This is a genomic window from Acidovorax sp. Leaf78, assembly GCF_001422735.1.
In the GTDB taxonomy this organism is placed as follows: Bacteria; Pseudomonadota; Gammaproteobacteria; order Burkholderiales; family Burkholderiaceae_C; genus Acidovorax.
Map to the genome: position 1 here is coordinate 1 of NZ_LMLZ01000024.1, position 222198 is coordinate 222198.

214 protein-coding genes, 1 tRNA gene and 1 riboswitch (1 of these 216 only partly in view) are annotated in these 222198 nt (G+C 67.4%); of the genes, 108 read left to right on the top strand and 107 right to left on the bottom strand.

Going from position 1 to position 222198, the window contains the following annotated elements; translation table 11 throughout:
- Nucleotides 1–334: 334 nt before the first annotated feature.
- The 5 genes from ASF16_RS22125 to ASF16_RS22140 all read right to left on the bottom strand — a co-directional run bounded on the left by ASF16_RS22125 (nucleotide 335) and on the right by ASF16_RS22140 (nucleotide 6291).
- A complete protein-coding gene (locus tag ASF16_RS22125) occupies nucleotides 335–1102 on the bottom strand; it encodes a class II glutamine amidotransferase (RefSeq protein WP_056172299.1) in 768 nt (255 codons plus the stop codon).
- 305 nt (nucleotides 1103–1407) lie between these two features.
- Nucleotides 1408–2892, bottom strand: coding sequence for an MFS transporter (locus ASF16_RS22130; RefSeq protein ID WP_056172300.1), 1485 nt, complete (start codon nucleotides 2890–2892; stop codon nucleotides 1408–1410).
- A gap of 300 nt (nucleotides 2893–3192) precedes the next feature.
- A complete protein-coding gene (locus ASF16_RS22135; RefSeq protein WP_007850839.1) occupies nucleotides 3193–3381 on the bottom strand; it encodes a 4-oxalocrotonate tautomerase in 189 nt (62 codons plus the stop codon).
- 67 nt (nucleotides 3382–3448) lie between these two features.
- Nucleotides 3449–3694, bottom strand: coding sequence for a cysteine-rich CWC family protein (locus ASF16_RS25730; RefSeq protein WP_082517103.1), 246 nt, complete (start codon nucleotides 3692–3694; stop codon nucleotides 3449–3451).
- Between the two features lie 389 nt (nucleotides 3695–4083).
- Entirely contained in the window at nucleotides 4084–6291 is a 2208-nt protein-coding gene (locus tag ASF16_RS22140; RefSeq protein WP_056172302.1) for a malate synthase G, read from the bottom strand.
- Nucleotides 6292–6602: 311 nt separating this feature from the next.
- Between ASF16_RS22140 and ASF16_RS22145 the strand changes: the two genes are divergently transcribed.
- Together ASF16_RS22145 and ASF16_RS22150 are read left to right on the top strand one after the other, a co-directional pair.
- Nucleotides 6603–7529, top strand: a complete 927-nt coding sequence (locus tag ASF16_RS22145) for a LysR family transcriptional regulator (protein WP_056172305.1) — start codon at nucleotides 6603–6605, stop codon at nucleotides 7527–7529.
- A 162-nt stretch (nucleotides 7530–7691) separates the two neighbouring features.
- A complete protein-coding gene (locus ASF16_RS22150) occupies nucleotides 7692–8336 on the top strand; it encodes a response regulator transcription factor (protein WP_056172308.1) in 645 nt (214 codons plus the stop codon).
- Between the two features lie 157 nt (nucleotides 8337–8493).
- Here ASF16_RS22150 and ASF16_RS22155 read toward each other — a convergent pair whose 3' ends face one another.
- Nucleotides 8494–11181: a PAS-domain containing protein gene (locus tag ASF16_RS22155; RefSeq protein WP_056172312.1), complete on the bottom strand. Its 2688-nt coding sequence runs from the start codon at nucleotides 11179–11181 to the stop codon at nucleotides 8494–8496.
- A gap of 235 nt (nucleotides 11182–11416) precedes the next feature.
- On the opposite strand from ASF16_RS22155, the gene ASF16_RS22160 reads away from it, so the two are divergent.
- Nucleotides 11417–12766: a dicarboxylate/amino acid:cation symporter gene (locus tag ASF16_RS22160; protein WP_056172315.1), complete on the top strand. Its 1350-nt coding sequence runs from the start codon at nucleotides 11417–11419 to the stop codon at nucleotides 12764–12766.
- Between the two features lie 268 nt (nucleotides 12767–13034).
- On the top strand, nucleotides 13035–13481 hold the full coding sequence (locus ASF16_RS22165; protein WP_056172990.1) for a DUF2214 family protein: 447 nt from the start codon (nucleotides 13035–13037) through the stop codon (nucleotides 13479–13481).
- Nucleotides 13482–13590: 109 nt separating this feature from the next.
- On the opposite strand, the gene ASF16_RS22170 is transcribed toward ASF16_RS22165, so the two are convergent.
- Nucleotides 13591–13899: a PsiF family protein gene (locus ASF16_RS22170; protein WP_056172317.1), complete on the bottom strand. Its 309-nt coding sequence runs from the start codon at nucleotides 13897–13899 to the stop codon at nucleotides 13591–13593.
- 406 nt (nucleotides 13900–14305) lie between these two features.
- On the opposite strand from ASF16_RS22170, the gene argS reads away from it, so the two are divergent.
- The 6 genes from argS to ASF16_RS22200 all read left to right on the top strand — a co-directional run bounded on the left by argS (nucleotide 14306) and on the right by ASF16_RS22200 (nucleotide 20749).
- Complete coding sequence (gene argS, locus ASF16_RS22175) at nucleotides 14306–16015, top strand: arginine--tRNA ligase (protein ID WP_056172320.1); 1710 nt, start codon at nucleotides 14306–14308, stop codon at nucleotides 16013–16015.
- 9 nt (nucleotides 16016–16024) lie between these two features.
- A complete protein-coding gene (locus ASF16_RS22180; protein WP_056172323.1) occupies nucleotides 16025–16678 on the top strand; it encodes an SPOR domain-containing protein in 654 nt (217 codons plus the stop codon).
- Between the two features lie 86 nt (nucleotides 16679–16764).
- Entirely contained in the window at nucleotides 16765–17412 is a 648-nt protein-coding gene (locus ASF16_RS22185) for a thiol:disulfide interchange protein DsbA/DsbL (protein ID WP_056172326.1), read from the top strand.
- Between the two features lie 185 nt (nucleotides 17413–17597).
- Nucleotides 17598–18248 carry a lipopolysaccharide transport periplasmic protein LptA gene (gene lptA / locus ASF16_RS22190; protein ID WP_056172330.1) on the top strand — a complete coding sequence of 217 codons (651 nt, stop codon included), beginning with the start codon at nucleotides 17598–17600 and terminating at the stop codon, nucleotides 18246–18248.
- Nucleotides 18245–19039, top strand: a complete 795-nt coding sequence (gene lptB / locus ASF16_RS22195; RefSeq protein ID WP_056172335.1) for an LPS export ABC transporter ATP-binding protein — start codon at nucleotides 18245–18247, stop codon at nucleotides 19037–19039. The genes lptA and lptB overlap by 4 nt, the downstream gene beginning before the upstream one ends.
- A 99-nt stretch (nucleotides 19040–19138) precedes the next feature.
- Nucleotides 19139–20749: an RNA polymerase factor sigma-54 gene (locus ASF16_RS22200; RefSeq protein WP_056172338.1), complete on the top strand. Its 1611-nt coding sequence runs from the start codon at nucleotides 19139–19141 to the stop codon at nucleotides 20747–20749.
- Between the two features lie 58 nt (nucleotides 20750–20807).
- On the opposite strand, the gene ASF16_RS22205 is transcribed toward ASF16_RS22200, so the two are convergent.
- Nucleotides 20808–21023, bottom strand: coding sequence for a hypothetical protein (locus ASF16_RS22205; protein ID WP_056172340.1), 216 nt, complete (start codon nucleotides 21021–21023; stop codon nucleotides 20808–20810).
- Nucleotides 21024–21200: 177 nt separating this feature from the next.
- On the opposite strand from ASF16_RS22205, the gene ASF16_RS22210 reads away from it, so the two are divergent.
- The 3 genes from ASF16_RS22210 to ASF16_RS22220 are packed head-to-tail and all read left to right on the top strand — an operon-like array spanning nucleotide 21201 to nucleotide 23460.
- Complete coding sequence (locus ASF16_RS22210) at nucleotides 21201–21677, top strand: thioesterase family protein (protein WP_056172344.1); 477 nt, start codon at nucleotides 21201–21203, stop codon at nucleotides 21675–21677.
- Nucleotides 21678–21698: 21 nt separating this feature from the next.
- Nucleotides 21699–22988: a class I SAM-dependent RNA methyltransferase gene (locus ASF16_RS22215; RefSeq protein ID WP_056172347.1), complete on the top strand. Its 1290-nt coding sequence runs from the start codon at nucleotides 21699–21701 to the stop codon at nucleotides 22986–22988.
- Nucleotides 22978–23460, top strand: a complete 483-nt coding sequence (locus tag ASF16_RS22220) for a putative toxin-antitoxin system toxin component, PIN family (protein WP_056172350.1) — start codon at nucleotides 22978–22980, stop codon at nucleotides 23458–23460. Before ASF16_RS22215 ends, ASF16_RS22220 begins: the two co-directional genes overlap by 11 nt.
- A 172-nt stretch (nucleotides 23461–23632) precedes the next feature.
- Here the strand turns inward: ASF16_RS22220 and ASF16_RS22225 are convergent, their stop codons facing one another.
- The 3 genes from ASF16_RS22225 to ASF16_RS22235 all read right to left on the bottom strand — a co-directional run bounded on the left by ASF16_RS22225 (nucleotide 23633) and on the right by ASF16_RS22235 (nucleotide 28302).
- Complete coding sequence (locus ASF16_RS22225) at nucleotides 23633–25369, bottom strand: ABC transporter ATP-binding protein/permease (protein ID WP_056172352.1); 1737 nt, start codon at nucleotides 25367–25369, stop codon at nucleotides 23633–23635.
- Nucleotides 25370–25708: 339 nt separating this feature from the next.
- Nucleotides 25709–26563 (bottom strand): hypothetical protein, encoded by an 855-nt coding sequence (locus tag ASF16_RS22230; protein ID WP_056172357.1) that lies wholly within the window; start codon nucleotides 26561–26563, stop codon nucleotides 25709–25711.
- A complete protein-coding gene (locus ASF16_RS22235) occupies nucleotides 26560–28302 on the bottom strand; it encodes an FMN-binding glutamate synthase family protein (RefSeq protein ID WP_056172360.1) in 1743 nt (580 codons plus the stop codon). Before ASF16_RS22235 ends, ASF16_RS22230 begins: the two co-directional genes overlap by 4 nt.
- Nucleotides 28303–28538: 236 nt before the next feature.
- Here ASF16_RS22235 and ASF16_RS22240 point away from each other — a divergent pair, with 236 nt between their 5' ends.
- The 6 genes from ASF16_RS22240 to ASF16_RS22265 all read left to right on the top strand — a co-directional run bounded on the left by ASF16_RS22240 (nucleotide 28539) and on the right by ASF16_RS22265 (nucleotide 35307).
- Nucleotides 28539–29405 (top strand): UPF0149 family protein, encoded by an 867-nt coding sequence (locus ASF16_RS22240; protein WP_056172363.1) that lies wholly within the window; start codon nucleotides 28539–28541, stop codon nucleotides 29403–29405.
- A 25-nt stretch (nucleotides 29406–29430) separates the two neighbouring features.
- Nucleotides 29431–30258, top strand: coding sequence for a sterol desaturase family protein (locus ASF16_RS22245; protein WP_056172366.1), 828 nt, complete (start codon nucleotides 29431–29433; stop codon nucleotides 30256–30258).
- Nucleotides 30259–30280: 22 nt separating this feature from the next.
- Nucleotides 30281–32212 carry a sensor histidine kinase gene (locus tag ASF16_RS22250; protein ID WP_056172369.1) on the top strand — a complete coding sequence of 644 codons (1932 nt, stop codon included), beginning with the start codon at nucleotides 30281–30283 and terminating at the stop codon, nucleotides 32210–32212.
- On the top strand, nucleotides 32209–32907 hold the full coding sequence (locus ASF16_RS22255; protein ID WP_200926957.1) for a response regulator transcription factor: 699 nt from the start codon (nucleotides 32209–32211) through the stop codon (nucleotides 32905–32907). Before ASF16_RS22250 ends, ASF16_RS22255 begins: the two co-directional genes overlap by 4 nt.
- Nucleotides 32908–33129: 222 nt before the next feature.
- Nucleotides 33130–33735 (top strand): IPTL-CTERM sorting domain-containing protein, encoded by a 606-nt coding sequence (locus tag ASF16_RS22260; RefSeq protein WP_056172375.1) that lies wholly within the window; start codon nucleotides 33130–33132, stop codon nucleotides 33733–33735.
- A 75-nt stretch (nucleotides 33736–33810) separates the two neighbouring features.
- A complete protein-coding gene (locus tag ASF16_RS22265) occupies nucleotides 33811–35307 on the top strand; it encodes a SulP family inorganic anion transporter (protein ID WP_056172993.1) in 1497 nt (498 codons plus the stop codon).
- 110 nt (nucleotides 35308–35417) lie between these two features.
- Here ASF16_RS22265 and ASF16_RS22270 read toward each other — a convergent pair whose 3' ends face one another.
- From ASF16_RS22270 to ASF16_RS22280, 3 genes are all read right to left on the bottom strand, one after another.
- Complete coding sequence (locus tag ASF16_RS22270; protein WP_369817189.1) at nucleotides 35418–35939, bottom strand: CinA family protein; 522 nt, start codon at nucleotides 35937–35939, stop codon at nucleotides 35418–35420.
- A gap of 99 nt (nucleotides 35940–36038) precedes the next feature.
- Nucleotides 36039–36551, bottom strand: a complete 513-nt coding sequence (locus ASF16_RS22275; protein ID WP_056172380.1) for a phosphatidylglycerophosphatase A — start codon at nucleotides 36549–36551, stop codon at nucleotides 36039–36041.
- 129 nt (nucleotides 36552–36680) lie between these two features.
- On the bottom strand, nucleotides 36681–38312 hold the full coding sequence (locus ASF16_RS22280) for a DUF4139 domain-containing protein (RefSeq protein WP_235507494.1): 1632 nt from the start codon (nucleotides 38310–38312) through the stop codon (nucleotides 36681–36683).
- A gap of 363 nt (nucleotides 38313–38675) precedes the next feature.
- Between ASF16_RS22280 and ASF16_RS22285 the strand changes: the two genes are divergently transcribed.
- Complete coding sequence (locus ASF16_RS22285) at nucleotides 38676–39371, top strand: hypothetical protein (RefSeq protein ID WP_200926958.1); 696 nt, start codon at nucleotides 38676–38678, stop codon at nucleotides 39369–39371.
- 13 nt (nucleotides 39372–39384) lie between these two features.
- Nucleotides 39385–39855 carry a hypothetical protein gene (locus ASF16_RS22290; RefSeq protein ID WP_056172391.1) on the top strand — a complete coding sequence of 157 codons (471 nt, stop codon included), beginning with the start codon at nucleotides 39385–39387 and terminating at the stop codon, nucleotides 39853–39855.
- A gap of 159 nt (nucleotides 39856–40014) precedes the next feature.
- On the opposite strand, the gene ASF16_RS22295 is transcribed toward ASF16_RS22290, so the two are convergent.
- The 3 genes from ASF16_RS22295 to ASF16_RS22300 form a co-directional block, all read right to left on the bottom strand.
- A complete protein-coding gene (locus tag ASF16_RS22295; protein WP_056172393.1) occupies nucleotides 40015–40362 on the bottom strand; it encodes a hypothetical protein in 348 nt (115 codons plus the stop codon).
- Between the two features lie 292 nt (nucleotides 40363–40654).
- Nucleotides 40655–41005, bottom strand: a complete 351-nt coding sequence (locus ASF16_RS26385) for a hypothetical protein (protein WP_156370847.1) — start codon at nucleotides 41003–41005, stop codon at nucleotides 40655–40657.
- A 134-nt stretch (nucleotides 41006–41139) separates the two neighbouring features.
- The gene (locus ASF16_RS22300) at nucleotides 41140–42027 is read right to left on the bottom strand and encodes a LysR family transcriptional regulator (RefSeq protein ID WP_056172396.1); all 888 of its coding nucleotides are present in this window, start codon (nucleotides 42025–42027) and stop codon (nucleotides 41140–41142) included.
- 133 nt (nucleotides 42028–42160) lie between these two features.
- Here ASF16_RS22300 and ASF16_RS22305 point away from each other — a divergent pair, with 133 nt between their 5' ends.
- Entirely contained in the window at nucleotides 42161–43222 is a 1062-nt protein-coding gene (locus ASF16_RS22305) for an NAD-dependent epimerase/dehydratase family protein (RefSeq protein WP_235507485.1), read from the top strand.
- A gap of 155 nt (nucleotides 43223–43377) precedes the next feature.
- Entirely contained in the window at nucleotides 43378–44559 is a 1182-nt protein-coding gene (locus ASF16_RS22310) for a hypothetical protein (protein WP_056172402.1), read from the top strand.
- Between the two features lie 167 nt (nucleotides 44560–44726).
- Here the strand turns inward: ASF16_RS22310 and ASF16_RS22315 are convergent, their stop codons facing one another.
- Nucleotides 44727–46520 carry a pectate lyase gene (locus ASF16_RS22315; protein ID WP_235507486.1) on the bottom strand — a complete coding sequence of 598 codons (1794 nt, stop codon included), beginning with the start codon at nucleotides 46518–46520 and terminating at the stop codon, nucleotides 44727–44729.
- Between the two features lie 417 nt (nucleotides 46521–46937).
- On the opposite strand from ASF16_RS22315, the gene ASF16_RS22320 reads away from it, so the two are divergent.
- Nucleotides 46938–47912, top strand: coding sequence for a TRAP transporter substrate-binding protein (locus ASF16_RS22320; protein ID WP_056172404.1), 975 nt, complete (start codon nucleotides 46938–46940; stop codon nucleotides 47910–47912).
- A gap of 36 nt (nucleotides 47913–47948) precedes the next feature.
- Here ASF16_RS22320 and ASF16_RS22325 read toward each other — a convergent pair whose 3' ends face one another.
- The 4 genes from ASF16_RS22325 to ASF16_RS22340 all read right to left on the bottom strand — a co-directional run bounded on the left by ASF16_RS22325 (nucleotide 47949) and on the right by ASF16_RS22340 (nucleotide 50841).
- Nucleotides 47949–48506: an RNA polymerase sigma factor gene (locus ASF16_RS22325; RefSeq protein ID WP_056172408.1), complete on the bottom strand. Its 558-nt coding sequence runs from the start codon at nucleotides 48504–48506 to the stop codon at nucleotides 47949–47951.
- A gap of 42 nt (nucleotides 48507–48548) precedes the next feature.
- Nucleotides 48549–48752 (bottom strand): DUF2892 domain-containing protein, encoded by a 204-nt coding sequence (locus ASF16_RS22330; protein WP_056172413.1) that lies wholly within the window; start codon nucleotides 48750–48752, stop codon nucleotides 48549–48551.
- 157 nt (nucleotides 48753–48909) lie between these two features.
- On the bottom strand, nucleotides 48910–49893 hold the full coding sequence (thiL, locus tag ASF16_RS22335) for a thiamine-phosphate kinase (protein ID WP_056172416.1): 984 nt from the start codon (nucleotides 49891–49893) through the stop codon (nucleotides 48910–48912).
- Between the two features lie 39 nt (nucleotides 49894–49932).
- A complete protein-coding gene (locus ASF16_RS22340) occupies nucleotides 49933–50841 on the bottom strand; it encodes a LysR family transcriptional regulator (RefSeq protein ID WP_056172418.1) in 909 nt (302 codons plus the stop codon).
- 175 nt (nucleotides 50842–51016) lie between these two features.
- Here ASF16_RS22340 and ASF16_RS26390 point away from each other — a divergent pair, with 175 nt between their 5' ends.
- Together ASF16_RS26390 and ASF16_RS22345 are read left to right on the top strand one after the other, a co-directional pair.
- Entirely contained in the window at nucleotides 51017–51250 is a 234-nt protein-coding gene (locus ASF16_RS26390) for a hypothetical protein (protein WP_156372197.1), read from the top strand.
- Between the two features lie 37 nt (nucleotides 51251–51287).
- Nucleotides 51288–51686, top strand: a complete 399-nt coding sequence (locus ASF16_RS22345) for a tautomerase family protein (RefSeq protein ID WP_056172422.1) — start codon at nucleotides 51288–51290, stop codon at nucleotides 51684–51686.
- Nucleotides 51687–51723: 37 nt separating this feature from the next.
- Here ASF16_RS22345 and ASF16_RS22350 read toward each other — a convergent pair whose 3' ends face one another.
- The 4 genes from ASF16_RS22350 to apaG all read right to left on the bottom strand — a co-directional run bounded on the left by ASF16_RS22350 (nucleotide 51724) and on the right by apaG (nucleotide 56822).
- Nucleotides 51724–52848: a YbdK family carboxylate-amine ligase gene (locus ASF16_RS22350; RefSeq protein ID WP_056172425.1), complete on the bottom strand. Its 1125-nt coding sequence runs from the start codon at nucleotides 52846–52848 to the stop codon at nucleotides 51724–51726.
- Between the two features lie 67 nt (nucleotides 52849–52915).
- Nucleotides 52916–54172, bottom strand: a complete 1257-nt coding sequence (locus tag ASF16_RS22355) for a cation:proton antiporter (protein ID WP_056172428.1) — start codon at nucleotides 54170–54172, stop codon at nucleotides 52916–52918.
- Nucleotides 54173–54355: 183 nt separating this feature from the next.
- Nucleotides 54356–56353, bottom strand: coding sequence for a site-specific recombinase (locus ASF16_RS22360; protein ID WP_056172432.1), 1998 nt, complete (start codon nucleotides 56351–56353; stop codon nucleotides 54356–54358).
- A gap of 61 nt (nucleotides 56354–56414) precedes the next feature.
- Nucleotides 56415–56822, bottom strand: a complete 408-nt coding sequence (gene apaG, locus ASF16_RS22365; protein WP_056172435.1) for a Co2+/Mg2+ efflux protein ApaG — start codon at nucleotides 56820–56822, stop codon at nucleotides 56415–56417.
- An 87-nt stretch (nucleotides 56823–56909) separates the two neighbouring features.
- On the opposite strand from apaG, the gene rpe reads away from it, so the two are divergent.
- The gene (gene rpe / locus ASF16_RS22370) at nucleotides 56910–57590 is read left to right on the top strand and encodes a ribulose-phosphate 3-epimerase (protein ID WP_056172438.1); all 681 of its coding nucleotides are present in this window, start codon (nucleotides 56910–56912) and stop codon (nucleotides 57588–57590) included.
- 189 nt (nucleotides 57591–57779) lie between these two features.
- Here rpe and ASF16_RS22375 read toward each other — a convergent pair whose 3' ends face one another.
- The 3 genes from ASF16_RS22375 to ASF16_RS22385 form a co-directional block, all read right to left on the bottom strand.
- Nucleotides 57780–58172, bottom strand: a complete 393-nt coding sequence (locus ASF16_RS22375) for a hypothetical protein (RefSeq protein ID WP_056172441.1) — start codon at nucleotides 58170–58172, stop codon at nucleotides 57780–57782.
- 158 nt (nucleotides 58173–58330) lie between these two features.
- The gene (locus tag ASF16_RS22380; RefSeq protein ID WP_056172444.1) at nucleotides 58331–60499 is read right to left on the bottom strand and encodes a HAMP domain-containing sensor histidine kinase; all 2169 of its coding nucleotides are present in this window, start codon (nucleotides 60497–60499) and stop codon (nucleotides 58331–58333) included.
- Between the two features lie 199 nt (nucleotides 60500–60698).
- Nucleotides 60699–61397: a response regulator transcription factor gene (locus ASF16_RS22385; protein WP_056172998.1), complete on the bottom strand. Its 699-nt coding sequence runs from the start codon at nucleotides 61395–61397 to the stop codon at nucleotides 60699–60701.
- A 246-nt stretch (nucleotides 61398–61643) separates the two neighbouring features.
- Between ASF16_RS22385 and ASF16_RS22390 the strand changes: the two genes are divergently transcribed.
- The gene (locus tag ASF16_RS22390) at nucleotides 61644–63014 is read left to right on the top strand and encodes an SPFH domain-containing protein (RefSeq protein ID WP_056172447.1); all 1371 of its coding nucleotides are present in this window, start codon (nucleotides 61644–61646) and stop codon (nucleotides 63012–63014) included.
- Nucleotides 63015–63016: 2 nt separating this feature from the next.
- Nucleotides 63017–64591: a hypothetical protein gene (locus ASF16_RS22395; RefSeq protein ID WP_235507487.1), complete on the top strand. Its 1575-nt coding sequence runs from the start codon at nucleotides 63017–63019 to the stop codon at nucleotides 64589–64591.
- 44 nt (nucleotides 64592–64635) lie between these two features.
- Here the strand turns inward: ASF16_RS22395 and ASF16_RS22400 are convergent, their stop codons facing one another.
- Together ASF16_RS22400 and ASF16_RS22405 are read right to left on the bottom strand one after the other, a co-directional pair.
- Nucleotides 64636–65412: a hypothetical protein gene (locus ASF16_RS22400; protein WP_156372198.1), complete on the bottom strand. Its 777-nt coding sequence runs from the start codon at nucleotides 65410–65412 to the stop codon at nucleotides 64636–64638.
- A 119-nt stretch (nucleotides 65413–65531) separates the two neighbouring features.
- Nucleotides 65532–66263, bottom strand: a complete 732-nt coding sequence (locus ASF16_RS22405; protein WP_056172452.1) for a LuxR family transcriptional regulator — start codon at nucleotides 66261–66263, stop codon at nucleotides 65532–65534.
- Between the two features lie 645 nt (nucleotides 66264–66908).
- Here ASF16_RS22405 and gph point away from each other — a divergent pair.
- The gene (gene gph / locus ASF16_RS22410) at nucleotides 66909–67604 is read left to right on the top strand and encodes a phosphoglycolate phosphatase (protein ID WP_056172454.1); all 696 of its coding nucleotides are present in this window, start codon (nucleotides 66909–66911) and stop codon (nucleotides 67602–67604) included.
- A 61-nt stretch (nucleotides 67605–67665) separates the two neighbouring features.
- Here the strand turns inward: gph and ASF16_RS22415 are convergent, their stop codons facing one another.
- Together ASF16_RS22415 and ASF16_RS22420 are read right to left on the bottom strand one after the other, a co-directional pair.
- Nucleotides 67666–69336 carry a methyl-accepting chemotaxis protein gene (locus ASF16_RS22415; protein WP_056172457.1) on the bottom strand — a complete coding sequence of 557 codons (1671 nt, stop codon included), beginning with the start codon at nucleotides 69334–69336 and terminating at the stop codon, nucleotides 67666–67668.
- Nucleotides 69337–69630: 294 nt separating this feature from the next.
- Nucleotides 69631–70221 carry a chalcone isomerase family protein gene (locus tag ASF16_RS22420; RefSeq protein ID WP_056172460.1) on the bottom strand — a complete coding sequence of 197 codons (591 nt, stop codon included), beginning with the start codon at nucleotides 70219–70221 and terminating at the stop codon, nucleotides 69631–69633.
- A gap of 382 nt (nucleotides 70222–70603) precedes the next feature.
- Here ASF16_RS22420 and trpE point away from each other — a divergent pair, with 382 nt between their 5' ends.
- From trpE to ASF16_RS22465, 10 genes are all read left to right on the top strand, one after another.
- Nucleotides 70604–72103, top strand: a complete 1500-nt coding sequence (trpE, locus tag ASF16_RS22425) for an anthranilate synthase component I (RefSeq protein WP_056173003.1) — start codon at nucleotides 70604–70606, stop codon at nucleotides 72101–72103.
- On the top strand, nucleotides 72100–72474 hold the full coding sequence (locus tag ASF16_RS22430) for a chorismate mutase (RefSeq protein ID WP_056172464.1): 375 nt from the start codon (nucleotides 72100–72102) through the stop codon (nucleotides 72472–72474). Before trpE ends, ASF16_RS22430 begins: the two co-directional genes overlap by 4 nt.
- Nucleotides 72471–73043, top strand: a complete 573-nt coding sequence (locus ASF16_RS22435) for an aminodeoxychorismate/anthranilate synthase component II (RefSeq protein WP_056172467.1) — start codon at nucleotides 72471–72473, stop codon at nucleotides 73041–73043. Before ASF16_RS22430 ends, ASF16_RS22435 begins: the two co-directional genes overlap by 4 nt.
- The gene (locus ASF16_RS22440) at nucleotides 73040–73570 is read left to right on the top strand and encodes a DinB family protein (RefSeq protein WP_056172469.1); all 531 of its coding nucleotides are present in this window, start codon (nucleotides 73040–73042) and stop codon (nucleotides 73568–73570) included. The genes ASF16_RS22435 and ASF16_RS22440 overlap by 4 nt, the downstream gene beginning before the upstream one ends.
- Nucleotides 73571–73574: 4 nt before the next feature.
- On the top strand, nucleotides 73575–74249 hold the full coding sequence (locus tag ASF16_RS22445; RefSeq protein WP_056172472.1) for a LysE family translocator: 675 nt from the start codon (nucleotides 73575–73577) through the stop codon (nucleotides 74247–74249).
- A gap of 112 nt (nucleotides 74250–74361) precedes the next feature.
- Nucleotides 74362–75399 (top strand): anthranilate phosphoribosyltransferase, encoded by a 1038-nt coding sequence (gene trpD / locus ASF16_RS22450; RefSeq protein ID WP_056172475.1) that lies wholly within the window; start codon nucleotides 74362–74364, stop codon nucleotides 75397–75399.
- A gap of 147 nt (nucleotides 75400–75546) precedes the next feature.
- On the top strand, nucleotides 75547–76152 hold the full coding sequence (locus ASF16_RS26395; protein WP_156372199.1) for a hypothetical protein: 606 nt from the start codon (nucleotides 75547–75549) through the stop codon (nucleotides 76150–76152).
- 74 nt (nucleotides 76153–76226) lie between these two features.
- Entirely contained in the window at nucleotides 76227–77027 is an 801-nt protein-coding gene (gene trpC / locus ASF16_RS22455) for an indole-3-glycerol phosphate synthase TrpC (RefSeq protein ID WP_056172478.1), read from the top strand.
- A 68-nt stretch (nucleotides 77028–77095) separates the two neighbouring features.
- A complete protein-coding gene (locus ASF16_RS22460; protein ID WP_056172481.1) occupies nucleotides 77096–77812 on the top strand; it encodes a uracil-DNA glycosylase in 717 nt (238 codons plus the stop codon).
- A 96-nt stretch (nucleotides 77813–77908) separates the two neighbouring features.
- Complete coding sequence (locus tag ASF16_RS22465; RefSeq protein ID WP_056172484.1) at nucleotides 77909–78205, top strand: DUF3253 domain-containing protein; 297 nt, start codon at nucleotides 77909–77911, stop codon at nucleotides 78203–78205.
- On the opposite strand, the gene ASF16_RS22470 is transcribed toward ASF16_RS22465, so the two are convergent.
- Nucleotides 78177–79088 (bottom strand): LysR family transcriptional regulator, encoded by a 912-nt coding sequence (locus ASF16_RS22470; RefSeq protein WP_056172487.1) that lies wholly within the window; start codon nucleotides 79086–79088, stop codon nucleotides 78177–78179. The genes ASF16_RS22465 and ASF16_RS22470 overlap by 29 nt on opposite strands.
- A 260-nt stretch (nucleotides 79089–79348) precedes the next feature.
- Here ASF16_RS22470 and ASF16_RS22475 point away from each other — a divergent pair, with 260 nt between their 5' ends.
- Together ASF16_RS22475 and ASF16_RS22480 are read left to right on the top strand one after the other, a co-directional pair.
- Entirely contained in the window at nucleotides 79349–80332 is a 984-nt protein-coding gene (locus ASF16_RS22475) for a tripartite tricarboxylate transporter substrate binding protein (RefSeq protein ID WP_056172489.1), read from the top strand.
- Nucleotides 80333–80595: 263 nt separating this feature from the next.
- Nucleotides 80596–82197 (top strand): gamma-glutamyltransferase family protein, encoded by a 1602-nt coding sequence (locus ASF16_RS22480; RefSeq protein WP_056172492.1) that lies wholly within the window; start codon nucleotides 80596–80598, stop codon nucleotides 82195–82197.
- Nucleotides 82198–82257: 60 nt separating this feature from the next.
- Here the strand turns inward: ASF16_RS22480 and ASF16_RS22485 are convergent, their stop codons facing one another.
- Complete coding sequence (locus ASF16_RS22485; protein WP_156372200.1) at nucleotides 82258–82962, bottom strand: hypothetical protein; 705 nt, start codon at nucleotides 82960–82962, stop codon at nucleotides 82258–82260.
- A 63-nt stretch (nucleotides 82963–83025) separates the two neighbouring features.
- Here ASF16_RS22485 and ASF16_RS22490 point away from each other — a divergent pair, with 63 nt between their 5' ends.
- From ASF16_RS22490 to ASF16_RS22500, 3 genes are read left to right on the top strand one after another with little or no spacing between them, the layout of a single operon-like run.
- Nucleotides 83026–83625: a DUF2975 domain-containing protein gene (locus tag ASF16_RS22490; protein WP_235507488.1), complete on the top strand. Its 600-nt coding sequence runs from the start codon at nucleotides 83026–83028 to the stop codon at nucleotides 83623–83625.
- 29 nt (nucleotides 83626–83654) lie between these two features.
- Nucleotides 83655–83903: a helix-turn-helix transcriptional regulator gene (locus ASF16_RS22495; RefSeq protein ID WP_056172504.1), complete on the top strand. Its 249-nt coding sequence runs from the start codon at nucleotides 83655–83657 to the stop codon at nucleotides 83901–83903.
- Nucleotides 83904–84653, top strand: coding sequence for a hypothetical protein (locus ASF16_RS22500; protein ID WP_156372201.1), 750 nt, complete (start codon nucleotides 83904–83906; stop codon nucleotides 84651–84653). It begins immediately after the preceding gene.
- Between the two features lie 40 nt (nucleotides 84654–84693).
- Here ASF16_RS22500 and queA read toward each other — a convergent pair whose 3' ends face one another.
- The gene (gene queA, locus ASF16_RS22505; RefSeq protein WP_056172509.1) at nucleotides 84694–85818 is read right to left on the bottom strand and encodes a tRNA preQ1(34) S-adenosylmethionine ribosyltransferase-isomerase QueA; all 1125 of its coding nucleotides are present in this window, start codon (nucleotides 85816–85818) and stop codon (nucleotides 84694–84696) included.
- Between the two features lie 322 nt (nucleotides 85819–86140).
- Here queA and recG point away from each other — a divergent pair, with 322 nt between their 5' ends.
- The 5 genes from recG to ASF16_RS22530 all read left to right on the top strand — a co-directional run bounded on the left by recG (nucleotide 86141) and on the right by ASF16_RS22530 (nucleotide 92344).
- Nucleotides 86141–88204, top strand: coding sequence for an ATP-dependent DNA helicase RecG (recG, locus tag ASF16_RS22510; protein ID WP_369817190.1), 2064 nt, complete (start codon nucleotides 86141–86143; stop codon nucleotides 88202–88204).
- A 67-nt stretch (nucleotides 88205–88271) separates the two neighbouring features.
- The gene (locus ASF16_RS22515) at nucleotides 88272–89237 is read left to right on the top strand and encodes a LysR substrate-binding domain-containing protein (protein WP_056172514.1); all 966 of its coding nucleotides are present in this window, start codon (nucleotides 88272–88274) and stop codon (nucleotides 89235–89237) included.
- Nucleotides 89238–89425: 188 nt separating this feature from the next.
- Nucleotides 89426–91165, top strand: a complete 1740-nt coding sequence (locus tag ASF16_RS22520) for a dipeptidase (protein WP_200926959.1) — start codon at nucleotides 89426–89428, stop codon at nucleotides 91163–91165.
- 121 nt (nucleotides 91166–91286) lie between these two features.
- Nucleotides 91287–91811 carry a Dps family protein gene (locus ASF16_RS22525; RefSeq protein ID WP_056172517.1) on the top strand — a complete coding sequence of 175 codons (525 nt, stop codon included), beginning with the start codon at nucleotides 91287–91289 and terminating at the stop codon, nucleotides 91809–91811.
- 164 nt (nucleotides 91812–91975) lie between these two features.
- Nucleotides 91976–92344 (top strand): response regulator, encoded by a 369-nt coding sequence (locus ASF16_RS22530; protein ID WP_056172520.1) that lies wholly within the window; start codon nucleotides 91976–91978, stop codon nucleotides 92342–92344.
- Between the two features lie 149 nt (nucleotides 92345–92493).
- Here ASF16_RS22530 and ASF16_RS22535 read toward each other — a convergent pair whose 3' ends face one another.
- From ASF16_RS22535 to ASF16_RS22550, 4 genes are read right to left on the bottom strand one after another with little or no spacing between them, the layout of a single operon-like run.
- The gene (locus ASF16_RS22535) at nucleotides 92494–93654 is read right to left on the bottom strand and encodes a hybrid sensor histidine kinase/response regulator (protein WP_056173008.1); all 1161 of its coding nucleotides are present in this window, start codon (nucleotides 93652–93654) and stop codon (nucleotides 92494–92496) included.
- A 23-nt stretch (nucleotides 93655–93677) separates the two neighbouring features.
- Entirely contained in the window at nucleotides 93678–94307 is a 630-nt protein-coding gene (locus ASF16_RS22540; RefSeq protein WP_056172523.1) for a chemotaxis protein CheB, read from the bottom strand.
- A gap of 11 nt (nucleotides 94308–94318) precedes the next feature.
- Nucleotides 94319–95158: a protein-glutamate O-methyltransferase CheR gene (locus tag ASF16_RS22545; protein WP_056172525.1), complete on the bottom strand. Its 840-nt coding sequence runs from the start codon at nucleotides 95156–95158 to the stop codon at nucleotides 94319–94321.
- A 29-nt stretch (nucleotides 95159–95187) separates the two neighbouring features.
- Nucleotides 95188–98697, bottom strand: a complete 3510-nt coding sequence (locus tag ASF16_RS22550; protein WP_056172528.1) for a response regulator — start codon at nucleotides 98695–98697, stop codon at nucleotides 95188–95190.
- Nucleotides 98698–99027: 330 nt separating this feature from the next.
- Here ASF16_RS22550 and ubiA point away from each other — a divergent pair, with 330 nt between their 5' ends.
- On the top strand, nucleotides 99028–99915 hold the full coding sequence (gene ubiA, locus ASF16_RS22555) for a 4-hydroxybenzoate octaprenyltransferase (RefSeq protein WP_056172530.1): 888 nt from the start codon (nucleotides 99028–99030) through the stop codon (nucleotides 99913–99915).
- A 37-nt stretch (nucleotides 99916–99952) separates the two neighbouring features.
- On the opposite strand, the gene proC is transcribed toward ubiA, so the two are convergent.
- The 3 genes from proC to ASF16_RS22570 all read right to left on the bottom strand — a co-directional run bounded on the left by proC (nucleotide 99953) and on the right by ASF16_RS22570 (nucleotide 103398).
- On the bottom strand, nucleotides 99953–100810 hold the full coding sequence (gene proC, locus ASF16_RS22560; RefSeq protein WP_056172533.1) for a pyrroline-5-carboxylate reductase: 858 nt from the start codon (nucleotides 100808–100810) through the stop codon (nucleotides 99953–99955).
- A 164-nt stretch (nucleotides 100811–100974) separates the two neighbouring features.
- Nucleotides 100975–102468, bottom strand: coding sequence for a glycerol kinase GlpK (glpK, locus tag ASF16_RS22565; RefSeq protein WP_056172536.1), 1494 nt, complete (start codon nucleotides 102466–102468; stop codon nucleotides 100975–100977).
- A gap of 165 nt (nucleotides 102469–102633) precedes the next feature.
- A complete protein-coding gene (locus tag ASF16_RS22570; protein ID WP_056172538.1) occupies nucleotides 102634–103398 on the bottom strand; it encodes a DeoR/GlpR family DNA-binding transcription regulator in 765 nt (254 codons plus the stop codon).
- A 212-nt stretch (nucleotides 103399–103610) separates the two neighbouring features.
- Between ASF16_RS22570 and ASF16_RS22575 the strand changes: the two genes are divergently transcribed.
- The 25 genes from ASF16_RS22575 (at nucleotide 103611) to ASF16_RS22690 (ending at nucleotide 120855) form a co-directional block, all read left to right on the top strand.
- Nucleotides 103611–104699 carry an ABC transporter ATP-binding protein gene (locus ASF16_RS22575; RefSeq protein ID WP_056172541.1) on the top strand — a complete coding sequence of 363 codons (1089 nt, stop codon included), beginning with the start codon at nucleotides 103611–103613 and terminating at the stop codon, nucleotides 104697–104699.
- 1 nt (nucleotide 104700) lies between these two features.
- Nucleotides 104701–105792: an ABC transporter ATP-binding protein gene (locus ASF16_RS22580; protein WP_056173011.1), complete on the top strand. Its 1092-nt coding sequence runs from the start codon at nucleotides 104701–104703 to the stop codon at nucleotides 105790–105792.
- A gap of 58 nt (nucleotides 105793–105850) precedes the next feature.
- Complete coding sequence (locus ASF16_RS22585) at nucleotides 105851–106747, top strand: carbohydrate ABC transporter permease (protein ID WP_056172543.1); 897 nt, start codon at nucleotides 105851–105853, stop codon at nucleotides 106745–106747.
- A complete protein-coding gene (locus tag ASF16_RS22590) occupies nucleotides 106740–107552 on the top strand; it encodes a carbohydrate ABC transporter permease (protein WP_056172547.1) in 813 nt (270 codons plus the stop codon). The genes ASF16_RS22585 and ASF16_RS22590 overlap by 8 nt, the downstream gene beginning before the upstream one ends.
- A gap of 149 nt (nucleotides 107553–107701) precedes the next feature.
- On the top strand, nucleotides 107702–108010 hold the full coding sequence (locus ASF16_RS22595) for a DUF2160 domain-containing protein (protein WP_056172550.1): 309 nt from the start codon (nucleotides 107702–107704) through the stop codon (nucleotides 108008–108010).
- Nucleotides 108011–108121: 111 nt separating this feature from the next.
- The gene (locus tag ASF16_RS22600; protein WP_056172554.1) at nucleotides 108122–109852 is read left to right on the top strand and encodes an ABC transporter substrate-binding protein; all 1731 of its coding nucleotides are present in this window, start codon (nucleotides 108122–108124) and stop codon (nucleotides 109850–109852) included.
- A gap of 201 nt (nucleotides 109853–110053) precedes the next feature.
- The gene (locus tag ASF16_RS22605) at nucleotides 110054–111670 is read left to right on the top strand and encodes a glycerol-3-phosphate dehydrogenase/oxidase (RefSeq protein WP_056172558.1); all 1617 of its coding nucleotides are present in this window, start codon (nucleotides 110054–110056) and stop codon (nucleotides 111668–111670) included.
- A 205-nt stretch (nucleotides 111671–111875) separates the two neighbouring features.
- On the top strand, nucleotides 111876–112244 hold the full coding sequence (rplN, locus tag ASF16_RS22610) for a 50S ribosomal protein L14 (RefSeq protein WP_007861702.1): 369 nt from the start codon (nucleotides 111876–111878) through the stop codon (nucleotides 112242–112244).
- Nucleotides 112245–112253: 9 nt separating this feature from the next.
- Complete coding sequence (rplX, locus tag ASF16_RS22615; protein ID WP_056172560.1) at nucleotides 112254–112574, top strand: 50S ribosomal protein L24; 321 nt, start codon at nucleotides 112254–112256, stop codon at nucleotides 112572–112574.
- Nucleotides 112575–112583: 9 nt separating this feature from the next.
- Nucleotides 112584–113123 carry a 50S ribosomal protein L5 gene (rplE, locus tag ASF16_RS22620; RefSeq protein WP_056172563.1) on the top strand — a complete coding sequence of 180 codons (540 nt, stop codon included), beginning with the start codon at nucleotides 112584–112586 and terminating at the stop codon, nucleotides 113121–113123.
- A gap of 8 nt (nucleotides 113124–113131) precedes the next feature.
- Nucleotides 113132–113437, top strand: a complete 306-nt coding sequence (rpsN, locus tag ASF16_RS22625) for a 30S ribosomal protein S14 (protein ID WP_007861712.1) — start codon at nucleotides 113132–113134, stop codon at nucleotides 113435–113437.
- Between the two features lie 20 nt (nucleotides 113438–113457).
- A complete protein-coding gene (gene rpsH, locus ASF16_RS22630; protein ID WP_056172567.1) occupies nucleotides 113458–113853 on the top strand; it encodes a 30S ribosomal protein S8 in 396 nt (131 codons plus the stop codon).
- Between the two features lie 25 nt (nucleotides 113854–113878).
- Nucleotides 113879–114412, top strand: a complete 534-nt coding sequence (gene rplF, locus ASF16_RS22635) for a 50S ribosomal protein L6 (protein WP_056172570.1) — start codon at nucleotides 113879–113881, stop codon at nucleotides 114410–114412.
- Nucleotides 114413–114423: 11 nt separating this feature from the next.
- A complete protein-coding gene (gene rplR / locus ASF16_RS22640; protein ID WP_007861721.1) occupies nucleotides 114424–114789 on the top strand; it encodes a 50S ribosomal protein L18 in 366 nt (121 codons plus the stop codon).
- A gap of 17 nt (nucleotides 114790–114806) precedes the next feature.
- Nucleotides 114807–115325, top strand: coding sequence for a 30S ribosomal protein S5 (gene rpsE, locus ASF16_RS22645; protein WP_056172572.1), 519 nt, complete (start codon nucleotides 114807–114809; stop codon nucleotides 115323–115325).
- A 13-nt stretch (nucleotides 115326–115338) separates the two neighbouring features.
- A complete protein-coding gene (rpmD, locus tag ASF16_RS22650; protein ID WP_007861725.1) occupies nucleotides 115339–115521 on the top strand; it encodes a 50S ribosomal protein L30 in 183 nt (60 codons plus the stop codon).
- A gap of 10 nt (nucleotides 115522–115531) precedes the next feature.
- On the top strand, nucleotides 115532–115963 hold the full coding sequence (gene rplO, locus ASF16_RS22655) for a 50S ribosomal protein L15 (protein WP_056172575.1): 432 nt from the start codon (nucleotides 115532–115534) through the stop codon (nucleotides 115961–115963).
- Between the two features lie 24 nt (nucleotides 115964–115987).
- The gene (secY, locus tag ASF16_RS22660; protein WP_056172577.1) at nucleotides 115988–117307 is read left to right on the top strand and encodes a preprotein translocase subunit SecY; all 1320 of its coding nucleotides are present in this window, start codon (nucleotides 115988–115990) and stop codon (nucleotides 117305–117307) included.
- A gap of 141 nt (nucleotides 117308–117448) precedes the next feature.
- On the top strand, nucleotides 117449–117562 hold the full coding sequence (rpmJ, locus tag ASF16_RS25735) for a 50S ribosomal protein L36 (protein WP_005793651.1): 114 nt from the start codon (nucleotides 117449–117451) through the stop codon (nucleotides 117560–117562).
- A gap of 23 nt (nucleotides 117563–117585) precedes the next feature.
- The gene (rpsM, locus tag ASF16_RS22665; RefSeq protein ID WP_035206424.1) at nucleotides 117586–117951 is read left to right on the top strand and encodes a 30S ribosomal protein S13; all 366 of its coding nucleotides are present in this window, start codon (nucleotides 117586–117588) and stop codon (nucleotides 117949–117951) included.
- Between the two features lie 18 nt (nucleotides 117952–117969).
- Complete coding sequence (rpsK, locus tag ASF16_RS22670; protein ID WP_005793662.1) at nucleotides 117970–118374, top strand: 30S ribosomal protein S11; 405 nt, start codon at nucleotides 117970–117972, stop codon at nucleotides 118372–118374.
- Between the two features lie 90 nt (nucleotides 118375–118464).
- On the top strand, nucleotides 118465–119088 hold the full coding sequence (rpsD, locus tag ASF16_RS22675; protein WP_056172580.1) for a 30S ribosomal protein S4: 624 nt from the start codon (nucleotides 118465–118467) through the stop codon (nucleotides 119086–119088).
- 112 nt (nucleotides 119089–119200) lie between these two features.
- The gene (gene rpoA / locus ASF16_RS22680; protein WP_008906514.1) at nucleotides 119201–120193 is read left to right on the top strand and encodes a DNA-directed RNA polymerase subunit alpha; all 993 of its coding nucleotides are present in this window, start codon (nucleotides 119201–119203) and stop codon (nucleotides 120191–120193) included.
- A gap of 170 nt (nucleotides 120194–120363) precedes the next feature.
- A complete protein-coding gene (gene rplQ / locus ASF16_RS22685) occupies nucleotides 120364–120756 on the top strand; it encodes a 50S ribosomal protein L17 (RefSeq protein WP_056172584.1) in 393 nt (130 codons plus the stop codon).
- A gap of 22 nt (nucleotides 120757–120778) precedes the next feature.
- Nucleotides 120779–120855: transfer RNA gene (locus ASF16_RS22690), tRNA-Met, on the top strand.
- A gap of 383 nt (nucleotides 120856–121238) precedes the next feature.
- On the opposite strand, the gene nhaR is transcribed toward ASF16_RS22690, so the two are convergent.
- Nucleotides 121239–122135: a transcriptional activator NhaR gene (gene nhaR, locus ASF16_RS22695; RefSeq protein WP_056172586.1), complete on the bottom strand. Its 897-nt coding sequence runs from the start codon at nucleotides 122133–122135 to the stop codon at nucleotides 121239–121241.
- A gap of 150 nt (nucleotides 122136–122285) precedes the next feature.
- Here nhaR and ASF16_RS22700 point away from each other — a divergent pair, with 150 nt between their 5' ends.
- Complete coding sequence (locus tag ASF16_RS22700; RefSeq protein ID WP_056172588.1) at nucleotides 122286–122834, top strand: Rrf2 family transcriptional regulator; 549 nt, start codon at nucleotides 122286–122288, stop codon at nucleotides 122832–122834.
- A 337-nt stretch (nucleotides 122835–123171) separates the two neighbouring features.
- Here ASF16_RS22700 and ASF16_RS22705 read toward each other — a convergent pair whose 3' ends face one another.
- Both ASF16_RS22705 and ASF16_RS22710 read right to left on the bottom strand, forming a co-directional pair.
- On the bottom strand, nucleotides 123172–123585 hold the full coding sequence (locus ASF16_RS22705; protein WP_056173014.1) for a VOC family protein: 414 nt from the start codon (nucleotides 123583–123585) through the stop codon (nucleotides 123172–123174).
- A gap of 529 nt (nucleotides 123586–124114) precedes the next feature.
- Nucleotides 124115–124753, bottom strand: a complete 639-nt coding sequence (locus tag ASF16_RS22710; RefSeq protein WP_056172591.1) for a glutathione S-transferase — start codon at nucleotides 124751–124753, stop codon at nucleotides 124115–124117.
- Nucleotides 124754–124899: 146 nt separating this feature from the next.
- Here ASF16_RS22710 and ASF16_RS22715 point away from each other — a divergent pair, with 146 nt between their 5' ends.
- The 6 genes from ASF16_RS22715 to ASF16_RS22740 all read left to right on the top strand — a co-directional run bounded on the left by ASF16_RS22715 (nucleotide 124900) and on the right by ASF16_RS22740 (nucleotide 131305).
- Entirely contained in the window at nucleotides 124900–125268 is a 369-nt protein-coding gene (locus tag ASF16_RS22715) for a DUF2946 family protein (RefSeq protein WP_200926960.1), read from the top strand.
- A gap of 79 nt (nucleotides 125269–125347) precedes the next feature.
- On the top strand, nucleotides 125348–127678 hold the full coding sequence (locus ASF16_RS22720) for a TonB-dependent receptor (protein ID WP_056172596.1): 2331 nt from the start codon (nucleotides 125348–125350) through the stop codon (nucleotides 127676–127678).
- A 33-nt stretch (nucleotides 127679–127711) separates the two neighbouring features.
- Nucleotides 127712–128257, top strand: coding sequence for a YcnI family protein (locus tag ASF16_RS22725; protein ID WP_235507489.1), 546 nt, complete (start codon nucleotides 127712–127714; stop codon nucleotides 128255–128257).
- 103 nt (nucleotides 128258–128360) lie between these two features.
- Nucleotides 128361–128855, top strand: coding sequence for a copper chaperone PCu(A)C (locus ASF16_RS22730; protein WP_056172601.1), 495 nt, complete (start codon nucleotides 128361–128363; stop codon nucleotides 128853–128855).
- Between the two features lie 165 nt (nucleotides 128856–129020).
- Complete coding sequence (locus ASF16_RS22735; protein WP_056172604.1) at nucleotides 129021–129908, top strand: PhaM family polyhydroxyalkanoate granule multifunctional regulatory protein; 888 nt, start codon at nucleotides 129021–129023, stop codon at nucleotides 129906–129908.
- Between the two features lie 65 nt (nucleotides 129909–129973).
- Complete coding sequence (locus ASF16_RS22740) at nucleotides 129974–131305, top strand: FIST N-terminal domain-containing protein (RefSeq protein ID WP_056173018.1); 1332 nt, start codon at nucleotides 129974–129976, stop codon at nucleotides 131303–131305.
- Between the two features lie 86 nt (nucleotides 131306–131391).
- On the opposite strand, the gene ASF16_RS22745 is transcribed toward ASF16_RS22740, so the two are convergent.
- Nucleotides 131392–132714, bottom strand: coding sequence for a hemolysin family protein (locus ASF16_RS22745; protein ID WP_056172606.1), 1323 nt, complete (start codon nucleotides 132712–132714; stop codon nucleotides 131392–131394).
- Between the two features lie 183 nt (nucleotides 132715–132897).
- On the bottom strand, nucleotides 132898–134076 hold the full coding sequence (locus tag ASF16_RS22750) for a rhodanese-like domain-containing protein (protein ID WP_082517107.1): 1179 nt from the start codon (nucleotides 134074–134076) through the stop codon (nucleotides 132898–132900).
- 239 nt (nucleotides 134077–134315) lie between these two features.
- Between ASF16_RS22750 and ASF16_RS22755 the strand changes: the two genes are divergently transcribed.
- Both ASF16_RS22755 and ASF16_RS22760 read left to right on the top strand, forming a co-directional pair.
- Nucleotides 134316–135521: a sulfite oxidase gene (locus tag ASF16_RS22755; RefSeq protein ID WP_056172613.1), complete on the top strand. Its 1206-nt coding sequence runs from the start codon at nucleotides 134316–134318 to the stop codon at nucleotides 135519–135521.
- The gene (locus ASF16_RS22760) at nucleotides 135518–135934 is read left to right on the top strand and encodes a cytochrome c (RefSeq protein WP_082517108.1); all 417 of its coding nucleotides are present in this window, start codon (nucleotides 135518–135520) and stop codon (nucleotides 135932–135934) included. The genes ASF16_RS22755 and ASF16_RS22760 overlap by 4 nt, the downstream gene beginning before the upstream one ends.
- Before the next feature lie 102 nt (nucleotides 135935–136036).
- Here the strand turns inward: ASF16_RS22760 and ASF16_RS22765 are convergent, their stop codons facing one another.
- The 12 genes from ASF16_RS22765 to ASF16_RS22820 form a co-directional block, all read right to left on the bottom strand.
- On the bottom strand, nucleotides 136037–137353 hold the full coding sequence (locus tag ASF16_RS22765) for a D-amino acid dehydrogenase (RefSeq protein WP_056172616.1): 1317 nt from the start codon (nucleotides 137351–137353) through the stop codon (nucleotides 136037–136039).
- Between the two features lie 93 nt (nucleotides 137354–137446).
- Nucleotides 137447–137567, bottom strand: a riboswitch (glycine riboswitch).
- Nucleotides 137568–137756: 189 nt separating this feature from the next.
- The gene (locus ASF16_RS25740; RefSeq protein WP_082517109.1) at nucleotides 137757–138962 is read right to left on the bottom strand and encodes a peroxidase-related enzyme; all 1206 of its coding nucleotides are present in this window, start codon (nucleotides 138960–138962) and stop codon (nucleotides 137757–137759) included.
- Between the two features lie 48 nt (nucleotides 138963–139010).
- Nucleotides 139011–140546, bottom strand: coding sequence for an NAD(P)/FAD-dependent oxidoreductase (locus ASF16_RS22775; protein WP_056172620.1), 1536 nt, complete (start codon nucleotides 140544–140546; stop codon nucleotides 139011–139013).
- A gap of 51 nt (nucleotides 140547–140597) precedes the next feature.
- The gene (locus tag ASF16_RS22780) at nucleotides 140598–141605 is read right to left on the bottom strand and encodes a tripartite tricarboxylate transporter substrate binding protein (protein WP_056173027.1); all 1008 of its coding nucleotides are present in this window, start codon (nucleotides 141603–141605) and stop codon (nucleotides 140598–140600) included.
- 206 nt (nucleotides 141606–141811) lie between these two features.
- A complete protein-coding gene (locus tag ASF16_RS22785; protein ID WP_056172623.1) occupies nucleotides 141812–142267 on the bottom strand; it encodes a YXWGXW repeat-containing protein in 456 nt (151 codons plus the stop codon).
- Nucleotides 142268–142441: 174 nt separating this feature from the next.
- The gene (locus ASF16_RS22790; RefSeq protein WP_056172626.1) at nucleotides 142442–142915 is read right to left on the bottom strand and encodes a YXWGXW repeat-containing protein; all 474 of its coding nucleotides are present in this window, start codon (nucleotides 142913–142915) and stop codon (nucleotides 142442–142444) included.
- A 180-nt stretch (nucleotides 142916–143095) separates the two neighbouring features.
- Entirely contained in the window at nucleotides 143096–143479 is a 384-nt protein-coding gene (locus ASF16_RS22795; protein WP_056172629.1) for a hypothetical protein, read from the bottom strand.
- The gene (locus ASF16_RS22800; RefSeq protein ID WP_200926961.1) at nucleotides 143476–143934 is read right to left on the bottom strand and encodes a DUF6463 family protein; all 459 of its coding nucleotides are present in this window, start codon (nucleotides 143932–143934) and stop codon (nucleotides 143476–143478) included. Before ASF16_RS22800 ends, ASF16_RS22795 begins: the two co-directional genes overlap by 4 nt.
- Entirely contained in the window at nucleotides 143912–145279 is a 1368-nt protein-coding gene (locus ASF16_RS22805) for an AarF/ABC1/UbiB kinase family protein (protein WP_056172630.1), read from the bottom strand. Before ASF16_RS22805 ends, ASF16_RS22800 begins: the two co-directional genes overlap by 23 nt.
- Before the next feature lies 1 nt (nucleotide 145280).
- Nucleotides 145281–145856: a DUF2867 domain-containing protein gene (locus tag ASF16_RS22810; RefSeq protein WP_056172633.1), complete on the bottom strand. Its 576-nt coding sequence runs from the start codon at nucleotides 145854–145856 to the stop codon at nucleotides 145281–145283.
- Nucleotides 145853–146773, bottom strand: coding sequence for a TetR/AcrR family transcriptional regulator (locus ASF16_RS22815; protein WP_056172635.1), 921 nt, complete (start codon nucleotides 146771–146773; stop codon nucleotides 145853–145855). Before ASF16_RS22815 ends, ASF16_RS22810 begins: the two co-directional genes overlap by 4 nt.
- A gap of 412 nt (nucleotides 146774–147185) precedes the next feature.
- The gene (locus ASF16_RS22820; protein ID WP_056172638.1) at nucleotides 147186–147926 is read right to left on the bottom strand and encodes a helix-turn-helix transcriptional regulator; all 741 of its coding nucleotides are present in this window, start codon (nucleotides 147924–147926) and stop codon (nucleotides 147186–147188) included.
- Nucleotides 147927–148069: 143 nt separating this feature from the next.
- On the opposite strand from ASF16_RS22820, the gene ASF16_RS22825 reads away from it, so the two are divergent.
- Nucleotides 148070–149020, top strand: a complete 951-nt coding sequence (locus tag ASF16_RS22825) for a hypothetical protein (RefSeq protein ID WP_235507490.1) — start codon at nucleotides 148070–148072, stop codon at nucleotides 149018–149020.
- Nucleotides 149017–151002, top strand: coding sequence for an MFS transporter (locus tag ASF16_RS22830; protein WP_056172639.1), 1986 nt, complete (start codon nucleotides 149017–149019; stop codon nucleotides 151000–151002). The genes ASF16_RS22825 and ASF16_RS22830 overlap by 4 nt, the downstream gene beginning before the upstream one ends.
- A 63-nt stretch (nucleotides 151003–151065) precedes the next feature.
- Here ASF16_RS22830 and ASF16_RS22835 read toward each other — a convergent pair whose 3' ends face one another.
- Complete coding sequence (locus ASF16_RS22835; protein WP_056172643.1) at nucleotides 151066–152067, bottom strand: tripartite tricarboxylate transporter substrate binding protein; 1002 nt, start codon at nucleotides 152065–152067, stop codon at nucleotides 151066–151068.
- 289 nt (nucleotides 152068–152356) lie between these two features.
- Nucleotides 152357–153373, bottom strand: coding sequence for a 1-aminocyclopropane-1-carboxylate deaminase (locus tag ASF16_RS22840; RefSeq protein WP_056172646.1), 1017 nt, complete (start codon nucleotides 153371–153373; stop codon nucleotides 152357–152359).
- Nucleotides 153374–153533: 160 nt separating this feature from the next.
- Between ASF16_RS22840 and ASF16_RS22845 the strand changes: the two genes are divergently transcribed.
- Nucleotides 153534–154052 (top strand): Lrp/AsnC family transcriptional regulator, encoded by a 519-nt coding sequence (locus tag ASF16_RS22845; RefSeq protein ID WP_056172649.1) that lies wholly within the window; start codon nucleotides 153534–153536, stop codon nucleotides 154050–154052.
- 143 nt (nucleotides 154053–154195) lie between these two features.
- Here the strand turns inward: ASF16_RS22845 and ASF16_RS22850 are convergent, their stop codons facing one another.
- Nucleotides 154196–155101 carry an EamA family transporter gene (locus ASF16_RS22850; RefSeq protein WP_200926966.1) on the bottom strand — a complete coding sequence of 302 codons (906 nt, stop codon included), beginning with the start codon at nucleotides 155099–155101 and terminating at the stop codon, nucleotides 154196–154198.
- Nucleotides 155102–155252: 151 nt separating this feature from the next.
- Nucleotides 155253–156452, bottom strand: coding sequence for a trans-acting enoyl reductase family protein (locus ASF16_RS22855; RefSeq protein ID WP_056172656.1), 1200 nt, complete (start codon nucleotides 156450–156452; stop codon nucleotides 155253–155255).
- A gap of 229 nt (nucleotides 156453–156681) precedes the next feature.
- On the opposite strand from ASF16_RS22855, the gene ASF16_RS22860 reads away from it, so the two are divergent.
- From ASF16_RS22860 to ASF16_RS22875, 4 genes are all read left to right on the top strand, one after another.
- A complete protein-coding gene (locus ASF16_RS22860) occupies nucleotides 156682–157176 on the top strand; it encodes a YiaA/YiaB family inner membrane protein (RefSeq protein ID WP_056172658.1) in 495 nt (164 codons plus the stop codon).
- Between the two features lie 104 nt (nucleotides 157177–157280).
- On the top strand, nucleotides 157281–157736 hold the full coding sequence (locus ASF16_RS22865) for a hypothetical protein (protein WP_056172661.1): 456 nt from the start codon (nucleotides 157281–157283) through the stop codon (nucleotides 157734–157736).
- Nucleotides 157737–157746: 10 nt separating this feature from the next.
- Nucleotides 157747–158613, top strand: a complete 867-nt coding sequence (locus ASF16_RS22870) for a DUF2145 domain-containing protein (protein ID WP_056172662.1) — start codon at nucleotides 157747–157749, stop codon at nucleotides 158611–158613.
- Nucleotides 158614–158705: 92 nt separating this feature from the next.
- Nucleotides 158706–159758: a zinc ribbon domain-containing protein gene (locus tag ASF16_RS22875; RefSeq protein ID WP_056172665.1), complete on the top strand. Its 1053-nt coding sequence runs from the start codon at nucleotides 158706–158708 to the stop codon at nucleotides 159756–159758.
- Between the two features lie 223 nt (nucleotides 159759–159981).
- On the opposite strand, the gene ASF16_RS22880 is transcribed toward ASF16_RS22875, so the two are convergent.
- Both ASF16_RS22880 and ASF16_RS26910 read right to left on the bottom strand, forming a co-directional pair.
- The gene (locus tag ASF16_RS22880) at nucleotides 159982–161406 is read right to left on the bottom strand and encodes a diguanylate cyclase (protein ID WP_056172668.1); all 1425 of its coding nucleotides are present in this window, start codon (nucleotides 161404–161406) and stop codon (nucleotides 159982–159984) included.
- Nucleotides 161407–161649: 243 nt separating this feature from the next.
- Nucleotides 161650–162264 carry a hypothetical protein gene (locus tag ASF16_RS26910; protein ID WP_235507491.1) on the bottom strand — a complete coding sequence of 205 codons (615 nt, stop codon included), beginning with the start codon at nucleotides 162262–162264 and terminating at the stop codon, nucleotides 161650–161652.
- Between the two features lie 216 nt (nucleotides 162265–162480).
- Here ASF16_RS26910 and ASF16_RS22890 point away from each other — a divergent pair, with 216 nt between their 5' ends.
- Nucleotides 162481–162939, top strand: a complete 459-nt coding sequence (locus tag ASF16_RS22890) for a hypothetical protein (RefSeq protein WP_056172671.1) — start codon at nucleotides 162481–162483, stop codon at nucleotides 162937–162939.
- A 12-nt stretch (nucleotides 162940–162951) separates the two neighbouring features.
- On the opposite strand, the gene ASF16_RS22895 is transcribed toward ASF16_RS22890, so the two are convergent.
- The gene (locus tag ASF16_RS22895; protein ID WP_056172674.1) at nucleotides 162952–163791 is read right to left on the bottom strand and encodes a YiiX/YebB-like N1pC/P60 family cysteine hydrolase; all 840 of its coding nucleotides are present in this window, start codon (nucleotides 163789–163791) and stop codon (nucleotides 162952–162954) included.
- Nucleotides 163792–163824: 33 nt separating this feature from the next.
- Nucleotides 163825–164997, bottom strand: coding sequence for a tRNA guanosine(34) transglycosylase Tgt (gene tgt / locus ASF16_RS22900; protein ID WP_056172676.1), 1173 nt, complete (start codon nucleotides 164995–164997; stop codon nucleotides 163825–163827).
- Nucleotides 164998–165192: 195 nt separating this feature from the next.
- Here tgt and ASF16_RS22905 point away from each other — a divergent pair, with 195 nt between their 5' ends.
- Entirely contained in the window at nucleotides 165193–165672 is a 480-nt protein-coding gene (locus tag ASF16_RS22905; protein WP_056172679.1) for a universal stress protein, read from the top strand.
- A 114-nt stretch (nucleotides 165673–165786) separates the two neighbouring features.
- Here the strand turns inward: ASF16_RS22905 and ASF16_RS22910 are convergent, their stop codons facing one another.
- The 3 genes from ASF16_RS22910 to ASF16_RS22920 form a co-directional block, all read right to left on the bottom strand.
- Nucleotides 165787–166173: a hypothetical protein gene (locus ASF16_RS22910; RefSeq protein WP_056172682.1), complete on the bottom strand. Its 387-nt coding sequence runs from the start codon at nucleotides 166171–166173 to the stop codon at nucleotides 165787–165789.
- A 362-nt stretch (nucleotides 166174–166535) separates the two neighbouring features.
- The gene (locus ASF16_RS22915; RefSeq protein WP_200926962.1) at nucleotides 166536–167825 is read right to left on the bottom strand and encodes a phospholipase A; all 1290 of its coding nucleotides are present in this window, start codon (nucleotides 167823–167825) and stop codon (nucleotides 166536–166538) included.
- Nucleotides 167826–168419: 594 nt separating this feature from the next.
- Nucleotides 168420–170495: an ATP-dependent helicase gene (locus ASF16_RS22920; RefSeq protein WP_056172685.1), complete on the bottom strand. Its 2076-nt coding sequence runs from the start codon at nucleotides 170493–170495 to the stop codon at nucleotides 168420–168422.
- Between the two features lie 348 nt (nucleotides 170496–170843).
- On the opposite strand from ASF16_RS22920, the gene ASF16_RS22925 reads away from it, so the two are divergent.
- Both ASF16_RS22925 and ASF16_RS22930 read left to right on the top strand, forming a co-directional pair.
- On the top strand, nucleotides 170844–172031 hold the full coding sequence (locus ASF16_RS22925) for an ABC transporter substrate-binding protein (protein ID WP_156372209.1): 1188 nt from the start codon (nucleotides 170844–170846) through the stop codon (nucleotides 172029–172031).
- Between the two features lie 221 nt (nucleotides 172032–172252).
- Nucleotides 172253–173206 carry an AEC family transporter gene (locus ASF16_RS22930; protein WP_056172695.1) on the top strand — a complete coding sequence of 318 codons (954 nt, stop codon included), beginning with the start codon at nucleotides 172253–172255 and terminating at the stop codon, nucleotides 173204–173206.
- Nucleotides 173207–173266: 60 nt separating this feature from the next.
- Here ASF16_RS22930 and ASF16_RS22935 read toward each other — a convergent pair whose 3' ends face one another.
- The 9 genes from ASF16_RS22935 to ASF16_RS22975 form a co-directional block, all read right to left on the bottom strand.
- The gene (locus tag ASF16_RS22935; protein WP_056172696.1) at nucleotides 173267–174085 is read right to left on the bottom strand and encodes a hypothetical protein; all 819 of its coding nucleotides are present in this window, start codon (nucleotides 174083–174085) and stop codon (nucleotides 173267–173269) included.
- A complete protein-coding gene (locus ASF16_RS22940) occupies nucleotides 174086–174466 on the bottom strand; it encodes a hypothetical protein (protein WP_056172699.1) in 381 nt (126 codons plus the stop codon). It abuts the gene before it with no gap.
- Between the two features lie 228 nt (nucleotides 174467–174694).
- Entirely contained in the window at nucleotides 174695–174976 is a 282-nt protein-coding gene (locus tag ASF16_RS22945; protein WP_056172701.1) for a cupin domain-containing protein, read from the bottom strand.
- 92 nt (nucleotides 174977–175068) lie between these two features.
- On the bottom strand, nucleotides 175069–175959 hold the full coding sequence (locus tag ASF16_RS22950; RefSeq protein ID WP_056172703.1) for a nucleotidyl transferase AbiEii/AbiGii toxin family protein: 891 nt from the start codon (nucleotides 175957–175959) through the stop codon (nucleotides 175069–175071).
- Nucleotides 175940–176980 carry a type IV toxin-antitoxin system AbiEi family antitoxin gene (locus tag ASF16_RS22955; RefSeq protein WP_056172705.1) on the bottom strand — a complete coding sequence of 347 codons (1041 nt, stop codon included), beginning with the start codon at nucleotides 176978–176980 and terminating at the stop codon, nucleotides 175940–175942. Before ASF16_RS22955 ends, ASF16_RS22950 begins: the two co-directional genes overlap by 20 nt.
- A gap of 108 nt (nucleotides 176981–177088) precedes the next feature.
- Entirely contained in the window at nucleotides 177089–179242 is a 2154-nt protein-coding gene (gene priA, locus ASF16_RS22960) for a primosomal protein N' (protein ID WP_156372202.1), read from the bottom strand.
- A gap of 718 nt (nucleotides 179243–179960) precedes the next feature.
- The gene (gene hemE, locus ASF16_RS22965; protein WP_056172708.1) at nucleotides 179961–181073 is read right to left on the bottom strand and encodes a uroporphyrinogen decarboxylase; all 1113 of its coding nucleotides are present in this window, start codon (nucleotides 181071–181073) and stop codon (nucleotides 179961–179963) included.
- Nucleotides 181074–181230: 157 nt separating this feature from the next.
- Nucleotides 181231–182811 carry an MFS transporter gene (locus ASF16_RS22970; protein ID WP_056172711.1) on the bottom strand — a complete coding sequence of 527 codons (1581 nt, stop codon included), beginning with the start codon at nucleotides 182809–182811 and terminating at the stop codon, nucleotides 181231–181233.
- A 163-nt stretch (nucleotides 182812–182974) separates the two neighbouring features.
- A complete protein-coding gene (locus ASF16_RS22975; RefSeq protein WP_056172716.1) occupies nucleotides 182975–183514 on the bottom strand; it encodes a MarR family winged helix-turn-helix transcriptional regulator in 540 nt (179 codons plus the stop codon).
- Between the two features lie 133 nt (nucleotides 183515–183647).
- Between ASF16_RS22975 and ASF16_RS22980 the strand changes: the two genes are divergently transcribed.
- Both ASF16_RS22980 and ASF16_RS22985 read left to right on the top strand, forming a co-directional pair.
- Nucleotides 183648–184601: a tripartite tricarboxylate transporter substrate-binding protein gene (locus ASF16_RS22980; protein ID WP_056172719.1), complete on the top strand. Its 954-nt coding sequence runs from the start codon at nucleotides 183648–183650 to the stop codon at nucleotides 184599–184601.
- Nucleotides 184602–184941: 340 nt separating this feature from the next.
- A complete protein-coding gene (locus ASF16_RS22985) occupies nucleotides 184942–186270 on the top strand; it encodes a sulfatase (protein ID WP_056172721.1) in 1329 nt (442 codons plus the stop codon).
- Between the two features lie 411 nt (nucleotides 186271–186681).
- On the opposite strand, the gene ASF16_RS22990 is transcribed toward ASF16_RS22985, so the two are convergent.
- Nucleotides 186682–187587: a LysR family transcriptional regulator gene (locus tag ASF16_RS22990; protein ID WP_056172723.1), complete on the bottom strand. Its 906-nt coding sequence runs from the start codon at nucleotides 187585–187587 to the stop codon at nucleotides 186682–186684.
- A 154-nt stretch (nucleotides 187588–187741) separates the two neighbouring features.
- Here ASF16_RS22990 and ASF16_RS22995 point away from each other — a divergent pair, with 154 nt between their 5' ends.
- From ASF16_RS22995 to ASF16_RS23000, 3 genes are read left to right on the top strand one after another with little or no spacing between them, the layout of a single operon-like run.
- The gene (locus tag ASF16_RS22995) at nucleotides 187742–188725 is read left to right on the top strand and encodes a TerC family protein (RefSeq protein WP_056172726.1); all 984 of its coding nucleotides are present in this window, start codon (nucleotides 187742–187744) and stop codon (nucleotides 188723–188725) included.
- Nucleotides 188726–188744: 19 nt separating this feature from the next.
- A complete protein-coding gene (locus ASF16_RS26600; protein ID WP_200912460.1) occupies nucleotides 188745–188906 on the top strand; it encodes a hypothetical protein in 162 nt (53 codons plus the stop codon).
- A 7-nt stretch (nucleotides 188907–188913) separates the two neighbouring features.
- Nucleotides 188914–189477, top strand: a complete 564-nt coding sequence (locus tag ASF16_RS23000; RefSeq protein ID WP_056172729.1) for a DUF2062 domain-containing protein — start codon at nucleotides 188914–188916, stop codon at nucleotides 189475–189477.
- 169 nt (nucleotides 189478–189646) lie between these two features.
- On the opposite strand, the gene ASF16_RS23005 is transcribed toward ASF16_RS23000, so the two are convergent.
- The 4 genes from ASF16_RS23005 to ASF16_RS23020 all read right to left on the bottom strand — a co-directional run bounded on the left by ASF16_RS23005 (nucleotide 189647) and on the right by ASF16_RS23020 (nucleotide 193848).
- Complete coding sequence (locus tag ASF16_RS23005) at nucleotides 189647–190615, bottom strand: tripartite tricarboxylate transporter substrate binding protein (RefSeq protein ID WP_056172732.1); 969 nt, start codon at nucleotides 190613–190615, stop codon at nucleotides 189647–189649.
- A gap of 121 nt (nucleotides 190616–190736) precedes the next feature.
- Nucleotides 190737–191024 carry a DUF2783 domain-containing protein gene (locus ASF16_RS23010; RefSeq protein WP_056172737.1) on the bottom strand — a complete coding sequence of 96 codons (288 nt, stop codon included), beginning with the start codon at nucleotides 191022–191024 and terminating at the stop codon, nucleotides 190737–190739.
- A gap of 19 nt (nucleotides 191025–191043) precedes the next feature.
- Nucleotides 191044–192696, bottom strand: a complete 1653-nt coding sequence (locus tag ASF16_RS23015; RefSeq protein ID WP_056172740.1) for an FAD-dependent oxidoreductase — start codon at nucleotides 192694–192696, stop codon at nucleotides 191044–191046.
- A gap of 195 nt (nucleotides 192697–192891) precedes the next feature.
- On the bottom strand, nucleotides 192892–193848 hold the full coding sequence (locus ASF16_RS23020) for an MBL fold metallo-hydrolase (RefSeq protein WP_056172744.1): 957 nt from the start codon (nucleotides 193846–193848) through the stop codon (nucleotides 192892–192894).
- Between the two features lie 144 nt (nucleotides 193849–193992).
- Here ASF16_RS23020 and ASF16_RS23025 point away from each other — a divergent pair, with 144 nt between their 5' ends.
- The 4 genes from ASF16_RS23025 (at nucleotide 193993) to ASF16_RS23030 (ending at nucleotide 196504) form a co-directional block, all read left to right on the top strand.
- Nucleotides 193993–194805, top strand: a complete 813-nt coding sequence (locus ASF16_RS23025; RefSeq protein ID WP_056172748.1) for an IclR family transcriptional regulator — start codon at nucleotides 193993–193995, stop codon at nucleotides 194803–194805.
- Nucleotides 194806–194976: 171 nt separating this feature from the next.
- Nucleotides 194977–195381, top strand: a complete 405-nt coding sequence (locus ASF16_RS25745) for a L,D-transpeptidase (RefSeq protein WP_235507492.1) — start codon at nucleotides 194977–194979, stop codon at nucleotides 195379–195381.
- Nucleotides 195381–195917, top strand: coding sequence for a hypothetical protein (locus tag ASF16_RS26400; protein WP_156372203.1), 537 nt, complete (start codon nucleotides 195381–195383; stop codon nucleotides 195915–195917). Before ASF16_RS25745 ends, ASF16_RS26400 begins: the two co-directional genes overlap by 1 nt.
- A complete protein-coding gene (locus ASF16_RS23030) occupies nucleotides 195893–196504 on the top strand; it encodes a hypothetical protein (protein WP_056172750.1) in 612 nt (203 codons plus the stop codon). Before ASF16_RS26400 ends, ASF16_RS23030 begins: the two co-directional genes overlap by 25 nt.
- A gap of 43 nt (nucleotides 196505–196547) precedes the next feature.
- Here the strand turns inward: ASF16_RS23030 and ASF16_RS23035 are convergent, their stop codons facing one another.
- The 4 genes from ASF16_RS23035 to ASF16_RS23050 all read right to left on the bottom strand — a co-directional run bounded on the left by ASF16_RS23035 (nucleotide 196548) and on the right by ASF16_RS23050 (nucleotide 204730).
- Nucleotides 196548–197162, bottom strand: coding sequence for a thioredoxin family protein (locus ASF16_RS23035; protein ID WP_056172753.1), 615 nt, complete (start codon nucleotides 197160–197162; stop codon nucleotides 196548–196550).
- 105 nt (nucleotides 197163–197267) lie between these two features.
- Nucleotides 197268–199541, bottom strand: a complete 2274-nt coding sequence (locus tag ASF16_RS23040) for a protein-disulfide reductase DsbD (RefSeq protein WP_056172756.1) — start codon at nucleotides 199539–199541, stop codon at nucleotides 197268–197270.
- A 256-nt stretch (nucleotides 199542–199797) separates the two neighbouring features.
- Nucleotides 199798–203706, bottom strand: coding sequence for a DUF748 domain-containing protein (locus tag ASF16_RS23045; RefSeq protein WP_056172759.1), 3909 nt, complete (start codon nucleotides 203704–203706; stop codon nucleotides 199798–199800).
- Nucleotides 203707–203968: 262 nt separating this feature from the next.
- Nucleotides 203969–204730, bottom strand: a complete 762-nt coding sequence (locus ASF16_RS23050) for an alanyl-tRNA editing protein (protein ID WP_056173039.1) — start codon at nucleotides 204728–204730, stop codon at nucleotides 203969–203971.
- A gap of 57 nt (nucleotides 204731–204787) precedes the next feature.
- On the opposite strand from ASF16_RS23050, the gene ASF16_RS23055 reads away from it, so the two are divergent.
- Complete coding sequence (locus ASF16_RS23055) at nucleotides 204788–205651, top strand: creatininase family protein (RefSeq protein WP_056173043.1); 864 nt, start codon at nucleotides 204788–204790, stop codon at nucleotides 205649–205651.
- A gap of 90 nt (nucleotides 205652–205741) precedes the next feature.
- Here ASF16_RS23055 and ASF16_RS23060 read toward each other — a convergent pair whose 3' ends face one another.
- The 5 genes from ASF16_RS23060 to ASF16_RS23080 form a co-directional block, all read right to left on the bottom strand.
- Nucleotides 205742–206119: a VOC family protein gene (locus ASF16_RS23060; RefSeq protein WP_056172762.1), complete on the bottom strand. Its 378-nt coding sequence runs from the start codon at nucleotides 206117–206119 to the stop codon at nucleotides 205742–205744.
- 195 nt (nucleotides 206120–206314) lie between these two features.
- Nucleotides 206315–207097, bottom strand: a complete 783-nt coding sequence (locus tag ASF16_RS23065) for a tripartite tricarboxylate transporter permease (protein ID WP_156372204.1) — start codon at nucleotides 207095–207097, stop codon at nucleotides 206315–206317.
- A gap of 119 nt (nucleotides 207098–207216) precedes the next feature.
- A complete protein-coding gene (locus tag ASF16_RS23070; protein WP_056172767.1) occupies nucleotides 207217–207903 on the bottom strand; it encodes an aspartyl protease family protein in 687 nt (228 codons plus the stop codon).
- Between the two features lie 57 nt (nucleotides 207904–207960).
- Nucleotides 207961–208431 (bottom strand): retropepsin-like aspartic protease, encoded by a 471-nt coding sequence (locus ASF16_RS23075; protein WP_056172770.1) that lies wholly within the window; start codon nucleotides 208429–208431, stop codon nucleotides 207961–207963.
- A gap of 83 nt (nucleotides 208432–208514) precedes the next feature.
- Nucleotides 208515–209186, bottom strand: coding sequence for a histidine phosphatase family protein (locus ASF16_RS23080; protein WP_056172772.1), 672 nt, complete (start codon nucleotides 209184–209186; stop codon nucleotides 208515–208517).
- 221 nt (nucleotides 209187–209407) lie between these two features.
- Here ASF16_RS23080 and ASF16_RS23085 point away from each other — a divergent pair, with 221 nt between their 5' ends.
- Complete coding sequence (locus ASF16_RS23085; protein WP_056172775.1) at nucleotides 209408–209875, top strand: DUF2846 domain-containing protein; 468 nt, start codon at nucleotides 209408–209410, stop codon at nucleotides 209873–209875.
- Nucleotides 209876–209959: 84 nt separating this feature from the next.
- On the opposite strand, the gene ASF16_RS23090 is transcribed toward ASF16_RS23085, so the two are convergent.
- The 11 genes from ASF16_RS23090 to ASF16_RS23140 all read right to left on the bottom strand — a co-directional run bounded on the left by ASF16_RS23090 (nucleotide 209960) and on the right by ASF16_RS23140 (nucleotide 218355).
- Nucleotides 209960–210946 carry a threonine dehydratase gene (locus ASF16_RS23090; RefSeq protein WP_056172778.1) on the bottom strand — a complete coding sequence of 329 codons (987 nt, stop codon included), beginning with the start codon at nucleotides 210944–210946 and terminating at the stop codon, nucleotides 209960–209962.
- Nucleotides 210943–211584, bottom strand: coding sequence for a LysE family translocator (locus ASF16_RS23095; protein WP_056172781.1), 642 nt, complete (start codon nucleotides 211582–211584; stop codon nucleotides 210943–210945). Before ASF16_RS23095 ends, ASF16_RS23090 begins: the two co-directional genes overlap by 4 nt.
- A gap of 5 nt (nucleotides 211585–211589) precedes the next feature.
- Nucleotides 211590–212273 (bottom strand): VOC family protein, encoded by a 684-nt coding sequence (locus tag ASF16_RS23100; protein ID WP_056172783.1) that lies wholly within the window; start codon nucleotides 212271–212273, stop codon nucleotides 211590–211592.
- Between the two features lie 44 nt (nucleotides 212274–212317).
- Nucleotides 212318–213193 carry a PhzF family phenazine biosynthesis protein gene (locus ASF16_RS23105; RefSeq protein ID WP_056173047.1) on the bottom strand — a complete coding sequence of 292 codons (876 nt, stop codon included), beginning with the start codon at nucleotides 213191–213193 and terminating at the stop codon, nucleotides 212318–212320.
- A gap of 171 nt (nucleotides 213194–213364) precedes the next feature.
- On the bottom strand, nucleotides 213365–214228 hold the full coding sequence (locus ASF16_RS23110) for a PhzF family phenazine biosynthesis protein (RefSeq protein WP_056172785.1): 864 nt from the start codon (nucleotides 214226–214228) through the stop codon (nucleotides 213365–213367).
- A gap of 12 nt (nucleotides 214229–214240) precedes the next feature.
- The gene (locus ASF16_RS23115) at nucleotides 214241–214870 is read right to left on the bottom strand and encodes a glutathione S-transferase (protein WP_056172788.1); all 630 of its coding nucleotides are present in this window, start codon (nucleotides 214868–214870) and stop codon (nucleotides 214241–214243) included.
- A gap of 3 nt (nucleotides 214871–214873) precedes the next feature.
- Nucleotides 214874–216094: a PLP-dependent aminotransferase family protein gene (locus ASF16_RS23120; RefSeq protein WP_056172790.1), complete on the bottom strand. Its 1221-nt coding sequence runs from the start codon at nucleotides 216092–216094 to the stop codon at nucleotides 214874–214876.
- Nucleotides 216091–216414, bottom strand: a complete 324-nt coding sequence (locus tag ASF16_RS25750) for a cupin domain-containing protein (RefSeq protein WP_082517113.1) — start codon at nucleotides 216412–216414, stop codon at nucleotides 216091–216093. Before ASF16_RS25750 ends, ASF16_RS23120 begins: the two co-directional genes overlap by 4 nt.
- A 25-nt stretch (nucleotides 216415–216439) precedes the next feature.
- Nucleotides 216440–216769 (bottom strand): DHCW motif cupin fold protein, encoded by a 330-nt coding sequence (locus ASF16_RS23130; protein ID WP_056172810.1) that lies wholly within the window; start codon nucleotides 216767–216769, stop codon nucleotides 216440–216442.
- A gap of 60 nt (nucleotides 216770–216829) precedes the next feature.
- A complete protein-coding gene (locus ASF16_RS23135; protein ID WP_056172813.1) occupies nucleotides 216830–217744 on the bottom strand; it encodes a DMT family transporter in 915 nt (304 codons plus the stop codon).
- Entirely contained in the window at nucleotides 217741–218355 is a 615-nt protein-coding gene (locus ASF16_RS23140) for a LysE family translocator (protein ID WP_056172816.1), read from the bottom strand. Before ASF16_RS23140 ends, ASF16_RS23135 begins: the two co-directional genes overlap by 4 nt.
- A gap of 180 nt (nucleotides 218356–218535) precedes the next feature.
- Here ASF16_RS23140 and ASF16_RS23145 point away from each other — a divergent pair, with 180 nt between their 5' ends.
- Complete coding sequence (locus tag ASF16_RS23145) at nucleotides 218536–220023, top strand: PLP-dependent aminotransferase family protein (protein ID WP_056172819.1); 1488 nt, start codon at nucleotides 218536–218538, stop codon at nucleotides 220021–220023.
- Nucleotides 220024–220211: 188 nt separating this feature from the next.
- On the opposite strand, the gene ASF16_RS23150 is transcribed toward ASF16_RS23145, so the two are convergent.
- Both ASF16_RS23150 and flgL read right to left on the bottom strand, forming a co-directional pair.
- Entirely contained in the window at nucleotides 220212–221438 is a 1227-nt protein-coding gene (locus ASF16_RS23150) for an HDOD domain-containing protein (RefSeq protein ID WP_056172822.1), read from the bottom strand.
- 91 nt (nucleotides 221439–221529) lie between these two features.
- Nucleotides 221530–222198 carry the 3' portion of a flagellar hook-associated protein FlgL gene (gene flgL, locus ASF16_RS23155; protein WP_056172828.1) on the bottom strand. 585 nt of this gene lie beyond the right edge of the window, so 669 of the gene's 1254 nt are visible here — the last part of the coding sequence; its start codon lies off the right edge, out of view — the gene reads right to left on this strand; its stop codon occupies nucleotides 221530–221532.

Below are 222198 nucleotides of genomic sequence, written 5' to 3' on the forward strand. Positions count from 1 at the left end.
ACTCCTTCCCATCCCGAACAGGACAGTGAAACGACTTTGCGCCGATGATAGTACTCCTTCCCATCCCGAACAGGACAGTGAAACGACTTTGCGCCGATGATAGTGCGGGTTCCCGTGTGAAAGTAGGTCATCGTCAGGCTCTTACAGCCCAGAAAACCCCAGTCAGCAATGACTGGGGTTTTTTGCTTTGGGCGTTGCGAAGGTGGGAATTGCTTGGAACCGGTCAATGTCCCCGTCAGTTGTTGGTCGGTTTCGCCACCAAGCTACTGTGAGCCGCCAAGCCACTTTGCTCTCCTAACCTGTGGCTACTGCCCGGTACACCTCTGGCCCAAGACTAGATCGACAGCCTTCTACCTTGCTCGAAGACCAGCAGCTCACCCTTGCTGAAGGCTGTCCATTCTTCGTTCGTCGTCAGCGGACTCGTCACGATCACCGCCACTTCATCCTTCGCGTCCGTCTCCCGCGAGAAATCCAGCCGGACATCCTCGTCACTGAGCTGGGCCTCCCCGAACGGGTGCCGGCGCTCAATGTAGTACAGGCTGGTCGACGCGTGGCTCCACAGCGCCTGGCCGTTGGACAGCAGAAAGTTGAACGTGCCGTGCGGGCTGACATGCGCCGCCAGCTCTTTCAACGTGAGCGTCAGTTCCCGCACAGACGGAACACTGGCGTGTGACTTGGCCAGTTCCTGCATGATCCAGCAGAACGCGTGTTCGCTGTCGGTATCTCCCACGGGGCGAAAGTGCGAGTGCAGGCGTGGTCGAAAATCCTTGAGATCACCGTTGTGGGCAAACACCCAGTAGCGGCCCCACAACTCGCGCACAAAAGGGTGGCAGTTCTGCAGGCTGACCACGCCCTGCGTAGCCTTGCGGATGTGGGCGATGACGTTGCGGCTTTTGATGGGGTAGCGCCGGATCAGCTCTGCCACCGGAGAGTCCACGGCGGGCAGGTGATCGACAAAGTGCCGAAGGCCCTTGTCTTCGAAAAACGCGATACCCCAGCCGTCGCTGTGGTGGTCGGTTTTGCCGCCGCGCTGTGCGAATCCGGTGAAGCTGAAGGTCACGTCCGTCGGGACGTTGCAGTTCATGCCGAGCAATTGGCACATGACATGGTTTCCATTTCGGCAATGTTCTAAAAAGTGTGGGCGAGCGGCAGAGGTAGCCTGCGACTCCCAGCCGCAGCGATGCCGGCCGGGCGCGCTACCCCATTTATAGCGCCGAGATGTCCACGCTGGGCGGTACTTACACCGTTCAGAAGCACAAACTACCCGCGGTGTTGCTCAGGGGAGGATCGATGCACTGCCAGCGCCTCGCGACAACATGGAATTGTTGCGAAGTGCCCGTTCCTCTTTCCCCGCCCCCCTTTGCCGGTAGCAGAGCAGCCGGCAGCCACCTGCGACAGCGAACCCGCTCAGACTGGACCTGCCGAGTCCGACCTCGCCGGTACTTCCTTCAATTGCCAGGCCGCCACCAACGCCAGACCGCACAACACCGTCAGCATCAAAAATGTCTCACCGAACGCTGAGATGCGTGCCGGGTTGCTGGCGCCTGCAGCCAGTGCCGCGCCATGGGCACCCAGGCGCCATTCCAGCACGATGCCGCACAGGCTCACGCCTGCAGCGCCGCCCAGCATGCGCAGGAATCCGATGGTGCTGGAGCCTTGCGAAATCAGTGACTTGTCCAGGGGTCGCATAGAGCCCAGATTCAGCGACGGCAGGATGAACCCCAGGCCGATCCGCCCCAGAATGGCCAGCGCCACTAGGATCCACAGCGACACCCCCAGGCCCACGAACACCATCAGCCCGAACGACAGGGCCAACAGCGCCAGGCCGATGCTCACCAGCAGGTTGGTGGGCTGCCGGTCGGCAAGGCGGCCCACCACGGCAATGGTGGCGGCCAGTACAAAGCCTGCGGGCAGCATCAGGGTGCCGACATGCGAGGCCGACAGCTCAAGGCCCAGTTGCATGAACACAGGCAACAGATAGGTCGAGCCGAAAAGCGCGGTCCCGTAGATGAACGCCACCACGCTGCCCATGGCGAACTGGCGGTATTGAAACAAGCGCAGGTCCATCAACGGCTTGCGACCCTGCTGCAGTTGGCGGCGTTGCCAGGCGATAAACAGCCCGACCGACACCGCGGCGGCCGCCAGCAGCGCGCCAGCCTCGGCGGCAGAGCCACCGTGCAGCGACACCAGCCCGTTGAGCAGGCACAGCGTACCCATGGTGCCCAGCAGCAGGCCGCGCCAGTCCAGCGCCTGGCCCTGCCGGTTCGCCTCGACCCCGCCCGGTGCGGTGACAGGCACGAACTTGTACGCCAGCGCTATGGAGGCCAAGCACAGCGGCACCACCATGAAGAAGATGGAGCGCCAGCCGAACCAGTCCACCAGCAGCCCGCCGATGCTGGGCCCGATGGCGGGGGCCAGCACCACGCCCATGCCGAAGATGCCGCTCGCGCGGCCCTGCTCGTGCGGCTTGAAGGCGTACAGGATGATGACGGCCGGGATGGGCTGCACCACGCCTGCCGCCAGCCCCTCGGCCACACGGGCGACCAGCACCAGCCCGAAGTCGCGCGCCAGGCCCCCGCCGATGCCGCCGGCCAGCAGCAGCAGCATCGCGCCCACATACGTGGCGCGGTAGCCATAGCGCGACAGCAGCCACGGCGTGGTGAGCATGGAGACGGTGGTGGCGACCATGAACCCCGAGGTCACCCACTGCGCCCGCTCCTGGCCCAGCGTGAAGTAGTGGCTCATGTCCGGGATGGCCACGTTCACGATGGTGGACGACATGATCGATGCCATCGTGCCCACCATGACGGACAGCAGCACCAGCCAGCGGTAGCGCTCTCCGTAGCGTTCACGCAGTACGGCCAGGGAACCGGAGGTCTGGGAGTTGTTCATGGGCTGTTCGGTGCAATGAGGCCGGCGGCGCGACGGCGGATGGGCGGACGGCGTGGTGAACGCTAGGAGCGGGCCGGTGATGTGGTCACCGCGCCTGTGGTGTCGCGCGGGCGGCCATCACCGCAGGCACTGGTGGCCGGTGCCCGGCCCGGGTGACGGTGCGTGCAGGCCGGCCAGGGCACGCGGATGCGCTGGCGGGGCACCGCACCGTCAGGCTGCACCCGCCCCGGGTGGTGCGGCGATGCCGCCCGTCCCGTCACGGGTGCGACCCAGCTGCCAACGCAGCCGGATGGCGCCATGTCAGGTCCGCTCGGACCAGAGCTTGCCGCCCGTGGCCCAGTTCTCGCGCTTGATGTCGGTGATCAGGATGTCCACCGATTCGGGCGAGCCGCCCAGCACCTCGACGGAGACGCGGGTGATCTCCTCCACCAGCTTGCGCTTTTGTTCGACCGTGCGGCCTTCCATCATTTCAACGTGGTACGTCGGCATATCTGATTCCTTGTAGGCATTAAAAAGAAGAACTGCTGTTCAACGCTGAGCAGCGGCAAGCGCCAAATCATATCGGCGGGCTGGGCGGTACACCCGGCGCTGCCACGCTATCGGCCGCTGCGGGTGCGCCGCAGGCAGGGCAGATGCAGGCCCGCTCGCGTTGATCGGCCGGCAAACGGGCCAACGCTGCACGGTCGATGGTCTGGGCCATGCACCAGCAACTCTCGGGCGCGCGCCCCGCCGCGATGGCGCAGCCGTTGGGCTGGCCGCACAAGGGGCATTGAGAGGTGTCGGGGTCCGAGGGGTGGGGCATGGCAGCGCAGGTGGGCCGCCTGTGGGGCGGCGCCCGCGGGCCAGTGTACGGCCGGTGCCCGCTGTGTGCCCGCCGCGGGTTATCCCGCTGACCGGATCTGGCGCGGGCGCAGCGGGCGGCGCGCATGACCCGTTCTCGCTGCCTGCCAACCCCGCCGCGTGCCCTGTGCGCGCTCGCACTGCGATGGGTATAAGAAAAAATAGCTGCTACCGCTTGATGGACAAGCGCTAGAAGCTATGTTTTTGATAGCATCTGGGCTGCGGTGTGTCAGCAGCCGATTGCACGCATCGGATCAGCACAGATCAGTACCGATCAGTACAGCCTTCCCAGGTCAGCCAGCCTGCAGAGGGGGCAGCTGCCTCGGGGAGGCCGTCACGCCCGCCCATTCATCAGGCCTGCGCGGCCTTGAGCCTCAGGCGCCAGGCGTGCAGCAGGGGCTCGGTGTAGCCGCTGGGCTGCGCTTGGCCCTGGAAGACCAGGTCGCAAGCCGCCTTGTACGCCATGCTGGTGTCGAAGTGGCCCGCCATCGGCTGGTACAGCGCGTCGCCAGCGTTCTGGCCGTCCACCACCGCCGCCATGCGCTCGAAGGTCTCGCGCACCTGCGCTTCGGTCACCACGCCGTGCAGCAGCCAGTTGGCCATGTGCTGGCTGCTGATGCGCAGCGTGGCGCGGTCTTCCATCAGGCCCACGTTGTGGATGTCGGGCACCTTGGAGCAGCCCACGCCCTGGTCCACCCAGCGCACCACGTAGCCCAGGATGCCCTGGGCGTTGTTGTCCAGCTCCTGCTGCTTCTCGGCGTCGCTCCAGTTCGGGGCGGCGGCCACGGGCACGGTCAGCAGGCCGGTCAGCAGGTTGTCGCGCTCGGCGTTGGCGTCGGTCTTTTCCAGCTCGATCTGGATGTCGCTCACCTTGACCTGGTGGTAGTGCAGCGCGTGCAGCGTGGCACCCGTCGGGCTGGGCACCCAGGCGGTGTTGGCACCGGCCTTGGGGTGGGCGATCTTTTGCTTGAGCATTTCGGCCATCAGGTCGGGCATGGCCCACATGCCCTTGCCGATCTGCGCCTTGCCGCGCAGTCCGCACGACAGGCCCACGAGCACGTTGTTCTTCTCGTACGACTGGATCCAGGCGCTGGTCTTCATGTCGCCCTTGCGCACCATGGGGCCGGCGTGCATGGCGGTGTGCATCTCGTCGCCGGTGCGGTCCAGGAAGCCGGTATTGATGAAGGCCACGCGGGCCGACGCGGCGGCGATGCAGGCCTTCAGGTTGACGGACGTGCGGCGCTCCTCGTCCATGATGCCCAGCTTCACGGTGTTGGCAGGCAGGCCCAGCAGTTGCTCCACGCGGCCGAACAGGTCGCTCGCAAAGCCCACTTCGGCGGGGCCGTGCATCTTGGGCTTGACGATGTAAACGCTGCCCTTGCGGGAGTTGCGGATGCCGTTAGCGCCATGGCCTTGCAGGTCGTGCAGCGCGATGGCAGTGGTCACGACCGCGTCCATGATGCCTTCAGGGATCTCGCGCACCTGGCCTTGCGCGTCGGTCCACAGGATGGCCGGGTTGGTCATCAGGTGGCCCACGTTGCGCAGGAACATGAGCGAGCGGCCATGCAGGCGCACTTCGCCACCGGCCGGGCCGGTATAGACGCGGTCGGGGTTCAGTCCGCGCGTGATGGTCTTGCCGCCCTTGGCGACCTGCTCGGTCAGCGTGGCCTGGATGATGCCCAGCCAGTTGCTGTAGCCCAGCACCTTGTCCTCGGCGTCCACGGCGGCCACGGAGTCTTCCAGGTCCAGGATGGTGGACAGGGCCGCTTCCAGCACCAGGTCGCTCACGCCCGCGGCATCGGTCTGGCCGATGGGCGTTGCGCGGTCGATCTGGATATCGAGGTGCAGGCCGTTGTGCTGCAGCAGCACCGACTTGGGCGCGGCGGCATCGCCCTGGTAGCCCTTGAACTGCGATGCGTCCTTCAGGCCCGTCGTGGAGCCGTTGGCAAGAGACACCACCAGCTGGCCGCCTTCGACCTTGTAGCCGGTCGAATCCTTGTGCGAGCCGCTGGCCAGGGGCGCCGTGTCGTCCAGCACCTGGCGCGCGAACGCGATCACCTTGGCGCCGCGCACCGGGTTGTAGCCCTTGCCCTTTTCGGCACCGCCTTCTTCACTGATGGCGTCCGTGCCGTACAGCGCGTCGTACAGGCTGCCCCAGCGGGCGTTGGCAGCATTCAGCGCGTAGCGGGCGTTCAGGATGGGCACCACCAGTTGGGGGCCGGCCTGGGTGGCCAGCTCGTCGTCCACGTTGGCCGTGGTGGCCTTGACGTCGGCGGGCTGGGGCACCAGGTAGCCGATCTTTTCCAGGAAGCCGCGGTAGGCCACCATGTCCTTGATGGGGCCGGGGTTGGCCTTGTGCCAGGTGTCGAGCTCGGTCTGCAGGCGGTCGCGCTCGGCCAGCAGGGCGATGTTGCGCGGGGCCAGGTCGGCCACGATGGCGTCAAAACCCTTCCAGAACGCGCCGGCATCGACACCCGTGCCGGGCAGCACCTTGTCGTCGACAAAGCGGTACAGGGAGGTGGCCACTTGCAGGCCGTGGACGGTGGTGCGGTCGGTCATGGGAGAGCCTTGAAGGATGGATGAAATGGGAGGAACAAAAAAAACGGAGCCGCCCGCAGCGCGGGCCATGGGCACACTGTATTGCAAATGTTTGCCCACATAAATATGCAGAAAAGCTGGAAACCAGTGACTTTTACGCAAAGGTGGAGAGCTTGTTCACCCGGGTGCAGAGCGCGCAATTACTATAAAAATAATAGCTGCCAGCGCTGGATAGGTAAGCGACAGGGGCCTCTTTCGGTCATATTTCCGGCCCAGATCCTCCTGCCGACACCCGGGAGGGCGCGCGCCCGTTGTCCCCATAATCACCGCCCATGGACAAACTCAAGGCCTTCGAATCCTTTGTCTCGGTGGCCACGCGCGGCAGCCTCACGGCAGCGGCCAAGGCCGAGGGCGTGGCGCCCGCCATCATGGGGCGGCGGCTCGACGCGCTCGAAGAGCACCTGGGCGTCAAGCTCCTGGTGCGCACCACCCGCCGCATCAGCCTCACGCACGAAGGCAGCGCGTTTCTGGAGGACTGCCAGCGCCTGCTGTCCGACGTGGCCAATGCCGAGGCCAGCGTGTCCGAAGGCGGGGTCAAGGCCACGGGCCACCTGCGCATCACCGCGCCCGCGGGCTTTGGCCGCCGCCACGTCGCGCCGCTGGTGCCGCGGTTTCGCTCGGCGCACCCGGACGTGACCATCTCGCTGAACCTCAGCGACCGGGTGGTGGACCTGGCTGGCGAGGGTTTCGACTGCGCCGTGCGCGTGGGCGACCTGCCCGACTCGTCGCTGGTGAGCGTGCGCATCGCCGACAACCGCCGCCTGTGCGTGGCCACGCCCGAATACCTGGCGCGGCGCGGCACCCCGCGCGCGCCGGCCGAACTGGTGCAGCACGACTGCCTCACGCTGTCGAGCGACGCCTCGCAGACGCGCGGCTGGGCGTTTCGCGTGCCTCTGGGTGACGATGGTGGCACCGAGGTCATGCACCTCAAGCCCGGCGGGCCGCTCGACTGCTCCGACGGCCAGGTGCTGCACGACTGGTGCCTGGGCGGCTGGGGCATCGCCTGGCGCAGCACCTGGGAGGTCGAGGCCGAGATCGCCGCGGGCCGCCTGGTCGCGGTGCTGGAGGACTTCGCCGCGCCGCCCAACGGCATCTACGTGGTGTTCCCCCAGCGCAAGCACCTGCCGCTGCGCGTGCGGCTGTGGATCGACTTCCTGAAACACCAGTACGCACAACCTGCGTTCTGGAAAGGCGCATGAATCCCCCGGAACCGCTGCACGCCGTCCTCCGACGCGAAGCGGCGTGCCTACGGGCGCCAAGCCGGCTCCACGGTGGCGCCGGCCTGGGCGCGCCTCGTTCGTCGGCCCGCTCCGGGCGGCATGTCGCACTGATGGGCCGCCCCGTGGCAGACTGCGCACTCCATGTCCGACCCCACCCTCCTGGTCGCTGACGACCACCCCCTGTTCCGCGCGGCCGTGCTGCACGTGCTGCGCGAGCGCCTGCCGCAGTTCCGCACGCTGGAGGCGGCCAGCGCGGCCACGCTGGGCACCGCGCTGCAGGAGCACCCCGAGGTGGAGCTGGTGCTGCTGGACCTGAGCATGCCCGGCGCCCGCGGCTTCTCGTCGCTGCTGCATGTGCGCGGCGAGTACCCCGAGCTGCCGGTGGTGATCATCTCGTCCAACGACCACCCGCGCGTCATCCGCCGCGCGCAGCAGTTCGGCGCGGCGGGCTTCATCCCCAAGTCCGCACCGGCCGAGGCGATGGGCGAGGCCATCGAGGCCGTGCTAGACGGCGGCAGCTGGTTCCCCCCCATGGCGGCCGAGCGGTCGGAGGCCGACGCCGAGCTGGCCGCACGGCTGGCGCAGCTCACGCCGCAGCAGTTCCGGGTGCTGCTGTGCCTGGCGGACGGGCTGCTCAACAAGCAGATCGCCGCTGCACTGGGGCTGGCGGAGAACACGGTGAAGGTGCACGTCACGGCCATCCTGAAGAAGCTCGCGTGCTACAGCCGCACGCAGGCGGCGGTGCTGGTCAAAAGCCTGGAGGCGGACGAGGGCGGGGCGGGGTAAAACGGATTGGGGAATGTGCGCTGCGTGGGGGGTCGAATGGTCTCTGGCGCTTGCCTGGAAAGCGCTGGCAGCTATCAAATTTGAATGTGTGAATGGGTACCGGGGCCATGCATCCGTGCAGACCGGGCCCGCCGAAGCCCGCTGCCTTGTGACCCCGCTATTTCTCCCGCAGCCTGAGCAAGGTCTGGCTCACCAACGCCCGCAGCGCCGGTGCCCGCACCGGCTTGGCCAGAAAGCCCCAGCCTCGCTCGGCCGCCTGCCGCCGCAGCGTGGCGTCGCGCTCGGCGGTGACCAGGATCACGGCGGGGGCCTGGCCCCAGCGGTCGCACAGCTGGGTGTACACATCCGGGCCGTGGTGGCCTGCGCCCAGGTGCACGTCCAGCAGCACCAGCTGCGGCGCCTGCCCGCGTTCTGCGTAGGCCAAAGCTTCGGGTGCGCCGCCAGCCAGGGGCACCTGGCAGCCCCAGCGCTCCAGCAGGGCGCGGGTGGCGGCGCAGGTGGGGCCGTCGTCCTCGATCACCCAGGCGGTGCTGCCTTGCAGCGGGGCGTCTTCCTGCGGCTGCTGCTGCACGGTGGCCAGTGCGGCGGGGGGCAACTGGGCGGCGGCGGGGTCGCCCAGCGGCACGCAGACCCAGAACACGCTGCCGCGGCCCAGTTGCGAGCGCAGCCCGATCTCGTGGCCCAGCAGGCGGCCCAGGCGCTCGACGATGGCCAGGCCCAGGCCTGCGCCGCGGTCGTCGGCGCGGCCTTCGTCCAGGCGGCGAAATTCTTCGAAGATCTCGCGCTGCAGCGCCTCGGGGATGCCCGGGCCCTGGTCGTGCACCTCGATGCGCAGGTGGGTGCCGCCGGGGTGGCCCACGCGCCGGCAGCCCACCACGATGCGCCCGTGCCGGCTGTAGCGGATGGCGTTGGAGACGAAGTTCTGCAGGATGCGGCGCAGCAGGTTCTCGTCGGTGCGCACCACGGCGCGCGTGGGCACGCAGCTGAGCTGCAGGCCCTGGCTCTCGGCCAGCACGCCGAAGTTGTGGGCCAGCACCTGCAGCAGCGGGCCCAGGGCCACGTCGTGGATGTGCACGTCCAGCTGCCCCGACTCCATGCGCGAGATGTCGAGCAGGCTGCTCAGGATCGCGTCCTGCGATGCGAGCGCACCGTCGATGCTGTCCACCGTGCGGCGCTCGGCGTCGTCGTGCAGGTGGCTGCGCAGCAGCGAGGTGAACATGCGCGCGGCGTTCAGCGGCTGCAGCAGGTCGTGCACCGCCGCCGCGACGAAGCGGGTCTTGTAGCGGTTGGCGCGCTCGGCCTCGCGCCGGGCGGCGTCCAGGTCGCGGGTGCGGTCGGCCACGCGCTGCTCCAGCGCATCGGCGAGGGACCGCAGCTCGCGCGCGGCGTTCTTGTAGCTGGTGATGTCGGCGTAGCTCGTCACGAAGCCGCCCTCGGGCAGCGGGTTGCCGCGGATCTCGAGCACCGTGCCATCGCCCTTGGCGCTCTCGTGCAGATGGGGCAGGCCGCTGCGCAGGTGCGACAGGCGCCGCTCGATGGCCTCGTCGGCCGGGCCGGGGCCCAGCAGGCCGCGGCGGGCGTTGTGGCGCAGCAGGTCTTCGATGGGCTGGCCCACGCGCATCAGGTCGGCGGGGTAGCGAAACAGCTGCACGTAGCGCGAGTTCCAGGCCACCAGGTTCAGGTCGGCATCGATGATGACCACGCCCTGGGGCAGGTGCTCCAGGCTGCGCGACAGACCCGTGTCCGTCTGCTGCGCGGCCTGCTGCGCCGCCTGCACGATGCCGTCCTGGGCGGTGCGCAGCTCCTGGGCGTGCTGCTGCAGCACGGTCTCCAGCTCCTGTCGGCTGCGCTGGCGCAGGTGGGCCAGGCGCTGCCGCTGGCGCACGAAGAGCACCAGCAGCGCCAGCGCCAGCCAGCCGCCGCCGCCGGCCGCGGCGGCCCAGCGGCTGTCGGCGATGCTGCTGTGCGTCTCGTGCACCAGGTGCAGCTGCCAGGGCGTGCCGGGCAGCGGCTGGGTCTGCCACAGCACGCGGCCGGGCAGGGGCGGCAGGTCGGACGACAGCATGCGCACCAGGCGGCCGCCGTTGTCCATGTGGTCGTCCACGCGGTAATCCAGCGGGCGCAGCGGCTGGTTCGAGTACTGGCGCGTGGCGTTGAGTTCGCGGCGCTCCTCGTCGCCCAGGGGTTCGAGCAGGCGGTAGCGCCACGCGTCCTGGCTGGCCAGGAACACCACGCCGTGCGCGTCGGAGGCCAGCACGATGTCCGGCGTCTGCAGCCACTCGCGCTCGAGCTCCTGCAGCGCGATCTTGATCGCCACCAGCCCCAGCAACTGGCCGCTGGCGTCGCGGATGGCCTGCGACAAAAAGTACCCGGGCTCGCCCGTCGTCACCCCGATGCCGTAGAAGCTGCCGCGCCCCTGCGCCAGCGCCTCCTGCACATATGGCCTGAAGCTGTAGTCCACGCCCACGTTGCTGGTGGCGGTGCGCCAGTTGCTGGCTGCCACGGCCAGGCCGTCGCGGTTGATCAGGGTGAGCGTGGACGACTGGCTCGCGCCGTTGGCCTGCTCAAGCTTGAGGTTGAGCTGCTCCACCTCGGCAGGGCTCAGGGTGCGGGTGAGTGCGTCCTGCAGCTGCGCGTCCAGCGCCAGCACCTCGGGCAGGGTGCGGTAGCGGTCGATGCGCTGGGCCAGCGTCTGGCCGTACAGCGCCAGTTGCCGCTGCACGTTGTCGCTCTCCTCGTACAGCGAGTGCTGCCACGCCCACTGCCCGGCCACGAACATGCTGCCCGCCATGCCGGCGAGCAGGATCAGCAGGGTCCAGAATTTGCGAAGGCGCGGCGTCGTCATGGGGCAGAAACAGGGTGCCGGGAGGAAGGCCCGGGGCTTCGATGGTGGGGTCCGCGAGTGTGCCTGAGCCCGCTTGAGGACTAGGTGTTTTCCCTATGTTGGGGCACGGAGCGCCCTCTGGCGGTGCGACCGACTAATACCAATAGGTTATCGGCTGAATGGAGGGGCAGCGGTACAAACGGCACCCTCGACGCACCCCGCTGGTGCAGTCACCGTGATTTCAGGAGACATCCCCATGCAAGCCATCACCGCTCCCACAGCCCACCCCGTGCGGCTGCCCTTTTACCGGCAACTGTACTTCCAGGTGGTGGTCGCCATCATCCTGGGCGTGCTGCTGGGCCACTTCGAGCCGGCCTACGGCGCGGCGCTCAAGCCGCTGGGCGACGCGTTCATCAAACTGATCAAGATGATCATCGCGCCGGTGATCTTTCTGACCATCGTGACCGGCATCGCCGGCATGTCGCAGCTGTCCACCGTGGGCCGCGTGTTCGGCAAGGCCATGGCGTACTTCCTGACCTTCTCCACCCTGGCGCTGGTGGTGGGCCTGGTGGTGGCCAACGTGATGCAGCCGGGCGCCGGCATGCACATCAACCCGGCCGACCTGGACCAGAAGGAAGTCAGCACCTACGTGGCCAAGTCCCACGACATGACGCTGACCGGCTTCGCCATGGACATCATCCCCAAGACGCTGGTGAGCCCCTTCGTGGGCGACAACATCCTGCAGGTGCTGCTGGTGGCCGTGCTCTTCGGCGTGGCGCTGGCGCTGTCTGGCAATGCGGGCAAGCCGGTGCAGGCGTTTCTTGAATCGCTGACGGTGCCCGTGTTCAAGGTGGTCAACATCGTCATGCGGGCCGCCCCCATCGGCGCGTTCGGGGCCATGGCCTTCACCATCGGCAAGTTCGGCCTGGGCTCGCTGCTCAACCTGGCCGAGCTGGTGGCCACGTTCTACATCACCTCGCTATTGTTCGTGATCGTCATCCTGGGTGCCGTGGCCCGCGCCTGCGGCTTCTCGGTGTTCAAGCTGATCAAGTACCTCAAGGCCGAGCTGCTGCTGGTGCTGGGCACGTCGTCGTCCGAGTCGGCCCTGCCGTCGCTGATGGAAAAGATGGAGCGCGCCGGCTGCAAGAAGTCCGTCGTCGGCCTGGTGGTGCCCACCGGTTACTCGTTCAACCTGGACGGCACCAACATCTACATGACGCTGGCCGCGCTGTTCATCGCGCAGGCCACCGACACCCACCTCACGCTGGGCCACCAGGTGGCGCTCCTGCTCGTGGCCATGCTGTCGTCCAAGGGCGCGGCGGGCGTCACGGGCGCCGGCTTCATCACCCTGGCCGCCACGCTGGCCGTGGTGCCCGAAGTGCCGGTGGCCGGCATGGCGCTGATCCTGGGTGTGGACCGTTTCATGAGCGAATGCCGCTCGCTGACCAATTTCATCGGCAATGCCGTGGCTACGGTGGTGGTCTCGCGCTGGGAAAACGCGCTGGACTATGACCGCCTGAACGCTGCGCTGGACGGCGAGCCCCAGCCTGTGCCCCTGGTGGAAGAAGTGGCCCCGGTGGTGTCGTCTGCCGTGAGGCCCGCCTGATCTGCACGGCGAACTGCCGTTCAATCCCCCTAAAAAAGCGGTGCGGGCCTTCGGGTCTGCACCGCTTTTTGCGTGGGGGCTACTGCGTAGCAAAGCTGGTTCAGCGCGTTGTTCATGGGGTGCCGACGCAGGAGTCGAAGGCCTTCGGCGGTTGTGTCCCGCAGTGAACGGGTGGCTTCCTCAAGCACAATGGCCGCCAACCGGTTCCCCAGTGGAGCAGCGCGCCCACAGCGCCGCACACGGAGGCCGCGATGACAAGGAAACCCCCATGACCCTCGAAGCCACCCTGGCCGCCCTGCATCTGGTGGCCATCCTGACCTTTGTGGTCTTTTTGTCGAGCCAGGCGGCCTTGTGCCGCATCGAATGGATGAACGCCGCCGTCGTCGAGCGCCTTGCGCGGCTGGATGCGATCTACGGCGCGGCCGCCATGCTGATGATCGGCAGTGGCCTGGCACGCCTTCTGTGGGGCGTCAAAGGCGCGTCCTGGTACGTGTCGCAGCCGCTGTTCCACATCAAGATCACGCTCGTGGTGGTCCTGGCCCTCCTGTCGATCTGGCCGTCGACCATGTTCCGGCGCTGGCGCCGCAACCTGCGGGCCACCGGCGCCCTGCCGGATGCGCTGGAAGTGAAGAAGGTGCGCCGCCTGGTGATGATGCAGGCGCACGGGCTGCCCGTGGTGGCGGTCATTGCGGTGTTCTGGGCGAGGGGCTGGTAGGGGCGGTTGCCCGACCGCTCGCGTTCAGACGACAAAGCCCGCCCGTGGCTGTCACGGGCGGGCTTTTTTGTGGGCGGCTGGCGCGGCAGCGCCGGGCCGGTGGGGCGTGTCAGCCCTTCAGGCACTCGCTCATGAAGGCCTTGCGTTCGTCGCCCTTGAGCGTCTTGGCTTTTTCGTCGGCGTTGCAGGTCTTCATCTTGGTCTGCTGCTTCTCTTGCTTGTTGGCAGACAGGCATTCCTTCATGAACGCCTTGCGCTCGTCGCCCTTGAGCGTCTTGGCCTTTTCGTCTGCGTTGCAGGTGGCCATCTTGGATTGCTGCTTGGTCGGCGCCTTGGCGTCTTCGGCGGCGTGGACGCTGGCGCCCAGGGTCAGGGTCAGGGCCAGGCCGAGTGCAGTCAGGGAAATCAGCTGTTTCATGGAAGCTCCTGGAGTGAATGCGTTGTAGGTGGGTCCCGGCGGAATTGCACCATAGAACGTGCGGGCCTACAACGCGAAACAGTGCGGCACAGACCCCTTCGGCAGCTTATGCGCCGTGCCCCTGCGTCATTGGTTGTTTTTGCGGCGCGACCGCTTGGTGAACGGCTGCGCAGCGTGTGTTGGAGCTGGCTGGTGCCGTCTGGTGCCTTCTGGCGCCGTATGCCAGCCGCCTGGGGAACAACGATGTCGCCCCGCCGCTGCCAGCGCCACGGCGTCTTGACGATCACTCCCTGCGCAGGCTCCCTCCGTTCCGCACGCCCTCTGGCGAGGGGCAAAAAAAGCACACATGGTGACCGTTGCCGCAAGGTGCCGGGAGCCGGCATGGGACGCCCCGTAAAATCCACCGATGCTCACTGCAAAAAATGAATTGCTCGCGGCCCTGGCCGGCGAGCTGGAAAAACTGTCGCCCGGCTCTGCGGGGCGTGCTGCCTTCGAATCCCCCAAAGTGGCCGCGCATGGCGATTTCGCCTGCACCGCCGCCATGCAGCTGGCCAAGCCGCTCAAGCTCAACCCGCGCGCGCTGGGTGAGCAGCTCAAGGCGGCGCTGGAGGGCACGCCGGCCTTCACCCGCTGGGTCGATGCCATCGAGATCGCCGGCCCGGGCTTTCTGAACATCCGCTTGAAGCCCGCCGCCAAGCAGGAAGTGGTGCGCGAGGTGCTGGCCGCCGGCGAGCGCTTTGGCTACCAAAAGGACAACGGCCAGCGCGTGCTGGTCGAGTTCGTCTCGGCCAATCCCACCGGGCCCCTGCACGTGGGCCACGGCCGCCAGGCGGCCCTGGGCGACGCGATCTGCAACCTGTTCGGCACCCAGGGCTGGAAGGTGCACCGCGAGTTCTACTACAACGACGCGGGCGTGCAGATCCACACGCTGACCACCAGCACCCAGCTGCGCGCCAAGGGCTTCAAGCCCGGCGACGAATGCTGGCCCACCGACCCGGAGAACCCGGCGTCCAAGGGGTTCTACAACGGCGAGTACATCCAGGAGATCGCCAATGACTTCCTCGCCAGGAAGACCGTCAAGGCCGACGACCGCGAGTTCACCGCCAGCGGCGACGTGGAAGATGTGGAATCCATCCGCCAGTTCGCCGTGGCCTACCTGCGCAACGAGCAGGACAAGGACCTGCAGGCCTTCAACCTGAAGTTCGACGAGTACTACCTCGAGTCGAGCCTGTACACCAGCGGCCGCGTGGACGCCACGGTGAACAAGCTCGTCGCCAACGGCAAGACCTACGAGCAGGACGGTGCGCTGTGGCTCAAAAGCACGGACTACGGCGATGACAAGGACCGGGTCATGCGCAAGAAGGACGGCACGTACACCTACTTCGTGCCCGACGTGGCCTACCACATCGCCAAGTGGGAGCGCGGCTTCACCAAGGTCGTCAACATCCAGGGCACCGACCACCACGGCACCATCGCCCGCGTGCGCGCCGGGCTGCAGGCGGCCGACGTGGGCATTCCGCAGGGCTACCCCGACTACGTGCTGCACACCATGGTGCGCGTGGTCAAGGGCGGCGAAGAGGTCAAGATCAGCAAGCGCGCGGGCAGCTACGTCACGCTGCGCGACCTGATCGAGTGGACCAGCAAGGACGCGGTGCGCTTCTTCCTGCTGTCCCGCAAACCCGACACCGAGTACACATTCGACGTGGACCTGGCCGTTGCGCAGAACAACGACAACCCGGTGTACTACGTGCAGTACGCCCACGCACGCATCCAGTCGGTGCTGAGGGCCTGGCAAGAGTCCGGGGGCGGTGACGTGGCGTCGCTGCACGGCGTCGACCTGTCGGCGCTGCAGGGCCCGCAGGCCCAGGCGCTGATGCTGCAGCTGGCCAAGTACCCCGAGATGCTCACGGCCGCCGCCGACGGCGAGGCGCCGCACGATGTCACCTTCTACCTGCGCGACCTGGCCGCCAGCTACCACAGCTACTACGATGCCGAGCGCATCCTGGTCGACGACGAGGCCGTGAAGAAGGCCCGCCTGGCGCTGGTCGCGGCCACCGCACAGGTATTGCACAATGGCCTGGCCGTGCTGGGCGTATCGGCTCCAGCCAGAATGTAAGCAGTCACTATGAAGAAACAACAGACGGGCGGGACGATCATCGGCTTCATCGTGGGGGTCATCGTGGGCCTGGGCGCCGCATTGGCGGTGGCCGTGTTCGTGACCAAGGTGCCGGTACCCTTCCTGAACAAAAGCAATGGCCGCGGTGTCGACCTGGACGCGGCCGAGTCGCAAAAGAACAAGAACTGGGACCCGAACTCGCCGCTGTACGGCAAGAACCCGGCCCGCCCCCCGGTGGCTGCGGCGTCTGCCCCCGCGTCGGCACCCGCCGTGGCGGCAGCGCCGGCGCCCGATGTGCGCGCTGCGGCCTCCGCACCCAAGCCGGCCGCCAGCAAGCCCGAGGCCGCCAAGGCTGAGAGCAAGCCCGGCGCCGACCCCCTGGGTGACCTGGCCGTGGCCAAGGCCGCTGCGAAGGGCAATGTGGACCCGTTCGACTACTTCGTGCAGGCCGGTGCCTTCCGCACCCAGGCCGACGCCGACGCCCAGCGCGCCAAGCTGGCCATGCTGGGCTGGGAAGCCCGCGTGAGCGAACGCGAGCAGAACGGCCGGCCGGTCTTCCGGGTGCGCGTGGGTCCGTTTGCCAAGCGCGACGATGCCGAGCAGCTCAAGGAAAAGTTGGACGGCACGGGCGTGGAGTCGGCCCTGGTGCGCGTGCAGCGCTGAACGGCGGGCCCGCAGACTGCGCGGGCTGAACTTTTTCCGGGGGCGCGGCTCCCATCCCCCAGACCTGAACTAGGAGAGTCTTTGTCATGAAACGCCGTGAGTTTTCTTTGTCCGCTGCCTCGGCAGTCGCCGCCACCGCCCTGACGCTGCCCGTCGCCACGCCCGCGCTGGCCCAGGCCCGCCAGTTCAAGGAGGGCAAGGACTACAAGCGGCTGGACAAGCCCGTGACGCCCGATGCGCCCGCCGGCAAGGTCGACGTGATCGAGTTCTTCTGGTACAGCTGCCCGCACTGCAACGCGTTCGAACCCACGCTCGACGCCTGGGTCAAAGCCGCTCCCAAGGACTTGTCCATCCGCCGCGTGCCCGTGGCGTTCAACGCCAGCTTCGTGTCGCAGCAAAAGCTGTTCTACGCGCTGGAGGGCATGGGCAAGCTCGAAGCCCTGCACGCCAAGGTGTTCCGTGCCATCCATGTGGAGAAAGCCAAGCTCGCCAAGGATGACGAAATCCTGGCCTGGGTGACCCAGCAGGGCGTGGACGCCGCCAAGTTCAAGGAGGTCTACAGCTCCTTCACCGTGTCGAACCAGGTGCGCCGCGCCTCGCAGCTGCAGGACGCTTACGGCGTCGAAGGCGTGCCCTCGATGGGCGTGGCCGGCAAGTACTACACCGACGGCACCATGGCCGGCAACATGCAGAACGTGCTGCAAGTGGTGGAGTTCCTGACCAAGCAGAAGTGAGCCCGAGCCGCCTGGCCCGGTATGCCCCACGAAAAAGCCCGCGGATGCGGGCTTTTTTCATTGCCGTCCCGCGCCGAGGAAGTGACTCCTTGGGGCCAGAGACCCCACGCGCGTGGAAGCGTGCGGGTCTTTTTCCATGGCGGATGCCTTGGGGTGGCTACAATGAACTGCAAGATTCGTGCCCTATGAAACACAGCATCCTCCCAACCCTCCTGCTCACGGCCCTGGCCTGCATTCATGGCGTTGCCCATGCTGAAAAGGCTGACCGCGCCAAACCCATGAACATCGAGGCCGACGCCCTGCGGCACGATGAGCTCAAGCAAACCAGCGTGTTCACCGGCCGCGTGGTCATGACCAAGGGATCGATCATCCTGCGCGGTGCGCGGCTGGATGTTCGACAGGACGCCGAGGGCTACCAGTACGGGGTGGTGACGGCCGAGGCGGGCAAGCGCGCGTTCTTTCGCCAAAAGCGCGACACCGTGCCCGGTGCGCCCGACGAGTTCATCGAGGGCGAGAGCGAAGTCATCGAGTACGACGGCAAGGCCGACAACGTGCGCTTCATCACCCGCGCCGAGCTGCGCCGCTACCGCGGTGCGGTGCTGAGCGACGAGATCACCGGCGCCGTCATCGTCTACAACAACCTGACCGACGTGTTCACCGTGGACGGCCAGCGCAAGCCGTCCACCAGCACCGCAGGCGACACCCCGGCCCCTGGCAGCCGCGTGCGCGCAGTGCTGGCGCCCAAGGACCCGCCACCGGGCGCCGCTGCACCTGCCGCGCCGTCGTCGGCCCCGGCGCTGCGCCCCAGCAACACCCTCGGCGGCGGCGCCAAGTGAGCGCGCAGCCTGTCCACTCCAGCGGACCCGCGGCTGCAGACCCACAGGTCGGCAGTCGGCTGGAGGTGCAGCACCTGGCCAAGTCGTACGGCAGCCGCAAGGTCGTCAAGGATGTGTCGCTCACCGTGCAAAAGGGCGAAGTCGTCGGGCTGCTCGGGCCCAACGGCGCGGGCAAGACGACCTCGTTCTACATGATCGTGGGCCTGGTGCGCAGCGATGCGGGCGACATCCGCATCGACGGCCAGTCGGTCGCCCACATGCCCATCCACCGCCGGTCGCGCCTGGGTTTGTCGTACCTGCCGCAGGAGGCCTCCATCTTCCGGAAGCTGTCGGTCGAGGAAAACGTGCGCGCCGTGCTGGAGCTGCAGCGCGGCGACAACGGCCAGCCGCTGCCGCGCGAGGCCATCGAAGAGCGCCTCACCGCCCTGCTGCAGGAGCTGCGGGTGGACCACCTGCGGGCCTCGCCCGCCATGGCCCTGTCCGGGGGCGAGCGCCGCCGCGTGGAGATCGCCCGCGCCCTGGCCACGCAGCCACGCTTCATCCTGCTGGACGAACCCTTCGCCGGCATCGACCCCATCGCGGTGATCGAGATCCAGCGCATCATCGGCTTCCTCAAGGCGCGCGGCATTGGCGTGCTCATCACCGACCACAACGTGCGCGAGACGCTGGGCATCTGCGACCACGCGTTCATCATCAGCGACGGCCAGGTGCTGGCGCAGGGAACCCCTTCCGAGATCGTCGACAACGCCGAAGTGCGCCGGGTGTACCTGGGCGAACACTTCCGCATGTAGCAGACCGATGGACTGTACGTTCGACCCCCGCCTCTCTTTTTTGCCGCCCCGCGGGGCGGCGTGCGCCGCGCGCCCTGCAGGCCGCAAGGTGGCTGCCCGATGAAGCCCGGCCTGTCACTGCGCGTTTCGCAGCACCTGGCACTCACGCCGCAGCTGCAGCAGTCCATCCGGCTGCTGCAGTTGTCCACGCTGGAGCTGGGCCAGGAGGTCGAGCAGATGCTCGACGAAAACCCGTTTCTCGAGCGCAACGCCGAAGAAGCTCCGCGCGAAGAATTCGGCCTGGAGGCGGCCGACGTTCCTGCCCAGCCCGACGAATACAGCGCGGACGACACGCTGTATTCCAACGCCCCTGGCACCAGCACCACCAGCACGTCCAGCGACACCGCTGCCGACAGCCCGCTGGGTGACTCCGAGCCGGGCAGCAGCGCCAGCGACGAGCCCGACTGGAGCGGCGACGGCACCGTCGAGGTCGCGCCCAACGACACCGAATGGGGCGGCGATGCGCCCGCCCGCAACCGCAACGACGCCGAAGGCGACGAGGCCGACGCCACCGAGCTGGCCCGCACGCACGAATCGCTCACTGCATTTTTGCACCGCCAGGCGCTGTCGCTGCGCCTGTCCGAGGTGGACCGCGCGGCGCTGCGGTTCCTGATCGAGTCGCTCAACGACGACGGCTACCTCGAAGACCCGCTCGAAGAGCTGGCCATCAGCCTGGCCGGCCCCGACGACTTGGAGCAGATCGAAGAGCTGGTGCACCGCTTCACGGTGGCGCAGCGCCTGTTGCAAAGCCTGGAGCCCGTGGGCGTGGGCGCGGGGGGCCTGGGCGAGTGCCTGACCCTGCAGCTCAAGGCCCTGGCCGCGGACGAAGACAGCGAGATCGACCCCGACACCGTGCAGACCGCGCTGCGCGTGTGCCAACAGCCGCTGGAGATGCTGGCGCGCCGCGACATCCGCCGCCTGACGCAGCTGTGCGGCGACGGCGAGGAGCGCACCCGCGCCGCCATGGCCCTGATCGCCCGGCTGGAGCCGCGCCCGGGCCGCAAGTTCGTGGACGTGGAGCGCAACATCATCGTGCCCGACGTCATCGTGCGCAAAGCGGGCCGCGCCAACGGGCGCGACGGGCAGCACAATTTCATCGTCGCGCTCAACCCCGACGTGATGCCGCGCCTGCGCGTGCACGACATCTACGCCGGGGCACTGCGCGGCCACAAGGGCGGCGAAGGCCACCAGGGCATGCAGCAGCGCCTGCAGGAGGCGCGCTGGTTCATCAAGAACATCCAGCAGCGCTTCGACACCATCCTGCGCGTCTCGCGCGCCATCGTGGAGCGGCAAAAGAACTTCTTCACGCATGGCGAGCTGGCCATGCGCCCGCTGGTGCTGCGCGACATTGCCGACGAGCTGGGCCTGCACGAGTCCACCATCAGCCGCGTGACCACCGCCAAGTACATGGCCACGCCCATCGGCACCTACGAGCTCAAGTACTTCTTCGGCTCGGGCCTGGGCACCGAGACGGGCGGCAATGCGTCGAGCACCGCCGTGCGCGCGCTGATCAAGCAGTTCGTCGCGGCCGAGAGCCCCACCAAGCCGCTGTCGGACAGCCAGATCGCCGAGATGCTCAAGGAGCAGGGCATCGAATGCGCACGCCGCACCGTGGCCAAGTACCGCGAGGCGCTCAAGATCGCGCCGGCGAATTTGCGCAAGGCACTTTGAGTGGCTCCCCCGCGCCGTTATTTGGACTGGCTTGCTTTCTGGCGCGTTGGTGCAGAGGTCAGCGGGTGAACAACGCGGAGTAGAGAATGAGACCGCCGGCCACTAGCGGAGCCAGGGTGTACGCGGCAAAGTGAATAAGAGTCCCTTTGGTTTCACCCCAGTGTTTTTTCATGGCATCCAATTTGCTGAAGTGATGTGGCGCTATGAATCTGGCGATCAAGGTGTACAGACCAAATGCCACCATGAATCCGCCGATGAGTACGTTGTTGTTCATGACTCCCTCTTCGTCTTGACAAGATTTCCCTGTTGCCACTGGCGGAACACCGACTGCGGCAGATGTCCGCGAAGATGGTAGCTGCGGACCTGCTCAGTTGTGCGTAACAATCTGTGATGGGTTGAACGCAGTTCTTGCAGCAATCGTTTTCTGTCAAATCGCAATATTGCAATCCCCATGGCCCGCATCGTCTTCGACCTCCCCGCGCAGTTCGGTTTTTCCACCGAGATGCAGATCTACATCAGCCATGTGAACCAGGGCGGGCACCTGGACAACGCGCAGCTGCTGAGCCTGGTGTCCGAGGCGCGCGTGCGTTTCTTCCAGTCGCTGGGCTACCCCGAGGCCGACGTGGGCGGGCTGTCCATCGTGGTGGGCGACATCGTGGCGCAGTACAAGTCCGAGGGCTTTCATGGCGAGACCATGTGCGTGGAGATGGCGCCGGTGGATTTCAACCGCTATGGCTTCGACCTGGTGTTCCGCATGACCGAGAAGACCTCGGGGCGCGAGGTGGCCCGCGGCAAGATCGGCATCGTCTTCATCGGCCGCAGCGACCGCAAGGTCGCCACCATTCCTGAATCGATCCGCCAACTGCTGCTGCAGCGCGCGCCCGCCGCACCCGACGCATCAGGCGTACTGGGCGCTCCCATGGCCTGAAGGCTTATCCTCTGCGCTGCTATGAACCAACTCCAACTCTTTCTTCCTTGCGCCGCGGGCGTCGAGGGCTACCTGGCCGACGAGGTGCACGCCATCACCGGCCTCACGGGGCAGGACCTGCTGGTCGGCCGGGGCGGCGTGCTGCTGCGCGCCTCGTGGCGCGAGGCGCTGCTGCTGAACCTGCACAGCCGGCTGGCCCAGCGCGTGCTGGTGCAGCTGGCCCACCGCCCCTACCGGTCCGAGAACGACCTGTATGCCGCCGCGAGCGACGTGGCCTGGGAGATCTGGTTCACCACGCGCCAGACCTTCAAGGTCGAGGTCACGGCCCAGCACAGCCCGCTGCAGAGCCTGAACTTCGCGGGCCTGAAGGTCAAGGACGCGGTGGCCGATCGCTTTCGCGCCAAGAGCGGCGTGCGGCCCGATGTGAACACCCAGTGGCCCGACGTGCGCATCCACCTGCACCTGACCACCGACGAGGCTACGATCTACATCGACACCTCCGGCGAGCCGCTGTTCAAGCGCGGCTGGCGCGAGGACAAGGGCGATGCCCCGCTCAAGGAGACGCTGGCCGCCGCCATGATCGCCGCCAGCGGCTGGGACCCCCTGGGCGACAACCCCGTGCCGCTGTACGACCCCTGCTGCGGCAGCGGCACCATCGCCATCGAGGCCGCGCAGATCGCCTGCCGCATCCCGGCCGGCATGGTGCGGCGCTTTGCGTTCGAAAAACTGCTGCCGTTCCAGGGCCATGTGTGGTCTGCTATCAAATCAGAAGCTGAAAGCGCAATCCAGGCGAGCGCTGTGCCGATTTTTGGCAGTGATGTCGCCTTCCGGATGGTCGACTTCGCGGTGCGCAACGCCGAGCGCGCCGGGGTGGCCGACGCGGTGCAGCTGCGCGGCGGCGACGCCCTGCAGCGCATGCCGCCCAGCGAACAGCCGGGCGTGATGCTGCTGAACCCGCCCTACGGCGAGCGGATTGCCGCCGCCGGTGCCGCGGGCCGCAACGCGGGCGAGCGCGCAGCCGACCGGGCCCAGGGCATGGCCGTGGGCCGGGAAGAGGCGCACACCGAAGACGGCGGCGAGTTCTTCAGCCAACTGGCCACGCACTGGAAGAAGAACTACAGCGGCTGGACGGCCTGGATGCTCACGCCCGACCTCAAGCTGCCCGGCAAGATGCGCCTGAAAGAGTCGCGCCGCGTGCCCATGTGGAACGGCCCCATCGAGTGCCGCATGTTCCGCTTCGACATGATCAAGGGCGCGGTGCGCGAGCGCCCCGCCAAGGCTGCCGACGCCGGGCCCCGCGATGCGGGTTGAGCTGCACCTGCCCGCCGAGGCAGCGCCGCAAGAGCCCGCACGCCCCGTGGTGGTGGACACCAACGTCGCGCTCGACCTGCTGATCTTCTCGGACCCCGCCACCGTGCCGCTGCGGGCGCTGCTGGCAGAGCGGCGCCTGGACTGGATCGCCACGCAGGTCATGCGCGATGAGCTCGAGCGTGTGCTGGCCTATCCGCACATCGTCTCGCGCATGGACTACTACCAGGTGGATGCCGCGCAGGTGCTGGCCGACTTCGACGCCCAGGCGCGGCTGGTGGACATCGCCGCGCCCGTGCAGTACGTGTGCAAGGACACGGACGACCAGAAGTTCATCGACCTGGCCGCCGCGCACCGCGCCATCCTGCTGAGCAAGGACAAGGCCGTGATCTGCATGCGAAAGCGCCTGCTGACCCTGGGTGCGCATGTGGCGACTGCCCTGGTGCTGACGCAGCCCGAGGTCGCTACCGCCTGATACCCCTGTGTCTTCAAAAATCTAAAGAACCGTTCCCGCCGAGCCACTGGACGGGCTCAGGATGGCTCCGCCACATGGCCGCGCAGGGCTTCGACGGGCTCAGCCCAAACGGTATGAATGATTGAACGCACACCCGCTTGAAGGCTGAAGGCGGCGCTGCGGCTTCCCTGGCTTATGCCGCGAACCGGAAGTCGCCAGCCGCGTGCAGCTGCCAGGCCCCATCGCCCTTGAGCTCCAGCACATGCGTGTGGTGCTTGAGCACCGCAGGCCGGTGGGCGATGCTGACCAGCGTGGTGCCGCTCTCGCGCAGGCGTTCGTACAGCGCCGCTTCGTTGGCGCTGTCCAGCGCGCTCGTGGCCTCGTCCAGGATCACGATGCGCGGCTGCTTGGCCAGCACGCGGGCAAACGCCAGGCGCTGCTGCTCGCCGGTGGACAGCAGCTTTTCCCAGTCGTGCGAGGCGTCCAGCCCACCCACGCGCTCTGCCAGCGATTCGAGGTGCACCGCCTGCAGCAGCTCCAGCAGCTGCGCGTCGCTCAGCGCGGTCTTGCGCGCGGGGTAGATGATCTGGCTGCGCAGCGTGTCGAGCTGCATGTAGGGGCGCTGCGGCAGGAAGAACATGTCGTCCAGCGACGGGCTTTGCACCGTGCCGCTGCCAGAGCGCCACAGCCCGGCCACGGCGCGCAGCAGCGAGCTCTTGCCGCAGCCGCTCGGGCCGGTGATCAGCAGGGCGTCGCCCGGGTTCAGCGCCACGCACAGGTCCTGCACCAGCAGTCTGCCGAACTGGGGCGTGTGCAGCGTGAGGCCTTGGATGGCCAGCGCATCGCCGCTGCGCAGCTCGATCTGCGACGTGACATCTTCCGAGGGCACCTGCTGCGCTTCCGCGGGCGGGACGGCGGGTGGCGCAACGGGCTTTTCTGCCCACGGCGTGGGCGCGGCGGGCGTTTTCAGCGCCACTTGCGACAGCACGTGCAGGCGGTCGATGCCGGCCACGAACCGGCTCAGGCTCTCGAAGTTGTCCACGATCAGCGACACCGCCGCCAGCACCGCCGCAAAGGCGCCGGCCGCCTGGATCGCGCGGCCCACCTCCATCTCGCCCGACAGCACGCCGTTGGCCAGGATGATGGCCGGCAGCACCAGGGTTAGCTGGCTGAATGCGCGCTGGTATAGGTTGAGTGAGCGCTGCTTTTTGATGAGACGGCTGAAGTTGTTGAACGCGGCCTCGAACCGGCGGTTGAGCTGGGCGCGCTCTTGCGGCTCGCCGCGGTAGAACGCGATGGACTCGGCGTTCTCGCGCAGGCGCATGAGGCCGAAGCGGAAGTCCGCCTCGCGCCGGATCTGCCAGAAGTTGAGCCGGATGAGCGGCGCACCGAAAAAGTACAGCGCGCCGAACGTGCCCAGCAGCGCATACGCCGCCAAAAACGCCACCAGCGTGTGCGAGATGGACCACAGCACCGCGCTGAACGCCACCAGCTGCATCAGCGACCCGAGAAAGATCAGCAGAAAGTGGGTGGAGCGGCCAGTGAAGGTGTTGATGTCTTCGCTGATGCGCTGGTCGGGGTTGTCGATCTCGTTGCCGGTGCCGATCTCGTAGTACTTGCGGTCGCCCAGATAACCGTCGAGAAAGCGGTGCGTGAGCCAGCGGCGCCAGTGGTTGGAGAACGCATCGCGCATGAAGTAGTAGAACGCGTACACCGGCACGGCGAATGCCAGCACCAGCAGGCTGCCGCGCACCGCAGCCCAGAACCGGTCGGCCTGCTTGGCGGCCAGGGCCGATGTCAGCTCGCCGCTCTTGTCGATCAGCATCACTGCCAACTGGGTCTCCAGCACCATCAGGCCGATGAGCAGCGCGAGCAAGCCCCAGGCGGTGCGTTTCTTGTCGCCCGTCCAGTAGGGACGGGCCACGCTCATGAACTGCTTCCAGGCCGACCAGGACAGCGTGGGCGGACGACGGCGGCGGGGCTTTTTCTTGGCAGGCGGGGGCTTGGCTGAAGAGACGGCGGTCGGGTCAGGCAGGGCAGCGGCGGAAGCAGGATGTGGCATGAGGCAGGAGAGCTGAGGGTCGTGGTGCAAAACACCTGCCTGCACGATAGGGCCCACGCCCGCGTGATCCTGTCAGCCAATGCCTACCCGACATTACGGCGGGTTGCGCGACCTGCCAAGGGCCGCGCAACCCGCGTGGCTGCGGCCTTTGGTCTGCCCGTCGGCCAACCGCCGCGCCATGCCCCAGGGTGGGCGTGGCCACCCTGCCTAAGTGGTGGGTGAAGGCACCAGCAGGTCGTACGCCGCCCGCACGCGCTGCAGGTCGCGGCCGAGGCGGCGGCTGGTGGGCAGGTGGCGCATCCAGCGCATGCGGCCGATGCTGGTGGCCAGCACGGCTTGCATGTCGGGGCTGCCCTGCGCCACCCAGGCGGCCCAGCGTGTGCGGGCCTCGTGCAGCGTGCCGCTGGCAGGCAGGTAGATGGCCGTGGAGTGGGCGTAGCACAGCGCGTCGCGGGCATGGCACAAGGCCAGCGGCAGCACGGCCGCGGGGTCGTCTTCGAAGTCGATGCAGGCCACTTCGCCGTCCGGGCAGCGCACCAGGTTGCGCGCAAACGCCTGGCTCAGGCAGGTGCCCTGGCGGTGCACGTGGGCCAGGGTGTCGAGGCCCTGCTGCCACAGCGCCAGCACCGCGGTGGCGTCGCCTGCGCGCACCGCGCCGTCGATCTCGTTGCCCAGCGAATGCGTCTCTTCCCCCACGCGGCCCAGGTGGCGCATGGCAAAGCCGCCCGGCTGCGCGGCCAGCACCGCGGGCACGCGGATGCCGCGCGCGGCCAGGTCCTTGAGCCGCCGCACCTCGGTGGCGATGGCAGCGGGCCCGCCCGGGTTGGGCACCGGGCGCAGCACTGGCAGGCGCAGCAGCCCCGCCAGCACGGCCATGGCGCGGTAGCGGCCCTGGCCGTGCGGTGTGTCCGCGCGCTTGATCCAGATCTGCTCGCCACCCTGCGCATCGCCCCGCACGTGGCTCATCACGTTGTGGGGCTGCGCTGCCAGCTGCTCCCGCAGGAAGGCGTCGTAGTCGGTGGGGGCGGGTGGGGTCGTGCAGGCCGCGGGCTCCATCGTCATACCGCCACGCCTCCCGCGGCCACGGCCTGCGTCACGGCCACGGCGGCCTGCGCGATCTCCACATGGTGCGGCACCGACGGCTCCAGCTCGGGCTCGCCGGCGGCAAAGCTGTGGGCGTTGGCCAGCGGCCAGTACAGGCGGAACACGTTGTGCTGCGCCTCCAGCGGGCCCAGCAGCGCGCCGGGCTGCATGCGCGTGATCAGGTTGGACAGCAGGCGCACCTCGGTGTCGCTGATGCGCCGCACGATGTGGTGTGCGGTGATGTCCTTGGGGTGGCGCAAACCGGCGGCCTGTACCAGTTCTTGCAGCGCATGCAGCGTGCTGTGGTGGAACTGCGCCACGCGCGTGGCCTTGTCGGGCACCACCAGCGCCTGCTGGCGCAGCGGGTCCTGCGTGGTCACGCCGGTGGGGCAGTGGCCGGTGTGGCAGGTCTGCGCCTGGATGCAGCCCAGCGCCATCATGAAGCCGCGCCCCGCATTGCACCAGTCGGCGCCCAGCGCCATCATGCGCGCGATGTCGAAGGCGCTGATCACTTTGCCCGCGCAGCCGATCTGCACGCGGTCGCGCAGGTTCACGCCCACCAAGGTGTTGTGCACCAGCAGCAGGCCTTCCTGCAGCGGCGCGCCCACGTGGTCGCTGAACTCCACCGGCGCCGCGCCCGTGCCGCCCTCGGCCCCATCGACCACGATGAAGTCGGGCGTGATGCCGGTCACCAGCATGGCCTTGACGATGGCGAACCACTCCCATGGATGGCCCAGGCAGAACTTGAAGCCGGTGGGCTTGCCGCCCGACAGCGTGCGCAGCCTGGCGATGAACTGCATCATCTCCACCGGGTTGCTGAACGCACTGTGGCTGGCCGGCGAGATGCAGGCCTCGCCCACCATCACGCCGCGCGCCGCGGCGATCTCGGCCGTGACCTTGGCGCCGGGCAGCACGCCGCCGTGGCCCGGCTTGGCACCCTGGCTCAGCTTGAGCTCGATCATCTTGACCTGCGGGTCGGTGGCATTGGCCGTGAAGCGCTCTTCGCTGAAGGTACCGTCGCCATTGCGGCAGCCGAAGTAGCCCGAGCCGATCTCCCAGATCAAATCGCCGCCATGCACCCGGTGGTGCTGGCTGATGCTGCCCTCGCCCGTGTCGTGCGCAAAGCCGCCTTTGCGTGCGCCCTGGTTCAGCGCCAGGACGGCGTTGGCCGACAGCGCGCCAAAGCTCATGGCCGAGATGTTGAAGATGCTCGCGTGGTAGGGCTGGGTGCAGGGCGAGACGGACTGCGAGGGCTTGTCCGGGCTGCCGCCGATCCACACGCGAAAGTCGTGCGACGGCAGCTCGGTGGGCGCGAGCGAGTGGTTCACCCATTCGTAGCCCTGCGCGCCCACATCCAGGTGCGTGCCGAAGGGCCGGTTGTCCGGGTCGCCCTTGGCACGCTGGTACACCAGCGAGCGCTGCGCGCGCGAAAACGGCGCGGCTTCGCTGTCGCTCTCGATGAAATACTGGCGCACCTCCGGCCGGATGTACTCCAGCATGAAGCGCAGGTGACCGATGACCGGGTAGTTGCGCAGGATGGCGTGGCGCGTCTGCTGCAGGTCGTACACGCCCAGCGCGACCAGCGCTGCGCACACCAGTACCACCGGCAGCCCCACGTTGAACGCCACCAGCGTGAACAGCGACAGCAGCAGTGCAAAAACGCTGAGCGCAAAGGCGGTGTAGCGGACCGGGTACAGGGAGTTGAGCTGGTGGATCATGGGGGTCCTGGTTCTGCAAAAAGCGGCAGCGGGCTACACTGGCCGCCTTTTTGCACCGTGGTGCACGGCGCCGCCAGCCTGCGGGCGTCGGCCTTGAAGCACCCGACGCGCTTGCCGCACGCGCATCATAGAAGTAAAAAATTGCGTCCAGGAGCTTTCGGCGCCGCCTTGGCTGCCCACTGGCCTACCGCACCCTGCCCCCTGAATACCGACCCGCACCGACGAACGGAGCCCCCATGACCCAGCCTGCCACCCCCTTCACCCCAGCCACAACCGACGCCGACCTGGGCGCGCTGCCTGCCGGCTTCCCCGAAGGCCTCGGCCCGGATGAGCTTGAAGAGATCGACAACATCCTCGACGACCTGCGCTCGCGCGGCGAGGAAATCCCCCAGTGGGAGTTCTGCGACGGCTTCCTGACCGCCGTGATCTGCAGCCGCCGCCCCATCGCCCCGGCCGAGTACCTGCCCATGCTGCTGGGCGACGGTGCCGAGCTCGATGTTGCAGACGGTGAGCCCCTGCCGCTGCTGTCCGCCTTTGCCGACGCCGCACAGCAGGCGCGTTTTCTGGAGCTGTGGAACCGCCGCTGGACCGAGGTGGAGGCTCAGCTCGACGCCAAGGTGGAGTCGCTGGACGACGAGCGCACCTTCCAGCCCGAAGCCATGGACATGCGCGGCGCCGTCGCCAGCCTGACCGACGAGCAGCGCGCCGAGATGGACGACGACCAGGAAGTGCCGTCCTTCGGCCAGGTCTGGGCGCTGGGTTTCATGTTCGCCGTGGAGAACTGGCCCGAGGACTGGGCCGCCCCGCGCGACAAGGAAGCCGCCCGCTGGCTGGACGATGCGCTCGGCAGCATCGTGACCCTGACCGAAGACGACACCGGCAAGCCCGAAGTCTGCATGTACAGCGAAGACGGCCCGCCCAGCACCAGCCAGGCGCGTGTGGAAGCCTTCGGCGAAGCCATCTGGGCGGTGTACGACCTGCGCCAGATCTGGAAGAGCATGGGCCCGCGCGTGGAGACCCTGCGCAAGGCCCCTGAGCCCGGCCGCAACGACCCCTGCTTTTGCGGCAGCGGCAAGAAGTACAAGAAGTGCCACGGCGCGTGATGCGCACAGGCCCGGGCCGCCGCACATGATGGATGCGCTGGCGCAGTCCTTCCCCTGGCTGCAATATGTCGTGCTGCTGGTGGTGGGCGCTGCGTTGGTGGGTGTGGAGCGTGCGTGGCCCCGGCGCCCCGGGCAACCAGAGACGCGGGCACGCTGGGTCGTCAACGTGGGGCTGTACGCCCTGGGGCTGTTGTTGCTGGCGCTGGTGGTAGAGCCCCTGCAAACCGCCGCGATCCGCATCGGGTCCTTGCCCGGCTGGGGTGGGCTGGGCGCCGCGCCGCTGCCCGATGCGCTCAAGGTCGCGCTGGGCGTGTTGCTGGTGGATGGCCTCCAGTACGGCCTGCACAGACTGTGCCACGCGGTTCCGCTGCTGTGGCAGCTGCACCAGGTGCACCACTCGGACGAAGCGTTCGACGTGTCGACGAGCGTCCGCCACCACCCCTTGGAAGTGCTGGCCCTGACGGGGCTGAACCTGATGCTGTGCGCCGCACTCGGCGTGCCGTTGCTGTCGCTGCTGATCTACGCGCTGTTGCTCGCGCCGCATTCGTTGTTCTGCCATTCCAATGTGGCGATCCCTGCGGGGGTGGACCGGGCTCTGCGCTGGTTCAGCGTCACGCCGGACATGCACCGGGTGCACCACTCCGTCCGCATGGACGAGGGCCACCGCAACTTCGGCATGGTGTTTCCGTGGTGGGACCAACTGTTTCGCTCCTACTGCGCGCAGCCGCAAGACGGCAGCGAACGCATGCGGCTGGGGCTGGCGCAGGAGCAGACACTTGCCGCCGGAGATGTGCCGCGCAGATCGGGACTGTGGACCTCGTTGTGGCAGCCGTTCACCAGGCCGCCGCGGTGAGCCGTACCGTGGGCGCGGCACCATGGCGCTGATGGCGCGGTGGGCCCAGCTGGTGGCGGCGCTCGCCGGCCCGCTGTGGCTGTTGTGGCTTTTGGTGGTGGCGTGCCTTTTTTTGCAGGCCACACCGGCGGGTGCCGCCAGTGAACCATGGCGCATCGACGACCTCGCAGTCGTGGCCGATCCTGCGGGCGGCGAGACCATTGCCAGCATCAGCCAGCCCGGCCGCGCCGCCGACTTCGAGCCCGTGCCCGACGGGTTCTCCGGGGGCTACACGCGGGCCGTGCACTGGCTGCGCTTCACGTTGCATGCGCCGCCTGCTAATGCCGATGGCAAGCGGGAGATGCTGCTGGAGATTCACCCGCCCTACATCGACGACTTGCAGATCTACGTGTCCCAGAGCGCAGGCGAGCCCTTCGACGTGCGGCGGGGCGGAGACCTGCAGCCGCAGTCTGCCAAGGAAATTGCGTACCGCGGCTACGTGTACCGCTTTGTCTTCGAGGACGACCGGCCACGCACCGCCTATGTGCGCCTGCAGACCCACAGCAGCTCGGTGCTCATCGTCAAGGCGTGGGAGCCCGGCCAGTTTCTTGCAAAGATGTCGCGCGAGTACGCCCTGTTCGGCGTGCTGTTGGGCCTGATGCTCGCCGGGCTGCTGGCCAACATCTGGCATGGGCTGTGGCGCAGCGAGAGCATCTACCGGCGCTACATTGCCTACCTGCTCGCCACACTGCTCAACCTGCTGGGCATCAACGGCCTGGCGGGCGAGTTTCTGTTGCCCGAGGCGCCGTACTGGGCCAACCAGTGGGTCCCGCTGGGGATCGTTCTGGTGGCATTTTTTGGCACGCGGTTCTACATGCTCGCGCTCGACATCGCGCATGCCGCGCCGTGGATGCGCTGGGTCTATCGCATTCAGCTGTGGCTGGCCGTCTGCTGCCTGCCTGCGTCCTTTCTGGGCATTTACCCGGAAATGATCCAGGCTCTGCTGTCCGTCTCACTGGTCATGCTGTCGACCGGTGCGGTGCGCAGCATCCAGTTGTGGCGGCAAGGCAATGGCAACGGCAAGATCCTGCTGCTGGCCCACCTGTTTGCGTTGGGCGGCAGTTTCTCCGCTTTTCCGGCATTGCTGGGTTTGCTACCAGGCCAGTTCTGGCTGATCTACGGCTTTCAGTTGAGGTCGGTGGCTGCGCTGCTGGTGCTGCAGCTGATGCTGGCCAACCATGTCCGGGCCATCCAGGCCCAGCTGACCCAGGCCAGCGTGAACATCGAGGTGTCCAAAACCATCGCCCATCAAGAGCGCGCCGCGTACGAGCACCAGCGGCATTTCCTGTCCATGCTCACGCACGAGCTGAAGACGCCGCTGTCCGTGATCCGGATGCGCCTGGGGGCGGCTGCACCGACCCAGCGCATGCAGGACCATGCCACGCGTGCCGTGGCAGACATCGATGCCATCGTCGAGCGCTGCGCGCTGGTCAGCCAGATCGATGGCGGGCCCGGTACGGTGCAGCGGGCACCGTGCCATATCAACGACCTGCTGGACGAAGTGCGGACCCTGCAGCGGGCCGAGCAACGCGTTGTCATGCAGGTGGCGGAGGACGCGCTCGATCTCTCGGTCCACAGCGATCCGCTGCTGCTGCGCACCATCCTCAGCAACCTTGTCGACAACGCGATCAAGTACTCGCCTGCGGACTCGCCGGTGCAGATCAGCGTCGCGCGCAGCATGCAGTCAGGCACCGACGGCGTGTGCGTGCGCGTGGACAACCGCGCCGCCGCCGCCGGCCTGCCGGACCCGGAGCGCGTGTTCGAAAAGTACTACCGGGCGCCCGGCGCCCACCACCAAAGTGGTTCGGGCCTGGGGCTGTACATCGCCAAGGCGCTGACCGTGCAGCTGGGCGGCACGCTGGCCTACCGCACCGACCACCCTCTCGTCATTTTTGAGCTATGGCTGCCACTGTGACTTTTCATCCACCGCTCAGGCTGCTGGTGGTCGAAGACCACCAGGCCTTGCTCGACGTCACCGTAGAGACCTTGACGGCCGCCGGGCACGACGTGATCGGCATCGACAGCGCCGAGGCCATCGACGAGCTGCCGCGCGACTTTGTCGCCGACATCGCGGTGCTGGACCTGAACCTTCCCGGTGAAAACGGCCTGAGCCTGGCCCAGCGGCTTCGCCGGGTGCAGCCCGGCATCGGCATCATCATGGTCACGGCGCTGCGTGCCGTGGAGCAAAAAGTGGCGGGCTACGAGCACGGCGCCGACCTGTACCTGATCAAGCCCACCGCGCCCGAGGAGTTGCGGGCCGCCGTGCTGGCGCTGGCGCACCGCGTGCGGCACAGCGCTGCGGCCCATCCTGCCGACTTCACGCTCGACACCGCGGCGCAGCGCCTGCACACGCCATTGGGCCCGCTGGCCTTGCGCAGCGCCGAAGCCACGTTGCTGCGCGCCTTGGCCCTGGCCCCCGACCACACCCTGGAAATTTTCCAGGCGCTCGAGCAGCTCGACAAATCGGTGGACGAGCAGGGCAAGGCGCAGCTCGAAGTCCTGGTCTCCCGCCTGCGCAGCAAGCTCGTGGCCCACGGTGCGCCAGCCGCTCCCATCCGTGCCCTGCGCGGCAAGGGCTACCGGCTGTGCATGGGCATGCACATCCGGTAAGCAGGGATTGCCCGGTCCTGTGCGGCGTTTGCCACGCTTGCCCGGCGAAGGCAAGCTTTGGCAAGGTTTGCGCGGACGGTCTCACTAGAGTCGCGGACACGGTGATACGCACCGAGAAACACAGGCTCGGGGCCGCCAAGGCCCTGTAGAGCACGGCCGCCGCCGGCAGACGGTGTGCAGTGCCAGCCATGCCTTGCAATGTCCGTGGATTGACCTGTTCAAATGATCAAAAAATGTGGGTGGAAGATCGCTGCCGTGCTGGCAGGGTGGGTGGTCGCATCCGCGGCCCATGCGGGCGCCGCAGGCACCTTCGGCACGGTGTTCAACCCGACGACCGTGCCGATCAATGGCACGTCCACACTGACGTACACGCTGACCGCCTACGATAACTTTCGCAACCTCGGTTTCACGACCACATTGCCTGCCGGCTTGGTCGTGGCCACGCCCAATGGCGCCGCCACCGATTGCGGTGCGGTGCCGGGGCCGCTGCTCCCCACCATCACGGCAGTGCCAGGCTCCACCACGGTACAGCTGGCCAACGCCAACACCACCACGGTGTACGACGGGCCGTTTATGGGGCCCCGTTCATTCGGGTGCGTCGTTTCCGTCCGCATACAAGGCGCGGTGCTGGGCAGCCACGCGCTGCCACCTGTGACCTTGTTCGACAGCGGCTTTCCCACCCTTTTGACGGCATCTGCGGTGCTCAACGTGCTGGGCGCACCGGTGGCGGCTGCCAGTATTCCCACCCTCAGCGAATGGGGCCTGATCCTGCTGGTGCTGGCCATGGCTGCCTCGGCCCTCAACGGCATGCGCCGCAAGCGCGGATAATCGGCACCTCTTCGGTATTGCCGTTCCTCCTTGTCGAGGCCTCGGTGCGCAGCGCGCTCCGGGGCTTTTTTGTTCATGGCCCACCACCTCTCTGTTTCCTTGCAACGCCTGCGCGCCGAATGGGCGCCCAGCATTCCGCGCGAACTGCTGGCGGGCGCCGTCGCCACGTTTGCACTCATCCCCGAGGTCATCGCGTTCTCGTTCGTGGCGGGGGTCGATCCGTCGGTGGGGCTGTTCGCCTCGTTCGTCATCAGCCTGGTCATCGCCTTCGTGGGCGGACGGCCGGCCATGGTGTCCGCCGCTGCGGGCTCGGTGGCGCTGGTGGCAGCGCCGCTGGTGCAGTCGCACGGACTGGGCTATTTGCTGGCGGCGGGCTTGCTGGCGGGGCTGGTGCAGTTGGTGTTCGGCCTGCTCAAGCTTGGCGTGTTGATGCGGTTCGTCTCCAGCTCGGTGCGCACCGGCTTCGTCAACGCGCTGGCGGTGCTGATCTTTGCCGCGCAGCTGCCGCACCTGCAGGGCCAGGGCGCGGCCACCTGGGCCATGCTGGCACTGGGGCTGGCCATCATCTACGGCCTGCCGTGGCTGGGCGGCGTGCTGCGGCTGCCCGCGCTCAGCGCCGTGCCGTCGCCACTGATCTGCGTGGTGGCGCTGACCTTGCTGGCGCAGGGCCTGGGCGTGCAACTGCCCACGGTGGCCGACCTGGGCAAGCTGCCGGACTCGCTGCCCGTATTCGGCTGGCCCGGCGTGCCGCTGTCGCTCGATACGCTGCGCATCATCCTGCTCCCGGCCCTGGCGATTGCCATGGTGGGCCTGCTCGAATCGGTGCTGACGGCCGCCGTGGTCGACGAGATGACCGATACTCCGAGCGACAAGAACCGCGAGTGCGCGGGCCTGGGTGTGGCCAATATTGCGGCCAGCCTGTTCGGCGGCATCGCGGGCTGCGGAATGATCGGCCAGGCCGTGGGCAACGTGAAGTACGGCGGGCGCGGCCGGCTGTCCACGTTGTTCGCGGGCGTGTTCCTGCTCATCCTCATGGTGGCGCTGAAAGACTGGGTCTCCCGGGTGCCGGTGATCGCGCTCGTGGCCATCATGGTGATGGTGTCGGCCTCCACGTTCGACTGGAAGTCGCTGTCCGCACTGGTGCGGCACCCGCGCCTGTCCAGCGCGGTGATGCTGGCCACGGTGGTGGTCACCATCGCCACGCACAACCTGGCGGCGGGTGTGGCCGTGGGCGTGCTGCTCAGCGGCGTGTTCTTTGCGTTCAAGGTATCGCGCATGCTGGCGGTGCAGGTGCACGACGACGACGCCACCGGCATGCGCACCTGGCGCGTGACGGGCCAGGTGTTCTTCGCCTCGGCCGACGCGTTCATCGAGGCGTTCGACGTGCTGGGCGCCGAGGGCCGCGCCGTGGTCATCGACGTCACGCACGCCCACTTCTGGGACATCACCGCCGTGGCCGCGCTCGACAAGGTGGCGGAGCGCCTGCGCCACCACGGCTGCACGGTGCAGGTGCTGGGCCTCAATGAAGCCAGCGGCGTGCTGATCGACCGCATGGCAGCCGACAAGGGCTGATGGGGTTGCGCAGGCGCTGATCGGGCTGCACCCCGGGGCTGCACCGCGGGCCGGCGAGCCCGGCAGGCGCCGAGGTGGTCAGTGCATCGTGATCACTGCCCCTGGCGCGGTCACGCTGGCAACCACCCCAGCAGCCGCTGCAGCGCATAGCGCAGCGTGGCCGCCCGCACGGTGCCGCGGTCGCCTGCAAAGTGCTGCATTTCGCTGTGCGTCTCGCCGCCCACGCACCAGGCGAACCACACGGTGCCTACGGGCTTCTCGTCGCTGCCGCCCGTGGGGCCGGCCACGCCGGTCACCGCCAGGCTGACCTGGGCCTGCGAGTGGGTGAGCGCGCCGTCGGCCATGGCGCGGGCCACGGCTTCGCTCACCGCGCCGTGCTGCTCGATGAGCGCGGCGGGCACGCCCAGCATGTCGGTTTTGGCGTCGTTGGAGTAGGTGACGAAGCCGCGCTCGAACCATTGGCTGGAGCCCGCCAGGTCCGTGCAGGCCGCGGCGATCATGCCGCCGGTGCAGCTCTCGGCCGTGGCCAGCATGTGGCGGTGCTGCAGCAGGCGCAGCGAAATCTGCGTCAAATTGGCATCCAGCGCTGTACTGTCAAGCGCTATCAGCTCACTTTTTGATAGTGACGTCATGGTCATCGGAGTCTCCGCAGCGCCTGTCGGCAAGTTCACAAGGCTGCCACAAACCGGCGGCGCGGTACAGATGCAACCCCGCGGGGCCACCGCGGCGGTTCACCAGAAGCGCCACAGCGCAATGACCAGCAGCGTGCAAAACGCCGCCACGAAGTCGTCAAACAAAATGCCCCAGCCGCCGCGCCAGCCAAAACCCTTGAACAGGCCGTCGGCCCAACCCACGGGCCCGGGCTTGGCCGCGTCGAAAAAGCGGAACAGCGCAAACGCCGTGAGCTGACCCCAGAAGCCCATGGGCATGGCCAGCCACAGCACCAGCCAGAAGGCAACGATCTCGTCCCACACGATGCTGCCGGGGTCGGCCACGCGCAGGTTGCGCGCCGCGGTGGTGCAGGCCCACCAGCCCACCAGCGTGCCGCCGGCGATGAGCAGGCCCATGCGCCACGGCGTCATCCACTGCTGCAGCACCAGGTAGGCCAGCCACGCCCACAGCGTGCCCACGGTGCCCGGCGCCTTGCGCGAAAGGCCCGCGCCAAAGCCGAGTGCGATGAAGTGGGCCGGGTGGGCAAGCAAAAAGCGCACGGTGGGGCGCAGGGCGTCTGGGGCGGAGGGCATGTCGGCAGCAAAAAAAGAAAGGGCAGGCCCGTCGTGGTGCCTGCCCTTGGATTGTCACCCAGCGGCGCCGGTGCGCCCCGGTGGGTGGTGTCACGCTGCGGCAGCCTCGGGGTTGCTGCATCCGCCGCGTTACTGCCGTTCCTGGAGCTGGACGTCCTTGGGGTAGCGGATGGTGTGCTCGGCGCTGAACTGCGCCGTGGCGCCTGCCGCCAGGCTCTGCTGCCAGGCCACGGTGCCGGGCGTGCGGTCCCACGCCAGGTCGGCGGGCTGGGGCTGGTAGCGCGACTCGACCTCGATCTTCTCGTTGCGCGAGACCGGCGCCGCATGCAGCACCTGCAGCGTGATGGCGGCCTTGTGGCGGTTGTCCACGCTGTAGGCGCGGCGCGTCTTGCGCTCGGTGCGCGAGCCGGTGAAACCCGTGCTGCCGGTCAGGTCCTGCACCGCCTCGGCGCGCACGGTGACCAGTTCATCGCGGCCGAACGACAGGCTGGTGCTGCCCGCAGGCGCGCCCGCGCTGGCCGCCGCGAAGTCGATGCGCCCGGTGCCCACGAAGGCACCGTCGCGGTACAGCCCCACTGTGCCCGCCGGCCACACGCCCGCAGGCTGCGCCATCTGTGCGACGAGGTAGGCGGCTTCTTCCACCGCGGGTGCCGTGCGCGTGATCAGCGTGGCGGGGGCCGTCTGGCTGCCCAGTGCCAGCGTCACGCGCTGGCCGCTGGACGGCACGGTGATGCGCTGCGGCACGGCGAACTCGGTGGCAAAGCCCTTGTCGATGGAGCTCACGTCGAAGCTGGGCATGGCGTCTTCGGCCATGCGCGCGCGAGCCAGGGGGGCAGGAGCCGCTGGTGGCGCGGGCGCAGCCATCGCCATGACGGGCGCCACAGCACCCACGGGCTGCGGCGGTGGTGCCACATCCAGCGTCCAGGCGCGCGGCAGGCGGCCCTGCGTGGCGCGGCCGGGCTGGCCGGTGGACAGCGTGAGCTGCACGCCCGTCCAGTCCTCGCCGCTGTTTTGCGCCACCAGCGCCTGGCGCTCCAGCAGCACGGTGGACTTGGCGCCATCCAGCGTGGCGCGGTACGTGGGCTGCCAGCCCGGGCCGCGCACCTGGTAGGACAGGCGCAGCTCGGCGTCGCGCTCTGCCGCCAGGTTGATGCTCACGGAGACCACGCGTGCGCGCTGGCTGGCCACGCGGTCGCGCTCGGCCACCAGGGGCTTCAAGGCGAGTTCGAGCGCCTCTTGCTTGCGCTTGAGCTGGTGCGTGCGTGCAAACGCGTCCTGCCCGGACTTGCGCAGCACCTCGGCCGTGGCCGTGATCTGGGCGGGCGTGGGGCTGGCGATGCGGGTGTTGGTGGCGGTCGCCGTGGTGGCCGCTGCCGTGGCGTCGTCGCCCGTGACCGCACCACCCACGCCGGCCACGCCGCGCAGGTAGCCGTCCACCAACTGCAGCGCCGAGGCCTCGGCCTTCACCCCGGCGATCTGGTCCTCCAGCTCGCGGATGCGGCCGTCCAGCGGGCTCGCGCAGGCGGCGGCCACATCGCGGTCTTCGGTCAGCACGTTGAACTCGCCCACGCGCACGGCGGCGTCGGCGCTGATCTGCAGGCTCTGCGCGTCGATGGATGCGGGCAGGCAGCCAATGGTCAGGCTGCGCGCACCGGCTGGCACGCGGGCCACGCGCTCCACGGTGGCGCTGCCGGGGTACACGGTGACGCGGGCGATGCGTGATGTGTCGCCGGCCGCGGGGCGTGGCGCGTCCTGCGCCATGGCGACGAAGGGCAGCGCGCCCACCCCGCTGACGATGCAGGCCATCCACAAGGCGCGGTGGACGACAAAAGCGCGTGGGCGCAACGCGGTGGGGCTGGGCATCGCAGGCTCCTCGAAGGGGTGTGGATCGGGTGCCGGATGCTAGCAGGCCCGGTGCGGCAGGCAGCGGTGGATTCAGGGGGTTGGCGCCGTCGCTGCAGCCACTTCTTGTAACGATTTTCGGGGAGTGCCCTAGGGGCATGTTCGCCCGCTCCGTTTAAAACGCCAGGGGGCCGCCTGCCGGCGCACGCCGCGCAGGGCTCGGCCTGGCCGCCATCGCCGCACGGTCCATCCATCCATCCATCCAACCACGAGGAGCACCGAGTGCAGGACAACGACAAGACCGCCTTTGACTCCGCGATCCGGGCGCTGGAGTTCGAGATCGCCAACGCCGGCACGCACCTGACCATCGACGCCACCGCGCGCCAGGCGTATTCGATGCAGATCCAGGCGATGGCCAACGAGCTGCGCGGGCAGGTGAGCAGCGGGCGGATGACCTGGGCGCAGGCCGCCCAGCAGGCGCAGGAGGCCCGCAACGCCATCATGGAAGTCATCCGCGGCCGCAGCACCCCGGTGGGCCGCGCGATGGCCGAGCGGCTCAAGCGCGAAGGCAAGACGCTCAACGAACTCATCGCACGCAAGACGCAGCAACTGCACGGCGCCGGTGCGGACTTCAGCCGGCTCTCCACCACCCAGCAGAACGCGGTGTATGCCGAGATCGTCAAATCCGCCGGCACGTCGAACCCGCGCGTGACCGCCACCATGCGCAACCTCTCGCGCGCAGGGCGGGGCCTGCTGGTGCTGTCGATCGCCCTGTCCGTGTATTCCATCGCCAAGGCCGAAGACAAGGCCGGCGCCGCCCGCCGCGAAGTGGCTGTCACCGGCGCCGGCATTGGCGGCGGCATCGCCGGCGGCGCCCTGGCCGGCCTGGCCTGCGGCCCCGGGGCGCCCGTGTGCGTCACCGTCGGGGCTTTTGTCGGCGGCGCGCTGGCGGCCTTCGGCGTGGACTACTTCTGGTAAGGACGCAGCGCCCATGCACCTGCTCACCCCCCAAGAGCTGTCGGTCGAGCGCCTGGCAGGCCGCCCCGACGACGCACCCGCCCACTGCCACATCCTGCGCAACGGCCAGGCCACAGGTCGCCATGTGCCCGGTGCGGTGCTGGAGGCGGCTGCGCAATGGCAAGGCTTCACGCTGCTGCTGACGACCGACGACGTCCCGGCGGAGGAGTTTTTGCATATCCACCTGCTCGATGCGGACCTGCAGTGCATCGACACTGCAACGCTGGGGGCGATGTATTCCACGGGCTCGTTCTCGCTGCTTCCGTCGCCCGAGCCGGACACGCTGCGGTTTCGTTTCATCGGTGATACGGACTGGAGCGTGCAGGTGCTGGCAGAGCCTGGCTTTCGGGTTCCGCTGTGGTCGGAGCCGATGGGTGTGAGTCGGCCCGTGGGGTTCTCGCGGCACTTCGTGGTGCGGGGGAATCCGAAGCGGGAGGGGGAGTAGGGTGCTTGCCATGTGGCAGGCGCAAGCTAGAGGCTGTCACACCTTCATAGGCCAGATTCGAGATGACAGGAGCTGGGGCGTTGGAGCGGTTGGTACTCGGACGGCTATCGGCCAGGAGCGGTCTGTGGCGGCGTACGAAAGCGGACACTCCATGTGAAATCATGCACCATTTGGCTCCCTGTAGCCAAATGAGACGAAAATCGGGGACTCCCGATCGTGCTGGCCGCAGGCGAGGACCAAGTACCCGTGGTCCTTTGGCCAAGCCGCCAATTCAAAGGCCTCGAAGTAGAGCTCCTCAGCCAGATCGGGCGCACGCTCACGGGTAACGCTGGGCGGGCCAAGGCTCTCCGCCAGTCTCGCCCGCCATGTACGAAAACGGCTTGCGAAGTCGGTGTATGTCCGTTCGAGTTCCTCAGGAGAGCAGTCGTCCAGCCAACCTGTCTCTTCGAGGAACACCTCTTCAGCGGAAGTGAGTAGCGCTTTGATGTCCAAGGGGGCCTCGTTCATGGGGCATAACGTGGAGTTGAGGTGCCTGCGCGGCTTTTCGCAGAGGTCGCCTCGAACGCGGGGTTAGGCGTTTTCACCACGGAGTCGGTGACTCGTGCGGCGCCTACGACTCTTTGCAGATTGGGCAATAGCAGCGCCTGACTATAGCTTGCCAGTAGGCAGGCACCGGACAGTGAGGCAGCGCGGTTTGGAGGGCAAGCAAACAGTCAACGGCAGCTCTGGGGTCGTTTCGTCCACCGGCTGCTTAGGGCTCAAAGCAGCCGCTCAGACCGGGCGCTTGGCTGGCGCGAAATTAATGCCCTGCATCTGTCGGCAGAGCGCTCAATGAACCAGCCCCGGCGAGCAGTGCAATGCATTCATTGGCGCGTCGTATGCCTCCTTCGGCGATTTCCCCCCTGCAAATCTCCTCCAGCATTCGAGCCAGATAAGCCGCATCATTCCAATTCAACGAGTCAGACTTACCTGTAGCCTGCTCGGAAAACGAGGGAGTTCCGTATGCGGTCCGTACCCCCAACTCGCTTAGCTTTACTGGCAACCTGAGAGTGAAGGTTTGGCCTCCTTTTCCTTCGAGCAGCAGGAAGTAAGAGCCTCCGTCACGCAGGACGTCAGCCATTGCAATACGAGCAATCGATGGAAGTTTCATAGAGTTGGAGTCTTCTAGTGGGGCTGTCGTCGTGATGTTTATTTCGGTGCCCGCTTTTGGCCGTATTCTGTCATCAGCTACCCTTCCACCGTTTCCCCCGTTTCTACACACCCAACGCCCTCCACCCACCACCATCACCCCAACGCCTGCGGCACCTCCCGCGCCAAAAAGTCGTACACCGCACGAATCCTGCGGCTCGTGCGGATCTCGCGGTGCACCGTGAGCCAGATCGGAAGTTCGGGCAGAGGCAGCATGGGCAGCACGGGCACGACGTCGGGGTCGGTGCGGGCCATGTAGTCGCCGACAAAGCCCACGCCCAGGCCGGCGCGCACGGCCTCCCAGCAGGCGATCAAGTCATCCGTGCGGAAGGCAAAACGCTCGCGGTCCACCGGGTAGCCCATGGCGGCAAAACCTTGCTGGATGTCCTCGTGGCGGTCGTTGCCGATCAGCTCGTGCTGCAGCAGGTCTGACGGCTGGCGCGGTGTGCCCTTGCGGCGCAGGTAGTCGCGGTGGGCATATGCGCCCAGCTTTACGGCGCCGATGCGCTTGGCCACCAGGCTGGCCTGGTCGGGGCGGACCATGCGCAGGGCGATGTCGGCTTCGCGGCGCAGCAGGTTGGTGACTTCGTTGCTGGACACCAGTTCCACCTGCACCTCAGGCAGCGCCTGCCGCATGCGCGCGAGCACCGGCGGCAGCAGCACGCAGGCCACGGGCTGGCTGGCGGTGATGCGCACGGTGCCGCTCACGCCGGCCTCGGCGCCCGACACGCTGCGCGCCAGTTGATGGGCGCCTGCCTCCATGGCGCGGGCCGATTCGGCCAGCTGCAGTGCCGTGGCGGTGGGCAGCAGGCCGCGGCCGGTGCGCTCGAACAGCACCACGCCCAGCTGTGATTCCAGCTCGGCGATGTGGCGGCCGATGGTGGGCTGGCTGGCGTTCAGCACACGGGCCGCGCCCAGCAGGCTGCCCTGGTCCAGCGCGGCCAGGAAGGACTGCACCAGGCTCCAGTCGAAGGTCTGATTCATGGCGGTAGCGTGCTCCGGTTCGGCGGTGTTTAGCTATTCAAAAATGAATTACTGGTATGGATAGTTAGGCAATTGTGTGGTTGTCGGTGCGTTTTCACAATCGGTCCATTCCTTTCCCGCCGTGGAGATTCCGATGACCGCACCGCTTAACACTCCCTTCGCTCCTGCCGCACCACAGGCAGCACCAGCCGCTCAGCCCACCGTGCTGATCCTGGGCGCGCGCGGCCGCCTGGGGCTGGCTGCCGCACGGGCCTTTGCCCAGGCCGGCTGGCAGGTGCTGGCGCAGGTGCGGCCCGCTGCGGGCGGCCACGCGCTGCCCGCCATGGGCGGTGTGTGGTGGATGCCGGTGGCGGTGCATGACACGGCGGAGCTGTTGCGCCAGGCGCGCGGCGCACAGGTGGTGGTGCATGCGATCAGCCCTGCGTACACGGACAAGGCATGGCGCCTGGAGGCGCTCGGCTTGCTGGACGCTGCCATCGACGTTACGCAGCAGCTCGGCGCCACGCTGATGCTGCCGGGCAACGTCTACAACTTCGGCGAGGGCATGCCCGCCGTGCTGCGCGAAGACACGCCCCAGGCGGCCGCTGGCGGCAAGGGGCTGGTGCGCGTGGCGATGGAGCAGCGCCTGACCGCCGCTACGCTGGGCGGGCGCATGCGGGCGGTGGTGGTGCGCGCGGGCGACTTCTTCGGCAGCGGCGCCAGTGGCTGGCTCGACCAGTCCATCGCCAAGGACCTGCACCGGGGCCGCGTCACCTGGCCCGGCCCGCTGAACGTGGCCACGCCCTGGGCGTACCTGCCCGACCTGGCGGCCACCTTGGTGCGCGTCGCCGACGAACGCCACCGGCTGGCCGCGTTCGACTGCCTGCATTTCCAGGGCCACACCGTGAGCGCGCAGCCCTGGCTGCACAGCCTCTCCACCTTGGCCGCAGAGCGCGGCTGGCTGCCCGATGCCGGCACGCTGCGCGTGAAGCGGCTGAACTGGACGCTGCTGCGCGTGGCGGGTGTGTTCATGCCCATGCTCGCGTCGCTGGCCGCCATGCGATATCTGCGCCACGAGCCCCACCGGCTGGACAACACCCGCCTGCGCGCGCTGATCGGCGAGGAGCCCCACACGCCGTTCGACCAGGCAGCGCGCCAGGCGCTGAACGACCTGGCGCTGGGTGCTGCGCCCGCCCTGCGCGCCGCGCTGGCCTGAAGGCGCGGCGCCCACGGGCCTGTCGCCGCTGCACCGCCCCACCCAACCCAACGGCGGTCGTGGCGAGCTGGCGCGCGCGTCTGGCCTCACCACCTTGTCTTCACCGCTTTTTTTTGACACCCACCCACCGGCCCACAGTGCCAGAAGGACCCGCCATGAACCGTCGCAATTTCATCCGCCTGGCAGGCGGTGGCACCGTCGTCGCCGCCACGGCCGGCACCCTGGCCGCCTGTGGCGTGGCCGGCCCGAACTACCCCGCCGAAGCGGTGGAGGCGTGGCAAGGCCCGGTGGGCGAGACCGAGGTGCGCCGCCGCGCCGTGGCCTACGCCATCACCGCCCCCAACCCGCACAACCTGCAGCCCTGGGTGGTGGACCTGCGCGAAGACGGCGTGATCACCCTGCGCACGGACCGCGAACGCGTGCTGCCGCACACCGACCCGCTGGGCCGCCAGATACTGATCGGCCACGGCGCATTTCTGGAGCTGCTGGTGCTGGCCCTGGCGCAGCAGGGCGTGGGCAGCGACGTGCTGGTGTGGCCGCAGGGCCCGCTGCCTGCGGCGTTGGCGGACTGGGATGACCGGCCGGTGGCGCGTGTCACCTTGAAGCCCGCGGGCCGGCCCGATGCGCTGTTTGCCCAGGTCCTGCAGCGCCACACGCCCAAGAGCGACTTCGACATGGCCCGCCCCGTGGCGCCCGATGTGCTGGCCGCGCTGCTGTCCAGCCAGCGGCCCGCAGCAGGGCTGCAGGTGGGTGGCACGGTCGACGCTGCGCGCCTGGAGCCGCTGCGCACGCTGTGCTGGCAGTCCGCGCAGGTGGAGCTGCTGACCCCGCGCACGATGATGGAGAGCATCCACCTCACGCGCGTGGGCCCGGCCGAGATCCTGCGCCACCGCGACGGTATCTCGCTCAACGCACCGTTCGTGCGGGCGATGTCGGCGCTGGGCCTGTTCGACCGGTCCGCGCCACCCGCCGAGGGCAGCGCCGCGTACAACAGCGCCATGGGCCGCTTCGAGGGCCACAGCCGCACGGCGATGGGCTTTGTGTGGGTTACCGGCGGCAACACACGCGCTGGCCAGATCGACGCCGGGCGCGCCTATGTGCGCTTGCAGCTGCAGGCCACGGCGCTGGGCGTGGGCATGCACCCCATGAGCCAGGCGCTGCAAGAGTTTGCCGAGATGGCGCCGCATTACGAGCAGGTGCACCAGCTGGTGCTGGGCCGGCCCGCGCCGCGCGCGGCGGAGGATGCCACCGTGCAGATGTTCTGCCGCATCGGCTATCCGCAGGACGAGGTGCCTGCCACGCCGCGCCGGCCCCTGCGGCAGTTCGTGCAGGCGTGAAGCGGGCCGGTTGGGGCGGAGCGGGTTTCAGGCGCCGGGAGTTGACCAGAATCGGCGCTCCAATGCCACAGAGCCGTTCGGGCTGAGCCTGTCGAAGCCTGGTGCAGCGCTTCGACAGGCTCAGCGTGAACGGGTGAGGTTCCACCAGCCCATCGAGACCATCGGAATCAAGCCACGGGCGCCACGAACGCAATCAGCCGCCCCATGCGTCGTATCCACTCGGCCGTGACGATGAACTGGGGCTTGTCCTTCTTCACGTACGGCGGCACTTCGGGCGGGTTGTCGGCCGGGTAGGGCGAGGTGTCGTACACATCGCCCACGTGCTTGCTGCGGTAGGCCGTGCCGGTGTACGGCGCGGTGGGGCCGTCGCCCTGGTAGGGGTTCACCACTTCGGGCACGGGCGATGTCCAGTAGTTGCGCGTGCCCAGCTCGGTCAGCAGCGTGGCGACTTCGGATTCGGGCACCGCGGGCGTGGCCATGACTGCACCGGTGAACAGGTCCGGAAAGTCCACCTCGCGGATCGAGAAGTATTTGGGCAGCGCCTTGCCGCCGCCCGCCACCTTCAGCGGCGAGCGCGCGGCCATCTCGGCCACGGCCGCGTCCGTCATGCCGCTGAGCTTGGCGTACGTGGCCTCCAGCCCCGCGATGTCGATGGGACGGCCGGCCGAGTAGTGGCTCACGGTGTTGGTGTAGTTCTTGTCGTAGTAGTAGGCGCCGTTGTGGATGTTGGAGCCGTAGCGGTGCACGTACAGGCCGTCGTTGGTGCCCAGCTCGACAAACGTGGGGTGGGTGCGGCCGCCGCCCAGCAGCGGGTTCACCGTGGCGGCGTCGGCCGGCAGCGGGCAGCTCTTGAGCCAGGCGATCGCCTCGGGCAGGCGCGCCAGGTACTTGCGGTCGCCGGTGAGCTGGAAGTAGTTGAACATCTGGCGGATGTTGGTCTGCGTGGTGTGCGTGGCCAGCGACCGGGGCTCGTAGCTGCGGGCGCCGGCGGGCGACCCGGCAGGGCGGCCGTCCTTGGCGCGCGAGAGGTGCTGCAGCCCCCAGCCCGCCTGCTGGCCAGGCTGCTGCATCAGGCGCATGCATTCCATCGCGCGGGTGATGCTGGGCAGCAGGCGCGTCTCGCCCAGCGCCATCACGCACAGCGTGAGGAACTTGATGTTCTCGCCCATCACGTCGTCGTTGAAGGTCACGTGCAGCGTGTAATCGCCGTCGTCCATGCCGGCCTTGGCACCGGCGGGCAGCTGCGACGCGTTGGGCAGCGGCATGCTGCTGATCGCCCCGGGGAAGTGTGGAAACCGCTGCGGCCAGCCGCCATTGGCCACACCGTACTCGGGGCCGAACTGCGCGTTGAGCACGAAGTCGATGGCCTTCTGCACGGCTGGCAGGTAGCGGGCGTCGCGCTTTTCGAGGTACATGCGCAGCAGGAACTGCGATGCCACGGCCGTGCCCGCATCGTCGAACGTGGCGTTGCCGTAGTAGTGCTGGAACTCTTCGAGCCGCCACCCGTTCTTGCCGATGGTGTCGTACCACTTTTTCAGCGACGCCTCGCCTGCGAAGTCGTGGATGTAGTTCCATCCGCCCGAGCTGTGCTGCGCGGCCATGATGGCCGTGGCGGTGCGCTCGGCCGCGCGCCAATGGCGCTCGTCGCCGGTGGCGTGGTAGGCGTCCAGGTACACATGGCCCACCGACGGCGTGCCCGGCGGCTGGATCCAGCACATGGTGCGGTAGGCCTCCATCTCTCCGAAGGTCTGCTTCAGGTCCGGCGAGTACGACCACACGTAGCCGCCCTGGTAGGACACGGTGTCGTCCATGTAGTGCGTGGCCCGCTTCAGGGCGTCGGCAGCGTCGGCCCTGGGGCCGGGCGGAAAGGTGGGCGCGGGGTCGTCGCTGCCGCCGCAGGCGCTCAGCAGCAGGGGGGCCAGGGCACTCAGGGTGAAGTCTCTGCGCTTCATGGTCAGCATGGAATGTCTCCTCGTTGGATGGCAGTGGGTCTGAAAGGGGCCGTAACGGGTGCACCGGCTGCCACCCCGGCGGCCCGGCCCCAGGCCGTACTGCGCCATGACAAATGACGTCGTACAACTGTCGCGAATTCTGGGCGCGTGATTTCCTGCTGCGACTGGCGTTAACCCCAATCGGCCTGTCGCACTTGCCGCTGCAGAATCGGGCGCGAGAGCGCGGTGCTTACAAGAATAAAAGCCTTGAAATCCGCATGGAACCTCAGGTTCACGGGATTTGCGGAGGTCCGCTTCTGCGGCGCGCAGTGCGCCGCAGAAGGTGCTGATGCCGCGCGATCAAAGCTCTAAAAATTTGTGATTATTTGTATGACGTCAGATGATGACGTTAACAATGCACACAGAACAACACGATGGGGGACAAGCATGCTCAAGAGATGGAAAGCCAGTTGTCTGGTGGCGGCAGCGTTGCTGTGCGCGGGCGCAGCGTGGGGGCAAACGAAGCTGCGCGCATGGAACATTCACCCTGACGGCTACCCCGTCACCGAGGCCATGAAAAGCTTCGCGCAGCAGGTGGGCAAGGCCACGCAAGGGCGCTACCAGATCGAGGTGTTTTCCAACGCCACGCTGGGCGACCAACCCAAAGCGGTGCAAATGCTCAAGAGCGGCGAGATCGACATCGCCGAGTTCAGCTCGGGCCCGCTGTCCGACGCGGTGCCCGGCATCAAGGTGCTGAACCTGCCGTTCCTCTTCACCGACTCGGCCCACATGTTCCGCCACCTGGACGGTGCCCTGGGCCAGCGCTTTGCCGCCAACCTGCAGTCGGCCGGCTTCGTGGTGCTGGGCTGGTACGACGGCGGCGGGCGATCGTTCTACTGCGCCAACCGCTCGCCCGCCACCATCCGCGATCTGGCAGGGGCGTCCATCCGCGTGCAGCAGTCGGAGATTTTCACGGAGATGATCCGGCTGCTGGACGCGAAGCCCGTGGCGCTGCCCTTCAAGGAAGTGCTGGGCGGCTTCGAGAAAGGCGCCATCGACTGCGCCGAGAACAACATGCCCTCGTACGAATCCACGGGGCACCACAAGCTGGCCAAGAACGTCTACGTGACCAACCACGTGATCTCGCCCGAGGCGCTGGTGGTGTCCGCCGCGCTGTGGGCCAAGCTCTCGGCCGAAGACCGCAAGGCCTTTGCCGACGCGGGTGCCCAGTCGGCCCTGCTGATGCGCGAGCTGTGGAACAAGCGCGTGGCGCAGGCGCTGGAGACCACGGCCAAACAGGGCTCCCAGTTCGTGCGCGTGAAGGACGTCTCGCCCTTCGTGCGGCGCATGGCGCCGCTCTACAACAAATACATGGCCGACCCGACCACGCGGGAAGAGCTGCTGACCATCATTGCGAAGTAGCGCTGCATTCCGTGATCGCTGCCGCGGCGGTGCTCCTCACGGCGTGACGGCGCTGCCAGTGGTGCCAGTGGTGCCAGAGGGCAGCAGGTACTCGCGCACCAGGGCTCTGGCGCGGTGCAGCCGGCTCTTGGCCGCCTCGCGCGTGGTGCCCAGGCGCTCCGCCATCTCTTCAATGGTCAGTTCCTCGAAGTCGCGCATCAGCAGCGCATCGCGGTAGATGGGCGGCAACGAGTCGATGGCCAGGGCCAGGTCGTGGCGCAGTTCGTGGTCTGGCCTGTGCGACCAGGCCAGGTTGTCTTCCACCTGCGCCAGCGGCTCGCCCTTGAGCCAGCCCAGCACCGGGCGCATGCACAGCCGCTGCACGATGCGCACCACCCAGCCGCCAAAGGCCGCCACCTCGCGCAGCGCGCCCACGCGGCGGTACACGATGATCAGCGCCTCCTGGACCACGTCGTCGGTGGCTGTGGTGGCGGCGCAGTGGCGCAGCGCGTAGCGGCGGATGTCCGGGCGTGCCAGCGCCAGCAGTTGTTCCATGGCCCGCGCGTCGCCATCGCGGGCGGCGGGCAGCAGTTGGGCGAGCGTGGGGAGTGGCATGGATGGGTATTCTCAGTTCGAAGCGACTCAGGGGCCGTCGGTTCACTCCACCGGCCTGCGGCCGACCAGCGCGCAGGCGGGGCAGTAGCCGAAAGCGCCGCTCAGCACGCTGCCCACGCCCGATGCGGCCAGCACCAGGCCCAGGGGCGATGCGCCTTGCCACCACAGGCCGACGGCGACGAGGGCGATGCCGCCGACGATGCGCAACAGGCTTTCGGGGCGGGTAATGTTCTTGCGGTACAGCATGGTGAAAAGCTCCTGGGAATCGGTGGATGGATGGACAGCGAGGCGCACTCACTGCGCGCCTCACCTACCAAGAGCCGCCGAATTCGACAAAGGATTCATGCGTTGGCAAATATTTTTAGGTGCTGCCCCCTTGGCAGATGTGCGGTTGCCGCGCCCCTTACCCGAAGTGGTCGAACGAGGCATACCGGTTCTCCACCGGCTGACCCTGGCCGTCCACCAGGCGCAGGCCTGGCTCAGCCACCACGGAGCCGATGCGCGTCACCGCTGTACCGCTGGCCGCGGCCGCAGCGGCCACAGCACCGCGCTGCGCAGGCGGGGCGGTGAAAGCCAGCTCGTAGTCGTCGCCGCCCGATAGGACGCAGCGACGCATCAATTCAGCATCAAAATGGCCTCTACCGCTTGATAGGTAAGCGCTAGCAGCTATTAAATTAGTAGTAACGTCCACATCGATCACCGCCCCCACGCCCGAGGCCTTGAGGATGTGCGACACGTCGCCCACCAGCCCGTCGCTCAGGTCCATCGCACTGCTGGCTACGCCGCGCAGCTGCAGGCCCAGGGCCACGCGTGGTGTGGGGCGCTCCAGCCGCTGGCGGGCGCGGGCCAGCACGTCGGCGGGTAGCGTGATGTGGCCGAGCAGGGCTTCGAGCGCCAGCCGCGCATCGCCCAGCGTGCCGCTCACATACAGGTCGTCGCCGGGCCGCGCGCCGCTGCGCAGCAGGGCCTGGCGCGGGGGCACCTCGCCAAACACGGTGATGCAGATATTGAGCGGGCCCTGCGTGGTGTCGCCGCCCACCAGCTCGCAGCCGTGCGCGTCGGCCAGCTTCCACATCCCACGCGAGAAGCCGGCCAGCCAGGGTTCGTCCACCCGCGGCAGCGACAGCGCCAGCGTGAAGGCCAGCGGCCGCGCGCCGCAGGCCGCCAGGTCCGACAGGTTCACAGCCAGCGCCTTGTGGCCCAGCGCCTCGGGGTCCACGTCGGCAAAGAAGTGGCGGCCTTCCACCAGCATGTCGCTGGAGATGGCCAGCTGCATGCCGGGCGCGGGCGCCAGCAGCGCGCAGTCGTCGCCCACGCCCAGCACGGCAGCGCCATCGGGGCGCACGGGGCGCGTGAAGTAGCGGGCGATCAGGTCGAACTCACCCATGGCGCAGGTCGGCTGTCAGGGGCAGGGCAGATGGATGTGTCACGAAGCGCTTTCCTGTTCGGTGAACCACTGCGCCCAGTGGTCGATGCACGCCTGGATCTTGGGCAGGCGGTGCCGGCGCGTGAGCGTGATGGCATGGATGGGGCTGGGCTGCGGGTCCACCCACGCGGCCAGCACGGGCGCAAGCTGCCCCTGGCGCACCAGCGGCTCGGCCACCACGGTGGCCAGGCGCGCAATGCCCAGGCCCTGCAGCGCCAGGCGGGCGGTGATGCCGGTGCTGCCTGAGCGCCAGTGGCCTTCGGCCGCCACCACATGCGCGTGGCCCTCCACCACGAAAGGCCAGCGGTTGAGCATCGCCACGGCGTTGTTGGTGATGAGCCGGTGCTGGTGCAGGTCCTCGGGGTGCTGCGGCGCGCCGTGCAGCTGCAGGTAGCCCGGCGTGGCGTACAGGCGGCGCGCCAGCGTGCCCAGCGGGCGGGCCACCACGGTGTCGGTGGGCGGCGCGCCAGTGCGGATCGCGATGTCGATACCGCCCTGCGCCATGTCGGCGATGCGGTCGTCCACCACCAGCTCCACGCGCAACTGCGGGTGCGCCTGCTGCAGGCTCTCAAAGCTGGGGATCAAGAGGTGCTCGGCCACCACCGAGCTGGCTGCTACGCGCACCCAGCCGCTGGGCTGGCCGCTCTGGTGGGCGAACTCGCCCTCCAGCTCGTCCAGCGTGCCGGTGATGCGCCGGCAGTAGTCGAGAAAGGTGAGCCCCTCCGCCGTGAGCGTGAGGCCGTGGGTGGTGCGGTGCACCAGCCGTGCGCCACTGGCCTGCTCTATGCGCGCCAGCGTGCGGGAGACCTGGCTCACCGGCACAGTGCGCTCGCGCGCCGCGGCCGACAGCGAGCCCAGGTCCGCCACGCGGGCGAACAGGTGCAGGTCTTCGAGGCGGAGGTCGCGCATCGGGCAATGGTAACGGCGGCAGACGTCTTTTCGCCGGGGCGCCGCTCGGCCACATCAAGGCGCCGGGCCCTTTGCAGCCGTGCAAAACGCTGTTGCCGTGTGCGCTGTTTCCGTGGCCGCGTGGCGTGCCTACAGTCGCTCCAACTTTTGAAGGTCTGCACGAAAGGACGCTGCAATGCCCCGCGACATCACGCCTGCAGAGTCCCTGCGACTGCACCAGGACGCAGAGCGCCTGGCGCGGCAACTGCGCCGTGAAGCGCTGCGGGATTTTCCCGACGCGGCCACGCGCGCACTGGCCTGCGCTGCAGTGGCGTCGGTGCGGGCTGCAGTATCGGCGGCCGTGCGGGGCTTGCAAAGGTTGCTTTCTCGCACCGTGCCGTCATCGCCACCACCACGACACCCGCAGTAGTTCATTCACTTTGTCACCCACCCCCAGGAGCTGATCCATGCCCACCCTCATCCTCACACTGACTCCACCGCAAACCCCCGACCGCTGCCAAGCCCTGGCCCGTGCGCTCACCGACCTCACCGTGCAACGGCTGGGCAAGCGCCGTGAGGTCACTGCGGTGGCCATCAACCAGCTACCGTCCGGCCAGTGGCACATCGGTGGCGAGCCCGCTGCGCAGCCCACGGCGTTGCTGGAGATCAGCATCACCGAGGGCACGAACACTCCGCAGGAAAAGGCGGCCTTCATCGCCGCCGCGTTTGCCGAGCTGGCGCAGCAGCTGGCCCCGGGCGCTGCGCTCGCCCGCGCCAGCTACGTGGTGGTGCGCGAGCTGCCCGCTCAGGACTGGGGCTACGGCGGCGTCACCCAGCTGGCGCGCAGGCAGGCGCTGCCGGTGTGACGGATGGGGTGTGGAATTGCGAGGGGATACCGCGCGGTCAGGCCATGGCGCCGCGAAAGCGCTGCGCCGCCTGGCGGCTGACTTCGGCCAGCAGCTGTTCTTCACGCTGGCGCTCGCGCAGCCAGCGCGCATCGTTCTGGCCCGCTTCGACCTCGGTGCGCAGCATGTGCATGGCGCTCGATGAGCCTTGCACAGCCGCGTGGCCGGCGATCTTGTCCATGGTCTTGAGGATGTGCTCGCGCAGCGGCATGTGGTCGCCGGTGGCCGGGTCCACATACACCGCGTCCATGCCGAAGCGGCACGCCTGGAAGCGGTTGTAGGTGTAGACGAGGTAGTCGTCTTCGGTGGGCATGAAGGGCTGGTCCGCCAGGAACCAGGCGCCCAGCGACTGCACGTAGCCCGCCAGCGCTGCGGCGCGCTCGATGGTCAGCGGGGTGTCGAACACGCGAATCTCGATGGTGCCGAACTCGGGCTTGGGGCGGATGTCCCAGTAGAAGTCCTTCATGCTCTTGACCACGCCGGTGCGCGTCATCTTGTCGAAGTAGACGGTGAAGTCGTCCCACGTGAGCGCCAGCGGCGCGCGGCCCGACAGAGGGAATGCGAACACCGAGTTCAGGCGTGCCGAGTCGAACGCCGTGTCCTGCCCCTGCACGTAGGGGCTCGATGCCGACAGCGCGATGAAGTGCGGGATGTAGCGCGACATGCGGTGCAGCATGAGCAGCGCGGCATTGGCATCGGGGCAGCCGATGTGCACGTGCTGGCCGAAGATGGTGAACTGCTTGGACAGGTAGCCGTACAGCTCCGACAGCTCGCGAAAGCGCGGCTTGTCGTAGATGCGCCGCTCGTGCCACTGCTGGAACGGGTGCGTGCCGCCGCCGACCACGGCGATGTTGAGCTTGTCCGCGCTCTTGACCAGCGCATCGCGGATCGGCGTGAGCTGGCCCAGCACTTCGCTGCTCGAGTGGCAAATGCCGGTGGAGATCTCGATCATGCTGTTCGTCATCTCGGGCACGACGCTGCCGGGCAGCGGGGTCTTGTGCATGAGGCGCAGCATGTCCTCGGCATAGGGCGCGAGGTCGTAGTCGTTGGTGTTGACGAGCTGCAGCTCCAGCTCGACGCCCAGGGTCAGGGGCTCGGAATGGTTGAACGCTTCAAGGGACATCAAAGGGCCTCTTCTGTACGGTGCGGTGCGGTGTGAGCGGGCTGCGCGCGGTCTGGCGCGGCGCCGCTCATGGCTGGGTGTCTCCGTTCTGGCCGCGGGCCGTCAGGGCCGCCCAGGGCTTGGAGCTTTCGCCCGCGCGGTAGATGGCCACAGTGGCGATCACGGCGCCCATCACTTCCATCAGCAAGATGGCGGGCAGGGCCACGCCGGCGATGACATGACCGGTGGAAGGCGAGGCCAGCACGAACTGCGAGGCGATGAGCAGCGCGATGGAGGACATCGGCGTCATCGCGCAGCCCACCCACAGCGCCTGCTTCCAGCTGGCGCCGCTGCCCACGTTGCCCAGCGCCACGCCGGTGGCCTTGGCCACCAGGCGCACGGCGATCAGCGCCAGCACCACGCCGGCCACGGGAGCGCTCCAGTCGGCCTGCGCGGCCACGGTGGAGACCAGCACGAACATCAGCATGGTGAGCAGCGACGATGCGTTGCCCAACTGGCGCGGCCAGGCCCAGGGCCGGGGGTTGAGTTGCTTGAGCAGCATGCCGCCCAGCAGCGCCGCCAGCGGGGCCGAGCCGCCCATGTGGGCCGACACGGCCGTGCCGGCCGCTACCAGCGCGAGGAACAGCATGGAGGTGTTCTCGCTCGTGGGGCTCATTACGCGCAGCGCCATGCGCAGCACCAGCGCCAGCACGGCGGCCACGACGATGGAGACGCCCAGCACCACCACGACGGGCGACATGGTCTCCATCAAGGTGAGGCCCTGGCGGTTGATGAGTTCGGCCTTGGCGCTGCCCAGTGTCAGCGCGTACAGCGTGGACAGCGTGGTGAGCACGATGGCGCGTTCCGTCACCGGGCCGGCAGCGCGGGTGTCGGCCACCACGCGGGTCAGCACCGCGGGCGAGGCGGCCAGCGCCACCAGGGCCAGCGGCCCGGCCACCTGCGTGGGCAGGTTGAGCCACACCAGCACCCAGTACACGGCGAAGTAGGTGAACACCGATTCGGCAATGCTCTGCACCAGCACCATGGGGTTGTGGCGGAACCAGCGCAGCGGAATGCGGCCGCCGCACTCGAACAGCACAATGGCAATGCCCAGCTCCAACAGGAACAGGCCGATGCCCTGCAGCGGCCACACGGCGCCGCTGAAGCCGGCCAGACCCGCTGCGGTGCCGACGAGCGAATAGCCCAATACCTTGGGCAGACCGGTGTGGCGCTGGGTGAGATAGCCTGCCATGGCCGCCACTGCCAACAGCAGTGACCACTGGACCGTGGGCAACCCGGCCGAGGGGCGCAGCCACTGCGCCCAGAAGGTCAGGATTTCATTCATGTCTGGAACCTCTGCGTCTGACGGGGACAGGCCCCGCCGGGAGTGAAGAAGCGGGTGCGCAGAAACCCTGAAAAATCAGGGACGCACCAGCGTTGCCTGAATTTACAGGCCGAAACATCCCGTCCATGTAGGACAGGGGCGGGGCTTGCCGCTGCCGCCGGGCCCGTCTTTCCGGGTCTCTCGTCAGGCTGCGCGGCGGGCGGGCACGAAAAAGCTCAGGGGCGCGGTGCGCAGGCGCACGCGGATCGCTCTGTAGATGTGAGAGCGGTCCAAGCCACTCACGTTCTGCGCCCGCAAGGCCAGGCTGAACGCGAGGTAGAAACTCACCGTCACGTTGAGTGCACCGAGCAGCGGCAGCGATGCCACCGCCCACCAGAAGGCCGGCATGTGCAACACGCCGATCCCCAGCGTTGCGCTGGCCGCAGCCACCTGGCCCGTGGAGAGTGTGACATGGCGCACATCCAGGCCCAGCCCGAAAAACCCTGCGAAGGCAGGGACGAGACCGAGCATGAACCCCAGCGAGATGTTGGCCGCGAAGCCCGACAGGTTCTCGCGCAGGAAGCGCGCCCACCGCGCCGCGCGCTCGGCGCCCAGCCAGCGCGTGATGCGCGGGTTGTAGTGCAGGGCAGAGTCCAGCCGGTTGAGCACGAACCAGTTCTCGGCCCAGCCCGCGATGATGCTCGACGCGAACAGCAGCACACCGGTGAAGGCCGCGAAGAACAGTGACGGCCCCAGCAGGTGCAGGGATTCGAGCACGTGCTGCGCCTGCTTCTCACTGATGGCCGGCGCGCCCGTGGCCAGCGCGATGGCCGTGGCCAGCAGCAGCACGGCCGGGAACACCACCAGCACATTGCCCAGCACGGCGGCCACTTGGGAGCGCACCAGGTGCGTGATCTCGTCGACAAAGGACTCGATGGCACCGCTGCCTCCCAACTCCTTGAGCTTGGCGGCCATGGCGGGTGCGGTCATTGCGGGCTGCTTGGTGGCCACCGTGAGGTGCAGCAGCTGGATCAGCACGAAGGTGACGGCGTAGTTCACCCCCGCGATGAAGCCGCCCCAGAACGCCGACAGCGCGAGCGCATGCAGCCCGAACTTGACCAGCGTGGTGACGGACATCAGCGCGCCGCCGCCTGCGGCCTTGCCGACCATGGACCGGTAGTCGGCCGCGTTGCGGGTGATGTAGTGCTCGCCGGTTTCCGCGCTGCGCTCGGCCACCTTGGCTGCCAGCAGCGACGAGTTGGAGGCCAGCAGCGCACGCAGGCTGCGCCGCTCCTGCCCCACCATCACCAGGTGCGCCAGCAGGCGCGCAGCGGTGACCGGAGGCTTGGGCGAGAGCAGGCAGTCCAGCAGCTCGCGCACGCGCAAAATGCGCTCGCGCAGCTGCCGCAGGCGAAACACCAGGCCGACCGAAATGCCGTTGTCTTCGAAGTGGGTGTACACGGTGGAGGCCGCTGCGCGGCACGCTTCGAGCCGCTCGCGCAGGCGCTGGGCGGCGTCGTTCAGGCGGTCGGGCGTGCGCAGCGCCAGCAACACTTCCACGCGCAGGCTCTCCACATCGTGGATCAGCGCATGAAAAGGCTGGGCATCGCGTGCCGATTCGCTCATCCGCAGGCGCAGCTCGGGCGCAAAACCGGTCGACAGGATCTGGCCGGCGCAGTAGGTGATGGCATCGAGCAGCGCCTTGTGCCAGCGCGAGGGCCCGGTGTGGACATCGGGGTCCGCGGGCGCGAGCAAGGCCACCAGGCGGGCGAGCTGCGCTTCGTCCAGCGCCAGCAGCCACTGGGCATCGAACTCGCCGGGCAGCGCCAGCATGAAGAGCTCGGACGCATCGATGGTCTCGGGGCTGCCCGGCAGGAACTTGGTGCGCAGGCGCTCGGAGATCTCGCTGACCAGCGCGGTGCGCGGCGCAAAGCCGAAGTCGGCCAGCAGCGTGGTGACGTCCACCTGGTCCACCAGCGTGGCCCACCACGCCCTCAGCCGCAGCTGCACGTCCGGCCGCGTTTCGACGGCATCGAGGAAGAGCTGCACCCGGCCCACGGCGGCAGGGATGGAGTCGCTCTTGCCGCGCACCCAGTCCAGCAGGTGGATGAGCCACAGGTGGCGGTGGGCCAGGTCGGCGGCAGGGTCCAGCCGGGCCAGCAGGGCTGGCAGGTCGACGACGGAGGAACTGCGGTTTCTCATCGCGCTGCCCCGCAGTGGGGCCACGCCCCCACAGGGTGGGGCGCGTGGGGGCTACCAGCGCTCAATGCAGCACCCGACCGGTCAGCGGCTGGCCCGCGGGGCCGTGGCCCAAAGCTTCCAGCACGAACAAGGGGACGACGGCGTCGAAGGGCTCGCCTTCTTCGCCCACGCAATGAAAGGTGCCGTGCATGGTGCCGCTGGCCGTGCGCAGGCGGCATCCGCTGGTGTACTGGAAGGATTCGCCCGGCTTGAGCAGCGGCTGGTGCCCCACCACGCCCAGGCCTTTGACCTCTTCGGTGTGGCCGCGCGAATCGCTGATGATCCAGTGGCGTGCAATGAGCTGGGCCGGCGTATCGCCTGCATTGGTGATCGTGATCGTGTAGGCGAAGCTGAACACCCCGGTGTCCGGCGCGGACTGCTCGGGCAGGTACTCGGGCAGCACTGTCACGTCAAACTGGTACTTTGGCATGGCGGAATGGTAACCGTGGCGGCCCGTAAAACCCGCGGATTCATCCGCCACATCGCCACAGGCCGCCCGCTTTGAGACAATCGGGGGATGAGCCGCACATTCCAAATCGCCCCCTCGATCCTCTCTGCCGACTTTGCCCGCCTGGGCGAAGAAGTGCGCAACGTCATTGCCGCTGGCGCGGACTGGATTCATTTCGACGTGATGGACAACCATTACGTGCCCAACCTCACCTTCGGCCCGATGATCTGCCAGGCCCTGAAGCCGCATGCCAAGACGGCCGATGGCGTGGCCGTGCCGATCGACGTGCACCTGATGATCCAGCCCGTGGACGCGCTGGCCGCTGCGTTTGCCGATGCGGGCGCCGACTACATCAGCTTTCACCCCGATGCCTCGGGCCATGTGCACCGCAGCATCCAGGCCATCCGCTCCAAAGGCGTGAAGGCCGGCCTCGTGTTCAACCCCGCGGCGCCGCTGGACGTGCTGGACTGGGTTATCGACGACATCGACCTGATTCTGATCATGAGCGTGAACCCCGGCTTTGGCGGCCAGAGCTTCATCGACTCGGCCCTGCGCAAGATCGAGGACGTGCGCCGCCGCATCGATGCGACGGGCAAGGACATCCGGCTGGAAGTGGATGGCGGTATCAAGACCGACAACATCCGCCGCGTGGCGGATGCCGGGGCCGACACCTTCGTGGCTGGCAGCGCCATTTTTGGCAAGCCAGACTACAAGGGCGTCATCGACGCGATGCGTCAAGCTTTGGCCTAACCCCCGAGCAGCTGCGCGCTTTCCCCGAGGTGAAGCACCCCAGTGGCTGGCATCGCCAGTTCCACGGGTGCGCTGGTCAGGGTGAGCACCCGTCGCTGCGGGCATTTGCTACTTTATTGATAGCTATTGGCGCTGGATGGGCAAGCGGTAGTGCCCATTTTCATCCGGTTGTATAAAGCGCCGGAGCGCTTACTTGGCCGGGATCACCGTGGTGGTGACCGATTCACGCAGCACGCCACCACCAGACACCGAGCCGCTCACCGACGACGACTGGGTGCGGCGCACGCACTCGGCCTGCTCGGCTGCCGTCTGGAAGGCTTCGCAGCGCTGAGTGGTGTTCTCCGAAGCGGCGGGGCCGGGGTTGCTCAGCTGGCCCTTGCGCGACGCGTCCAGCGCGTTGTTGGCTTCACGCAGGCAGGTCGCCAGCGAATCCTGGGTGTTGTTCGTCATACACTTTTCGCGCTCTTGCTCGTAGCGGGCACGGGCGTCGCCCGAAGGGGCGGGGGCTTGTGCCATGGCCGAAGCGGAAGCTGCCAGAAGGACAGCGGTGAGGGCGGGGGTGATGAAAGCGAAGCGTGGCATGGGTAGGTCTCCTTGCGCGGTTGTGACAGGGCGCACCAGAGGGCGGTGCAATCCTGCAGCGTAGGGCGCGGGCCGTAGCGCCGCTGTCGGACGGCACCCCCCGACCCCGTGCGCGCAGGTGCCTTCTCTGCCGCCCTGGCGGGTGCGCGAAACCTGACTCAGCCGAGGCGCTGGAAGGTCAATGTGAACGCCACGCCGTCCTCCGTATTGCGCGCATTGACGGTGCCGCCCATCTTGGCCATGTAGGTCTTGGCGACGAACAGGCCCTGGCCGCGGTGCTCCGAGCCGCCCGGCGGTGTGGGCAGGCTGGGGTCGGACACGCCCAGCTCGAAAATGCGCCCGAGCAAGTCCTCTTCGATGGTGGAGCCCTGGTTGTGCAGCGTGGCGCTGGCCGTGGACTCCGACGCCTTGAGCGTGAGCGTGATCGCCGTGCCCGCCGGGCGGTAGCGGTCTGCGTTGCCCAGGATGTGGGTTACCACGTCCTCCAGAGCGAACTCATCGGCGCGCACGACCACGGGCCCTGTGCCGCCTTGGTAGACCACGTTGCCGATGCCCGCGAAATGCGCGTTGTCGGCCACGTGGCGCAAGAAGGCGTCCAGGTCCAGCCGGCCCTGCGGCAGGTCGGCAGCCTGCAGCGCCTCGGCCGGCGATGCCGTGCCGTACAGCACGTGCACGGCCTGTTGCATGCGCTGCACGTAGCGATGCCCCGGGTCGCCAGGCCCGCCGTGCAGCACCATGAGCGACTGCAGCGGCGACATGATCTCGTGGCCCACGGCGTGCCACATGTCGCGCTCCTGCTGGGCGCGCAGCTGTTCGCGCTGGATGTCGTCCTTCACGCGCTGCAGCAGGTCGGCCAGGCCGCCAGCCAGAATGCCCAGCTCGTCCGAACCGCGCAGGTCCGACACATCCAGGTCGCCCAGGCGCGGGCCGATGTGGCCGTCCTGCACGTTGTACGAGACGGCGGCCGCGCGCCGCGTCAGCGCGGTCACGCGCCGCAGCAGGCCGACTTCCACCGCCAGCCAGGCCAGCGCGATGGCTGCGAGCATCGCCCCCAGGTACCACGACATGCGCGTGGCCACGACCGCCAGGCCTTGCTCCACGCCACGCAGGTTGCCGGTGAAGGTGACGGCGTAGTTGCCCAGCGGTGTGTCGAGAATGTCGAGCCCTGCGGGCACCTCCTGCACCTTGGCTTCACCCGGGCCCTGCAGGTCCAGCGGCAGCCAGCTGATCAGGCGGATCAGCCACGGCGCCGTCGGTCCCGCCTCGACTTCGGTGCCGCGCAGCGTGAGGGCGTCCTGCTCGCTGCTGCCCAGCTTGCGGATCTGCACCTTCTCGCCCGGCAGCAGCGAGCGGGCCACGTCGGCCAGCGACGCGGCGGGCTGCGCGCCGGGCGTGTTGCTGTCGAACAGCGCAGGCGTGCGGGTGGGGCCGCTGCCGGCGTCGGCCGCAGGGCCCAGCATCTCCACCCGCACGCGCATACTGCCCAGGTCCTCGGGCGGCCAGACCAGCGGTTGCTTGCCGAACAGCGCCTCGCGAAACAGCTCCACGGGCAGGCGGATCGAATAGAACGTGCGGCGCAGGCAGCCGGGCGCGGTGCCCGCCGGGTCGCGGCATGCATTGCTTTGCCACAGCCAGCCGCGGAAGTCGCGCACCGGGCGCGCGCGCACGTCGAGCGTCTCTTCGCCCACGTCCGCAAAGCCGGTCAGCCGGCCGCGGGTCTGGATGCTGCCTTGCGGCGGCAGCGCCTCGAACGGCGCCACCCAGCGCGACGTGGTGCCGCGCATGTCCAGCGTGACCCGGGCGCGGTGCACGGCGGCCAGGTCCAGCGCGCCGCGTTCGCGCGGCACCAGCTCGCCCGCATAGAAGCTGCCCACCAGGTAGATGAAGCCGCCCGCATAGGGGTTGTTGCCGATGGCCGCGCAGGCCGAGGCGCCGTCCGGGTACTGCACCGCGCAGCCCGCCATCTCCACCGCCTGCTGCGCCTTGTTCTGGTCGTCGAAATCGATGGCGGCGTAGGGCAGCAGCAGCGGCGCCAGCGGCGTGGCGCCCTGGCCCTGAATGTGTGCATTCAGCAGCGCCAACTGGCCGGACGGATGGCGCAGGCGTGCCATCACTTCGGACTGGCTGCGCTTGAAGCCGTTCTGGTAGCTCTGCCAGGCGCGCTCCTTTTCCTCCTTGAGCAGCACCACGCTGAGCGCCACCGTGGCCGCTGCCAGCAGCAGGAACACGCTGCGCACGAGGATGCGCAGGCGAAACGCCGGCAGGCCCAGGCGGGGCATTTCGAGCCGCGGCATCTCCAGCGCCGGGCGCCGCAGCAGGCGCTTCATTGCCAGCTCCCCTCATCAAAGGCACTTCGCACGGCAGATGGCGAATGAACAGGGCGTGGCCTAGACCAGGGTCGCCGCGCGAGGGCCGCCAAGCTGCCCGGGCGGCGCTTAGCTTGCGGGCGCTGGCGACGTCCCACTTCCCGAATGGCGCAGCCAGTCGAGAGAAGGGGGAAGCGGCGAAGCCGCTCAGGGGGATGCTTCACTGCTTTACCCAACGGAAGCCGCGCATGGGGACGTTCTCGATGCCTTCGAACGACGGATCGACCTCGCGCAGCGCCTCGCGGATGGTGCTCACATGCTTGCGCACGTTGTCGCGGTTGCGGCCGCTCTTGACCACGTCGAACAGCTCGTCGTACGACACGACCTCGCCGCTGCGCTGGTGCAGCGTGGCCAGGATGCGCTGGGCGGTCAGCGGCAGGTTGATGCGCTCGCCGCGCCAAGTGGGGGTGCGCTGCCACAGCGGGTCGAGCACCAGCGCGTCGCCCGGCGACGCAGCGGGCGCGGCCTGGGCGGGGGATGTCTGCGTGGTGCGCAGGATGTCGAGAAAGGTCTCGATGAAGTCCGCCTCTTCGAAGGTCGTCTTCTGAAGGTAGTCCCACGCGTCCAGCGCTTTCATGATGCTGCGGTAGATGGCCGCGGGCATGGCCGACACCACCAGCACGGGCGTGCCCTGGCCTAGCTTGTTGATCGCGTTGATGAGCGCCACGCCCGCATGGCGCTCGCGCCCCAGTTCGATGTCCAGCACCACGGCGTCGTAGTGCTCGCGCGCCAGGGCGGCCTCGGCGTCGTCGCGGGTGAACCACTGGTCGATCACGATGCCGCTCTTTGCACTGGCAATCCAGCCGGCCAGCTGGTTGCTGGTGGGCAGGTCGTCTTCGATCACGGCGATGCGTGCGATGCGTGCGTTGAGAGTCATGAAAGCGCTTTTCAGTGGTGGTGTCCGGATTATCCCGGCGCGCCACCGGGGGGCGGTGTGAGTTTTTCTTCCGGGGCCGGAGCATTCGCTCGGCGGGTGGGCGGACTCTGGGCTGTGGTGCGCGTTGTTGCTTCCGGGTGTTCTCCGAAGAATCACCTACCAATGAACAGCCCGCAGGTTGTTCAGGCCAAGACAACAAATTCAACCCATCCGAGAGAGAGAAACACCATGAAATTCACCTGGAACCGCATCGTCCAAGCCCTGCGCGGCCGCTCCGCCGCCACGCCCTCCGCCACCGACGCTGGCGCTGCCGCAGACGCTCCATACGACGAAGCAGTGGGAGCCGCAGCAGTCAATCCTTGGGCCACCGCCGAAGACCGCCGTCCCGCCCGCCGGGCCTATGCGCTGCCCACGGCACGCACCGTGCGCTGGCTGGCCTTGGGTGCAGTGGTGGTGGCTGCTGGCGTAGCGGTGGTGCGCAACCCGCCTGTGCGGCATCTGGACCAGGGCGAGCTGGGCCTGCGCACGAACCAGTTCACCGGCTCGGTCACCCAGTGGCGCGATGGCGGCGTGTGGGTGCTGCCCGGCGTGCACAGCGTGCGGGTGCTCTCTCTGCGCGACCAGAGCTACCGCCCCGAAGCCATGCGCCAGGCCACCGGCAGCGCGCCCCTGCAGTCGGTGGAAGGCCTGTCGTTCGGCCTGGACCTGAGCGTGCGCTATGCGCTGGACCCGGCCTCCAACGCGGTGAAGTCCGGCAACCTGCCCGACGACGTGGACGGCGACGTCGTGGCCCCCGCGGTGCAGGGCCTGGTCTACAAGGTGTTCGCCCGCTACACGGTGCGGGAGATCTTCTCGTCCAAGCGCGCCGAGATCGCACAGATCATTGAGACCGAACTGCGCACCCGCCTTGCGGCCGATGGCGTGGTGCTGCGCAGCGTGCAGATCGGCAAGGTGGACCTGCCCGCCGAATACCGCCGTGGCATGGACAGCCTGCTGGCCGAAGAACTGGCCTCCGAGAAGATGCGCTACACGCTGGAGCTCAAGGACAAGCGCGTGAAGGAAACCGAGCTGGACGCATCGGCAGACAAGGTCCGCCGCGAGGTGGCCGCCGAAGCCGCAGCGCGCGAACAGGTGATCGCCGCGCGCGCCCAGGAAGAAGCCATGAAACACGTGCTGCCCTTCAAGCAGCGCCAGATCGAGCAGCGCCAGCTGGAAGCCGAAGCCGAACGCGTGGCCCGTGTGAAGGCCGCCGAAGGCAACGCCCAGGCCCGCCGCATCGAGGCCAACGGCGAGGCAGACGCCCGCCAGAAACTGGCCGAAGCCGAGGCCTACCGCATGGACCGCATCGGCAAGGTGAACGCCGAGCAGATGGCCCGCGAGGGCGCCCTGGTCACACGCCACCCGCTGCTCATCCAGAAGACGCTGGCCGACAAGCTCTCGGACAAGATCCAGGTCATCATCGCGCCGCCGCCCACCAATGGCGACTTCATCGGCGCAGCGCTGCTGGGCGGCAACCGCAATGCCCAGGCCGCTGCCGCGCAAGCTGCCGCAGGCGCCGGTACCGACGACGCATCCACCACCACTGCTGTGGAGCAATGAACATGAAGCGCACTCTCTTCACGCTCATCACGGCCATCGCTTCGGCCGCCACCACGGTGGCTACCGCTGCCGCCACCCCTGCCACCGCCAGCGCACCCACCGGCGCAGCGGCCAGCGCATCCAGCAGCGCAGCTGCCAGCGACTTCGGCAGTGCCATCGTGGTGCAGGACCAGGCCAGCCTGCGCGCCGCGCCGCGCGACTCGGCCCAGCAGCAGACGCTGCTGTGGCAGGGCGAGGTGCTGGAAGTGCGCGGCGAGCGCATGGACTACCTGCAGGTGTGGGACCACAAGCGCGAGCGCGGCGGGTTCATCCGGGCCAGCGACGTGCGCCGGGTCTCGCTGACCGAGGCCGACGGCCCCACGCTGCTGTCGGTGCTGCGCTTCATGCGGGACACGCCCGGCTCCGAAGCGCTGGGCATCGGCCTGACCGCCGCCTACCTGCAGGCAGCGCCTGCGGCAGCGCTGTCGGGCGAGCGCGGTGCGCAGGCCCTGGATGCCCTGGGCACGTTCGCCGACCGGCTGGCGCGCAGGGCATCGCTGGCACCGTCGAGCACGGCGGCAGGCAAGGCCAACGGCGCCACGCTGTCCGCACATCTCGACGTAGCCAACGGCTACGGCGTGCGGTTCACCACCTACGAGGTCGAAGGCCGCATGCAGATCTGCTACGACGGCGAGGCCTTCCGCCGCGTGCTGGCCATGCCCTCGGCCGATGCCGACCAGCGTGCCCGTGCGGCGCTGGCGCTCACGCGGCCCGAATGCACCAACCCCGACCTGCCCGCCCACGAGCGCGCCAAGCTGCAGGACTGGCAGGCCCAGTTGCTGGAAAAAGTCGACGTGGCCGGCCTGCCCAGCTACCTGCGCAACCGGGTGCAGATGCGCCGGGCGGGGCTGTGGAGCGCCGTGGCCTTCCAGCAGGCGCGCAAGGACGGCGGCCCCGCCGCGGGCGCTGCTGCGTCGCGGGCCCTGGCGGAGTTTGCGGGCGTGAGCCGCAACGATCTGCCCGACGAAGACCAGGTTGCGTACAACGACGCCGCCATGCGCGTGAGCGCGGTGCGCTGGGCGCTGGTACCCGCCGCCGCACCGGTGGCCGACGCCAAGCGGCCCGCCGTGGTGGTGCAGCCGGGTGCGCCTGGCGAGAGCTGCGTGCTGCTGGTGGATGCGCAGCGCGGCGCCAAGGACCCGCTGGTGCGCCGCTGCACCTACGGCGTGGTGTGGGCGGCGTCCGCCACCGTCAACCGCGAAGGCACTGCCGTGGCCCTGGCCGTACAACCGCTCGAAGGCTGGCGCGAACTGTGGGTGATGCGCAAGGCGGGCGATGCCTGGGTGGTGGACGTGCTGCCCCCTGCAGCCACATCGCCTGAAACCGGCTATGCCGAATTCGCCGGCTGGGTCCCCGGCGGACAGCAGATGCTGGTGGCCCGCGAGGCGCGCGGCCAGGGCCGCTACCGCAAGAGCTTCGAGGTGGTCCGCATCGACGGCCTGGCCACCGAACGGGTGACGGGTGACGTCGCATCGCTGCCCTTGTTCCAGCGCTGGCAGGACGCGGGCTGGAAGCGCCAGACGCTGAGCCTGCGTTGAACGCAACGCTCCCCTGCTGGTGCTCAGCGGGGGAGCGGGCGTTTCTACAGCCGGCTGTAGCAGGCCGACGCCGGCAGGGTGTCGAGCGCTGCGGCCACACGGGCCAGGGTCGGCAGGATGGACGGGTTTTCATCCCCCAGCAGGCACAGCGTGTTCTCGCCGCGCTTGGCCCAGATGGCCTGGCTGGTCAGGCCCGTGATCTGCCGGAACGTGCCCCAGTTGGCCGCCACGCTGGCGTTGGACTCGGAGCGCGAGAACGCCACCTGGCCCAGCGACGTGCCGCCCAGCACCGTGCCGGCACCCGAACACTGGCTGTTGCCAAAGAGCCGCAAGCCCTGCACGTGCGAGAGGGTGGTGCCGTTGACCTGCACGGGGCGCAGGTAGTTGCGGGCCCACTGGCCGCCGCCCGCGGCCACGCAGCTGTTTTGCTGCCACTCGCCCAGCAGGCCTGCGATCCCCGCGGTGATGACCGGGCCCGTGTCGCCACCGCCCGTGCCGGCCGCGCAGTTCACCTGCACATCGGCGACGGGCGCCGTGGCGGTGCCGCTGCCGTTGGCCACCTTGCAGTTTTGCCCGGCCGGTTGTGTGGCGACCTCGACCCGGTAGCCGGTGGACGGCTGGGCGAACTGGAAAGCACCGTTGGCGTTGATGCGCAAGGCATCGCCGCCGTTGTTGTTGAGCACCAGCTCGGTGTTGGCGGCCAGCCCGGTCACCGTGCCGCCGATGGCATGGGGCGCCGCGCCGCCGGTATCGTCGTCGCCCCCTCCACCGCAAGCGGTGAGCATGGCGGCGATGCAGGCGACCACGGTCAGGCGTGGCATGAAAAGAAAGGTGGCAGGTGCAGTGCGCAAAGTGAAACTCCCCAATGAATGGCTTCACGCACAGCGCATGAAGTGGGGCGATTGCAGCGCACAGGCCCTGCGGCTTGAACTGGCTGTTCTTACAGGCCGACCAGCCCCTGCATGAGCGCCTTGACGATGGCGTGCTGCCGGCTGTGGCAGCCCAGCTTGGCCATCGCATTGCTGAGGTGAAAATTCACCGTGCGCTCGGCGATGTTCAGCACCAGTCCGATCTCCCACGACGTCTTGCCCGCAGCCGCCCACTGCAGGCATTCGCACTCGCGCCGCGTGAGAACCGGCTCCTGCTCGGCGTCCGCACGCAAGATGCGCAGCACCGCCTCGTGCGCATGCGCCGCCAGTGCGGGTATCAACGGGGCCGTGTGCAGCACCAGGTCCTGGGCCTCGGCCACGGGCACATGGCGCAAGCTCAGGCACAGCAGGCTGAAGCGCCCATCCATGCTGTGCGTGGGCGCGTAGATGCCCGCGCGCACGCCGAAGTCGTGGGCCTCCTGCATCATCTGCGCGGCGCGGGGGTGGTCGTACAGGTCGGCGCTGCTCCAGCGCTGCGGGGTGGTGTGGCGCGCGCAGTGGTGCACGCGCGGGTCGACCTTGTAGTAGTTCTTCTTCAGGTAGTGGCTGTGCCACTTGTCGGAGATCACCGAGGTCGAGTCGACATGCAGCCCGCCCTGGCGCGAGTAGCTTTGAAGGCCCTGCACGATGCTGTCGTAACCCAGTGCCTGGCCGACGCTCGACAGCAACTGCGTGAGCTCCTGCGGCGTGCGCACGCTGTGGAATTGCTCCAGGGAGTGAAGGTAGCGGGGCAGCGTGAGCATGGCCGGTGTTCTATCCAATCGCAACGAAGCACGCACCTGGCAGATCTGACAGGGCGCATCCGAATCGTAGTCTTTCTGGCGGTGAGAGGGGCGCCATCCTGGGCAGTGGCCGCCAGCGCATGGCGTCGCCGTGTGTGCTGTCTGCGCCTCGGCACGTTCCACCCATGCAGAGCCCCAGTACCGCAGATCCTGCTGCCCCGAGCCTGCCATGCGGCGCTGGCGCATCCAGTCCAGATGGCGGCCTACACACCCCGACCGCTGTCCGCCTACGCGCTGGTGCCCGGCGGTCGGCGAGCCTACGGGCAACCAAAACGGAATGGTCCGGTTTGAAACTGGCTGTTCAGCCGTCGTCCATGCAAAGCCTTCAATACCAATGCTTTTCGAGCCAGTTGCTGGTCTGCGATAGCTTTCGGGCGTTGACTTCGTGCCAGAAGTCCTGCCCCCGCGCCGTCTCGGCCGCCAAAGCGCAGCAAGTGCTGTCGGGCTCCACAGCCGCACCTGCAGAGGCTGCGTCTGTTTCGGCCGGCGACGCCAAGCCGGTGATTCCCTTGCAAGGGTAGCAAAGCCGGCGGCTCAGTCCGCATGGGGTGTCCGAGGGCGGCGCCCCGTTACCATCCAAGGCATTTTTCACTTCATCGTGCTGCCTTGAACTTCCTTCCCCTGAACCAGAAACAACTGGACGCCGCCATCGTCGATCTGGACGGCACCATGGTCGACACCATGGGTGATTTTGCCGAGGCCATCAACCGCATGCTGCGCGATCTGGACCTTCCGCCCATCGAGTCCGCCCGCATCGAGCCCATGGTAGGCAAGGGCTCGGAGAACCTGCTGCGTTCAGTGCTTCAGCACGTCCTTGCGCAGGATGACCAAGCGCTGGCTGCTATCAAAATCGATGCGCTGTACCCCGCCGCGTGGGACAGCTACCAGCGCCACTATCTCGCCATCAATGGCCAGTACTCGGCAGTCTATGCGGGCGTGGTGGATGGTCTGCAGGCGTTGCGCGCCGCCGGTCTGCGCCTGGCCTGCCTGACCAACAAGCCGACGGACTTTGCCGTGCCGCTGCTCAAGGCCAAGGGGCTCGACGGCTTCTTCGACCATGTGTTCGGCGGCGATGCGTTCGAGCGCAAAAAGCCCGACCCCTTGCCGCTGCTCAAGACCTGCGAGGCCCTCGGTACGGCACCGGCGCGCACGCTGATGGTGGGCGACTCCAGCAACGACGCGCAGGCCGCACGCGCGGCGGGCTGCCCGGTGGTGCTGGTGACCTACGGCTACAACCATGGCCAGCCGGTGCGCGGCGTGGATGCCGACGGTTTTGTGGATTCCCTGGCCGCGCTGCGCTAGCGTCTTTCGATCCTCAATGCCCGCGCCCGGCGGTCGATCCGGGCTGCTGGGCCAGCCAGCGTCACGCCGGGAGTTGCCGCGTCGTAGCACCGCTGCCGTAGCCCAGGCGGGCGCCGCCCGAAGGTGTCGATGGGTCGGCAGTGGCCGACCGCGTGGACGCACCCGAAGCCCCCGAAGTGCCCGAAGCACCCGGCGCCAGGCGGAACACCGCCACCGCATCCACCAGCAGGCCTGCCTGCGTCTTGAGGCTGTCGGCCGCTGCCGCGCTTTGCTCCACCAGGGCCGCATTCTGCTGCGTGGTCTGGTCCATCTGCGTGATGGCTTCGCCCACTTGCGACACGCCCTGGCTCTGCTCGCCGCTGGCCGCGCTGATCTCGCCCATGATGTCCGTCACGCGGCGGATGGCGCTGACCACCTCGGTCATGGTGGCGCCGGCCTTGTCCACCAGCACGGTGCCGCGCTCCACGCGCTCCACGCTGGTGCTGATCAGGGCCTTGATCTCCTTGGCGGCCTCGGCGCTGCGGCCGGCCAGGCTGCGCACTTCGCTGGCCACCACCGCAAAGCCCCGGCCTTGCTCGCCGGCCCGGGCGGCTTCGACCGCGGCGTTCAGCGCGAGGATGTTGGTCTGGAATGCGATGCTGTCGATCACGCTGATGATGTCGGCGATCTTCTTGCTGCTGTCGTTGATGCCCTTCATCGTGTCCACGACTTCGGCCACGACATTGCCGCCCTGCACGGCCACGGTCGATGCGGTCATGGCCAGCTGGTTGGCCTGGCGCGCGTTGTCCGCGTTCTGGCTGACGGTGGAGCCCAACTCCTCCATCGACGCGGCGGTCTGCTGCAGGGCCGACGCCTGCTGCTCGGTGCGCGCCGACAAATCATTGTTGCCCGAGGCGATCTCCGCGCTGGCCGTGGCCACGCCTTCGGCGCTGTGGCGCACGTTGCCCACGATAGTGGCCAGGCGGGCCTGCATGGTGGCCAGGGCCTGCAGCAGTTGCCCGGTCTCGTCGTTGCGGCCGGTGTCGATGGGGTGTGTCAGGTCGCCGTCGGCGATGTTCTCGGCGGCCCGCTGGCCGCGCTGCACCGGCCGCACGATGGAGCGGGTGACGGTGAAGGCCAGCAGCGCGCCCAGCGCCACGGCCACCAGCGTGCCCACGCCCAGCAGCACCTGGCTGGCCGTGGCCAGCGTGCCGGTGTCGGCCTGGCCCTCGGCCAGTTGCGCGGCCATGGCCTTGCGCAGGTCGTCCAGGGCCTTGAGGTATTTGTCCGCCAGCGGCCGCAGGTCCTTGTCCACGAGGGCCGGCACATTGGGCTCGCCGCCGCGGTGCAGTTCGCGGATCTCGGTCAGCTTGTCGTTGTAGGCCGTGCGGGCTGCGGCAATGGCTGCCAGCAGCGTGCGTGCCTGCTCGCCCTGCGCCAGCGCCTCGATGCGCTGCACCTTGGTGTCCATGCCCTTGGCGGTGGCCGTGGTGTCGGCCGTGAGCTTGTCCATGTAGTCGCGGTCGATGGCCTTGAGGAAGGCTTCGGTGCGCACCCAGTTCAGCCGGATGTCGGCCGCCCAGTCTTCCACCAGCAGTTGCTGTTCGATCTCCTGCGTGGCCACGCGTTCGCTCGCGCGGTGCAGGCTGCCGATGCGCCACATGCCCATGGCAGCGATGAGCGCGGTGATGAGCAGGATGGCGGCGAACGAGGCGCCCAGCCGCAGGCCGACGGAGAGGTTGCTGAATGTCATGGTGGTGTCCGGCGCAGAAGAGGTCGTCGTGAAAGGCGGGAGGTCGTTGCGTTGCAGACAGCTCGTTCCGGGGCGCGGGTAGCGGGGAGGAGGCTGCGGCCCGCCGCGCTGCAGGGGATGTGCAGTAGCGGGTCGGTGTAGGTCAGTACGGGTCCGTGGGTGGTGCAGCGCTGTAAAAAACGCTGCATGAAGGTTACGTGCCAGCAGGGCCGGCATCTGTCGGCCGCGCGACAAGAAGTGGTCTCATCGCGTGGGGGTTTGCCCGGGGCTGGACCCGGACCCTCTGGCATGCTGTCAGCCCGCGGGCTTGCCCAGCATGGCGTCCTTGAGCTTCCAGTCCGCGGGCGCATTGCCCAGCCAGATGCCCATCAGCGCGTTGAAGAATTCGGGCTCCTTGAAAGGCTCGCCCTGCGGCTCGCCCTTGACGGTGATCACGGTGCCGGTGCCCGGAATCCAGTCGATCATGAACTGGTCGCCCGCGCGCAGCTTCTTGTGCTCCGAGAAGATCTGGCTCATGCGCAGCACACCCGGGATGAGCTTGGAGAACGCGGCCTTGTCCATGTTGTCCTCCATGCCGCGCGAGAACAGCTTGCCCAGCTCGGTGGAGTCGATCTCGCGCAGCATGGTGATGCTCACGCGCTTGGGGCCCTTGAGGGCTGCGACTTCCTGCGGCGACTGCGCCTTCTTCTCCAGGTACAGGCCCGCGGTGTACACCTTGAACACGGCCTTGTAGCGCACGCCTGCGCCGTTGAGCTGCAGGGTGCTGCCACTAACGGTCGCGGTCTCCGCGTATTTCACGTCGGCCACGGTCACGGGCTGGGCGATCGCGCTGGCCGCCAGTACCCAGGCAGCCAATGTCACCGCGCAACGCTTGCAGAACTTCATGCGCAACTCCTAAAAAAGAACGGTCGTTCGTTTCAAATTGTTGCTGCGCTCGACTTTTGCCGCAACAGGGTTTTCGAGTGGTTGCGGCGTTGTAGGGAGGCCCGTCGAAAATGGATCGGCAAAAAACCTTTGCTACACTTTGGCCCATGTTCATTCATCACGTGTTCATCACAGGTTGCAGCGACCGGGGAGCCTGGCCCTGGCGTCCGCCTGTCTGCCTGAACGCCTGATGGCACCTGGGCTCTCGCCCCAGCGTGCACCCGTGGCCCTTGCCCTGCAGCCTGCAGCGGCGGGCCGACCGAATGGACCGTAGCGCCCCGTTGATCTATCTGCTTGCTGACAAAGCCGGGACACGCGCTGCGAAATGCTGGGAGCTCTCCCCGTGATCACAGAACTTGAATTCAAAAGCCTGGCCGGCGAAGGCTACAACCGTATTCCGCTCATGGCCGAAGCGTTTGCGGACCTCGAAACCCCTCTCTCCCTGTACCTGAAGCTCGCGCACAGCAAGGACGGCGGCAAGCACAGCTTCCTGCTCGAATCCGTGGTGGGCGGCGAGCGCTTCGGGCGCTACAGCTTCATCGGCCTGCCGGCGCGCACGCTGCTGCGCGCCAGCGGCTTCGGCGCCAACGCCAAGACCGAGGTCGTGACCGATGGGCAGGTGGTGGAGTCCGCAGCGGGCAATCCGCTCGACTTCATCGAGGCCTACCAAAAGCGCTTCAAGGTGGCCCTGCGCCCTGGGCTGCCGCGCTTTTGCGGCGGTTTGGCTGGCTACTTCGGCTACGACGCGGTGCGCTACATCGAAAAGAAGCTTGAAGACACCTGCCCGCCCGACACGCTGGGCTGCCCCGACATCCTGCTGCTGCAGTGCGAGGAACTGGCCGTCATCGACAACCTGTCGGGCAAGCTCTACCTCATCGTCTACGCCGACCCGGCCCAGCCCGAGGCGTATGCCAAGGCCAAGAAGCGCCTGCGTGACCTGAAGGAGCAGCTCAAGTATTCGGTGAGTGCCCCCATCGTCAAGCCCACCGAAAGCCACCCCGCGCAGCGCGACTTCTCCAAGGCCGACTACCTGGCCGCCGTGGACCGCGCCAAGGAGCTGATCGCCGCCGGCGATTTCATGCAGGTGCAGGTGGGCCAGCGCATCCACAAGCGCTACACCGAAAGCCCGCTCTCGCTGTACCGCGCGCTGCGATCTTTGAACCCGTCGCCGTACATGTACTTCTACGACTTCGGCGACTTCCATGTGGTGGGCGCCAGCCCCGAGATCCTGGTGCGCCAGGAGAACACGCCCGACGGCCAGAAGGTCACCATCCGCCCGCTGGCCGGCACCCGGCCCCGCGGTGCCACGCTGGAGAAGGACAAGGCGGCCGAGGTCGAGCTCATCAACGACCCCAAGGAGCGTGCCGAGCATGTGATGCTGATCGACCTGGCGCGCAACGACATCGGCCGCATCGCCAAGACCGGCACCGTGAAGGTGACGGAGGCCTTTGCCATCGAGCGCTACAGCCATGTGATGCACATCGTGAGCAACGTGGAAGGCATCCTCAACGACGGCATGACGGCCATCGACGTGCTCAAGGCCACCTTCCCGGCCGGTACGCTCACCGGCGCGCCCAAGGTGCATGCGATGGAGCTCATCGACCAGCTCGAACCGACCAAGCGCGGCCTGTACGGCGGCGCCTGCGGCTACCTGAGCTACGCGGGCGACATGGACGTGGCCATCGCGATCCGCACCGGCATCATCAAGAACGGCACGCTCTACGTGCAGGCTGCAGCCGGCGTGGTGGCCGACTCGGTGCCCGAGCTGGAATGGAAGGAAACCGAGCACAAGGCCCGCGCCTTGCTGCGCGCGGCAGAACTCGTCGAGGAGGGCCTGGAATGACCGCCCCCACGAAACCCCAAGCCATCGACAAGGTGCAGGACTGCACCACCATGGCCGAGGTGCGTGCGCGCATCGATGCGCTCGACGACGTGCTAGTGCCCTTGCTCGTGGAGCGCAGCGCCTACATGACGCAGGCTGCGCGCATCAAGCAAAGCGACGCCCAGGTGCGCGACGTGGCCCGCATCGAGGCCATCGTGCGCCGCGTGCGCGCCACGGCCCAGGCCGAAGGTGGCCAACCCGACCTGATCGAAGCCATCTACCGCGGCATCATGGAAGCCTCCATTGCCTACGAACACCGCGAGTTCGCGCGCCTGCGCGCCGGGCACGCCAGCGACGCGGCCGCACCACAGACCGCAGGGAGCGCAGCATGAAACTCTTGATGGTCGACAACTACGACAGCTTCACCTACAACATCGTGCAGTACTTCGGCGAACTGGGTGCCGAGGTCGAGGTGTTCCGCAACGACGAGATCACCCTCGAAGGCATCGCGCAGCGCGCCCCCGACCGCCTGGTGATCTCCCCCGGCCCGTGCTCGCCCGCCGAGGCCGGCATCTCGGTGGCGGCGATCCAGCACTTCGCGGGCAAGCTGCCCATCCTGGGCGTGTGCCTGGGCCACCAGAGCATCGGCGCCGCGTTCGGCGGCACCATCGTCCGTGCGCAACAGCTGATGCACGGCAAGACCAGCGTCATCACCACCACGCAGCAGGGCGTGTTCGCGGGCCTGCCCGAGAAGTTCACGGTCAACCGCTACCACTCGCTGGCCATCGAGCGCGCCGCGTGCCCTGACGTGCTGCAGGTCACCGCCTGGACGGATGACGGCGAGATCATGGGCGTGCGCCACAAGGAGCTGGCCATTGAGGGCGTGCAGTTCCACCCCGAGAGCATCCTCACCGAACACGGGCACGCGATGCTGAAGAACTTTCTGGAGCAGCGCGCATGACGGCGCCGGCCGATGCTGCGGCAGCGTCGGGCTCGTTCGCCCAGCTGTTCCAGTACAAGCGCTGGGCCAACCAGGAGTTGCTCGCGCTGGGCGAGGCGTCGCAGGCGGCATTGCCCGAGGACGACCACCGGCTCTTCGTGCGCATCCTGAACCACACCTACGTGGTGGACCGCATCTTCGCGAGCCACCTGCAGGGCCTGCCGCAGACCGGCTACGCGGCGACCAACACCGACGAGACGCCTGCACTGCCCGCCCTGCGCGACGCCGTGCGCGCGTCGGACGACTGGTACCTGCAGTACGCCGGCGGCCTCGGCGCGGACCAGCTGGCCGAGCCCGTGCAGTTCCGCTTCACCGACGGCGACACCGGCGCCATGACGCGGGCCGAGATCCTGAACCACGTCGTGGTGCACGGCACCTACCACCGGGGCGCGGCCGGCCGCATCCTGGCGGGGCATGCGGTGCCGCTGCCGCGCGACTCGCTCACCACCTTCCTGCACCGCCTGCAACCGGAGCGACGCTGGTCGTAACACCATGCCCGACAGCCACCAACTGCTCATGTTCATCGCGGCCGGCTGGCTGCTGAACCTCACGCCCGGCCCGGACGTGCTGTACATCGTCTCCAACGCCCTCAAGTCCGGCACCCGCGCGGGCATCGTCGCCGGCCTGGGCATCACCGCCGGGTGCTTCGTGCACATCTTTGCGGCCGCCGTGGGCGTGGGCGCGCTGCTGGCCACGTCGGCCACGGCGTTCACCGTGCTCAAGTGGGTGGGCGCTGCCTACCTGATGTGGATGGGTGTGCGCATGCTGCTGTCCAAACCGTCGGGCGATGGAGGCAGCGCAGCGGCCATCGCGGCGGCGCAGGCGGGGGCATCGTCCGGTGCTGCTGCCACGCCGCTGTCCAAGATCTTCATGGGCGGCTTCTGGACCAACGTGCTCAACCCCAAGGTCGCGATCTTCTTCCTGGCGTTCGTGCCGCAGTTCATTGCGCCGGGCACCGAGAACAAGGCGCTGGCCTTTGTGCTGCTGGGCGTGCTGTTCAATGTGAACGCGATTCCCGTCAACACGGGCTGGGCATTGGCTGCGAGCTGGATGGCGCGCCGCATGGGCGCGGTGCAGCGCGGCATGCACTGGCTGGACCGCATCGCAGGCGCGATGTTCATCGGCTTTGGCCTCAAGCTCGCCTTCACCGACCAACCGTCGCAATGAAGCACCGGCAAACCCGGATCCACGGGTGCACCCGCCCTGGCAGCGCCCGTACTGTGGAATGCGCCGGCTGCCACGCGCCATTGAAGAATTAACGCAGACAGGATCTATCACCATGTCCATCACCCCCCAGGAAGCGCTGCAGCGCACCATCGAGCACCGCGAAATCTTCCATGACGAGATGCTGCACCTGATGCGCATGATCATGAGCGGCGAGCTGTCGCCCGTCATGACCGCGGCCATAGTCACCGGCCTGCGCGTGAAGAAGGAAACCATCGGCGAGATCACGGCGGCCGCGCAGGTCATGCGCGAGTTCTCCACCAAGGTTCACGTGCCCGATAGCAAGCACCTGGTGGACATCGTGGGCACGGGCGGTGACGGCGCCAACACCTTCAACATCTCCACGTGCTCCATGTTCGTGGCCGCAGCGGCGGGCGCCAAGGTCAGCAAGCACGGCGGGCGCGGCGTGTCCAGCAAGAGCGGCAGTGCCGACGTGATGGAGGCGCTGGGCATCCACATCAACCTCAAGCCCGAGCAGATCGCGCAGTGCATCGCAGAGGTGGGCATCGGCTTCATGTTCGCACCCAACCACCACCCGGCCATGAAGAACGTGGCCCCGGTGCGCAAGGAGCTGGGCGTGCGCACCATCTTCAACATCCTGGGCCCGCTGACCAACCCGGCCGGCGCGCCCAACATCCTGATGGGCGTGTTCCACCCCGACCTCGTGGGCATCCAGGTGCGCGCGCTGCAGCGCCTGGGCGCCGAACACGCCATGGTGGTCTACGGCCGCGACGGCATGGACGAAGTCAGCCTGGGCGCAGCCACGCTGGTGGGCGAGCTGAAGAACGGCCAGATCACCGAGTATGAAATCCACCCCGAGGACTTCGGCATGTCGATGTCCAGCAACCGCGCCTTGAAGGTCGAATCCCCCGAGCAGTCGCGCGAGATGCTGATCGGCGTGCTCAAGGGAGAACCCGGCGCCGCGCAGGACATCGTCTGCCTGAACGCGGGCGTGGCGCTGTATGCGGCCAACGTGGTCGACTCGGTGCCCGCAGGGCTTGATAAGGCCCGGGCCGCCATCGCTTCGGGCGCTGCGCTGGTCAAGCTTGAGCGGATGGTCACGCGCACGCATGCGCTGGCAACGGCGGCCTGAAGCAGCCATGTGGCGCGACCGTGATACTGGGATGGCATTGGGCGTTTCGGTGTTGTTCTTCGGGGCGTTGGGCTTCGCGCACCGCATGGTCAAGCCGGCCGGTGCGCATTACTGCGAACCGTCCCAGCTCGCGTTCAAGGATGAGGTTTGAGCGCCGTCATGCGGCAACTGGCGCACCCCAGGACCCTGCACGGGCTCGTCGCTGCTGTTGAGCAGCAGTCCCGTGTGTGGCTGCCGTTGCAAATGGCGACGGGCGGTTCGATGCTTTTCTCTGTGCTGGTGGGTGCGGCAATGGCAGGGCTGGGCCTGTGGCTGCTCCACGTTGCCTCGGCGGAGAATGATGGGAGCCTTTTATTGCAGGGGATTTGCCTGATTGGATGCGGTGTCTTTGTTGCCACAAGGAATGTGCAGCGTACGTGGCCTCCGAACCGCCACCGAGGCTGGGAAGTGAACTTTGAGCAACGGACGTTGACCCCTGTGTGGTTGTCTGGATATTCCACGATCTCATTGGGGCCAGATTTCAGTTTGGGCTGTTATTTGGGTAGCGATGTAGATCAACAACCGGCATGGCTACTGGAGTTGCGCCACGTTCGCCGGGGGCCGGTCGCAACGTTGATGATGGTCCCTGTTGGAGGTCGCGGCGTCGGTGACGCGAGGATGATGGACCGCTGCGTGGATCGACTCGCCGAGCGGCTGGGTATCCGACGCTCGGGTTCTTTGTTGGGGCCGACCAAAACACGACAAACGTCGTAACTTTTGAAGCGACAAGATCCTGATCTGCACCGACCGTTGGTGACGCTGACTAACCATTTTTGTGAGAATTAAACATGTCCGACATCCTCAACAAGATCGTGGCCGTCAAGCACGAAGAAGTGGCCGCTGCCAAGAAGCGCACACCCCTCGACGCCATCCGCGCCGATGCCGAGAGCCGTGTGCTCACGCGCGACTTCGAAGGCGCGCTGCGCGCCAAGATCGCCAAAGGCCAGGCGGCGGTGATCGCCGAGGTCAAGAAAGCCAGCCCCAGCAAGGGCGTGCTGCGCGCCGACTTCATCCCCGCCGACATCGCGCAGAGCTATGCCGATGGCGACGGCAAGGTGAGCGCGGCCTGCCTGTCGGTGCTGACGGACAAGCAGTTCTTCCAGGGCAGCGTGGATTACTTGAAGCAGGCGCGTGCCAGTTGCCAGCTGCCCGTGCTGCGCAAGGACTTCATGGTCGATGCGTACCAGATCTATGAGTCGCGGGCGATGGGCGCCGACGCCATCTTGCTGATCGCGGCCAGCCTGGACGACGCCCAGATGGCCGACTTCGAAGCCATCGCGCGCAGCCTGGACATGGCAGTGTTGGTGGAGGTGCACGACGGCGCCGAGCTGCAGCGCGCGCTCAAGCTCAAGACGCCGCTCGTGGGCATCAACAACCGCAACCTGCGCACCTTCGAGGTCACGCTGGACACCACCCTGGGCCTGCTCAAGGACGTGCCTGCCGACCGGCTGCTGGTCACCGAATCGGGCATCCTGAAGCCCGACGACGTGAAGCGCATGCGCGATGCCGGAGTGCACGCGTTTTTGGTGGGCGAGGTGTTCATGCGCGCGCCGGAGCCGGGTGAAGCGCTGGCGAAGCTGTTCGCCTGATTCTGCGTCTGCTCCTTTTTTGATAGCTTGTTGCGCTTGTCCATCAAGCGGTAGAGGCCTTTTTGACCATGAATGACGCCGCTGCGAACCCCACCCAACTGCAGACCGCCGACCCCGCGGACTGGCCTGTAGCACCCGGCTGGCAGCCGCTGGTCGATGACTTCTTTGCCGGAGCGCGCGGCCGGTCGCTGCTCGCCTTTCTGCAGTCGCGGCTCGACGCGGGTGCGGTGATCTTCCCGCCCCGCCCGCTGCGGGCGCTGGAGCTCACGCCGCCGGACGAGGTGCGCGTGGTCATCCTGGGCCAGGACCCGTACCACGGGCGCGGCCAGGCCGAGGGGCTCGCGTTCTCGGTGGCGCCGGGCGTGCGCCTGCCGCCCTCGCTGCAGAATATCTTCAAGGAGATGCAGCGCGATTTGAATACGCCGTTTCCGCCTTTCCCCGACCCCGGTGGCAGCCTGGTGAAGTGGGCCAAAAAGGGCGTGCTACTGCTCAACACCGGCCTCACAGTGGAAGAGGGCCAGCCCGCCAGCCACGCCGGCAAAGGCTGGGAGGCCCTGACCGACGCGGTCATCCGCCACGTGGCAGAGGGCGAGCGGCCGGTGGTGTTCATGCTCTGGGGCTCGCATGCGCAATCCAAGCGCGCCCTGATCCCACAGGACCGTGGGCACTTGCTGCTCACGTCCAACCACCCCTCGCCGCTGTCCGCCCTGCGCCCGCCCGTGCCCTTCATCGGCAACGGGCATTTCAGCCAGGCGCGGGACTTCCGGGCGCAGCACGGGTACTGACTGACTGTGCAGGCCGACTGGCTGCCGGCCTTGTGACCATGCCCCAGCAGCGCTGCACATGGCCGTGACAGTTTCTGCGGTACGAAGGGACCACCCATGACGGACGCTGACATCGAAGACCGCATCTTCGCCCTGCTGGCGCTGCGCCAAGCGAGTGTGACCATCTGCCCGTCGGAGGTGGCGCGGTCACTGGTGGGTGAGGATGGCGCGTGGCGCGACCACATGCTGCAGGTCCGCCAGGTCGCGCAGGCCTTGGCGCAGCACCAGCGCCTGCGCGTGACGCGCGGCGGCGTGCCGGTCGATGCGACAGCGCCCGGCGGGCCGATCCGCCTGGGCCTGCCCCGTGCGGAGGAGGGCGGCGCACCTACCAGCGACCCGGCAGCCGCTCCTTGAGCAGGTCCAGAAACGCCTGCACGGCCACCGGCAGGCTGCGGCCGGCCAGGGTCTGCACCTCCAGGTCGCGCAGGTCCATGCCGGCGTCGCTGATGGGCACGGCCACCACGGCCCCGGCGGCCACCAGGTGGCGCGCAGCGATCTCGCTGGCCACCGACAGCCCGCCACCGTGCGCCACGAAGTTGAGCACCGTCTTGGCGTGGTTGCTGATGAGCACCGCTTCGAGCTGCAGGCCCTGGCGGCTGCAGACGATGTCGATCATCTGGCGCACCGTGGTCTCGGCCGGCGGCAGGGCCAGGGGGTAGGCGGCCATCTGCGCCAGCGTGACGCTGGCCGCGCCCGCCAGCGCATGGCCGGGCGGCACGAGCGCCAGCACCGGGGCGTTTTGCCGGTAGGCCACCTCGACGTCCTTGTGCGGCGCGCGGCTGAAGCACAGGCCGATGTCGGCCGCGCCGCTGCGCACGGCGTCGGGCACCTGGGCGGTGGGCAGTGAGATCACGCTGAACTGGATGCCGGTGTGCGTGCGCTGAAACTCCACGCACAGGCGCGGCACCAGCTCGTTGGCAAACGCGTCCGATGTGGCCAGCCGCACCTGCCCCGCGCGCAGGCCCTGCAGCGCACCGATCTCGCCCAGCGCGCGCTCGGCGTCCAGCACCGTGCGCCGGGCGTGCACGGCCAATATCTCCCCGGCGGCGGTCAGCACCATGCCGCGCGGGTGCCGGTCGAACAGCGGCGTGCCCAGCTGCGCCTCCAGCCCCGCGATCTGGCGGCTCAACGCCGAGGCGGCCACGTGCAGGCGGGCCGATGCCTCGGTGAGCGAGCCGCTGTGCGCCACCTCCAGGAAGTAGCGCAGGGCGGTGTCTTGCAGAAGCTGGGGGCGCATGGGGCAACGAGCGGGTATGGGGTTTGCAGTGTTTTGCCGTTGGGCAGCCCAAAGTATGAAGTGGTTTGCCGCCGCGGCAAAGCTGCTTGCCTATTTGGCGTTGGTGTTGCGGGCGCGGGCTTTCTAAGATGGTTGACTGGTCATCAATGCGTGTGCTGTGCAGCCGCCGGTCTTGCCTGCGTGCCCGCCACCTGCGGCCTATGACCTGTGACCTGTGTGTGCGGCACCGTGCGCCTTTCCTCTTCTTCTGGAGTACCTGTATGCGTCTTTTTCCGTGGAGCCGTCGTGTTCTGTTCATGGCCGGGCTGATGGTGTGCGGCGCCAGCGCACAGGCGCAGGCCGCGTGGCCCGACAAGCCCGTGCGCGTGATCGTGCCGTTTCCGGCCAGCGGGGCGACCGACCTGGTCGCGCGCGTGGTCACCCAGCGCGTGGCGGCCGACCTGGGCCAGCAGATGGTGGTGGACAACAAGCCCGGCGCGGGCGGCACCATCGGCACGGCCGAGGCCGCCAAGGCCGCGCCGGACGGCTACACGCTGCTGCTCACCACGAGCAGCACGCACGCCATTTCGCCCCACCTGATGCCGCGCCTGGCTTATGACCCGCGCAAGGACTTCACGCCGGTGGCCCACGTGGCCGACGCACCCAGCGTGCTGCTGGTGACCAACTCCCTGCCCGTCAAGAACGTGGCCGAGCTGATCGCCTACGGCAAGGCCCATCCCGGCAAGCTCAACTACGCCACCAGCGGCAACGGCACCATCGTGCACCTGAACACCGCGGCCTTCAGCGCGCAGGCTGGCGTGGAGATGACGCACATCCCCTACAAGGGCACGGCGCTGGCCATTCCGGACCTGATCGCCGGGCAGACCCATGTGCTGTTCGATTCGCTGCCCACGGGCATGCCGCACGCCAAGGCCGGCCGCCTGCGCGCCCTGGCCGTGACCAGCGAAAAGCGCAGCACGCTGGCGCCCGAGCTGCCCACGCTGGCCGAGTCCGGCCTGCCCGGGTATTCGTCGGTGACCTGGTTCGGCGTGTACCTGCCAGCAGGCGCACCGCCCGCACTGGTCGACAAGGTGCACAAGGCCTTTGCCAAGGCGGTGCAGGCGCCCGAAGTGGCCGAGAGCCTGGCCAAGCTGGGCGTGGAGCCCGCTGCGCCGCGCACGCCCGCGCAGTTCGGTGCGATGGTGCAGGCCGACAGCAACCGGTGGGCGACGGTGATTCGGCAACACAAAATCACGGTGGAGTGATATCCCCCGTCATCCGATTGCTGTCAAACAACTACAGCACCGTTCACGCCGAGCTTGTCGAAGCGCCGTGCAAGGCTTCGACAGGCTCAGCCCGAACGGCTTGGGTATTGAATTATTGAACGCGAACCCGCAGGAGCCGACTTCGGCCTTCCCCTAGAGAACGACGCCCTCGGTGCGCGGTGGCCCTTCCTCGGCGCCCCTCGCTTTGCGCCGCGCCAGTTTCCACGCACCGCAACCCTTGCGAGCCACGGAGTCAGAACGCTATGAATAACCCAACCCTCGACTGGTCCCTTCCCTACGCCTCCCACCGCAGCGCGGTCATGGGGCGCAATGTGGTCTCCACCTCGCAGCCGCTGGCCGCGCAGGCGGGGCTGCGCATGCTGCTGGCGGGCGGCAACGCGGTGGATGCCGCCATCGCCGCCGCCATGGCGCTCACCGTGGTCGAGCCCACGGGTTGCGGCATCGGCAGCGACGGCTTTGCCATCGTGTGGGACGGCAAGGAACTGCACGGCCTCAATGCCTCGGGCCGCTCGCCGGCTGCGTGGTCGCCGGAGTATTTTGAGAAGCTGGGCGGCATCCCCGAGACGGGGTGGAACGCGGTCACCGTGCCGGGCGCCGTCTCGGCCTGGGTGGCGCTGTCCAAACGCCTGGGCAAGCTGCCCTTCGCACAGCTGGCGCAACCTGCCATCGACTACGCGCGCCATGGTTTTCCGGTGTCGCCCACCATCGCCCGCCTGTGGGCGCTGGGCGGTGCTAAGCTGGGCGCGCAGCCCGGTTTCGCCGAATGCTTTCTGCCCGGTGGCCGTGCGCCGCAGGCGGGCGAGATCTTCCGCAGCGAGGCGCATGCCCGCACGCTGGAGCTGATCGCCGAAACGCAGGGCGAGGCCTTCTACCGCGGCGTCATCGCCGAGCGCATGGTGGCCCATGCGCAGGCCCACGGCGGCGCGATGACGCTCGAAGACCTGGCCTCCCACCAGGCCGACTGGGTGGGCACCATCGAGCAGCGCTTCGGCAAATCGGTGATCCACGAGATCCCGCCCAACGGCCAGGGCATCGCCGCGCTGATGGCGCTCGGCATGCTCGACGCGCACGGTGTCGGCAAGCATCCGCTCGACAGCGTCGAGACGGTGCACGCCAGCATCGAGGCCATGAAGCTCGCGTTGGCCGACCTGGACCAGTACAACGCCGACATCGACGCGATGCCGGTCACTCCCCGCGACCTGCTGCAGGCCGACTACCTGCGCAGCCGCGCGGCGCTCATCGACCCCGAGCGTGCCGGCGACCCCGGCCACGGCGCGCCGCGTCCGGGCGGCACGGTGTACCTGGCCGCGGCCGATGCGTCCGGCATGATGGTCTCGTTCATCCAGTCCAACTACATGGGCTTCGGCTCGGGCGTGGTGGTGCCGGGCACGGGCATCAGCCTGCAGAACCGGGGCCACGGCTTCAACCTCAGGCCCGGCCACGCCAACGAAGTGGGCCCGCGCAAGCGCCCTTCGCACACCATCATCCCGGCGTTTGCGATGCACGCGGACGGCACGCCGCAGATGGCCTTTGGCGTGATGGGCGGCCCCATGCAGAGCCAGGGCCACACCCAGATGGCGCTGCGCGTGCTGCGCTACGGCCAGAACCCCCAGGCCGCCGCCGACGCGCCACGCTGGCGCGTGACCGGCGGCAAGGGCGTGGCCGTGGAGCCCGCGTTCGACCCCGCCGTGGTGGCGGCGCTGCGTGCGCGGGGCCACGAGGTCACGGTGGAAGAGGGCAACGGCGTGTTCGCCTTCGGCGGCGCGCAACTCGTGCTGCGCGAGGGCGGTCACTACATCGCCGGCTCCGACCCGCGCAAGGACGGGCACGCGGTCGCTTTCTGACCACCGGCCCTGGCGCGCAGGCGGCGGGGGCGCAGGCCGTCCACGGCCGCGGCGCGCGTGTCAGCCCGCTGCGCAGTCCGGAAAGCGCTTTTGCAACTCGGCCGCCGGCATGGTCTCGGCCACGTCGATGTTGCGCACGAGGGGGATGTACTCGCCCGGGTCGGTGAAGCGCATCAGGGTGCTCACCACTTGGTTCCTCAAGCCATTTTTCTGGCAGCCGGCCAGCTCCAGGCCCAGGCTCAGTTCCCGCGGCCCGTCGTCGGTGGCCTTCCAGGCCAGGGCCTTGGCGCGCAAGGCCTGCAGGCGCGGCAGGGCGGCGGGCTCGATGCGCCAGACCTGCACCACGGTGTGGGTGGACTCGTAGGGCGCCAGCGGGCTGCGCTCCGCGATGCTGCGCAGTTCCTGCAGCGGCAGCTTTTCTTCCAGGCGTTCCACCGTGTCGCGGCCACCGGGCAGGCGCACCTTGCGCGACACGCCCACCGACAGCACCAGCGACTGACCGTGCAGCCGCAGGCTCGGGCTGTGCACCACGGCTGCGCGCAGCGCCGCGGGGTCCAGGGTTTCGATCTGCAGCTTGCGCAGCTTCCAGAGCGACGACACCGGCACGCTGCCGCATGCGGCGAGCAGCCCCGCGGCGCACACAGCCAGCAGCAAGGGTCTGCTCCACAGTGCCCGGCGGCTGCCGGAAAAAGCTGAGTGGGCAGCGCGCAGCAGTGCGGGTGCGGGTTCAGGTTTGCTCGGGGAAGACAGGGAGCTGCGTTGCATGGGGAAATAATTACTGTAAAACGGCATGCTATTATTGTTTTACAGAAAATTCCAGGTGTCCAGATGCCTCATTCCCTTGCTTTGCAGCGCTCATCGGTCCACAGCACCGCCTTTCGGCGGCTGGCCTGGGGGTTGCTCGTGGCCAGCTGGGCCTGTGCGCTGGTGTCCATCGGGCTGTCGTTGGCGCGCTGGGCCGCCATCGGGCATGCGATGGATTGGGGGCGCTGGCTGCCTGTGACCGTGGTGCCTGCGCAGGCCATGGTGGCGGGCGTGGTCGCGCCGGCAACGATGGACACGGCCTGGCGCTGGCTGGGCGTGGCGCTGGAGTGCATACCCGGCCTGGCCCTGTTGTACACCGTGCTGTGCGTGCACCGCATCTGCCGCGCCTTCTTGCGCGGCGAGGTGTTCGGCCCGGAGGTCGTGCGCGGTTTCCGGGGCGTGGGCTGGGGCTTTCTGGCGATGTTCGTGGCGTCGCTGGTCTACCAGGTCGGCGTCTCGGCGCTGCTGTCGTGGCTCGCGTCGGGGCAAAAGGGCGGTATGGTCGTGCTGGGCGTGAGCTCGTTCGAGATGAGTGTGGTGGTGGTCGGGCTGATGATGCTGCTGCTGGCCCACGTGCTCGCCGAGGGCAGACGCCTGAAGGCCGAATCCGATGCGTTTGTCTGAAAACAGGTTCCGAGAGCGACTGCCACACCATGACGATTGTTGTCACCCTGGATGAGATGCTGGTGCGCCGCAAGGTCAAGTCGCGCGATCTGGCGGCCCATGTGGGCATCACCGAGGCCAACCTGTCCTTGCTCAAGAGCGGCAAGGTCAAGGGCGTGCGCTTCGAGACGCTGTCGGCCATCTGCGAGTACCTGCAGTGCCAGCCCGGCGACCTGCTGGCGTGGGTGGACAGCGGCGGCGATGGCGCCGACGACGGCGCGGTGCAAGAAGGCGTGTAAGTGCGCCAGTGGGGCTGGGGTGCCGCTCCCGTCAGCCGGCGCAGGCGCGTGGCGGTGGCCGTGGTGGCCTCCGTGCTGCTGCACGGCGTCATCCTGACCGCGTGGAATCTGCCAAGCAGCCGCATCTTCCCGTCGCCACCACCGCCACCACCCGCATCACCGCGACAGGCGATGGAGGTGCAGTGGATCACGCCTGCCGAGGTGCTGCAGCCCGCCACGGCGGTGCGCGACCCGGAGCGTGCGCAGGCTCGCCCCCAGGGTTCCGTTCCCGCATCTGCATCGCGGCCGGTGCGTGCGGCAGAGCGCCCCCGCAGCGCCAACGCGCCCGCCGAGGCAGTGACCGGCACGGTCATCGGCGGCCCGCCACCCGCCGTGCAGCAGCCCCCTGCACAGGCCGCGACTGCCGCAGCGCCCGCGCCGCAGCTGCCTGCGTCCGACAGCCGGATGGCCGATGCCCCGCTGCGCTGGAGCCCCGACGCTGTGGGCCGTGCCGACCGCCAGGAGCGCGAATGGCAGCGTCGCCACGGTGAGGTTCCGGCGGCGCAACGGGCGGCCGGCGCAGGCGCAGGTGCTGCCATGCCTTGGGGTGGCGCGGTTGCGACCCGTGAATGGCGCGGGGGCGATGGGGCGCGCGTGGCGCAGGTGCAGGGCCTGGGCGGCAGCAGTTACTGCGTGCGGTTGCCGTCGGCCAATCGCCTGCCCGATGCGGGCGCCGCACCGCGCATAGCGCCCGTCACCAACTGCCCTTGATCCCGCCGATTGCCCTGGGGCCGCCGGGCCGCATCGCCGGTCAGCGCGCGGGCGTGCGCTCCAGCAGCATCGCGTCGCCGTAGCTGAAGAAGCGGTACTTCTGTGCGATGGCGTGGCGGTACAGGCCCATCACATGCGCGTAGCCGGCAAAGGCGCTCACCAGCATCATCAGCGTGCTCTTGGGCAGGTGGAAGTTGGTGATCAGCACGTCCACCACCTGAAAGGCAAACCCCGGCGTGATGAAGATGCTGGTGTCGCCCGACGCCTGGCCCGAGCGGGCCCATGATTCGAGCGTGCGCACCGTGGTCGTGCCCACCGCCACCACGCGACCGCCGCGCTGGCGGCAGCGCTCCAGCGCTGCCAGCGTGGCGTGCGGCACCTCGTACCACTCGCTGTGCATCTGGTGCTCGGCCAGGTTCTCGGTCTTCACGGGCTGGAAGGTGCCGGCGCCCACGTGCAGCGTGACGCTGGCGCGCTCGATGCCGCGCGCCGCCAGGTCGTCCAGCACGCCGTCGTCGAAGTGCAGCGCGGCCGTGGGCGCGGCCACGGCGCCGGGGTTGCGGGCGAACACGGTCTGGTAGCGCTGGGTGTCCTCGGCTTCGTCGGGGTCGTGGTCGGCGTTCTGCTGGCGCTCGATGTAGGGCGGCAGCGGCAGGTGGCCGTGGCGCTCCATCAGCTCCCAGGGCGATTCGCCCGCAGGGCCGTGCAGCGCAAAGCGGAACAGCGGGCCGTCCTCATGGGGCCAGCGCGACAGCAGCGTGGCGTCGAAGCCGCCGCCGTGGCGCCCGCCGGCCATGTGCACGGTGCTGCCGGGCAGGGGCTTCTTGCTGACCTTCATGTGGGCGACGACTTCATTGCCCGGGTTGTCGGCTTCGGCGGGCAGCACGCGCTCGATCAACAGCTCCAGCTTGCCGCCGCTGGCCTTCTCGCCAAAGATGCGCGCCTTGACCACGCGCGTGTCGTTGAACACCAGCAGGTCGCCCGCGCGCAGCAGGCCGGGCAGGTCGCGGAAGATGCGGTCGGCAGGCTCGATGGCGCGGCCGTCGAGCAGGCGCGATGCACTGCGCTCTGCGGCGGGGTGCTGGGCGATGAGTTCGGGGGGCAGCGAGAAGTCGAAGTCGCTGAGGGTGTAGGCGCGCGGCGCGCCGGGGTCGATGTCGGTCATGGTGCTTGAGGGCCGGACGGGCCCGTGCCAAGAAAGGCGAAGGTCGGAGAAAGAAGGGTGCGATTGTCCCATGCGCCCTCCTGCACCACGCGCTACGGTCCGTGCCGGATGGCGATGCGGCTGCGCAAGGCCCGGGACCGGGGAAAAGACGCCCGCCTTCAGGCGCTGGCCAGGGTAACCGTGGTAGCCTTTTTGATTCGATGCTTCGTTCGCACCACCCTGCTCCATGCCCGCCGCTGCCCCCCGCGTTCCCCTGAGCCCCAAAGCCGCGGCAGCGCCTGCTGGCGCGGCCAAAGGCGGCGCGTCGGTAGCGCAGAAGGCGATGCACAAGCTGGGCCTCAAGCGCGATATCGACCTGGCGCTGCACCTGCCCCTGCGCTACGAGGACGAGACCCGCATCACGCCGCTGGCCAATGCGCGCGACGGCCAGATGGTGCAAGTCGAAGCCACCGTGATCGCCAGCGAGGTGCAATTGCGCCCGCGCCGCCAGCTGCTGGTGCAGGTCGAAGACGACACCGGCACCTGCGAACTGCGCTTCTTCAGCTTCTACCCCTCGCACCAAAAGACCCTGTCGGTGGGCGCGCGCCTGCGCATCCGGGGCGAGGTCAAGGGCGGCTTCTGGGGCCGGCAGATGCTGCACCCGGCGTTTCGCCTGGCGGGCGGCGAGCTGCCCGCCGCCCTCACGCCCGTCTACCCCACCACGGCCGGCCTGCCGCAGCCCTACCTGCGCCGCGCGGTGGTCGGTGCGCTGGCCCGGGTGGACCTGTCGGACACACTGCCCCCTGGCACCGAGCCGCCGTATGCGCGGTTCAATAGCCAAAATGGCCTCCCGCGCTTGTTCAGCTTGCGCGAGGCGCTCACTTTTTTGCACCATCCCACGCCGGATGTGGCGATGTCCACGTTCGAAGACCACAGCCATCCTGCCTGGCAGCGGCTCAAGGTGGAAGAACTGCTGGCCCAGCAGCTGTCGCAGCAGCAATCCCGCCGCGCGCGGGACATGCTGCGGGCGCCCGTGCTGCACGTGCGCCGGCCCACCGACGGCACGCTGCCGCTGCACGAGCAACTGATGGCCGTGCTGCCCTTCAGCCTGACCGCCGCGCAGCGCCGTGTGGGCGAGGAGATCGCGGCCGACCTGGCGCGCCAGGTGCCCATGCACCGGCTGCTGCAGGGCGATGTGGGTTCGGGCAAGACGGTGGTGTCCGCCCTGGCCGCGTGCCTGGCCATGGACGCGGGCTGGCAGTGCGCGCTGATGGCACCCACTGAAATTCTGGCCGAGCAGCACTTCGCCAAGATGATCGGCTGGCTCGAACCGCTGCTGGCCGCGCGTGGCCGCAAGGTGGCCTGGCTGGTGGGCGGGCAGAAAAAGAAGGACCGCACCGCCATGCTCGCGCTGGTGGAGAGCGGCGAGGCCGCGCTGGTGGTGGGCACCCACGCCGTGATCCAGGACCAAGTGCGGTTCAAGAACCTGGCGCTGGCCATCATCGACGAGCAGCACCGCTTTGGCGTCGCGCAGCGGCTGGCGCTGCGGCAAAAGCTGGCAGAGCACGGCATGGAGCCGCACATGCTGATGATGAGCGCCACGCCCATCCCGCGCACGCTGGCCATGAGCTACTACGCCGACCTCGACGTCTCGGTGATCGACGAGCTACCCCCGGGGCGCACGCCCATCGTCACCAAGCTGATCGCCGACAGCCGCAAGGACGAAGTCATCGACCGCATCGGCGCCCAGGTGCAGGCCGGCCGGCAGGTGTATTGGGTGTGCCCGCTGATCGAGGAAAGCGAGGCGCTGGACCTGTCCAACGCCACCGCCACCCACGCCGACTTGAGCGAGGCCCTTCCGGGCTGCATGGTCGGCCTGCTGCACTCGCGCATGCCCACGGCCGAGAAGAAGGCGGTGATGGCGCTGTTCACCAGCGGCCAGATGGGCGTGCTGGTCAGCACCACCGTGATCGAGGTGGGGGTGGACGTCCCCAATGCCTCGCTCATGGTCATCGAGCATGCGGAGCGCTTCGGCCTGTCGCAGTTGCACCAGTTGCGTGGCCGCGTGGGCCGCGGCGCGGCCGCGTCGGCCTGCGTGCTGCTGTATGCCACCAACGACAGCGGCCGCGTGGGCGAGACCGCCAAGGAACGCCTGCGCGCCATGGCCGAGACCAACGACGGCTTCGAGATCGCCCGCCGCGACCTGGAGATCCGCGGCCCCGGCGAGTTCCTGGGCGCGCGCCAGTCGGGCGACGCGCTACTGCGCTTTGCCGACCTGGCCACCGACACCGTGCTGCTCGACTGGGCCCGCGAACTGGCGCCGGTGATGCTGGACCGCTACCCGGACCTGGCGGCGAAACACGTGGCGCGCTGGTTGGGTGGAAAATCGGACTATCTGAAGGCATGAAGATGGCATTCCCCCGAAGCCGCCACGGGCAGGGGACTGCCATTCACCCCCAGCCCAGGAACAGACCATGACCCTGACCGAACTCAAATACATCGTCGCCGTGGCGCGCGAGAAGCACTTTGGCCATGCGGCTGATGCCTGCTACGTCTCGCAGCCCACGCTGTCGGTGGCGATCAAGAAGCTGGAGGAAGAGCTCGATGTGAAGCTCTTTGAGCGCAGCGCGGGCGAGGTGTCGGTCACGCCGCTGGGCGAGGAGATCGTGCGGCAGGCGCAGAGCGTGCTGGAGCAGGCCGCGGCCATCAAGGAGATCGCCAAGCGCGGCAAGGACCCGCTGGCGGGCCCGCTGATCCTGGGGGTGATCTACACCATCGGCCCCTACCTGCTGCCCGACCTGGTGCGCCAGGCCATCGGCCGCTCGCCACAGATGCCGCTCATGCTGCAGGAGAACTTCACCGTCAAGCTGCTGGAGATGCTGCGCACCGGCGAGATCGACTGCGCCATCCTGGCCGAGCCGTTCCCCGACACCGGCCTGGCGATGGCGCCGCTGTACGACGAGCCCTTCATGGCGGCTGTGCCGAGCTCGCACCCGCTGGCGGGCAAGAAGTCCATCACGGCGGCAGAACTTAAAAGCGAGACCATGCTGCTGCTGGGCTCGGGCCACTGCTTTCGCGACCATGTGCTCGAGGTCTGCCCCGAGTTCGCGCGCTTTTCCAGCAACGCCGAGGGCATCCGCAAGTCGTTCGAGGGCTCGTCGCTCGAGACCATCAAGCACATGGTGGCGGCAGGCATGGGCGTGACGCTGGTGCCGCGCCTGTCGGTGCCGCGCGATGCGCTGCTCACGGTGTCGCGCCGCCGCAAGAGCGACGAAACCTACGTGCGCTACCTGCCCATCCGCGAGGAGGACGGCAGCCCACCGCCCATGCGCCGCGTGGTGCTGGCCTGGCGGCGCAGCTTCACGCGGTACGAGGCGATTGCCGCGCTGCGCAACGCGGTGTACGCGTGCGAGCTGCCGGGCGTCAAGCGCCTGTCCTGAACATTGCTTCGACGGCAGTTTCGATCGCCGCCCGAGCAGGGCGGCAAGGGCTACACTTTCGCCCCGCATGGCGTGCAGTCTTTCAGGGGCCCGCCACGGGCGGCAACAACCTGCTGCCCGGACTGCGGGCCGAGCGATATGCGGCCCGCAGGCGCCGTGCGCCTTCCACAACCCAAGGACAACAAGCAATGAAGAAGATTCTGATGGCCGCCAGCCTGGCCGTGGGCCTGGCCGCGTGCACGAGCATGCCCACCAACGCACCCTCGGCGGGCACGGTCAAGAAGGCCGACATGGACCGCCTGGTGGCCACGCTGCCCGCCGCAGCCCAAGGCAGCTTCACCGAGTTCCTGGCCCAGGCCGCGCGCGAGAACCCGCTGCTGCGCGCCAGCGTGGCCGCCTATGCAGCCAAGCAGCCGTTGGCGGGCGATGACCTCGTCAACATCAGCCGGCTGCTGGGCCTGTACAACCGCCTGCACAACCAGGCGGCGGTGATCGATGCCACGGCGAAGATGGTGGCCATCCCCACGGTGCGCGCCGACAAGGTGCCGCCGCACGAGGACAAGAACATCATCGCCTTCGGCACGCTGGTGGAGGGCATGGCCCGCGACTTCGGCCTGGTGTACCGCAACGTGGACAACCGCATCTTCGAAGTGAAGCTGCCCGGCAGCAGCGCAGAAGAGTTTGGCATCCTCACCCACGCCGACGTGGTGCCTGTGGTGGCCGACGAATGGGTGCTGGACGACGGCACGCGCCTGGACCCCTTCAAGCTCACCCGCGTGGGCGGCAACCTTTACGGCCGCGGCTCCATCGACGACAAGGGCTCCATCGCGGCCGTGCTGTACGCCATGAAAACCGTGAAGGAAAGCGGCCTGCCGCTGTCGCGCACCATCCGCCTCATGATCGAGACGACCGAAGAGACTGGTGGCGACGCGATGAAGTACTACCGCGCCAAGACCGCGCTGCCCGAGTACAACATCGTGCTGGACAGCAAGTACCCCGCCGTGGTGGCCGAAAAGGGCTCCGGCGCACTGCGCGCCTCGTTCGCGCTGGGGTCGGCAGCCGGTGCTGGCGCCACCGCCATCACCGCCATGGCAGGTGCTGCGTCGACCAATGCCGTGCCGCAGACTGCCACGGCCAGGCTGCAAGGCGGCACCACGGCCGATGTGGCGGCGCGCCTGAACGCTGCCAAGGCTGCGTTCGTCGAGAAGTACAAGCCGCAGGGCGGCCCCTTCAGCATCGACGTGGCCCAGGACGGCGCCGCCGTGCAGATCAAGGTCACCGGCGCATCGGCCCACGGCTCGCGCCCTGAAGAAGGCGTGAACCCGCTGCCGCGCCTGGCGCTGTTCCTGAAGGAGTCCGGCGTCGCGCTGGCGCCCAACGGCTACGCGCAGGCCGTGCGCTACCTGAACGACCTGTACGGCACAGACTACCTGGGCCGCACGCTGGGCCTGGCGTATGCCGACGACTTCATGGGCCCGCTCACCATGTCGCCCAACCTCGTGCGCGAGAAGGACGGCAAGGTCGATGTGCTGGTGAACGTGCGCATGCCCCGCGGCAGCACGCCCGAGGCGCTCTCGCAGGCCACGTCGGCCAAGATCAAGGCCTGGGGCACCCAGGCCGGCGTGGCGGTGGAGGTGGACCACCAACAGGGCAACTGGATGGCGCGCGACCCCAAGGGCGCCTGGCTCTCCACGCTGCTCAATACCTTCGGCGACACCACGGGCCTGGAAGCCAAGCCTGTGCCCACGGCCGGCAGCACCACGGCCAAGCTCATGCCCAACGCCATCAACTTCGGCCCCGCCATGCCCGGCAAGAAGTACACGGCGCACAACGCCAAGGAGTTCAAGGAAGTGGTGGATCTGGACGCGGACATGCAGATGTTCACCGAGATGCTGGTGCGCATCGGGAATTTGAGCCAGATGCAGTGATGGCTTTGGCACTGCGCTAAAGTGATCCGTCAGCCGCCGTGCGCTGCAGCCCCGGGCCCACCGGGGCCGCAGCACACGGCGGATTCCATCGATTGACCCTCATCCAACGAAGGAGCTCCCCATGGCCAAGGCCCCCAAGACCACCATCTCCCCCGCCGTCTCCACCACCGCCCCCCGCATCAACATCGGCATCAGCGACAAGGACCGCGCTGCCATCGCCCAGGGCCTGTCGCGCCTGCTGGCCGATACCTACACGCTGTACCTGACCACGCACAACTTCCACTGGAACGTGACGGGCCCCATGTTCAACACGCTGCACACCATGTTCATGGCGCAGTACACCGAGCTGTGGAACGCGGTGGACCCGATTGCCGAGCGCATCCGCTCGCTGGGCCACATCGCTCCCGGCTCGTACGCCGAATTCGGCAAGCTGGCCACCGTGCCCGACGCGCCCAGCCAGCCCCCGAAGGCGCTCGACATGGTGCGTGTGCTGGTCGAAGGCCACGAAGCCGTGGCTCGCACGGCCCGCAGCCTGTTCCCGGTGGCCGACAAGGCCAGCGACGAGCCCACGGCCGATCTGCTGACCCAGCGCCTCACGGTGCACGAGCAAACGGCGTGGATGCTGCGCTCCCTGCTGGAAGATTGATTGTGGGAGCTCACCGGAGGGCGGCCCCCAGGGCCGTCCCGGTACCCAGGCCCGTCAAAGTGCGTTTTGTCCTACAACATGTGTGAGCAGTTGTACGGATGATGCGAGTTTTGGTCGTGCTGCCCCCGTGGCGGTGGCATGGCGGCTTGACCAACCGGTGATCTATGCGAATTCTGTACGTTGAAGACAACCCCGAGCTGCGCGAGACCATCGGCATGCTGATGGAAGGCGACGGCCAGACAGTGACCTCGTGCGCCACGGCCGAGGAAGCGCTGGTCCTGGACGCCGACGATCCGTTCGACCTGCTCGTCTCGGACGTGAGCCTGCCCGGCATGTCGGGCACGGACCTGGCCCGCAAGGTGCTGGCCGTGGACCCGCAGCGCTGGGTGGTGCTGTGCACCGGCTACGAGCTGGGCGACTACGCCTCGGCGTGGGGCCCCAATGTGCGCACGCTGCTCAAGCCCTTCGAGCTGGAAGACCTGGAGAGCCTGCTGGGCTCGATCCGCGCCGCGGTTCACGGCACCGCCGCCTGATACGGACTCGCGTTCGGAGCCATCGCCTCTGGCGGTAGTGCCGAGGTGCGAGGCGACGACTGGCGACTGGCGGCTGCCACCTACTCGCCAGCAAGCTGCGAACCAGCAAGCTACCAACCAGCAGCTGGCGACTCAAGCGGTGCCTCGCTTCAGGCCCGCCGATCCCTCACAGGGCACGGGGCCGCACGTGGCAGCTCGACCCGGAAGTGCGTGACGCCCTGCTGCGACGACACCTCGATGCTCCCGCCATGCGCCAGAACGATCTGGTTTGCGATGAACAAGCCCAGCCCCAGGCCCTGCTGCCGTCCAGGCGCACGTTCGCGGCCACGGAATGGGTCGAACAGGTGGGGCAGCAGGTCGGGCGCAATCGTGCCGCCGTTGGACACCTGCAGCACCAGCGTGTCGGCACGGCGGCCATCCAGCAGCACCCGCACCGGCTCGGTCTCGGTGCCGTGGTGTACGGCATTGCCCACCAGATTGGTCACCACCTGGCACAGCCGCTCGCCGTCCCAGGTGCCCGCCAGGTCCCCCTGCAGCGTGGAGTCGATGCGGCGTTCCGGGTAGCTGGCCTGGATTTCGGCCAGGATGCGCTGGACCAGCGCCTGCATGTCGGTGGGGCCCGGCTGTAGCCCCAGACCACCCGCTTGCCGGATGCGCGTGACATCGAGCAGGTCCTCGATCATGCGGCTCATGCGCTGGCTGCTGCTGAGCAAACGGTCCGCCATCGCGTCGATCTTGTCCGCGTCGGGCTGGCGCTTGAGCACGGTGGCTGCCGCCGTGATCGACATCAGGGGCGTGCGCAGGTCATGGCTCAGAACGGCCATGAACATCTCGTTGATGCGCAGCGCCTGCGTGCGTTCGTGCAGCTCGTGGGCCAGCGCCTGCTTGCGGCGGTGCAGCTCGAAGAACACCTGGGCCTTGGTGGCCAGCATGTGCGGGTCGATCGGCTTGTACAAGAAGTCCACCGCCCCGCTTTCGTAGCCCCGGAACTGCCAGTTCTGCTCGCGTGAACCGGCGGTCATGAAGATCAGCGGAATGTGCCGCGTGCGCTCGCTGCCGCGCATCAGTTCGGCCAGCTCGAACCCGTTCATCTCCGGCATCTGCACGTCCAGCAGCGCCAGGGCCACATCGCTGTGGCTGAGCAGCAGCTCCAGCGCCTCGGGGCCCGACTGGGCCTTCAGGATTTCGATGCCTTCGCGCTGCTGCAGCAGGGCTTCGAGCGCGATCAGGTTTTCCTGCACGTCGTCGACCAGCAGGCACTTGATGCGCTCGGCAGGCGGGGGCTGGGGCGGTGATGTCAGGTCGTTCATCGGGCGGTCGGGGTACATCATCGTCACAGCAGGCTTTGTTGGTGCAGTTGCGCAAGCAATGCTGCAATGCCCGCAGGGGGCAGGGAGTGGTCTACGGGCGTGCGGGCCAGTGCGGCCAGCGGCATCGTCGGCATGGGGGCGCTGGCAGGGTCCTGCACGATGGCCAGGCCCCCGGCCGAGCGGATGGCCGCCAGGCCCTGCGCCCCGTCTTCGTTGGCGCCTGACAGCAGAATGCCCACCAGGCGCGGGCCGTACAGGTCGGCGGCGGATTCGAACAGCACATCGATGGAAGGCCGCGAGAAGTGCACCGGTGCATCCACCGACAGCGACAGGCGCGGCCCGTCATCCACCAGCAGATGGTAGTCCGGCGGCGCAAAGTACACCGTGCCGGCCTCGATCCGGTCCTTGTCCCCGGCCTCCTGCATCGGCAGGGCGCAGCGTTGGCGGAAGATGTCCGCCAGCAGGCTGCGCCGGTCGCGCGGCAGGTGCAGCACCACCACCATGGCGGCCTGCAGCGTGGCCGGCAGGGCGGGCAGCAGGGCCACGAGGGCCTCCACGCCGCCCGAGGAGCCGCCCACCACGATGGCGTCGTACGCGAACGAGGAACCCGACGCGGATGAGGACGAGGTGCCGGGGGCGGTGGCCGCAGACATGGTTGCAGCGTTCACAGGCCGGCCTTCTTGCGGTAGATGCGGTCTTCCAGCACGAAGTCGTCGAACGCAGGGGCCTCGGCCGAAAAGCGCAGCGACTCCTTGGAGCCCAGGCCCAGAAAGCCCCGGTGGCACAGCGCCTCGCGAAAGAGCCCGAGCGCGCGGTTTTGCAGGTCGCGCTCGAAGTAGATCAACACGTTGCGGCAGGACACCAGGTGCACCTCGGCGAACACGCTGTCGGTGGCCAGGCTGTGGTCCGAGAACACCACGTGTTCGCGCAGCGACTTGTCGAACACCACGCGGCCGTAGCGCGCGGTGTAGTAGTCCGACAGCGAGCTGCGCGCGCCGGAGCGGGCGTGGTTCTCGGTGAATGCCGCCACACGCGCCAGGTCGAACACGCCGGACTCGGCCAGGCGCAGCGCGTGGGGGTTGATGTCGGTCGCGTAGATCAGGGTGCGGTCCAGCAGGCCTTCTTCCTGCAGCAGGATGGCCAGCGAGTACACCTCTTCGCCCGCGCTGCAGCCGGCCACCCAGACCTTGAGCGAGGGGTAGGTGCGCAGCAGCGGCACCACTTCCTCGCGCAGCGAGCGGAAGTACGTGGGGTCGCGGAACATGTCGCTCACCTGCACGGTGAGGTATTCCAGCAGCGCCGGGAACACGTGGGGCTCGTGCAGCACGCGATCCTGCAGCTGCGACAGGGTCTTGCACTGGAACTCGATCAGCGCCGTGTTCAGCCGGCGCTTGAGCGATGCGGGCGAGTAGCCCCGGAAGTCGTAGTGGTAGCGGTGGTAGATCGCATCGATCAGCAGGTGCTGCTCGATGTCTGCGGTCTTCGCTTTCTTCAGGAGGGACATGGGCCGGGCGTCGGGGCTCGCTGCAGGGTTTACTTCGGCATCCAGACGCGCACGAGCGACAGGAGCTTTTCCACATCCAGCGGCTTGGCGATGTAGTCGTTGGCACCGGCGGCCAGGCACTTTTCCTGGTCGTCCTTCATGGCCTTGGCGGTCAGCGCGATGATGGGCAGGCGGCGCCACGCGGGGCGGTTGCGGATCTCGCGCATGGCGGTGTAGCCGTCCATCTCCGGCATCATGATGTCCATCAGCACCAGGTCCACCGCAGGGCCGCTGGCGTCGGCGCGCTCGAGCGCCTGCAGCGCCTCGATGCCGTTGCGGGCGATCTGCAGCTTGATGCCCGTGGGCTCCAGGATGCTCGAGAGCGCGAACACGTTGCGCACGTCGTCTTCCACCACCAGCACGTTGCGGCCTTCCAGCGCCGTCTCGCGGCTGCGCGCGGACTGCAGCATCTGGCGGTGCTCGACCGACAGCTCCGACTCCACCTGGTGCAGGAACAGCGTGACCTCGTCCAGCAGGCGCTCCGGCGAGCGGGCGTCCTTGACGATGATGGATTTGGAGAAGCGCCGCAGCTGCTGCTCTTCGTCGCGCGACAGTGCGCGGCCGGTGTAGACGATGACGGGCGGAAACGACACGCCGTCCTGCTCGGTCATCTGCTGCAGCAGCTCGAAGCCGGTCAGGTCGGGCAGGTTCAGGTCCATCACCATGCAGTCGAAGGTGGAGCCGCGCAGGTGGTCCAGCGCCACGCCGGCAGTGCCGGCGCAGACGATCTCCACGTCGTCGCGGCTGAGCAGGTGGCGCACGCTCTCGCGCTGGCGCTCGTCGTCTTCCACCACCAGCACGCGGCGCAGGTTCTGGGTGAACTTGGCCTCCAGGCGCTGCAGGGCCTGCACCAGCTCTTCGCGCTTGACGGGCTTGAGCGCGTAGCCCACGGCGCCACGGCCCATGGCCTCTTGTGAATAGTCCGCCACCGACACCACGTGCACAGGGATGTGCCGCGTGGCGGGGTTGCGCTTGAGCTGGTCGAGCACGCCCAGGCCGGAGAAGTCGGGCAGGTTCACATCGAGCACGATGGCGCTGGGCAAGAGCTGCGCGGCCATGGCCAGCCCGTCCGCCGCGTTGGCAGCCATGTGGCTTTCAAAGTCCATTTCACGGGCCAGCTCGCACAGGATGTTGGCAAACCGTTCGTCATCTTCAACCACCAGGATGCTGCGGGCACTGGCCCGCTGGGGCACCACCGCGGTGGCGCTGCCGCCTGCCTGGGCCGCTGGTGGCGCTGCGATCGAACTCAGTGCCTGCACCACGCCTGCCAGCTGGGGCGCGGCTGGCGCCAGCGCTGACGGCGTCGCCCCATGGGCGGTGTGGCCTGCGTTGGCCGTGTGTGCTGTTTGTGCTGTGTGCGGGGAGTTTGAAACCGCTGCAGGATCAGCCTGCAACGCCGCCAGCCGCGCGGGCAGTGTCAATGTGAACACGCTGCCTTCGCCCGCGCTGCTCTCCACCGAGATCGCACCGCCCAGCAGCTGCGCCAGGTCGCGCGAGATCGACAGGCCCAGCCCCGTACCGCCGTACTTGCGGTGGGTGCTGCCATCGGCCTGGCGGAAGGCTTCGAAGATCAACTCCTGCTGGTGCGCCGGGATGCCGATGCCGGTGTCCCGCACCGCAAACACCACCGTGTCGCCCGTGCCGCGCGAGACCTGCAGGGTGATCGAGCCTTTTTCGGTGAACTTGAGCGCGTTGGACAGCAGGTTCTTGAGCACCTGGCCCAGGCGCAGCGGGTCGGTCTCCATCGTGGGCACGTCGGCCGCCACGGTGGCCGACAGCGCCAGGCCCTTTTCCTGGGCCAGCAGGCGCAGCGGCTCCACCAGCGCCTGCACCGCCTTGCCCACCTGCACGGGCTCGACCGACACGGTGGCCTGGCCGGCCTCGATCTTGGCCAGGTCGAGGATGTCGTTGATCAGCGCCAGCAGGTCGTTGCCTGCGGAGTAGATGGTCTGGGCGTACTTGACCTGGTCGCCGGAGAGGTTGCCGGGCTTGTTGTCGGCCAGCAGCTTGGCGAGGATGAGCGTGGAGTTCAGCGGGGTGCGCAGCTCGTGGCTCATGTTGGCCAGGAACTCGCTCTTGTACTGGCTGGCCGTTTCCAGCTCGCGCGCCTTGTCGGTCAGGGCGCTCTGGGCGCGCAGCATCTGCTCGCGCTGGTATTCCAGCTGCTGGGTCTGCTCTTCCAGGTGGGCGTTGGTCTGCTCCAGCTCGGTCTGCTGCACCTCCATCTGCGCCTGCGACTCCTGCAGGATGCGGCTTTGCTGCTCCAGCTCTTCGTTGTTCACGCGCAGCTCTTCCTGCTGCGTCTGCAGTTCCTCGGACTGGCGCTGGGTTTCCTCCAGCAGCGCTTCCAGCCGGGTGCGGTCCGCACCGGAGCGGATGGCGATGGCCAGCATCTCGGAGGCGCGCTCCATCAGGTTGCGCTCGGCATCGTCCAGCGCGCGGTAGAAGCCCAGCTCGATCACGGCATACACCTTGCCGTTTTCGACCGCGGGGGCCACCAGCAGCTCGGCCGGGCTCGACTGGCCGGTGCTGGAGGACACCAGCAGGTGGGTGGAAGGAACATCGCGCACGTGCAGCAGCGTGCGGGTGCGCGCTGCCTCGCCCACCAGGCCTTCGTCGGCCAGCAGCGTCTGGGTGAGCCTCTCGCGCGGCAGCGCATAGCCGCCGAACAGCGAGAACCCGCCGCCGGACTCGGCCACGTAGCCTGCACCCACGTTGGCCTTGAGGTACCCGGCCAGGTACTCCAGGGCCAGCTTGCCGATGTCTTCCAGCCGGTGGTCGCCCTGCAGGCGCTGGCCCAGGCCGGTCAGGCCGGCGGACACCCACGACTGCCGCGACTTGGAGCGGTATTCCCGCGAGGTCATGGCGGCCGAGGCGCAGATCAGCGCCAGCAGCACGATCGAGCCGCCCCACGAGTAGTAGGCCGACATCGTGGCGGCATCCACCCAGGCCTGGCGGCGGGCTTCCAGTTGCTGGCTTTGCAGGGTGAACAGGTCGGACGAGAGGTCGCGCACCCGGTCCATCAGGTTCTTGCCCGCGTCGGTGCGCACCAGGGCCATGGCGGCGTCCCGGTTGCCGCCCTTGTGCAGCTCGATGGTCTCGTTCAGTTCGCGCAGCTTCTGGCGCGTAAGGTCATCGATCTGCGTGACCAGGCGCCGGTGAATGGGTTCTTCGTTGGTGCTGGCCTTGAGCGCCGTCATCTGGCGCTCCAGCGACGTCAATGCCAGCTGGTAGGGCTGCAGGTAGGACACCTCACCCGTCAGCAAAAAGCCGCGCTGGCCGGTTTCGGCGTCTTTGAGCGCGGAGCTGAAGAGGTTGAGCTGGCGCATGGCCAGGGTGGTGCGATCCATCGCCGCCACCGCTTCGCCCCGCGTTTCGGACGCGCGGAAATTCACAAGGGCGATGACCAGGGTGGCCAAAGCCGCCACGACGAAACCCGCCATCAGCGTGCGGGGAATGGCAAAACGGGTGGTGGCCTGGGTACTGGAGGATCTGGGCATGCGGGGCAGGTCCTTAGGGTGGGATGACCCGGGGACTTTACCGGGTTTGAGACGCTTGTTACAGGGAGGGCCATCCCCGCGCGGCCAATTTGTGGCCACCGGCTTGCGGGGCATGCCGGGGGCGCGCCGCCAGCCGGCTGCTACATTCGCACAGCCCGTGCGCCGGGCGGCCGGGCCGGGGCAGCAACCGCCCGGTCTTTGGCCCCCGCCGTTGGCCGGTTGCCGCCGGGTCTTGCTCGGGTTCCCCAGGTTCTCCCGGGTTATTCCAGATCGTCCCCGGCTTTGCCAGGTCTTCGCAGGTTTGTCCCGCAGCTTGTCGTCTGTTTTCACATGTCCACCGCCGCCCCCCGCAGCCGTTTCGCCCTGTACCTCGACCTCATCCGCTGGGACCGGCCCGCCGGCTGGCTGGTGTGCCTGTGGCCCACCCTGGGCGCGCTGTGGATCGCGGCCGACGGCTTCCCGGGCTGGCACCTGCTGGCGGTTTTCGTGCTGGGCACCATCCTCATGCGCAGCGCCGGCTGTTGCGTGAACGATGTGGCCGACCGCGACTTCGACAAACACGTCAAGCGCACCGCGCAGCGCCCTGTCACCACCGGCGCCGTGTCGGTGAAGGAGGCCCTGGGCCTGGGTGCCGTGCTGGCGCTGCTGGCGTTCGGCCTGGTGCTCACCACCAACGCGGCCGCCATTGCCTGGTCGGTGCCCGCGCTGCTGGTGGCCATCGCCTACCCCTTCACCAAGCGCGTCATCTCCATGCCCCAGGCGGTGCTGGGCATTGCGTTCAACTTCGGCATCGTGATCGCGTTCGCCGCCGTGCAGGGCACCGTGCCGGCCGTGGCGTGGTGGCTGTGGCTGGGCAACCTGTGCTGGGTGCTGGCCTACGACACCGAATACGCCATGGTCGACCGCGACGACGACCTGAAGATCGGCATCAAGACATCGGCCATCACCCTGGGCCGCTGGGACGTGCCCGCCATCGTGGCTTTTTACCTGATTTTCTTGGCCGTTTGGGCCCTTGCGCTGGTCCCGTATGCGCTAGGCGCTATGTTTTATGTAGCAATTGCCGCCGCACTCGCCCAGGTGGCCTGGCACTGGAGCCTGATCCGCCACCGCACCCGCGAGGGCTGCTTCAAGGCCTTCCGGGTAAACCACTGGCTGGGCGCCACGGTGTTTGCCGGCATCGCGGGCAGCTACCTGGTGCGCTCGCTGCTCAGCCACTGATAGCTGCCAGCGCAGGACACACCAGCGCAGCTGCTGCTCAGGCAGCTGCCCCGAACTCGTTGCCCAGCTCGTCCGCGCGCTGGCGGGCGGCTTCCATCGCGCGCTCGAACGCAGGGCCCACGCCAGCCGCTTCCATCGACTGCAGCGCCGCGTAGGTGGTGCCGCCCTTGGACGTGACGCGCTGGCGCAGCACGGCCGGGGGCTCATCGGAGCGGCGCGCCAGCTCTGACGCGCCGACGAAGGTGCCCACGGCCAACTGGTGCGCCTGCGCTTCGCTCAGGCCCATGGCGGTGCCGGCGCGGGTCATGGCCTCCAAAAAGTAGAAGACGTAGGCGGGGCCCGAGCCCGACAGGGCGGTGACGGCGTCGAGCTGCTTTTCGTCGTCCACCCACAGGAACTCGCCGGTCGAGGCCATGATGGCCTCGACCTGGGCGCGCTCGTCGGCGCCCACGGCAGGGCGGGCGTACAGCGCGCTCATGCCCTTGCCCACCAGCGCGGGCGTGTTGGGCATGGTGCGCACGATGCGCTCGCTGGAGAGCCACTGGGCGATGCTGTCCGAGCGGATGCCGGCGGCCACGCTCAGGTGCAGGGCACTCTGCGTGTGGGCCTTGGCCTCGCCTGCGGCGTCCTTGAAGGTCTGCGGCTTGACGGCCCACACCACGATGCTGGCGCGCTGCAGGGCAGGGCCCGATGCAGGCTGCGCGGCCAGGCCGTAGTTCCGCAGCAGCGCTGCGCGCGTGGGCTCGAAGGGCTCCACCACTTCGATCTGCCCGACCGGGTGGCCCTGGCGGATCAGCCCGCCGATGATGGCGCTGGCCATGTTGCCGCCGCCGATGAAGGCGATGGTGGGCAGGGGGGCAGAGGAGGGGGAGGACGCGGCGGTGTTCAGGCTCATGGTGGTAGCAAGGTGGCTGCAAGGTGGCGACAACTGGGGCGATGATGGTAGCGCCCGCCCAGCTGCACACTGCAGGTTTTAGCCAAATGGGGCGCTACCGCTTGCCCTGTCTCATAGTTTGCTATTGTTTTTGTAGTATTGCTGCGCAGGGCGATGTTCCGGGCTCATTCAGCGGTCGTCTGGCGCACCGCGTGCTCCCATTTCGCCATCAGCTCCTGCGCGCGCGCATTGCCCAGCGTGGGCACAAAGCGCCGGTCCGCGCGCCACAGCTTCGACAGCTCTGCCGTGCTGCTGTAGACGCCGCAGGACAGGCCCGCGAGGTACGCGGCACCGAGCGCCGTGGTCTCGATGACGGCAGGGCGCACCACCGGTATGCCCAGCAGGTCGGCCTGGAACTGCATCAGCAAGTCGTTCACGCACGCGCCGCCGTCCACCCGCAGCTCGCTCACCGGCGCGCCGCCCGCCGCGGTGGCGTCGCGGCTCATGCCTTGCAGCAGGGCCGCGCTCTGGTAGGCGATGCTCTCCAGCGCCGCGCGGGCGATGTGGGCGATGGTGGTGCCGCGCGTGAGGCCGGTGATGGTGCCGCGCGCCTCGGGCTTCCAGTACGGGGCGCCCAGGCCGGTGAAGGCGGGCACCATCATCACGCCGCCCGAGTCGGGAACGCTCTCGGCCAGGGACTGCACCTCGCTGCTCGACGGAATGGCGCGCAGGCCGTCGCGCAACCACTGCACCACGGCGCCGCCGACGAAGACGCTGCCTTCCATCGCGAACTCGGGCGTTGCGGATGCCTGCGCTGCACTGGTGGTGAGCAGGCCGTTCTGGCTCGTTTGGAACTTGTGGCCGGTGTGCATCAGCATGAAGCAGCCCGTGCCGTAGGTGTTCTTGGCCATGCCCGCCGTGAAGCAGGCCTGGCCGAACAGCGCGCTCTGCTGGTCGCCCGCCACGCCGCCGATGCGGATGCCGTGGCCCAGCAGGTCAGGCGCGATGTCGCCGAAGTGCGAGCTCGACGGCTGCACCTGCGGCATCAAGGATTTGGGGATCCGCAGCAGGGCCAGCAGCTCATCGTCCCACTGGTTGGTGTGCACGTTGAACAGCATGGTGCGCGAGGCGTTGCTCACGTCCGTCACATGCACCTGGCCGTGGGTCAGCTGCCAGATCAGCCAGCTGTCCACCGTGCCGAAGGCCAGCTCGCCGCGCTCGGCCGCGTCGCGCGCGCCGGGCACGTTGTCCAGCAGCCACTGCAGCTTGGTGCCCGAGAAGTACGCATCGACGAGCAGCCCGGTCTTGGCCTGGATGGTGCCGGCGTGGCCTTGTTCGCGCAGTTGCGCGCAGGCCGGCTCGGCGCGGCGGTCCTGCCACACGATGGCGTGGTGCACGGGCTTGCCCGTCTTGCGGTTCCACAGCACCGTGGTTTCGCGCTGGTTGGTAATGCCCACGGCGCGCACCGCGTCGGCCGCAATGCCCGCCTTGGCCAGCGCGTCCCGCGCGGTGGCCAGCTGCGTGCGCCAGATCTCCAGCGGGTCATGCTCCACCCAGCCGGGCTGCGGGTAGATCTGCGGCAGCTCCACCTGCGCCTGCGCCACGATGTGGCCGCCTTCGTCGAAGACGATGCTGCGGGAGCTGGAGGTGCCTTGGTCGAGTGCGAGCAGGTAGGTCATGGCGGGCAAGGATAAGTCAGCAGCGCACTGCCGCAAAGGGGTGGTGGGGGCTTGCGTTCAACTCATGAAGACCGTTCGGGCGGAGCCTGCCGAAGCCTTGCGCAGCGCTTCGACAGGCTCAGCGTGAACGGTTGTGTGTTGTTGAAAGAGAGGGCGTATGGGGTGTCATGCCGCAACGGTGCACAGGACTTCGGCATCCTGCAGCAGCGCTGGAAACGGCTCCGGTGGCGGCGCGTCGGTGAACAGGCGGTCGATCTGGTTCAGCGTGGCCAGTTGCACCATGGCCGGGCGGTTGAACTTGCTCTGGTCGGCCGCCAGCCACACCTCGCGCGACTGGGCAATGATGGTCTGGGCCACCTTCACCTCGCGGTAGTCGAAGTCGCGCAGCGAGCCATCGGGCTCCACGCCCGAGATGCCGATGAGCGCGATGTCCACCCGGAACTGGCGGATGAAGTCCACCGCCGCCTCACCCACGATGCCGCGGTCGCGGGTGCGCACCACGCCGCCGGCCACGATGACCTCGCACTCGGGGTTGCCGCTCAGGATAGCCGCCACGTTCAGGTTGTTGGTGATCACGCGCAGGCCGCGGTGGTGCAGCAGCGCCTTGGCGATGGCTTCGGTGGTGGTGCCGATGTTCAGGATCAGCGAGCAGTCGTTGGGCACCTGGCTTGCCACGGCGCGCGCGATGCGCGCCTTGCCTTCGGCGTGCAGCGTTTCGCGCTGGGTGTGGGCCAAGTTCTCGACGGTGGAGCTGGGCACGCGCACGCCGCCATGAAAGCGCGTCAGCAGCCCCGATTCGGCCAGGCGCTGCACGTCGCGGCGCACGGTCTGCAGCGTCACGCCCAGGGTGTCGGCCAGTTGTTCCACGGTGGCGGACTTGCGCGCGCGGACTTCTTCGAGGAGCAGCAGTTGTCGGGGGTTCGTATTCACGCGGTTGGGGCAGTCAGAGTGTGTGGGTACTTTAAATCGAACAAAAAGGAACCTGTTAAGGGTAAACCTTGATTCAATACGATCACAAAAGAACAAAAATGAACGCAATCGAAACCGAGAGGGTTTGCTGTGGCTGGTGCCCGGCAGCGTAGCAGCGCAGGGTTTCCACAGAACAAACGCCCTTCGGGCAACAACAACAGAAAGGTTGCGGGATGCAGCTGGCACTGGACAGCATCAGCAAGAAGGTAGGACCGCAGACCTGGCTCCATGACATGAGCCTGGCACTGCACAGCGGCGCCGTCACGGTGCTGCTGGGCGCCACCCAGGCGGGCAAGACGAGCCTGATGCGCATCATGGCGGGGCTGGATACACCCACCGCCGGCCGCGTGACGGTCGATGGCGTGGATGTGACCGGCACCCCGGTGCGCGAGCGCAACGTCGCCATGGTCTACCAGCAGTTCATCAACTACCCGTCGATGAAGGTCGCGGCCAACATCGCCTCGCCGCTCAAGCTGCGCGGCGAAAAGAACATCGACGCCCGGGTGCGCGAAATCGCGACCCGCCTGCACATCGACATGTTCCTCGACCGTTACCCGGCCGAGCTGTCGGGCGGCCAGCAGCAGCGCGTGGCGCTGGCGCGGGCCCTGGCCAAGGGCGCGCCGCTGATGCTGCTGGACGAACCCTTGGTCAACCTGGACTACAAGCTGCGCGAGGAGCTGCGCGAAGAGCTGACCCAGCTGTTCGCCGCCGGCCAGTCCACCGTGGTCTACGCCACCACCGAGCCGGGCGAGGCCCTGCTGCTGGGCGGCTACACCGCCGTGCTGGACGAGGGCGAGCTGCTGCAGTACGGCCCCACGGCGGAGGTGTTCCACGCGCCCAACTCGCTGCGCGTGGCCCGTGCCTTCAGCGACCCGCCGATGAACCTCATGGCCGCATCGGCCACGGCCCAGGGCGTGCGCCTGCAGGGCGGTGCCGAGTTCGCCGTGCCGCTGCCGCAGCAAGGCTTGGCGGCCGATGGCCTCACGGTCGGCGTGCGGGCCAGTGCACTGCGTGTGCAGGCCCGGCCCGGCGATGTGGGTGTGAGCGGCGTGGTGGAGCTGGCCGAGATCTCGGGCTCAGACACCTTCGTGCACGTGTCCACGCCCTGGGGCGACCTGGTGGCGCAGCTCACCGGCGTGCATTACTTTGAATTGGGCGCGGCCGTCACCCTGCACCTGGACCCTGCGCAGGTCTATGTGTTCGGTGCCGATGGCCGGCTGGTCTGGGCGCCTGCGCGGCACCTGGCACAAGGAGGCCGCTGACATGGCACGCATCAGTCTGGACCTGGCGCATTCGTACAAGCCCAACCCGCAGCAGGACAGCGACTACGCGCTGATGCCTTTGAAGATGGAGTTCGACGACGGTGGCGCCTACGCGCTGCTGGGCCCCTCGGGCTGCGGCAAGACCACCATGCTCAACATCATGTCGGGCCTGCTCGTACCCTCGCATGGCAAGGTGCTGTTCGACGGCCGCGACGTGACCCGCGCGAGCCCCCAGGAGCGCAACATCGCCCAGGTGTTCCAGTTCCCCGTGATCTACGACACCATGACGGTGGCTGAGAACCTGGCTTTTCCGCTGCGCAACCGCAAGGTGCCCGAGGCGCAGATCAAGCAGCGCGTGGGCGCCATCGCCGAGATGCTGGAGATGAGCGGCCAGCTCAACCAGCGCGCAGCGGGCCTCGCGGCCGATGCCAAGCAGAAGATCTCGCTGGGCCGTGGCCTGGTGCGCTCGGACGTGGCGGCCGTGCTGTTCGACGAGCCGCTCACGGTGATCGACCCGCACCTCAAGTGGCAGCTGCGGCGCAAGCTCAAGCAGATCCACCACGAGCTCAAGCTCACGCTGATCTACGTGACGCACGACCAGGTCGAGGCACTCACGTTTGCCGACCAGGTGGTGGTGATGACGCGCGGCAAGGCGGTGCAGGTGGGCTCGGCCGATGCGCTGTTCGAGCGGCCTGCGCACGTGTTCGTGGGGCACTTCATCGGCTCTCCGGGCATGAACTTTTTGCCCGCGCACAGCGACGGCGCGAATCTGTCGGTGGCTGGACACGCCCTGGCGGGCGCTGCGGGCCGCACGCTGCCCGAAGGCGCCTTGCAAGTGGGCATACGGCCCGAGTACCTGGCACTGGCCCAGCCGCAGCAGGCCGGCGCGCTGCCCTGCACGGTGGTGCAGGTGCAGGACATCGGTACCTACCTGATGCTGACCGCCAAGGTGGGCGAGCACACGCTCAAGGCGCGCTTCGCACCAGAGGCCCGGTTGCCATCGGCCGGCGACGCGGTGTGGCTGCAGGTGCTGGGTGCACACACTTGCTTCTATCAGAACGAACAGCTGCTGACCGCGGAGGTCGCCCCATGAGCGCCGCCCGGCCGCCCGAAGGCGCTCAGCACCGCAGTGCGCAGCACGGAGGTTTCCAATGAGCACCACCACCAAACCCGTGAACCAGAAGGCCTGGTTCCTGATCCTGCCGGTGATTTTGTGCGTGGCCTTCTCGGCCATCCTGCCGCTGATGACGGTGGTGAACTACTCGGTGCAGGACATCATTTCGCCCGAGCGCCGCGTCTTCGTGGGCACGGAGTGGTTCGTGCAGGTGATGCGCGACGAAGAGCTGCATGCCGCGCTGTGGCGCCAGATCACGTTCTCGCTGGCGGTGCTGGCGGTGGAGATTCCGCTGGGCATCATGCTCGCGCTGTCCATGCCCGCGCAGGGCTGGAAGTCGTCCGCCGTGCTGGTGGTGGTGGCGCTGTCGCTGCTGATCCCGTGGAACGTGGTGGGCACCATCTGGCAGATCTATGGCCGTGCCGATATCGGCCTCATGGGGCGCCTGCTGCAACAGGCGGGCATCGAGTACAGCTACACCGGCAATGCCACCCACGCCTGGCTCACCGTGCTGCTGATGGACGTGTGGCACTGGACGCCGCTGGTGGCGCTGCTGGCCTTTGCCGGGCTGCGGTCCATCCCGGATGCGTACTACCAGGCCGCGCGCATCGACGGCGCCAGCAAGTTCGCGGTGTTCCGCTACATCCAGCTGCCCAAGATGCGGGGCGTGCTCATGATCGCGGTGCTGCTGCGCTTCATGGACAGCTTCATGATCTACACCGAGCCCTTCGTGCTGACGGGCGGCGGGCCGGGCAATGCGACCACGTTCCTGTCGCAGTACCTCACCACCAAGGCGGTCGGCCAATTCGACCTGGGCCCTGCGGCAGCGTTCTCGCTGATCTATTTCTTCATCATCCTGCTGCTGTGCTTCATCCTCTACAACTGGATGCAGCGCGTGGGCACCGCCAGCAACGAAGGGGCCGGCCATGAATGAAAAGCGCTTTCAGAAGCGGTCGGTCTTTCTGATCCTGTACTTGGCATTTGCAGTGCTGCCCATCTACTGGATGGTCAACATGAGCTTCAAGACCAACGCGGAGATTTTGTCGACGTTCTCGTTCTTTCCCCAGAACTTCACCTGGGACAACTACAAGACCATCTTCACCGACGAGTCCTGGTACTCGGGCTACATCAACAGCCTGATCTACGTGGCCATCAACACGGTGATCTCGCTCACCGTGGCGCTGCCGGCGGCCTATGCGTTCAGCCGCTACCAGTTCCTGGGCGACAAGCATGTGTTCTTCTGGCTGCTGACCAACCGCATGACGCCGCCCGCGGTGTTTCTGCTGCCGTTCTTTCAGCTGTACACCACGGTGGGGCTCATGGACACGCACCTGGCCGTGGCCCTGGCGCACCTGTTGTTCAACGTGCCGCTGGCGGTGTGGATTCTGGAGGGCTTCATGAGCGGCATCCCGCGCGAGATCGACGAGACGGCGTACATCGACGGCTACAGCTTTCCGCGCTTCTTCATGACCGTCTTTCTGCCGCTGATCAAGGCCGGCGTGGGCGTGGCGGCGTTCTTCTGCTTCATGTTCAGCTGGGTGGAGCTGCTGCTTGCCCGCACGCTGACCAGCGTGAACGCCAAGCCCATCGTGGCCACCATGACGCGCACCGTGAGCGCCAGCGGCATGGACTGGGCGACGCTCGCCGCCGCCGGTGTGCTGACCATCGTGCCCGGCGCCATCGTGATCTGGTTCGTGCGCCACTACATCGCCAAGGGCTTCGCGATGGGCCGCGTTTGACGAGAGAGGGAGCAGAACCATGAACTACACCAATTCGCCGCAGAGTGCGCAGGCTGCCCCAGACCAGCAGCAGCGGTGGAACGGGCTTCGCCCGGCCACCCGCTGCGTCCCCCTGGGGGGAAGCGCCGCAGGCGCTCAGGGGGGTACCCATGTTTGATTGGATGGCCTGGACCCTGCCCGTGGCAGTGTTCTTTACATGCATCGTGCTGATGCTGGTGGGCATGACGGTGTGGGAGCTCAAGTCGCCCACATCGATGCGCAAGGGTTTTTTGCCGCTGGAGACCACGCGCGGCGACCGGCTCTTCATCGGGCTGCTGTCGGCGGCGTACGTGAACCTGATCTTTGTCGGCATCAGCGGCAAGCTTGTCCAGTGGTTCAGCCTGTCGGCCGAGCCGTCGGTGTGGATCAGCTTCGTGCTGTCGATGGCGCTGCTGGCGCTGATCCTGCGCAAGGGCTGAGCCGCCGACACAGCCACCCATCCGTAGATTCCCGTTGCGCGGCTCAACCCTTCCCCGGAGCTGCGCAACCCTTGCATCCAAAGGGGAGATGACTATGAGGAGACAGGCACTATGAAGACGCGGTACACAGCGCTGGCACTGGCAGTGGCGGTCATGACGGGGCAGTCCGCCCTGGCGGGTGAGGCGGAAGCCAAGAAGTGGATCGACAGCGAGTTCCAGCCATCCACGCTGAGCAAAGACCAGCAGATGGCCGAGATGAAGTGGTTCATCGACGCAGCCAAGAAGCTGCAGGCCAAGGGCGTGAAGGAAATCTCGGTGGTGTCCGAGACCATCACCACCCACGAATACGAATCCAAGACGCTCGCCAAGGCGTTCGAGGAAATTACCGGCATCAAGGTCAAGCACGACCTGATCCAGGAAGGCGACGTGGTCGAAAAGCTGCAGACCTCGATGCAGTCGGGCAAGTCGATCTACGACGGATGGATCTCCGACTCGGACCTGATCGGTACCCATTACCGCTACGGCAAGATGATGAACCTGACCGACTACATGGCCGGCACGGGCAAGGAATGGACCAACCCGGGTCTGGACCTCAAGGACTTCATCGGCACCAAGTTCACCACGGCGCCCGACGGCAAGCTGTACCAGCTGCCCGACCAGCAGTTTGCCAACCTGTACTGGTTCCGTGCTGACCTGTTCGACCGCAAGGATATCAAGGACAAGTTCAAGGCCAAGTACGGCTACGACCTGGGCGTGCCGCTCAACTGGAGCGCGTACGAGGACATCGCCGAGTTCTTCACCAACGACGTGAAGAACATCGACGGCAAGGCCATCTACGGCCACATGGATTACGGCAAGAAGGACCCATCGCTGGGCTGGCGCTTCACGGATGCCTGGCTGTCCATGGCCGGCACGGCCGACATCGGCGCGCCCAACGGCCTGCCGATCGACGAATGGGGCATCCGCGTGGCGGACGACAAGTGCACCCCGGTGGGCGCCTCGGTGGCCCGCGGCGGCGCGACCAACTCGCCTGCCGCCGTCTATGCGCTGACCAAGTACGTGGACTGGATGAAGAAGTACGCGCCCAAGGAAGCCACGGGCATGACCTTCGGCGAAGCCGGCCCCGTGCCCGCCCAGGGCCAGATCGCGCAGCAGATCTTCTGGTACACCGCCTTCACGGCCGACATGGTCAAGCCCGGCCTGCCCGTGGTGAACGCCGACGGCACGCCCAAGTGGCGCATGGCCCCCGGCCCGAACGGCCCGTACTGGAAGCAGGGCATGCAAAACGGCTACCAGGACGTGGGTTCGTGGTCGTTCTTCAACGGCCACGACGCCAACAAGACGGCCGCTGCCTGGCTGTACGCCCAGTTCGTGACGGCCAAGACCACCTCGCTCAAGAAGACCCTGGTGGGCCTGACCCCGATCCGCGAGTCCGACATCCAGTCCAAGGCCATGACCGACGCGGCCCCCAAGCTGGGTGGCCTGGTAGAGTTCTACCGCAGCCCCGCCCGCGTGGCATGGTCGCCCACCGGCACCAACGTGCCCGACTACCCCAAGCTGGCTCAGCTGTGGTGGAAGAACGTGGCCCAGGCCGTCACGGGTGAAAAGACGCCCCAGGGCGCCATGGACACGCTGGCCGACGAGATGGACCAGGTGATGGCACGCCTGGAGCGCGCCGGCATGGCCCATTGCGCGCCCAAGCTCAACGCCAAGGGTGATCCCAACAAGTGGCTGAGCGACAAGCAGGCTCCCTGGAAGAAGCTGGCGAACGAGAAGCCCAAGGGCGAAACCATTGCCTACGACAAGCTGCTGCAGGCCTGGAAGGACGGCAAGGCCCGCTGATCCGGCTCTCCTGCCGCCGCGCTGCGCTGCAGTGCGGCGGTCTTCACCGGCAGCCGGAGCCCACAAGGCCCCCGGCTGCCCTTTTTACTGGCGCGGGAGCATTCCGGCCACCCCCGCGGTGCGCTGTGGAATCTCTCCCCGATATGTCAAGAATTTAAGGGTTAACCCTTAAATTTTGTCCCACCCATGGACAATCGCCCTATGACCACCGCTTCTGCTTCTGCCCCCGCTTCCGTCCCCGCTCCCCTTCCCACCCGGCGTGCCGACCTTCTGGCGCGACTGGCACAGCCCCATCAATATGACCTGGCCGTGATCGGCGGGGGGGCGACGGGGCTGGGTGTGGCGCTGGATGCGGCGGCGCGGGGCTTCAGCGTGGTCCTGGTGGATTCACACGACTTTGCCAAAGGCACGTCGTCGCGCGCCACCAAGCTGGTGCACGGCGGCGTCCGCTACCTGGCGCAGGGCAACATCGCCCTGGTGCGCGAGGCGCTGCACGAGCGCACCACACTCTTGAACAACGCGCCGCACCTGGCGCAGCCGTTGCCCTTCGTGATGCCGTCCTACCGGTTCTGGGAGACGCCGTTCTATGGCATCGGCCTCATGATGTACGACGCCCTGGCCGGCAAGGCGGGCCTGGGTGCCACGCAGTTCCTGGGCCGGGACCGCACCCTGGCGTGCCTGCCCACCGCCCGTACCGAAGGGCTCAAGGGCGGAGTGAAGTACTGGGACGGCCAGTTCGACGATGCCCGGCTTGCGCTGGCGCTGGCGCGCACGGCGGCCAGTCGCGGGGCGCTGCTGGTCAACTACTGCCCGGCGCGTTCGCTCATTCATGAAGACGGCAAGGTGGCGGGCTTCGTCTGCGAAGACTCCGAGTCGGGCCGGCAATTCACGGTGCGCGCGCGTGCGGTGGTTAACGCCACGGGCGTTTGGGTGGATGCCCTGCGCCAGATGGACGGCGAGGCCATCGGCCGCCCGGTCAAGCCTATCGTGGCGCCCAGCCAGGGTGTGCACATCGTCGTGGACAGGGAGTTTTTGCCATCTGATCACGCCCTGATGGTGCCCAAGACCGCAGACGGCCGCGTGCTGTTTGCGGTGCCGTGGCTGGGCAAGCTCATCCTGGGCACCACTGACAGCCCGCGCCAGGACATCGTTCGCGAGCCCCTGCCTTTCCGCGAGGAAGTCCGCTTCATCCTGGAGGAGTCCGCCCGCTACCTGACCCGCGCGCCGAAGATCGAAGACATCCGCAGCGTGTGGGTGGGCTTGCGCCCGCTGGTGAAGCCGCAGGACGACGACGGCGACAACACCAAGAAGATCAGCCGCGAACACACGGTGCTGGCCAGCAAGAGCGGCCTGGTGACCGTGACCGGCGGAAAATGGACGACTTACCGCGCCATGGCCGAGGATGTGTTGCAAAAATGCTTCACGGTAGGGCTGTTGCCGGAGAAAGCCGCGGGTGTCACCAACCGGTTGCCCCTGGTGGGCACGCCCTCCGAGCCGGTGCGCCACCGCATCAGCGACGCCCAGGGCCTGCATTCCTATGGCGGGGAGGCGCCTTCCGTTCAGCTGTTGCCAGGAGCTGCCAAGGCCCTGGGCGGAGGGCTTACCGAAGCCATGGTGCGCTTCGCGGCCCGCTTCGAGTACGCCTGCACCGTGGAGGACGTGCTTGCACGCCGCTCGCGCATGCTGTTTCTCGACGCCCGCCAGGCCATCGTCTGCGCCCCTGCGGTGGCCGTCATCCTGCAGGAAGAGCTGGGCACAGACCCGCAACTTGATGCATTCCTGGCACTGGCCGAGCAGTATTTGCATGCCCCGGTGTAGGAACAGGTTCCAAGGCGCTTGACTTCGCGGCATGCCTTTGCAATAATCGAGGGCTTCGCGTTTCCTACGTGAAGTTTCTGCCCAGCGGGAAGTGCTGCAAATGGTTTGCGGTGCGGACGACGGGCCCAAGACTGACTGGCTGATCTGCAGCCCTTGAGAAGTTCTCTGGGGCTGTTGTCTTCTGGTGCAAGTTGGGAATATTGAAATGATCCAGACAGAATCTCGGTTAGAGGTTGCCGACAATACCGGCGCCAAGTCCGTCCTTTGCATCAAGGTGCTGGGTGGCTCGAAGCGTCGCTATGCAAGCGTTGGCGACATCATCAAGGTGAGCATCAAAGAAGCCGCTCCGCGTGGCCGCGTCAAAAAAGGCGAGGTCTATAGCGCAGTGGTGGTTCGTACCGCAAAGGGTATCCGCCGCGGTGATGGCTCGCTCGTCAAATTCGACGGCAACGCAGCAGTGTTGCTGAATGCAAAGTTGGAGCCTATCGGCACCCGCATCTTTGGACCCGTGACGCGTGAACTGCGTACCGAAAAGTTCATGAAGATCGTGTCCCTGGCTCCTGAAGTTCTCTAAGGACGCGCCATGAACAAGATTCGCAAGGGCGACGAAATCATCGTGCTGACAGGGCGCGACAAGGGCAAGCGCGGCACGGTGTCGTCGCGCAAGGACGATTCCTATGTGCTGATCGACGGCATCAATGTCGTCAAGAAGCACGCCAAGCCGAACCCCATGAAGGGTACGACGGGCGGCATCGTTGAAAAGTCCATGCCTATCCACCAGTCCAACGTAGCCATCTTCAATGCGGCTACCGGCAAGGCTGATCGTGTGGGCATCAAGGTGCAAGCCGACGGTTCGCGCGTTCGCGTGTTCAAGTCCAGCGGCGCTGAAATCAAGGCGGCCTAAGGGGTAAACATGGCACGACTCCAAGAAATCTACCGCGACAAAATCGCTCCCGAACTGATCAAGCAGTTCGGTTACTCCTCGCCGATGCAGGTTCCCCGTCTGACCAAGATCACGCTCAACATGGGTGTGAGCGAGGCAGTCTCGGACAAGAAGGTGATGGACAACGCTGTGGCTGACCTGACCAAGATTGCTGGTCAAAAGCCCGTCGTCACCAAGGCCAAGAAGGCTATCGCCGGTTTCAAGATCCGCGAAGGCCAGGCCATCGGTTGCATGGTCACGCTGCGTGGCGTGCAGATGTATGAGTTCCTGGACCGTTTCGTGACCGTGGCACTGCCCCGCGTCCGTGACTTCCGTGGTATCTCCGGTCGCGCTTTCGACGGCCGTGGCAACTACAACATCGGCGTCAAGGAACAGATCATTTTCCCTGAAATCGAGTACGACAAGGTGGATGCCTTGCGCGGTCTCAATATCAGCATCACCACGACGGCCAAGTCCGACGAAGAAGCCAAGGCGCTTCTCGCTGGTTTCCGTTTCCCGTTCAAGAACTGAGGCGAAGCATGGCTAAAGTAGCTTTGATCCAGCGCGAACTGAAGCGCGAAAAATTGGCTGCCAAGTACGCAACCAAGTATGCGGAACTGAAGGCAATCGCTGGCGATGCCAAGCGTAGCGATGAAGAGCGTGATGCAGCCCGTCTGGGCCTGCAAAAGCTCCCCCGCAACGCAAACCCCACGCGTCAGCGCAACCGTTGCGAAATCACCGGTCGTCCACGTGGCACCTTCCGTCAATTCGGTCTGGCTCGCGCCAAGATCCGCGAACTGGCTTTTGCAGGCGACATCCCCGGTGTCACCAAGGCCAGCTGGTAAGCAGGCAGGAGAGATACAACATGAGCATGAGTGATCCCATCGCTGACTTGCTGACCCGCATCCGCAATGCACAAATGGTCTCCAAGGCCACGGTGCTGGTGCCTTCTTCCAAAGTGAAGATTGCCATCGCCCAAGTGCTGAAGGACGAAGGTTACATTGACGGCTTCCAGGTTAAGACCGAAGACGGCAAGTCGGAACTCGAAATTGCCCTGAAGTACTACGCAGGCCGTCCAGTGATTGAGCGCATCGAGCGCGTCAGCCGCCCTGGTCTGCGTGTCTACAAAGGCCGTGATTCCATTCCACAAGTCATGAACGGTCTGGGTGTGGCAATTGTCACGACGCCCAAGGGCGTGATGACTGATCGCAAAGCGCGCGCTACCGGTGTCGGTGGCGAAGTGCTCTGCTACGTGGCCTAACCGCGGCATTGAGGAGAAAACTGAAATGTCCCGAGTAGGAAAAATGCCCGTGACCATCCCCGCTGGCGTGGATGTGTCCGTGAAAGATGACCAGATCTCTGTCAAGGGTTCTGGCGGCACCCTGTTGCTCGCACAAAACGTGCTGGTGAAGGTGTCGAACAACGAAGGCAAGCTCAGCTTCGAGCCCGCCAACGATTCCCGCGAAGCCAATGCCATGAGCGGCACGATTCGCCAGTTGGTCAACAACATGGTGGTCGGCGTCAGCAAGGGCTTTGAAAAGAAGCTCAGCCTGATCGGCGTGGGCTACAAGGCTGCAGCGTCCGGTTCCAAGCTGAACCTGGCGGTCGGTTATTCGCATCCGGTCAACATCGAAATGCCCGCCGGCATAACGGTGGCTACCCCGACTCCCACGGAAGTGGTGATCAAGGGTGCCGACCGCCAGCGCGTCGGCCAGATCGCTGCTGAGATCCGTGCTGTTCGTCCACCCGAGCCCTACAAGGGCAAGGGCATCCGCTACGCGGACGAAAAAGTCACGATCAAAGAGACCAAGAAGAAATAAGGAGCTGCAACATGTTGACCAAGAAAGAGCAGCGTCTTCGTCGTTCGCGTCAGACCCGCATCCGCATTGCACAGCAAGGCGTGGCGCGTCTCACGGTGAACCGTACGAACCTCCATATCTATGCCAGCGTCATTTCCGGCGACGGCAGCAAGGTGTTGGCCAGTGCCTCCACCGCAGAAGCCGATGTGCGCAAGGAACTCGGTGGTTCGGGCAAGGGTGGCAATGCCGCCGCAGCCACGGCCATCGGCAAGCGCATTGCTGAAAAAGCAAAGGCTGCTGGCGTTGAGAAGGTTGCATTTGATCGCTCAGGCTTTGCCTACCACGGTCGCGTCAAGGCTTTGGCCGACGCAGCCCGTGAAGCCGGCCTGCAGTTCTAAGCGGAGCGGAATACAAAATGGCTAAATTTCAACCCAAAGTGCAGACCGAAGGTCAAGACGACGGTCTGCGCGAAAAAATGATCGCGGTCAACCGCGTGACCAAAGTCGTGAAGGGCGGCCGTATTCTCGGTTTCGCTGCACTGACTGTGGTTGGCGACGGTGACGGCCGCGTCGGCATGGGCAAGGGCAAGTCCAAGGAAGTGCCTGCAGCTGTGCAAAAAGCGATGGAAGAATGCCGTCGCAACCTGGTCAAGGTTTCGCTCAAGAGCGGCACCATTCACCACTCGGTGAAGGGTCACCACGGTGCGGCTTCGGTGGAACTCCACCCAGCTCCCAAGGGTACCGGCATCATCGCTGGCGGCCCCATGCGCGCTGTTTTCGAAGTTGTGGGCATTACCGACATCGTGGCCAAGAGCCATGGTTCGTCGAACCCCTACAACATGGTCCGTGCCACCTTTGATGCGCTCATCAATTCGACCACCCCGTCGAACGTGGCAGCCAAGCGCGGCAAAACGGTCGAAGACATCTTCGCCTGATAGGAAGCTGGAAATGACTACGCAACAAACCGTCAAGATTCAACTGGTGCGCAGCCCTATTGGCACCAAGGAATCGCACCGCGCCACCGTCCGTGGCCTGGGCCTGCGCAAGCTCAATAGCGTGAGCGAACTGCAGGACTCGCCCGAAGTGCGCGGCATGATTAACAAGATCAGCTATCTGGTCAAAGTCCTCTGAGAGATAGATCATGGAACTCAATAGCATCAAGCCCGCAGACGGCGCCAAGCATGCCAAGCGCCGCGTAGGCCGTGGTATCGGCTCCGGCCTGGGCAAGACCGCTGGCCGTGGTCACAAGGGTCAGAAGTCTCGCTCCGGTGGCTACCACAAGGTCGGCTTCGAAGGCGGTCAAATGCCTCTGCAACGTCGCTTGCCCAAGCGCGGCTTCAAGTCGCACCTGCTCAAGTTCAATGCAGAAGTCACGCTGACTGCACTCGACCAACTCGGCCTGGCCGAAGTGGACGTGCTGGCACTCAAGCAAGCTGGCCTGATCGGCGAGCTGGCCAAGGTGGTCAAGGTCATCAAGAGCGGTTCGCTCACGAAGGCTGTCAAGCTCAATGGCATCGGTGCCACGGCGGGTGCCAAGGTAGCGATCGAAGCTGCCGGCGGCAGCGTCGCCTGAGTTTGACTTCGAAGGAAGGCATCTGTGGCTACTAGCGCGGCTCAAATCGCAAAGACCGGCAAGTTCGGCGACCTGCGTCGTCGTCTGGTTTTTCTGTTGATGGCGCTGGTCGTGTACCGCATCGGGGCTCATATCCCTGTGCCCGGTATCGATCCAGCCCAACTCCAGCAGCTGTTCAGTGGCCAGCAAGGCGGGATCCTGAACCTGTTCAACATGTTCTCGGGTGGCGCGCTGTCGCGTTTCACAGTCTTCGCTCTGGGGATCATGCCGTACATCTCGGCATCGATCATCATGCAGCTGATGGGCTACGTGGTGCCGAGCTTCGAGCAGTTGAAGAAGGAAGGCGAGGCAGGTCGCCGCAAGATCACGCAGTACACCCGTTACGGCACGCTCGGTCTGGCTTTGTTCCAGTCGCTGGGTATCGCTGTGGCGCTGGAAAGCTCTGCTGGCCTGGTGATCAGCCCTGGCTTTGGCTTTCGCCTGACGGCGGTGGTCAGCCTGACAGCTGGAACGATGTTCCTGATGTGGCTGGGTGAGCAGATCACCGAACGCGGTCTCGGCAACGGGATCTCGATCCTGATCTTCGCTGGCATCGCTGCCGGCCTGCCCAGCTCCATCGGTGGTCTTCTGGAACTGGTCCGCACGGGTGCGATGAGCATCCTGGCTGCCATCTTCATCGTCATCGTCGTGGGTCTCGTGACTTACTTCGTGGTCTTTGTGGAGCGCGGTCAACGCAAGATACTGGTGAATTACGCTCGCCGGCAGGTGGGGAACAAGGTATATGGCGGTCAATCGTCGCACCTGCCCCTCAAGCTGAACATGGCCGGTGTGATTCCTCCGATCTTCGCCTCGTCGATCATCCTGCTGCCGGCAACGGTGGTGAACTGGTTCAGTGCTGGTGAGTCGATGCGCTGGTTGAAGGACATTTCTGGTGCTCTGACCCCTGGTCAGCCCATCTATGTGATGTTCTACGCTGCGGCCATCGTCTTCTTCTGCTTCTTCTACACGGCGTTGGTGTTCAACAGCCGCGAGACTGCAGACAACCTGAAGAAGAGCGGTGCGTTCATTCCAGGCATTCGCCCGGGTGAGCAGACTGCGCGCTACATTGACAAGATTTTGGTTCGCCTGACGCTGGCGGGTGCTGTGTACATCACATTCGTGTGCCTGCTGCCGGAGTTCCTGATCTTGAAGTACAACGTGCCGTTCTATTTCGGTGGAACGTCGCTGCTGATCATCGTGGTGGTGACCATGGATTTCATGGCCCAGGTACAGAACTACATGATGTCGCAGCAATATGAATCACTGCTCAAGAAAGCCAATTTCAAAGGCAACGCGGGCGGTTGAGGATAAGGAAGGCAGAGATCGCACTGCGATGCGCTGCCTGCAAGCTGGATATCGGTTACGTCGACGCCCCACGATTTTGCGGGCACAAATTGTGTTCCGTGCATGCAGCCGGGACGGATGGAAAAGTTTTAGGAGAATGCAATGAGAGTTTCGGCTTCGGTCAAAAAAATCTGCCGCAACTGCAAGATCATCCGCCGCAAGGGTGTGGTGCGCGTGATCTGCACGGATCTGCGTCACAAGCAGCGCCAAGGTTGATTGGAAAGTATTAGAGGACGCATATGGCACGTATCGCTGGCATTAACATTCCGCCCCACAAGCACGCGGAAATCGGTTTGACCTCCATTTTTGGTATCGGTCGCACCCGCGCTCGCAAGATTTGCGAAGCAACTGGTATCGCTTACTCCAAGAAGATCAAAGATCTGACGGACAGCGATCTGGAAAAAATTCGCGAGCAAATCGAGCAGTTCACCATTGAAGGTGACCTGCGCCGCGAAACGACGATGAACATCAAGCGTTTGATGGACATCGGCTGCTATCGTGGCTTCCGCCATCGCCGCGGTCTGCCAATGCGTGGTCAGCGCACCCGTACCAATGCCCGCACCCGCAAGGGTCCGCGCAAGGGCGCCGCTGCACTGAAGAAATAAAGAGATTGAAAGATCATCATGGCTAAGTCTCCTGCCAATAACGCAGCCCAGCGCGTCCGCAAGAAGGTTCGCAAGAACGTTTCCGACGGCATCGCTCACGTGCACGCCTCGTTCAACAACACCATCATCACGATCACCGATCGCCAGGGCAATGCCCTGTCGTGGGCATCGTCCGGTGGCCAAGGTTTCAAGGGCTCGCGCAAGTCCACCCCGTTCGCTGCCCAGGTGGCATCGGAAGTGGCTGGCCGCGCTGCCATCGACCAAGGCATCAAGAACCTCGACGTCGAAATCAAGGGTCCTGGTCCTGGCCGTGAATCCTCGGTGCGCGCTCTGGGCGCATTGGGCATCCGCATCACGTCGATCTCCGACGTGACTCCGGTGCCCCACAACGGTTGCCGCCCTCAAAAGCGCCGCCGTATCTAATCTCTCTAAGCCCACCGCCGCCTGTGAACGCGCAAGCGCCTCAGGCGGCTCCCGCAATGGTTTGCGGTAGATGACACAAAGGAAGCTCAAGTGGCACGTTACCTCGGCCCCAAGGCCAAACTCTCCCGCCGTGAAGGCACGGACCTGTTCCTGAAGAGCGCCCGCCGCTCGATCGCCGACAAGTCCAAGTTCGACTCCAAGCCAGGTCAACACGGCCGTACCTCCGGTGCGCGCACGTCCGACTACGGCCTGCAACTGCGTGAAAAGCAGAAGGTCAAGCGCATGTACGGCGTGCTGGAAAAGCAATTCCGCCGCTACTTCGAAGCCGCTGACGGCAAGAAGGGCAACACCGGCGCCAACCTGCTGTTCCTCCTGGAATCGCGTCTGGACAACGTGGTGTACCGCATGGGTTTCGGCTCGACCCGCGCTGAAGCGCGTCAGCTGGTGTCCCACAAGGCGATCACCGTGAACGGCAAGTCCGTGAACATTGCGTCCTACCTGGTCAAGGCCGGCGACGTGGTGGCCGTGCGTGAAAAGTCCAAGAAGCAAGCACGTATCGTCGAAGCCCTGCAACTGGCTGCCCAAGTCGGCATGCCTGCATGGGTGGAAGTGAATGCCGACAAGGCAGAAGGCATCTTCAAGAAGACGCCTGACCGTGATGAGTTCGGTGCCGACATCAACGAATCGCTGATCGTTGAGTTGTACTCGCGCTAATCGGTCGAATACGTAATTCAAGAAACCGTCCCTGAACCGCGAGGCATCGCGGTTTAGGCGCTTCACCAGCCTTACCGGTGTAACGAGCTGGGGGTATTGAGAGGAAGTCTGAATGCAAACCAATTTGCTGAAACCCAAGGCGATCAATGTCGAGCAGCTTGGCCACAATCGTGCCAAGGTCGCACTGGAGCCGTTCGAGCGTGGCTACGGTCACACGCTGGGCAACGCCATCCGGCGCGTCCTGCTCTCGTCCATGGTGGGTTACGCAGCGACGGAAGTCACCATTGCAGGCGTTCTGCACGAGTACTCGTCCATCGATGGCGTTCAGGAAGATGTGGTCAACATCCTCTTGAACCTCAAGGGCGTGGTGTTCAAGCTGCACAACCGCGATGAAGTCACGCTGAGCCTGCGCAAGGATGGCGAAGGCGTGGTTACCGCGCGCGACATCCAGACACCCCATGACGTCGAGATCGTCAACCCCGATCACGTGATTGCCAACCTGTCGGCAGGCGGCAAGCTGGACATGCAGATCAAGGTGGAAAAGGGCCGTGGCTACGTTCCCGGCAGCCTGCGCCGTTATGCGGACGAATCGACCAAGTCGATCGGCCGCATCGTGCTGGATGCTTCGTTCTCGCCCGTCAAGCGCGTGAGCTACACCGTGGAAAGCGCCCGCGTCGAGCAGCGTACCGACCTGGACAAGCTGGTGGTCGAGATCGAAACCAACGGTGCCATCACTGCCGAAGACGCAGTCCGTGCATCGGCCAAGATCCTGGTGGAACAGTTGGCTGTGTTCGCACAGCTGGAAGGTGGCGAGCTGGCTGCGTTCGACGCACCTGCAGGCCCACGTGGCAATGCCACGTTCGATCCGATCCTGCTGCGCCCTGTGGACGAGCTGGAACTGACCGTGCGTTCCGCCAACTGCCTGAAGGCCGAGAACATCTACTACATCGGTGACCTGATCCAGCGCACCGAGAACGAGCTGCTCAAGACGCCTAACCTGGGTCGCAAGTCGCTGAACGAAATCAAGGAAGTGCTGGCTTCGCGTGGTCTCACGCTGGGCATGAAGCTTGAAAACTGGCCGCCAGCCGGTCTGGACAAGCGCTAAGCAACCGTTATAATCCTGGGTTCCCCGAACAGGGGAGCCCGGTTTCCAAGTCCTCCGCAAGGGGGACTTTTTGTTCCCCGGAAGCAAGCTGCCGAGGGGAAACAAGTGCCTCGGGAAGTACCTGACACGGCTGCCCGATTTAATTACATAGACAGTAGAAGGAAAGCACCATGCGCCACGGACACGGACTCCGCAAACTCAATCGCACCAGCTCGCACCGCCTTGCGATGCTGCAGAACATGATGAACTCGATCATCGAGCACGAGGCCATCAAGACCACGGTGCCCAAGGCCAAGGAATTGCGCCGCGTGATCGAGCCCATGATCACCCTGGCCAAGGTCGACACCGTCGCCAACCGCCGCCTGGCTTTCAACCGCCTGCGCGACCGTGACAGCGTCACCAAACTGTTCAACGACCTGGGCCCACGCTTCAACGCGCGTCCCGGTGGCTACACCCGCATTCTGAAGATGGGCTTCCGCGTGGGCGACAATGCGCCTATGGCCCTGGTCGAATTGGTCGACCGCGCTGCAGAAACCGAAAATAATTCGGCAGCAGCTGAATAATAGGGTATAATTTATTTCTTACCGCGCGATGGAGCAGTCTGGTAGCTCGTTGGGCTCATAACCCAAAGGTCGGAGGTTCAAATCCTTCTCGCGCAACCAAAATGTTGGCTGATTCAGTCAGTCAAAGCAAAACGCCCACAGCAATGTGGGCGTTTTTGTTTGTGGGCTTGCTATCGGTGCCCGGTTGGCTGCGCAACGTTGCCGCTGGAAGTGCCGAGCTGATGTGTTGCCGAGTGGGCTTGAGTGCTTCTTTCCTGGCTGACGGTGTAGCGGGTTGCTTGATTGGCTGACCGGCTGACTGTGCGATCCATTGTTGGGTTGGCCGCGCTTGCAAGCCACACCCAGCCTCTCACGGCGTTGCGATACGGTGCGCCCCTCTGGCCCACATGTGGCCTGGCGCCTCGCTTGTCAGCGCTGCCAAGCTCACCAAGACGGTGTTTCCGACCTCCATACGGTTGCACAGCGACGCGCCGACCAGCCAATCACTTCCCAAACAGATCTGCTTTCGCCGCCTTGGTGATGGCCGCCACGCAGGGGTGCGTGATGCGCCGCTCCACCGAGATCGCAAAGAACTCCTCCACCAGCTCGCTCGATCGACCGATGACCTCGACGCCAAATTGCGCCGTCGTTTCATCGTCCAGCACCGTGGGCGAGGTGAACACCCCCCGGCCTTCGCGCCCGAAGGCGTTCATGAGCGCGCTGTCGTCGAATTCGCCCACCAGGCGGGGCTGCAGCTGGTATTTGTTGAACCAGTGGTCCAGCTGCTGGCGCACCGATGACATGGGCCCCTGGATCAGCATGGGCGCGCCTTGCAGGCACTGAGGGAAGTCGCCCTGCAGCTCCGCACGCAGCCCGGGGGCGCACAAAAAGCTCATGCCGCTGGTGCCCAGCGGGTGGTTGAAAGCCTTCACGCCGATCTTCTTGGACACGGGCTCGTCGGCCAGCACGAGGTCGAGCTTGTGCAGGCTCAACTGGGCGATCAGCTCGGGGAACTTGCCTTCCTGGCAGGTCATGTGCACCTGCTGCGGCATGCCGAGCGCCGGCTCCAACAGGTGGTACGCCACCGACTTGGCGATGGAATCGGCCACGCCGACCCGAAATTCGAGCGGCTTGACCTGGCCGCGGGACAGGCGTACCGACTTTTCCAGCTCGTCGCCCAGCGCAAAAATCTGCTCGGCGTAGCCCAGCGCTACCCGGCCTTCGCTGGTCAGCTCCAGGCCCCGCCCGCGCTTGCGGAACAGGTCGTGCCCCAGCCATTCCTCCAGCTGCTTGATCTGGCCGGACAGCGTTTGCGGGGCGGTGTGCAGCTGTTCGCCGGCGCGCATCACGCCGCCCGCCTTGGCCACGGTCCAGAAGTAGCGCAGGTGCTTGAAGTTCATGGGTGCTCCGATGCTTCGAAAAAACCGATCTATTTGAATCGATAAAACGAATATACGCGAAGTGTCAAAGCCTCTACATTGAACGCCTGGCCCCATTCCGTGGCAAGTGCCCGGCTTGGAAATTGTCGTGTTCACACAAGGAGTACAACGATGCGAATCACTACCAGAGGACAACTTGCGGTGTCGGCGATGACCGACCTCGCGCTGCGCCAGAAGATTCGCCCGGTGGCGCTGTCAACCATCAGCGCACGCCAGGGCACCTCGCTGTCGTACCTGGAGCAGCTGTTCAGCGCCCTGCGCCGTGCGGGGCTGGTGGACAGCACGCGCGGCCCCGGTGGCGGCTACACGCTGGCCCGGCGCGCCGACCAGGTGTCGGTGGCCGAGATCATCCTGGCGGTCGAGAACCTCAAGGCCGACGACCTGCAGAACCTCGGTGCCGGCCAGGCTGCCCAGGTGAAGTCGATGACCGGTGATCTGTGGTCCACCTTCAACGCACGGGTGATGGACTACCTGCAGTCCGTGACCTTGCAGGACCTGGTGGCCGAGCAGATCGAAAAGGGCGTGGTGGCAGAAGTCGCCGCACCTGCAGCCGCGCCACGCCCCAAGCTGAGCGCCAAGCCGCGCCCGCTGATGGCGCGTGTGGGTGTGCCCAACTCGGTGTTTGCACTCGGCACCATCCCGCTGCTGCAACGCCGCTGACGCGCGACCTCCGCAGGCGATCTGCGGAGGATGGCGTCATGCATGCCCGTTGGGCCAGGATGAGACCTTGTCGCCCAGCCGCCGCAGGAGGCCAATGACGTCACTGAAGACGGGGGGCGCCGCGCGGTGGCGTCGCGCAAAAGCGTTCCGGTGTACCTGGTTGAGTACTTCGGCAGGTGCGCATACAGGGTGTGAAGATGCCCGCTAGATCGCGCAGCCGGGTTTGATCCGTACGGCAGGCCCTGCGCTGCGAGCATGCGCGGGCCACATCTGTCAGCAGCCGACATTGGCGCGCGCCGCGCGCCTGCGGCTCAGTGCCGGCCAAGCAGGGTGTGCCTCAGCTCGCGTACACCTCGTCGAGCGAGCGAAAGCCCTTCATCTCGATCGGATTGCCGCTGGGGTCATGGAAGAACATCGTCCACTGCTCGCCGGGCTGGCCTTTGAACCGCACCTGCGGCGCCAGCGCGAACGTCGTGCCTGCCGCCTTGAGCCGCGCGGCCAGCGCATGCCACTCGGGCAGCTCCAGAATGGCGCCGAAGTGCGGCATGGGCACCAGATGGTCGCCGACATGGCCGGTGCGGGCACTGGCAAACGGCTCGCCCAGGTGCAAAGAGATCTGGTGCCCGAAGAAATCGAAGTCCACCCAGGTATCGGTGCTTCGGCCTTCCTCGCATCCCAGCACGCCGCCATAAAAGCGGCGCGCGGCATCGAGGTCGGTGACGTGAAAAGCAAGATGAAAGAGGCTGCGCATGCCGAGCAGGATAGCAGCGGGACTGGCCCTGCGGCAGCGGATCTTGCTCACCGGCATCGACGACGACCGACCTGACCAATCCCGCTGATCAAGTGTCCACGCTCAACCCATGCTGCGCAGCGCCCCGCTGCACTCCAATGCACCCAAAGGGCCCCGCTTCGCGAAAGGCGATCACAGCACTCCTTGCCTGCACACCTCTACACGTCGCCTCAGCCCGAGTGAGCCCGAGATAGTCAGAGCGGGCGGCCAGAGCTTCTATAGCTGGCCAGAGCTAATCAGAGCCGGCCCGCGTCGACCGCCCCGCCAACACTCCCTTGCCTTGAACCCACCAGCCCCAACTACTGGCACACCGCCAACGCCAGTGCCACCGTGGAACCGGCTCCCCCGGGCCACCGGTGGCGTCCCCCTCCGGGGCTGAGGCCTGCGGCTCCAAGCCTGCCTGCGCAGGCTTGGACTGGCCGAAGAGGCCGCGCCTCTGGCGCGTGCCACCGAGCCGCGCAGCGGCTCAGGGGGGCTTCACTTGACGGCTTCACTTCCTTGCCAACATCTCTGCCGTATTGGTCTTGCGGTCCGCATTCACGCGCTGCACATGCGGGCGCTCGGCCATGCGGGCCAGGTAGTCGCGCACCGGCAGGTCGGCCAAAAAGTCGCGGCCGTAGACGATCTTGGTGGCCGAGCTCACCAGCGGCAAATGCACGATGGCCGCGCAGTCGGCCAGCGTGAAGGTGTCGCCGCCAACGTAAGGGCTGAACTTGGCCAGTTGGGCAAACGCAGCGATGTTCTTGGTGAGCTGCGCACCGACCTTTTCGCGCGCGGCCTCGCTCACGGTGCCGCCGAAAAAGGCCTGCGGATACAGGTTGCGCGCCACCAGCTCCAGGTGCAGCTCCAGAAAGGTGATCAGCTCGCGCACCTTGGCCGCGGCCAGCGGGTCGGCCGGGATCAGCGGGTGTTCGGGGTACGCCGACTCGATGTAGTCCGCCATCACCGCCGACTCGCACAGCGTGCCGTGCGGCGTGCGCAGGTAGGGCACCTTGCCCAGGGGCGACGCGCTGCGGTCGGTCTCGCCGACCCAGGCCAGCTCCTCGGTAAAGGACAGGCCCTTTTCGAGCAGGGCGAGTTTGACCTTGTTGTAGTAGTTGCTGGCCGAAAAGCCGCAGAGCGTGAGCATGGTGGTGTCTCCGTTGTTGTCGTTGAGGCAGGGGGCGGTGCAGGCAGGCGCCAGGCCGGATCGTAGGCCCGGCCCGCCAGGGCGCCCGTCGCCCAGATGACCCCCGTCAAGGCCGCTGCAGGTGCGGCATCTACAATCGGGCCTCCATGGTGCCGTCCCTGCAAACCCTCCGCAGCCTTTGCTGGCTCGCCCGCTGTGTGCTGGCGTGGTTTGTACTGTCCCTCGGGGTGGCGGTGGCGTCGCCGCTGGTCAGCCCGCAGGCCATGGAGCTGATCTGCTCGGGCTCCGGCGCGATCAAGCTGCTGGTCAAGACCGACGACGGCGTGCAGGAAGTGACGAGCCACGCGCTCGACTGCCCGCTGTGCGCCCACGTCGGCGCACCGCCGCCCGCCGCGCAGGCCCCGCTGCCGGTCGTTCATCCCCTCGCGCATGCCTTGCGCCCCATCCCCGCCGCGCACATCGCTGCGCGCACGGCCGCGCCGCTGCCGCCGCGCGGGCCGCCCGTACTCTCCTGATTTGCTATTGATTCAATAGCTGCTGGCGCTTGTCCATCAAGCGGTAGCAGCCTGTTTGGCTTGTATTTCAGGAGTTTCCATGCGCAAAAGCCGCAGGGTGCTGGCCGTGGCCGGTGCCTTTCCTCTCGCCCTGTTCGCGGCTGCGCCCGCGCAGGCCCAGGCCGCCGACGGCGCGCCCGTCAAGGCGCTGGGCGTCGTCACCATCACCGGCGGCCAGCCCACTTCGCTGCCCACGCAGATCCCCACCACCATCGAAGGCGTGACGCGCGAGCAGATCGAGCATTCGATCAACGCCACCGACAGCGAAGACGCGCTCAAATACCTGCCCAGCCTGCTGGTGCGCAAGCGCTACATCGGCGATTACAACCATGCCGTGCTGTCCACGCGCGCCTCGGGCACGGGCAACCCGGCGCGGTCGATGGTGTTTGCCGACGGCATCTTGCTCAGCAACTACCTGGGCAACGGGCCCACCAACGCGCCGCGCTGGATGCTGGTCACGCCCGAGGAGATCGAGCGGGTGGACGTTCTCTACGGCCCGTTCTCGGCCGCGTATGCCGGCAACTCGGTGGGCGCCGTGGTGGACTACGTGACGCGCATGCCCACCCGGTTCGAGGCGCACGGCAAGGTCAGCGTGCAGCACCAGCCGTTCGATTTGTACAGCACCAGCGCCAGCTACGGCGGCCAGCAGGCCAGCGCGTCGGTCGGCAACAAGAACGGCGACTGGTCGTGGTTCCTCAACTTCAGCAAGACCGACAGCGAAGGCCAGCCGCTGACCTTCCCTACGCGCCTGGTTGCTGCCGGCACACCGAGCGGAGCGGGCACATCCGGCAACGCGGGCACACCGGTCACCGGCGCGGTGGCGGGCAGCAACCGCAGCAACCAGCCGTGGTACCTGCTGGGCACCGCCACGCAGTACCGCACGCAGCAGGACCACATCAAGGCCAAGCTCGCCTACGACGTCACGCCCACGGTGCGCGCGGCCTACACCTTCGGCTGGTGGCACAACGAGTCCGAAGGCCGCCCCGCCAGCTACCTGCGCGATGCGGGCGGCAACGCGGTCTATAGCGGCAACGTCAACATCAATGGCCGCGCGTTCATGCTCATGCCGACCGACTTCAATGTGTCCAACGAAGAGCTCACGCACTTCATGCACGGCCTGTCGGTCAAGAGCCGCACGCAGGGCGTGTTCGACTGGGAGGTCGCCGCCAGCCGCTACGACTACCACCAGGACACCCTGCGCGCCGCCACCGTGGCCCTGCCCGCCGCACTGAACGGCGGCGCGGGCCGCATCGTCGACGGCAAGGGCACCGGCTGGACCACGCTGGCCGCCAAGGGCACCTGGCGTCCCGAGGGGATGCAGGGCACGCACATCGTGGACTTCGGCCTGCAGCGCGACAGCTACCAGCTGCGCAGCATCGAGAACGCCACCACGAACTGGATCAACGGCGCCGCCGGTGCGCGCAACCAGGCGTTCAACGGCGACACGCAGCTAATCGGCCTGTGGGCGCAGGACACCTGGAAGATCGCGCCCCGGTGGAAGGCCGTGCTGGGCGCGCGCGCCGAGCGCTGGAGCACCAGCCACGGGCAGACGGCCAATGCCAGCACGGTGCTGGGCCACCCCGAGCGCACCGAGAACTACCTCTCGCCCAAGGCCGCCGTGGCCTACCAGGCCAGCGCGCAGTGGGTGCTCAAGGCCTCCACCGGCCGCGCGGTGCGCATGCCCACGGTGTCCGAGCTCTACCAGGGCGGCATCAGCGGCAGCGGGGTGCTGGTCAACAACGACCCGAACCTCAGGCCCGAAAAGTCCTGGACCACCGAGCTGACCGCCGAGCGCGACCTGGCCGGCTGGGGCGGCGAGGGCCTGCTGCGCCTGACCGCGTTCTTCGAGCGCACGCGCGACGCGCTGTACTCGCAGACCAACGTGCTCGTCACCCCCAACGTGACCAATGTGCAGAACGTGGACGCCATCCGCACCCAGGGCCTGGAAGCGTCCTACCAGGCCGCCAACGTGTTCGTGCGCGGCCTGGACATTGGCAGCAGCCTGACCTGGACCGACTCCAAGATCACCAGGAACGACAAGTTCCCAGCCAGCGTCGGCAAGTGGCAACCGCGCATTCCCGCCTGGCGCGCCAGTGCCGTGGCCACCTACCGGCCCAACGCCACCTGGTCGTACACCCTGGGCGCGCGCTACAGCGGCAAGCAGTACGGCACGCTGGACAACACCGACTCCCACGGCTTTGCCTACCAGGGCACGAGCCGCTACTTCACCACCGACGTGCGCGTGCGCTACCAGGTCAGCCAGCAGGTCAGCGTGGCCGTGGGCATCGACAACCTCAACAACTACCGCTACTGGAATTTCCATCCGTATCCGCAGCGGACGTACATGGCTGAACTGAAGGTCACCCCCTGAGAAAGAAAGGTTACGGAAATGAATGTGAATACTATGAAAAAGATAGCTGCTGGCGCTTTATGGATCAGCGGTAGCGCCCTTTTTGCACCTGCATCCGCCCACGTGGTGCTTGAATACCAGGTGGCCCCGGCGGCCAGCAGCTACAAGGCGACCTTCAAGGTGGGCCATGGCTGCGGCGCGGCGCCCACGCGGCAGATCGTGGTGGACATTCCGGCCGGCATGCGCGGTGCGCGGCCCATGCCCAAGCCGGGTTGGGTGCTGGACGTGCAGCGCGACAAGCTCGCGCAGCCGTATAGCAGCCATGGCCGCAGCGTCACCGAAGACGTAGTGCGCATCACCTGGACGGCCAAGACGCCGGACGACGTGCTGCCAAGCGCGCACTACGACGAGTTCGTGGTGGTAGCGACCACGCCCGAGCAGGCGGGCACCGTGTACTGGCCCGTGCGCCAGGTCTGCACCGAGGGCCGCAGCGACTGGACCGAGGTGCCAAAGCCCGGTCAGAAGCTGTCGGACCTGAAGTCCCCTGCGGCCGCACTGGAGATTCTTCCCGGCGGCAGCGCGGGTGGCCACAATCACTGACAGTGGCCGCGTTCCTCATCTTTGTCGCTAGCTATCCCTTTCTCCCTGCCACGCCGCACCATGCGTGGCGCTGCACCTCTTCTGAACTGAAGGACAAGACACCATGACATCCACACGCTTTCACACCGCCGCCCAGGCCTGCATCCTGGCTGCCACGCTCGCTGGCGCCTCTGCCTGGGCACAGACCGCTGCCGCCGTCAAGGTCGAGGGCGCCTGGGCCCGCGCCAGCGTGCAAGGCCAAAAAGGCACCGGCGCCTTCATGCAGCTGACCGCCAAGGACGGCGCCCGCCTGGTGCGCGCCGAGTCGCCGGCCGCGGGCGTGACCGAAGTGCACGAGATGAAGATGGAAGGCGACGTGATGAAGATGCGCGCCGTGCCCGCCCTGGACCTGCCCGCGGGCAAGACGGTGGAGCTCAAGCCCGGCGGCTACCACGTCATGCTGCTCGACCTGAAGGCTCCGCTGGCCAAGGACAGCACCGTGCCCATCACCCTGGTGTTCCAGGACGCCAAGGGCGCCGAGAGCAAGCTGAACCTGAGCGTGCCGGTGGGCACGTCGGCACCGGGCGCCGCACCTGCGGCACACGGACACAAGCACTGACCGTCGCGACGCGCTGCTGCCGTCCTTTCTTGGGCGCCTGAGGTGCGCCGCGGCCCGATAGCCCGGCGCGCACCCCGGAAAAGACCGTACGCCCGCAGGGCAGGCATTGGAGTAAGCTGTGCTCCCACCACAGAATCACCCAGTCCCACCTCTTGCGGAGCGGCCATGAGCGACACATCCAACTTCGGTTTCGGCAAACTCGTCCCCGGTTTCGACTTTCTGCAAAGCCTGGCCAAGGGCGCATCGAGCAGCATTCCCCAGCTGCCCAACCTCTCCAACTGGGTGGCGCCCACCATCAGCGTGGAAGAGCTGGAAAAGCGCATCGATGAACTCAAGGCGGTGCAGTTCTGGCTGGAGCAGAACTCGCGCGCCCTGGCCGCGACCATCCAGGCGCTGGAAGTGCAAAAGATGACCCTGGCCACGCTCAAGGGCATGAACTTCAGCATGGGCGACGTGGCCAATGCCTTCAAGCTCAAGACCGCCGACACCGTGATGAGCGGCGTGCAAAAGGCCGCCGGCACCGTGAGCGGTGCGGCCGACGCCGTGGCAGGTGCCGCAGCCCGCGTGGCGAGCCGTGCTGCCGACGCGCAGGCGGATGAGGCGGAAGAAGCCGAAGAGGAAGATGACGCCCCCGCAGCGGCCCCCAAGTCGAAGGCAGACAAGGCCGGCAAAGCCAAGGCCGCGAGTGCCGCCGAGCCCAATGTGGTCGACCCGATGCAATGGTGGGGCGCGCTCACCAGCCAGTTCCAGCAGATCGCCACCAACGCGATGAAGGACGCCGCCAAGCAGACGGCCATCGACACCACCAAGAACATGGCCACCGGCTTGGCCAAAGAAGCATTCAAGACAGCGTCGGGCATGGCCAGCCAGTTCGCCGCCAAGGGCCTGCAGACCGTCCAGGGCACTGGCAAACGCGCCTCCGCCTCCAGCGCCGCCAAGAAAGCCGCGCCGGCAGCTGCCAAAAAGCCCGCGCCCCGCAAGGCCGCCGCCAAGCCCGCGGCCAAGAAATCCACCTCCCGCACCAGCGCCTCGCCGCGCAAGCGCGCGGGCTGACGGGGCCGGGCGCGGCGGGTGCAACGAACCCGCTCGCCGGCTGGCCTGCCCCCAGAGAGACCATGATGAAACTATTTCCCTCCGGCCATGCCACACACCCGCAGTGGCGCATGGCCGCCGCGCTGGTGCTGGCCCAGCTGCGCGCCCAGATGGCGCTGCCCGGCTACGCCGCGGCGCCCACGCTGGGCCTGCTGTACATCACCGACCACTACGCCGATGAAGCGCAGGCGCTGCTCGACTACCTGAGCGGCGAACTGCCCGAGGTCACCGACTGGAGCGGCACGGTGGGCGTGGGCGTGTCGGCCAACAACGCCGAATACTTCGACGAGCCCGCGCTGTCGGTCATGCTGCTGGACGTGCCGGCCGACCAGTACCGCGTGTTCTCGGGCGTGGCACCGTTGCCCACGCATCCGGCGCACCCTGCGCACGGGGGCGGCGGCTTCACCGCGCACACGGCGCTGGTCCATGCCGATGGCCACACGCCCGAGCTGGCCGAGTTGATCCTGGAGATGGCCGAACGCACGGACACCGGCTACCTTTTCGGCGGGCTGACGGCCAGCCGCAGCGCCAGCGTGCAGTTCGCGGTCGGCGGCAACGGCAACCTGGCGGGGCAGGGCGCGGCCACCGGCGTGTTCGACGGCGGCCTGTCGGGTGTGGCGTTCGGGCCCGGCGTGGCGCTGGTGTCGCGCGTCACCCAGGGCTGCCAGCCGGTGGGTGCACTGCGCGCAGTCACCGCCGCGCAGGAGAACGTGGTGCTCGAGCTCGACGGCGAGCCCGCGCTCGACGTGCTGCTGGACACACTGGAGGTCTCGCTGGACGGCGACCCGCAGCCCGCGCTGCGCAAGGTGCGTGCCACGCTGGCGGGGCTGGTCAACGCGGGCGAGCAGCCCCAGGGCCAGCGCCGCACCGGCCACTTCGGCACCGACACGCGCGTGCGCCACATCGTGGGGCTCGACGGCTCGCGCCGGGGCGTGGCCCTGGCAGACAGGGTGGAGACCGGCATGCACCTGGCGTTCTGCCAGCGCAATGTGGCCGCCGCCCGCGCCGACCTGATGCGGATCTGCGCCGAGATCCGCGAAGAACTGGAGCCCGAAGAACTGGAGCCCATGCACCTGGTGTCGGACGCCGACAGCGATACACTGCCCGCGTCCCTGGCCCCCAGCACGGGGCCAGGCCAGGGCGCATCGCCCAAGGCCGGGCAGCGCATCTGCGGCGCGATCTACGTGAGCTGCTCCGGCCGCGGGGGGCCGCATTTCGGCGGGCCCAGCGCCGAGCTGCAAATCGTGCGCCATGCCCTGGGCGACGTGCCGCTGGTGGGCTTTTTTGCCGGAGGCGAGATCGCGCACCACCACCTGTACGGCTACACCGGCGTGCTGACGGTGTTCGTGGGGGACTAGGCCCCGACGCCGAGCCCAGGCTGCTCAAAGCCAAAGAAAAAGGCGACCCGCGGGTCGCCTTCGTCATGGGTGCGCCTCAGTGAGCATCAACCTGCGGGCAGCCCTTCAGGCTCGTCCCGCTCTTCGTCGGTGAGCTTGGTGGCCAGGATCTTGTCGATGGTCTTGCCGTCCATGTCCACCACTTCGAGCTTCCAGTTCTCCCACTTCACCGTGTCGGTCACCTTGGGCAGGCGGCCCGTCAGCAGCATGATCATGCCGCTCAGCGTGTGGTAGCGGCCACGCTCTTCCTCGGGCACGGTGTCCAGGTTCAGGCGGTCCTTCAGCTCGGGCACGGGGATGTGGCCGTCCAGCAGCCAGCTGCCGTCGTCGCGCTGCAGCGCCCAGGATGTTTCCGGGTCGCGCGGCTGGAACTCGCCGGTGATGGCCTCGATCAGGTCCTGCAGCGTGACGATGCCCTGCACCTCGCCGTACTCGTCGATCACGAACGCCATGTGCACGTCCTGCAGCCGGAAGTTGTCCAGCAGTTCCATGCCGGTGATGGTCTCGGGCACATACAGCGCCGTCTGCAGCGGCTGGTCGGCCAGGCCCTGCTGGCGGTCGCGCAGCGCACGCGACAGCCACTGGCGCGCGTTGATCACGCCCACGATGTTGTCCATGCCGCCACGCACCACGGGGAAGCGCGCGTGGTCCGATTCTTCGATGCGCGCCAGGTTCTCCTCGAACGTCGCTTCGATGTCCAGGCACACCACGTCGCCACGCGGCAGCATCAGCGAGCCGATCTGGCGGTCGTCCAGCCGGAACACATTGCGCACCATGGTGTGCTCGTGCGACTCGATCACGCCGGCCGTCGTGCCCTCCACCAGCATGGCGTGGATCTCTTCTTCGGTCACGGGGCTGCCGCTGGTTTCCTTCACGCCGAGCAAACGCAGCAGGGTGCGCGTGGACGTGGACAGCAGCAGCACGAACGGCTTGGTCGCCAGCGCCAGAAAGTTGATGGGCCGCGCCACCAGGCGGGCAAAGGTCTCGGGGTACGACTGGCCGATGCGCTTGGGCACCAGTTCACCCACCACGATCGAGAAGTACGTGATCAGCACCACCACCAAGCCGGTGGCGGCATAGTTGCCGTAGGGCTGGGGCATGCCCAGCGAGTACAGCCACGACGCCAGTGGTGCGGCCAGCGCGGCCTCGCCCACGATACCGTTGAGCACGCCGATGGACGTGATGCCGATCTGGATGGTGGAGAGAAAACGCGTGGGGTCTTCGCCCAGCTTCACGGCAGCGGCGGCGCCGCTATCGCCCTCGTCTATCAGCTTTTGCAGCCGGGCCTTGCGTGCGGTGACCAGGGCGATCTCCGACATGGCAAACAGGCCGTTAAGACAGATGAGGGCGAACAGTATTGCTATTTCCATACAAAGGGCGCCTTGCGCGCCCTTGGGTGTTGAGAAGCTGACGATTGTAGGGACACAACCGGTGACACCCCGGAGATGGTGGGGCAGGACCGTGGGGCATTGGCCCGTCGCGTGGCCTGCAGGTGCTTGTGCAGATGCCTGTGCAGCGGCCCGCAGCAGGCGGTTTCGGGCGCTGCGCCGGGGCTAGCCGCCCTCGGTGGGCAGCCCGTTTTCATCCCATTCGGGCAGGCCGCCGCGCAGCCAGTACACCGAGGTGAAGCCCTTGCCCGCCGCCACCTTGGCGGCCTTGTACGACTTCCAGCACTCGGCGCCGTTGCAGGCAAAGATCACCGGCTTGCCCTTGTCCAGCTGCGGCACCTTGTCCAGGGCAGCAAAGTCGTCCTGCGCGGCGTTGAAGGCCACGTCCTTGAGGCTTTTTTCCACATAGGCTGCAAACACCGCGCCGCGGATGCGCTTGGCCTTGTATTCCTTTTCGGTGCGGGTATCGACCAGCGTGGCGCCGCGCGCCAGCAGGTCGCGCGCCTCCTTGGCGCTCACCCGGTTCACGCCCGGCAGGCTGCTGGGCGTGAACAGGCCCAGCTCGGCGAGGCGCTTGTACTCGGTGTTTTCAGGCCGCACCGCCACGGCGGGCAGGCCCACGTTGGCGGACGATGTGCCGAACCACTGCGCCAGCTTGTTGCGCGTGTCGGCGGGCAGGTCCTTCTTGACCACCACCGAGAAGCCGCCGGGCACCGGCTGCGACGTGGCCAGCACGCGGGCGGTCTTGGGGTGGGCTGCCGACCATTCGGCCCATTCGTCCTCGCGCACCACGGTGGCGTCGGCCGAGCCCAGGGTCAGCGCGGTCAGGCCCGCCTGGGGAAACTTTTCGTACTGCACGCTGCGCAGGTCCTGGAACGACAAGCCCGCCTCGTTGAGCATGCCGCGCGCCATGTAGGTGTAGACCGAGTCCTGCTGCGGCAGGTACAGGCGGCGGCCTTTCATGGCCGCCACGGCGTCGACCTGCTGCACGCCCACCAGCAGGTACTTGTCGGATTTTTGCGTGGCGCCCACCAGCTCGTAGCCGCGCTGCAGGGCCGACGCAGCCACCTGGGGCGGCCCGATGAAGATGTCGAAGCCCGCACTGCGCGTGGCGCGCATCACGTCGGACAGGTCTTCGCTGGTGGTCACCGTGACGGCCTGGCCGGCGGCCTTGGCCAGCCCGGACTCGGCCGCGCTGCGCAGGATGGTGTTCGCCGCCTTCTTGGCGGTGGGCTCCACGGCCACCAGTGCCGTGAGCTGCGCCTGGGCGCCGAATGCAGCGGTGGCCAGCAGCCAGGCCGCACAGAGCATGCAGGTTCCGATCGATCTTCGCCCGTGGTTCATGGCGCCCTCTCCTTTCCTTGGAAAGGCCAATATGCCTCAGGCCATCTCGGGATGCACGAATGTTTCCATATGCTTATTACTATTACATCTTTTGACAATGTATCGGATGGCTGGGGTGGGGTTTAGGCGCACAGAATGCGGCTTCCATCCGCAAAGGCCCGCAGCAGGAGGCGTGCGCTCCCCGCCATGTGTGTTGCTGTTTGTGTTGTTCGACTTACAACTTCCCGGAGACCGAACCCATGAAAGATTCCATGACCCTTCCGCGCCGGCACCTGCTGGCCGGGAGTGCCGCCGCCCTGAGTGCACTGGGCCTTGCCGGCTGGAGCGGGCGTGCCGCGGCCCAGGCTGCGGCCCCCAAGCCCTTGCCGGCTTACGCGGGGTGGAAGTCTTCCGACGCGTTGATCGTGCACAGCAGCAGCACGCTGGAGACCAAGCGCTCCGCGTTCGGCACCAGCGTGATCACGCCGTCGAACCAGCTGTACGTGCGCAACAACCTGCCCGCGCCCGACGCGGCCATCCTGAACGACCGCGACGCCTGGACCGTGGCCTTTGAAGGGGTGAAGAACCCGCGCAGCCTCACGCTGGCCGAGCTCAAGACCCTGGGCGTGGAGACCGTGGCCACCGTGCTGCAGTGCTCGGGCAACGGGCGCGGCTTCTTCCCCAGCAAGCCCAGCGGCACGCCCTGGGCCGTGGGCGCTGCAGGCTGCGTGGTGTGGAGCGGCGTGCCGCTGCGCAACGTGGTGGCCGCCCTGGGCGGGCTGGCCGATGGCGCGGTGTACCTCACCGGCACGGGCGGCGAGAAGCTGCCCGAGGGCGTGGACCCGCTGTCGGTGGTGGTGGAGCGATCGGTGCCCGTCAAGGCGACCGAAGACGCGCTGCTGGCCTGGGAGATGAACGGAGAGCCCATCTCGCTGGCCCACGGCGGCCCGCTGCGGTTGGTGGTGCCGGGCTACCAGGGCGTGAACAACATCAAGTACGTGCAGCGCGTGGCGTTCACCAGCGCCCAGTCGCAGGCGCGCATCATGTCGCACGGCTACCGCATGTCGCCCCCCGGCACCAAGGCCGCGCCGGACCAGCCCTCGGTGTGGGAGATGGGCGTCAAATCCTGGATCAACGGCCCCCTGCCCGAGAAGGGCACGCTCAAGGCCGGCCTGGTGCAGGTGCACGGCGTGGCCTTTGGCGGCACGCAGGCCGTCAAGGGCGTGGAGGTGTCGGTGGACGGCGGCAAGACCTGGCAGGCCGCACGCCTCATCGGCCCCGACCTGGGCAAGTTCGCCTGGCGCCAGTTCGTGCTGCCCGTGCAACTGGGCGCGGGCACCCATGTACTGGCCAGCCGCGCCACCGACATGGCAGGCACGGTGCAGGGTGAGCAGCGTGACGAGAACGTCGGCGGCTACAACAACGCCAGCTGGCGCGACCACGCCGTGACGATCACGGCAGCATGAAAAAGCTCCCCCCTGAGGCGCTGCGCGCCTTCCCCCCTGGAGGGAGACGCCACCGGTGGACTGGCGCAGCCAGATCCACGGCGGCACTGGCTTTGGGGCGCGACCTCGCATTGGCATTGCTGTTGCTGTCGACAGGCACCAGCTGGGCCGCCGATGCCGCCGAGCTGGCGCGCGGCAAAGAGCTGTTCACCAAGATCCAGCCCGCCTGCGCCGTGTGCCACACGCTGCAGGCCGCCGGTGCCGAAGGCCAGGTGGGCCCCGTGCTCGACGAGCTCAAGCCCGATGCGCCGCGCGTGCTGCGGGCATTGAAGGCGGGCATCGGCGTGATGCCGTCGTATGCCGAGCGCATGAGCGAGAAGGACATGAAGGCCGTGGCGAGCTTTGTGGCGCATGCCACCGGGGCTGCCAAGTAGACGAGGTACGGCGGCATTCGGTTGTAGCCCTCAGTGCTTTTTCATGGCCGTACAGGACTGCCGCGCGGCCTCAACGGGCCGCGCGCCGTGGTCATTCTGTGCTCAGGCCGTGGTGCGCGTCGGCAGCAGCGCCGCAGGGCGCGTGCTGCGCTCCACCCCTTGAAAATCGAAGTCCACCTGCGGCACCCGCCCGCTCACGATGTCGGCCAGCGCCTGGCCCGAGCCGCAGGCGTGCGTCCAGCCCAGCGTGCCGTGGCCGGTGTTGAGGAACAGGTTGGCGAGCTTCGTCTTGCCGATCAGCGGTACGTTGCTTGGCGTGGCGGGGCGCAGGCCGGTCCAGAACTGCGCCTGGCTGGCGTCGCCCGCACCGGGAAACAACTGCTCCACGCGGCGCACGATGGCGTCGCAGCGCACGGCGTTCAGGTGGCGGTCGTAGCCGTTCAATTCCGCCGTGCCTGCGATGCGCAGCCGGTCGCCCTGCGCGCTGGTGTAGCGCGAGAACACGAGCTTGAACTCGTCGTCCGTCAGGCTCACCTGGTGGGCCCGGGCCGCGTCCTTCACCGGCATGGTCACCGAATAGCCCTTGGCCGGGTAGATCGGCAGGCGAATGCCCAGCGGCTGCGCGAGCAGCGGGCTGAACGAGCCCATGGCCAGCACGAAGGCATCGCCCTGTACGCGCTCGAAGCGGCCTTCGGGCGTGGTCACCTCCACATGGTCGATGCGCCCCCCGGCCTCGCGCAGCGCGGTGATGTGGTGGCCCAGGCGAAACTGCACGCCCGCCGCCTCGCAGAGGGCAGCCAGCGCGCGCGTGAACTGGTTAGCGTCGCCCGATTCGTCCTCGGCCGTGAAGGTGGCGCCTGCGAGCTGCGGGCGGATGTGGGCGAGGGCGGGCTCGATGCGCACGGCCTCGTCGGCGCTGATGACCTGCCGCTCGCAGCCCAGGGCGCGCATCTGCTCGGCCGGGGCCAGGGCGCCGTCGAACTCCTTGGCGTTGGTGTAGAAGTGCAGGATGCCCTGCGTGCGCTGGTCGTACTGAAGTCCGGTGGCCGCGCGCAGCTGCTGCAGCACGCTGCGGCTGTAGGTGCCCAGGCTCACGATCTGCTCGATGTTGTGGCGCGTGCGCGCCGGCGTGCAGTTGCGCAAGAAGGCCAGACCCCAGAGCCACTGGCGCATGTCGGCGCGCAGGCGGAACAACAGCGGCGCGTCTTCCTGGCCCAGCCATTGCAGCACCTTGAGCGGTGCGCTCGGGTTGGCCCAGGGTTCGGCGTGGCTCACCGAGATCTGCCCGCCATTGGCAAAGCTGGTCTCGGCGCCGGGCGCGCCCTGGCGGTCGATGACGGTCACGTCGTGGCCGAGTTGCGAGAGGAAATAAGCCGAAGTCACGCCGAGCAAGCCGGCGCCGAGAACGATCACGCGCATGGTTCAGAACCTTTGAAGGGTCTACCGCCTGCCAGGCGTGCGCTACCAGCTATGAATTCAATAGCAATGCAGCTGGCGCACGTCTGCCAGGCTGCCGCTCCCCCTGTCCTTGGTACCTGAGAGATTCACCGCCGCGCCCACATGGCGTGCGGTTTGCTCCTTCGGTGCGCCACCACGCCGATAAGGGGTAGGGCGGCTCTCCAGACGGCTTTGATGAATGTGCAGTACGGGACCTGAGCGTGTATGGGAGTTTGCGCCTTCGGTGCAGCAGCGGGTGGTGCCCGCCGTGCTCTCCTGCTGGGCGGATTCTAGGGGCGGCCCCGCGCACATGGCCAGGCCGCGAGCGCTAATGCACCGCAACGTTTGCTGATGCAACGGGCCGCTGAAGCCGGCCCGCAGCGGTTCAGGCGTTCTGCGGGAAGACGGCCTCGCCCAGATTGAGCATGAGGCGGTTGGCCCAGGCGAACAGGGCGCTGGCGTGCAGCGCATCCAGAATTTCCAGGTCCGACAGGCCCGCCGCGCGCAGCGGCTGCAGGTGCTGTGCTCCGAAGGTGCCGGGGCTGCGCGTGAGCGCCAGGGCCGCCTGCACGATGGCGCGCTCGCGGGCGTTGGTGCCTGCCTGGTCGGGGTCGGCAAAGATCTGCGCCATCACGTCGTTGCGCCGCGCCAACTGCTCGAATCGCTGGGCGTGCACCGAGGCGCAGTACACGCAGCCGTTGGCGCGCGACACCGCCGTGCTGGCCACCTCGCGCTCGGCGCGGGAGAGGCCGCCGGGCGCGTACATGATGGCGTTGAAGGCCTGCGAGCGCTCCGACAGCACACGCGCTTGGTGCACCAGCAGCAGGTAAAAATCCGAGCTGCGCGCCTTGGGGTGGCTCAGGTCCAGCACCGCCTGCTGTTCGGGCGTGGCGGTGGCGGGGTCCACCACGGGCAGCCACGAGGCCCAGCCCAGCGTCTCGCTGGTGTAGCCGTTCAGCCGCAGCGGCTCGCCGGGGGCGGGCAGGTTGGCGGGGTGCACAAAGGGCGCAGCGTCGACCGCTGCAGGTGCGGCAGGCGCATCGCCCTCGCCACCCAGCGCGTCCAATGCCGCCACGCCCGCCACCAAGCGCAGCTGGTACGTGACAAAGCCGATGAGCTGCGCCAGCAGCACCGTGTCCGCCACCGACAGGCCGGCGGCGGGCAGGGCCAGCAGGGCGGCGCGGTCGCTGCGGTCCGGGTGGGTGGCGAGGGTGCGGGTGAACTGCGCCACCGCCTGCAGGCGCGCGTCGGTGGGGGTGCTGCCGGGGTGCTGCAGCAGTTCCTGCAGCGGCTGCGAGAGCACGGTGTGGGCGGTGCTTTTGAGCACCTGGTCGCGGTAGTGCGCTGCCAGCAGGGGCATGCCGCTGGCCTCGGCGATATCGCTGGCCACCCAAAGGCGCTCTGTGTGGGTCAGCGTGCCGGACAGGTCGGCGCTGAACAGGGCGTCGTAGCAGCCCTGCGTGGCCACAGCCACCTTGTCGCGCGCATGGCGCGTGGCGAACGCGGGCCGCTCGGGCGTGAGGGCAAGCAGCGTGTCGATGGTGTCTTCGCTGGACGTGGTGGCAGTGGTGTCAGGAGCGGTGGTGGTCATGGGGTGTGCAATCCAGAAGATAAGACCGCCCGCGGGCGGCCGGGCGCGTCAGGCGCGGTCGGTTTGGGACAGGGGCTGGACGTTTGGCGCAGCGGGGGGCTGCGTCTGCAGCTGCTCGACGCGCTGCGCCGTATCAGTCACCGTCCATTCGTCGCCCACCAGTTCGGGCTCGGCATAGGCCTGCAGGTTGGCAAAGTGCTGCTCGATGTCTTCGCGGTAGAACAGGCTGGCCAGACCCTGCGCCAGGCGCCGCGCGCCGTCGCTGATGGCCGGTATGTCGCCCGACACCGTGCCGTGCGACAGCGCTGCGGGGTAGCAAAAGCAGTGGATGCGCTCCAGGCCCGGGCAACTGCCGGGGGCCTTTTGCTGAAACTCGAACACCGGGCCCAGGTCGGGCGAGTCGGCCAGCTCCTGGTCCTCGTCGCCCGGTGCAGGCTGATACCGTTGGCTCCAGGCGCGCACGTGCGGTGCGATGTGCGCGAACTCGGGCTTTTGCAGCCAGTCGATGGCAAAGCCGGTGGAGACGATGAGGAAGTCGAGCACGAAGGTGCCCTTGGGCGTGGCCACGCGCAGGGTGTTGCCCTGCTGCTCCACACGCTCCACCGGGCAGCCCAGGTTGAAATGCGCATTGGGGTGGCGCGACACGCGCAGCGTGCTGCCGTGCGGCGGCGGCACCTGCTGCACGTTGATGTAGTGGCGCAGGCGCCACTTCCAGGCATCGGGCAGGTCGTGGTGGCCGTGCGTGAGGCCCGGCACGCCCGAGCCCTTGGACTTGTTGATGCGGGGCAGGTCGGTGCGGCGCACCAGCAGGTCGACGCTGGCGGCGCCGCTCTCGAGCGCCGTGGCCGCGCTGTCCATGGCGGATGAACCCGCGCCCACCACGCCCACGCGCAGGCCGCGCAGTGTGGCGTAGTCGAGCACGTCCGACGAATGCGTCCAGCGGCTGCGGTCCACGCCCTGCATGAAGGCCGGGATCTGCGGGCCGCCCAGGCCGTCGCGGCCGGTGGCCAGCACCACGCGGCGCGCCAGCCAAGTGGCGGCGCCCTCGGGGCTGTGCACATCCACCTCGACCAGCGCATCGGCCCGCGGGCGCAGGGCGGTGACGGCGTGCTCGTTGCGCACGTCGGCCCCGGTCACGCGGCGGTACCAGCGCAGGTAGTCCATCCACTGCAGGCGCGGAATCTTGTCGAGCGCAGCCCAGGCGGCACGCCCCCATTGCGCTTCGAACCAGGCACGAAAGGTCAGGCTGGGCAGGCCCAGCGCAGGGCCCGTCAGCTCTTTGGGCGAGCGCAGGGTTTCCATGCGCGCGGTGGTGGCCCAGGGGCCTTCATGGTCGCGCGGCGCGCGGTCGAGCAGCACGGCGCGGATGCCCAGCTGCGCCAGCGCGGCCGCTGCCGCCAGGCCCGCCTGGCCCGCGCCGATGATCAGCACATCGACCACGGCATGGCCTGCGTAGGTGCGCTGCGGCACCCAGCTGCGTGCCGGCCAGCCCAGCATGGACAGGTCGTCCTTCAGGCGCTGTTCCAGCACAGCCAGGCCGGTGCCGGCTGGGGAGGTGTGGTTGGTTTCTTCGTTCAGTGGCATGGAGTCAAAGGCTTGCCCGCGGCGGTGGTGCCGCAGTGCGAAGCCCGCAGTTCAGTCGATGCTGATTTTCGCGTCCTTCACCACCTGGGCCCATTTGTTGCGGTCGGTGTGCACCGTCTGGCGGAATTGCTCGGGTGTTTCGATGCGCACTGTGTTGCCGTTGGCCTCGAAGCGGGCGCGCACGTCCGGCAGCTCCAGCACTTCGCGCACGGCGGTGTTGAGCTTCTTCACGATGGCCGCGTCCGTGCCCTTGGGCGCGAAGATGCCGAACCAGATCGAGCTGTCGAAACCCTTGGTGCCCGGCAGGCCGCTCGATGCGATGGTCGGCACTTCCTTCACGGCGTTCACCGGCTTGGCGGTGGTCACGCCCAGCAGGCGCACCTTGTCGGCCTTGTAGTGTGGCAACACCGTCTGCACCTGGTTCATGATGCAGCAGGTCTCGCCCCGCACCACCGACGCGATGGCCTCGGGCCCGCCCTTGTAGGGCACGTGCACCATGTTCAGGCCCAAGCGGGCGTTGAACTCGGCAAACGCCATGTGCGTGCCCGCGCCGTTGCCGGTAGACGCAAAGTTGTACTTGCCCGGGTTGGCCTTGACCAGGTCCACGAACTCCTTGAGCGTCTTCACGTCGATGACGGTGGGGTTGATGGTCAGCACGTTCGACACATCGATGAGCGGCGCCACGGGCACGAAGTCCTCTTCCACATCGAACGGCAGCTTCTTGTACAGCGCGGCGTTGCTGCCGTGCGTGGCCGCGGTGCCGAAGGCGAAGGTGTAGCCGTCGGGCTTGGCGCGCGCCACGTATTCGCTGGCGATGTTGCCGGCCGCGCCGGACTTGTAGTCGATGATGACCGGCTGGCCCAGGCGCTGGGCCAGGGGCTCCTGCACGGAGCGGGCGATCACGTCCACGCCCGACCCGGCCGGGAATCCGAGGATCAGCGTGATGGGTTGCTGGGGCCAGGTGGCGGGGCCGGCGGCGTGTGCGCCAGTGGTGGCGAGCAACGCAGCGCAGGCGAGCGCGACGGCTGGAATCCAGCGGAGAGAGGGCAGGGCGCGCATGGGGAAATCCTTCAATGGGGTGTGCAGCAGGGATGCGCTATTGTGGGAAATCCAACATGTGCGACGTCGTATATGCATATGGCAGCACAGTCCGGGCGGCTGCGCAGTGCCGTTGAAAACGCAACAGCGCGACGTGCCAGGCACGCCGCGCTGCGGGGCTGCGATCAGCCGGTCAGTGGATCAGCGGATCAGCGGTCCGTCGTCCATCAATTGCGGCGTGGGTTGTCGGGCTGCTGGTCGCGGCGGTTGGAGACGCCGTCTCCATCACGGTCCCGGTCATTGCGGTTGGACACGCCATCACCGTCCCGGTCCCAGCCACCGCGCTGGAATTCCCAGCGGCCATCACGTTCGGCCCATTGGGGCTGGCGGTACTGGTGGCCAGAGCGGGCTTGCACCCAATGGCCGCGCACCCACTGGTAGCGGTTGCCACGCCACTCCCAATGGCCTTCTTCCCACACCTGGCCACGGCGGGGGCGTGGCACGGCTTCACGGCGAGGCGCTGGGGGCGCGGGGATGACCTGGTAGGTCTGCGTTTGCTGGTACCCGCGGTCGGAATGGCCCTGCGCCACCACCACGCCAGGGGTGGCAGCATGGGCGGTGGCCAGCGTCATCAGCGATGCGAGGGCGATGGAAGCGGCGGACAGTGTCTTGGTATGTTTCATTGTTGTTCTCCGGTGGGTGGACGGTGGCATGCCGGTGATGCACATCGCGGCGTTGTAGATATCCGCGTTGTGGGGGGCACACACCGGCCACAAAAATGCTGTGGATCGGGGTGGGACATCCTGGGTGGCGCAGGTCGCGTCACGCAGGATGATTTACCGAGGATGGGTTACCGGTCAGTTGCGGTTGGGGTTGTCGGGGCGGCGGTCGTGGCGGTTCGGTACGCCGTCACCGTCGCGGTCTCGGTCTCGGCGGTCGCGGATGCCGTCACCATCGCGGTCCCAGCCGCCGCGGCGCATTTCCCAGCGGTCACCGTGCTGCTCCCAGCGGGGTTCGCGGTATGCGTAGCCGGGGCGGGCCTTCACCCAGTAGCCCTGCATCCACACGTGGCGGTTGCCACGCCATTCCCAATGGCCGGGCACCCATGCCATGCCGCGGCGGGGGTGCGGCGCGACTTCGTGGCGGGGTGGTGGTGGGGGGCCGTATTGGACCAGGACGGGCGCGCCGTGGACCACGACGGGCGCACCTGAGTGGTACTGGTGCTGCCCCGATTGAAAGACAACAGTGGCACTGTTTTGTGCTTGCGCTACCGTTGCGGCGCCCAGCGACAACAGGGCGATGGAAACAGCGGCGAGTGCATTACGGGCCATGACGATCTCCTCAAAATGATTCCTTGCGGAACCGAGGACTTCATAGTGCTCAACTTGCGTCAAGCCGGTGTAGTCCATTTGCGAAGTCTTGTGAAGTTGTGTTTCCTGTCTCGGGCTGCAGTACGGGCAGCGTGAACCACGTCACGCTGCGAGGTTTGTGCAGTGCACCCACCCTGCGCGCTAGCGCCACCACACCAGTGCGGCCACCGCCATCAACGGCACCCACGCGGGGTGCCTGCCGCGTGTGGCGTAGAACACCAGCAGGCCGCTGGCCAGGGTGGCCACGCCCGCCACATCGGCCACCCACGCGGCCAGTGCGGCGTCGGTCCAGGGCGAGGTGCCCAGGCGCCACAGCAGGGCGCTCAGGGCCAGGCCCAGCACCGTGGCCAGATGCCACGTGCCCCAGAGAATGCGCACCTGGGGCTCGCGCAGCACGGGGCGGCCCGCAGTGGGCACCACGCCCCGCGTTCGCAGGCTGCGAAACACCATGATCTCGCCCAGCACCGAGTGCGCCAGGGCCACCACGGCCAGCACCCCGGCCGCCACAATGAAGAGGATGTTCATGAAGCGGTCTTTCGTGAGTCCGGCGTGAAAACGGTGGACGGCGTTGGCGGCAGAGGCTGCGCTGCGCACAGCGCCAGCGCAGGCGGCAGCACCAGCCAGAAGCCGGACGGCGGCATCAGCACGATGCCCAGCAATGCCAGCGCCAACAAACCAAAGCCCAGCGGGCGCTGCGTGGCGGCGGCCGCTGCTCCGCCATGGCGTTCGAGCTGCAGCACGACCCAGGCCAGCAGCGCAAACAGAACGCCGAACAGGACGAACCACACCACGGCGCCCAGCAGCGGGTCGTTCCGGACGCTGGCGAAAACGCCGCGCCGCAGGATTTCGCGCAGGGGCTCGGTGAACACCACGAACGCATAGCCCATGTGCAGGGCCGCCACGGCCAGCAGCCATGGGCCCTTCCAGCGGTGGCGCAGCGAGGGTTGCACGGGGCCGTCAGCGGCGAGTGGTGGTGACATGTGCGTGGCCTGTAGTGAGGGGAAGGCTGTGGACCCAGGGGTTGGTGGTGCGCACCTGCGCGCCCATGCGCGTGAGCAGGTGCATCAGCCCCATCCACAGGCGTTCGAACGACGGCATCTCGGGCGGCACGCCCGCCATGTGGCGGCCGAGCACGCGCTGCTGTTCGGCGGTGGGCATCGGCGGCGGCTGCTTGTGGCGGAAGTCGAAGACCTCGGCAGTGAAGGGCTCCAGCTGCCAGTCCTGCATCCCTGCGAGCAGCGGCATGGTGGTGCTGAACTCCTGTGCACTCAGGCCACTGCCGACCAGACCCAGCGCCTGGTAGGCCTGCAGCACTTGCAGGTCCCGCTCGGCGCTGGCAGGATGCAGCAGCGCCGACCAGGCCTGTTGCACGCCGGCGCGAAATGCGGGTGACAGCGCGCGCGTGCAGCCGAAGTCCAGCACGCCCAGATGGCAGTCGCCATCGCCCACCGGCAGGAAAAGAAAGTTGCCCGGGTGCGGGTCGGCGTGCACGCGGCCCAGCGCAAAGATGCAGTGCAGGTACCAGTCCCACAGCCGCTGCCCGGCCTGGTTGCGCTGCGCCTGCGTGGGGCCGGTGGCCAGCCAGGCATCGAGGTGCAGGCCGGGCAAATGCTGCTGCGTGAGCACCTGGGCGCGCGTGTGCGACGCGATGGGCCGCGCCATCGCCACGCCGGGCCACGCGGCGTGCTGGGCAAACCAGGCCAGCTCTTCGGCCTCTTGCAGATAGTCCACCTCGCGCAGCAGTGTGGCCTCGATCTCGTCCATCACGCCGTCCACGATGCCTGCAGCTGGCAGGGGCATGTCGGTGTGCGCCAGTGCCCTGAGCGCCGTGCGCATCAGCTGCATGTCGCTGGCGATGGTGGCGGCGATGCCCGGGTACTGCACCTTCACCGCAACGGCCCCGTGCCCCGCCAGCTGGGCGTGGTGCACCTGGCCCAGGCTGGCCGCGGCAAACGCGGTGGGCTCGAAGTGGTCGAACAGCGCCTCGGGCTCTTGCCCGAACGCCTGGCGGAACACGCGGCCCACCAGCGCGCGGTTCAGCGGCAGCGCCTGGTGCTGGCCGCGCGCGAGTTCGCGGCGCACGCCCTCGGGCAGCAGGCTGGGGTGCATGCTGAGCATCTGCGACACCTTGAGGGCGGTGCCGCGCAGCTGGCCCAGCGCGCCGAACAGGATGCGGCCCAGCGCCGCTTCATGGTCGGCCTGCGCCTGCTCGGACGGCGCGCGCACGCTGTGCCCGATGCGTGCCAGGCCGATGCGCGCCGCGGCCACGCTGGTGATGGCGCCGCGCGCCAGGCGGCTGGTGCGGGGCGGGGTGTTGCGGGCCATGTCAGTGCCCGGTGCGTGTGGGTACGGCCGCCACGCGACGCAGCATGCTCCGCACGATGGCGCAGTGGAACGGCGTGATGACCGCCATGTACGCATGGCCCAGCGTGTTGTGGATGTGCACCACGGTGCTGAGCACCAGCATCGGCTGGCCGCCCACGAGCCGCTTGCACAGCGACACCTGCACGTCGAGGTGCTTGTCGTCCTGGCCCATCACCACCTCGCGCTCGCCCAGGTGGCGCAGGATGAAGATGCCCACGCGGTCGCCCTGGCGGTAGCTGGCGGCGTTGCGCGGGTCGGCGTGTGGGCCGCTGCGCTGGTCGTGCACATCGTGCAGCTGGCCCACGTCTTTGAGGCCCACCAGCCGCACCAGCCGGTTGCGCACCGCCATGAGCGCGCGCGTCCAGTGGGGTGTGCGCGCCACCATGTCGAGCCATGCCTGCAGCGCGCTGGCGTTGGGGTGCGGGTCGGGTGTCTGGTATGCGTCGGCGTACTGCGCGCCGGGCAGGGCGGCGTGGATCACGGTGCCTTCGGGCAGGGGCACCGCGTGCACGGTGCGCAGAGTGGCGGTTGTGCTCATGGTGCGGCCTTGCGGGTGCGGCGGACTGGGGCGGCGGCGGTTGCAGGGGCAACGTCTGCCGGGGTGGCTGCCGCGGGTGACGGGCCACCGGCCTTGGTGCGCGCCTTGCGGGGCTTCGGCTCGGCAGCCGTCTCGGGTGGAGGCGGCGCTGCGGGCGCCGTGGCAGCTGCGCGGCGCACGGGCACGGTGCCCATGTCGTCCAGCGTCTGCTGCGCCGCGCGCAGCACGCCCACCAGCCCGCTGCCGCGCTGCATGAAGCGCGCCATCTGGCTGCGCAGCACAAAGCCGCCCAGCTGCAGCGCCCGGCCCACCAGCCCTGTGCGCAGCGTCAGCACCAGCACCCCCAGCGACAGGTCCACCAGCTGCGTGGTGTCGGCAAAGCCGTCGGACTCGTCGGCCAGCCAGTAGGCCACCACACCGCCCAGGTAGTCGGTGTACAGCCCACCCGCCAGGCCCTTGAAGTCGCAGGGCTCGATCTCGCCGCTGGCCTCCGCGGCCTCCAGAAAGCTCGCCACCGCATCGCGCAGCGCGGCACGCGCCGGCAGGGGCTCGGCCATCAGCGCCAGCGGCGAGCGCCGGGCCACCTTGTGCATCTCGGCCACGAACTCGCGGTCGGCCAGCAGGCGCTCCAGCACCGCGTCCGTCAGGCGCTGCAGCTTTTCCTGCAGGCTGTAGCTCGCGAACCCGGGCGCTTGCAGCGTGTCGGCCAGCGACGCATGCACCACCTCGTCCAGGTACCCCAGCGCAATGCGGTCCTTGGTGGGGAAGTACTTGTAGATCGTGGCGTCGCCAATGCCGGCAGCGCGGGCGATGTCCTTCATCGTCGTGCCGTCGAACCCCTGGCGGGTCATCAGGTCCACCGCGCTGGCCACGATCTGGCGGCGGGTGGCGTCTTGCTGCTGGCGGGTGGTTTTCATTTGCTATCTTTAAATTCGTCGAATTGACGATTTAAAGAATAGTGGATTCACATTAAAGAGTCAACAGCGCCCGAAATGGGCATCCAGTGCTGTCAGAACCAGCGTTTTGAGCATCTTTTTGCCCTCTACCGCCGACTGGTAAAGCGCAAGAAGCTATAAAAAATATAGCAAACGTAGTGTCTGACCCGTGCTCCCCGCCGTGCGACGCTCACTACCCCCAGAAACCGGCGCGCCCCCACGCCAATGCACCCGTGGAACCGGCTCTGCCGGGCCACCGGGTGCGTCCCCCCTCGGGGGAAGCGGCGCAGCCGCTCAGGGGGACTACCAATCCTTCCCGTGGAACCGGCTTCGCCGGGCCACCGGGTGCGTCCCCCTTTGGGGAAAGACGCGCAGCGGCTCAGGGGGCAACCCTTCACGGGGGCAGCCGCCTCATGCTCGTGAACGCCTCGAACTCCCAGCTGCGCATCGCCAGCAGCAGGGTGTAGCCCTCCAGCTCGCGGGGCGGCAGTTTCTGGTCGGCCAGGTGCTGCTGCGCAAAGTCCTGCGCCACGCGCTGCATGCGCTCCATGAACGCGGGCGCCAGGCCCCGGCTGATGGTGCCGTGCACCAGCAGCACGCCTTCGCCCGATCCGTCGAAGCTGCCCGCAAAGTAGTCGAGCAGCGCGTGCTCGCGAAAGTAGTTCATCACCGGGCCGTGGGGCCGCCAGCGGAAGGTCTTGGCGAGCTTGAGGCGGTAGCGGTTCAGCGGCCGCAGCTCGATGATGCCGATGCGGTCGAGCTGCGCCAGGTACTTGATGCCCTCGGCTTCCGACAGGCGGTACGTGGTGGTCACCTGCTCCAGCGTCCACTGGCTCAGCACGCAGATCGCCATCAGCAGCAGCTTCTTGTCCGCGACCACGGCGCGCTCCTGCTCCTGCGTCAGCTCCTTGAGCAGCGGCTGGCTCTCGGCCACGCGGCGCGCCAGGTCGGCAAAGTCCAGCGCCAGCGCGCGGCAGATGGCGTCGATGCGCGACAGCGGCATATCGCCTTTGGCGAGCATGCGCTTGACGCTGGATTCGGCCATGCCCAGGGCCTGCGCCAGGTCGGCATAGGTCATCTGGGCGCTCTTGAGTTCTTTCTTCAGGGCGGTGACGAGGTCGGCAGTGGTGCTCATGGGTGGGGGTCCTCCGGGGTATCGATTATCAATACCCAGAGTGGTCGGGGTGGCGCCTTGCGCGACTTTCGGGTGGGTGACGGGGCAGGGCTCCCGACACTGCGCTCCATCTCGTTCCACCAACTCCTGAAAGACGGTCCCGCATGTCCCCCTCCTACCTGTCATCCCCCGCGCGCAGGCCCGGCCTGTCGCGCACTGAAGCGGCCCTGCTCGGGCTGGCCGTGCTGCTGGCGGCGCTGGCGCTGTTCGGCCCGGTGCTGCCCGCCAGCGTGCACCAGCACGACTTTGCCGACCAGCGCGTGCTCTGGGGCATCCCTTGTGCCATCGATGTGCTGAGCAACCTGCCGTTCGCCGCTGCGGGCGTGTGGGGCCTGTGGTGGCTGCGCGGTGTGGAGCGGCGCGCCATCGACGGTGCCTCCCGCGCTGGCGCACACCTCTTCTTCGCCGGCCTGGTGTTCACGGCCATCGGCTCCACGCTGTACCACCTGCTGCCCAACGATGCGGGCCTGCTGTGGGACCGGCTGGGCATGGTGCTGCCCTTCGCGGGCCTGCTGGGCCTGGCCGCAGCGGGCCGGGTGAGCAGCCGCGCTGGCTGGGCCGCGATGGGCGCGGTGCTGCTGGCGGGCCCTGCCGCCGTGCTGTGGTGGTGGCACACCGCCAACCTGCTGCCCTGGGCGGTGGTGCAGTTGGGCGGCATGCTGGTCGTGCTGGTGCTGGCCCTGCTGCCCCGGCGCGCGGGCACGCTGCCGGTGCACCTGGGGGCGGTGATCGCGATGTATGGGCTGGCCAAGCTCTTTGAAGCGGCCGACCACGCGGTGTTCGACGCCACGGCGCAATGGGTGTCGGGCCACAGCCTCAAGCACGTGCTGGCTGCGGGTGCAGCCTGGCCGGTGCTGATGGCGGTGGAGGCTTTGCGCCACAAAGCAACGACCGGCACCATGTTCATCATCCGCACCGGGCAGAATGGCGCCCACACCGTGGGTGTCGCGCGCACTGTGCGCGCCGGTACCTGCCAGAACACGGCCACTGCCCCTGTCGCCGCGACAGGAGCAGCTGCCACCGCCGACCCATCGGCTACGAGGAGAAACGCATGACCCCCGCCGAGTCCACCGCATCGAGCGTGCCCCCTGCGCAGGCCGCAGGCCACCCCGCCCACGGGCATAACGGGCAACATGGGCCACAGGGTCATGAGGACCCGAACCAGTTCGCGCTGCTGCGCCAGCGGCGCTTCGCCCCGTTCTTCTGGACGCAGTTCTCCGGCGCGGCCAACGACAACCTCTTCAAGTTCGCCTTCACCGTGATGGTGACCTACCAGCTCAGCGTGGGCTGGCTGCCGCCCGCGATGGCGGGGCTGGTGATCGGCGCGCTGTTCATCCTGCCGTTCCTGCTGTTCTCGGCCACATCGGGCCAGCTGACCGACAAGTACGACAAGACGAAGATGATCCGCTTCGTGAAGAACCTGGAGATCGCCATCATGCTGGTGGCGGCCGCCGGGTTCGTTGCGGGCAACGTGCCCATCCTGCTGCTGTGCACCTTCCTGATGGGCGTGCACTCCACGCTGTTCGGGCCGGTCAAGTTCGCCTACATGCCCCAGGTGCTGAGCGAGCGCGAGCTCACCGGCGGCAACGGCATGGTCGAGATGGGCACCTTCGTGGCCATCTTGCTGGGCAACGTGGCGGGCGGCCTGCTGGTGGCGCTGCCCGGCATCGGCCACACGACGGTGGCCATCGCCTGTGTGGCGCTGGCGCTGGTGGGGCGGGTGGTGGCGCAGTTCATCCCGTCGGTGCCGGCCACCGACCCGGGCCTCACCATCAACTGGAACCCTTTCACCGAAACCTGGCGCAACCTGCAGCTGGCGCGGCAGAACGTCGTGGTGTTCCGCTCGCTCTTGGGCATCAGCTGGATGTGGTTCTTCGGTGCGGTGTTTCTGAGCCAGTTTCCAAGCTTGGCCAAGGAGGTGCTGCACGGCAACGAGCAGGTGGCATCGCTGCTCTTGGTGGTGTTCTCCATCGGCATCGGCATCGGCTCGCTGCTGTGCGAGGTGCTCTCGCGCCGCCATGTCGAGATCGGCCTGGTGCCGCTTGGGGCCATCGGCATGAGCGTGTTCTCCATCGACCTGTACTTCGCGTCGCGCAGCCTGCCTGCGTCCGAGATCATGGGCCTGGCCACGTTCTTGTCGCAAAGCCAGCACTGGCGCGTGATGATCGACCTGGCCCTGCTGAGCCTGTTCGCCGGCCTGTACAGCGTGCCCATGTACGCGCTGATCCAGATGCGCAGCCAGCCCACGCACCGGGCGCGGATCATCGCGGCCAACAACATCCTGAATGCGCTGTTCATGATCGGCAGCTCGCTGATCGCCGGGGCCCTGCTGGGCGCGGGCTTCACGGTGCCGCAGATCTTTTTGTTCACCGGCCTGGCCAACGCGGTGGTGGCGTTCTACATCTTCATGCTGGTGCCCGAGTACCTGCTGCGCTTCGTGGCCTGGGTGTCCTCGCGCTTCGTGTACCGCTTCAAGGTGCACGGCGACCAGCACCTGCCCACCACCGGCGCGGCCATCCTGGCGTGCAACCACGTGAGCTTCATCGACGCGGTGCTGCTCATGGCCGCCAGCCCGCGCCCCATCTACTTCGTGATGGACCACCGCATCTTCCGCGTGCCGGTACTGGGCTGGCTGTTCCGCCTGGCCAAGGCGATCCCGATCGCGCCGTACAAGGAAGACCCCGCGACCTACGACGCGGCCTTCGAGCGCGCGGCCCAGGTGCTGCGTGAGGGCGATCTGCTGGCCATCTTCCCGGAGGGCGGCATCACCAAGGACGGCCAGCTGCAGGAGTTCAAGGGCGGCATCATGAAGATCATCGAGCGTGCGCGCGAAGAGGGCGTCGAGGCGCCCGTGATTCCCATGGCGCTGACCAACCTGTGGGGCTCGTATTTCAGCCGCATCGAAAAAGGCGGCGCCATGGTGCGGCCGTTCCGCCGCGGGTTCTACAGCCGCGTGGGCTTGAATGTGGGTGCGCCCATCGCTGCGCGCGACGTACAGCCGGCCACGCTGCGCGAGCAGGTGGCGCGCCTGCTCTGAGCCTGGTTTGCCGTCAACGGACCGCACCCGCGCCCACGGTGGGCATGCGGGCCGCGGTCACGCTCACTCCGCCTTGATGTTCGCGCGCTGCGCAATCGCGCGCATGCGCGGCAACTCGTCCTCGATCTGGGCCTGCACCGCGTCGCCGCTGGCGTAGGCCTGCTCCAGCCCGCTGGCGATGAGCTTGCTGCGGATCTCTGCATCGGCCATGGTCTCGGCCAGCGCCTTGCCCAGCTTGGCCTTGGCATCGGCGGGCAGGCCGCGCGGCGCCACCACCGCCAGCCACGAGTCCGCGGCAAAGCCCGCAAAGCCGCTTTCGGCCACCGTGGGCACATCGGGCAGCTGCGTGGCCCGCGTGGCGCCGGTGACCACGATGGGCTTGATCTTGCCGCCCTTGAGCTGCGGTAGCGCGGCGGCCACCGTGTCGATGGTGAACGGAATCTGCCCGCCGATCAAATCGCTCATGGCGGGCGCGCTGCCGCGGTAGGGCACGTGCATCAGCTTGACGCCGGTGGCCGACCACATCAGCTCGGCCGCGAAGTGGCCCGTAGTGCCGCTGCCGAACGAGCCGTACGAGAACTTGTCGGGCGCGCGGTTCACCGCGGCGATCAGCTGCTTCAGGTTGCTCACCGGCGCATCGCGGTGGGCCAGCAAAATCAGCGGCACGCGCGCCACCATGCCCACGTGCTCGAAGCTCTTGACCGGGTCGTAGGGCAGCTTGTTGTTGAGCGCCGGATTGACGGTGAAGGTGGAGCCCGAGCTGATCAGCAGGGTGTAGCCGTCCGCCGGTGCATTGGCCACGAACGATGCGCCCACGATGGTGCCCGCGCCCGCCTTGTTTTCGATCACCACGGCCTGGCCCAGGCGCTCGCCCAGCTTCTTGCTGATGAGCCGGCCCACGATGTCCACCGCGCCGCCCGGCGGGAAGGGCACGATGAGCTGGACGGGTTTGGCGGGGTAGCCGTCTGCGCGGGCCAGGGGCGATAGACCCAGGCCTGCGGTGGCTGCGATCGCAGCGATGGACAGGGCGACGCCAGTGCGTCGCGTCAGAGGCAAGCGGTTCATTCGGCGATCCTTCGGATGAGGGCTGGTTGTGTTCAGCCATTGCTACCTGCGGACAGGGTCCAGGATGCGCCAGTCTTCGTTTCGCTCTGGCGGCCCGCCAGGGCCTGTCGCTACCACGGAAGTTCGATCAGCCGCCATGGACCCAGGAAGGCCCGGTGCCATGGCGGTGGGACCCGGCGGCGTGCTCGGGTCCGAGGGAATGCAAAGGCGAAAAAGGAGAGGCGCTCAGATCAACGACAGCCCGGCCAGCCGGCACAGGCGTTGCTGCTCCGTCTCCTCGCGCGGCGCGTCAGCCGTTGCGAAAAAGAAAGCTGTAGGCGTTGAGCGCCGGCACCCCTCCCAGGTGCGCGTACAGAACGCGAGAGCCTTCGGGGAATTCGCCCTTGCGCACCATGTCGATCATGCCGTGCATGGACTTGCCTTCGTACACCGGGTCGGTGAGCATGCCTTCCTGGCGCGCGCACAGGCGGATGGCTTCGAGCGTGCCCTCGTTGGGCAAGCCGTACTCGGGGCCGCCGTAGCGCGTGTCCAGCACCACGTCCTCGGCCGTGATCTCCTGGCCCAGCTCCACCAGCTTGGCCGTGTTCTGTGCGATGCGCAGCACCTGGGCATGCGTCTTTTCGGGCTTGGCCGAGGCGTCGATGCCGATCACCTTGCGCGCGCGGCCGTCGGCCGCAAAGCCCACCACCATGCCGGCCTGCGTGCTGCCCGTGACCGAGCACACGACGATGTAGTCGAACTGGAAGCCCAGCTCTTTTTCTTGCTGGCGCACTTCTTCGGCAAAGCCCACGAAGCCCAGGCCGCCGTACGGGTGCTCGGAGCACCCGGCCGGGATGGGGAAGGGCTTGCCGCCGGCCTTCTTCACGTCTTCCATGGCCTGCTCCCAGCTGGGGCGGATGCCGATGTCGAAGCCCGCTGCGTCCAGGCGCACGTCAGCGCCCATGATGCGGCTCATCTCGATGTTGCCCACGCGGTCGTACACCGCGTCGGAGTAGTTGACCCAGTTCTCCTGCACCAGCACGCACTTCATGCCCAGGTGCGCGGCCACCGCGGCCACCTGGCGCGTCTGGTTGGACTGGATGCCGCCGATGGAGACCAGCGTGTCGTAGCCGCCCGCAATCGCCTCGGGGATGAGGTATTCGAGCTTGCGCGTCTTGTTGCCGCCAAAGGCCAGGCCCGAGTTGCAGTCCTCGCGCTTGGCGTACAGGTGCACCTTGCCGCCCAGGTGGGCCGACAGGCGCGGCAGCGCGGTGATGGGCGAGGGCCCGAAGGTGAGCGGATGGCGGGCGAATTTCTGCAGGTTCATGGCGGTTTCCTCAAGCGGTGATGGGGCGCAGACCGGGGCGTCTGCCGTGCATCCATCGTAGGAAAACACGCACCTAACGGGGTTGTGAACTCTGCGTGAAATTTGGCGTTTTGATGCTGCTCAATGAATAATGGATGATGGAAATTTTGGTGATGAACAAATGAGCGCAACAAAAGTTCGTGCAAAGAATGTGGATGCCATGGAGGAAACGCTGGAGGCCCTGGACCGCACCGACAAGGCCATCCTGCGGCTGCTGCAGCGCGACGCATCGCTGTCGAACGTGGCGCTGGCCGCCAAAGTGCACCTGAGCCCGCCCGCCTGCCTGCGCCGCGTGGAGCGGCTCAAGCGCCTGGGGCTGATCGACAAGGTGGTGGCGCTGCTCAGCCCTCGCGCGGTGGGCGCGGGCATGCTGGTGATGATCGGCGTGGTGCTGGACCGCTCCACACCCGACTCGTTCGCGGCGTTCGAGAAGGCCGCGGCCAAGGTGTCCGGCTGCATGGAATGCCATGTGGTCACCGGCGAGTTCGACTACTTCATGCTGGTGCGCACGCGCGACAACGACAGCTTCAACCGCCTGCACGCCGAGCAGCTGCTGTACCTGCCGGGCGTGCGCCAGGTGCGGTCGTTCATGGTGCTGCGCAATGTGCTGTCGACGACGGAGTTGCCGCTGGCGGTGTGATTCGCCAACTCGCGCTGCCAGAGTTCTCCCCCCAAAAAACAATACCGTTCGGGCTGAGCCTGTCGAAGCCTAGCGCGGCGCTTCGACAGGCTCAGCGTGAACGGGTAGTGGTGTTCTGGGATTGTTGCGGCAATCGGAAGGCCTCAGCGCGCTGACTCCCGCGCGCGCCCCGTCAGCCGGGCCCACACCGCCCCACCGAACACATTCACCACCAGCCCCGCCATCAGCAGCCCCGCGCCCGCAAAGTGCACCGGCTGCAGCGCCTCGCCAAACACCAGCCAGCCCGTGGTCAGCCCCACCACCGGCACCAGCAGTGTGAAGGGTGCCACGCGGTTCACGGGGTAGCGCGACATGAGGTACGTCCACAGCCCGAAGCCCAGCAGCGTGGAGATCCACGCGATGTACGCCACTGCGGCCATCGACTTCCAAGACAGGTGCTGCACGGCCGCCAGCACCGCGCCGGGCCCGTCGATCCACAGCGACAGCGCCACGAAGGGCAGGGGCGCCACCAGGCTGGACCACACGATGAAGGCGAACTGGTTCATCGGCCCATGCCGGCCCACGGCGCGCGTCACGATATTGCCGCAGCCCCACATCGCCGCCGCCGCCACGGTGAGCGCAAACCCCGCCAGTGGCATGGACGCGCCGTGCGCGCTGCCGATCAGCACCAGCCCCACGGCCGCCAGCGCCAGGCCCGCCACCTGGTTGCCGTGCCACGGCTCGCGCAGCCACCACGCGGCCAGCAGCAAGGTGAAGAACGACTGCGCCTGCAGCACCAGCGACGCCAGGCCCGAGGGCATGCCGATGTGGATGGCGGTGAACAGCAGCGCGAACTGGGCCACCGCCATCGTCATGCCGTACAGCAGGTACAGGCGCAGCGGCACCTTGGGCGGCCGCACGAACAGCAACGCCGGGAAGGCCGCCAACAGGTAGCGCAGCGCGCCCAGCAGCATGGGCGGAATGTCGGCCACGCCCACCTTGATGACGGCGAAGTTCAGCCCCCAGACCACGATGACGAGCAAGGCCAGGCAGAGGTCGCGGGGGCGCAGGGAGGTGTTCATGGCAGGGTGGCAGCGGGGGCAGCAACAGCAACGGCAGCAGTGGCTGTGATTGTCCGACAGCCACGGGGCCCGCGCCGCGCGTGGCCGGCCGGATTTCGGTCAGAAACGGACACGCCCTGCACGTGCCCGGTGGGCGGTATCAGCCTGCCTCGACGGCGAAGCTCAGACCCGCGTTTGCCTGCAGCCGCGCGATCAGCGTATCGCCCATCGCGGGCGCCGTGGTCCAGATGCCGCCGGGGGTGTCCGGCGCGTCCTGCAGCAGGCACACGGCGGCCTCGGCGATCATCTTGGAGGTGGAGCCGTAGCCCGGGTCGCGGTCGCCCTTCACGCCCACGCGCAGGGTGTTGCCTGCCGCGTCGGTGCCGAGGAACAGCACGTCGTAGAAGCCCGCATCGCGCTCTTCGCGCGAGGGGCCTTCGCCGGGCTTGGGGCCCTTGTCGGAGCCGAGCGACTTGTCGCCCGCCACGGCGTTGGCGATCGCTTCGCCCTTTTCGCCGGTGCCGGTGATCAGCATCTCGTCGTAGACAAAATCGGCGCCGTAGGCGTGCTGCAGCAGGAAGTTGGAGCGGTGCACGTTGCGCGTGTTGATCGCGGCCATCACGAAGGGGGCGACCCACACACCCTCACCGCCCGGGCCTGCCAGGGCCTCGTCCAGCATGGGCTTGTGGCCGGTGGGCTGGCGCGGGCCTTCGAAGCCGGGCGTCAGCGAGAACGGGTTCTTGAGCAGGTCCAGAACGGCAGGGTTGCCGGCGGCGGCGGCCATGGTGGCCTTCAGGCTCGCCGCGGTGCCGCCCGAGAACGTGCCTTTCATCTTGCGCACCCGGCCGCGTACCCGCGGTGCGGGGTGGCCGAAGCGCTGGCCGAATTCCTTTTGCAGCAGGAACACGCCCAGGTCGAACGGGATGGAGTCGAACCCGCACGAGAACACGATGCGCGCGCCGCTGGCTTGGGCAGCGGCTTCGTGCGCGTCGATCATCTGGCGCATCCAGGCGGGCTCGCCGCACAGGTCCACGTAGTCCACGCCGGCCGCGGCGCAGGCGGCCACGAGTTCGTTGCCGTACATCTGGTAGGGGCCCACGGTGGTCAGCACCAGGCGGGTTTGGGCCATCAGGGCGTGCAGGCTGGCGGCGTCGGTGCTGTCGGTCACGATCAGCGGGGTGTCGGCGGGGGCGCCGACTTCGTCACGCACGGCGGCCAGCTTGTCGGCGCTGCGCCCGCCCATGGCCCAGCGCAGGCCGCTGCCGGCGGGGTAGCGCTGCAGCAGGTATTCGACGACCAGGCGGCCGGTGAAGCCGGTGGCGCCGTGGACGACGATGTCAAAGGGTTTGGCGGTGGTCATGGGGCGGTCTCCGTGCGGGCGTTGCAGCAGTCAAAGGCTGCGATTGTCAAAGACAAGCGGGTGCAATCATGTCGCCCAGGTGCCCCGGTCTATGCGGTAAAAGTATCGCTATCCGATACCAACGAGCCGGGCAGCCGCCACTGGCGCAACCCGCTGGCGGTGGCGGCGGGCGGGCGCGGCACTATCCGCTGCGTGTTCAACCACGGCCCTTTCAGGCCACCCCACTTGTATGTCGTCTTCTTCCACCCTCATCCAGCGTGACACCCGTGCATGGCAGCTCCAGGTGTGGGTCTCGTTCGGCCTGGCTGTCTTCTTGTGCGCCGTGGGGCTGGCCTGGTTGCCGGGCGAACAGCTGGAGCAGGCGTTCATGGTGATGGGCTATGTGTTCTGCCTCTCGGCCGCGTTCGTGCTGGCCAAGTTCGTGCGGGACAACGAGAGCGCCGCGCGCCGCGGTGCGGGCGATACACCGATGTGGAAGCTGGTGGTCTGGGGCGGCTTCGTGGTGGCCATGGGCCTCACCGGCTGGGGCCTGTTCGGCATGGAGATCAACGTGACCTACAAGGCCTTTCTGGGTGTGAGCTGGCTGTACCTGATCACCACCGCCTTCACGCTGGCCAAGATGCTGCGCGACCGCCACGAGGCGGACCTGCTCGAAGCGCGCCTGCAAGGCCGCCGCGAAGCTACCGCAGCACATCCTGCTACGTCTGGTAACAACGCCAGCTGAGTTTCCGTCTTTCGCCATGAAGCCATGGCGGATGCTCGGAGGTTGCCCTGAAAAATCCGGTGCTGTAGCGCTACTGCGCAGCACCTCCCGCGAGGAGTGAAACCATGAAGACATTGCCCAAGATCCTGACCCTTGCCCTGGCCGCCGGCCTGCTGTGCACGCTGGCTGCCCTGCCCGCACGGGCGCAGAGCGAGGCTTCGGCCGCGCTGTCGCTGCTGCCCATCGCGTCGGTGGTGGGCACGGCCTCGGTGGCGTCTGCCGCCGCTGGCGCGATCGTGACGGTGCCTGCTGCGCTGTCGGTCGCCGGTGCGGTGCTGACGGTGAAGACGGTGGAGGCATCGGCCACCGGCACGGTGTACCTGCTGGAGCGCGCATCGGACGGCGCCCGGGTCAGCGTCGAGGTGGCGGGCCGGGGCGTGGGCGCATCGGCCCATGGCGTGGGCACCGTGGTGACCTGCAGCGTGATCGGCACGGGCGTGGTGCTGTCGGTGGCGGGCGAGGCGATCGCCTTTGTGCCCAACGCCATCGGCCGTGCGCTGCTGCACAACGAGCGTCTGTAAGGGCACCGCCATGAATATGCAGCTGATGACCGTGACGACCCCGGCGCAGGCCCGCGTGCGCTCTTCTTTCAACCCTGCCATGCTCGGCCTGGCCCTGGTGGCGGGCGCGGCCTTGCTGGCTGCGCCTGCGGCCCACGCAGGCCGCTCCTGCGAGGCCGCCAAGCCCGTGCCGGCCAAGGTGATCGAGCGCGGCATGCAGTTGGCCCAGCAGACCTCGGCCGCGCTGGATGCGGAGCATGCGAAGTCCGGCGCGCAGGTGGTGGTGCTCGGCCGCGCGGGGCAGGACCTCTCCAAGTACGGCCTGCGCTATTCGCACCTGGGCTGGGCCTACAAGACGCCCGATGGCCCCTGGCGCGTGGCCCACAAGCTCAACGAATGCGGCACGGCCGTGGGCTACCTGTACCGGCAGGGGCTGGGCGAGTTCTTCCTGGACGACCTGTGGCGCTACGAGGCCGTCTACGCCGTGCCCACGCCCGAGGTGCAGCAGCGCCTGCTGGCCGTGCTGCTGGACACCGCCCGCACCAAGACGCTGCAGCACCCGCCCTACAGCATGGTCAGCTACGCGTGGGGCCGCAAGTACCAGCAGTCCAACCAGTGGGCGCTGGAGACCCTGGCCGTGGCCATGGAGCCCGCCACGGTGCGCAGCCGCGAGCAGGCGCAGGCCTGGCTGCAGTTCAAGGGCTACGAGCCCACCACGCTCAAGCTGGGGCCGCTCACCCGCATGGGCGGGCGCGTGGGCTCGGCCAACATCGCGTTCGACGACCACCCCAGCGACAAGCGCTTCTCGGACCGCATCGAGACCGTCACTGTCGATTCGGTGCTGGCGTGGCTGCAGCGTGCGCAGCTGGCGTCGGCCCCGGTGACCATCAAGAATTGAATGAAAAGTGCTGCTACCGCTTGATGGTCAAGCGCTGGCAGCTATCAAAACAGAAGCGTTACGCTTCAGGCACCCGTGAGGAGCAAACGACCATGAGCAAATCCCTGCGACTATCGGAGAAGTGGTTTCGCCGCGGCCTGTGGCTGGTGGCGGTGGTGTTCGCCAGCTTCCTCATCGGGCTGGGCGGCACCATCGTGGGCGACCTGCCCAAGGTCGAGACGCCGCTGCAGGTGGACGACTTCCTCGACCGCGCCGCCGCCGAGAAGCTGCGCGCGCAGGTCAAGGAGGCGCGCCAAGCCGAGCAGGATGCGCAGACCGCGCTGGAGCAGGCGCAGCTGCAGCGCAGCAAGGCCCGCAGCGAGACCCAGGCCGCGCGCGAGACGTTCAACAACTGGCTCGCCACCCGCTCCGCCACGCAGCGCGCCGACCAGGACCCCGAGGTCATCGCCCGCACCCAGGCGCTCGATGGGCTCAAGCTCGCAGAACGCACCACGCAGCACGCCGTGGAGCGGCAGCAGCAGGCTGCGCTGGATGCGCGCCAAGCCGCTGCGGCCACGCAGGAGCGCCTGAACACCCTGGAGGCCGAGGGCTACGTGAAGCTCGAGGCCGAGCGCCGCAAGGTCGACTTGCGCGTGTTTCTGTACCGATTGGCGCTCACCTTGCCGCTGCTGGTGATTGCGGGCTGGCTGTTCTTGAAGAAGCGCAAGGGCACGTACTGGCCGTTCGTGTGGGGCTTCATCTTCTTCGCGCTGTTCGCGTTCTTCGTGGAGCTGGTGCCCTACTTGCCGAGCTACGGCGGCTATGTGCGCTACGTGGTGGGCATCGGCGTCACGGCGCTGGTGGGGCGCTACGCCATCCTGGCGCTCAACCGCTACCTGGAGCGCCAGAAGCAGGCCGAGGCCCTGCCCGACCAGGAGCGCCGCAAGGAACTGAGCTACGACCTCGCCCTGGCCCGCCTGGCCAAAAGCGTGTGCCCCGGCTGCGAGCGGCCGGTGGACCTGAAGAACGAGAAAATCGACTTTTGTCCGCACTGCGGCATCGGCCTGTTCGACCACTGCGGCACTTGCACCACACGCAAGAGCGCGTTTGCCAGGTTCTGCCATGCCTGCGGCAGCGGGGCAGGGGTCAAGCTGGCGCAGGAGTGAGGTGGCGGAGGTAGCGGCGACGCTACTTCGAGTGCGGAGAGGTTGGAGGGTTGTGGTTGGAAGAACGATGCGCCAATACCGGGGCTCCCCGCAAATGTTTGGTGCCCCAGGCCTGGGAATAGGCACGCTCTAAGCCAGAGCACCCGTGGAACCGGCTCCGCCGGGCCACTGGGTGCGTCCCCCTCAGGGGGAAGCCGCGCAGCGGCTCAGGGGGGAGCCGTCCCTACCCCACCACCACCCGGTTGCGCCCCTCGGCCTTGGCCCGGTACAGCGCGGTGTCGGCGGCCAGCAGCAGCACTTCCAGGTCGGCATCTCCACCCAGGGTGGCGCTGTGCACCAGCCCGATGCTCACCGTGGCGTGCTGCGGTGATCCCTGGCCCGTGGCGAAAGGCTCTTGCTCCACGGCGATGCGCAGGCGCTCGGCGATGGCGTGTGCCTCGGCGGGGGACACGCCGGGCAGCACTGCGGCGAACTCCTGCCCGCCCATGCGGCCCAGCAGGTCCTCGGGGCGCAACGCGGTGGCCATGATCTTGGTGATGCCGATGAGCAACTGGTCGCCCGCGCTATGCCCGTTCTGGTCGTTGACCTGCTTGAAATGGTCCACGTCCAGCATCATCACCGCTGCGCCGGCGCAGCCGCGCTGGTGGCGCGCCACCAGCGGGTCGCCCTGCTTGAGCAGTGCGCGGCGCGCCAGCACGCCGGTCAGGTCGTCGTGGCGTTTGGCGTGGTCCATGCGGCGCAGCGCTTGTGCCCGGGCGGCGCTGGCGCAGGCCACGGCCAGCGGCCCCAGTGCCAGCAGCGTCACGCCCACGCGCAGCGAGAACACGTCGCCCGCATGGGCCGGCGTGAAGTTGAGCACCCCGGTGGCCACGCCCGCCATGGTCCACAGGCACACCACCAGCGACAGCAGGCTGGCGGTGAAGGTGCTGTAGCTCAGGGCGCACCACAGCAGCCCGGGCACGACAAAAGCCAGCATGCCGGGCCCGCCGATCACGGTGCGGACGCCTTCGGCCAGCAGCAGCGAGCTGACGGGCGCCACGCGCCAGAACATCGATGTCCACGTGGTGCCCTGTGCTGCGGTGGCCGCAGGCACCAGCGGCGCGGGGTCGTCGGCGCGCGGGGCGGCCAGCACCACGGGCACGATCAGCATGTAGTTCATGAGCTCGGTGCTGAACCACAGCGACAGCAGGTCGGACCACGGCGCGTTGAAGTACACCGGTGCGGCGCCGCAGCCTGCAAGCGCGCCCACGGCACTGGCCGTCAGGGCGGCCAGCAGGAGGTACAAGGCCGATACCGTGCGCCGCAGGCGCAGGGTGTTCTCGTCCAGCCGGCGCAGTACCAGCCAGCCCGCCGTGGCGCTGAGCAAATTGGCCGCATTGAGCCACAGCGCCATGCCCCACTGGCTACCCGTGAGCAGGTCGGCCGCCACATAGCCCAGCCCGGCGGCAATCCAGGCGGGGGGCCGTGCCAGGGTGGGGTAGCGCACCAGCAGGCCCAGCAGCAGTGCATTGGCCGGCCAGAAGGCCGACAAAAAGCCGATGGGCCGCGCGAAGATGCCCACCAGGCAGGCGCCGAAAACCAGCAGTCCCAGGCCGGACCAGACAAGCGCCGGTGACAGGGGCCGGGCGGGGGCAAGGGTGCGGAACATGCGTGGAAATGGGGGGGCGCGGCAGGACGACGGCGTCCACTCGATTGTCTCTGTCAGCAGGCTTACAGACCATTTCTTCGCACCTATCAGAAACTTCTGTTGACATTCTCCAACAATATGTAACGTCAGTGTGGAGGGTCTGCAGGCGGTCGTCTTGCTGTGCTAGGTGCGCTGCCAAGCACGCGGCAATGTGCAAGCCAGCCAGGTGCGGCAGGCCTTCGCGCGGATGGTGCGCGGCGGCGGCTAGCGTCTGCGCCAGCGCTGCATCCAGTGGCGCCGCAGCACGCGCGCCACGCGCCAGGCCCACGACGCACGGGCGCGCTCCAGCACTCGGTGCTTGAAGCCCATCCAGTGGGTGTAGGCCCAGGCAAACCAGCGCAGCTGCATCAGCGCGGGCTGGGTGAGGGTGAACAAACGCGCCACCACGGCCGTCCCCACCACCTTGGCCAGCGCAATCACCAGCATGCCCAGCACCACGTGCCCTTGCCCCATGGCCAACAGTGCCAGCAGCTTCACGGGCAGCAGCAAGGCAGTGGGCAGTGCGAACAGCGCCACCGCCGCCCAGGGCGGCCGGGACCGTACCCAGCCCTCGATCCAGCGCAGCCCCGGCCAGCGCCCGATGCGTGCCAGCAGGTGTTGCAGCGGCACCCAGCCCCATTCCTCGAACAGGATCACGAGCGCCAGCAGGCCGCTGACGAGGCCGGCCACCATGCGGCCGGGCCAGCGAAGCAATTGGTGCAGCAGGTTTGAAATGATGTTGGCCTCCAGCGCCAGGTGAGCCGGTCCCTGGTCGCTATGGTTGATGTGCCCGGTGGTGGGTTTGCCCCCCGGCGTGATGGGCGTGAAAGCCCCGCACACTCATGGACTGCGTTTGCGCAGCAGCATACCGCTGTGGGCGCAGCGGCTCTGGTGACTCCGGTTTGTGATTCTCTTGGTTGCCGCGGGCAGCTGAAGTATCCGCCAACGATACCGCCAGACCCGTGCCATGCCACCGCCCCCGAAATGCCGCTGGCATGCAGCGCAGTGCGCCAATCATCGGCGCCACGAGCATGTGCTTGTGTCTCAAGGAGCCTTATGGGCTTGCTTTCTTTGCCTTCGATCCGCCAACGCGCCGTGACGGGCCTGGCCCTGTCCGCTGCCGTGGCGGCCCTCAGCGGGTGCTACGTGGCACCCATCCAGCCGGTGCCGGCGCCCGTGATGGTGCAGGTCCCCGCGCCACCTGCGCCTGCGCCTGTCACGCTGGCGGTGCGCCTGTACCCCGCCAACGACCAGGCAACCGCGCTGGGCGTGGTGCACGCGGTGGTCACCAACGATCTGCATGGCCGGGGCACTTTTCAGGCCAACATTCTGGGGGAATCGTTCATGGGCGAGGCCACGCGCAAGGCCGGGTCGTCCCGCGAAGGGCTCGCCAGTGGCGCGGGCAGCCGGGGCAGCTACCTCAGTTGCCAGTATTCGATGAACTCGTCCACGCTGGGCATGGGGTCGTGCCGCCTGTCGAACGGCGCGCTGTTCACCATGCACGTGGGCGGCTGACGCCGCGATTCCTCAGGGCAAGGGTTGCCCGGCGGCTGCCACGTCGGTGGCTGGTTGGCCGCCCTTGAGGTGCCCTACGTACTGCAGGGCCTGCTTGATCTGCACCGACGGCACGTCGCCCTCGCGCATGTGCAGCAGATCGGCGGGGCTGATTAGCAGTGCCGAGGCGTCGGTCAGCGGCAGCTGGGCGGCGCGGTAGGCCTCCAGCACCAGCTGCGAACAAAAGAAGCGGTCGTTGCGGGCCGCGCCCAGCTGGATGGCAGCGATGCCGCGGATGCAGGCGTCGCGCACGCTGCCCGGCACGAGCGGCAGCTCGCAGTACTTGCGCTGCAGGGTGAAGGGGGCCTGCAGCACGATGCCCGTGGTGTTGTACTTCTTGCCGTCCTGCGCCTGCGCAAAGGAGCGCATCGCCGTGGCGTGCTCGTCGGTCACGCCCGGGTGGCGAAAGGCGACGATGGTGGCTTCATCGGCCACGAACTCGGCCGTGCTGCGCATGCGCACGCCCGAGCCCACCGCTTCGATGATCCGGTCGTCACCGAGATAGAGCGCCGCATGGCTCACGGGCGACAGCGTGATGGCGCGGATGCCCAGCGAGTTGATGCCGTTGGTGGCCGACAGAATGATGTCTCCGGCCCGCAAATCCTGCGCGCTGATGGACTGCCCTCCATTCGCGGGGGTGAGGAGGCTGCTGTTTTGCAGCTGCAGCGTGGGCAGGCCGTTGTCCGCATCGCGGCCGATGCGCGTGGCGCAGCCGCTGGCAGCCACCACCACCGCCAGGAGCGCGCACAACGCGGCACGGTTGCTGCGGCCGAAGGGGCGGGAGAGTGCCGCGAGCTTGTGGAGTTGTGCCATGGTGGGTGCCGGTGGGGTTGCTGAACGAGGGCGTCAGACGCCGCGCGCGCGCTCGGCCTTGAACTGCGCGCGGAACTGCGCAAAGGCGCCGGCGTCCAGCGACTCGCGCACTTCGGTCATGAGGTTCAGGTAGTAGTGCAGGTTGTGCACGGTGGTGAGCATGGGGCCGAGCATTTCACCGCAGCGGTCCAGGTGGTGCAGGTAGGCGCGGCTGAAGCCCTGTCGGCCACCGTCTTCCCACGACACGCCCGACATGCCCGCGCAGGCGTAGCAGGTGCAGCTGGTGTCCAGGGGCTGGTGGTCTGCCTTGTGGCGCGCGTTGCGGATCTTGAGGTCGCCATACCGCGTGAAGATGGTGCCGTTGCGCGCATTGCGCGTGGGCATCACGCAGTCGAACATGTCCACGCCGTCGGCCACGCCCTGCACCAGGTCTTCGGGCGTGCCCACGCCCATCAGGTAGCGGGGCTTGTGCGCGGGCAGGCGGTGCGGCGTGTGGGCCATGATGTCCAGCATCTCGTCCTTGGGCTCGCCCACGCTCACGCCGCCCACGGCGTAGCCGGGGAAGTCCATCTCGACCAGGCGCTCCAGCGACTCCTGGCGCAGGTGCTTGAACATGCCGCCCTGCACGATGCCGAAGAGTGCGTTGGGGTTGTTCAGGCGATGGAACTCGTCGTGGCTGCGCTGGGCCCAGCGCAGGCTCATCTCCATGCTCTTGCGGGCTTCGGCCTCGGTGGTGAGGTGGCCCTTGGTCTCGTACGGCGTGCACTCGTCGAGCTGCATCACGATGTCGGAGTTGAGCGTGGTCTGGATCTGCATGCTCACCTCGGGCGACATGAAGAGCTTGTCGCCGTTGACCGGGCTGGCGAACGTCACGCCCTCTTCGGTGATCTTGCGCATGGCGCCCAGACTCCACACCTGAAAGCCGCCCGAGTCGGTGAGGATGGGCTTGTCCCATTTCTCGAACCCGTGCAGCCCGCCGAAGCTCTGCATCACGTCGAGGCCCGGGCGCATCCACAGGTGGAAGGTGTTGCCCAGAATGATCTGCGCACCCATGTCGTGCAGGCTGCGCGGCATCACACCCTTGACGGTGCCATAGGTGCCCACAGGCATGAAGATGGGGGTCTGCACCACGCCATGGTTGAGCGTGAGCGTGCCACGGCGTGCGTGGCTGGAGGGGTCGGTCTTGAGAAGGTCAAACTGCAGCATGATGGGCCGTATTGTCCCAGACGGCCTGCGGCGATCTACGGTTGCCCGGCGGCCGCCACGGCCCACGGCGTTTTCAGGGGGCTTCCATCGGGTGGCAGACGCCCCATCGGCACGCAGGGACAAGGGCTGGCGCTGGCGCGGTGCGTGGCTACACTGATCCGTAACACGCGGACAACCCGCTCAAAGGAGACCTTCATGCTCAAGATCCTCATCGCCGTGGATGGCTCGGAACTCGCTCTGGATGGCGTTCACCATGCGCTGGCGCTGGTGAGGCAGGGCCTCCAGGCCAGCGTGGTGCTGGCCAACGTACAGGAGCCCGCCACGCTGTACGAGCTGGTGACCACGCGCGACCCCGACCTCATCGCCGCGGCCAGCCTGGAGGCGGGCGAGCACCTGATGGCGTCGGCGCGCACTTTGCTCGATGCCGCCGGCGTGCCGTACGAAACCGACATCGGTGTGGGCGACGTGGCCCACACGCTCGTCGACATGATCGAGCGCTCGGGCTGCCACATGGTCGTCATTGGCGCCAAGGGGCAGGGCGCGATCACCACGGCGTTGCTCGGCTCGGTGTCGCAGCAAGTTGCCAACGCGAGCCCCGTACCCGTGACCATCGTCAAGCATGCCGACGTGCTGGAAACGGTGGACGGTGATCTGGTGGAAGACGCACAGGCCTGATGGCTTTGCAGGCCGGGCGGAAGCGCCTGGCAGAAACAGCAAGGGCCGCGTGCTGCGGCCCTGGGATGGCTTCAGTTTGGCAAAGAAGGCCGCGTTACCCCGCGGCGTGCCGCGTCAGGCTGCCTTGCGAAACGGCTCCGAAGGCCGCTGCAGCTTGCCGTGCGGCAGCGTGGCCAGCCGGGTGAACATGCGGCGGCAATAACCGCTGATCCACAAACACTTGTTGAGCTCGTCCACCGGCAGCGGGCCGGACACCACGACGATGTCGTTGGCGGCCTCTTGGGCACCCGCTGCGCGCAGGCGGCGGCGGGTGTTGTTGGCCCAGGACTGGATGCGCGTGGGGCTGCCGTGCTGGTGCACCTCGCCCGTGTGCACATCGAACGCAATGGCGACAGTGTCGGTCTTGAGTTTGAACCTGCGCTCACCCGTGACGGTACTTGGCGTGTCGCGCATGTCGTACAGGTAGTAGCTGCCTGCCTTGAGCTGGTATTGCATGTCCATGGGTGTTCCTCTCTGTCGGCATTTTCGAGGGTGCACACGCAGGGCAGTGCCCAGTAAAACGGCTGAAAAGCCGCCCTTATCGCAGGCTGCGGCGGCCACCATGCCAGCGTCGGTGCGCGTGCGATTGTGGCGGCGCGCCGGCAGCATGGCGCAAAACTTGAGAGAGTTCTGGTAACGAGTTGTGATGGGTCTCGCCGGTCAGCTGCGCAACCCATGCCGTTGCCAAGGAAAGCCAGCCCGCACGAGCGGCGCAGCGCCTGATACTGGCGCTGCCCAAGCCAGCGCCACCGTGGAACTGGCTTTGCCAGGCCACGGGTGGCGTCCCCCTCAGGGGGAAGGCGCCGAAGGCGACTCAGGGGGAATTAAAAGTCCACCAAGCTCACACCCACGCTGAACACGGTGCGCTTGCGGTTGTAGTCGATCATGCTGTCGCCGTAGCCGCTGAACAGTGCGGTGTGCAGGCGCAGGTTGCTCTTGCCGCCCAGGGTCGAGCCCACGGCCTGCAGCCATTCCACGCGCACGGAGCCGCGGTCGGTGCTGGACAGCGAATGGCGCACGGTGGCGGACAGCGTGTTGTCCTTGTTGACGTTCCAGAACGCCGACAGCTCGCCGCGGCCGATGTAGTCGGCAATGCCGGGGTTGTCGTCGCTGCCCGAGCTTTCAGGAATGCGCTTCCAGATGCGGGCGTTCACGCTCACACTGTTGGACAGCTCCAGGCCCGTCATCATGTACACGCGGTTCCAGCTGCGCGACAGGGGCTTGCTCTGGCCGTTGGACTGGTGCACCAGCCCGACGCCGCTGTAGCGCCACTTCCAGCCGAACGGCAGCTCGGCCGTGGTGGGGTAGACGTACATGACTTCGGGTTCGTGGTCGGTGGCGCGGAAGGGGCGCGAGATCTCGGGCGTGAACAGCTGCCAGTACGACTGCTGGGTGTAGCCGAACCACACCGAATCCTTGAGCGTGGGGTGGCCCTGCGTGAGCAGGCCCTGCGCGACCTTGGTGCGCACCGACAGCTGGATGCGGTTCTCGGCGCGGCGGTAGGGGGTGGACTCGGTGGCCGAGTGGTCTGCCGCGTCCGACGTGGGCTGGCGGTTGACGTTGCTGCCAGCCACCACCGACAGCGTGATCGGGCGGTAGCCGCGGAAGCGGAAGGTGCCGCAGTCGGTGCCCGACTCCAGCTCCCAAAAACGCGACAGGTCGCTGTACTGCGCGTCGCGGCAGCCGTCGGTCTTGGCCACGTCGATGATGCGGGTGGCGGGCAGCGTGCTGTCCACGGGGGGTGGCACGGCGGCGGCATCGGTGGCCGCGCCTGCAGCACCTGCCGAGGCGCCGGGCGCCTTCCAGGTCTGCTCGGCCGACAACTGGTCGAAGCAGGCCAGGCGCGCCTGGTTGTCGGTCGACAGCGCGGCGCAGCGGCGCCAGCCAGCATCGGCACCTGCCGCCGCGGGGGCTGCTGCGGGCGCGGCCTGGGCCCAAACTGCGCCGGCCGGTGCCAGCGTGGCAATCACCAGCGCCGCAGTGCGGTGCAGTGCCCAGCGGCCGGGTGCTGCGGCAGCGGTCTGTCCCGGGGCCACGGTGCGTGCCGGCGCAGAACGCCAAGCGCCGCGCAGAGGGCTGCTGGAGCCGGGGGAGGGGTGTGCGCTGTGTTCCATGGTCCGCTTGTTTCCTTGCCGCAACTTCCACCGCCACCCAGCCTGTCCGGGTGGCACCAGTGCAAGTGCCGTTGATCGATTCATTCATGTCCGCGACAGCGCGGGTTCCCGGGCCATCCGCCTGCATCGCTGCCTGCATGGCTACCTGAAGAGGTCCGTGCTGCGTGCCGCTGCAATTCCAATTGCAATTCCAATTGCCGCCGCCACTGCCGCTGTTTCTGCGCTGTACGGTACCACGCACGTCCTGTGCCAGCCCCGTACACAGCATCTTGTGCCGCACCCCCCACGTCGCACCTTCTGCCCTCCGCTCCCGAACCTCCCGCCTTTCGCTAGCGGTGGTCAATGGCCAAGTCTGGTGGCGGTGTGGCGGGTGCTTTTCCCAGGTGTCCGATGCGTGCCAGCGGCCTCGCGGGTGCCGTGTTCCTGTCCACAGCAGCCGGGCGGGCCGGGCTGGATTGTGGGTGGTACCGGCTCCTGGCGCTTGTAGGATAAGCGCTGATAGCTATCAAAAGCAAAGCACCCGGCGCCAGTCTGCCGGTGTGTGGCGGTACCGCAACGGCGCTGCGGTGAGGGCTCGCTTCGCTGCGGGGCCTTTCAGGACACGGGCGGCGTGCTGTCCGCCAGGGCCTTCTTGGCCGCAAATTCGGCGCGCAGGGCCTTGAGCTTTTCGCGCGGGTCTTCGCGCACGGTGGTCTTGTCCAGGCCCATTTCGGCGATGAACCGGCTGGGCTGGGCCGACACCATCTCGCGGCCCTTCTTGCGCTTCTTGGTCCAGCTGACGGCCAGCGTGCGCTGGGCGCGGGTGATGCCCACGTACATCAGGCGGCGCTCTTCCTGCAGGCGCTGCAGGGTGTCGTCGCTCACCTTTTGCTGGCGGCCTTCGTCGTCGTCGAGCTTGAACGGCAGCATGCCCTCGGTCACGCCCACCAGCACCACGTGCGGCCACTCCAGCCCCTTGCTGGCGTGCAGGGTCGACAGCGTGACCATGTCCTGGTCCTTCTCGCGCTCGCTGATGGTGGACAGCAGCGCGATGGTCTGCGACACCTCCAGCAGGCTCTTGGTTTCCTTGGCCACCACGGCGCCGGCGGTGTCGTCGATCTGGCCGCCTGCGCGCTGGGCCATCCAGTCGCAGAACTCCATCACGTTGCTCCAGCGCGCGGCCGCCACCTTCTCGCTGTCTTCGTTGTCGTACAGGTGCTGCTCGTAGCCGATTTCCTTGAGCCACTCGTTCAGGAACGTGCGCGAGTCTTCGGCCCCATGCACGCGGCGCGCACTGTACTCCAGGTAGTTGATGTACCGGCCGAACTCGTGCAGCCCGTCCATGGCGCGCTTGGGCACTGCGGCGGGCAGCATGCCGTTGAACAGTGCGCCGAACATGCTTTGCTTGTGCTGCGTGGCAAACGCGCCCAGAGCGGCCAGCGTGGTGTGGCCGATGCCGCGCTTGGGGCTGGTGATGCAGCGCAAGAACGCCGGGTCGTCGTCGTTGTTGATCCACAGGCGAAACCAGGCACACAGGTCCTTGATTTCCGCGCGGTCGAAAAAGCTCGTGCCGCCCGACACCTTGTACGGAATGTTGGCCTTGCGCAGCGCTTTTTCGAACGGCTTGGCCTGGTGGTTGGCGCGGTACAGCAGCGCAAAATTCTTCCAGTCCGGCGGCGGGTTGCTGGCCGCGCGCAGGCTCTGGATGCGGGCCACGGCGCGGTCGGCTTCGTGCTCTTCGTTGTCGGCGTCCACCACGCGCACGGGCTCGCCCTCGCCCAGTTCGCTGAACAGCGTCTTGGGGAAGAGCTTGGGGTTGGGCCCGATCACATTGTTGGCCGCGCGCAGGATGGCGCTGGTGGAGCGGTAGTTCTGCTCCAGCTTGATGACCTTGAGCTGCGGAAAGTCCACCGGCAGCTTTTTCAGGTTGTCGAGCGTGGCGCCGCGCCAGCCGTAGATGGACTGGTCGTCGTCGCCCACGGCTGTGAAGTGGCCGCGCTCGCCCACCAGCAGCTTCAAGAGCTCGTACTGCGTGGCGTTGGTGTCCTGGTATTCATCGACCAGCACATGGCTGAGCAGTGCCTGCCACTTGGCGCGCACTTCGGGGAAGTCGCGCAGCAGGCGCAGCGGCATGCCGATCAGGTCGTCGAAGTCCACGCTCTGGTAGGCGGCCAGGCGCTCCTCGTAGCGCGCCATCAGCGTGGCGATGATGCGCTCGTTGTCGTCCGCCGCCTGGGCCAGCGCCTCTTCCGACGTGAGGCCCATGTTCTTCCACTTGCTGATGACCCACTGCCACTGGCGCGCCGTGGCCATGTCAGTGGTGCCGCCCGAGGCTTCCTTCAGGATGCCCGTCACGTCGTCGGCATCCAGGATGCTGAACTGGGGCTTCAAGCCCAGCACGCTGCCGTCCTCGCGCACCATGCGCACCCCGAGGGCGTGGAAGGTGCACACCAGCACCTCCTTGGCCCGCTTGCCGATGAGGTGCTGCGCACGCTCGCGCATTTCGGACGCCGCCTTGTTCGTGAAGGTGATGGCCGCGATGCGCTTGGGCTCCATGCCTTTTTCGATCATGTGGGCGATTTTCTGGGTGATCACCCGCGTCTTGCCGGAGCCCGCACCGGCCAGCACCAGGCACGCGCCATCGGTGTAGTGGACAGCCTGAAGCTGGGCGAGATTGAGACCGAACGACATGGGGAGGGAGGGGGGCGAAGAAAAACCAGGAGAAGGGGGCACGGGGGCCGCCGCGGGGCTGGGCCTCGCAATGCGCAGGCCAGGGCCGCAATGATACCGGCCGTCCCGGGAGGGCGGGGCCACCGCCGCGGCTGACACGGCCCTGACGGGCAGCTGCGCCCGGCCCCGCCAGGCCCGCGGGCTGCGGGAAACCCCGCTAGGGCGCGCATGCACACACTTTGATACTGGCGCGGCAGCTCCACCCACCGATCAGATCACGAGCCCCACACCATGACCCCCTCTGCATCGACCCCTGCGTCCCTGTTCCCGTCCCTGTCTCTGCGTACGCGCACCAGCGCCCTGTACCTGATGGCCGCGGGCACCCTGCTGGCGGGGGCCTTCCTGGCACAGCCTGCGCGGGCCCAGTCCGGCAACAACGCAGCCGTGCGCATCGGCGTGGTCGGGCCGTTCACCGGGCCGTCGGCGGACTTTGGCGTGCCCATGCTCAACGGCATCAAGCTGGCGGTGGACGAGATCAACGCGGTGGGCGGCTACCTGGGCCGGCCGCTGGAGCTGGTGGTGAAGGACGACGCCGCCAACCCCGACCAGGGCCGCAAGGTGTCGCAGGAGCTGCTGGCCGAGAAGGTCGTCGCCACCATCGGCTTTTGCAACACCGGCGTGGCGATGAAGGCCATCGACCTGTTCCAGGACGCCAAAAGCCCCCTCATCGTGCCGTGCTCCACCGGCACGGCGGTGACGACCAAGTACCCGGCGGCCGACAGCTACATCTTCCGCGTACAGGCCCGCGACGCGCTGCAGGCGCCCTTCATGGTGGACGACATCGTCAAGCGCGGCTGGGACAAGGTGGCCATCTTTGCCGACAAGACCGGCTACGGCGAGGGCGGCTACAACGACGTGGTGGCCGCGCTGGCCGCCAAGAACCTCAAGCCCGTGCATGTGGCGCGGTTCGACCTGGGCGTGAAGGACCTCACGGCCGAGCTCACGGCCGCCCGCGCCGCGGGCGCGAACGTGGTCTACAGCTACACGGTAGGGCCGGAGAACGCGACGATCGCCAACGGCAAGAAGGCCATGGGCTGGAAGGTGCCCCAGGTGGGCGCCTGGCCGCTGTCGTTCCCGTTCTTCCTCGAAGGCGCCAAGGACGCCGCCGAGGGCGCGCTCATGGTGCAGACCTTCATCGCCGAGCCCAGCAACGAGCGCCGGGCCTCGTTCCTGTCGAGCTACACCCGCAAGTACCAGGGCAAGGTGGCGGTGCCCATGGCAGCGGCCAACGCGTACGACGCCACCTATTTGCTGATGTATTCGTTCCTCGGTATCCGCGACGGCAACCTGTCGGGCCAGGCAGTCAAGGATTCGCTGGAGGGCAAGATGAAGACCTACTACGGCGTGGTCGCCACCTACGACAAGCCCTTCAGTCTGCAGGACAAGGATGCGATCACGCGCAACATGCTGGTGATCGGCATGGTCAAGAACGGCGCCATCACGTTTGCCTACCCCGAGGACGCCAAGCGCAACCTGATCATCCAGCGCAAGCAGTGAGAGCGGCTCACAAAACTCTGCTGGCGGTGTTGCCGCGTCTTGTCGTACTACTCGTACTGCCTGCGACGCAGCGCCTGGCCAGAACCGCTTCGCTGAGCTTTGTGATCCGCTCTCAAGCTGCTTTCGCATTCGCCGCGCGTGATGGCACCCGCCTGACTTTGCGCTGACCACCGCGCGGGCGCCCGGCACGGCCGCGCGGCGCTGCACGGACAATATCCCCCGTGCTCTCCGTCCTTCTCATCACCTTCCCCTTCTTCGCACTGGTGCTGTGCGGCTACCTGGCCGCGCGGCGCGGCGTGCTGCCGCAGCCGGCCATACCGGGGCTCAACGCCTTCGTGCTGTACTTCGCGCTGCCCTGCATGTTGTACCGCTTTGGCGCCAGCACGCCCATCGGCCAGTTGCTCGACCCCGCCGTGGCGGGCGTGTACGTGCTGTGCGCGCTGGTCATGGTGGGGGCCTCGGTGGCGCTCACGCGCAAGGCGCACATCGGCTGGAACGACGCGGCCTTCGGCGCGCTGGTGGCCGCCTTTCCGAACACCGGCTTCATGGGCGTGCCGCTCCTGGTGGCGCTGCTGGGCGCGCAGAGTGCGGGCCCGGCCATCGTGACCATCGTGGTGGACATGGTCGTTACCAGCTCGCTGTGCATCGCGCTGTCGCGTCTGGATGGTGCCGGTACCCATGGTGTGGGCGTGGCGCTGCGCAGTGCGTTCAAGGGCATGGCGACCAACCCCATGCCTTGGTCGATCGCATTGGGCGCGCTGGCCTCGGCCTTGCACTTTCAGTTGCCTGGCCCGGTGGACAAGACCATCGCCATGCTGGCCGACGCGGCCTCGCCCGTGGCGCTGTTCACCATCGGCGCGGTGCTGGCGCGCTCGCAGATGAACCAGCACGAACAGGTGCCCCCGCGCGACTACGTGCCCCTGGCGCTGGCCAAGCTGCTGATCCACCCGCTGCTGGTGTGGGCTGTGGGCACGGCGGCCATCGCGCTGGGCGTGCCGCTCACGCCGTTCGCGCTCTCGGTGCTGGTGCTGCTGGCCGCGCTGCCCAGCGCCAGCAATGTCTCGCTGCTGGCCGAGAAGTTCGGCGCCAACAACGGGCGCGTGGCGCGGATCATCTTGGTGTCGACGGCGCTGGCGTTTCTCAGCTTTTCGGCTGCGGTGGCGCTACTGACCTGAATGCTATTGTTTGTATAGCTGCTTGCAAGGCGGGGTGAGCGGGAGGGGCAGATTTTTCTATCAATAGGCTTTGCAGGCCTGGCTTACCGATGCAACCAGCGCCTCGCGTGCGTGGTGCATCGCATACATGGCCCCTACCCAGACCAATCCTTCCAAAAAGAGGTCAACGAAAAAATCCGGCCTGTAGATGCGCGTGACACTGGTGTACACCGCCTTGAGCACGATCAGCATGGGCGCTGCCAGCGACGCGGTATATGCCACGGCCTTCCAGCCTTGAAGATAGGTGCCGATCGGAACCGTCGGATGGCATCGGATGACTGCGCCGTGGCGTTGCCAGTCGCCGTAGGCCTCCCACAGCATCATCGCGTTCAGAAAGCTGAAAACCGCCATCGCTACCAGGCAGAAAAGGACCAGGTTCACATCAAGGGTGTTCCAGCTGGCATCGTCGGCCCGCTCGGCCTTCTGCTCAGGGCTTTCGTCGCGGCGCATGCCTTCGGTGCTGATCACTTCTTCGGCCGTATCCACCGCCAGGTCCAGCCATTGGATCCATGTGCGCATACGGGGTTGCTGGCCCAGGGCGGCGGCGTAGACACAGGTGTCGTCGACGCATACCTGTTTGTCGGGAGTGATGTGGCTGCCGGGCAGGTACCAGTCGTCGGACTGGCGCGGTAGCCAGACTACAAACACCGTGGTGGTGACGTAGGTGCTCTGGAACATTCCCGTGGGCTGGTGGTCCAGCTCGATGGCCATCCAGTCGTAGCCTCGGTGCTGCCCCTTCACGATCCATTGAGGCCGAGTGCCTGTCAGGCCGAGCCGCTCCCACAGTGGCGCCGAAAAATTGTCCAGCAGGCCCCAGGGCGGCTTCTCCTTGACGGCCATCTACAGGTGCTCCAGGTCGGCATCGTCCTGCGCGGTGCGCCTGGACTGCAAAGCCACGGGGATGGTGAGGGCGATGCACAGCAGCAGGTTCCACGGACCAGGCATACCGTACACAGCCCAGCCCGCACCGATCGCTGCCAGCACGATGGCCATGCGAAGCCATGACAGGCCTTCGCACAATCTGAGGGAATATCCGAGGGCCAGATAGATCACTGCCAACATCAGCGGCCACCCGAAGATGCTGTAGATCAGCAGCACCGCGAGACCGGTGCCCTTGGCTTTCAGGAACCACGATGCCCAGATCCAGTTGGTCGCCAGGGTGGCCACTGCGACGGCGATGGTGGTCCACAGAGGGGGCAGAAGGGTGGTGTAGAGCTTCATGGGGGCCGGCGGCGAAGGTCGTTCGGAGTATGTACTGTGGTGGTGCCCTGGAGTGTGGCGGCCAATGCGCCAAAGCCGCGGGCTTTCAGGGCCCGGCCAGCTCGGGGCTACTGGCGGTAGCGCAGAACGATACGCTTGGACGTTGTTCGATCTGTGAATGAAGGGGCCCCTTCTGGCCCAGCATCCGTCGATGCCTGTACGTCTTGGTTGCCTTCGCGTGCCCTCCCATCAGGGCAGTACTGGCTTGCGCCCGACCAGGTAGCTCACCCCGGCAGTGCCGTAAAACTCCGAATGCGGCTCGTGCGCCCGCAGGTGGAACACATCGCCCACGCCGTACAGCCGGTCCGACCCTGCGGTCACGATGCGGATCTCGCCCGACAGGATGAGCGCCTTGGCCTCGAACGGGTGCGTGTGGTCGTCCAGCCTGCCATCGGGCTCGCGTGTGACGGTGACTGGGGGCTCGAAGCCTTCATCGGCCAGGGCGCGGGTGAACGTATCGGTGTGGTCCATCGATGTCTCTGGTCTGTGTGGGGAGGCCCCCAGTGTAGGCAGTCGGGGGGCCGTCGCACAACGCTGGCGATGCGTGTCTGCCGGAGCGTTGGTCAATCCGGCGCCGGGCCCTGGCTTTGCAGAAATCCTTGCAGGAACGCATCGACATGCCGCAGCGGGTGCGGCCCGCGCTCAGGGATGGTGCCCGCCAGTTGCAGGGCTCTTTGCAGCTGGTCGTCCAGCAGTTGGCGCCAGCGTCCTCGTCGGTCCAGGATGTCGGCCACGGCCTGCGCGGTGGTCGCTTGCGTTGTGGCCGCAGCGGCGTCCTGGCCCAGCAGCATGGCGCCTGCCAGGTCGGGGTCGTAGTCGCAGGCCTGCAGCAGGGCGGTGCCGGTCTCGTACAGGCGGTCCATGTTGCCCGCCTCTGCATAGCGGCGTGTGATCAGCAGAAAGTCGGTGGCGTCCTTGGAGGTGTCCAAATGCCGGTCGCGCCATGCGATCAGCTTGAGCACCGCCAGCGACGGCAGCGAAGCCACGCGCACCACCAAGGCTCCGTCCAGCTCCACTTCGACGGCGGCCCGGTGCGCTTCGGCAAAGCCCGCGACGTTCATCACCACCGCATGCTCCGGCGGCCAGGCGATGGTGGCCTGCGGGCTTGCCACGGCGCCGAAGGGCAGCAGGTCGAGCGGAACGCCGTGGGGCATGTCTGCCGGGCGGTACATCAGCCGGTGGGCCACGCCAGGCTGTGGGTGGAAGCTGCCTTGTGATAGCAACCGGTCCTTGATGGCGCTGAAGGCGGCCCAGTCGGTCAGGTGCAGGCCCAGATCCACATCGCGTGTGGCGCGACCCGTATTTTGGCCGTGCACGTGCCACAGCATCAGGTCGCGGGCCAGCGCACCGCCGACGAAGAAGTCGATGCCCAGGCTGTGCGCTGCGGCGCTGGCCTGCTGCAGGATGTCGCGCAGCAGCGGGTCGATGGGGCGATCAGGCGATATCTTGAGCATCGCGGCCGGTGTCCAGATACTGCGCTCGGATGCGCTGGGCGGTGTCGATGTTGCGCGGGTCGGCGCTGGCCATCAGGTCTGCGTAGACGAGCAGTGGTGGCACCGTGGCGCTCGCAGCGTCGGACTCTTCGGTCAGGGGCCAGAAGGTGTCGAGCACTTCGATGGCGCCGGTGGGGTCGGGGCGCAACCGGTGTTTCAGGATCAGCGCTTCGGGCTTGGCGGTGTAGATAGTCAATTGCTCGGGGTCGAGATACCCGGTCAGGTGGTAGGCCGCGACTTCGCCACCCCACACGGCCTGTTGTGTGCGCAAGTCCACGCCTTTCCACCAGTCTGCCGCTGGCGCTGCAAAGCGTCGCGCATTCAAACGGGGCCGCAGTTTGACTGGAAAGTGCGTGGCCCACTCTTCCTGCAGTGCGTCTGGCGCCAGCATGCGGTGCGGCTCGGTCGGCGCCAGGTGCCCGCGCGCCTGCAAGTCTGCCAGCACGTCCCCCACGGTGCCCAGCGCCACGCCGGCGGCGGTCGCGATGTCGCGGTAGGTCGCGGCTGCAAGGCCTGTGCGGGTCAGCAGCGCAAAGACGATGCGCAGCCCGGCTGGTGTGAGTGACTTGAAACGCCCCACAGGCCGCGCGCTCTCGGGGCGGGGCTTGCCGGTCACGTACACGAAGCATCCCGGTACGTCGAGGTAGGCGTTGCCTGCCGCATCGATGAAGTTCAGGCCCAGGCTGCGGCATTGCCGGGCGGCCTCGGCGGTGACGAACGGTGCGACCAGCACCGTCGGCTCGCGCCGCTGGCGGGCCCTGGCCTGGAGCGTGCCCAGTGTGTGGAAACGGTCGACGGCCTTGATCTCGGCCGCAAAGCGGACTGGCAGGGCCTGGGGCGTGATCACGTCAAGCCAGGCGTCGGGCGCTGCGTCGCCGGGGGCTTCTTCCCTGACCTGGTGGATGGCAGCCCGCTCCATGCGCACCCCTGTTTCTGTTTGGAGTGCGGCGATGGCGTCGCTCAGGGTCGTCTGGTTGTTCATATTTCGCATTTGTTCACGGAAATTGAACGTCCAGCATAGCTGAACACGCTGCTTTGTTCAATATGAATTGATGTACATGAAACGTGAACAAAATAAAAATATGAACAATCAGATCACCAGCGGGTCCACATCCACCAGCCAGCGCACCAGCCCCTTATGCTCCGGCGCGCTGCGCGTGGTCTGCAGCACGGGCTGCCACGCGGCCAGAAAGCGCTGCAGGGCAGCACGGCTGCTGCTTTCCATGAGCATCTGGGCGCGCTCCACGTTGGCCACGCGCTGGATGGTCAGGGGTACCGGGGGGAACAGCGTCACAGCCTCCAGCCCCGGCAGGGCGGCGGCATGGGCGGCAGCCGTGGCGGCGGTCAGAAAGCCCTGCGCGACCTCCTGCGTGCGGGCATCGGCGCGCACCAGGGCCTGGAAGGCGAACGGCGGCATGGCGGCTTCTTCGCGCTCCTGGAGCTGCTGGGCGGCAAAGGCCGGGTAGTCGTGGGTGCGCAGCGCCTCGTACACCGGGTGCTGCGGGTGAAAGCTTTGCACCCACATTTCGCACTGCGTGCCCTGGGCGGCCATGTAGGCTGCGTCGCGCCCCGCGCGGCCGGCGGCCTGCATGAGCAGTGCGAACAGGCGCTCCGGCGCCCGGAAGTCGCTCGAAAACAGCGCCCCGTCGGGCTGCACCGCGGCCACCAGCGTGATGCGCCGAAAGTCATGTCCCTTGGCGATCATCTGCGTGCCCACCAGCACATCCACCTCGCCCGAATGCACCTGCGCCAGTTGCGCCTCGAGCGAGCCCTTGGCTTTGGTGGTGTCGGCGTCGATGCGGGCGATGCGGGCGGGGGTGCGGTCGGGCCGCAGCACCTCGGACAGCAGGTCGCCGAGCTGTTCTTCCAGCTGCTCGGTGCCCCGGCCCATGGAATGGATGTCCGGGCTGCCGCAGGTGGGGCAGGCGCGGGGCACGCGCACCGTGTAGCCGCAGTGGTGGCAGCGCAGGGTGCGGTCAGCCTTGTGAAAGACCTGGTGCGCGCTGCAGTGCGGGCAGTCGCTCTTCCAGCCGCAGTCGGCGCAGTGCAGCACGGGCGCGTAGCCCCGGCGGTTGAGCAGCACCATGCTCTGCTCCCCGCGCGCCACGCGCTCAGTGATGGCGGCCAGCAGCGGCGCGCTGAAGATGGCGCGCCGCGGCTGCTGGTTCATGTCCACGCGGCGCACCCGGGCCGGGGCGCCTGCGCCCCCATCTGTCCCTAAGCCGGCGCCGATCCGGCTGGGCATGGCCAGGCGCACGTAGCGCCCGCCTTCGGGGTCCTCCGCCGTGGGCGGGCGGCTGGCGTGCCAAGTCTCGAGCGACGGCGTGGCCGAGCCCAGCAGCACCTTGGCGCCTTGCTCGCGCCCGCGCCAGATGGCCAGGTCGCGCGCCGAGTAACGGGCGCCTTCCTGCTGCTTGTAGCTCGGGTCATGCTCCTCGTCCACGACGATGATCTTCAGGCCCGGCAAACTGGCGAACACCGCCATGCGCGTGCCCAGCACGATGCGGGCAACGCCGCTGTGCGCGGCCAGCCAGCTCTTGAGGCGCTGCGGGTTGGTCATGCCGCTGTGCAGCGACACCACCGCCTGGCTGCCAAAGCGCGGCGCAAAGCGGGAGGTGAAGCGCTCTTCGAGCTGCGGGGTGAGGTTGATCTCCGGCACCATCACCAGCGCCTGGGCGGTGGGGTCGGCCTCCAGCGCCTCCTGCACGCAGCGCAGGTAGACCTCGGTCTTGCCGCTGCCGGTGCTGCCGAACAGCAGGAAGGGGCCGGATTCGGATGAAATTCTGGCCCTGGCGCTTTCCTGTTCTGCGGTAAGCGCTATGGTTTTAATAGCGTTGGCAGCGTCGCCGCCTGCCGTGCCCTTGGGCGGGCGCCGCAGCCGCCGCGCCAGTTGATCGGGCTGCAGGTCGCGCAGTTGCGGCGGCAGGGCTGCGAGTGCCACCTCGCCCAGGGCGCGCTGGTAGTAGCGTGCCGCAAAGGCCACCAGGCGGCGCCAGGGCAGGCTCAGTGGCTCTACGCCCTCCAGCACCCCGGCAACGGAGCGCATGGCCGCGCCTTCGGGCAGCTCGCCGGTGGCATCCAGGGCATCCCACACCACACCCAGCACCTCGCGCTTGCCCAGGGGCACCCGCACCAGCGTGCCGGGCGGCAAGGGCCGCTCGCTGGCATAGCTGAGCAAGTCCCCCACGCCGCTGTGGGACGGCGTGTGCAGCGCAACATGAACGATGGTGGAGGGGGTGATCACGGGCTTTGGACAGTTACAGGTGCTTGTGCAGGCGATGTAGAGGTTTGGCGGCTAAGTGCTTGATTTGATGTGCGCAGGGAGTAATCCCGTGTTTCTGTGGATAACTTTGTTGACATCCTGCTGCGACACCCCGCCAAGCCGCATGAATGCTGGCCCGGAACAAAATGCCCACAAAATTGGCAGCGGCAAAAAATCCTTATGAATCAATCATCTGAAGATTTTTGAGCGCATTTTCTGTGCTATGGCCTGGCTACTGCGCGATGTTGCGCCGCATCACGATTTGTGTGCATAAGTCGAACATCGATGTGGCGTCAAGCCCCGGAACGGCCCCCAATTTGTGCTAGCTGCCCCCGCGCATGTTCGACGTTTTATGCGGTTTGGCCTGCAAGTGCTTGATTTGACTGGGGATTTGTAAGAAATCCAGAATTTCTGTGGATAACTTTGTTGATATCCCCTGTGTTTGCCTCGCAAGCCCTTGAAGCGCCGTGCTTTTGGTGGATTGCCTGCAAAAAACGCAGACCGCCGCGCCCCTTTGAAATCAACGACTTACGCAGTGGTTGAGAATTTTTTCGCTCCTTCCACCCATTGGCTCAGACGTGCACACTCCACGCTTGCGCTGCTCCAGATTTGTGCATAAGTCGTGCCCGACTTCCGGTCCGGCACACAAAAATGTGTTACGTCGCGCGGGCGGCTCCTGCTGCCAGAGCAACCCCCGCCTTCACCCCTGACGCTGCGCGCGCGAGTGGCTGTGCACGGCCTCGACCAGGGCCGACACATGCTCGGGCGGCGTGAACTGGCTGATGCCGTGGCCCAGGTTGAAGATGTGCGTGGGGCCGGTGGTGGTGCGGTCGGTGTGGGGCTTGCCAAAGCTGTCCAGAACGTGGCGCACCTGGGTGGCGATTTGCGCGGGGGGCGCAAACAGCACGTTCGGGTCGATGTTGCCCTGCAGCGCCTTGCCGGGGCCGCCCGCCTGGCCGCCGACGATGGCACGGGCATGGCCCAGGTTGGCCGTCCAGTCCAGGCCCAGTACTTCGCAGTCCAGGTCGTTCATGTCCGGCAGCCAGATGCCGCCGCCCTTGGTGAAGACGATGCGCGGCACGTCGGTGCCGTCCACGCCGGTGCGCTTGAGCTGTGCCAGCACCCGTTTCGTGTACGCCAGGCTGAACTCCTGGAAGGCGCCGTCGGCCAGCACGCCGCCCCAGCTGTCGAACACCATCACGGCCTGGGCACCCGCGTCGATCTGGGCATTGAGGTAGGCGGCCACGCTGTCGGCGTTGATGGCCAGGATGCGGTGCATCAGGTCGGGCCGCGCGTACATCAGGCTCTTGACCATTCGATAGTCGTCGCTGCCCTTGCCCTCGACCATGTAGCAGGCCAGCGTCCAGGGGCTGCCCGAGAAGCCGATCAGCGGCACGCGGCCGTTCAGGGCCTTGCGGATGCTGGTGACGGCGTTGAATACGTAGCGCAGCTTGTCCATGTCGGGCACGGCCAGCTGATCCACAGCGGCCTCGTCGCGCACCACTTTGGCAAAGCGCGGGCCCTCGCCCTCGGCGAACGAGAGCCCCAGGCCCATCGCGTCGGGCACGGTGAGGATGTCGCTGAACAGGATGGCCGCATCGAGCGGAAAGCGCTCCAGGGGCTGCAGCGTGACCTCGGTGGCGTAGTCCACATTGGTGGCCAGCCCCATGAAGCTGCCCGCCTTGGCGCGCGTGGCCTTGTACTCCGGCAGATAGCGCCCCGCCTGGCGCATGAGCCACAAGGGCGTGTAGTCGGTGGCCTGGCGGCGGCAGGCACGCAGGAAGGTGTCGTTGGAGAGGGGGGCAAAGCTCATCCTGCAATTGTCGCAGGGTGGACGGCAAGGCCCGGCACGGTGTGCTGCGGCTGAACCTGGCGCGCCCCAGGCCAGCGCCACTGTGGGTCCTGTTTTACCGGTCCACGGGTGGCGTCCCCCTCAGGGGGAAGACGCGAAGCGGCTCAGCGGGAGCTAACTATCTCTCAGCGATGTAGTGCGACATGCGCACGACCTCGCCGGGTGCCAAAAATGCACGCACCTCCGTCTCCAGCGCCTGGTCGGCCATGGTGGCGCGGGCGCGCTGGTGCAAATAGTCGGCCCAGGACTCGACGATAAAGCGCTCCACGTAGCGCGAGGGCTCGCCCAGGTCCTTGTACACGCGCCAGAAGGTGGCGCCGTCGCGGCGGCGCGGGGCCTTCATGCGGCTGATGGTGTCCAGGAACTCGGCGTCCGAGCCGGGCGCAATGCGGTAGCCCACCTCCACGGCGACCGGGCCGGCCTCGGGCAGGGGCTCGGCCTCGATGAAGAGTTCGTCCCAGGGCGTGGCCTGCGTCACTTCGTGCAGCGCGCCCATGCGCAGCGGCATGGGCCGTGCCAGCAGCAGCCCCGCCCCCATGAGCGCGGCGGCCGTGTACAGCGTGGGGGCCAGGCCCACGATGTCCGATGCCGCCCCCCAGAAGGCGGAGCCCATCGCAAACGCACCCAGCGCCGCCACCATGTGCATGGCCACTGCGCGCGACCGCACCCACTGCGGCGCGCTGGCCTGGGTGGCGGTGTTGAAGGTGGACATGGCCGACATCCAGGCCGCGCCCGCAAACAGCATGGCGATGTACACCACCCACGCGATCTTGGTCATGGCAGCGACCAGCATGGCGGCGGCAAACACCACGCCGCCTGCGCCCACGATGATCTCCATGCCAAAGCGCGCGCGCAGCCGCCCCAGCACCAGGCCCACCGCCACGGCGCCGGTGCCCAGGCAGCCCATCAGCAGGCCGAAGCCCGGCGCCCCGGTGCCCAGGCGCTGGGCGATGACGGGCAGCAGCGCCCACAGGGCCGAGCCCGCGGCGCTGAACGCCATCACGCGCACCAGCTGCGCCAGGATGATGCGCGAGTGCCAGGCAAAGCGCAGGCCGCTCAGCGTGCCGCCCCACAGGCGCTCGGCGGGCAGCTTGGAGGGCGGGTGGGCCTTGGGCGGCCAGCGGCGGATCGACTGCCACATTACCAGCGTGGTGGTCACGGTGACGGCAAACACCCACCCCGCGCCCAGCTGGGCAAACACCAGCCCCGCCAGCGTCGGCCCGATGGCGCGCGCGGCGTTGTAGGCAATGCTCACGGCGGTGATGGCCTGCGGCCATTCGTCGCGCGGCACCGGGTCGATGACCGACGAGTTCCACGCCGGCGTCAGCACCGCCGTGCAGCAGCCGCAGATGAACACCAGGAACAGCACCGACGCCGGCCCGCCCCAGCCGCCCAGCACCAGCAGCGTAAGCAGCACGCTGGCACCCACCTGCGCCAGCAGCGCGCCCGAGATCAGGCGCCGCCGGTCCGTCGTGTCGGCCAGCACGCCCGCCGGCAGCGCCAGCAGGAACATCGGCATGAACACCGCCGTCTGCACCAGCGCCGCCAGGAACGAGGAGCCCGTGAGCTCCACCATCAGCCAGGCCGCGGCCATGGTCTGCATGCCGCTGCCGATGAAGAACACGCCACCGCAGACCCACAGGCCCCGGAATGCTGGTTGGCGCAAGGGGCTCCACAAAGAGGTTGATGGCTGCGACATGAATGGATGGTGGGGCGGTGGGTGTGGGCCGGGGTCGGCCGCGGGTTCGTCGTGGTGCGGTCGTATGTCGTCGTGGGGTGCGCTCAGCAGTTTGTGGCCGCGAGTCCCGCTCTGGAGGATATCGTCGGTTCCCCGTTTTAGGGCGGTTCCGCGCGCATCCCCTTCAATCTGTGTGCCGCCCGCCGCGCAGCCGGTAGGTGCGGGGCACGTCGGTGCGGGTGGCGACCAGCGCCTCGGCGCGCTGCTGCATGTCGGCCAGGGCCTGGTCCAGGCTCTGCACGGCGTGCGCGTCCAGCCCGGCCAACAGCTCCTGGTTGAGTGCCTTGACCTGCGGGAACAGCCCATCGTGCACCGCCTGCCCGGAAGGCGTGAGCGACAGCACGGCCTGGCGGCGGTCGCCCGGCATGGCCTCGCGGATGAGCAGCTTCTTGGCCAGCAGCGAGGTGATGGCGCGCGAGGTGCGGGCCCGGTCCAGCCCCAGGCGCAGGGCCAGCTCCGCCGGCGGCAGGCCCGGGTGCTGCGCCAGCACCATGAGCAGGCCCCATTCGCGCCGGGTGATGCCGTAACCGCCTTCGCACAGCCGCACCACCAGGCTACCAGCCACCGCCAGCAGGCGGTTCAGGCGGTACATCAACAGGTCGTGGGCCACCAGCGGGTCGGCCAGCCGGCTGGCCGCTGGCGTGGCCGGGGAGGGCGCGGGCATCAGGGTATCTCCGGGCATGAATTGATTAGATCAATCGATTGTGGGCCCAATACAGTGGGCCGCGCGGCGACGCTCTTTTGCTCGATGCCTGCCTGCCTGTCCTTTGCCACTGCCCCTGCCTGGAGACCCGACCATGCGAAAACCCCTCGCCCTCGTGCTGACCGCCGCGCTCGCCCTGTGCGCCACCCTGGCCCAGGCGCAGGACACGCCCTTGCGCATCGTGGTCGGGTACGCCCCAGGTGGCGCGACCGACCGCGTGGCCCGCATCGTGGCCGACAAGCTGGGCTCCAAGCTCGGCACGCCCGTCATCGTGGAGAACAAGACCGGCGCGGGCGGCCGCCTCTCGGCCCAGGCTGTGAAGGCCGCCCCCGCCAACCAGCCCATGCTGCTGCTGGCCAACCCCGCCGTCATGCTGGTGGCGCCCCTGGTGTTCCCCGACGCGGGCTACGACCCCGAGCGCGACTTCCGCCCCGTGAGCCATGTCAACAGCTACGAGTTCGGCGTGGCCGTGGCCAGCGCCGTGCCGGTCAAGGAACTGCCGCACCTGATGGCCTGGCTGCGCGCCAATCCCGACAAGGCCAACTTCGGCGTGCCCGCCACCGGCAGCCTGCCGCACTTCTTCGGCCTGATGGTGGGCGACGCCGCCAAGGTGCGCGCCGAGGTGGTGGGCTACCGCGGCTCGGCACCGCTGCTCAACGACCTGCTGGGCGGCCAGGTGCCCGTGGCGTTCGACACCTTCGACACCCTGCTGCCCCAGCACGAGGCCGGCAAGATCCGCATCCTGGCCGTGTCGAGCGCCAAGCGCAGCCCGCTGGACCCCAAGATCCCCACCTTCAAGGAAAGCGGCATGGACCTGGCCGCCACCGGCTGGAACACCTTCTTTGCACCGATGAGCATGCCCAAGGCCCAGGCCGAACGCCTGGCCGGCTTGATTGTGGAGGTGATGAAGGACCCGGACACCCAGCGCAAGTTCGAGGCGGCCAAGATGGAGCCGGTGGTGGCGACCATGGCGCAGACCGAAGCGATGCTGAAGGCGTACCGCGCGCAGTGGGCGCCGGTGGTGCAGCGCTCGGGCTTCAAACCTTGACGCGCCGCGCTTTCGTCAGCGCCAAACTTCAATCGTCAATCGCCAAACGCTGCGCACCACACACCACCAACCGTTCACGCTGAGCCTGTCGAAGCGCCGCGCAAGGCTTCGACAAGCTCAGCCCGAACGGTATTGACGATGTCGCCGAGCGCTACCGACAAGCTCCCACATACACCCTGCCTCTGCCACCACCTTCGCCTTCGCCGCCACCTTCAAACGCCATTAATCCGTTCACGCTGAGCCTGTCGAAGCGCTGCGCAAAGGCTTCGACAAGCTCAGCCCGAACGGACTTGGGTGGTGGTGAGAGCCAACCGATCACTCGACCCCTCGGACCCGCCCCATGCCCCAGCGCCCCAACATCATCTTCATCGTCGCCGACGACCTCGGCTATGCCGACCTGGGCTGCTACGGCGGGCGCGACGCCAGCTTCGGCGCCGTGTCGCCCGTGCTCGACGGCTTGGCCGCACGCGGCCTCAAGCTCACGCAGGGCTACTCCAATTCACCCGTCTGCTCGCCCACGCGCTTTGCGCTGATGACCGCGCGCTACCAGTACCGCCTGCGCGGCGCGGCCGAGGAGCCCATCAACAGCAAGAGCCGCGGCAGCACCACGCTGGGCCTGCCGCCCGATCACCCCACGATGCCGTCGCTGCTGCGCGCAGCGGGCTACCGCACGGCGCTGATGGGCAAGTGGCACCTGGGCTACCCGCCCGCTTTCGGGCCGCTGCGCTCGGGCTACGAAGAGTTCTTCGGCCCCATGTCGGGCGGGGTGGATTACTTCACGCACTGCAGCTCGGGCGGTCAGCACGACCTGTACCTGGGCGACGAGGAAAAGCAGCAGGACGGCTACCTCACCGACCTCATCACCGACCACGCGCTCGACTACGTGGAGCGCATGGCCCCGGGCGCGCAGGCCGGCACGCCGTTCTTCCTGAGCCTGCACTACACGGCGCCCCACTGGCCGTGGGAGACGCGCGACGACGAGGCGCTGGCGCAGGAGGTCAAGGGCAACCTGTTCCACCTGCACGGCGGCAACATCGACACCTACCGCCGCATGATCCACCACATGGACGAGGGCATCGGCCGCATCATGGCGCTGCTGCAGGCGCAGGGCCTGGAGCGCGACACGCTGGTCGTCTTCACCAGCGACAACGGCGGCGAGCGCTTCTCGGACAGCTGGCCCCTGGTCGGCGGCAAGATGGACCTGACCGAAGGCGGCATCCGCGTGCCCTGGATCGCCCACTGGCCCGCCGTGATCGCGCCGGGCGGCGTGAGCCCGCAAACCTGCATGACCATGGACTGGTCCGCCACCATGCTCGATGCAGCAGGTGCGGCCGCTGCGCCCGACTACCCGCTCGACGGCCGCTCGCTGATGCCGCTGCTGCGCGACCCATCGGTGCTGGACGAGCCCGCGCTGTTCTGGCGCATGAACCATCGCGGCCAGCGCGCCATGCGCCAGGGCGACTGGAAGTACCTGCGCGTGGACGGCAACGACTACCTCTTCAACCTGGCCCAGGACGAGCGCGAGCGCGCCAACCGCGCGCTGCTGGAGCCCGCGCGCCTGCAGTCCATGCGCGCGGCGTGGGAGGCGTGGAATGCGTCGATGCCTGCGATTCCCGAGGACGCGACAGTGAGCCTCGGCTATTCGGTAAAGGACATGCCGGGGAGGTAAAGCCCCCTGAGTCGCTGCGCGCCTCGGTGGTACGCGCCAAGAGGCGCGGCCTCTTCGGCCTGTCCAAGCATGCGCAGGCAGGCTTGGAGCCGCAGCTCAGCCCCGGAGGGAGACGCCACCGGTGGCCCGATAAAGCTGGTTCCACGGTGGCACTGGGATGATTGCGCGCCAGTTTTGGCGGCCGGAGCGCCGCGCAACCAACGACCGTTCGGGCTGAGTTTGTCGACGCCTTGCACGACCTGCGAAATCTTCGAAGCTAATCCCAACTTCGTTCGTGCTGCTCTCGCCGAAGGGCTGTCCCCTTCCATGCCCTAGCTTCTACGGGCTCAGCCCGAACGGATGGGATGACATGGATGGAGCATGTTTTTAAGCGTTTTAGGCCCCTACCGCTTGATAGACAAGCGCCACCAGCTATTGATTCAATAGCGTCCCGCTCTTCCCCGCCTCCAGCAGGCGCGTGAGCAGCGGGTGCATCACCTTGCGGGCGCTGTAGATCAGGTGGAACTGCTCCTGCACATCCGGCGTGGTGCCCACCTGCACCAGGCCGTGGGTGTGTGCCAGGTGCTCGCCCAGCGACACGGGGGCGGGCATCACGCCCATGCCGGTGGCGGCAAAGGTGCTCAGGAGGGCGCTGTCCTCGAACTCCCCGGCGATGCGCGGGCGGATGCGTTCGCGTTCCAGCCAGTGGTCGATGCGGGCGCGCATGGCGGCGTGGTCGGTGGGCAGCAGCACGGGCACCACGGCCAGGCTGTGCGGGAAGTCCGTCGCCGCCGCCTCGGCCCACAGCGGCGGGGCGTACCAGGCGATGGCGCTCGTGCCCAGCAGCTGGCTGGTGGTGCGCAGCGCGCGGTTGGGCGGCGCGGCGCGGTCGGCCAGCACCGCGTCGAGCTTGTGCAGCGCCAGCTCGCCCAGCAGCGGCTGGAACTCGCCCTCGTGGCACAGCAGGCGCAGGTGGGGTTCGTCCAGCACGGGGGTCAGCAGCCGGTGCACGGCCAGCTTGGCGATGCCGTCGGAGATGCCCAGGTTCAGCCGCAGCGTCTGGCCGGTGGCGGCCTCGCGCACGCGCACCGGCAGCAGCTCGCCCAGGGCAAAGATGTGGTCCGCCTCGTGCAGCGCGGCCACGCCTGCGTCGGTGAGCACGAGGTTGCGGCCCTCGGAGCGCAGCAGGCTCACGCCCAAGGCCTTTTCCAGCTCGCGCACCTGCGCGCTGATGGTCTGCACGGCCATGTCCAGCCGCTCGGCGGCGCGCGCGATGCCGCCCTCCTTGGCCACCACCCAGAAGTAGAAAAGATGGCGGTAGTTGAAGCTCTGGCTCATGGGGTTTCCTGGGAGAAATCGCAAAGGTTCGTAAAAACCGAACCAATGGTATCAATATGACAGGTTTTTAAGAATCTCTTGCGTCCCTACAGTGCGGGCTGTTGTCGGGTGGGGCGCCCGGCAGACGAACCAATTCCCTTCGGAGCAAAGATTCATGGAAACAATAGGAACCTGGTGGATGTGGGCGGGATTCGCCGTCTTCGTGGTCGTCGCCATCGGCGTCGACCTTCTGGTGATGGAGCGCCAGGGGGCGCACAAGGTCACGATGAAAGAGGCGCTGCGCTGGAGCCTGTTGTGGTTCTCGCTGGCGTTCGTGTTCGTCGCCATCCTCTGGTGGTACCTCGACAGCAGCCAGGGGCGCGAGGTGGCCAACACGGTGTCGATGCAGTTCATCACCGGCTATCTGGTGGAAAAGAGCTTGTCGATCGACAACATCTTCGTCTTCCTGATGCTGTTCAGCTACTTCGCCGTGCCGCCGCAGTACCAAAAGCGCGCGCTCATCATCGGCATCATCGGCGCCATCGTGCTGCGCACGCTGCTGATCCTGGCGGGCGCCTGGCTGCTGGCCACCTTCCACTGGCTGCTGTATGTGTTCGGCGCGTTCCTCGTCGTCACCGGTGCCAAGATGTGGTTCGCTGCAGGCCAGGAGCCTGACATCGCGACCAACCCGGTGCTCAAGTTCCTCAAGAAGCGCATCCGCATCACCGACCAGTTCGACGGCGAGAAGCTCTCCACGCTGGTCAACGGCGTGAAGCACTACACCCCGCTGTTCGTGGTGCTGGTGCTCATCGGCACCACCGACATCATCTTCGCGGTCGACAGCATCCCTGCCATCTTCGCGATCACCAACGACCCGTTCATCGTGCTCACGGCCAACATCTTCGCCATCCTGGGCCTGCGTGCGCTGTACTTCTTGCTGGCCGACCTGGCGGACCGCTTCCACCTGCTGGCCTACGGCCTGGCGCTGGTACTGATCTTCATCGGTGGCAAGATGCTGCTCATCGACCTGGTGAAGATCCCGATCGGCTATGCACTGCTGGTGACGGCCGGCCTGATCGCAGGTTCCATCTTCCTGTCGCTGCGCAGCTCGGGTGGCAACACCCAGCAGCCCGCGCCAGCCCTGCCACCCAAGGACTGACCGCAAGGAAACACACACCATGGAACTGCTGGACTCTGTACTGTTGTTTCTCCTGGGCGGCCTTGTCGCCGCCACCGTCATCGCCCACCGGGCGGGCAACGAGAAGCGCGATGTGCGCCTGCTGATGGGGCTGTCGGCCCTGTGCGGCGCGGGCACGGCAGCGGCATTTGCATGGAACTGACCGCGCGATGATGTCCATGCTGTGCACCCTGCGCCGCTGGCTGCGCGGCTTGGAACCCCGGGCCCGCACGCACCTGGACCGCAGCTGGCTCGCCAGCCTGCGGCCCTGGCTGGAGCAGCGCGCGCTGTTCCGCTTCCAGCGCGAGCCGCTGGCGCGCGGTGTGGCAGCCGGCATGTTCTGCGGGCTCATCCCCGGGCCGCTGCAGATCCCGGGCACGCTGGTGGTGTGCGCCGGGATTCGCGGCAACGTGGTGGCCGGGTCTGTGGCCACCTTCTATACCAACCCGTTCACCACCGTGCCGCTGTATGCGCTGGCGTTCTACCTGGGGTCGCTGGCGATGCCCGGCACGCAAACCCTGCCGCCGTGGAGCAGCGTCGCACCGGGCGGCGATTTCTCGGTGCAGGCGATGGCGGCGTGGATCCAGGCCCTGGGCACGCCACTGCTCGTCGGCCTGCCCACACTGGGCCTGATGCTGGCGGCGCTGGGTTACGCCGCAGTGCAACTGATGTGGCTGGCCCCTGCTTTGCAGCGCAAGCGCCGCCTGGCGCGCTGCCGTGCTTCCGCTGCGTAGAGCACGGATCGGCGCTGCTCACTTTCCGAAGCGCTAAACCCCGCAGATCCTGAAGTCCACAGGCTGCGAAACCGGCGCGCGGCCATCGCCAGTGCCACCGTGGAACTGGCTCCGCCAGGCCACGGGTGGCGTCCCCCTGAGGGGGAAGCGGCGCAGCCGCTCAGGGGGCTCAATCCAGCCTGACGCCCACCTTGGTGATGACCCGCCCCCACTTCTCCCGCTCGGCACGCGCAAAGCTGCCCATCTGCGCCGCGGTACCGGGCATGGGCTCCACGCCCAGGGCCTGCAGCCGCGCCTTCGTGCGAGTGTCGGCCAACGCCGTCTGCAGGGCCTTGCTGAAGTTCGCCACCACCTCGGGCGGCGTGCCGGTAGGTGCGACCACGCCTTGCCAGGCATAGCCTTCGAAGCCCTCCAGGCCCTGCTCTGAAATGGTGGGTACGTCGGGCATGGTGCCCACGCGCTGCGGGCTGGCGACGCCAATGGCCCTCACCTTGCCGGTCGCGAGGAAGGGGTACACCGTGGCGCTGTCGATCCACATCGCGGGCACCTGGCCGCCGATCACGTCCTGGATGGCCGGGGCAGCGCCCCGGTAGGGCACGTGCGTGAGCTTGAGGCCGCTTTGCTCGCGGAACAATTCGCCCACCAGGTGGTGCGGGCTGCCCGGCCCGGCGGACGCCCAGTTCACCCCATCCGGCAGGCCCTTGGCCCAGGCCATGAACTCCTTCAAGTTCTTGGCGGGCACGTTGTTGGACACCACGAGGAACATGGGGAAGCGCACCAGCAGTCCCACGGGCTGAAAATCCTTCTCGGCGTTGTAGCTGAGCTTGCTGAACAGGAACGGGTTGGCCGCCAGCGTGGCGAAGTCGGCTGAGAAGATGAGGTTGCCGTAGTCCTTGTGGCGTGCACTGTATTCGGCCGCGATGTTGGTGCCCGCGCCGGGTTTGTTGTTGATGATGATGGGGCGGCCCAGCGTGGCCGACATCGACTCGGCAATCGTGCGCGCCACGATGTCGGAGCCGCCGCCGGCCGCATAGCCCACCACCCATTCGAGCGGCTTGGTGTCTTGGGCCGTGGCGGGCAGGGCCAGCGTGGTGAGTGCCAGGGCGCCGAGGGTGGCGAGGAAGTGTTTGCGCAGCATGGTTTTGTCTCCGGGTTGTTGTGATGTGGTCGGGGCAGAGGCTGCAGTGCACCGTCTTTGCGATGCTGCTGCGGCCGGGGGAAACGGTGCGGATGTGTCGCTGTACGGGGCGGGCCGGCGTTCAGGCCATGGCGTGCGTAGGCAGGACCGGTGTGATGGCTTGGTGGTCTGCCTCGGTGGGTGTTGCGGTTGGCGTTGCGGTGGCCGTGGCCGTCTTCAGGCCTGCCGTGCCGCGCGCCAGCCGCAGCGCGTCGCACAGCGTGGCGTGGTCGCCGATGTGGTTGGCCAGCAGCAGCACCAGGCGTGCGTTCATGGCGTGGCTCTCGGGGGTGGACAGGCCCTGGTGGGCGTTGATCAGCGCTTCGTAGAAATCGTCGCAGGCCTGCAGGTGGGGCTGGGTGTTGAGCATGGTCGGGGGCTCCGTGGTGTCAGGCGTGGGCGGCCGTGGCGCGGGCCAGGGCGGCGCGCACGGCGGCTTCAGTGGGTGCACGCCAGCGCGCGCACACGTGCTGGTCGGGGCGCACCAGGTAGGCGGTGTGGGGCAGGGCGTCCAGGCGCTGCGTGGCCAGGCCCTCGCTGTCCTGCACCTCCACGCCGATCTGCAGCACCTGCACCTGCGGTAATTCGAGCGCCCAGCCAGGCGCCGCGCCAAAGACGATGAGCGTGAACTGCGGCCCCAGAGCGCGCAGCAGCCAGGTGGGCTGGCCCTGCCGCGTCAACGGCGCGTCCAGCAGCACGGCGCCCGGCACCTGCAGGCCCGCGAAGGCGTCGGTGTCGGGCGTGTTCAACGGCGACGCATGCAGCGTGGCCGGCACCGACAGGCGCCCGCTGTTGACGATGCGCCGTGCAAACGCATGGTCGCGGGCCAGGTGCAGTGCGGCGTCGCGGAACAGCCGGCTGATCTCGCTCTTGGGTGTGATGAAGTCGGTGGCGCGCGTGGAGTTGGCAATGTTCTCGTCGGCCGCATATTCGCGCTCGGGGCCGTAGGTGGCCACCAGCGCGGCGCTGGCCCGGCCTTGCAGCACCCAGTCGAGCTTCCAGGCCAGGTTCTCCGCGTCCTGCACGCCGCTGTTGGCGCCGCGTGCGCCGAAGGGCGAGACACCGTGGGCGCTGTCGCCCACGAACACCACGCGGCCGTGCACGAAGCGGTCCATGCGCAGGCAGGCAAAGGTGTAGACGCTGGCCCAGTCCAGCTCGAACTGCGCGTGGGGCCCCAGCAGCGCCTGCACGCGGGGCAGGATGTTCTCGGGTTTCTTTTCTTCCTCGGGGTCGGCGTCCCACCCCAGCTGGAAGTCGATGCGCCACACGTTGTCGGGCTGGCGGTGCAGCAGCACGCTCTGGCCGGGGTGGAACGGCGGGTCGAACCAGAACCACCGCTCGGTCGGAAACTCCGCACCGCCTGCGAGCTTCACGTCGGCGATGAGAAAGCGGTCCTTGAAGATGCGGCCCTTGGCTTCCAGGCCCAGGGCCTGCCGCAGGGGCGAACGTGAGCCGTCGCACGCGGCCACCCACTGCGCGCCGATACGGTAGTCGCCCTCGGGCGTGTCGACGGTCAGCAGCGCGCCGTCGCCGTGCTGCTCCACGGCGGTAACCCGGTTGTGCCAGCGGATGTCGATGCCCGGCAGCTGCAGCGCCCGCTCCACCAGGTAGGCCTCGGCGTAGTACTGCTGCAGGTTGATGAAGGCCGGCCGCTCGTGGCCGGCCTCGGGCAGCAGGTTGAACTCGTACAGCTGCTCGTCCTGCAGGAAGACCTTGCCCACGTTCCACGACACGCCCTTGTCCACCATGCGCTGGCCCACGCCCAGGCGGTCCCAGATCTCCAGCGTGCGCTTGGCAAAGCAGATGGCGCGCGAGCCGGTGGAGAGCTTGTGGTCGTTGTCCAGCACCACCACGCGCTGCCCGCGCTGCGCCAGGTCGATGGCGAGCGACAGGCCCACGGGGCCCGCACCCACGATGACCACGGGGTGCTGCGCGGGCGTGGCGCTGTCCTGGTCGGGCGAGCGCACGTAGCCGAATTCAATGGCCTGCACCTCGGCGCCGCTGGCGTGGAAAGCCTCGGGAGGGATGTCTCTGGGGTTCATGGCGTCATGACCTTTGTGTCTTGGATCGAACCGGGCGCTGCTCTGGGAACGGACCTGTGCAACTGGCGCAGCCCCCCAGCGAGGGACGCCAAGCCAGGGCTGGCCCGCAGCGAGGGCGTCGTCCCCCGTCCCACAGCGCGCAGCGGTGCTAGAGAAGGGGGAAGGCGCGCAGCGCCTCAGGGTGTTGTTCTCTATTCAACCTTCCAGGGACTTCCACATCTGCACATCCCGCTCGGCCGTCCAGATGCGCGGGTCCGGGTACTGCGTGGCTTCGTCGTACGCGCGGGTCACGTCGAACGGCATGCAGTGGTTGAAGATCACCCAGTGGCCGTACTTGGGTTGCAGTTTCGCGAACGTGGCCTCGTACACCTTGCGCAGGTCTTCGCCCTGGGCGGCGCTGGCCTTCACGCTCTCGTACAGGTCGCTGATGAAGGCGCGCGTGCCGGCCAGCCCGGCCTGCACCTGGTCGGGCGTCTGCAGCGCGGCGCCGCGGCCGGGCACGAGCTTTTCGGGCTTCAGGGCCGCGATGTTGTCGAGCGTCTGCGGCCAGTCCTGGAAGTACGCGTCGCCCGCATACGGGGTGGCGTCGAACTCCACCAGGTCGCCGCTGAAGAGGATCTTTTCCTGCGGCAGCCAGGCCACGGTGTCGCCCTTGGTGTGGCCGCGGCCCAGCTGCAGGATCTGCACCTCCAGCGTGCCCAGCCACAGCGTCATCTTCTTGTTGAAGGTCATCGTGGGCCAGGTCAGGCCATCGGGCACGCTCTCCACGTTCTGGAACAGGCGCGGGAAGCGGCCGATCTCGCTGTCCTTGTCGAACTGGCCGCGCTCGACGATCAAATCGCGCGTGTCCTCGCTGGCAATGATGTGCTCCGCCCCGTAGGCACTCGCGCCCAGCACGCGCACCGCGTGGTAGTGGGACAGCAGCACGTACTTGATGGGTTTGTCGGTCACTTCGCGGATGCGGCGGATCACGTCCTGCGCCATCACGGGCGTGGCCTGGGTGTCGATGACCATCACGGCGTCGTCGCCAATGATGATGCCGGTGTTGGGGTCGCCCTCGGCGGTGTAGGCATACGCGTGGTCGGAAAGCTTGTCGAAGCTCACCTTCTTGACGTCCAGGTCGGCGGCGGAGGCAAAGGTCTTGGTGGTCATGGTGTGAAATTCGTTATGGGTGAATGCGTTTATCTAAACGGAATGTTTTGATGTTAGGCAATAAATTCGCCAATGTCTAACGCATTTGCTTAGGTGAAAACCCGGAGATCCATACGCCAGCGCTTGCCGTGGACAATCGCAGCCATGCCTTCCTTCCCCATCGACCCGCCCCGCCCCGACGACGAAGACGACACCAGCCCGCGCACGCCACGCGGCATTCAGAGCGTGGAAGTGGGCGGGCAACTGCTCAAGGTGCTGGCCCGCACCGGCCGCCGCATGGCGCTCAAGGACCTGGCCCGCGCCGCCGACATGACGCCCGCCAAGGCGCACCCGTACCTGGTGAGCTTCGGCAAGCTGGGCCTCATCGAGCAAGACGCCGTGAGCGGCCACTACGGCCTGGGCCCGCTGGCCATGCAGTTGGGCCTGATCAGCCTGCAGCAGGTGGACCCGGTGCGCCTGGCCATCGCCGAGCTGCCCGCGCTGGCCCAGCGCATCGGCTACACCGTGTCGGCCTCGGTCTGGGGCGACAACGGGCCCACCATCATCCGCGTGGAAGAAGGTCCCACCGCGGTGTACGTGGCCATGCGCCACGGCACCACCGCGTCGGTGCGCCACACGGCCACGGGCAAGGTGTTCGCGGCTTTCGGCCCGCGCGAACGTGCTGCTGCTGCGTTGGCGGCCGAGGGGTTTGCAGGGGCGCTGGACGAACCGGCGTTTGCTGCCGAACTGGAGTTGGTGCGCGCGCACCAGGTGGCGCAGGTGACCGATCAGTTGTTGCCCGGCATCAGCGCGCTGGCCACCCCGGTGTTCGACGGGTTCGGCCAGTTGGTGCTGTGCCTGGCGGTGATCGGACCCAGTGCCACGCTGCAGACGGGGCCAAGCAGCGCGGCGGCGCAGCATTTGCGCGAGGCTGCTCGGAGTTTGTCGCAGCGACTTGGGACTGCTGTAACTGGCTAGAAAATATTATTCTTTTTAAGTTGAACTTGAAGCGCAATTCAAGCGGATGGTTGCTATGAAAAGGCAGTAATTAGCAGATGGCTGGATCTGTGTAAATGTTGGCTTGAGAAGCTGTGCGTTCTGTTCGGTCTGTGTCTAAACTCAGGTACTCAAATTTCGAGGGTGAGAATAGTGCTGCCAAAAAAGAATGCCAATAAAATTTCAAAAACAATCAAAGTCAATTTGTCGCTTCAGATTGTTGAGGCGATGGAAGGTTTGAAAAGGGTTTTTGTTTTTGATTGTGTTACTGGGGATAAGGGGCATCCAACTAATCGAGGAAGCTTTAGAATATCGCGTAAGGCACATCCTTACAGAAGTAAGACATATGATGTTCAAATGGATTATGCAATGTTTTTTACAGCTGATGGCAAAGCATTCCATCAGTATCACGGAAGCATCCCACTGTCAGTGGTTCGATCTGCAAAAAGTTCGATGAGTGATTGGTTTGGTTCGCACGGCTGCGTCAGATTGACGCAGGCAAATGCAAGAGCTTTGTATGATTGGGCACCTGAAGGTACCATGGTGCATATATTCTGATGATTTCTATTGATAAAAATTTCCTGAAATGCGGTGCTCTTTTTGTTGCTGGGTTGTTGTGTGGGTGTTTTTTATTTTCAGCGATTTTTGATGATTTGTTGCTTCGCCGGGAAAAATCATTCGATATTTCTGCGAGTGGAGTTCTGTTGTTTGTATTTACAAGCCCTAAAACCTCACTCGTTGCTCATCGAAAAGATGATGCTGATGATTTTTATCTGCATACTATTTCGGGTGGGAAATCACGGCATTGCAATGTGAGTAATGATTTTGGTGGTTATCTTCATCAAATATCATCTTTTCACTCCAATAATTTTATCGAAAAAAAATACCTGAGAGATAAATTTCCAAAATTCATTGGGAAAATTGAAATTCAAGATCAAATAATTGAATATGATATCGAGCCAATTTACTTTTACTCTTCGGTCGATGGTTCAAGAATAGCGGCACAACATGCAGGTATAGCTGGGGAGATAAGTATTTCAGAGAGTGTATTTCACGCCTTGGAGGCGGGATGTTCGGAGCTGGCGAAGAGGTAAGCTATCGAGTTGTTCTGGATTATGTGCGCACCATTGTGCATATTTTTGTGAAAAAATACCTTGTTTACCCGACTTTGCTTCTTTTTGGCTTTGCCTTTGGCGCGGGTTCCATGGTCTTCTATTCTGCAATGTGGCCGGGCGGATATCCCGGGGTTGGCGACATGGAAGTCTTGAATTTCGAGAGATCTCCCGGGCTGGTGTACTACTTCAAAAGTGATCGCATTTCACTGGTGGCGCACCGAGCCAACAACGATGATCCCTTTTATCTGCATGTAGTTGCCAATGGAAAATCCAAACATTGCCTCGGCAGCCCGGATCTGGGCGGCTTCATTGAGCAAATGTCCTCCCTCAAGCCCAAAAAATTGGTCGAGGCCAAGGACATGACGACCCTATTCCCCATATTCCTGGGTCGAATAGAAATGCTGGACGGCACAGTCAATATCAGCAACGAGCCCGTCTTGTTCTTCTCGTCAAAAGATGGCGAGCGGATCGCCGCTCAGTACATGGACGTGAGAGGCGAAGTGGAAACGTCCAAAGACCTGTTCAAAGCACTGGAGGCGGGGTGCTCGAAGCTGGCCATGCATTGATGAATCCAGCTTGGACTCTGAAGCCTGTCGATTCGGGCGGCGCCTACGACTTGTACTTGATGCTGCACCCATACGGCTGCGTCGTCGCCGCGGAAATCGGCTTGCCCGCCAGCGCCTCGGACAGCCCCACCTTCACATAGTTGGTGGCCTTCTCGATGTCGGCCGGGCGGGCCGAGGGGATGCTGTCGATGCCGCCCGCGTACACCAGCACGCCCTGCGGGTTGACGATGTACATGTGCGGTGTGGTGCGTGCGCCGTAGCTCTTGCCCACGGTGCCTTCCTCGTCCATGAGCACCGCGGTGGGCTGGGCCTTGCGCTCGGTGAGCCATGCCGTGAGCTTGGACGGCTCCAGGTAGTCGCTGCTGGCCTTCTCGGTGGAGTTGACCGCCAGCCACACCACGTTCTTTCCAGTCGCGTCCTTTTGCGTGGCCGGCATGTTGCCGCTGTCGTAGTGCTTGCGCACGAAGGGGCAGCCCGGGTTGGTCCACTCCAGCACCACGTGTTTACCCTTGAAGTCCGACAGTTTCACGGTCTTGCCGGTGGCGTCCTTGAGGGTGAAGTCGGGCGCCGGCTGGCCCACGGTGGTGGCGGCCTGTGCGGCGCCGGTGGCGAACAGCGCGGCGGCGGATGCAATCAGCGTACGGCGAAGCAACTTCATGGCGGAATCTCCTTCGGTAGATGGCTAAGGTGAACAACGACAACACGACGAACAACGCGCCGCACGGAACCCAGCGCAGCCTCGTGGCCGCGCTCTTCATGGCCTTTACAGTTGGGCGATGGTGGCGCGCACCTCCTGCACGCTCAGCACTTCGGTCAGCACCACGGGCGGCTTGCCGGCCCGGTAGAACACGTACACCGGCACGCCGTTGCGCCCCAGCTGGGCCAGCGCGGCGGTGATGGCCGGGTCGCGGCGCGTCCAGTCGGCGCGCAGCAGGACCACATTCTTGGCAGACAGGTCGGCCAGCACGTCGCTATCGGCCAGCGTCGTCTTCTTGTTGTACTGGCAGGTCACGCACCACGCGGCGGTGAAGTCCACGAACACGGGGCGGCCGCTGGCCACGATCTGCTCGGCCGCGTCCGGCGCCCAGGCCTGCCACTGCGCGCCGCCGGCGCGGGTGGCCTCTGCGGTGTGTGCGGGCGATGCGTTGGTGATGTGCGGCCCGAACGACCAGGCCAGCAACGCGAACGCGGCGACCGACACGGTGGCCATCCAGCGGCGTGCACGGCCCGCCAGCGACAGCGACCAGGCCACCAAGCCCACGCCCACCAGCAAGATCAGCAGCGCGCCCGCGCCGTCGATGCCGCTTTGCTGCCCCAGCACCCACACCAGCCACACCACGGTGGCGAACATGGGGAAGGCCATGAACTTGCGGAAGGTGTCCATCCACGCGCCGGGGCGGGGCAGGGCGCGCGCCACGGCGGGGATGAAGCTCGCGGCCAAGTAGGGCAGCGCCAGGCCCAGGCCCAGCACTGCAAACACCGCCAGCGCCTGGGGCACCGGCAGCGTCGCCGTGAGGCCCATCGAAGCACCCATGAACGGCGCGGTGCAGGGCGACGCCACGGCCACGGCCAGCACGCCCGTCAGAAAGCTGTCGGCCACCGGGTGGCGTGCCTGCAGGCTGGCCACGGACGACGGCAGAAAGTGCCCGAACTCGAACACCCCCGCCAGGTTCAGCCCGATCACGGTGAACAGTGCGGCCAGCCCCGCCACCACGGCGGGCGACTGCAGCTGAAAGCCCCAGCCCACCGCCTCGCCCGCAGCGCGCAGGCCCAGCATGAGCGCGCCCAGCAACAGGAACGACAGCACGACGCCGGCCGTGTAGGCCAGGCCGCTCAGGCGGTGCGCCCGGCGGTCCTGCGCGTGCTGGGTAAAGCCCACGACCTTGATCGCCAGCACCGGAAACACGCAGGGCATGAGGTTCAAGATGAGCCCGCCCAGCAAGGCCCCCAGCAGCGCGGCCGAGAGCGTGAGGGTGGATGCGCCGGAGCCCGCCAGCGGAGCCCCGGCGCCGCCGGTAGCCTGGGCTGCCTGTGCGGCATTGGCCTTGAGCGCCGCGTCCAGCGCGGGCGACACGCTGGCCACCGCGGCACCCTGCGGCCAGGTGCCCAGTACCTTGAGTTCTGCCCGGTAGCCGGTGCGGGTGTCGGGGCCCGTGCCGTGGGCGGCTGCGCCTTGCTCCGCGGCCCGTTCGGCCAGCACGACGGGCATCAGGCTGGGGCTGCTGCTGCGCTGGGCGGCCAGCGGAATTTTTGCCGTCCACACGCTGCCGTTCCAGGCCTGCGTCCACTGCACGGCGTTCTCGATGACTTCGCTGGTTTCCGGGAACAAATCCAGGGTCTTGCCGCGCAGCGCCACCGGCAGGCCGTGCACGCTGACCTGCAGCGCGTTGCCGTCGGCGATCTGCGCCTGGCTGTCTGGCACGATGCCGTTGGTGCCCGCCAGCACCGGCTGGGGCTGCGCCTTGGCCGCCGCCTCGAACGCGGCGCCGTTGAGCGCCGTGGTGCTGCGCAGGGGCAATTGCAGGGTGAACTCGCCCTCTTCGGGAATGCACTCCTTGCGGCACACCAGCCAGGAGGCGCGCAGCTGGATGATGGCGTCCTTGGCGAGCGGGCCGGCGGCAAAGGTGCTGGCCACCGTGACGGGCACGGGCAGCAGCACCGTGCCTTCATAGCCGTAGTTGGCCAGCGTGCCGATGGGGATCTTCCTGGGCAGAGGCCAGGCGATCTCGCCCGCGTCCAGCCCGGCGGGCAGCGTCCAGGCCAGGTCGGTGGGCAGGCCGGAATCGCCCGGGTTCTTCCAGTAGGTGTGCCACTCGGGCTGGTGGGTGATCTGCAGCCCCAGCCATAGCGGCTGGCCGGGTGCGACGCCCTGGGGCGCATGGGCCATCAGCTCGGCCCGGACGTACGGCGTGGTGACCACGCTGGTCCCCTGGCCTGTCGTTTTGGGGCTGAATTGGGCGTTGGCGCTTGTCCAGAAAGCGCTGGCAGCTATCAAAAGCAGAGTGACTGCAAGGCGGTTGAGCAGGCGTGAAGGCATGATTGCAGTGTGGGAGCGGGCGCGGCGCCGTTGGTTCCGGCCCGCTCCGTCGATTCCGGTGGTCCGCCATTGTGCGCGGGGCAGCCCGGCCGTTGAAAATCGGCGCGCCACGGCCCCGATGTGCTGGGGGGATGTAATCCCCGGTCATCCCCCTTCCAACCGGCGCTGGGCCACCGCCAGTGCACCTTGTGATCTGGCTGCCGGTTCACCGGGGACGTCCCTATGAAGGGGGAAGCCGCGCAGCGGCTCAGCGAGGCTACCGAGCCTCGAGGCTCAGATCCGCCCGCGGCGTCCACTTGTCGGGCTGGTTGCCCGACTTGGGCGCCGCCACGAAGAGCCGCTCGGCCGGCAGCTTCTGCGCCACCAGATAGCTGCGGATCGCCTGGCCGCGGTCGTGGGCCAGGTCGGCCGCCATGGCCTCGGTGGCGCTCTGGTTGGCCAGCAGCAGGGCTTCCATCTCGGGCACGGTGAGCTCCTTGGCCAGGCCGACCAGGTTGCGCGGCTTGGCCATGTCGGCGCGGCGGTACACCTCCTTGAGCAGGGCGGGGTATTCGGCGGCCGACACCGGGCTGCTGTCGGCAGGGTTGGCGCGGCGCTTTTCGGCCAGCACCTGTTGCTGCAGGCGCTCGCGCTGCAGGCCTTCGCGCTCGTCCTTCAGGCTGGCCATGCCGGTCACGGTGATCTTGAGCGCTGGCCGGTCGGCCAGGGCCTTCACCACCTTGTCCAGGTTCTGCTTCGCGTCCGCCGTGAGCGCCGCGCTGCCGGGCGCAAAAGCGACGTGGCTCATCTCGCTGCCGCCGCCAAAGGCGTTGGCCAGCAGGCTGAACGGAGCAGTCAGCGCCTTGCCGATCAGGTTGACGATGACCCGGCCGATGACCGGGCCCAGGCGGAACTGCGGGTCGTTCAGCGAGCCGCTGATGGGCAGGTCCAGGTCGATCACGCCGTCGCGGTCGGCCAGCAGGGCCACGGCCAGCTTCACCGGCAGGCTGTTGGGGGCGCCCTGCACGGGCTCGCCAAAGGTCAGCTGGTTGAGCACCAGCCGGTTGCTGGCGGTGAGCTGGCCGCTGGGCAGCACCTTGTAGTTCACGTCCATGCTGAGCTTGCCGCGCTCGATGCCGTGGCCGGCGTACTTCACGGCGTAGGGCGTGAGCGGCGGCAGCTCCAGGTCGCGCACCTTGCCCACGATGTCGAGCGCCAGCGGCTTGGCCAGCGGGTTGAGCTTGCCGGTGATCTCCAGCGACGCCGAGCCTTCCGCCCGGCCGCGCAGTTCGAGGTCCGCCAGCACGGGCTCGCCGCCGGGCGTCTCGGATGAGAAGGCGCTCAGCTTGCCGGTCAGCTCCGACAGATCCGCCGAGTAGTTGGGCTTGATGAAAAAGTCCGAGAACAGCACCTTGCCGTTGACCAGGCTCACCGGCCCGAACTGCACCACCGGTGCCAGCGGGTCGGCCTTGGCGACGGCAGCGCTGGCGGGTGTGCTGGCAGCGGCTGCCGACGCGGCGGCGGGCCCGCTGGCCGAGGCTGCGGCGGTGGCCGCATTCGCTGCACTGGCCGCGTTGGCTGCCTGCGCCTCGGCGGGCGTCTTGGCGATGTCGGTCAGGTTGATGCGGCCCGCCTCGTTCACCGTGATGCGCGCGAAGAAGTCCACCAGGCTGGTCTCCTTGACCTCCACGCGCGGCGCGGTGCCGGGCGCGGTGGCCACGGACAGGCCGCGCAGGTTCAGGCTCTTCCAGGCCAGCAGTTCCTCGCCCACCTGGGCCTCGGTCTTGGGCGTGGATGCAGCGGTGCTGTTGGCCGTGAGCTCGTCGATGGCGGCATCGCCCGCCAGACGCAGGCTGGGGCCCTTGTCGCTCAGAGCCAGCGCGACCTGGCCCTTGAAGCCTACATCGGCCCGCAGCAGCTCCACCGACAGCTGGCTGGCCAGGTAGCCATCCAGCGCATGCAGCGGCACCCGCGCCAGGTCGAGCTTGCCCTGCGCCGCCAGCGGCTGCAGGGCCAGCGTGCCCTGGTAGTCGATCTTGCCGGCCTCGGGTTTGGTGCTGCCTTTGCCGCCGCCCTTGCCTGGTGCGGCAGCGCGTGCGGACAGCTGGAACGCCTCGGGCTTGCTGCCGTCGCTGGCCAGGTTTTTGGCGGTGATGTTCAGCGCTGACAGGTCCATCGCCACGGGCCGCTGCTGGGCGTTGTCAGCAAAGGTGACGGTGCCGCCCTCGACCGCCAGGTCGGCCACCCGCAGCTTCCACGGCGGGGCGTTGTCGGTGGCGGGCGCGGGAATGGTGGCGTTGGCCGTTGGAGCAGTGGCCGTGGCGGGTGCCGATGCCTTCATCCAGCGCTCGAACATCCACCGCCCATCAGCGCCGCGCTCCACCGCCGCCAGGGGTTGGGACAGCGTCAGCTTGGCCAGCGTGGCCGTGCGCGCATCCAGCGGCACCTGCACGCCTTCCACGGCCAGCTTGCCCAGCCCGACCACGGTGGTGCGCCCCTGCTTCACTGCCAATTGCTCCAGCGCCAGCGGGCCCGCGGTCAGCGTCACGCCCGTGGCGCCGGCCTGCGCCGCCTTGGCGCCGGGCGCCTCCCACGCCACGCCCAGGTCGCCGGTGATCAGGCCTGCCACGGTGGGCTCCAGCACCTGCGCCAGGTAAGGCGCGGCCAGTTGCAGCGACAGCGCCTGCGCCGACGCGTTCACCTGCGCCTTCTGGTCGGTGGCCTCGCCGGTGAACTGCAAGCCGCCGTCCTGCAGCTTGAGCCCGCCCTTGAAGCTGAAGGGCTTGACGAGCGGCAGCGCCAGGTCCGCCATGTCGAGCGTGAAGTCCGTGGCCTGCAGCGTGGCGGCGGGCCGGGTGCCTTGGTCCGACCACCGCACGGTGCCGCCGCGCACCGCGGCGCGGTCCACGCGCACGGCCCAGGCGGGTGCCGCGGGGGGCTTGTTGCCTGCCTGGCTGGCGCCAGCGCGGGGCTTGGACGCCGCCATGCCTGCGCTCGCTGGCGGCGCAGCGCTGGACGGGGCGGCAGAAGCGCTGGCGGTGGTCTCGGCTGCCGAGGCTGGGGCGGCAGAGGGTTCGGCTGCCGCGGTGGCCGAGGCTGCGGTTGCCGGGTTGGGTATTGTCGTTGTCGTGGGTGTCGCTGCAGGGCTCGGGGCCAATTGCGCCAGATTGATCTGGCCCGATGCATCGCGCACCGCGGTGATCACGGGCGCGGTCAGCTCCACCTGGCTCAGGTGCACCACCTGCTCCAACGGGCGCACGTCGGCCATGTCGACCTTCAGGCGCTCGTACGACAGCAGGTCGCCGCCCTGGCGGTCGGTCAGGCGCACATCGCGCGCCTGCACCGTGCCGGTCAGCTTCACCGACATGCGCGGCGCCTGCTCGAAAGCCACCCTCACATCCACGTCCAGCGTGGCGTCCTGCACCTTGACCGGCAGGCTGGCGGGCAGGTAGCTCAGGTAGGGGGCCAACCGCAGGCCGTCCAGGCGGATGCTCGCGTCACCCCGGCCCGTCTGCGCAAACGGCGTGCCCTCGGCGGACGAGTCGAAGCGGCTGCCGTTGATCGCAAAAGACAAGTGGGGTTCGACCTTGACCTGCTGCTGGGTGGGCAGCGTGCTGATGAACGGCACCTTCAGCGCCAGGTCGCGCACCTCGTGGGTCTTGCCCACGCCCTGGTCCGTGAAGTCGACGCTGCCGCCCGTCAGCGCCAGGTTGTACAGCGCCAGGCGTGCAGGCCCGGTGGCTGGCTTGTCGCTGGGGGCTGTGGCCTTGGCGATGATGTCGTCCACGTCGTAGCGGCCGTCGCCCAGGTGCGTGACGCGCAGCACCGGGTTCTCGATGGTGAACGCGTCCACCACCGGTGCCAAGCGCAGCAGCGACTGCATTTCGCCATCCGCGTAGATGCGGCCGATGGTGAGCTGCGGCGGTGCGCCCGCAGCGCCTGCCACCGCGACGTCGCGCAGGGCCAGCTCCAGCGTCCACGGCTTGAAATCGATGGCGCCCACCGTCACGGCACGGCCCAACTGCGCGGTGGCCGCACGCTCCAGCGGGCCCTTGAGCAGCGGCGGCACGGCCAGCCAGGCCACCGCCCACACGCCGATCAACCCCGCCAGCGTGCAGGCCGCAGGGCGGAACCAGCGGTGCTGGCGGATGGAAGCGAGAGAGGCGGGGCGCAGGGCAGGCGGCATGGCGGCAGATTCAGGGGGCGCCGCGGCCCAGGCAGAGGCCTGGAAGGCAAGACAGACAACAGGCAATACAGCCGCGCGCGTGGGTCGCTATTGTCCCTGTTGTGCAAAAGCCTGGGTAAGCCATTGCAACGAAGGCGCGGGCCCGGTTCAAGATTGTTGACGTTGGGCCTTCTCGCGCGTCGAAGCCCCCTGCACCGCGCAGCGGGGTCAACGGGTGCTGGGCATCCGAAGCAGCTTCACCGGGCGTGCTTTTGGCGTGGCCTCACTGGGCAAACCCCAGCACCACCCTGCGGGTGGTGGCGCTCTTCTTTTCGATCTTGGTCACCACGATGGCCCCGATCTCCGCGGTGTTGGCCACGTGCGTGCCGCCGCAGGGCTGCAGGTCGATCAGCGGTGTGCCGCCATCACCCCCGTCACCCCCGATGCGGATGGTGCGGATGCGCCCCGTGCCGCGCGGGGGCTGCACGCTCATGCTCTTGACCAGCGTGGGGTTCGCGTCCAGTTCCTCGTCGCTGATCGAGGCCACGGTCAGCGGGTGCGCAGCAGTCACCAGCGTGGCGATGGCGGCAGTCAGCTGGTCCTTGTCCAGCGGGTCGGTCATCGCAAAGTCCAGCCGCGCATAGTCGGGAGTGATGGAGCAGCCGTTGACCAGCTGCGGCACCACATGGCACAGCAGGTGCGACGTGGTGTGCAGCCGCATCATGCGGTGGCGGCGCTCCCAGTCGATACGGGCCGTGACCGCAGTGCCGGCGGCCAGCTGCGCCAGGCGGTCGTCTTGTCCCGGCGCCGGCACATGCACGATGTCGCTGGTGGGCTTGCCATCGGCGTCCTTGCCCTTGCGGGTGTCGGCGATGGCGATCTCGGTGCCGTCGGCAAGCGCCAGCACGCCGCTGTCTCCCGCCTGGCCACCGCCCAGGGGGTAGAACACCGTTTGGTCCAGCACGATGCCGGCGTCGGTGATGGCGGTGATGTGGGCGCTGCATTCACGCAGGTAGGCGTCTTGTCGGAAGAGGTCGTGGGTCATGGGTTCCATGGTAGCGCCGCGGCACCGCCATGTCCCTGCACGGCTACCATGGCGGGCATGACTGCCGTTCCCAACACCGCCCCACTGCCTCCGCTGCCCTCGCGTTTCTGGGCCGACCTCTCGACACGCGACTTCGCGCAGTTGAAAGTTTCCGGCCAGGCCGCGCACACCGTGGCGGTGCTGCCCGTGGCCGCCATCGAGCAGCACGGGCCGCACCTGCCGCTGTCGGTGGATGCCACGCTTCTGCAGGGCGTGATCGACGCCGCGCTGCCGCAGCTGCCCGCTGACCTGCCGGTGCTGTTTTTGCCCCCGCAGAATGTGGGCCTGAGCCCGGAGCACATCCGCTTTCCCGGCACGCTCACGCTGTCGCCCGCCACGGTGATCGCGCTGTGGACCGAGATCGGCGAATGCGTGGCGCGCGCGGGCATCCGTAAGCTGCTGCTCTTCAACGGCCACGGCGGCCAGGTCAGCGTGATGGACATCGTGGCGCGCGAGCTGCGCACCCGCTGCGACCTTATCGTCTACAGCGCCAGCTGGTTCAGCCTGCCGCTGCCCGATGCGGTGGCCGGGCAGTTCAGCGCGCAGGAGCACCGCTTCGGCATCCACGCCGGCGAGATCGAGACGTCAATGATGTTGCACCTGGCGCCTGGCACCGTGCACATGGAGCACGCGCGCGACTTCCGCTCCACCTCGCAGGACCGGTCGGAGCAGTACGCCATTCTGGGCAACGGCAAGAGCGCCAAGCTGGGCTGGCAGATGCAGGACTACCACCCCGCCGGCGCGGTCGGCAATGCTGCCGGGGCCTCTGCCGCCAAGGGCCAGGCTGTGGTGGCCGCTGCGGCGCAGCAGCTCGTGGCGCTGCTGCAAGAGGTGCATGCGCTTCCCCTGTCAACGCTGGTGAACGAGGCGGGCGCGCCCTAACGTGGCGGTGGGACGGCCGCTGCACAGACACCGGTGGCGTTCTGTCTGCTGGGTGTGTGAGGCAGTTGGTAGAGAGCTGCAAATGCCGCGCTACGCCAAGCGCCAGGGCGGGTTCTTGCGGTTGTCACCGGCCCGGAACAGGCAGATCACATTGCCGGACGGGTCCGCCAAGCGTGCTTCGCGCCAAAGCCAAGGCTCGTCTTTGGGTAGCTGTGTGAACTGGAATCCCGCGGCTTGCAAAGCCGCCACCCTCACGTCGAGGTCCGCGCATTCAAAGTACACGACAACGCCCGTCTCACGTGGGCCCCCATGGTCTGCGTGCAGCGAGAACGTAGCGTCGCCCTCCGGGCACTCGAAGCGGGCGTACCGGGGTGGCGCGTGAACGATCAGCAGGAAACCCATGTTGCGATAGAACGCGACAGCGTCGTCGAGGTCCGCGACAGGCAACGTGATCTGGTTGAGATTCATGAGCGATTTTCTTTTTTCTGACCCTGTTTGCGCCAAGGTACCTAACGGGGCATGGAATGGGTCACCAAAAGCTGGGGTTGTCCGGGCTCCGCCTCGCTGAGCACGCGCGACATGAGCTGCACGTGTCGCCCGATGTCGTTGCAGCCCAAACGCTTTATGGGTCTTTGGGCCTTGCGCCTGTAGCGCCTGTCAGCTTCAACCTTGTGCTGGTTCCCAAGTCTCTTGCGCTGGGCGAGGTCTTTTTCCGCGCCTCAGCAAAAGCAGACGTACTGTCACCCCCAGCATACCCACAGCGAACATGCTGGCCACGATGGGCCGGTCCAGCACCAGTGGCAACCATTCACCCCGGCTCAGCAGCAACGCTCGCCTCAGGTTTTCTTCCAGCATGGCAGATGCAGACAGGCCGACCAGCAGGGGCACGACGGGGCAGTCGAGTTGCAAGAAAAGCATGCCCAAGGCCGCCAGCGCTACACAGGGCCACAGCAGGTCGGGCGTCAACCCATACCATGCCAGCAGCCCTGCACACCACGCTGTCGCGAAAGGGCCCGTCCAGGCCGGGCGCTGCAGCCATCCCGCGGTGGCAATGAAAGCGCCTGAAGCAGGCCAAAAGCCCAGGCAAAGATACACCGTGCTCCAGAGCCTTGTGCTTCGGGGGGGCGCTTTGGAATGCGGTGGCGGCGGTGGGGCGTCCGGTCTGGGGATGAGGTGTTGCGCGATGTGGGGAACGAGCAGTGCGAAAATTCCCAGGCAGGCCACAACCACGGACGGGTCTTCGTGCAGCAGTGCAAGACCCGTCATATCGCGCAGATCACCGGCTGGGTCTTGTCCTTGAGTCCCGAGCAACAGGCCCACCACTGCCATACCGCTGGAGCGGGGCAGTGGCTGTGGCGCAGCCAGGCAGACCCCCATCAGCAGCAGGGTCAAGGTGGCCGCATATTCTGCAGGTCCGAACCGAAAAGCAATGTCTGCCCAGGTCATGCGGGTCGCCTCTCCGCGATATGTTGGAGGAGGTTGTCGTGGCAGGTCGCTGTGAGCATGGGGCGAGATTCTCGCACCGGGGTGCCGCCCGCCGGGAGCATGAAAGGCCGCACCGGCGGCTACACCAACTCCCGCAGCACCATCGTCACCACCCGCTCCTGCGCGCTGGCACCGCGCAGGCGCAGCGCAACGGACGTGCCCGGCTCGCCCGCCAGTTGGGTGCGCAGCCAGATCGCATCGGTGGCTGCAAGTTCACGCCCCTGCACGGCCAGCAGTGATTCGCCCCGGCGCACGCCCGCTTCGTCGGCCGGGCTGCCGCCCACCACGTCCAGCACATCGAACCGCTCGCCCGTCCACCGCGCCACCAGGCCGCTGCGGGGTCCGGCAAAGGGTTCGGCCAGGGCGGCCTGCGGCTCGAGATACATAGCACCGCCCGCCGCATCGATGGTGACGGCGAAGCGCTGCCACAGCTCTCCACCCAGGTTGCCCATCCAGGCATCGCTGCCGAACAGCCCGCCCGTGGCCAGCGAGAGGTGCACCGGCACGCGCGGCAGTTGCCAGGGTCCGATGTCGAACGTGGGAAGGCGGGCCACATCGGCCCAGGTGGTGCCACCCACGCTCACGCCGGTGAGCATGCGCACCGAGGGCTGCAGCGCAGCGCGCAGGCCCAGCCGCTCCACCACCGGGCGAAACAGCGTCACGGCCCCGGCGTCGCCCGTGTCGACAGAAAACCAGCCTGCCTGCCCGGCTGCGGTGGCTTGCACCAGCATTTTGCCGCCCGGCAGCACCCGCAGCGGGAGCAGCACGGCTGCAGGCGATGGGGCAAGACGGCCGGGTGCGGCCAGCGTGGCCTGCGCGCGGCCTTAGTCCAGGCGCACCGAGAAGGCGCGCCAGAACGTGGCGCCCAGGATGCCGTCGTAGTCGAACTCGACTGGCATGGGCACGACGAACGCGATCTCGCGCTTGAGGTGCAGCGCTTCTCCCACGGCAAGGTCATCCACCACCGTCCAGGGAACGGGCTCGTCGGAGGCTTCGGCGCCCGAGCTGGGCACCCGCTCGGTGGACAGGGGCAGGCCCAGCAGCTGTGCGGTGCGGGGCGTGAGCACGTTGTGGTCCGCGCCCGTGTCGAGCAAGAACCGCAGGGGCTGCCCGTTGACGCGCACGGCCAGCGACATATGGGTTTGTCGGCGCTCCAGGGGCACGGTGAAGGGGCCGGGCGGCGGCACCACCTCCGCCTCAGCGCCCAGGCCCAGCGATCCGCCGCAGCCATTCAAGCCCGCCAGCGGAAAAGAAGACACCGCCAGGGCACGGCCCAGGACTTCGCGACGGCGCATGGCAACTCCCGTTGTTTGAGAGTTGCTATTAAACAGTAAAAAATTATTGTTTTACAGAAATTTATTGCAAGTCCGCGCAATGCTCAGGCGTGCGTGATCCAGTCTAGGTGCGGGCCTTCATTCAAATGCGGCAGGGTGTTGAACGTCTGCATCATCAGCCGCTTGGGCGCGATCGAGAACTCCGTCACTGCGCTGTTGCGGATGCGCATGTTGAGCGCAATGGTGACCTCGGGCGCTGTGCCCAGCACCTCGCCCACCGCAGCAGAAATGGGCCCGCCGCTGCTCACCATCAGCACGTTCTGGCCCGCATGGTGGTGGCGCACGTGGTCCAGCGTGGCGCGGATGCCGGCCGAGAAATCGTTCCAGCTGGGCATGCCCTGCGGGCTGATGACGCCGGCCATCCATTGCGCCAACGCGTCGCACAGGATGCGAAAGTGCTGGTGGTACTTCTCGGGCGTATCGGCAGGGCCCAGGGGCTGGGGGTGGATGGCGGCGATCAGCGCATGGCTGTCGTATTCGTTGAGGGCCGGCAGCTGCAGCGCCTCGGGCGCGATCTGCAGGCCTTCGGCAATGCCCTCCAGTGTCTGCGTGTGGCGGCGCAGCGTGCCGGTGATGACCGCGTCAAACCGCAGGCCGCGCGCCCGCCAGTACTCGCCCAGGCGCACGGCCTGCTCGCGGCCGCGCGGGCTCAGCTGGTCGTAGTCATCGGCGCCAAACGAGGCCTGGCCATGGCGCACGAGGTAGAGGGTTCCCATGCGGCGGATTGTGGAAACAAACATCGTGGCCGCTTGTCACTGGGGCGACTGGTGCTATCGAATTGTGAGTTTCTTGCTGCCGTGCAGCATTGATGGCGGCGGTGCAACAGTGTGTCTGTGGAGCGTGTTGGCGCTGGCTAAAATTTATAGCGCAGAGTCAGAGGGAGGCTGAACATACTGACGTTCGGCCAGCGGCTTTGCTTATTCGTCACTCAAAAATCATGAAGAAAACAATTTATCTCGCGCTGGCACTTTCCGTGCTGATGACCGGTTGCGCGTCGGTCAACATGGCTTCCAAAGAGCAGTCCGCCAAGGCCAAGGAGTTTCAGCAACCACCTGAAGGCAAAGCGGGTGTTTATCTCTATCGCAACAGTGTGTTGGGCAAGGCCGTGACAAAAGACCTTCGCATTGATGGCGCTTGTGTGGGCACCAGCGCCCCCGATGTTTTTTTCTACACCCAGGTGGATGGTGGCAAGAACCACACGGTAGAAACTGCTTCTGAATTCTCCCCGAACAAGTTGGAGATCGCGTTTGAATCGGGCAAGAACTACTTCATTCGGCAGTTCATCAAGATGGGCGTGTTCGTGGCCGGTGCAGACCTGGAGCAGGTGCCTGAGGCGCAAGGCAAGGCAGACGTCGCCAAGCTGGAAATGGCCGAGGGCGGGAAATGCAGTCCTCCCGCCAAATGATCGGTAGGCTCCGCAGCCGTTCATCCGGCGCTTAAAAGGAACAAAGGGGCTTCCAAGCCCCTTTTTTTTTATTCGCGCAGAGCATCAACCGCTCAGCACGCCGCTGAACATGGGCGCATCCACATTGCCCCCCGTCAACGCCAGCCCCACGACCTTCCCCTTCAATGCACCGCGCTCCTGCAGCGCCGCCGCCAGCGCAGCAGCACCCGCCCCTTCGGCCACGTTGTGCGTGTCCGTAAAGATCGCGCGCATGGCTGCGGCCACCTCGTCGTCGCTGACCTGCACGATGTGGTCGATGTGCGGGGCGATGATGGACAAGGCCTCGGCGTCGGCCACGCGGCAGGCCATGCCGTCGGCCAGGTGGGTGGTCACGGGCGCCTCGACGACGCGGCCGGCGGCCAGCGAGTCGGCGTAGGTGGTGGCGTGGCTGCTGACCACGCCCACCACGCGCACGCCGTGGCCCAGCGCCAGCTTGGCGGCAATGGCCGAGCAGGCACCCGAGCCCTGGCCGATGGGCACGTAGGCCACGTCCATCTGCGGCACGGCGCGCAGGAATTCCCACCAGTAGGTGCTCACGCCGCGCAGCAGGTCGGGGTGGAAGCTGGGCACCATGTGTGCGCCGCGCTCGGCGGCCAGCTGGATCGCGAATTCGCGCGCTTCCTGAAAATCCGCGCCGTGCTCGATGAGCGTGACGCCCAGGGCGCGCATGGCGGCGTTCTTCTCGACCGAGTTGCCCTGTGGCACGACGATGGTGCAAGCCACGCCATGGCTGCGCGCGGCCCAGCCCATGCTCTGGCCGTGGTTGCCGCGCGTGGCGCTGATCACTTCGCGGGGCATGGCGCCGCGCTTTGCGAGCTGGTCGAAGTAGGTGAGGCCGCCGCGGATCTTGAAGGCGCCGACGGGTGTATGGTTCTCGTGCTTGAGCCAGCAGTCGGTGCCCAGGCGTTCACTCAACAGGCCCCAGCGGTACTGCGGCGTGGGCGGGAAGTCGCGGTACACCACCTGTGCGGCGGCTTCGATGTCGGCCAGGGTGGGCAGCAGCGCGGTGGCGGGGTCGAGGCGGGCGTTCATGCGGCGGCTTTCTTTTCGGTGAGGAGTCGGAGTGCGAGCAGGCCGAGGACGGTGCCCATGACATAGCGCTGCGCCCGCATCCAGGCGGCGTTGCGGTTAAGGAACAGCGCCACGCGCGCGGCGCACAGGATGAGCAGTGCGTTGACGACCGCGCTGGTGGCGATCTGTACGCTGCCGAGCGTCAGGCTCTGCAGCAGCAGTTGGCCGCGCTCTGGGTGCAAAAACTGCGGGAAGAACGACAGGTAGAACATGGCGACCTTGGGGTTCAAGAGGTTGGTCATGAAGCCCATGAGGAACAGCGTGCGGGGGCCGTCGTGCGGCAGGTTGCGGGCCTCGAAGGGCGCGGCGCCGCCGGGCTTGACGGCCTGCCAGGCCATCCAGAGCAGGTAGGCGGCGCCGGCGTAGCGGATGGCGTCGAAGGCCAGCGGCACGGCGGCCAGCAGCGCGGTCAGGCCCAGTGCCGCCGCCAGCAAGTGCACCAGAAAACCCAGCACCACACCGCCCAGCGAGACCAGCCCCGCACGCGGCCCCTGCGTGAGGCTGCGCGAGACGCAATAGACCATGTTGGGGCCGGGCGTGAGCACCAGAACCAGGGCGGCCAGCGCAAAGATCAGCAGTTCCTGTGCAGAAAAAAGCATCGTGGTTACTCCGGTGTGAATGACGATACGGCGACCGGTCCGCGTGGCGTGGTCAGTTGCGCCGTGAGGCGGGGGGCGCCACCTGCGGCGATCGCTACCTGCGCTGCCACGCCGATCGCCTCGCACGCCGCCTGCAGCGTGGCCGCCTGCGGGTGCTGCAGCGCCAGCGATTGCAACTGCACGCCGCTGGCGGGCAGGCTGTCGCACGGGTGCACGGGGCCCCACTGGATGAGCGTGGGCAGGCAGCCGTCCATCAGGCGCAGGCCGTCTTCGCGCACGGTGATCTGCCACTGCAGCAGGCCCTGTGCGGTGGGGCGGCTGGCGGCGATGATCTCGCCGCGGTCCAGGTCCTGCGCGGCCAGGGCGGCGCACCGGTCCTCGACGTCAGGCACCGCGGCCACCCAGTGGATGAGCTGCGGCCCGTGGTCTGCCACCTGCTGCTGCAGGGCCGCATCATCCATGTCAAACCACCGCCTACCGCTTGATGGTATTGCGCTAGTAGCTCCTTTATTGATAGCAATGACTTCCAGGTAGGCGCGCGGGTGCGCTGGGCTGGAGACATTGACAATGCGGTTGTGGGTGCCCATCAGCGGGTGCTCGCCACCCGCCGTGGGGGTGATACCTAGCGTGCGTTCGCACCAGGCCACGCCCGACGCCAGGTCTGCGGCCAGCACGACGAGGTGGTCCACGCACGGCGGCCGTGCCGCACTGGCCGGGGAGCTTGCGGCGGCCGTCACAGCAGCACCTCGCCCGAGACGCAGGTGACCGAGCTGCCGCCGACCCAGATGGTGTCGCCGTCCTGCTCCACAAGCACGCGCCCCGCGCGGGCCAGGCACGTGCCCTGGCTGGCCACGTACTGGGCGGGGGCCAGGCCCGCGCCGATGAGCCACTGGGCCAGCGCGGCGTTGAGGCTGCCCGTCACCGGGTCTTCGGCCAGGCCGTTGTTGCCGGGGAAGAAGGCGCGCACTTCGAAGGCAATGCCGTCCGCGTCCGTGCTGCCGATGACGCCGACTTTTCCGCGTGGTCCGACCACGCCCACATCGAGCTTGCCCAGGATGCTCGCATCCGGCTTGAGCGCCAGCACCTGCTCGCTGCTGCGCAGCATCACGCCGCGCCAGTTGGGGCCGTTGTCGCACCAGGCGTGGTGCAGGATGTCGCTGCGCGCCACGCCCAGGCCGCGCGCGATCAGGGCCACATCGTCTTCAGGCAGCGGGCCGCTCTTGATGAGGGGCGGCGCTGCGAACGCCAGGCGCTCGCCGTCCTGCCGCAGCGTGACCAGGCCCACGCCGCATTCCTGCACCACGGTGCCCGCCACCTGCGGCTGGCCGCCGGCCTGCAGCCAGGCGTGGCAGCTGCCCAGCGTGGGGTGGCCGGCAAACGGCAGCTCGCGCCCGGGGCAGAAGATGCGCACCCGGTAGTCCGCGCCGGCCGCGCGGCCCTCGGGCGTGGGCGGCAGCAAAAAGGTGGCTTCCGACAGGTTGGTCCAGTTGGTGAACTCCTGCATGGCCTCGGTGGTCAGGCCGGTGCCATCGAGCACCACGGCCAGGGGGTTGCCGCGGTAGGGCTGGTCGGTGAAGACGTCGACTTGCTTGAAAGGGCGCTGGTGCATGGTGCTCAAAGTCCTGGTGTCGATGGGTGATGAAAAAAATGGAAGAGGGGGCAGAGGACGGAAACGCCGGGGGTGCGACCGGCACTCTCGCGGCGTTGCTGCTGTGGGTTCGGTCGGCCCTTGGGGCCGGGGTGGATCAACCGGTGGGGGGCGGGGCGATGGACAGTGAATTCACAGCAGCACGGTCCCTTCTATGCAGGTGACGGCCTGGCCGCCGACCCAGATCTGCCCGGCATCGTCTTGTCGGATGTGCACGCGGCCGGCGCGGCCCAGGCATTCGCCCTGTGCCACCAGGTAGCTTGGCGGCGCCAGGCCGTCGGCGATCAGCCATTCGGCCAGGCTCGCGTTCAGCGTGCCGGTGACGGGGTCTTCCGGGTTACCCATGGGCGCGGCAAAGGCGCGCACCACGGCGCCGGGCTGGCGCATGTCGCTGGCCTGCGGGCCGACGTGGATCACGCCCACGTCCTGGCCCAGGTCTTTGAGGCGCGCGTGGTCGGGCTTGAGGCCGAGCACCGTCTCTGCGCTGTCGAGCAGCAGGCCCAGCCACACCGGGCCGTTGTCCAGCAGTTGTGCGCCGCGAATCTGCTGCGGGCGCACGCCCAGCGCGCTGGCAATCAGCGGCACCAGCGCGGGGCTGGGCGCGCTGCGCGCCAATGGCGGCGCGGCAAAGGCCAGCGTGCTGCCGCTGTGCTCCACACGCACCAGGCCCAGGGCCGATTCCTGCATCACCATGCCCGCCACGCGCGGTGCGTTGCCGGCCTGCAGCCAGGCGTGGCAGGTGCCCAGCGTGGGGTGGCCGGCAAACGGCAGCTCGCCATTGGGGCTGAAGATGCGAACCCGGTAGTCCGCACCCGCCGCACGCCCAGCCTCGGTGGGCGGCAGCAGGAAGGTCGTCTCCGACAGGTTGGTCCAGGCCGCAAAGCGGCGCATGTCGCTCTCGCTCAGGTCCTGTGCATCCAGCACCACTGCGACCGGGTTGCCGTAGCCCGGCTGGTCGCTGAACACGTCGATCTGCTTGAAGGGGCGCTGGTGCATGGCAACCTGCGCTCAGGAGAGAGGTTGGTCCAGGACGCCGATAGCGCCCGTGCGGCTGCTCACTGCCAGGTACCAGCGCTCCAGGTGCGGGCGCGCGGGGCGCTCTTGCGGCAGGCCCCACCAGCGGTGGATCTCGCACGCCACGGGGATGTCGGCCATGGTGAAACGCTCGCCGGCCATGAAGGGCTGGCGCGCCAGGTGGGCATCGAGCAGGGCCATCAGCGGTTCGGTCACTGCCACGGATGCGGCGATGAGCGCATCGTTGCGCTGCGCGGCAGGGGTGCGAATCCACTGCAGGAAGGCATCGCGCCCGGCGGGGTTCAGCGTGGTCTGCTGCCAGTCCATCCACTGCTCGGCCACAAAGCGCGCGGGCAGGTCTTCGGGGTACAGGTTGCCCAGCGAATGCCGGGCGCACAGGTAGCGCACGATGGTGTTGGACTCCCACAGCACCGCGCCCGTGTCTTCGTCCTCGACCAGCGGAACCAGGCCATTGGGGTTCAGCGCCAGAAAGCGCGGCTCGCGCACGATGCCGAACTGACCGCCCGCATCGGTGCGCTGCACCGACGGCAGGCCCAGCTCCTGCACGGCCCACACCACCTTGCGCACATTGATAGACGACATGCGTCCCCACAAGCGCAGCATGCGTCAGCCCTTGGCCTGCGCGGCCAGCAGGTCGCGAACGGCCGCGGCCAGCGCCGCGATGCCGGTGGCGATCTGCTCCACGCTCGAGGTCACGAACGACAGGCGCAGCGTGCGCGGGTCGGCGTTGTCGGCATAGAAGGCAGCGCCGGGCACGAAGGCCACGTTGCGCTCCACCGCCTTGGGCAACAGCTCCACGGCGCTCATGCCGTCGGGCAGGCGCACCCACAGGAACATGCCGCCGTCGGGGCGGTTCCAGTGCACGTCCAGGCCCTGCATCTCCTTCGTCAACGCAGCCAGCATGGCTTCGCACTGCTGCTTGTACAGCGCGCGGATGGTGGGCACGTGGCGGTCCAGGAAGTTGCCCTTCATCACCTCGGCCACCAGGCGCTGGTTGTAGCCGGGGGTGTGCAGGTCGGCCGCCTGCTTGGCCTGCAGCAGCTTGGGGTACACGGCCTTGGGGGCCACGACGAAGCCCAGGCGCAGGCCGGGGGCCAGCACCTTGGAGAACGAGCCCATGTAGATGCAGCCATCGGGGTTGCGGGCCGTGAGCGGTGCGGGCGGCGGATTGTCGAACCACAGGTCGCCGTAGGGGTTGTCTTCGACCAGCGGCAGGTTCAGCTCGGCCGCGGCCTTGACCAGCTCGGCACGGCGCGCATCGCTCATGGTGCGGCCGGTGGGATTCTGGAAGTTGGGCAGCACGTACAGGAAGCGGGCCTTGTCGGCGCCGGTGCCCACCTTGGCCCGGAGGTCGTCCACCAGCACGCCTTCATCGTCGCTGGCCACGGACACCACGGTGGGCTCCATGGGCGTGAAGGCCTGCAGCGCACCCAGGTAGGTGGGCGTCTCGACCAGCACGCGGCTGCCTTCGTCGATGAGCACCTTGGCGATCAAGTCCAAGGCCTGCTGCGAGCCGGTGGTGATCAGCACCTGGTCGGCATCCACATCCCAGGGCAGGAAGTCGGCGATGGCCTGGCGCAGCGGGGCATAGCCTTCGCTGGCCGCGTACTGCAGGGCGGCCGGGCCGTCATTGGCCAGCACGGCGGCCGAGGCTTCGGCAAAGGCCGAGACCGGGAAGGTCTTGGGTGAGGGCAGGCCGCCTGCCAGGCTGATGATGCCGGGCTTCTCGGTGACCTTGAGGATCTCGCGGATGACCGAAGGGTTCATGCGCTCGGCGCGGCGCGCCAGGGTCCAGGTGCTGGTGGGTGGAAGGTCGTTCAGTTTCATTGTCGTTCTCCTCCGGGCGGTCCCCAAAAGACCACCCATGTTGCAAAGTCGTCAGAAAAATTCTCGAAGCGGTGCACTTGCCCCGCCGGTACAAAAAAGGCGTCGCCAGCAGCGCAGCGGTGGCGGGTTCCGTCCTGCACGAATTCTCCGCTCCCGCGCTGGATGAAGTACAGCTCGTCCTGCGCGTGGGGCTGCTGAGGGTCCTGGCCCCGGGGCGCATACAGCTCGGTGCGCATGCTGCCATGGCGCAGGAGTTCCACGAACCGCTCTCCGGCAGGGCCGGGCAGTTGCTGCAAACCTTGATCCACGGAGTATTTCACAGGGCCTCGTGCGTCGTTGTGTGGCTCAGTCCACGATGAACAGCGTGGCGCCCTGGGGCGACTCGGAGCGGTGGGGCTCCGCGTTGTCGGCCACCTGGTAGCTCATGCCGGGCGTCAAAGTGAATGTGCGGCCGTCTTCCAGCTCGGTGTGCAATTCTCCGCTCACGCACAGCAGCACGTGGCCTTTGACGCACCAGTGGTCCGAGACATAGCCCGGCGTGTACTCGACCATGCGCACGCGCAGGTCGCCGAACTGCTGGGTGCGCCAAAACGCCTGGCCGGCCTGCGCGCTCTTTTCCTCGCGGGGCAGGGCAGACCAGTCGGTGGTGGCAAACGGGATGTTGTGCATCTGCATCTTCGGGACTCCTTCAAACGCACCACGGCCTGGATCGCGGCGCGCACAGTGTGCTGGCGGTCATGCGGTGGCTCCCTGGTGAACGGGCATCTTCTTGCCCGCAAAAACGGTGGCGATCACGGCCAGTGCGAAGCACGCGGTGACCAGGTCCAGGCGCTCGCCCAGCAGCGGCACCGCGAACAGCAGACTCAGAAAGGGCTGCACCAGCTGGATCTGGCTGACCCGCACGGCACCCAGCGCCAGCGCGCGGTACCAGGCAAAGAAGCCGATCCACATCGAGAACAGCGCCACGTAGGCGAACCCCGTCCAGGCCATCGCACTGATCGCGCCGGGCACGGCGGGTGCAAACCACCAGGCCACGGGCAGGGTGAGCGGCAGGCTCAAGGCCAGCACCCAGCAGATCACTTGCTCGGCGCCCAGGCTGGGCGTGAGGCGTGCACCGCCGATGTAGCCGAAGGCACCCGTGGTCATCGCGATGATGAGGTAGATGTTGGCCGCGCCCAGGTAGAAGCCGCCCGCACGCCAGGCCATGAAGCCCAGCACCAGCCCGCTGCCCAGCACCGCGCACGCCCAGAAGCCCGCCGAGGGCCGCTGGCGGTACCACAGCGCACCCAGCACCGCCGTGGACAAGGGCAGCAGCGCCGTGACCACCGCGCCGTGCGTGCTGGGCACATGCCGCAGCGCCAGCGCCAGAAACAGCGGAAAGCCGACGATCACGCCGAACGCGGTCACGCCCAGCAGCGGCCAATCCGGGCGGCGCGGCACGTTCAGCTGCCCGCGGCTGCGCTGCCACGCGAGGTACGCGACGGACAGCAGCCCCGCCACCGCAGCGCGGCCGAAGGTGACGAACCATGGCGACAGTTGCGGCGCGTCCACCGGGCCCACGGCCAAGCGTGTCATCGGCAGCGTGGCGGCGAACAAAGTCACGCCCACCAGACCCCAGACCAGGGCTTCACGCTCTTGCGCGCGGTTCATAGCGTGAGCATCCACACGGCGGTCACCACCAGCACCAGGGCCAGCGCGCGGTTGAACCACAGCAGGCGGGTGCCCTGGGCCAGCCACTGGCGCAGCAGCGAGCCGATCAGCGCGTATACAAAATTGCTGGTGAAGGCGAACAGCATCATCACCACGCAGATGATCGCCAGGCGCTCACCGGGGTTGACGGCGGGCTGCCCCGCGGCGTTGACCACCCAGCCCGCGCTGAGCGTGAGCGCCAGCATCCAGGCCTTGATGTTCACGAACTGCAGGCCCACGCCCTGCCAGAAGGTCACGTTCAGGCGGGCGCTGTCCACTTCGGCCAGCTGGCCCGCACGGCTGAGCTTGTAGGCCAGCCACAGCATGTAGGCCACGCCTGCCAGCGTCACGCCCCAGCGCAGGGCGGGCACGCCGGTGATCAGTGCACCCAGGCCCAGGCCGCTGGCCAGCATGAGCAGCGTCCAGCCTGTGGGCACCGCAAAACAAAATCGCAGCGCGCGCTTCAGGCCCAGGTTGGCCGCAAGCGCCGTGGACAGCGTGGTGTTGGGCCCCGGCGAGAAGCTCATCGCGGTGCAGAACAGCAGCAGGGCAGTCAGTTCGGTGGCGCTCATGGTGCGGGAGGTGCGGTGTTCTGGTGGGGAGACTTGTCAATGCCGAGGCTTCAATGTAATCTTGGCTGCCAGTACACAACCAATACAGTTCAGCAGCGCAGTTCGCAATCTGTATTGGCCGCGATAACAGTACACAAGCGCACTGCAAGAACGCTGTACGCACACTGCAAGGACCCCGCCATGCTGATGAAAACCACCACCCAGTCGCTCACCGAACAGCTGTCGGCGCGCTTTGGCGAGCGCATCCGCAACCGGCTGCTGGCACCGGGTGCGCGGCTGCCGTCGGTGCGGCAGTGCGCGCAGCAGCACGGCGTGAGCCCGTCGACCGTGGTGGCGGCGTACGACCAGTTGCTGGCGCAGGGCCTGGTGGAGGCGCGCAAGAACCGCGGCTTCTTCGTGCGCGAGGCCACCACCGGCCAGGTCGAACGAGCGCCCGAGGACGAAGCCACCTCCGCCGAGGCCGAGCGCGGCATGGGTAACTGGAGCACCGCGCACTGGTTTGCAGCCCGGGGTGCCGGGCGCGGCGCGGCGCGCGGCGCACCACTCGTCAACGCCACGGCGCTGATCCGCGGCATGTTCCACAAGATCAGCGACAAGCCGCAGCCCGGCATGGGCGTGTTCCCGCCCGACTGGCTCGAGTCCACCTTCATGCCCGCCGCGGTGCGCAAGGTGACCAGCACCCGCGCGCTGAACGAGTTTTCGCTGCAGTACGGCGAGCCGCTGGGCGACACGGGGCTGCGCAGGGTGCTGTCCAAAAAACTCGCCACGCTGAACGTGCATGCCACGCCCGAGAACATCATCACCACCGTGGGCGCCACGCATGCGCTCGACATCGTGAGTCGCACGCTGCTGCGCCCGGGCGACCCGGTGATGGTGGAGGAGCCCGGCTGGGCCGTGGAGTTTGCGCGGCTGGCGGCCCTGGGCATGCACATCCTGCCCGTGCCGCGCCGCGCCGATGGCCCCGACCTGGAGGTCATGGCCCGGTACTGCGAGGTGCACCAGCCCAAGCTGTATGTGAGCGTGAGCGTGTTCCACAACCCCACGGGCTACTGCCTGTCGCCGGGCAGCGCGCACCGCATCCTGCAGCTGGCCAACCAGCACAACTTCCACATCGTCGAGGACGACACCTACAGCCACATCGCGCCCGAGCACGCCACGCGCCTCACCGCGCTGGACGGGCTGCAGCGCACCATCTACGTGAGCGGCTTCGCCAAGATCCTCGCGCCCAACTGGCGCATCGGCTTCCTGGCCGCGCCATCTTCACTCATCGAGCAGCTGCTGGACACCAAGCTGCTGGCCACGCTGACCACGCCCGCGCTGCTGGAAAAAGCGCTGGCGCTGTGCATCGAACAGGGCCAGCTGCGCCGCCACGCCGAGCGCATCCGCACCCGCCTGGACGCCGCCCGCGCACGCAGCGTGAAGCTGGCGCTGGGCGCAGGCTGCACCTTCGCCGCCGAGCCCGTGGGGCTGTTCGGCTGGGTGGAGACTGGGGTGGACACCGACGCGCTCGCGCAGCGCATGCTGGACGAGGGCTACCTGCTGGCGCCCGGCGCGCTGTTCCATGCCGAGCGCAAGCCGAGCACACTTATGCGCATCAACTTCGCGACCACGCAGGAGGCGGCGTTCTGGAAGACGTTTGCGCGCGTGCGCGATGAGCAGGGGCGCTGAGCCGGTAGAGAGGGCTGGCGCGAGGCCCCACCGCACCACCAACGAGTACGAAGCCGGAACCCGAAACCCGGAACCCGGCCATCGTGTGCATGGGCGCTGCCACGGCCAGTGCCAGCGTGAATACGGCTTTGCCGGGCACCGGTGGCGTCCCCCTCGGGGGATGGCGCGAAGCGGCGCAGAGGGGAAACTTATTTCCTCTCGACTTCGAGGTCTGCCAGCACCCGCAGCAGCGCGCGGTTGACTTCCTCGAGGTCCATCTCGTGCGTCTCGCACAGCTGGCGGATGGCGCTGGCGTCGTCGGTCTCCAGCGCGCAGGCCATCTGCAGGCCGGCGGCGTACGGGCCGGTGTGCAGCACGGTGGCGTCGTAGATGCGTTCGGACAGCGGCAGGCGGCGCAGGATGGTGCCCAGGGGCTCGCCCATCAGGTCGTCGATCTGCGACAGCAGGCCGCACAGATAGATCTCGCGGCGCAGGTCGTTCTCGATGCCTGCGTCCAGCAGGTGGGCGGTGAGTTCGGCGCGCATCACCATGGATTCGCGCACGGGCTGCATGTTGGGGTCGGTGCTGGCGTGCGGCAGTTGGTCGGACAGCCAGCGCTTGATGGAGCCGTAGCCCATCATCACCAGGCCCCGGCGCAGCGAGTCGATGCCCGTGCGCAGGCCCAGCGCCGCCGAGTTGGTGTAGACCATGAAGCGGTAGGCCAACAGCGGGTCTTCGCCCATGATGGCTTCAAACGTCTCGAGCGACTGCTCCGCGTCAATGGCCTTCATGAGCTTGAAGATCACCGCGTGCGACGGCTGCTGGGGGTGGTGGCGCAGGCTGTAGAGCACGTCTTCGGCGGGCCAGCCGGCCAGCGCCATCGCGTTGTGCTCGTCCAGGCAGCGCTCCATCAGGGCGCGGCTGGCGATGCCTTCGTACATCTGCCCGGCCAGGATCGGCGGGCCCGAGCGCGCGCCCGCGGCGCCGGGGCGGCCGGGGGCCGGGGGCTTCAGGGCTGCCACCGCGTCTTCGGGCCGCAGGCTCAGCAGGCTGTTGTCAAAGCACTGGGCCACGTCGGGCTCGGGCAGCTTGCCCAGCTCGCCGCGCCACACCAGCCGCAGGCCGCGCTGGTGGGCTGCCTTCACGCGGGTGTAGATGGCCGAGTCGGCCAGCCACTCGCCGCGCACCTCGATCCACGGTGCGCCACGGGGGGCGTGCTCCAGCATGTCGCACAGCAGCTGGCGGTTCTGGGGTGACAGGAGGATGGGCGGGGAGCTGGCGGACCAGAGCTCCTGCAGCGTGCGCAGCAAATGCGCCGCGTCGACCACCACCGACGCATCGTTGTGGGCATAGAGCTGGATGCCCGCGAGCTTGCGGGCCCGGCTCCACAGGGGGCGGTAGCCCAGAATCAGGCTGCCAAGGACAGATTGGACCATGTGCTCTCAGGCGTTGTCTCATGGGGTCTGTTCCCCAGCATTCCCCGGCATCCCCGGCTTGGGGATGCGTGGAGCCGTGGGCAGACCCGCGTTAGCTGATGAAATTGAACAAGGACAGCTTTTGAACCTGCGCGTAGGACTTGAGTGCAGCCTCATAGCCGACCTGCTGGTTCTGGAAGTCCGATATCCCCTGGATCATATCGAGATCCTCCGCCCGTGACCGGTCGCCTTCGAGCTGCACGGACCGCTTGTCCTGGTCGCCCGTGATGCGGTCCGCGCGGTTGAGCAGCTCGCCGGCATAGCCGCGCATGTTGTGCATGCGTTCGAGGCCGATGTCCATGTTGCCCAGTGCCTGCCCCACGGCCTGCGCTGCCGCATTGCTGTCCGGGGCGTTGCGGATGTCGCGGATGGCGGCGTCCATGGCGCTGAACATGCTGGGGCTGGGTGCCAGCGTGATGGTGTCGCCGTTGGCCGGGGTGCCCTTGATGTCGAAGGTCAGCCCCGGGATGCTGGCGACCGTGACGTTCATGGGCTTGTCGGACGGGAAGTCCGGCACCGTCACCGGGGCCGACACGGCGCCCGTGGTGGTGTTGGTGATGGTGTAGGTGGCCGTCGTGGTGCCCGCCGTGGCGCCGGGGCCGACGGCGCTGAAGGCGATCGAGTAGTTGTTGCCGGTCACCAGGCTCGGGTTCACCGGGGTGATGGCCGTGGTGTTCAGAAAGCGGCTGCTCGGAATGGCGCTCACGCCGGCGGTGTACAC

Bases quoted from the DNA above. Each gene is read 5' to 3' on its own strand.
- ASF16_RS22125 (WP_056172299.1), bottom strand. From the start codon at position 1,102: ATGTGCCAATTGCTCGGCATGAACTGCAACGTCCCGACGGACGTGACC.
- ASF16_RS22130 (WP_056172300.1), bottom strand. From the start codon at position 2,892: ATGAACAACTCCCAGACCTCCGGTTCCCTGGCCGTACTGCGTGAACGC.
- ASF16_RS22135 (WP_007850839.1), bottom strand. From the start codon at position 3,381: ATGCCGACGTACCACGTTGAAATGATGGAAGGCCGCACGGTCGAACAA.
- ASF16_RS25730 (WP_082517103.1), bottom strand. From the start codon at position 3,694: ATGCCCCACCCCTCGGACCCCGACACCTCTCAATGCCCCTTGTGCGGC.
- ASF16_RS22140 (WP_056172302.1), bottom strand. From the start codon at position 6,291: ATGACCGACCGCACCACCGTCCACGGCCTGCAAGTGGCCACCTCCCTG.
- ASF16_RS22145 (WP_056172305.1), top strand. From the start codon at position 6,603: ATGGACAAACTCAAGGCCTTCGAATCCTTTGTCTCGGTGGCCACGCGC.
- ASF16_RS22150 (WP_056172308.1), top strand. From the start codon at position 7,692: ATGTCCGACCCCACCCTCCTGGTCGCTGACGACCACCCCCTGTTCCGC.
- ASF16_RS22155 (WP_056172312.1), bottom strand. From the start codon at position 11,181: ATGACGACGCCGCGCCTTCGCAAATTCTGGACCCTGCTGATCCTGCTC.
- ASF16_RS22160 (WP_056172315.1), top strand. From the start codon at position 11,417: ATGCAAGCCATCACCGCTCCCACAGCCCACCCCGTGCGGCTGCCCTTT.
- ASF16_RS22165 (WP_056172990.1), top strand. From the start codon at position 13,035: ATGACCCTCGAAGCCACCCTGGCCGCCCTGCATCTGGTGGCCATCCTG.
- ASF16_RS22170 (WP_056172317.1), bottom strand. From the start codon at position 13,899: ATGAAACAGCTGATTTCCCTGACTGCACTCGGCCTGGCCCTGACCCTG.
- argS (WP_056172320.1), top strand. From the start codon at position 14,306: ATGCTCACTGCAAAAAATGAATTGCTCGCGGCCCTGGCCGGCGAGCTG.
- ASF16_RS22180 (WP_056172323.1), top strand. From the start codon at position 16,025: ATGAAGAAACAACAGACGGGCGGGACGATCATCGGCTTCATCGTGGGG.
- ASF16_RS22185 (WP_056172326.1), top strand. From the start codon at position 16,765: ATGAAACGCCGTGAGTTTTCTTTGTCCGCTGCCTCGGCAGTCGCCGCC.
- lptA (WP_056172330.1), top strand. From the start codon at position 17,598: ATGAAACACAGCATCCTCCCAACCCTCCTGCTCACGGCCCTGGCCTGC.
- ASF16_RS22200 (WP_056172338.1), top strand. From the start codon at position 19,139: ATGAAGCCCGGCCTGTCACTGCGCGTTTCGCAGCACCTGGCACTCACG.
- ASF16_RS22205 (WP_056172340.1), bottom strand. From the start codon at position 21,023: ATGAACAACAACGTACTCATCGGCGGATTCATGGTGGCATTTGGTCTG.
- ASF16_RS22210 (WP_056172344.1), top strand. From the start codon at position 21,201: ATGGCCCGCATCGTCTTCGACCTCCCCGCGCAGTTCGGTTTTTCCACC.
- ASF16_RS22215 (WP_056172347.1), top strand. From the start codon at position 21,699: ATGAACCAACTCCAACTCTTTCTTCCTTGCGCCGCGGGCGTCGAGGGC.
- ASF16_RS22220 (WP_056172350.1), top strand. From the start codon at position 22,978: ATGCGGGTTGAGCTGCACCTGCCCGCCGAGGCAGCGCCGCAAGAGCCC.
- ASF16_RS22225 (WP_056172352.1), bottom strand. From the start codon at position 25,369: ATGAGCGTGGCCCGTCCCTACTGGACGGGCGACAAGAAACGCACCGCC.
- ASF16_RS22230 (WP_056172357.1), bottom strand. From the start codon at position 26,563: ATGACGATGGAGCCCGCGGCCTGCACGACCCCACCCGCCCCCACCGAC.
- ASF16_RS22235 (WP_056172360.1), bottom strand. From the start codon at position 28,302: ATGATCCACCAGCTCAACTCCCTGTACCCGGTCCGCTACACCGCCTTT.
- ASF16_RS22240 (WP_056172363.1), top strand. From the start codon at position 28,539: ATGACCCAGCCTGCCACCCCCTTCACCCCAGCCACAACCGACGCCGAC.
- ASF16_RS22245 (WP_056172366.1), top strand. From the start codon at position 29,431: ATGATGGATGCGCTGGCGCAGTCCTTCCCCTGGCTGCAATATGTCGTG.
- ASF16_RS22250 (WP_056172369.1), top strand. From the start codon at position 30,281: ATGGCGCTGATGGCGCGGTGGGCCCAGCTGGTGGCGGCGCTCGCCGGC.
- ASF16_RS22260 (WP_056172375.1), top strand. From the start codon at position 33,130: ATGATCAAAAAATGTGGGTGGAAGATCGCTGCCGTGCTGGCAGGGTGG.
- ASF16_RS22265 (WP_056172993.1), top strand. From the start codon at position 33,811: ATGGCCCACCACCTCTCTGTTTCCTTGCAACGCCTGCGCGCCGAATGG.
- ASF16_RS22270 (WP_369817189.1), bottom strand. From the start codon at position 35,939: ATGACGTCACTATCAAAAAGTGAGCTGATAGCGCTTGACAGTACAGCG.
- ASF16_RS22275 (WP_056172380.1), bottom strand. From the start codon at position 36,551: ATGCCCTCCGCCCCAGACGCCCTGCGCCCCACCGTGCGCTTTTTGCTT.
- ASF16_RS22280 (WP_235507494.1), bottom strand. From the start codon at position 38,312: ATGGCGCAGGACGCGCCACGCCCCGCGGCCGGCGACACATCACGCATC.
- ASF16_RS22290 (WP_056172391.1), top strand. From the start codon at position 39,385: ATGCACCTGCTCACCCCCCAAGAGCTGTCGGTCGAGCGCCTGGCAGGC.
- ASF16_RS22295 (WP_056172393.1), bottom strand. From the start codon at position 40,362: ATGAACGAGGCCCCCTTGGACATCAAAGCGCTACTCACTTCCGCTGAA.
- ASF16_RS26385 (WP_156370847.1), bottom strand. From the start codon at position 41,005: ATGAAACTTCCATCGATTGCTCGTATTGCAATGGCTGACGTCCTGCGT.
- ASF16_RS22300 (WP_056172396.1), bottom strand. From the start codon at position 42,027: ATGAATCAGACCTTCGACTGGAGCCTGGTGCAGTCCTTCCTGGCCGCG.
- ASF16_RS22305 (WP_235507485.1), top strand. From the start codon at position 42,161: ATGACCGCACCGCTTAACACTCCCTTCGCTCCTGCCGCACCACAGGCA.
- ASF16_RS22310 (WP_056172402.1), top strand. From the start codon at position 43,378: ATGAACCGTCGCAATTTCATCCGCCTGGCAGGCGGTGGCACCGTCGTC.
- ASF16_RS22315 (WP_235507486.1), bottom strand. From the start codon at position 46,520: ATGCTGACCATGAAGCGCAGAGACTTCACCCTGAGTGCCCTGGCCCCC.
- ASF16_RS22320 (WP_056172404.1), top strand. From the start codon at position 46,938: ATGCTCAAGAGATGGAAAGCCAGTTGTCTGGTGGCGGCAGCGTTGCTG.
- ASF16_RS22325 (WP_056172408.1), bottom strand. From the start codon at position 48,506: ATGCCACTCCCCACGCTCGCCCAACTGCTGCCCGCCGCCCGCGATGGC.
- ASF16_RS22330 (WP_056172413.1), bottom strand. From the start codon at position 48,752: ATGCTGTACCGCAAGAACATTACCCGCCCCGAAAGCCTGTTGCGCATC.
- thiL (WP_056172416.1), bottom strand. From the start codon at position 49,893: ATGGGTGAGTTCGACCTGATCGCCCGCTACTTCACGCGCCCCGTGCGC.
- ASF16_RS22340 (WP_056172418.1), bottom strand. From the start codon at position 50,841: ATGCGCGACCTCCGCCTCGAAGACCTGCACCTGTTCGCCCGCGTGGCG.
- ASF16_RS26390 (WP_156372197.1), top strand. From the start codon at position 51,017: ATGCCCCGCGACATCACGCCTGCAGAGTCCCTGCGACTGCACCAGGAC.
- ASF16_RS22345 (WP_056172422.1), top strand. From the start codon at position 51,288: ATGCCCACCCTCATCCTCACACTGACTCCACCGCAAACCCCCGACCGC.
- ASF16_RS22350 (WP_056172425.1), bottom strand. From the start codon at position 52,848: ATGTCCCTTGAAGCGTTCAACCATTCCGAGCCCCTGACCCTGGGCGTC.
- ASF16_RS22355 (WP_056172428.1), bottom strand. From the start codon at position 54,172: ATGAATGAAATCCTGACCTTCTGGGCGCAGTGGCTGCGCCCCTCGGCC.
- ASF16_RS22360 (WP_056172432.1), bottom strand. From the start codon at position 56,353: ATGAGAAACCGCAGTTCCTCCGTCGTCGACCTGCCAGCCCTGCTGGCC.
- apaG (WP_056172435.1), bottom strand. From the start codon at position 56,822: ATGCCAAAGTACCAGTTTGACGTGACAGTGCTGCCCGAGTACCTGCCC.
- rpe (WP_056172438.1), top strand. From the start codon at position 56,910: ATGAGCCGCACATTCCAAATCGCCCCCTCGATCCTCTCTGCCGACTTT.
- ASF16_RS22375 (WP_056172441.1), bottom strand. From the start codon at position 58,172: ATGCCACGCTTCGCTTTCATCACCCCCGCCCTCACCGCTGTCCTTCTG.
- ASF16_RS22380 (WP_056172444.1), bottom strand. From the start codon at position 60,499: ATGAAGCGCCTGCTGCGGCGCCCGGCGCTGGAGATGCCGCGGCTCGAA.
- ASF16_RS22390 (WP_056172447.1), top strand. From the start codon at position 61,644: ATGAAATTCACCTGGAACCGCATCGTCCAAGCCCTGCGCGGCCGCTCC.
- ASF16_RS22395 (WP_235507487.1), top strand. From the start codon at position 63,017: ATGAAGCGCACTCTCTTCACGCTCATCACGGCCATCGCTTCGGCCGCC.
- ASF16_RS22400 (WP_156372198.1), bottom strand. From the start codon at position 65,412: ATGCCACGCCTGACCGTGGTCGCCTGCATCGCCGCCATGCTCACCGCT.
- ASF16_RS22405 (WP_056172452.1), bottom strand. From the start codon at position 66,263: ATGCTCACGCTGCCCCGCTACCTTCACTCCCTGGAGCAATTCCACAGC.
- ASF16_RS22415 (WP_056172457.1), bottom strand. From the start codon at position 69,336: ATGACATTCAGCAACCTCTCCGTCGGCCTGCGGCTGGGCGCCTCGTTC.
- ASF16_RS22420 (WP_056172460.1), bottom strand. From the start codon at position 70,221: ATGAAGTTCTGCAAGCGTTGCGCGGTGACATTGGCTGCCTGGGTACTG.
- ASF16_RS22430 (WP_056172464.1), top strand. From the start codon at position 72,100: ATGACCGCCCCCACGAAACCCCAAGCCATCGACAAGGTGCAGGACTGC.
- ASF16_RS22435 (WP_056172467.1), top strand. From the start codon at position 72,471: ATGAAACTCTTGATGGTCGACAACTACGACAGCTTCACCTACAACATC.
- ASF16_RS22440 (WP_056172469.1), top strand. From the start codon at position 73,040: ATGACGGCGCCGGCCGATGCTGCGGCAGCGTCGGGCTCGTTCGCCCAG.
- ASF16_RS22445 (WP_056172472.1), top strand. From the start codon at position 73,575: ATGCCCGACAGCCACCAACTGCTCATGTTCATCGCGGCCGGCTGGCTG.
- trpD (WP_056172475.1), top strand. From the start codon at position 74,362: ATGTCCATCACCCCCCAGGAAGCGCTGCAGCGCACCATCGAGCACCGC.
- trpC (WP_056172478.1), top strand. From the start codon at position 76,227: ATGTCCGACATCCTCAACAAGATCGTGGCCGTCAAGCACGAAGAAGTG.
- ASF16_RS22460 (WP_056172481.1), top strand. From the start codon at position 77,096: ATGAATGACGCCGCTGCGAACCCCACCCAACTGCAGACCGCCGACCCC.
- ASF16_RS22465 (WP_056172484.1), top strand. From the start codon at position 77,909: ATGACGGACGCTGACATCGAAGACCGCATCTTCGCCCTGCTGGCGCTG.
- ASF16_RS22470 (WP_056172487.1), bottom strand. From the start codon at position 79,088: ATGCGCCCCCAGCTTCTGCAAGACACCGCCCTGCGCTACTTCCTGGAG.
- ASF16_RS22475 (WP_056172489.1), top strand. From the start codon at position 79,349: ATGCGTCTTTTTCCGTGGAGCCGTCGTGTTCTGTTCATGGCCGGGCTG.
- ASF16_RS22480 (WP_056172492.1), top strand. From the start codon at position 80,596: ATGAATAACCCAACCCTCGACTGGTCCCTTCCCTACGCCTCCCACCGC.
- ASF16_RS22485 (WP_156372200.1), bottom strand. From the start codon at position 82,962: ATGCAACGCAGCTCCCTGTCTTCCCCGAGCAAACCTGAACCCGCACCC.
- ASF16_RS22490 (WP_235507488.1), top strand. From the start codon at position 83,026: ATGCCTCATTCCCTTGCTTTGCAGCGCTCATCGGTCCACAGCACCGCC.
- ASF16_RS22495 (WP_056172504.1), top strand. From the start codon at position 83,655: ATGACGATTGTTGTCACCCTGGATGAGATGCTGGTGCGCCGCAAGGTC.
- queA (WP_056172509.1), bottom strand. From the start codon at position 85,818: ATGACCGACATCGACCCCGGCGCGCCGCGCGCCTACACCCTCAGCGAC.
- recG (WP_369817190.1), top strand. From the start codon at position 86,141: ATGCACAAGCTGGGCCTCAAGCGCGATATCGACCTGGCGCTGCACCTG.
- ASF16_RS22515 (WP_056172514.1), top strand. From the start codon at position 88,272: ATGACCCTGACCGAACTCAAATACATCGTCGCCGTGGCGCGCGAGAAG.
- ASF16_RS22520 (WP_200926959.1), top strand. From the start codon at position 89,426: ATGAAGAAGATTCTGATGGCCGCCAGCCTGGCCGTGGGCCTGGCCGCG.
- ASF16_RS22525 (WP_056172517.1), top strand. From the start codon at position 91,287: ATGGCCAAGGCCCCCAAGACCACCATCTCCCCCGCCGTCTCCACCACC.
- ASF16_RS22530 (WP_056172520.1), top strand. From the start codon at position 91,976: ATGCGAATTCTGTACGTTGAAGACAACCCCGAGCTGCGCGAGACCATC.
- ASF16_RS22535 (WP_056173008.1), bottom strand. From the start codon at position 93,654: ATGAACGACCTGACATCACCGCCCCAGCCCCCGCCTGCCGAGCGCATC.
- ASF16_RS22540 (WP_056172523.1), bottom strand. From the start codon at position 94,307: ATGTCTGCGGCCACCGCCCCCGGCACCTCGTCCTCATCCGCGTCGGGT.
- ASF16_RS22545 (WP_056172525.1), bottom strand. From the start codon at position 95,158: ATGTCCCTCCTGAAGAAAGCGAAGACCGCAGACATCGAGCAGCACCTG.
- ASF16_RS22550 (WP_056172528.1), bottom strand. From the start codon at position 98,697: ATGCCCAGATCCTCCAGTACCCAGGCCACCACCCGTTTTGCCATTCCC.
- ubiA (WP_056172530.1), top strand. From the start codon at position 99,028: ATGTCCACCGCCGCCCCCCGCAGCCGTTTCGCCCTGTACCTCGACCTC.
- proC (WP_056172533.1), bottom strand. From the start codon at position 100,810: ATGAGCCTGAACACCGCCGCGTCCTCCCCCTCCTCTGCCCCCCTGCCC.
- glpK (WP_056172536.1), bottom strand. From the start codon at position 102,468: ATGACCTACCTGCTCGCACTCGACCAAGGCACCTCCAGCTCCCGCAGC.
- ASF16_RS22575 (WP_056172541.1), top strand. From the start codon at position 103,611: ATGCAGCTGGCACTGGACAGCATCAGCAAGAAGGTAGGACCGCAGACC.
- ASF16_RS22580 (WP_056173011.1), top strand. From the start codon at position 104,701: ATGGCACGCATCAGTCTGGACCTGGCGCATTCGTACAAGCCCAACCCG.
- ASF16_RS22585 (WP_056172543.1), top strand. From the start codon at position 105,851: ATGAGCACCACCACCAAACCCGTGAACCAGAAGGCCTGGTTCCTGATC.
- ASF16_RS22590 (WP_056172547.1), top strand. From the start codon at position 106,740: ATGAATGAAAAGCGCTTTCAGAAGCGGTCGGTCTTTCTGATCCTGTAC.
- ASF16_RS22595 (WP_056172550.1), top strand. From the start codon at position 107,702: ATGTTTGATTGGATGGCCTGGACCCTGCCCGTGGCAGTGTTCTTTACA.
- ASF16_RS22600 (WP_056172554.1), top strand. From the start codon at position 108,122: ATGAAGACGCGGTACACAGCGCTGGCACTGGCAGTGGCGGTCATGACG.
- ASF16_RS22605 (WP_056172558.1), top strand. From the start codon at position 110,054: ATGACCACCGCTTCTGCTTCTGCCCCCGCTTCCGTCCCCGCTCCCCTT.
- rplN (WP_007861702.1), top strand. From the start codon at position 111,876: ATGATCCAGACAGAATCTCGGTTAGAGGTTGCCGACAATACCGGCGCC.
- rplX (WP_056172560.1), top strand. From the start codon at position 112,254: ATGAACAAGATTCGCAAGGGCGACGAAATCATCGTGCTGACAGGGCGC.
- rplE (WP_056172563.1), top strand. From the start codon at position 112,584: ATGGCACGACTCCAAGAAATCTACCGCGACAAAATCGCTCCCGAACTG.
- rpsN (WP_007861712.1), top strand. From the start codon at position 113,132: ATGGCTAAAGTAGCTTTGATCCAGCGCGAACTGAAGCGCGAAAAATTG.
- rpsH (WP_056172567.1), top strand. From the start codon at position 113,458: ATGAGCATGAGTGATCCCATCGCTGACTTGCTGACCCGCATCCGCAAT.
- rplF (WP_056172570.1), top strand. From the start codon at position 113,879: ATGTCCCGAGTAGGAAAAATGCCCGTGACCATCCCCGCTGGCGTGGAT.
- rplR (WP_007861721.1), top strand. From the start codon at position 114,424: ATGTTGACCAAGAAAGAGCAGCGTCTTCGTCGTTCGCGTCAGACCCGC.
- rpsE (WP_056172572.1), top strand. From the start codon at position 114,807: ATGGCTAAATTTCAACCCAAAGTGCAGACCGAAGGTCAAGACGACGGT.
- rpmD (WP_007861725.1), top strand. From the start codon at position 115,339: ATGACTACGCAACAAACCGTCAAGATTCAACTGGTGCGCAGCCCTATT.
- rplO (WP_056172575.1), top strand. From the start codon at position 115,532: ATGGAACTCAATAGCATCAAGCCCGCAGACGGCGCCAAGCATGCCAAG.
- rpmJ (WP_005793651.1), top strand. From the start codon at position 117,449: ATGAGAGTTTCGGCTTCGGTCAAAAAAATCTGCCGCAACTGCAAGATC.
- rpsM (WP_035206424.1), top strand. From the start codon at position 117,586: ATGGCACGTATCGCTGGCATTAACATTCCGCCCCACAAGCACGCGGAA.
- rpsK (WP_005793662.1), top strand. From the start codon at position 117,970: ATGGCTAAGTCTCCTGCCAATAACGCAGCCCAGCGCGTCCGCAAGAAG.
- rpoA (WP_008906514.1), top strand. From the start codon at position 119,201: ATGCAAACCAATTTGCTGAAACCCAAGGCGATCAATGTCGAGCAGCTT.
- rplQ (WP_056172584.1), top strand. From the start codon at position 120,364: ATGCGCCACGGACACGGACTCCGCAAACTCAATCGCACCAGCTCGCAC.
- nhaR (WP_056172586.1), bottom strand. From the start codon at position 122,135: ATGAACTTCAAGCACCTGCGCTACTTCTGGACCGTGGCCAAGGCGGGC.
- ASF16_RS22700 (WP_056172588.1), top strand. From the start codon at position 122,286: ATGCGAATCACTACCAGAGGACAACTTGCGGTGTCGGCGATGACCGAC.
- ASF16_RS22705 (WP_056173014.1), bottom strand. From the start codon at position 123,585: ATGCGCAGCCTCTTTCATCTTGCTTTTCACGTCACCGACCTCGATGCC.
- ASF16_RS22710 (WP_056172591.1), bottom strand. From the start codon at position 124,753: ATGCTCACGCTCTGCGGCTTTTCGGCCAGCAACTACTACAACAAGGTC.
- ASF16_RS22715 (WP_200926960.1), top strand. From the start codon at position 124,900: ATGGTGCCGTCCCTGCAAACCCTCCGCAGCCTTTGCTGGCTCGCCCGC.
- ASF16_RS22720 (WP_056172596.1), top strand. From the start codon at position 125,348: ATGCGCAAAAGCCGCAGGGTGCTGGCCGTGGCCGGTGCCTTTCCTCTC.
- ASF16_RS22725 (WP_235507489.1), top strand. From the start codon at position 127,712: ATGAAAAAGATAGCTGCTGGCGCTTTATGGATCAGCGGTAGCGCCCTT.
- ASF16_RS22730 (WP_056172601.1), top strand. From the start codon at position 128,361: ATGACATCCACACGCTTTCACACCGCCGCCCAGGCCTGCATCCTGGCT.
- ASF16_RS22735 (WP_056172604.1), top strand. From the start codon at position 129,021: ATGAGCGACACATCCAACTTCGGTTTCGGCAAACTCGTCCCCGGTTTC.
- ASF16_RS22740 (WP_056173018.1), top strand. From the start codon at position 129,974: ATGAAACTATTTCCCTCCGGCCATGCCACACACCCGCAGTGGCGCATG.
- ASF16_RS22745 (WP_056172606.1), bottom strand. From the start codon at position 132,714: ATGGAAATAGCAATACTGTTCGCCCTCATCTGTCTTAACGGCCTGTTT.
- ASF16_RS22750 (WP_082517107.1), bottom strand. From the start codon at position 134,076: ATGAACCACGGGCGAAGATCGATCGGAACCTGCATGCTCTGTGCGGCC.
- ASF16_RS22755 (WP_056172613.1), top strand. From the start codon at position 134,316: ATGAAAGATTCCATGACCCTTCCGCGCCGGCACCTGCTGGCCGGGAGT.
- ASF16_RS22760 (WP_082517108.1), top strand. From the start codon at position 135,518: ATGAAAAAGCTCCCCCCTGAGGCGCTGCGCGCCTTCCCCCCTGGAGGG.
- ASF16_RS22765 (WP_056172616.1), bottom strand. From the start codon at position 137,353: ATGCGCGTGATCGTTCTCGGCGCCGGCTTGCTCGGCGTGACTTCGGCT.
- ASF16_RS25740 (WP_082517109.1), bottom strand. From the start codon at position 138,962: ATGACCACCACCGCTCCTGACACCACTGCCACCACGTCCAGCGAAGAC.
- ASF16_RS22775 (WP_056172620.1), bottom strand. From the start codon at position 140,546: ATGCCACTGAACGAAGAAACCAACCACACCTCCCCAGCCGGCACCGGC.
- ASF16_RS22780 (WP_056173027.1), bottom strand. From the start codon at position 141,605: ATGCGCGCCCTGCCCTCTCTCCGCTGGATTCCAGCCGTCGCGCTCGCC.
- ASF16_RS22785 (WP_056172623.1), bottom strand. From the start codon at position 142,267: ATGAAACATACCAAGACACTGTCCGCCGCTTCCATCGCCCTCGCATCG.
- ASF16_RS22790 (WP_056172626.1), bottom strand. From the start codon at position 142,915: ATGGCCCGTAATGCACTCGCCGCTGTTTCCATCGCCCTGTTGTCGCTG.
- ASF16_RS22795 (WP_056172629.1), bottom strand. From the start codon at position 143,479: ATGAACATCCTCTTCATTGTGGCGGCCGGGGTGCTGGCCGTGGTGGCC.
- ASF16_RS22800 (WP_200926961.1), bottom strand. From the start codon at position 143,934: ATGTCACCACCACTCGCCGCTGACGGCCCCGTGCAACCCTCGCTGCGC.
- ASF16_RS22805 (WP_056172630.1), bottom strand. From the start codon at position 145,279: ATGGCCCGCAACACCCCGCCCCGCACCAGCCGCCTGGCGCGCGGCGCC.
- ASF16_RS22810 (WP_056172633.1), bottom strand. From the start codon at position 145,856: ATGAGCACAACCGCCACTCTGCGCACCGTGCACGCGGTGCCCCTGCCC.
- ASF16_RS22815 (WP_056172635.1), bottom strand. From the start codon at position 146,773: ATGAAAACCACCCGCCAGCAGCAAGACGCCACCCGCCGCCAGATCGTG.
- ASF16_RS22820 (WP_056172638.1), bottom strand. From the start codon at position 147,926: ATGAGCACCACTGCCGACCTCGTCACCGCCCTGAAGAAAGAACTCAAG.
- ASF16_RS22825 (WP_235507490.1), top strand. From the start codon at position 148,070: ATGTCCCCCTCCTACCTGTCATCCCCCGCGCGCAGGCCCGGCCTGTCG.
- ASF16_RS22830 (WP_056172639.1), top strand. From the start codon at position 149,017: ATGACCCCCGCCGAGTCCACCGCATCGAGCGTGCCCCCTGCGCAGGCC.
- ASF16_RS22835 (WP_056172643.1), bottom strand. From the start codon at position 152,067: ATGAACCGCTTGCCTCTGACGCGACGCACTGGCGTCGCCCTGTCCATC.
- ASF16_RS22840 (WP_056172646.1), bottom strand. From the start codon at position 153,373: ATGAACCTGCAGAAATTCGCCCGCCATCCGCTCACCTTCGGGCCCTCG.
- ASF16_RS22845 (WP_056172649.1), top strand. From the start codon at position 153,534: ATGAGCGCAACAAAAGTTCGTGCAAAGAATGTGGATGCCATGGAGGAA.
- ASF16_RS22855 (WP_056172656.1), bottom strand. From the start codon at position 156,452: ATGACCACCGCCAAACCCTTTGACATCGTCGTCCACGGCGCCACCGGC.
- ASF16_RS22860 (WP_056172658.1), top strand. From the start codon at position 156,682: ATGTCGTCTTCTTCCACCCTCATCCAGCGTGACACCCGTGCATGGCAG.
- ASF16_RS22865 (WP_056172661.1), top strand. From the start codon at position 157,281: ATGAAGACATTGCCCAAGATCCTGACCCTTGCCCTGGCCGCCGGCCTG.
- ASF16_RS22870 (WP_056172662.1), top strand. From the start codon at position 157,747: ATGAATATGCAGCTGATGACCGTGACGACCCCGGCGCAGGCCCGCGTG.
- ASF16_RS22875 (WP_056172665.1), top strand. From the start codon at position 158,706: ATGAGCAAATCCCTGCGACTATCGGAGAAGTGGTTTCGCCGCGGCCTG.
- ASF16_RS22880 (WP_056172668.1), bottom strand. From the start codon at position 161,406: ATGTTCCGCACCCTTGCCCCCGCCCGGCCCCTGTCACCGGCGCTTGTC.
- ASF16_RS22890 (WP_056172671.1), top strand. From the start codon at position 162,481: ATGGGCTTGCTTTCTTTGCCTTCGATCCGCCAACGCGCCGTGACGGGC.
- ASF16_RS22895 (WP_056172674.1), bottom strand. From the start codon at position 163,791: ATGGCACAACTCCACAAGCTCGCGGCACTCTCCCGCCCCTTCGGCCGC.
- tgt (WP_056172676.1), bottom strand. From the start codon at position 164,997: ATGCTGCAGTTTGACCTTCTCAAGACCGACCCCTCCAGCCACGCACGC.
- ASF16_RS22905 (WP_056172679.1), top strand. From the start codon at position 165,193: ATGCTCAAGATCCTCATCGCCGTGGATGGCTCGGAACTCGCTCTGGAT.
- ASF16_RS22910 (WP_056172682.1), bottom strand. From the start codon at position 166,173: ATGGACATGCAATACCAGCTCAAGGCAGGCAGCTACTACCTGTACGAC.
- ASF16_RS22915 (WP_200926962.1), bottom strand. From the start codon at position 167,825: ATGGAACACAGCGCACACCCCTCCCCCGGCTCCAGCAGCCCTCTGCGC.
- ASF16_RS22920 (WP_056172685.1), bottom strand. From the start codon at position 170,495: ATGTCGTTCGGTCTCAATCTCGCCCAGCTTCAGGCTGTCCACTACACC.
- ASF16_RS22925 (WP_156372209.1), top strand. From the start codon at position 170,844: ATGGCCGCGGGCACCCTGCTGGCGGGGGCCTTCCTGGCACAGCCTGCG.
- ASF16_RS22935 (WP_056172696.1), bottom strand. From the start codon at position 174,085: ATGGCCGTCAAGGAGAAGCCGCCCTGGGGCCTGCTGGACAATTTTTCG.
- ASF16_RS22940 (WP_056172699.1), bottom strand. From the start codon at position 174,466: ATGAAGCTCTACACCACCCTTCTGCCCCCTCTGTGGACCACCATCGCC.
- ASF16_RS22945 (WP_056172701.1), bottom strand. From the start codon at position 174,976: ATGGACCACACCGATACGTTCACCCGCGCCCTGGCCGATGAAGGCTTC.
- ASF16_RS22950 (WP_056172703.1), bottom strand. From the start codon at position 175,959: ATGCTCAAGATATCGCCTGATCGCCCCATCGACCCGCTGCTGCGCGAC.
- ASF16_RS22955 (WP_056172705.1), bottom strand. From the start codon at position 176,980: ATGAACAACCAGACGACCCTGAGCGACGCCATCGCCGCACTCCAAACA.
- hemE (WP_056172708.1), bottom strand. From the start codon at position 181,073: ATGAGCTTTGCCCCCCTCTCCAACGACACCTTCCTGCGTGCCTGCCGC.
- ASF16_RS22970 (WP_056172711.1), bottom strand. From the start codon at position 182,811: ATGTCGCAGCCATCAACCTCTTTGTGGAGCCCCTTGCGCCAACCAGCA.
- ASF16_RS22975 (WP_056172716.1), bottom strand. From the start codon at position 183,514: ATGCCCGCGCCCTCCCCGGCCACGCCAGCGGCCAGCCGGCTGGCCGAC.
- ASF16_RS22980 (WP_056172719.1), top strand. From the start codon at position 183,648: ATGCGAAAACCCCTCGCCCTCGTGCTGACCGCCGCGCTCGCCCTGTGC.
- ASF16_RS22985 (WP_056172721.1), top strand. From the start codon at position 184,942: ATGCCCCAGCGCCCCAACATCATCTTCATCGTCGCCGACGACCTCGGC.
- ASF16_RS22990 (WP_056172723.1), bottom strand. From the start codon at position 187,587: ATGAGCCAGAGCTTCAACTACCGCCATCTTTTCTACTTCTGGGTGGTG.
- ASF16_RS22995 (WP_056172726.1), top strand. From the start codon at position 187,742: ATGGAAACAATAGGAACCTGGTGGATGTGGGCGGGATTCGCCGTCTTC.
- ASF16_RS26600 (WP_200912460.1), top strand. From the start codon at position 188,745: ATGGAACTGCTGGACTCTGTACTGTTGTTTCTCCTGGGCGGCCTTGTC.
- ASF16_RS23000 (WP_056172729.1), top strand. From the start codon at position 188,914: ATGATGTCCATGCTGTGCACCCTGCGCCGCTGGCTGCGCGGCTTGGAA.
- ASF16_RS23005 (WP_056172732.1), bottom strand. From the start codon at position 190,615: ATGCTGCGCAAACACTTCCTCGCCACCCTCGGCGCCCTGGCACTCACC.
- ASF16_RS23010 (WP_056172737.1), bottom strand. From the start codon at position 191,024: ATGCTCAACACCCAGCCCCACCTGCAGGCCTGCGACGATTTCTACGAA.
- ASF16_RS23015 (WP_056172740.1), bottom strand. From the start codon at position 192,696: ATGAACCCCAGAGACATCCCTCCCGAGGCTTTCCACGCCAGCGGCGCC.
- ASF16_RS23020 (WP_056172744.1), bottom strand. From the start codon at position 193,848: ATGACCACCAAGACCTTTGCCTCCGCCGCCGACCTGGACGTCAAGAAG.
- ASF16_RS23025 (WP_056172748.1), top strand. From the start codon at position 193,993: ATGCCTTCCTTCCCCATCGACCCGCCCCGCCCCGACGACGAAGACGAC.
- ASF16_RS26400 (WP_156372203.1), top strand. From the start codon at position 195,381: ATGATTTCTATTGATAAAAATTTCCTGAAATGCGGTGCTCTTTTTGTT.
- ASF16_RS23030 (WP_056172750.1), top strand. From the start codon at position 195,893: ATGTTCGGAGCTGGCGAAGAGGTAAGCTATCGAGTTGTTCTGGATTAT.
- ASF16_RS23035 (WP_056172753.1), bottom strand. From the start codon at position 197,162: ATGAAGTTGCTTCGCCGTACGCTGATTGCATCCGCCGCCGCGCTGTTC.
- ASF16_RS23040 (WP_056172756.1), bottom strand. From the start codon at position 199,541: ATGCCTTCACGCCTGCTCAACCGCCTTGCAGTCACTCTGCTTTTGATA.
- ASF16_RS23045 (WP_056172759.1), bottom strand. From the start codon at position 203,706: ATGCCGCCTGCCCTGCGCCCCGCCTCTCTCGCTTCCATCCGCCAGCAC.
- ASF16_RS23050 (WP_056173039.1), bottom strand. From the start codon at position 204,730: ATGACCCACGACCTCTTCCGACAAGACGCCTACCTGCGTGAATGCAGC.
- ASF16_RS23055 (WP_056173043.1), top strand. From the start codon at position 204,788: ATGACTGCCGTTCCCAACACCGCCCCACTGCCTCCGCTGCCCTCGCGT.
- ASF16_RS23060 (WP_056172762.1), bottom strand. From the start codon at position 206,119: ATGAATCTCAACCAGATCACGTTGCCTGTCGCGGACCTCGACGACGCT.
- ASF16_RS23065 (WP_156372204.1), bottom strand. From the start codon at position 207,097: ATGACCTGGGCAGACATTGCTTTTCGGTTCGGACCTGCAGAATATGCG.
- ASF16_RS23075 (WP_056172770.1), bottom strand. From the start codon at position 208,431: ATGCGCCGTCGCGAAGTCCTGGGCCGTGCCCTGGCGGTGTCTTCTTTT.
- ASF16_RS23080 (WP_056172772.1), bottom strand. From the start codon at position 209,186: ATGGGAACCCTCTACCTCGTGCGCCATGGCCAGGCCTCGTTTGGCGCC.
- ASF16_RS23085 (WP_056172775.1), top strand. From the start codon at position 209,408: ATGAAGAAAACAATTTATCTCGCGCTGGCACTTTCCGTGCTGATGACC.
- ASF16_RS23090 (WP_056172778.1), bottom strand. From the start codon at position 210,946: ATGAACGCCCGCCTCGACCCCGCCACCGCGCTGCTGCCCACCCTGGCC.
- ASF16_RS23095 (WP_056172781.1), bottom strand. From the start codon at position 211,584: ATGCTTTTTTCTGCACAGGAACTGCTGATCTTTGCGCTGGCCGCCCTG.
- ASF16_RS23105 (WP_056173047.1), bottom strand. From the start codon at position 213,193: ATGCACCAGCGCCCTTTCAAGCAAGTCGACGTCTTCACCGACCAGCCC.
- ASF16_RS23110 (WP_056172785.1), bottom strand. From the start codon at position 214,228: ATGCACCAGCGCCCCTTCAAGCAGATCGACGTGTTCAGCGACCAGCCG.
- ASF16_RS23115 (WP_056172788.1), bottom strand. From the start codon at position 214,870: ATGCTGCGCTTGTGGGGACGCATGTCGTCTATCAATGTGCGCAAGGTG.
- ASF16_RS23120 (WP_056172790.1), bottom strand. From the start codon at position 216,094: ATGAAACTGAACGACCTTCCACCCACCAGCACCTGGACCCTGGCGCGC.
- ASF16_RS23130 (WP_056172810.1), bottom strand. From the start codon at position 216,769: ATGCAGATGCACAACATCCCGTTTGCCACCACCGACTGGTCTGCCCTG.
- ASF16_RS23135 (WP_056172813.1), bottom strand. From the start codon at position 217,744: ATGAACCGCGCGCAAGAGCGTGAAGCCCTGGTCTGGGGTCTGGTGGGC.
- ASF16_RS23140 (WP_056172816.1), bottom strand. From the start codon at position 218,355: ATGAGCGCCACCGAACTGACTGCCCTGCTGCTGTTCTGCACCGCGATG.
- ASF16_RS23145 (WP_056172819.1), top strand. From the start codon at position 218,536: ATGCTGATGAAAACCACCACCCAGTCGCTCACCGAACAGCTGTCGGCG.
- ASF16_RS23150 (WP_056172822.1), bottom strand. From the start codon at position 221,438: ATGGTCCAATCTGTCCTTGGCAGCCTGATTCTGGGCTACCGCCCCCTG.